This is a genomic window from Archangium violaceum (assembly GCF_016887565.1).
Lineage (GTDB): Bacteria > Myxococcota > Myxococcia > Myxococcales > Myxococcaceae > Archangium > Archangium violaceum_B.
Genome location: NZ_CP069396.1, coordinates 3,441,220 through 3,671,905 on the forward strand (window position 1 = coordinate 3,441,220; position 230,686 = coordinate 3,671,905).

Here is a 230,686-nt window from a genome sequence, read left to right on the forward strand (position 1 = left end):
TCGGGGTCGAGCGTGCCGATGTCGCCGGTGGCGAGCCAGCCGTCCGCGTCGACCGCGCTGACGATCTGACCGTCCGCGGCGAGATAGCCGAGGAACACCACGGGGCCGCGAACGAGGATTTCACCGTCCTCTGCCAGCCGGAGCTGCATTCCGGGAATGGGTCGGCCCACGGCACCCACGCGGAAGTCCGCGGGCGTGCTGACGGTGGCGCAGCCGGTGGTTTCGCTCATGCCCCAGACCTCGAGCACCTTGAGCCCGAAGCCTCCGAGGTACTCGAGAATCTCGACGGGGATGGGCGCCGAGCCGCTGCTCGCCCACTCGATCGTGTCCAGTCCGAGCGTCCTGCGCAGGGGCTTGAGAACCCTGGCCTCCACCTCCGCGACCTTCCGCAGGAGCTCCGGGGGCACGGCTTTTCCGGCGCCTTCGAGCCGGAAGGCCTCCAGGGCCACCGCATGAGCGGAGAGGATGGCCTCGCGCTGAGCAGGCTCGAGCGTGCCCAGCTTCGCCCGCAGGCCCCCGGCGAGCTTCTCCCAGACGCGCGGCACCCCGAAGAACGAAGGGGGAGACACCTTGGCCATCAGCGGCACCACGCCCGCCGGATCCGCGCAGATGTGCACGTGCAGCGCCTTGTAGAGTGCGCGGTAGAAGCCGAGCTCGCGCTCCGCGATATGCGCCAGCGGGAGATAGGCGATCGACGGGGACTGCATGGGAATGGGGATGGCGAGGTCCACCGAGATCGCCTCATAGAAGGCGTTCCGGTGGCTCAGCACCACGCCTTTGGGGTCGCCAGTGGTGCCCGAGGTGTACATCATCGCGATCGGGTCCTCGGGCCGGATGGTTCTCCAGCCGTCCTCGAAGACCGTGGGATCCGCCTGGTGCAACCTGCGTCCCTCGGTCTCGACCTCCGCGAAGGAGATGAAGCGCGCATCCCCGGCCGGGATGGCCGATGAATCCAGGACGATGATCCGTTTGAGCGCCGGGAGCGTTTCGAGCACCGGCTGCCACCGTGCGACCTCCTCCGCGCCCTCCAGCACCACCACCGTGGCCCGGCTGTGCCGCGCGACGTAGCCCACCTGCTCTGTGCTCAGGGTCTGGTACGCGGTACAGGGAATGGCGGCGAGGTGGACCGCGGCGAAGTCGATGCTCCAGTGCTCTGGCCGGCTGGACATCATGAGCATCATCCGCTCGCCTCGCGACAGCCCGAGCGCGCCGAGCCCGCGGGCGAGCGCGGCGGTCTGTTCGCGTAGCTGTGCCCAGGTGAGCGTCTTGTCTCCGGCGCTGATTGCGGGAGCGCCCGCATATTCTTCGGCATTGCGTTTGAGGAGCAGCGGCAGCGTGAGCTTGTTTGCCTGTGATTGGCACTGCGCTTCCAATGCTGCGAGCGACGAACCCATGGGCACCTCCCCGAGTCAATGGCCAGACGTACTGTTTCGTTCCTCTTCAGGGGTCGACGTAGAGGTCGAGCAGGACGTCAGGGCCACCCCCATAGCTGGTGAAGTCGGTGATGCCTTCGGCGCGGAGGACGTCTTCATCGATGAAGGTCTGCCCCGTGCAATCGCGCGGCGGGCGCTGGAGGATGGCCACGGCCGCGTCCGCCATGATCTCCGGCGAGCGGGCCCGCTGCATCGATGTGTCGCCCCCGAGCATGTTCTTCACGGCGGCGGTGGCGATGAGCGTTCGGGGCCAGAGGGCGTTCGCGGCGATGCCGGCCTCGGCCAGCTCCGCGGCCCAGCCGAGCGTGAGCAGGGTCATCCCGTACTTGGCGAGCGTGTACGCAGGGTGCAGGCCCATCCAGCGCGGCGCGAGGTTGACCGGCGGCGAGAGCGAGAGGATGTGCGGGTGGGGAGATCTCCGCAGGTGCGGAATCGCCGCGCGCGTCAGAAGGAACGTCCCCCGCAGCTGGATTTGCTGCATCAGGTCGAAGCGCTTGACCGGCAGCTCTTCGGTCTTGAGCGGGGCGAGGGCGCTCGCGTTGTTGACGCAGAAGTCGATGCCGCCAAAGCGTGCCACGGTCTCATCCACGGCCCGCTGCACGGCCGCTTCGTCGCGCACGTCGCCGACCACCGCGAGCGCCTGGCCGCCCGCGGCTTCGATCTCCGCGGCCGCCGTGTGCACCGTCCCGGGCAGCCGTGGATCCGGGGTGTCGGTCTTCGCCAGGAGCGTGACGTTGGCCCCCAGGCGCCCCGCCGCGACGCCGATCGCCAGCCCGATTCCGCGGCTTCCTCCGGACATCAACAGCGTGCGTCCCGCAAGTGGCCTCGAGGTCATCGCTCGTCCTTTCCTCGCTTGCGCCCTGACCCCGACCCCCGGGAGTCTCCGTGCTCGGGGTGGGCGTCGTGATGGAGCTGGGGGAATACGTCGCGCACGATCGTGATGAGCGCTTCGCTCAGGAGCAGGTGCGCGTCCTCGCGCGAGAGTGTCCCGCCGCGGATCCACTCGCGGATGGTGGCTTTCACCAGCCCGCCGTAGGAGCGCATCATCGCCCGGTGCCGCGCGTCACTTCCGACCTCGACCTTGAGACCCAGGAACTCGAGCGTCTTCGCGGCGGCCACGTCGTCCGCCTCCGAGATGATGCGCTCGACCTCCGGATCCGCGCCGATGCCCCCCGCGCCGGTAACCGCCACATAGGTCTTTCCGTGGGTCGCCACCGTATCGAGGTACCACTCGACACTGCGCTCCACCCGCTGCCGCAAGGTTCCCGTCATGGGCACACTCTCGTCCAGGCCGGGCATGAGCAGCATCCTCTTCACGACCTTCAAATAGAGATCCCGCTTCTGCCCGAAGTAGTGATTGAGCAATCCCCGGGCGACGCCCGCCTCCCGGGCGATGTCCGTGGTGGAGACTTCCGCGTACGGGCGCTCGCCGAACAGCCGCGTGGCGCACTCCAGAATCTGTTCCCTGCGCGTATCCGGCTCGAGCCGTTTCCAGCGAGGAGCAACGGCTGGGCTCATGACTTTTGCTCCCGCCAGGGCAGGAACGCCGGCAGGTCCCGCTCCAACGTTCGGGGGAACTTCGCGGGCCGCTTCTGCAGGAACGACATCACGCCCTCCTCGGCGTCCGCGTTCTGGGCACAGCTCGCGATGAGCTGGCTGTCGAGTGCGAAGGCGGGCTCGGGCGAAGGGAGCGCGCTCATCCGGTAGAGGGCCTGCCGGATGACGGCCACGGACACCGGCGCGGTGGTCTCGACCAGCTCGCGGGCGAGCGCATGGGCGGCATCGAGCAGCGCGCCCGGCTCGTGGAGGGACTGGACCAGGCCCGCGCCGAGCGCCTCTTCCGCCTGGATCAGACGGCCACTCACCATCCAATCCAGCGCGCGCCCCATTCCGACGAGGCGCGGCAGGAACCAGCACGAGCCCGCTTCCGGATAGATGCCACGCCGGCTGAAGACGAAGCCAAAGCGGCTGTCTTTCGCGGCGAGGCGGAAGTCCGCGGGGAGGATCATCGTCGAGCCCACGCCCACCGCGGCGCCGCGGACGGCGGCGATGACCGGCTTGCGCAGCGCAAACATCTTGCGAGTCACCCGGGTCGCCGGCTCGACCCAGCCGCGCTCCAGATGGTTGATATTCGACACCTCGAACGAGCGGCCGCTCAGGTCCGCGCCCACGCAGAAGTCCTTGCCAGCGCCGGTGAGGATGACCACGCGCACGTCTTCGTTTGCGTCGGCGTCACCGAGCGCGTCGGCGAGCTCGTCCGCCATGGTCACGGTGAATCCGTTCCTCGCTTCGGGACGGTTCAACTCCAGGGTAGCGACCCGATCCGCAACCGAAGACCGGATGTGTTGGTAGCTCATGAGTGGGGCCTCTATTCGCGTGATGATGGGGGCTTGTTGGCACCGTGTCAACAGCAACAGTCTTTGAAGTGCTGCCTGCGAGGCCATGCCTGGTGTCCGACGTGTTGCGTCATCGGGGGCTGGACGCGCGCGGCCAAGGGACTTCATCCGAGCCACTGCGTGATATGCAAGTCCCCCAGGCTCGCGGCAGCGGAACAACGGCGGCGATATGGGCGAAATCTATCTGGTGCGGCACGGTCAGGCCTCGTTCGGCACCGATGACTACGACCGGCTCTCGGCAGTCGGCGTCGAGCAGGCGCAGCGGTTGGGGGACTGGTTCCGCATGCGCGGTCTGACCTTCGACCGCGTCGTCATCGGAGCGCTGCTGCGCCACCGCCAGACGCTGGAGGCGACCGGCTACACCGGCCTCGAGCCCGAAATCCTGCCGGGCCTCAACGAGTATCACTTTCACGCTCTGGTCGACTGCCACCTGGAGCAGTGCCCGGTCGAACCGCCGCTAGACCTCAAGGACGCGCGTGTCTTCTACCGCCAGTTGCGCCTGACCCTCGGCGCCTGGGCCGACGGCACGCTGCGGCATCCGCGGTTGCCGGAAAGTTGGAACGACTTCGAAAGCCGCATCCGCGCCAGCCTGCGCGCGATGATCGACCGGCCCGACGCGCAGCGCGTGCTCGCGATCAGTTCCGGCGGCGCCATCAGCGCGCTGGTGCGCGAAGTGCTCGGCCTCACCGTCGACCAGATGATCACCATGAACCTGCAAATGGTGAATACTGGCATCACCCGCCTGATGTTCAAGGGCGACAAGGTGCGGCTGCAGTCATGGAATGCGCAGCCGCATCTGGAGCGCCCGGATGCTGAACATCTGCTCTCATACACCTGATTGTTTTCAAAGGGGAACCCATGGACTTCCAACATTCGTCCCGCGTCACGGAGCTGCAAAATCGGCTCAATGCCTTCATGAAAGAGCACGTCTATCCGAACGAACACACGTTCACCCAGCAGGTGCAGAAAAACCGCTGGGCGTCGCCGCCGATCGTCGAGGAGCTGAAGGCCAGGGCGAAAGCTCAGGGGCTGTGGAACCTGTTCATGCCGGGCATCGAGCACGGCGGCGCCGGCCTGACCAACCTCGAGTACGCGCCGCTGGCCGAAATCATGGGCCGCGTGTTCTGGGCTGCCGAGGTCTTCAACTGCTCCGCGCCCGACACCGGCAATATGGAAGTGTTCGCGCGGTACGCGACGCCCGAGCAACAGAAGAAATGGCTGGAACCGCTGCTGGAAGGAAAGATCCGCTCGGCCTATGTCATGACCGAGCCGAATGTGGCTTCCAGCGACGCGACCAACGTCGAGCTCTCGATCCGCGCTGAAGGCGACGAGTACGTCATCAACGGCACCAAGTGGTTCGCCACCGGCGCGATGCACGAGAACTGCCAGATCTTCATCGTCATGGGCAAGACCGATCCGGACAACCCGAACCGCCACCTGCAGCAATCCCAGGTACTGGTCGAACGCGGCACGCCGGGCATGATCATCAAGCGGCCTCTGTCGACGCTGGGTTACTGGGAGGAGCCGCACGGCCACGCCGAAATCGTGTTCGACAACGTGCGCGTGCCGAAATCGAATCTTCTGCTCGGCGAGGGCCGCGGTTTCGAGATCGCCCAGGGCCGCCTTGGTCCAGGCCGCATCCATCACTGCATGCGCGTGATCGGCGCCGCCCAGCGCGCACTGGAATACGCCTGCAAACGCGTGGAGAATCGCGTGGCTTTCGGCAAGAAGCTGAGCACGCAGGGCTCGGTGCGCGAGGCCATCGCGGTGATGGCGTCCAAGGTCGAAATGTGCCGCCTGATGACGCTGCGCGCGGCGGACAAGATGGACCGCGTCGGCAATAAGGATGCGAAAGACCTGATTGCGATGGCGAAAATCATGGTGCCGCAACTCGGCTTCGAGGTCATCGACATGGCGATCCAACTGCACGGAGCCGGCGGTCTGACCGGGGATTATTTCCTCGCCGAGGCGTTCAACTACGCACGCTGGTGCCGCATCGCCGATGGTCCCGATCAGGTCCATATGATGGCGCTCGGCAAGCAGGTCATCCAGGAGCTGTCAGCGCTTTGAGCAACTGTGCAGCCGGTGGGTGCACGAATCTTCGAGGAGGCGTATCCATGTCTGAGGCAGTCGACACGCTGAATGTCGAAAATCTGCAGAAGTATCTGGCTGCGCGGATTGCCGATTTCGGCACGATTCAGGAATGCACCAAATTCGCGGGTGGTCAGTCCAACCCGACCTTCATGGTGCGCACCGAGAAGAGCAGATACGTACTGCGCCGGAAGCCGCCCGGACTGCTGTTGAAATCGGCGCACGCGGTCGACCGTGAATACCGTGTGATGAAGGCGCTGGCGGCGACCCAGGTGCCGGTGCCAGGGATGTTTACACTGTGCGACGACGACAGCGTCATCGGCTCGATGTTCTATGTGATGGAATTCGTCGAGGGCCGCATTTTCTGGAACAGCGCGCTGCCGGAACAAACACCGGCCGAACGCCGCGCGATCTACGATGGGATGGTGCGCGTACTCGCCGCGATGCATACGGTCAACCTGGAGCAGACCGGTCTCACCGACTACGGCCGCCCCGGCAACTACTTCGAGCGTCAGATCAGACGCTGGACCGAACAATACCGAGCCAGCCAGACCGGCACCATGCGGGCAATGGAAAAGCTGATGGAGTGGCTACCCGCCAACGTGCCGGCCGACGACGGTCAGGTCGCGCTGAACCACGGCGACTACCGCATCGACAATGTCATGTTCCACCCGGCCGAATCGCGCATCGTCGCGGTGCTCGACTGGGAGCTGTCGACGCTCGGTCACCCGTGGGCGGATCTCGCGTATCAATGCATGCATTTGCGCCTGCCGCCGGATGCGGCGATCCCTGGCCTCGGCGGTCTCGACCGCGAGGCACTCGGCATTCCCTCGGAAGAAGAGTATGTCGCGCGCTATTGCGAGCTGACCGGCATCAAGGCAATCCCGAACTGGGATTTCTACATCATCTTCAGTTTCTTCCGCATCGCCGCGATTCTGCAGGGCGTCTACAAGCGCGCTCTCGACGGCAATGCGTCGAGCAGGAAGGCAATGGACTACGGCGCGCTGGCCGGACCGATCGCGGAGATGGCCGTGGCGATGATCCCATGACACCGGCAGGAACGCGGGAGAACACCATGAACAAGAATCGTTTTGATCTGACCGGCCGCGTGGCGCTGATAACCGGTGCGTCGAGCGGTCTCGGCGAGCATTTCGCGCAGGTACTGGCCGAAGCCGGCGCCAAGGTGGTGGTCGCCGCGCGCCGTGTCGATCGCCTGCGGCATCTGGCCGAGCGCATCAAGAGTGCCGGCGGTGATGCCGCGACCGTGGCGATGGATGTCACCGATCTCGACAGCGTGAAAGCCGCGTTCGAGGAGGCGGGCGGGTTCTTTGGCACCATCGACGTGCTGATCAACAATGCCGGCGTCGCCCGATCGATGCTCTTCGCGAAGACGCAGGAAGAAGACTGGGATTACGTCGTCGATACCAACCTGAAAGCGGCATGGCGCGTCGCCCGTGCGTTCGTCGATCAACCGGGCATGGCCGGCAGGCCCGGCAGCATCGTCAACATCTCCTCGATCCTCGGCATCGGTGTCGGCTATGGTGAATCGCTGTATGCCACGTCCAAGGCGGGCCTGATCCAGCTCACCCGTCACATGGCGCTGGAGTTGATGCGCAACAACATCCGCGTCAACGCGCTCTGTCCCGGCTACATCGAAACCGAAATCAATTCAGGCTACTTCAAGTCGGAGCGCGGTCAGGCCTACCTCAAGAACAATATCCCGTCGAAGAAGCTGGGTACGGTGGAAGACCTTTCGGGCGCGCTGCTGCTGTTGGCCAGCGACGCCGGCGCTTTCATCACCGGTGTCGCACTGCCCGTCGATGGCGGTCACCTGCTGCACTCGCTGTAATCACCGCGGCCTCTGGCCGGATTCAAGCCGGAGGCCGCGGCTCTTCCCGGAGATCTAGAGCGTCTTCATGTATTCGATGATGGCCCAACGCTCGTCGTCCGTGAGCGATTGCGTGAAGTCATGCCCGCCATTTCCAAGCCCATAGAGATGCGAATTGAAGATCATCCGCGAGCGAATCTGCTTCTGGGTGATGGGCGGCGGTGACTGGTAGGCGAGCGAGTTGTAGTTCGCGGCGAGGTTGGCGATGTTCGCGAAGAGGATGTCGGGCGTCGCCATTTCCTGGCTGCAGGGGATGAACGGGTCGTTGCTCGGAACATCTCCGCAGGCAAGTGCCGTCACCTTCCATCCGAGCTTCGCGAAGTCATACGAGGCATGGCTCGCGTCGTAACCCGCGTTGGTTCCCAGCGCGTTGGCGGAGGTCTGCTGGCGCTTCCATACCGCCCGGCGGTCCGACGGCTTCAGCACCTCCCAGATGGAGGGCACGCTTCCGTTGTGGAAATAAGGCGCGGAGGCCCACGCGCCGTAGAGTGGCGTCGCGATGTAGCCGAACGGCTCGATCCACGTGTTCGGCCCTTCGGGTGAGTAGACGGGCCCGAGGCCGTTGTCGTACGCGCTGCGCGGCACGCGGCGCAGTGCGCTGGTGATGGGGTCGTCGTAGAAGGGACCGTGGTTGGGGGCCTGGTCGTTGTAGGCGAGGAAGGACGTGTTCCAGGCTCTGCGCTTACGCACGTCGGCCATCAGTTGCTCGCGCGCCGGATCCGTCCGGATGGTTTCGATGGGCGTGATGACGCCGGCAATGCCCTTGAGGCGGGGATCGGGCAGGTACGCGGGGTTGGCGGCGTAGCGTGGCGAGTAGACGCCATGGCAGCTCGCGCAGGAGCCATTGCCTGGAGTCTTCGGGATGTTGGCATTGGCGCCGTTCGCCCAGAGGTCACGCTCGTGAAAGAGCACGGCTCCTTGCTCGGCGAGTGCGGTGTTGATCGCCTTGGGGTAGACGGGGGGCGAGAGCGAGATGAAGAAGTTGTCGTTGTCCTCGAACTCGGCGGTCAGCGCGCGGCGCTGCGCGGGCGTGCGACCCAGGTTCGCGATTCCAAACGCCATCTCCGAACGGACGTTGTCCGAGGTGAGCGCTCCATCCCAGAACTGGCGAGTCTTGAACGCGCGGTACCACCAGTTGGGCGCGCGGGACATGCCCCCCGCATGGGATGGGAAGAACTCGAGCAGGCTCGGTACCAGTGCGAGCGAGTCCATGTCGAAGAGGGCGGGCAGGAGGTCGACGATGCCAATGGCGTCACTCGTGCCACGGCCCACGCTCCAGGGCACGGGCGCGAGTTGGAGCACCGTCCCCACGCCCGTGGACCGGAAGAGGTCGGATTGGATCAAGCCGGCATCTATCGCGTCGTTCGAGCGGCCCCACACGAAGCCGGCCTCCTGTTCGCTCCCGAGCCGCGAATCGTGGCAGCCCGAGCAGCCGGAGCTGATTCTTCCCGTGTAGCGCCCGTTCTCGTCCTTCTCCTGCATGAGCCCTAGCGGAAGCTGCCCGCTGCCGCCATTGGTGAGGTTGGGGTTCTCCCACGGCAGCGGGTAGGGGTTGCGGAATGGCGCCTTCGCGAGTCCATAGCGTTTGATGACCTGCTCGTCGAAGTCGGCGGGGCGGATGAGGTAGCCCCAGAGCGTATAGAGGTTGTAGTAGGCGAGCGCGTTGGTGAAGGGCTGGAAGTAGGCGCGGGTCTCGATGTTCGCCCGGCCCCGAGCGACGCTCGCGCGAAATTCGCCGCAGTTCTTCGGATTCGGAGGCAGCGTCGAGACGAACGGCGCCGGCGGCGTGTGCAGGTCCACCCAGTAGGCATTGAACTGCACCGCGGCCCCAGGCTTGTTGACGCCGGGCACCACCAGGGTGCGCGGATCCACCGGCAACGGAGTGGAATCCGGTTGCCCAGCACATGCCGCCGAGAACGGCGACCGGGTGGCCGTCGAATCCAACAACGGCAACGGGTCCGCGTCTGCCCGAGAAGCGCTCAGGGCGAGAATCAGAAAGCTCGAAAACGCCAACTCACAGTTCCACCGCAGTCTCATGGCGCAGCCCTCCATTACGTATTGGCACAGTGCCAACAAGGCGTTCTTTAGGCCGCTGGGGTGGGCGTCCACAATGCGCAGCGCGTCAACGAGCGTCATCACTGGCCGCATCATCCGGTGGACAACAGAGAGAAGCAGACTCAAGCAGTGGGCCGAAGAGAAGGCACTGCAGAGGTGGGCCCTGCGTGTCGCCACGACAGACGTCTTGGATTCACGCGGCACGGCTCATTGAGAGGGTGCTGCGGTTGCGCGCCTGGAGCGAAGACGCCGTGGAACCTCGTGAGGTTTGTCCGAGGCGCAGGCACCAGAGCCGTTGCAGCCTGGGCGCAGGGTCTTCTCAGGATTTAGGAATAACCGGGAAGCTCAGAGCAACCTGGAGATGTTCTATAATCAATGTGTTCTCTGCGCCCAAAGCGAGCACACCCCGAGCGAAGGACGCAGGCCGGTTTCAAGCGCTCCAGAGTAGTGCTGTGGCTGAGAAGCAATCCAGTGCATCTGAGTACACCGGCTCCTCCTGAGAGGTTCAACACCATGATGCTGCCCAAGCGCTTCCTTCCCACACATCTTCACATCCCTCCCCGATGGCCCTCCCTCGCGCGCTGCGTCACGCTCATGGGCGCCCTCGCCGGCTACAGCCAGGAGGCCGTCGCATCCACCAGCGGCTCCGCGTGCACCTCACCCGATGTGGAACCGCCCGTCCTGACCTGTCCCTCCGCGATCACGGTCCAGTGCGTCTACAGCGGGTTGGACGTCCTGTTCGACCATGCCGATCCCCAGTTCAGTGATAACTGCGGTCTCCAGTCCGTGGACTACCCGATTGAGTACATCGGCATTCCGGATACCTTCACCTCATGGATCTCCGCCACCGACTTGTCCGGCAACTCGACGTCCTGCTCGACGGTCTGGACGGTGGTCGATACCCATGCCCCCAACCTGCGGGTGGATGGCCCTCTGCAGATGAGCCTTCCCGTTGGCGCGATCTTCGAGGAGCCGGGGTACATGCTCGTGGATGATTCGTGTGACGGGTCCTACCGGTGGGAGACTCGGGCTCAGAGCTCCGGCAGCGTCAACACCGGAGTGCCAGGCATCTATACCCTTACCTATCGGGGCTCCGATCGCGCCGGCAACGAGAGCACCGCCACCCGGCAGGTGAAGGTCTACCCCTTCCAGCCGACCCTGTCGTCCGTCAGCAATACGCCCCAGCCCCGGCTGCTGCACACCGCGACCCTGCTGCAGAATGGCCGGGTGCTGGTGACCGGTGGCTTCAACACCGCCGCGGAGGAGTACGACCCCCAGCAGGCGGCCTGGTCCACCGTGGGCAACAGCATCACCACCCATCGTGGCCACACGGCCACCGTGCTGCACAACGGCAAGGTGCTCATCGCGGGCGGTACCGCGTCGGCGAGCGAAGAGCTGTATGACCCCGCGCTGAAGCGCTGGTCGCTGGCGAGCCCCATGAGCACCCCGCGCTACAACCACGCCGCCGTCACGCTGCCGGAGGGGCGGGTGCTGGTGGCGGGGGGAGGCTCCAGCGAGAGCTCGGGCCCCGTGCTGGCCTCGGCCGAGCTGTATGACCCCACCACGAACCAGTGGTCCCCGGCCGGCCCGCTCCAGACGGCCCGCCGTGGCCACACCATGACCCTGATGAAGAATGGCCGGGTCCTGGTCACGGGCGGAACCGATGAGAACGGCAACACCCTGTCCTCCGTGGAGCTCTACGACCCCGCCACGCGCATGTGGAGCGCGATGCCGAGCATGAGCACGGGCCGCACCCTGCACTCGGCCACGCTGCTGGAGAATGGCAAGCTGCTGGTGGTGGGCGGCTCGACCCAGGCCTGGACGCAGGGGATCTCGACGGAGCTGTTCGACTTCGCCACCTACACCTGGACCGTCCAGGGCTCTCTGAACGCCCCGCGCCAGGCGCACACAGCCACGCGCGTGATTGGAGACCTGGTCGTGGTGACCGGGGGCTTCAACAGCCAGACGGGAATCCTCTCCTCGTCCGAGGTCTACTCCCCGCGCACGGGCACCTGGAAGTCCACGACGTCCCTGGGCGTGGGCCGCTACAATCACACGGCCACGTCGCTTGATGCCTACACGGTCCTCCTGGTGGGCGGAGCCAATAACACCAACCAGTCCGCGGTGGAGCTCTTCAAGGTGAACGCGCAGTAACATGAAGTCCCGCTACCGGAGCGCGCGCTCCAGGCCCTCCGCGGCCCCCAGCTCTGCCTGGAAGCGCTGGCTTTCCTCTGGGGACAGGGGGACCTTCTGGAGCTCTGCGCGCAGGGCGCGGGCGCGTGCCTCGTCCCCCAGGGCCACCGCCAGCTCGGCGCGGGCCGCCAGGGCGCGGGCACGGTCGACAGGAGGGGCGGGCTCGTTTCGGGCGAGCGCCACGTCGAGGACCTTCGCCGCCGCGGCGTCGTCCGTCTTGAAGTCCCGCAGGCGGGCGGCCGCGGCCACCGCCTTCGCCAGCCGGGAGTCGGACTCCTTCCAGGACGGATACTCCTCGCCGCGGCTGGCTCCGGCCTTCTCGCGCCGCACGAAGATGACCGAGTTGCCGTTCAGGTCGACCAGGGTGAACCGGCCCTGGCCCGGCTTCATCCGCGTGAGGCGGGGAATGCCGGACACGGGCAGCTTGCCAAGCGCGCGGCGCAGGGCCTCGGCGAAGGCCGTGTGCAGGGGCTTCACCTCCGGCATCACCACCAGGCACGTGCTGTGGCAGGACGCGGGCTCCAGCCCCTTGAGGCCGTAGAAGTGCAGCTCGAAGTCCTGGCGGCACACCACGGCGTATGGGTTGGGGGCAGTTTGCCGGTATGTCACCTCGAAGCCCAGGGCCCGGTAGAAGTCCAACGTCTCGTCGAGCGAGACACAGGGGAGGAGGGGAATCGTCGACGTGCCGCTCATCGGGTACCTCCACTTCGGTTATCGGTGGTGGGCGCCGCGGCCTCTTCGATGCACTGCCGCACCTGGCGCAGGCCTTCCGCCACGGCCCGCAGCGTCTTCGCGTCCAGCTTCGCCGCGAGCTGGTTGGCCCAGGCGGCCTGGCGAGCCTCCACCTTGCGGAGCGCCTCCCGGCCCCGGGGAGTCATCGTGATGAGCTTCGCGCGGCGGTGGTGCGGGTTCTCCGTGTATTCGATGAAGCCATCCCGTTCCAACGCGTCGGCGGTCTGCTGCACGCTCTGACGGGCGAGCCCCATGATGCGCGCCACGTTCGCCACCGGCGCCGGCTCGTGGTCCACCACTCCGAGCACCTGCCAGCGCGCACTGCTGAGCCCCAGGGGCTCCGTCAGCGCGTCTCCCGCCTCCAGCGCCAGACCGTTGATGCGGAAGACCTCCAGCACCACTTCCGTGAAGACCTCGCCTGCCACCGTGAGCTTCGACATGGACAGTGATCTGCCAAATGGACAGGGCACTGTCAATATAGGCGCGTGCGTGCCCTCGGATGCGCGTCACCCCGACTCAGGAGAGGAACGTGCGCGCCGCGGCCGCGGTGACCTCCTCCACGGCTTTGGGTGGCCAGCCGCGGGCCAGCATCTGCCGCCGAGAGTCCTACGCCGAGGCCTCCTCCCAGCGCGCAGGGTGGCCGATCACCTCGCCGATGATGCGCACGTTGCACGGTTGGCCCAGCGCGAGGGCCACTCCAGGCCGCGTGGTGTTGAGGCCCAAGAGAGCCAAGAGGCCCAGACCCCTGCCGCGCACCGAGACGGCAGACGACGTCACTCCCTCAGAAACTCGACAGCGGCCCGGGTGAACGCACGAACCTTCGCTTCGGGGCCCTGAGCGACGAGCACCAGGCGCACGGTGTGGGGGTCTTCAATGTTGCTACACAGGCTGTGCTTGACGCCGAGCTTGCTTGCAAACTGCTCGAAGGCGAGACGCGCTGGATCAGTCGTCGCGGCGACCACTCGAGGCTCTGAGCTGTTCGGGATCGTGAACGACAGCTCGGTGCGCAGCTCACCGCTTGACCCTTCGACGGGCGCCTCGGTGAGCGACGCGTTCGAGAGGGGCTCGAGCGACAACGGCTCCGTCGAACTCTTCGAGAGCGCCTTCTCCAGGGTGTGATTTGCAATGTTGCGGATGCGGCTGGGGTCGATTGCGCCCATGATTTCGATCGTACCTCCTGACGGGTTCTTGCATCAGCTTGCCTCGAAATTCGCCACGTGAACATCCTCCGGCGCCAGCTGAGTTGAGCGGCACGTGTTCCACCCCACCGGCCAGCACCGCCCGCGGCACCAACCGAGTCATCGGGTGTGCCCACGAAATCGGGGCAGACTCATACATCGGCGGGTTCGATTCCCGCCGCCTCCACTGGAAGTAGAGTGCCCCGGGCGCCATCAGGCGACCCGGGGTTTTTCTTCCGCCGAAGTCGGCAGTGGCAGCCGGGCGAACTGGCTCAAGTGGTCTTTTCCCACTCCAGGCGATACGAGTACATCTTCGATTGGCTGGAGGCGCCGAGCCGCAAGAAGAGAGGTAGCAGTCGATCTCGAAACCACTCCGAGAACGCGCCGCTCACGGCCTTGCCGCTCCCGTTCCGGCGCGCGGCGCGGAAGATGGCATCCACCCGGGGACGACGGGCCTTCTCGAAGGCGGCAAAGGCCTTCGCCGGGGTGTCGATGTCTCGCAGGCACTGGGCCAGCACCAGTGCATCCTCCATGGCGAGGGACGCGCCCTGACCCGCACTCGGAGACATGGCATGAGCGGCATCCCCCAGCAAACAGACTCGGCCCGCGTGCCACCGCGGCATCGCTTGCAGCTCGTAGATGGGCCAGGGTCCCAGAAGCGTCGGCGTGGCGCGAATCACATCGCCGACCCACGGCGGATCCTCCCGATGGAGTTCCAGGAGCCGTTCACGCTCCCGGGCAGGATCCGAGCGCTTTCGGAGTGCCTCCAGGTCCGAGCTTTCGGGCGCACCGTTGTGGAACCACCAGCTCTCCCCTGACGGGGTGACGAAGATGCCGAAGAACGCCCGCCGCCCGAAGAGCATGAGGTTGACGCCTGGCGGTACCGGCACCTGGACGCCCCGGGCGAAGCCTCCGTAATCGAGGAGCCCCGTGAAGCTCGGAGCCGGGGCGTCTGGGAGGAGCAGCGACCGTACCCGGGAGCGCAGCCCATCACAGCCGATGAGGATGTCCGCGGACGACTCCGAGCCATCCTCGAAGCGCGCAATGACATGGTTCGGGTGGGACTCGTCCACCGCCACGAGCCGCTGGCCCCACCGGATCTCCACACCCTGCCGAGCGGCCTCCTCCGCCAGGATCGCGTTCAACTGCCCACGCCGGATCATCGTCAGGGGCCTGCCGAACGCGCTCGCATCCCCGCTGCGATCAATGGACCCGATGGACTCCCCCCTTCGATTGATGAACTGGAATGCTTCACACGCGGTTCCCGCGGCGGCCACGGCGGCGGCCACTCCCAACGGCTCCAGGGCATTCATCCCGTTGGGAGCGACACCCAGGAAGGCGCCTTCCCCCACCGCGGCCGTCGGCCGGGCCTCGGTGATGGAGACCTCCAGCCCCAACCGCTTCAGCCACATTCCCAGAACCGGTCCCGCGATGCCTCCCCCCACGATCAGCACTCTGCGCATGTCTCTCGGCCTCCGTTCATGGCTTTCATACGCGGAGACCCGATTCACTTGCCGTGATGATTCGTGATCCTATCGTACACCACCATGAACCTGTCCTCCCTCGACCTGAACCTGCTCCTCGTGCTGCACACCGTCCTCGAGGAGAAGAGCGTGGCGAAGGCCGCGGCGTCGCTGCACGTGACGTCCTCGGCCGTCAGCAATGCGCTCGGACGACTGCGCGGCCTCCTGGGAGATCCCCTGCTGGTCCGCCATGGGCGCGGCCTGGTGCCCACACGCCGGGCCACCGAGCTGGCCCCGCGCCTTCGAGCCGCGCTCAGGGAGCTGCAAGGGGCGCTGGAAGGAGCCGCCGCCCCCTTCGTGCCCGCTCAGACAGACCGGATGTTCACGCTGGCGTGCTCGGACAATGACCAGATGGCACGGGTCCCCAGGATCGCCGCGGCCTTCACGGCGCGGATGCCTCGCGCGACGCTGAGGATCGTCAGCATCGACCAGCTCGAGGCCAGCGATGGACTCGCCAGCGGACAGGTGGATGCCGTCATTGGTCCGATCGAGGCCGCCGGGCCGGGACTGCACGCGAAGGCGCTGTATCGCGACGAAGCGGTGATGGTGGTCCGCCGGGATCACCCCAAGGTGGGCAAGCGACTGTCGCGGCAGATGTTCAATGACCTGCGGCACGTGGACATCTGGCTCTCCATCGAAGGGCCAGGGGTAGGGCACCGCCTCATCGAAGGCTTCTTCCAACGGCACGGCCTGCGGCGGTCCGTCTCCCTGGTGGCTCCCAGCTTCGCCGCGGCGGCGATGATCGCCGCGACCACCGACCTGATCGCCGGCATGCCGCGCCTCCTGGCGGAGTCACTCGCCCAACACCTGCCCCTGCGGATCCTCGAGCTGCCCGTGGCCCCACCGCCTTTTCAGATGCACCTCCTCTGGCACGAGCGCACGCATGCCGATGAGGGTGCGCGCTACTTCCGGGAGCTCGTCTTCGGAGCCATGCGCGCTCCCGGTAAGGCAACGTAGTCCCGACCCCCAGCGTCGCGCCGAACATCCCGATCGACATCCAGGCGGGCGCGGTGGGAGGCCCTGTCGCGCCTGTGCACGGCGAAGGCGACCTTCGAATCGAAGGTACGCATAGGACGCATGGGGGCCCTGTGGAGGGCGTCATTCAGCGGGGGGATCGTCCACGGTGGGCACCGGAATCTCCATGCCCCGCAGGCGCCCCCTGAACACCGCGGCGCGCATCAGGAGCAAGGTAGTGACAGGTCCGGTGAGGGCAATGAACACCGAGATGAGCAGCGCATGGACGTAGAGCTGCCCGTGCTCGAAGGAGACCTGCACCACCGTCGCGAGTGTGAGGCACCAGGTTCCCAACGTCGTGCCCAAGGTGGGCGCGTGGACTCGCTGGAAGAAGCTCCGCAGGCGCAGGACCCCGAACGAGCCGATAAGTGCCGCCAGCGCGCCCGTCGCCGCGAGCAGCCCGGTCAGTGCATCCACCCACGGAGGCGTCGACGCGCTCATTCGATGAGCTCCCCGCGCAGGAGGAACTTGGACATCGCCGTGGAGCCCACGAACCCGAAGAGGGCGATGAGGAGGGCCGCCTCGAAGTAGGAACTGCTGCGGTAGATGAGCCCGAGCGAAAGGATGACCAGCATCGTGTTCACGTACAGGCAGTCGAACGCCAACACGCGGTCCTCCGCCCTGGGCCCGATGATCATTCGTGCGAGGGCCAGCATCATCGCGAGGGTGAGACAGCCGAGGGCGAATGCCAGTAACCAGGAGAGCAGCGGGCTCATTCGAAGATCTCCATGAGCGGACGTTCATAGCGACGCTTGATGAGGGCCACCAGGTCCTCCTCGTTTTGAATGGCGAGTACGTGCAACAACAGGACGCGATTATCCGCCGAGAGCTGTGCCCAGGCGGTTCCCGGCGTGAACGTGATGATCATCGCCAGCACGGCCAATCCGCTCGGATCCCGCAGCTCGAGCGGAATGTGGACGAAGCCGGAGGGGATGTCGCGCGAGCGTCGCGTGAGGATGACCCACGCCACCTCGGCGTTCGACCGCAGCATCTCGAGCACGACCCGGCCGAACAGGCGTGCCATGACGAAGGGCCTGCGCAACCGCACCGGGGCGGGCCTGAGACGGACCGTCACCGCGGGCCAGAAGATCGCCAGGACGGCGCCGAGCACCAGCGTCCCCGCGCTCAACGACTGCATCAGCAGTATCCAGAGCAGGAACAGCGCAACCGAGAGCACGGGCGAAGGAAGGAGCCACCTCATCGCGCAGCCTCCGGCGCCGGGGTCGGCATCCGCACCCTGGCGCCAAGGACCGCATGGGTGTACCCGCGGCGGTCATAGAGGGACTGCGCCGTCGCACGCGCGAGCTCCATCGTGGGGGCGGCCGCGAGCGTCAACGCTACGCACGCGGCGAGGAGCGCCACCACGGGCAATCCCTCCGCCGCCCGAACCCGAGGCGGCTCGCGCTGCATCTCCGACCAGAAGGTGCGGATTCCCGTTCGCGTGAGCGCGATGAGGACGAGCAGACCGGACCCCAGCAGCCCGCCGACGAACAGCCATGCGCGGGTGGGAACGGACCCTGTCTCTTCACGCACCGCGAGCGCCGCCGACAACATGCCGAGCTTGCCGACGAAGGTCGACAGGGGAGGCAGGCCTGAGATGAGCAGCGCGCACGCGACGAACGCCAGCGCCATCAAGGCGGTGGACGCGGGGAACGGCAGCGCGACGAGCGGCTCCTCCTCATCGTCGAGGTTGACCTCCTGCGCTTCGAGCGTCGCGCTCAGGAAGGGCGCCTCATCCACGACGGTCGCGCCCACGCGCCAGCGCTCGACGAGATCAACGAGCAGGAAGAACCCGCTGGAGGCGAGCGTGGAGCTCACCAGGTAGAACACCGCGCCGCCGAGGACGGCCTCCTCGCCAAATCCAAGCGCCGCCAGGAGCGTCCCGGCGGAGACCACCACCCCCCAGGCCGCCTGACTCGCGAGCCGATGCGAGGCGATCATCCCCAGGGCCGCGAGCACCGCGGTGACCAGCCCGAACACGAACAGCCCGTCCGCACCGAATCCCGCCAGCGGACCCCCGGCGAACATCAGCGTCCACAGCCGCACCAGCGCGTAGATGCCGACCTTCGTCAACACGGCGAACAACGCCGCCACGGGTGGAGTCGCCGACGCGTAGGCGGGAACGAGCCAGAAGTTGAGCGGCCAGGCCGCCGCCTTGGCCAGGAAGGCCACCGCGAGGATGGCCGCTCCCGCGTCGATGAGGTGCCGGTTGGCCACGGCCCCCTCGGACAGGCGCGCGGAGAGCTCCGCCATGTTGAGTGTCCCCGTGATGCCATAGATCATCGATGCTCCGATGAGGAAGAGTGACGAGGCGGCGAGATTGATGGCCACGTAATGCACGCCCGCTCGGACTCGCGATCTTCCGGACCCATGCAACAACAGGCCGTAGGAGGCGGCGAGCAGGATCTCGAAGAAGACGAAGAGATTGAAGACGTCCGCCGTGAGGAACGCGCCGGACAGCCCCATGAGCTGTAACTGCGAGAGCGGGTGGAAATGAACGCCCGCGCGGTGCCAGCGCACGGAGGCGAAGGACAAGGCGCAGGCGCCGAGGACCCAGGTCAACACCAGCATCTCGGCCGAGAGGCGATCCACCGCGAGCGCAATCCCGAACGGCGCCGGCCAGTTGCCGGGGAGGTAGGCCACGACGCCGTATTCCTGTACCCACGCCAGCAGCGTCACCGCGACGGCAAGCCCCAAGAGCGCCGAGCTCATCCCCAGCACCAGCTTGGCGGGGCGCCTGCCCTCGCCCAGCAGGAGCATCATCGCCGCCGTCAGCATCGGCAGGAGGATGGGCGCCACGATCAGGTGTGGCATCAAGGATTGAGCGAGCGCCGTCATGCCTCGGTGCCGTCCACGTGATCGGTCCCCGTCATCCCGCGCGAGGCCAGGATGACGACCAGGAGGAGCGCCGTCATCGCGAAGCTGATGACGATGGCGGTCAGCACGAGCGCCTGGGGTACCGGGTCAGTGTAGTGCACGAGATCCCGCGGGACGCCATCGACGAGGATGGGCTCCTTGTCGATGGCCAGGCCTCCGATGCTGAAGATGAAGAGGTTGACGGCGTAGGAGATGAGCGACAGGCCGACGACGAGCTGGAACGTGCGGGGCCGCAGAAGGAGCCACACGCCAGAGCCGGTCAACACTCCGATGGCGATCGCGAGTACCACTTCCATCATTCACCTCCCGAGGCCCGGTGCGCGCGGATCGACTGGTGAGCGAGCGCCACGAGGATGAGCAACGTGGAGCCCAGCACCAGACAGAACACGCCCAGATCGAAAAACATCGCGCTCCCGATGTGGAGCTCTCCCAGTACCGGAGCGCTCAGGTGGAGGGTGTGCGAGGTGAGCAGCGGATAGCCGACCACGAATGCCCCCGCGGCCGTGCCGAGGACCAGCAGGAGCCCGATCCCGATCAGCGCACGCGGCGCGAGGCGCAGGCGCTCCTCGACCCAAGCGGTTCCGGAAACGATGTACTGGAGCAGGAAGCCCACCGACATCACCAGCCCCGCCACGAAGCCGCCGCCGGGCGCGTTGTGCCCACGCAGGAAGAAGAACGCCGCCACCACACCCGTCACGGGCAGGAGCAGGCGAACCAGCACCGCCGGCACCATCAGGTACCCCACCGCGGTGTCCCGCGCCATGCGCGGGTTCACCAGATCCGTCTGCAAGTCCGCCGGGAGTACCTGCTGCTGCGGAGGAAGCGCCATGACCTCGGTCGCCGGCCGGAAGCGCCGCAGGAGCGCGTAGACGGTGAGCGCGACGAGCGACAGCACCACGCCCTCCCCGAAGGTGTCGAACCCGCGGAAGTCCACCAGCATCACGTTCACCACGTTCCGCCCGCCTCCGCCACTCAGCGAGTTCTCGAGGAAGAACGAGGTGCGCTCGGGGAAGTCTCGCGTCATCACCGCGTATGCCAGGATCGCCATTCCACTGCCGGCACTCACCGCGATGATGAAGTCGCGGGCTCGCCGGCCCTTGGCAACCCTCGCGGTGTGCGCATCGTACACGCCGCGGGTCGGCTCTCGCGGCGGAAGCCATCGGAGCCCGAGCAGGATGAGCAGTGTCGTCACCACTTCGACGGTGAGCTGGGTGAGCGCGAGGTCCGGCGCGGAGAACCAGATGAACGTGACGCAGCTCACCGCGCCCGCGGTCCCCGACAGCATGAGCGCGGCGAGCCGGTGGAACTTCGCCTGCCATGCGGCCCCCAACGCCGCCACACCTCCGATACTCCACAACGCGATGAACGTCGGCGAGAGAGGCACCAGTGGACGCTCCCCCTTGCCAATGCCACCCCACAGCGCCAGGACGCCCACGCTCAGCGTGACCACCACCATCGCCAACAGCTGCCGCTGAAGTCCCGTGGTGAGCAGCCAGCGACGGGTCCATCTGCTCAAGAGGGTGAGCCGCGTCAGCAGTGACGCGAAGAGCCTCGCACCATCCAACCGCGCCAGGATGCGACCACCGAGGCGCTCTCGCACGGCCTCCAGCCGCTGGGCCACCCGGTACAACACTCCGCCACCGCCGAGCGCCAGCGCGCTCATCAGCAGCGGAGGAGTGAATCCATGCCATATCTTGAGGCTGTACGCTGGGGGGGGTCCACCCACGACCTGCCGGGCCGCGGCATCGAGCAGGGGCCCGATCGACACGGCTGGCGCGATGCCCACGACCAGGCACATGAGGACCAGCACCTCCACGGGGACGCGCATCCACTTGGGCGGCTCCTCCGGGACGCGCGGAGTGTCCCGCGCGCTGGCGGGTCCGAAGAACACCTTCGCCGCGAACCGGAGCGAGTAGGCGACGCTCCCCATGCCCGCCAGGGTCGCCGCGATCGGCAGGCCCCACTGGACGGCGGGAATGGCGTCGACGAAGACCGTCTCCGCGAAGAACATCTCCTTCGACAGGAAGCCATTGAGCAGCGGGACTCCCGCCATCGCCGCCGTGGCTACGACCGCGAGCGTCCCGGTGATGGGCATCTGGCGGAAGAGCCCCGACAGCCGCCGGATGTCCCGCGTCCCCGTCTCATGATCGATGATCCCCACCGCCATGAACAGCGAGGCCTTGAACGCCGCGTGGTTCATGAGGTGAAACACCGCCGCCACCGCCGCGAGCGGGCTGTTGAGCCCGAGCAGCAGCATCACCAACCCGAGATGCGAGATGGTGGAGTATGCGAGCAGCCCCTTCAGGTCGCGCTGGAACAGCGCCGCCCACGCGCCGAACAGCAGCGTGACGAGCCCAGCGGACCCGACGAGCCAGAACCAGCTCTCCGTCCCCGACAGCACCGGCCACAGGCGCGCCAGCAGGAACACGCCCAGCTTCACCATGGTCGCCGAGTGCAGATACGCCGACACCGGCGTCGGTGCCGCCATCGCGTTCGGGAGCCAGAAATGGAAGGGAAACTGGGCGCTCTTGGTGAACGCGCCGAGGAGGATGAGGCAGAGGGCCACCAGGTAGAGCGGGTGGGCCTCGAGTCGCTCGGAGCTCCCGAGGACGACCTCCAATTCGTAGCTGCCTGCCATCTCGCCGAGCACCAGCAGCCCGGCGAGGAGGCACAGCCCCCCCATCCCGGTGACCGTGAGCGCCATCCGGGCCCCGCGCTGGGCGTCCTTGCGTTGGTTCCAATAGCCGATGAGCAGGAACGAGAAGAGGGAGGTCAGCTCCCAGAAGAACGCCAGCAGCAGCAGGTTTCCCGCGAGGACCACCCCCAGCATCGCGCCCATGAAGGCCAGGAGGAATGCGAAGAACCTTGGCACGGGATCCGACGGCGAGAGGTAGTACCGCGCATACAGCATCACCAGCGCGCCGATGCCGAGGACGAGCATGCAGAACGTCCATGAGAGGCCATCGAGCCTCAGCACCAGCTCGAGCCCCAGCGAGGGCACCCACGGGAGACGCTCGACCAACAGGCCTCCCCCTTGGACTCTCGGGAAATGGAGCGCCACCCCCACCAGCCCCACCAGGGCGGTGAGGCCCGCGAGCCCGGCGGCGCGGTTGCGGGCACTCGTGGGCAGCAGCGCCGCGATGGCGCCGGAGACCACGGGGATGATCAAGAGAGCAAGAAGCGGCATCGTTCGAGGTGTGGGTGGGAGCGAGGGAGGCCAACCCCTTCCCTCTCAGTTCTTGGTGGGGCCCCGGATGTGGGGAGTGGGCCTCTCCGCTCCATGCAAGGCACGATGATCCCGCGTCATCCTGGGCATCACGCCACCATGAGCAGTTTTACCGCGCGTGACAAGCGGAAGAACGGCGACGGCCGCGCGATGGTTGAGTGCGTGGCAGACCGGATTCCACTCAGGGATTGCCGCGGTGCCGTTCGATGACGGCGGCGTCGGTAATCCACTTGCTCGGGTGGTTCTTCGGTCACTCCTCCGGCTTGGGGTGCACGATCGGGAGAGCCAGGCCGGTCGAATCTTCCGGCCGGTCGGCGCCACGCCCAGGAAGGTTCCGTGGTGCGTCCCGCGGTACGTCTTGTATGGGTTTCTCCTGGGACTTGGGGGATGCCTGCCGAGGGCAAGCCCAGGTGCTCCACAAGCGTTCGCTCACGGTGTGGCGGTGCGATGGACGTGCCAGGCGAGTGCCATCAAACCCAGGACCAGCAGCAGGCCGAGGTTCAGCAAACCGCTCCACCCCAGCGCCGACAGGAGGGCCCCGGACGTCAGTGACGCCGCGCCGCTGGCGGCGAAGACGCACAGGTCATTGAGTCCCTGTGCACGAAAGCGCTCGGGACCCGAGCGACTGCGCGCCACCAGGGTCGTCGCGGTCACGAACACGAAACACCAGCCCACACCGACCAGCGCCAGTCCGAGCATGTGCCCTCCCATGCCGGGAACCCAGCTGATCAGGAACCCCACGAGCAGGAAGAGCAGCCCCAATCCCTGCAACCATGCGATCGACACTCTTTTCAGAATGGCGCTGATCGACAGCGAGGGCAGGTACATGCTCAGCAGGTGCACCTGTATCACCCAGCTCGCCTCCTGAATCATGTATTGCTCGAAGCCACACATCTGCAAGGGCGTGGGTACCATGAGCAGGCTCATCACCAGGAAGGCACCGGCGCCCATGGCCACCATCGGCCAATACAACGCGCGAGCGCGTGCGTCGGGCGTGGCGGAAACCTCGGTGACGAACGCGCCTTGCGGTCGGTACAGCAGCAACGAGAGCGCGGCCAGGACCTGGAGCAAGGCCAGGATCAGCAGGACCCGGGGCACATAATCGGACGTCCTTCCCTCCAGCAGGCCGAAGAGCGAGATGCCGGGAAAGATGCCCACGGCGCTGGCGAGTTGGATCAGGGTCAGCAGGCGCGGGGCCCTGCTGCTCTGCTGCCCCTCGAGGATCGCGAAACGATACTGCTGCACGAAGGAGCCGTGCAGACCGACACCGAAGACGGCTGCGCAGAACAGCCAGAAATCGAACCGGTGCACCGCTCGTGCGGCGAGCGCCAGGCAGCCGGCGGCCAGCAGCGCCGAGGCGATGAAGCAGCGTTTGCGTCCGAAGTGGCGCATCAGCTGGCTGGCGGGCCAGGTGCCCAGCGCCGAGGACAGCACCATCACGGCCACCGGCAGGGTCGCGAGCCGTATATCCACCGCGAGCCACTTACCCACCAGGCTGCCGACGAACTGGATCGAAACCGCGCTGGCGAGCCCCACGACCTGACACAGCAGCAGGACCCGCGTGTTGATGGATGTGGCGGGGGCGGCCCGCGGAGCTCGGAGGATCACCGAACGTGCTCCGCAGCGGGTTGTGCGTCCAGGTCTTCCGCTTCGAGCTCCGCGATACCAGCCAGGGAAAGGCCCAGCTGCTGGTGGAGGAAGCGCACCATCGTCCAGTGGGGGAGTGCGCCCTCGTCGAAGGGACCGAACTCGTCGCGATACAGTGGCAGCCAGCGCAGGGCCTCCTCGAGCATCTGCTCCCGGCCAGGCTGGCTCCGCTGGTAGTCCTCGTACGGCAGGCTGCGGTGATGGATGAAGAAGCGTCCCGGAAGACGCTCCTCGCACAGCTGCCGATACTCCCGGGTCTGCAAGATCAGATAGTGCCAGACCTCATCGAGCGCCTGCTCCACGGGCAGGAACAGCCCGGCCAGCCGCTCCGGATGGCGCGAGATCAGGTACAGGTACTTCAGGCACTCGATGACCTGCCGCTCGACGTACGTGGGCTCCTCGCCGGTGGTCCGCACGAAGTGCCGCACGACGCCGGAGAAGAGCGCGTCATCGAGCAATGCCCTGAGCGCGTCGGTCGTCACCTTGGATGGATTGGAATTCATGCGCCACCTTGTCCTGTCATCTCGGATTCCCGCACCAGCCAGGCGTACTTCCCGGACTTGCCGATCGCGATGTGCTCGCGATGTTCGAGTTCGCATTCGAGACCGGCGACCTCCAGGCTTCTTTGTCGCAGCTCGCGCGCCACGGTCGGCTCGATGGGCCTGTTGTCGAAGGTGGTGTACAGCAATCGTGCCTGTCGCGGCGTCCTCAGGTGGAGCTGATAGAGGAAGATGGAGGGTGTGGCGTCGGCGATCCAGTCATCGAGATCCGCCTGGGAGATCACCCCCCCGTGCTCGAGCCGCAACAGCTCCCGCTCCCTCCCGCAGAACCGGCGAATCCGAAGCGGGTCGGGGGAGCCATCGACCGTCTCGGCGCAATCGCCGGAGCGATAGCGAATCAGTGGCATGTAGGGGTTGCGCAGGCTCGAGACGATGATGCTGTAGATCGTGCTGTCCTTTTCGACGGGGATCAGCTCCAGGTGCATCTTGTCGAGGTAGGGCCAGTACCGTCCGTGGCGATCGCTGTAATACAGATACCCCAGCTCGGTGCTGCCAAACAGGTCGATGATCGGGCAGTCGAAATGTTGCCGCAAGAACCGCTGCACGTTCTTCGGCGTGTACTCGTAGGCGTGAATGATGCTGGCCGGTTTTGGAAAGCGCTGCCATGAGCCCCAGTCCCGGGCCTTCCGCACCAGATGCGCGAGGTGGTAGCTGTCGCAGTCGAGGTGATACGCGCCCTGCGGATGCGCCTGCTGGACGACGGTCATCTCATCGAGCATGCGCTCCACCTCGTCACGCTCCCAGAGCGCCGGATCGAGCCGCAGATTGAGGTAGAGCGTGCGCGAGTCGAGTCGACGCTCCTCGAGGCTTGGAAGTGCCTGGGCCTCGGCGCCGCGCTTCCTCGCGTTGAGTCGAGCCACGTGCTCGGTCGCCAGCACGGTGGTGATCGAGACACGCTGACAGTTCTGCTGCCAGGTGATGGCGATGTCGGGATGCTCGCTCCACAGCTGGTAGTAGGACTTCAACAGGAAGAAAGGAGGGCGGATGATCTGCATCCGTGCGTGATTGGTTCCGGTCGAGAGCACGAACTCCGCCTCGCCCACCTTCAATGCCTCAGCAAGCCTCGGGGTCATCCAATTGTCCGGGAAGCCCCTGGCGATCTCAGGCTTCTCCAGAATCGGGAAGAAACCCTGCTCGATCGACTGATGATAGATGGGGATGTCCCTGACCTGCTCGATCATCTCAACGAGAGTCTGTCTTCGGGCGTCCATCGGTTGTGTGGGGGAGGGGAGTTGAACGGACCAATGAGAAGCGTTGCATCAGCCCTTCGGAGTGGGCGCGAGCGAGGCGGGAAACCACGGGAACGAGGCGCTTTCCACCTCGCTCGCGACCCGGACTACCCTATCAGCTGATGCAGCCGGTCTTGGAGATGCAGCCGGCCTTCACGGGGGTAGCCCCCCTCGAGATACAGCCGGCCTTCACGGAGACAGCCGGCCCGGAGATGCAACCGGCATCGACAACCGGCGTACCGGCCGAGTTGGCCGCGACCCACTGGTTCCAGAGCTGATCCTGGGCGAGCTGACGAATCAGGTTTTTCATTCGAACCTCCGAGACTGAACAGGTGGATGATGCATGGAAAAACATACACTTCCACAGCCGCACCCGGATGCGCTCGGGTGCTCCTCGGCCCGGCTGCGCGACCGTGTGTTTGTTTTAAGCTTCAACTAGTCTGGGGTCAAGGGTTCCTGGTTTTTCATGTCTGCTCAGGTTTTGGGAGTTCGTTCGGGATGTCAGAGGGGCATGCTAGGCGTTGCGAGCCAGGCCACGTCGCTTACATGGAGGCGAATGCATGTCTGACTTTCAGTCGAATCGTCCGGAGGGCGGCGCGAAGCCCGCCAGCAACGTCGACGCCGTCATCGTCGGGGCCGGGTTCGCGGGCTTGTACATGCTCTACCGCCTGCGCCAGCTCGGTCTATCGGTGCGGGTCTACGAGGCGGGCAGTGGGGTCGGTGGTACGTGGTTCTTCAACCGCTACCCGGGGGCGCGCTGCGATATCGAGAGCCTGGACTACTCCTACTCGTTCTCGCGCGAGCTCGAGCAGGAGTGGAAGTGGACCGAGCGGTACGCCACCCAGCCGGAGATCCTGCGCTACATCAACCACGTCGCGGACAGGTTCGAGCTCCGCCGGGACATCCAGTTCGACACGCGAGTGACCGCCGCTGTCTTCGACGAGGCGACGAACCGGTGGGCGATCCAGACGGATGACGGAGCCAGCGTGTCCGCCAGGTTCTGCATCATGGCGACGGGTTGCCTGTCCGCGGCGAAGGTGCCGGACTTCAAGGGGCTCGAGAGCTTCAAGGGCAGGTGGTACCACACGGGCAGATGGCCGCACGAAGCCGTCGACTTCACCGGCCAACGCGTCGGTGTCATCGGTACGAGCTCGTCCGGCGTCCAGGTCATCCCCATCGTCGCCGAGCAGGCGGCCCACCTCTTCGTCTTCCAGCGGACCCCGAGCTTCAGCGTCCCCGCGCGCAATGCGCCCATCGACCCGGCCTATGAGTCGTGGATGAAGGCGAACTACGCCGAATACCGGCGCAAGGCCCGCGAGTCGCGAGCCGGGGTCGTCATGGACGTCAACGAGAAGTCCGCGCTGGACGTGTCGCCCGAGGAGCGGGAGCGCGAGTACACGGCCCGATGGAAGAAGGGCGGCACCGGATTTCTCGGCGCGTTCTCGGACCTGAGGATCCGCCGGGAGTCCAATGAAACCGCCGCCGAGTTCGTTCGAGCCCGGATCCGAGCAACGGTCCGCGACCCGGCCGTCGCCGAGGCCCTGCTGCCCAGGACCTATCCCCTGGGCACCAGGCGCCTGTGCGTCGACACCCACTATTATGAGACCTTCAATCGGGACAACGTCACCCTGGTCGACGTAAAGACGTCGCCTATAGAGGAGCTCACTCCCAAGGGACTTCGGACCCGGAGCGCGGAGTACGCGCTGGACATCATCGTGTTCGCGACGGGCTTCGATGCCATGACGGGCGCCTTGCTCAACATCGACATCCGTGGGCGAGGCAACGCGACACTGAAGCAGAAGTGGGCCGACGGCCCACGCACGTACCTTGGCCTCGCCATCGCTGGCTTCCCGAACCTGTTCACCATCACCGGTCCCGGCAGTCCCTCCGTGTTCAGCAATACGCTCGTATCCATCGAGCAGCACGTGGACTGGCTCACGGACTGCATCACCTATTTGAGGGAGCACCGTCTCGAGCGAATCGAGGCGACCGTCGAAGCGGAGGACGGGTGGGTTGCACACGCCAGGGAGCTGGTGGAGCGCACGCTCTTTCCCCTGGCGGACTCCTGGTATATCGGGGCGAACATCCCAGGCAAGCCACGTGTCTTCATGCCCTATGTCGGTGGTGTCGGGGCATACAGGCAGAAGTGTGATGCCGTCGCGGCCCGGGGCTACGAGGGCTTCACCCTGACGAGGTGAAGTGGAGTCGGCGAAGGCCACGGACGAGGGGGCCCTCCTGGGCCTCGAGCGGTACGTGTCCAGGTCCTATACGCGACCCGTCTGACATGAGGGGGAGTGAACGCTCCCCATACAAGGTGGGCGTGCCCCGGTGACGTGGCTCTCCCGCCGTGTTGTTAAAGCGGGAATGGCTCCCCCCACCTGAACGGGTCCTGCCCATCAGGAGCGAGGGGAGCCACGGGATGTTCTCGAAAACGCGGGTGCTCTAGCGCAGCTGGAGGAAGGAGAAGGAGAGCCCTTCCGTGGTCACGGTGGGTCTGCCGCTCTCGCCCAGCACGTGCAGGGTCGTCGACGCGCTGCCCGCCCCGAATTCGGAGTAGAGGGTCTGATTCTGCGACTCGAAGAGGAAGACACTGCCCGTGGTGGACGGGAAATCGGTCCTCCGCGTCGCGCTCAGAGTGTCGAGCTTCAACTGCCACCACTGCCAACCGGTTCCGCTCGCCACGGTACGGGGGTGGGTGCCCGCTTTCACGGGGGCGATGCTCTCATCGAGCACGCGCACGTACGCCGTTCCCTGAGGGCCGGGGATGAGCGCACCCGCGGTGCCTCCACCCACAAGCGAGCCGAGCTCCTCGTAGAAGGAGGGATCGAAGGTGCGCGTCTGGGGATCGAACTTGAGCAGGCACGGCTCCGGCGTGTTCTCTCCCTCCACCCGGTACACCGCGGCGCCGTACGCCTCCGTCGCGATGTAGACCTTGCCATCGGGGCCGACGGCGGCATCGTGCGTGTAGCCGCACCGGTCATCCATCGCGATGGTGGGCTCATCCGTCCGTGTGTCGACGGAGACGACGCCCGCCTTCCTGGTGATCCCCAATCCCGAGACCGGACGCCAGCCCACGGGCATGATGAGCTGGTTGTCGAGGTGCACGATCGCCCCCGAGAAGGACAGGATCGTGCCCGGGATGTTCAGCGCGTCGAGGGGAAGGGTCTTCGTGACCGTCATCTCGGTGGGATTCCAGATGACGAGCTGGGCGGTGGTCCCGTCGAAGTAGTACGCCTTGGTCGCCGAGATGAACTGGAAGTTGTTCTGGTACTCCCCGAGCGACGAGATGCCCTGGCCCTCGAGGCTCAGGGTTCCCGCCTGCTCCAGGCCTCCGCTGCTCGTCAGGTTGTAGCGGGTGATCGTCGCGCTCTCGTCACTCACCACATAGAGCGAGCCAGACTTGCGAATGCCCACGCCGAGCGCGCGGCCGGGAACCTTGATGGCGTTGTCCAGCGAGAGCGTCGCGGTCTGCTCCGCGCGGTCCGTCACGATGACGTAGCTCTCCATCGGGTCCGAGGAGAACAGCTGCGTGGTGATGGCGTACAGCGGCCTGGTATCGCCGTTGCCCGGGTCGTCCGGGCCCTGCGTGTCACCACAACCGGAGAGCAGGGCGAAGGCAAGCATCGCGGAAGAGAGTCTCGAGGGGAGGAAGGAAACAGGATGCTTCATGGGAACTGCCTTTCTGCCGTGGGGGAAATGGGGGGCGGTGCTCCAGCGGGAGCCTCAGCGCCTCCGGTCAGGCGCTCGGATATGAAATTGATACGCATTATCATTTTCAGTACGTGTTAAATCCATTGCCGCGTCCTGTCAAGAAGTGTGAGGGGCCTCAGGCGCTGGCGCGCGGCTTGAGCGAGGTGCGTCCTGTGGCCCAGGTTGAGCTGCGCCGTCTGCACAGCGACCTTGGCCGCGGCGATGTCCGCGAGGGACACCTTGTGCGCCGCGGTGACGTTCTCGTACTCCTGTTGGCTGATGGCCCGCGCCGCCAGCAGCTCCGTGTAGCGCTCCGCCGGGAGGCGGTTGGACCGAGTTCCCGTTCAATTCGTGGCTTCTGGGAAACGCGCCGCTCCGGTTTCCGCGGGCCTCGGGCTGAGCAGCCGCATGATGAAGACGTAGAAGACCGGCACGAAGAGCACCGCGAGCACCGTGGCGGACAGCATTCCCCCGAGCACTCCCGTGCCAATCGCTCGCTGGCTGGCGGCTCCGGGCCCACTCGCGATGGCGAGTGGGACCACGCCCAGCGTGAAGGCGAGCGAGGTCATGAGGATGGGACGGAAGCGCAGCTGCGCGGCCTCGAGCGCCGCGTCCAGGAGCGGTTTGCCCTGCTCCCGGAGCTCCTTGGCGAACTCGATGATCAGAATGGCGTTCTTCGCCGACAAACCGATGATCGTGATGAGTCCGACCTTGAAATAGACATCGTTGCTCATTCCCCGGAGCATGACGGCCAGCACCGAGCCGAGCACTCCCAGGGGAACGACGAGCAACACGGCCAGGGGAATGGACCAGCTCTCATAGAGGGCGGCCAGGCACAGGAACACGAACAGCATGGACAGTGCGATCAGGAACGGAGCCTGCGAGCCCGACTGGATTTCCTGCAGGGATTGCCCGCTCCAGTCGAAACCAAACCCTCGCGGAAGCTGGCTCGCCAGGCGCTCCATCTCCTGGAGGGCTTCACCGCTCGAATGGCCGGGAGCCGCGTTTCCGCTGATGCGGACGGCGGGGTAGCCGTTGTAACCGACGACCTGGGAGGACCCCACCCGCCAGTCCACCGAGGCGAAGGCGGAGAGGGGCACCAGGGTGCCCTGGCGGTTGCGCACGGTGAGTGCGAGGAGATCCTCCGTCTGCATGCGCCGGCTTCCCTCCGCCTGGACGATCACCCGCTGCATCCGGCCCGCGTTGGGAAAGTCATTGGAGTAGGCCGACCCCAGGTTGGTGGAGAGGGTTTCGTTGATTTCGGCGAACGTGAGCCCGAGCGCGCTGGCCTTCTCTCGATCGATGCGGAGCTGGACCTGCGGCGCGTTCGCCAGACCCTCGAACATCACGCCGGAGAGGACGGAACTCCGGGCGGCGGCCGCCAGCAGTTGCTCCCTCGCGGCGGCGAGCGCCTCCTGTCCCATTCCCGCCCGGTCTTCCAGCCGGAAGGAGAAGCCGCCTGTGTTTCCCAGTCCTTCGATGGGTGGAGGAGAGAGCGCGAAGATGAAGGCATCCCGCACCGCCGATAGCGCTCCATTCGCCCGCGCGGCGATGGCCTCCGCGCTGTTCTCGGCCCCCCGCTCATCCCAGGGCTTCAGCGTCGCGAAGCTCAAGGCCGCATTCTGTCCCTGGCCGGAGAAGCTGAAGCCCAGGATGGCCACGACCCGGTCAACGCCCGGCTCGGCCATCAGCGTCTTCTCCATCTGGACCACCGCGTCCAGCGTCCGGTTGACCGTGGCCTCCGGCGGCGCCTGTACTCCGAGGATGATGTAGCCCTGATCCTCGCTCGGGATGAAGGACGAGGGGAGCTGGACGAACAGCCAGCCGAGGGCCGCGAACACCGCGGCGTAGATGAGCATGAACCGGCCGGCCCGGTGCAGGGTGCGGCCCACGAGTCCACGATAGGCGTGGGACGTGCGCTCGAAGCCGCGGTTGAACCAGCCGAAGAACCCGGTGCTCGCGTGCGTATGCCCTCGGGTGACGGGCTTCAGGAATGTCGCGCAGAGCGCTGGCGTCAGGGACAGGGCGAGCAGCGCCGAGAACAGGATGGACACCACCATCGTCAGGGAGAACTGCTTGTAGATGACGCCGACGGAGCCGGGAAAGAAGGCCATGGGGACGAACACGGCGCTGAGCACGAGCGTGATGCCGATGACGGCTCCGGTAATCTGTTTCATGGCCTTCTGCGTGGCTTCACGCGGAGACAGGCCCTCCTCGCTCATGATGCGCTCCACGTTCTCGATCACCACGATGGCGTCGTCCACGAGGATGCCGATCGCGAGCACCATGGCGAACATGGTCAGCACGTTGATGGAGAAGCCCATCGCGAACATCACCGCGCAGGTGCCGAGCAGGGCGATGGGGACGATGATGGTGGGGATGAGCGTGTAGCGGATGTTCTGGAGGAACAGGAACATCACCAGGAAGACCAGGAGCACCGCCTCGGCGAGCGTGTGGAGGACCTTCTCGATGGACACCCCCACGAACGGGGCCGTGTCATAGGGAATGTCGTACGCGACGCCCGCAGGGAAGAACCGGGCCAGCTCTTCCATCTTCGCTCGGACCGCCGTCGAGGTCGCGAGGGCATTGCCCGTGGGGGACAACTGGACACCGATCGCCGCGCTCGGCTGCCCATTGAGGCGTGAGGACATGGAATAGCTCTGCCCGCCCAGCTCCACGCGGGCCACGTCCCGCAGGCGCACGGAGGAACCATCCGCGTTCGCGCGAAGCACGATGGCGCCGAACTCCTCCGGCGAGGTCAACTGGCCCTTCACCAGCACGGTCGCCGCGACCTTCTGTGTCGCCGGTCCGGGTTGCGCGCCGAGTGAGCCCGCCGCGACCTGGGCGTTCTGCGCGCGAATGGCGTTCGTCACGTCCTGGGAGGTGAGGCCCAGTCCCATCAGCTTGTTCGGATCCACCCAGATGCGCATGGCGCGCTCGAAGGAGAAGAGCTGCGCCCGGCCCACGCCCGGGATGCGCCGCAACTCATTGAGCACGTTGCGCGAGAGGTAATCCCCCAGGCCGATCTCGTCGAAGGAGTCGTCGGTGGAGCTCAACGTCACCATCAAGAGGAAGCCACTGGCCGCTTCCTCGATCTGAAGGCCCTGCTGCGACACGGCGAGCGGCAACCGCGGCTCGACCCGTTTGACCCGGTTCTGGAGATCCACGGCGGCCAGGGCGGGGTCCGTCCCCGGCGCGAACGTCGCGGTGATGGAGACCGCTCCCGTCGCCTCGCTGGTCGACTCGAAGTAGAGCAACGACTTCGTGCCGTTGAGCTCCTCCTCGATGATGCGCGTGACGCTCTGGTAGAGGTCCTCGGGCGACGCGCCCGGATAGAAGGTCGAGATGGTGATCTGCGGCGGCGCCACGTTGGGGTACTGCGCCACCGGCAGGTTGGGGATGGCGAGCACGCCCCCCATGATGATGAACAGCGCGATGACCCAGGCGAAGATGGGCCTGTCGATGAAGAAACGAGGCATGGCGGTGGGCCCTATCGAGGCTGGGAGGGGTTGATGCCGGCTCCAGGCGCGGTCCAGGTCACCGGCTTGACCGGTGCGCCCGCGGCGATCTTCTGGAAGCCCTCGACGATGACCTGATCGCCTGCCTTCAGGCCTTCCTGGATCACCGCCTGCTCCTGGTAGACGCGGGAGATCCGCACCGGGCGCACCTCGGCGGTGCCGTTGCCCGCGACAACGAAGACCTGGGACTTGCCCGCGTTATCCCGCTGGATGGCCTGCTGGGGCACGGCGAGCGCCTCGCTCAGGGTGCCCTGTTCGATCCGTCCTCGCACATACATGCCAGGAAGAAGCTCGGCGTCTGGATTGGGGAACTCACCGCGCACCGTCACCTGGCCGCTGCCGGGATCCACCGTCACGTCCGAGAAGAGCAGCCGCCCCGGCTTCGAATAGCGGGAGCCATCGTCGAGCACCAGCTGGACGTTCGCCTGCTCGGGGGTGCTGTTCTGGATCCGCCCGTCCTTGAACGCCTGGCGCAGACGGTGCAGTTCCATCGCGGGCTGGGTGAAGTCCACGTAGACCGGATCGAGCTGCTGGATGAGCGCGAGCGCCGTGGGATCTCCCTCGCGCACGAGCGCGCCTTCCGTCACCAGGGCCCGGCCGATCCTTCCTCCGATGGGCGCCCGGATCGTCGTGTACTCCAGGTTGAGCTCCGCGCGGCGCACTGCCGCCCGGGCCGCCGTCACATCGGCCTCCGCACGTCGGAGCGCCGCCTGGAGCGTCTCGTACTGCTCCTGCGTGATGACGCCGCTGGCCAGGAGCTTTTCGCCTCGTTCCGCCTGCTGGCGGGCCTCCGTGGCCGTCACCTCGGCTTTCGCCAACACGGCCCTCGCGCTGGCACGTTCGACCTCGTACATCGACGCGTCGAGCTTGAAGAGCACGTCCCCCGCCTTCACGCTGCCACCCTGCCGGAAGACGCGCTCGACGATGATGCCGGACACGCGCGGACGCACCTCGGCGCTTCGTGTCGGAGTGATGCGCCCCGGCAATTCATCGAGCACCGGAATGCTCGAGAGTTGCACCGTGATCGTTCCCACCTCCACGGCTGGAGGAGCGGCCGGAGGAGGCGCTTCGGGTGGCTTGCAGGCCGCGCTCCCCAGAACGGAAACGAGGGCGAGGGTGGAGAAGAAGGGCGTCCGGTTTCGAGCGGAGTGCATGGAGCGTTTCTGGACGGTCCAGGACCTGGACTGTGACGGGTGAGGGTGAAACGGAGCCAGGGCGCACACCGGCCACGTGGGGGCTCGCGATCAGGTGGGGAGGCTCGGTATTTCGAAAAGGCCCCCTACCTAGCGGCGGGATATTTGAGGGTCAATCGAATCGTGGCTCGAAGAAGTGCTCCGCGGGTGTGCCACATGGCTCGCTCAAGTGCTTTCCCTCACGGCCTTTCTCATCCTCTCAGCGGGTTGGATGTTGACCCCTGACTGCACCCGCGACTCCCGCGGGGGCCAGCCCGAGCTCCGACGAAGGGACATGGCGTTGCCTGACGCGGGCACCCGCTGAACCCAAAGGAGTGGTCGAGCCGGTGAACTTCACCAATCCCGTCACCATCGAGGCCTCCAGCAGGGGCGCTTCGACCTCGTGGTCTCCGGGGCGGTAGCTGCCTCGCCACGAGCCAGCCGGGAGAGCGCTCCACGTCCACCGTGGCGCTCCCGGTGAGGGACGCCGGACAGGGGAGCACGCGCTACCCGCGGCGCTCCAGCAGGGTCACCCTATGTGCATGCCGAAGGTCCTCTCCTCCGTCCGCCATCCGGCCCTCGCGCTGTGGCAGGTGTCATCATCTTCGCGCGACTGCCCGCCTCCTCGCTGTGGGCGCTGGGCATCGTGGTGGGCGCGGAGATCCTCTCCAGGGGCATCTCCATCATGGCCGGTGCGCTCGCGGTGCGCGGGGTGCCGCGCCGGCGGGTCCACACCTGAGGGGATGGGCAAGCGTCAAGCGTGCCCGACAACCTGCTGGACATCGAGTGTGGAAATGGGGGGACCGGAGCGCGGGAGCAGGACGGTGAAGCAGGTGCCCACGCCTGGAGTGCTGTCGACATGGATGGCGCCACCCAGGGCCGAGACGATCTCGTGAGCGATGTAGAGACCGAGGCCAAGCCCGCCGTACTCGCGCACGGAGACCGCGCGCACGAAGCGCTCGAAGACATGGGGAAGTCTGTCCGGCGCGATGCCGATGCCCTGGTCCCGTACGGTGAGGTGCGCGATGCCATTGTCGGAGGTGACGGAGAGCTCGACGGGCTTGTGGTTGCCGAACTTGATAGCGTTGGCCAGAAGGTTGGCGATGACCTGCTCGAGGCGCCCCCTGTCCCAGCGGCCTACGACGGGCGGAGTGGCCTGGATGAGGAGGGGTGAGCGGGAGCGGGTGGACTCTTCACGGAAGTGCTCGGCGACATCGCGGGTGATGGCGGCGAGATCGACTTCCTCGAGTTGGAGATGGACCTGGCCCGCCTGGAGACGGGAGACGGAGAGGAGCTCGTCGATGAGGCGGGTGAGGCGGCGTATCTGGAGCCGGGCATTCTGGAAGGCGCGGGAGATGACCTCGGGGCGAGCCGAGGAGCTGGCGCGCTCCAGGCCCTGCATGGACAGCTTGAGCGAGGTGATGGGGGTGTACAGCTCGTGGGAGGCGATGGAGAGGAACTCGTCGCGCAGGCGGATGGCCTCCTGGGCTTCGCGATACAGCCGGGCGTTGTCGATGGAGAGGGCGGCGCGGCGGGCCAGCTCCTGGGCGAGGGCGAGATCGGCGGGCCCGTAGCGGCACTCGGGGGTCACGCGGAAGAGGCTGATGGAGCCGATGCTCTTGTCCTGGGCGATGAGCGGCACGGCCATGACGGACCGGATGTCGAAGGAACGCATCACCTCGAGGTGCTGCTCATCCTCGCTGAAGGCCCGAAGCAGCTCGTCGGAAACCTCGGGGAGGACCTGCGGCTCACCCGTGCGCACGGCCACCACCCCCGGCAGCCCCGAGTCCCATCGGGGAGGATGTCTCCGCTGAGACTCGTGCAGGAGCGCCTCCTTGGCTGGGCTGGCACAGGCGACGGCGACGCAATGGAGCGTCTGGGGTCTCTCCAGCACGAGCACCAGGCAGCAGTCGGCGAGGAAGGGAACGGCGAGGCGGGCGACGCGGCGCAGGGTCGTCTCGTAGTGGAGGGACTCGGCCAGGACCACGGAGGACTCGGCGAGGAAGCGCACGGCGCGCTCGGCCCGGCGGCGCTCCTCTATCTCCACGTGGAGCCTTCCGAACAGGAGGCTGTTCTCCAGGGAGATGGCCATCTGCGAGGAGAGGAGCTGGAGGACCCGGACCCGGTCGGGAGCGAAGGCGCGGGTGGCGAGGTTGTTCTCCAGATAGAGCACGCCCGCGGAGGAGGCCTGACGGCGGATGGGAACGGCGAGGGCGGACTTGAGGGCGTGGGAGGCGACGTAGGGGTCGGAGGAGAAGGGGCTCCTGCGGGCATCGGCGAGGATGACGGCGTCTCCGGACTCGTAGGCCTGGGCCACCATGGAGGAGGGAACGTGCGGGGAGGAACGGAGGGGAGTGCGCTCGAGGGTGACGGGCTCGGAGGTGGAGCCGTGGGCTCGAACGAAGAGGGAGTCATCCTCATGAAGGAGGAGGGCGCCGCACTGAGCGCCGGCGACCTCGAGACACACCGTCATGAGCTTCTCCAGGAGTCGGTCGAGGACCACTTCTCCGGAGAGGGTCTCCGCGGCCTTGAGGATGCTGAGCAGGTCGAGCCTGGCGCCGCGCGCTTCCTCATCGTCACGCGTGGTGGGGGTCTTCCAGGGCAGGGCCTCGCCCAGGGCGAGCTCCGGGAACTCCTCTTCGAGCGCGGACGCCTTGGCCTTGGCGCCCCAACGAGCGAACCCCTTCACGGCGGCGCGGAGGTAGAGGGCGGCGATGCGGCGATGGCCGAGGGAGTGGTAGTACCGGCCCGCCAGATCGTGAGCGAGGGCCTCGTCCTGGGGGAACTCGTTCTGGTGAGCGGAGTCGATGGCCGCGTCGTACAGACGCATGGCCTCGCTCTGGCGGCCCTCGATGCGCGCGAGCTCGGCGGCGACCAGCTGATGCTTGTGGCGGAAGTTCTCCGGGCAGCCCCGGGCCCAGGAGTCCAGAAGGCGCAGGTGCTCCCCGAGCTGGGCCCGGAGGGAGTCTTTCTCGGAGGAGGGCTCGGGGTAGCACGCCGCGAGCGTCAGCGCCGTGTAGAAGGTGTAGTCGATCGAGGGGAGCAGGGGCTTCACGAGGTGGAGGGCCGCGCCCGCGGCGCGAGACATCTCCAGGGCATCGGCGATGTCACCCAGCAGGTAGGACGTCTGGACGCGCAGAATCTGGTACTCGCAGAGAACCAGGGGGCTCTCGCGGATGGAGTCGAGGTATTCGTTCTCGGAGAACGTGTCATCCTCGTAGCGCGCTCTCTGCTGGGTTCGCTCCTGGAGGCACCGGATGGCCTGGCGGTAGGCGAGGAGGATGCCTCTCATGTCCCGGTGACCCAGCTTCTGGATGAACACCAGGCTGGCCTCGCATTCAGCGTGTGTGCGAGAGAGCTCGGCGCCCATGGCGAACAGGACCTCCACCACCTGTGTGGCGGCAAAGCCGGCGAACATGAACTCATTGCCCTCCAGCCCGGCGGCGGTGGCCCTTCGCAGCAGCGGGAGGTTGGTCCGGTACGGCACCCGCCAGTACGTCACGCTCCCGGCGAACGTGGTCAGGCACCGGGACTCCTGTCTCGGATCCGCGTAGCGCCGGCTCAGCTCCACCCCGAGCTCGCCGAGCATCATCCCGGTGTCGTAGTCGCCCGTGGACACCCCGAGGGTCATCGCGTAGGCCACGTAGGCGTGCGCGGAGTAGGGGCTGTGGCCGTGCTCCAATGAGAGGTGGAGCATCCGTGCCTGGAAGAAGGAGAACAACCGGAGCTGGTCGGAGAACCATGCGGCCATGACGACGCTCGACATGAACCGCATGAGGGTGAGGAGCCGCGGATCCTGTATGGAAGGGGCCGCCAGGAGCTCCTCCCGGGTGCGGTCCCGCAGCAATCCGTTCACCGCGGCGAACTCCTCCGCGATCGCCCGTTCGAGCTCCCGCTCCGGTAGCTCCTGCCCCATCAATCGCAGCCCCTCCTTCCCCCACCGCAGCGCCTCCTGGAAGTTCCGGGAGATGGTGTAGGCGATGACGTGGGTCTCGTAGAGGTCCACCTTCTCGCGGTCCGAGGAGACGTGGGGCAGTGCGTCCCGGATGAACGCCTCGGCGAGAGCATGAGCCCCGGTGAGGTGTGCACACTCCGCCGCTTGCCGATGGAGCAGGAGTGCCAGCTCATGGCGTGACCGCCATGCCTCCCCCGGGAGGAGCTCCAGGCCATGCCGCAGGTAGACGAGCGCGGAGTTGAACGCCGAGGTCGCCACGGCCTTGCCGCCGGCCCGGCAGTACAACTCGGCGAGCCGGAGGCGCTCGGCTGGCCCCAGTCCTTCGAGCGACTCCAGACCCATGTCGAAGTGATCGACCACCTCGAAGATCCGCTCGTCGAGCTCCTGCTCGGAGACGCCTTCCAACAGCCGGCTCCCCACCTCGCGGTGGATGTGGCGTTTCTCCTCCTCGGGGAGCAACGAGTACACCTCCTGCCGGATGCGGTCGTGCACGAAGCGGTAGGTGGCGGTTCGTGCCGCGGGGCTCTCCGAAGCCTGACGCTCCCCTCTCGCGAAGCGGGGACCCTGGCTGGCGGGCACGAGGAGCCCTTCCTGGATGGCGCTCCAGAGTGCTCCGGCCGCGTCCTCGACGGACCTCCCCGCCACGGCGGACAGCAACCAGAGGTCCACGCGGCCCCGGAAGCAGGAGGCCATCTCGAGCAGCCGCTGGGTGAGCTCGGGGAGCCGGCGGATGGCCGGCAGCATCAGTTCGATGACGTTCTCGGTGACTTCCACCCGCGCGATGCGTTCCAGGTCCCAGCTCCACCTCCCCTGATCGGCATCGAAGGTCAGGAGCCCGGACTGGTGGAGGAACCGCAGGAGCCTCTTGACGAAGAAGGGATTGCCCGCCGTCTTGCGTAACAGCAGCTCCGCCAGGGGTTCGACTTGATGGGAAGCCTCGTGCAGGGTGTCGCGACAGAGCCGGGTGAGCGCGTGGCAGTCCAGTGGGGGGACCTCCAGAGTGCGGAGGGCCGCGCCCGCGACGTGCATCGCTCCGACGGTCTGGAGCAGGCGATGGTCCGGCCCCACTTCCTTGGAACGATAGGCACCGAGGAGCAGCACATGGTGGAGGTCCGGTGCCGTGGCCAGGCTCTGGATCAGCTGGAGCGAGCCCATGTCCGCCCATTGCAGGTCATCCAAGAAGAGGACGAGGGGACTTTCTCGGGTGGCGAAGACCTGGAGGAAGGCCTGAAACGCGAGCTGGAAACGACTCTCCGTCACGGTGCCGCCCAGGGACGCCGGGCGAGGTGGTTCCCCGAGGAGGCGCGCCAGCTCCGGAATGAAGCGGGTCATGATGCCGGCATGGGAACCGAGCGTCTCCCGCAGGCGCCCGCGCCAGGAGAGGACGGCGTCGGGTGGCTCCTGGAGCAGGCCCCGGACGAGTCCGCCCAGCGCCTCCACCAGGGAGGCATGAGGCACGTGACCATGGAGTGGGTCGAACTTGCCGAAGAGGAACCGCACTCTGCCCTCGAGCCGCCTGCGCAGCTCGTGGACGAGCGAGGACTTGCCGGAGCCGGCATCGCCCGTGATGAGCACGACCTCACTGGGACCCGAGCGGACGCGTGTCACGGCACGGCGCAGCGCGGCCAACTCGTGCTGGCGCCCGTAGAGCTTGTCGGAGATGACGAGCTCGCGCGCCCGGTCGTGCCAGGCGAGCGCGAAGGGCGCGATGGCACCCGTGTCCTTCCAACTGCGCCAGGCTCCGCGCAGGTCCACCTCGAGGGACTCGGCGCTCTGGTAGCGCTCCTCTGGCATCTTCGCCAGCAGCTTGAGGACGATGTCGGAGAGGACCTTGGGGATGGAGGGGTGCAGTTGCTCCGGGGGAACAGGTGATCTGGCCAGGTGGGCGTGGATGAGCTCGACAGGGTCCGCCGAGACGAACGGGGGGACGCCGGTGAGCATCTCGTAGAGGGTGGCCCCCAGGGCGTACAGGTCGGCCCGGTGGTCCACCAGCCGGTTCATCCTCCCCGTCTGCTCGGGCGCGATGTACGCCAGGGTCCCCTCGGACGCACCAACGAGTCCCGTGGCCTTCGTCGCGGTGCCGAAGTCGATCATCGTGAGCTGCCGGGTGTCGGGCCGCACCACGAGGTTGGACGGGTTGATGTCCCGGTGGATGATGTTGCGCTGGTGAAGCTCCAGGATGATGTCCGTGACCTGGATGGCCAGCTCCAGGAAGAGCCCGGTCTCCAGCGGCTTCTGCCCCAGGTGCTGTTCCAGATCCACCGGGCCGGCGTCCTCCAGGACGAGCGCCAGGACTCCGGCCACCTCCTCCAGCGAGATGGGCCTCACCACCCCTGGAACGTCCAGCCCACTCAACATCTCGTGCTCGTGGCGGAGCGTGGCGGTGGCGTGAGCGGCGTGCGGCCCGGGCTGGACCGCCTTGATGATCCGCGACCTGCCCGTGCGTGCCTCTCGGACGCGCAATACGGTGTACTGGCGCCCCTGATGGATTCGCAGAAAGTCGTTGTAGCCAGGAATCTGGAGCGACACGACCTCCCCCTGGGCGAAGCAGCTCACGATGACATTCAGCTCACGGTGGGGATGGGAGGCGTTCCTTCAGGAGCCTCGGGAAAGGGAGCCATCGATTGCTTGAGAGCATGGCCTGCAGGCTACTCCCCTTGTGAACGGATACGGCGCGCACGAAGCGCTGCTACAGCAGTCCCGCGCTGGAGAGCTCTCAACACAGCTCGGCGTGGGGCAGGGGGCGGCATGACCGGCTGGAAGTCCTACGAAAACCGCTCTCAACCGCGTTGGAGCGCGCTCGCAGACGGCGCTCGGGCGCTGACCATCCAGCAGGCAGCGGTATAGCGAACCTCAGCGCCATGCACATAGGGCTCAAAGGCGGCGCGGACGGTTTCGATGACTTGCGTGCGCGTCCGCTCGTTCGCCTCTTGCAGGATCAGACCCACGGGACCGAGCCGGGTGAGGTAGCCGACCAACTCGTTCTCGGGCAGGAGGCAGTCAACATCGAGCGGCCGGACGTCGATGTCGGCCCAGCCGCTCTCTTCCAGGATGGAAGCGACCCGATGCCGGTCCGCGAAGGCGAACTGTCCCGGCGCGTCTGGCTTGCGGGCGGGCATGCCCGGCAGCAGCGGTGCCGCGGCGCGCTCGGCCGTCGTCATGAACGGATTTTCCGCGGCACTTCGCCAGGCGATGCACCGGAGTGCGGCGTCGTCCCTCGCGGCGCGCCGCAGGTTCGCGAAAGCCTGGACCGGGTTGTCGAAGAACATGACGCCGAAGCGCGAAATGATCGTGTCGAAGCTCGCGGGCGCGAAGGCGTGGCTCTGCGCGTCGGCCCGGAGGAAGCTTGCGGTCGTGTCTTCCCGTTCGGCGCGTGCCCGTGCGGCGGCGATCATCGGCTCCGAAATGTCGACACCGATGCAATGGCCCTTCGCGCCGAGCCGCCGCGCAACGGCGAGCGTGGTGCTGCCCGTACCGCAGCCCACGTCGAGCACGCGGTGCCCAGGTCCGGCACAGACTGCTTCGACAAGCAGGTCTTCGAACGGCTTGAACATCTGGTCGAGCACCTCCTGTGCATCGACCCAGGCGTGTCCAGAACGGCCGTTCCAAAGCGTCGCCTGCCCGTTATCGGTCTGGTGCGTGACTTCCATGGTCGTCTTCCTTTGCTTGCCCACAAGGAGTAGAAGCCAACTGTGCCAGTTCAAGTCGACTTGAGGTCAAGAGGGTGAGAGACCTGGACATCGCCGAAGTGGCGCGGCAATCCGGCGTTCCCGCATCGACGCTGCGGTTTTACGAGGAAAAAGGGCTGATTGCCTCCACCGGCAGGCGCGGGCTGCGCCGCCTGTTCGAGCCCGGCGTGCTGGAACGGCTGGCGCTGATCGCGCTGGGTCGCGCCGCCGGCTTCTCGCTCGATGAGATTGCGCTGATGTTCGCGCCGGATGGGCGGCCGAGCATCGACCGGCAGATGCTCACGGCCAAGGCGGAGCAGCTGGACAAGACGATCCGCGAACTGAGCGCCATGCGCGACGGCCTACGGCACGCCGCTGCCTGCCCCGCACCGAGCCACATGGAATGTCCCACCTTCCGTCGCCTCCTGCGGTCCGCCGCGTCGGGGGCGACTGGAGGGCGAGGGAAGAAGGTTCCGCGGTCGCCGGGGAAGTAGTTCCAAGAGCATCAATCCGTTCGGGCACGCCGAGCGGATGGCCGTTGGGGAGCGAGCACGCCGCGGCGTGAGCCACTACCGGGCGGTCCGGAGCGTCGGCCAACGCTCCGCCCTCGCTCGCCACCTGGGCTCGAGCTGGAGGCGCTGGAAGGGATTGGAAGACGGCTCCCGCACCGGCACGCCTGCCCACTCATAGGGCCCGACATGCGGAATTCAGCGGGAAGGTGTCGGCTCGGGCCGGCCCGCCGCGGACTCCTGGCGCTGCGCCGCGTGGGCATCCAAGAAGGCCCGGGTGTAACGCGCACCCGTCTCCACCAGGAAGTCGAAGTCGGCATCCATGAGTTTGAAGTCCGACGTGCCGATGTAGTCGGTGTTGATCGGCACCGTGCGGTCCCGGTCCTCCCTCAACATGTCCTTGCGCTGACTGGTGGCGAGGATGGTGTCGAGCAGGTTCGACATGAAGTCGCCCACGGAGAGGGTCTTGGTGCGGAAGCCTCCCGTCAAGCGGGTGGTGAGGTCGACGTTGCGCGCGTCCATGAACTTCTGGAGCTCCCCCATGTCCACGAAGCCATCTCCGCTCTCGTCGAGCTGCTTGAAGATGTCCTGCACGTTGGTCGAGCCAAAGAGGAGGACGGCGTCATCGGCCGAGAACTTGCCGCTCGTGAAGAGCTCCTGGCTCTCCTTCCGGCTGATCCGCCCGTCTCCGTCGCGCTCGACGTTCCCCAGGGCCTCCATGAGCCTGCCGAAGGCGCTCTCCAGGGCCGCGACCCTGGCGCCCCGCTTCTGGATGTCGACATCCTTCGCCTTGCGCGCCCGGGAGAGCCTGGTATCCGGGCGAGGCGGCGGGCTGGCGCGCTCGGAGATCCAGGAGGACGTGATATCCCGGTCATCGGCACTGAACGCGGTGAACCCCAGCGTCGCCGGGTTGGCCGGAGAGAACGCCTTCGCCGGATCGGCGAGCTGATCAATCTGCGAGAAGGGCTGCAGCCGGCGCAGGAAGGTGTCCTCGGGACGCATCGAGAGCCACCAACCATCGAAGGCGCGCAAGGGGTAGTTCAGGAGAACACCGCCGTCCGTGTAGAGGTCCTCCTCGTTCCATGAACCACTGCCCGTGCCGAGCGTCCGCAAGACCCGGTACGGCCGCATGAGCACCGGGAGTGACATGCTGACGGTGACGGCGACCCGCACCGGCATGTTCGGCGTCGTCTTGGGATGGCAGTACTCGACGCTCATCCGGGACACGTTGGTGATCGGTACGCACAGCTCCCGGCCGGTCCGCTCGAGGACCTGCGCGAAGGTCACGTCCTTGGAGCCTGTCCGCGAAGTGAGGTGTTCTCCGACGAACTCGAGCAGGCGCGCGCCAGGGTTCATCCCGAAAGAACGAAAGATATTGAAGATTCCGCCGAGCATCCCCAGGCGAGCGTCCTGCATGAGCCAGGTGAAGTCGGTCGACCTCAGGATGTCGCTCATCTCCTTCGATGAGAACCCCAGCGCGGTCCAGGTCGCGCACAGGCTTCCGACGCTCGCGCCCGCGACCCGCACGATGCGCTTCGGGTAGATGCCTTCCTCCTCGAGGACCCGGAGGGCTCCACAGTATGCGACGCCCTTGACGCCCCCTCCCTCGAAGACGAGGTTCTCCCAGGGCCACTTCGACGCTCCGCTCAGATCCGGGCGCGTAAAGGGCGCGGTATTCGCTACGGCTTTCAGATCTTGGGCCATGCCAGAGGTTAACTCCCGCGCCCTGAATCAAGCCAGGGAAACTTGTCCGCCCGATGAGCAGGTCTGTGGTGAGGTTTACGCTGGAGTCATTTCCACAGCCGGTGGAGATCAGGACTCGTGAGGGTTGTTACGCATAAGACAAATGGGAGGCCTGTTGAGGGAGGGGGTGGGCTGATCTTACACATGGGCGAGCACGGCACTGTCGTTGCCGTGCTCGCCGCGGGACGACGGTCAGGGCCTGGTGCGCAGTTCGAGGTTGTCGAACCAGATGTCACTCACGCCGCCGTCGCTGCCCTTGCCGAAGCGGATGATGACCTGCTTGCCCAGGGGCCCGCCGGAGGCCGGGGCGGTGTAGGTCACGCCATTGGTCAGCACCCAGTCCGCGCCCACCGCGATGGGGGCCGTCGCCAGCGGCACGAAGGAGTTGATGTCGTTGTCGATCGCGGCGTAGCCGATCTGGTAGGGCAGCACGCCGGTGTTGTCACCACCGCCCTGGGCATAGCTGCGGAAGGTGTAGCGCTTGTTGGCCTGGAATCGCACCGTGGCGAGCAGCTGACCCACCGTCTCCTGGGTTCCGGCCGAGTAGTAGCCGAAGCGGGTGCCCAGGCTCGCGTTGCCGTTACGCGGGAACTGGGAGTGCCACGCCCAGGCGCCGCTGGGGCCCCAGCCGGTGAGGAGGCCGAACTGCGCGGAGCTCTGCGTCTCCATGCTCCCGTTGTTGAGCAGGATGATCGTGTCAGTGGGCGGGGTGACGGTGACGGTGGCGGTCTCGGAGATGTCGCCACACGTGGAGATCACCGAGTAGGTGCCCACGGCCGGCGGGGTGATGACATCCAGGCTGGAGGGGTAGCTCACGTAGCCGTTGGGGCCGAGCACGGTGATGGAGGTGCAACAGGAGGTGAGCTGGCCGGTGCCATTCTGGAACGAGCCCACGACGAAGCTCAGCCCCTGGGTGATGGAGATGTTCTGCTCCCAGGGCACCGAGACGTTCTGGTGCACGCGTGACTGGATCGAGTTGTAGGGGCACGTGGCCAGGGCCTGACGGCTCGCGGTGGCCTGCGCCTGCTCCGAGAGCTCGGGGGAGGGGCCGCAGCCAGCCAGGAGCGATGCGGCGCCCAACACGGCCAGGCTCATGTCGCGCCACGTCTGGAAGTGATTCTGTCGATCGATGCTCATGGTTGCCTTTCTCAAGAATTACGAATGGGGAAGAGCGCGTCCTCACGGGTGTGAGTGCCTCGCGCAGGTGACAGTCGTCGCCGCCGGATGGCGCAAAAAAAATGCAGGGCTGCTCGCGCCCCTACCTTCGCGCTCGCGCCCCTACCTTTACTTACCGGAGGGATTCATCTAGAGAATCTGGATGGACGGTCCCTCGAATGGGGCAACGGGCCGGTGCCTTGGTGAGAACACCCTGGATGGGCTGAGCCGCGGGCTCCTGTCCCCCGAGGAGCGCGAGGCCGCCGCACGCCACCTCGACACGTGCGATGACTGCCGGCAGCTTCTGGCCGCGCTGGGGCATGACATGAGCACGCCCGAGGTGGGGACGCCTCGGGAAACCTCCGTCACGGAACCGAAGCAGGCGAAGCCTCGCCTCACGGCGGGTGATCGGGTCGACCGCTACACGGTGCTGCACCTGGTCGGTGCTGGCGGCATGGGCGTCATCTATGCGGCGTATGATCCCGAGCTCGACCGGCGCGTCGCGCTGAAGCTGGTGCACGATGAGGCCCTTCCCAGCGACTCGCGGGAAGAGGCGGCCTCACGACTGCTCCGGGAGGCGCAGGCGCTGGCCCGGCTCTCCCATCCTCACGTGATACCGGTGTTCGATGGCGGCCGCTTCGACGGGCAGGTCTTCCTGGCCATGGAGTTCCTGGAGGGGGGCACGCTCGGGCAGTGGCTGCGCGCGCAGCCGCGCACGGCGGACGCCATCCTGGCGATGTTCCTCGACGCGGGCCGTGGGCTCGCGGCCGCCCATCGTGCTGGACTGGTGCACCGCGACTTCAAGCCGGACAACGTGCTGGTGGGCAAGGACGGCCGGGTGCGGGTGACGGACTTCGGTCTGGCGCGGCTCGTCTACCAGGGGGAACAGCGGCAGGCCGAGGGAGAGGCGTTGCCGCGAGCGCTGCCCGCCGGGGCCGAGACGAGAACCCAGACGGGGGCGCGGCTTGGTACACCGCCGTACATGGCGCCGGAGCTGTGGCGGGGTGCCCCGGCGGACGCGCGCAGCGATCAGTTCGCCTTCTGTGTCGCCCTCTATGAAGCGCTTCAGGGCGAGCGCCCCTTCACCGTGGCCGAGCTCGCGGACGAGCCGGGCCCGCTCGAGGGACGGCAGCTGCCACGTGGCAATCGCATCCCTCCCTCGTGGCGGCCGATCCTCGCTCGCGGTCTGGCCGTCGCGCCCGAGGAGCGGTTCGCGTCCATGACCGAGCTGCTCGATTCGCTCGAGAAGGCGGCATCGCAACGCAAGCGGCTCCTCAGGTGGGGTGCGGCCCTCGGAGCGGTGACACTGCTCGTGGCCGGCATGGGGTTCTTCTCCTGGCGCGAGCGGGCTCGGGACGTGTGCGCGGGGGCCCGGGAGCGGCTCGCCGGCATCTGGGACGAGACCCGGAAGGATCAGGTGCGCACCGCCTTCCTCGCCACCGGATCGCGCCATGCCCAGGCCGCCTGGTCGGGAACGGAGCTCCTCATGGAGCGCTACGCGAACGCCTGGGTGCGGATACGCACCGACGCGTGCGAGGCCACCCACGTGCGTGGCGAGCAATCCGGGGAGCTGCTGGATCTGCGCATGGCGTGTCTGGCGCAGCGTGGCGAGGCGTTGCGCGCACTGACCCTGGTGCTGAGCGCCGCGGACGCGGACGTCGTGGAGAAGGCCGTGCAAGCGGCGGGGCAGCTCCCCTCGCTCGAGGAGTGCGCCTCGAAGGAGGCCCTCACGGCGCCGCTGCGCCTGCCCCAGGACGCGGCCACCCGCGAGCGGATCCAATCCGTCCGCGCGCAGCTCGTCGAGGTGGGGGCGCTGCTCGCGGCGGGCCGGTACGAGCCGGGCCGGGCGCTCGCGCGAGAGGTCATCGATGCGTCGAAGACCTTGTCCTACAAGCCGCTCGAGGCCGAGGCGTACTTGACCCTCGCCCAGACCTACATCCACTCGAAGGAGGGCGCTCTGGCGGAGAAGGCGCTTCACCGGGCGCTGACGTTCGCGGAGGCGAGCGGGCACAGGTTGATCGCCGCGCAGGCGTCCATCCAGCTCGCCCAGGTTCATGGACTGATGCTGCGCCGGCACGAGCAGGGGCACCTCTGGGCGGAGCTCGGCGAAGCGATGCTGGAGCCTCTCGGACAGGTGCCCGCGCTCTCGGCGGAGCGGTTGTTCGTCCTCGGGTCCATCCTCCGGGATGAGGGCCGCGCGAGCGAGGCCGCCGCGCTCCTCGAGGAGGCGCTCGCTCTCCAGGAGCGCGTCCTGGGCGCCGAGCACCCCCAGGTGGCGAGGACGCTCAGCCGGCTCGCCTTCGCGCTGGCGACACTGGACCGCTTCGAGGAGGCCCTCGCGGCCGCGCGGCGCTCGCTCTCCATCAATGAGCGGCTGCTGGGCCCCGAGCACCCGGAGTGCTCCTCCTCGCTTCATTCGATCACGTTCGTCCTGGCGCTCTCGGACAGGAACGCCGAGGGAATCCCCTACATGCAGCGCGCCCTGGCTATCGAGGAGCGCGCCTTCGGCCCCAATCACCCCGCCCTCGTGAAATCGCTGATCAACCTCTCGAATGTCCACAGCGAGCCAGGTGACGCCATTCCGATCCTCGAGCGAGCGCTCGCGATCCAGGAACAGGTCCCCGGCGAGGCTCACCCCGACATGGCCTACATCCTGAAGAACCTGGCCATCAGTCACGGAATGCTCGGCCACTCCAAGGAGCAGCTCGCGTATGCGCAGCGCGCGATGGCGCTCGAGGAGAAGCTCCTCGGATCCAACCATCCGGACCTGGCGCAGACGTATCACATGGTGGGGCAGGCCCATTACCAGCTCGGAGCACCGGCCCAGGCGCTCCCCTTCCTGGAGCGGGCGCTGGCCGTCGCCGAGTCGCGCCCCATCTCGGAATCGTACGCCACCGGGCGGAGCGTGCGGGGGATGATCCGGATGACGCTGGCGAACACCCTCTGGGCCCTGGGACACGAGCGGGCGCGGGCGCGCACCGTGATGGAGGGCGCGCTCGAGCTGGCACGCGGGGGCGGCAGCGCGTTGGCCAAGGACGTCGCCGAGGTGGAGAAGTGGCTGGCCGAACATCCCCTCGCGCATTGAGGGTGCTATCTTCCTGCTCGGAGAGAGAGGGCCCGATGCGCGATGCGCTGGAGAAGGGGCTGGAGCGGCTCTTCCATGAGGGCCGGGAGGCGTGGCCGTCGTTGCCGCTCGGGGCCTCTTCGTTCGAGCGGCACGTCACGCGGCACCTCCCCGCGGGGAGCGACCCGGAGCGCACTCTCCCGGCATTGCATGGAGCGGACCTGTACCTGGCCTGTGCCTGCAAGGAAGGTGTTCCGGGTGCGATCGCCGCGTTTCAGGCGACCTATGGGGCCACGGTGGAGGCGGCGCTGCGCGGGCGGAGCGTGCCGCCGGCCGAGCGCGAGGAACTGAAGCAGGCGTTCTGGGAGAAGCTCTTCGTCAGTCAGCCCGGAGTCGCGCCGAGGATCGCTGATTATTCGGGGCGGGGGCCGCTCGGGGGCTGGGTGCGCGTGGCGGCGATTCGCGCCGCGCTCAACTTCCTCGAGCAGAGAAAGAAAGATTTGTTGGCGGTGGGGACACAGGTGGACGAGTTCCGCGAGCCCACCACGTCGGATCCCGAGCTCGACTTTCTCAAGTCTCATTACCGGGGCGAGGTCCTTCAGGCGCTGAAGGACGCACTCTCGGGACTCGAGGCCGACGAGCGCAATGTGCTGCGGCTCTACTTCCTGGATGGACTGAGCACCGAGCGGATCGCCACCGTCTACGGCGTCCACCGTGCCACCGTGGCGCGCTGGGTCGCACACGGCCGGGGGGAGCTGCTGCGAGGAACGCACAAGCTGCTCACTCAGAGGCTCCATATCCAGAAGGGAGAGGTCGAGAGCCTCCTCGGCATCGTCCGGAGCCAGCTCAGCCTCGCTCTGAGCAGCATCTTCCGGGCCGGGGACCGGTAGCGGTTTCGTTTGTAGACGGCCCGCCGTGTCCTCCAGCTCGCCGGAGGGCAGGAAATGCTCTCAGCTGATCAGTCCCACCAGCATTCATCCTTCTCCTTGCTTCTCCTGGCACTGGAACCGACATCCAGATCAAGGTGAAGGTCCATATGTCGGACTACCGCCTCGCGCCCGAATAACCCTTTCCCATCCCTATCAATGACACGCTCGCCGCCTGCCGGTGGTTGCTCGAGCAATGCAATGATCCAAGATTGATTGTCTTTTCGGGCCCGGGATGGAAATCGTCCGACGAGGCCGAGCTCGACGATGGTGCATAAGAGAGATGGGGGCTTCCCGCCGCCGACCGATTATGATCGGCAAAAGACTGCTGGGAGCGGGGCGATGAGGATCGGGGCGAGACTTCTGACGATGCTGCTACTGGCGGGCTGCGGCCATGCCGGCCTCTCCCGCGAGCCGCTGCCGGTGCCGCCGCGCGAGCGGATCGTGCCGCTGGTGGACGCGCACGAGCACATGATGAGCCCCGCGGCCATGGGCGTCGTCACGCTGCAGCCGCCGCTGCCAGCCATCGCCCTGCCGGCCGAGCTCGAGCGGCTGCTGCGGGCGCGCGAGGCGGTGACACGGCCGGTGCCGCTCGAGGCCGTCTTCACCGACGATGCCATCCTGATGGAGGCGGAGGAGGCGCGCTGGTGGACAGGCACCGACACGCTCGCCCGAGCCATCGGCAACCAGCCCGCCGGCCTGGTCTATGTGCCCAAGTCCTACGCGGTGGACGGAGCTGTCGGCTACGTGCTGGGCAATGCCCGGCCGGCGGATGTCGACGAGGAGGGCTACAACTTCCTCATCACCCTCCGGAAGAACCGCCAGGGGGAATGGCGCATCGCCTCGGAGATGATGACCCCCATCGCCCCGCCGGTCTATGCGCCGCCCATCACGGCGGAGAAGATCGTCGAGGTACTGGACGACGCCGGCATCCGCTACGGCGTGGTGCTGTCGCTGGGCTACTGGTTCGGCCAGCCCAAGCGGGAGATCTCGGACCGCTACGCCAAGACGAAGGCGGAGAACGACTGGACCGTCGCCGAGACGGGCAGGTTCCCAGACCGGCTGATCCCCTTCTGCGGCGTCAACCCGCTGGCCGACTACGCCGTCGCCGAGCTGGAGCGCTGCGCCGCCATGCCCCGGGTCCGGGGCATGAAGATCCATTTCGGCAACTCCCGGATCGACCTGAAGAAGCCGGAGCATGTCGACGCGCTGAAGCGCTTCTTCCGCGCTGCCAATGCTCACGGGCTGGCGATCGTCGTCCATTTCCGCGGCGACGTGGAGCCCTTCGTGCGCGAGGTGCTGCCGGAGGCGCCCGACGTCACGGTCCAGATCGCGCACATGGCCAGTGGCTGGGAGAACCTGACGCTCTTCGCCGACGCCATCGCCGCCGGCCGGCCGGGCACGGGCAACCTCTGGTTCGACTGGACCCAGGCCCTGCCGATCGAGGCCGAGAAGCGGACGCCCGAGCTGGTGGCCGAGGCGGTCGGCGTCATGCGCCGCATCGGCATGGGCCGCATCCTCCACGGCACGGACATGCCGCTGCGCTCCAACCCCACGCCGCGCGCATGGTGGCGCGGGACCCTGCTTACCCTGCCTCTGACGGACGCCGAACTGCGCGACATCGCCGACAACGTTCCGCCCTACATGCTGCGCTGAGGCAGCCCCGGAAGAGGAAGCGGGGCCGCGCCCGTCTCCAGACGTGGCCCCGCTGGGCTCCCAGGTCCACTCCAGCGCCCGGACCCTGAACTACTTCGCTCCAACTCAGCAGGTGCCTGCCCGGAGGCCTGACTGCCGTCTCCCTGCTGTCAGGGGCGGCCTGGGTAGGCGTGGGCCGGGAGCGCTCCGTGTCTGGATATTCCCGAGCCGGTGAGGCTGGGCTCGTGAGCGTTGTCTCCGACCTGGAGTCCGAATGGGGCGTGGGCGAGCGCTCCTCAGGGTGACTACGATTGCCGGTGAAGGCTCCCATACAAGGAGAGATGCCATGAGCTACATCGATGGATTCGTCGTCCCGGTACCTGTCGCCAACAAGGAGGCCTACCGGGCGATGGCAGCCAAGGCCCTGCCCCTGTTCAAGGAATACGGTGCGACGCGTGTCGTCGAGTGCTGGGGCGACGATGTGCCCGACGGCAAGGTCACCGATTTCAAGGGCGCGGTGAAGGCCGAAGCCGGTGAGACGGTGGTCTTCTCGTGGATCGAGTGGCCGTCCAAGGCCGTCCGCGACGAAGGCAACAAGAAGATGATGGAAGACCCGCGCATGAAGGCGATGGAGGGCATGCCTTTCGACGGCAAGCGCATGATCTTCGGCGGGTTCGAAGCGCTGCTCGACGCCTGAGCCGCTCTCTTCCAGTGGGCTTGCCCCGGGCCTCACCGTCGCCTGCCGTCCATGAAGCCATGCGCCGGACCGGGGCAACCGGACATGGATTCGATTCCCGCTGAAGCTTCACGCCCTGCGGGCTATGCAGTCGACGCTCGCTTGCCTGGGTTGGATGCTGACGGTTCGCGGTCGGCTCAGGAGCGTCGCGCGACAGACCGCGCGCATTCACCTTCATCACAGGAGGCGCCGTCCCAGGAGGGCAACCCGTCGATGTCTACACCCTCACCAGCAGGGGGGGAGAGTCGACTCAGGCGGCCCACGGCCATCGGCGCGCGCATCCGCCAGGAGGACGAGCAGCTCCGCAACGGGCAGGACTATGACCACAGCTTCGTGTTCGACAAGGGCGGCAAGGCCGGCGAGCTGACGCTGGCCGCGCGCGTCCACGAGGTGAGGGCCTTCGAGGCCCGCACCGCCGCCAAGGTGGCGGGTTGACAGTGATTCCTCCTTCTCAATACGGTCGACACCTCAACCCGTAGTCAAAGCTTGGCGAGGCTTCCATGCGCGTGAAGAGTATGTTGGGCGGGCTGTTGGTGGCGGGGCTGTTGTCCGTGGGCTGTGGCGGCACGATGCCGGAGGAGCAGCCGGAGCAGAGCCTCGATCAAGCCCAGCAGGAGCTCGTCCCGAGCTGCCCCTCTGGCTACACGTTGGGCTCCTATTGGGACTGCGCCCAGGTTTGCGGCGCCGGGTGGGGCAACTTCCTGCGCTACTACTGCTCCAACGGATCGGATTACTACGAAGTGGGAACCGGCAGTGTGCGTTGTGGAGCGTGTTACTGACGTCCCACGCCCCCAGCCCCAGGAGAACCGGACCTGGGGCTGGGGCAGTCTCACCTCTCTCGGCATCGGCTCCAGTCTGCGGCCCGTCATCATCTCGATTTGATTCACCGTGTGTGAGTACCCATGACCTCCGCTGCAGACGTGGCGCCTCCTGATTCGAGCGCGCTCCGAGTCCCGGGTTACCGGACGTTTCTGATCACATTCATGTTGGCGATGATGGCCGACAACATCGAGCACGTGATCAGCTACTGGGTGGCGTTCCAGAAGTTCCACTCGGCGGCGCTGGGTGGGTTCGCGGTGGTGTCCCACTGGCTGCCCTTCTTGATGTTCTCGGTGCCGGTGGGCGCGCTCAATGACCGGTTCGATTCCAGGCGCCTCATCCAGGCCGGCATGGTGCTCTTCATCACCGCCTCCGTGGGCTGGGGCTACTTCTTCGTCACGGACTCCCTGCAACTGTGGCACGCCATGGTCCTCCTGACGATTCATGGCTGCGCGGGCGTGCTGTGGGGCACCTCCAGCCAGATGTTGCTCTACGACATCGTGGGGACTGGCTCCCTGGCCAGCGCGGTCCGCCTGAACGCGACGGCCCGGTATCTCGGGGTCCTGGTGGGTCCCGGTGTGGGCAGCCTCGTCATGCGGATGCTCGGGCCCACTTGGGGCATCTTCGTCAACACGGTGTTCTATCTGCCCCTGCTGCTGTGGCTGATGAGCGCGCCCTATGGCCGGCACTTCCGCGGAGTGACGACAAGCCCCAGGCGCGCCGTCCGAGGCCTGGCGGACATCGTCCAGACCGTCCGCGACGTGCGTGAGCTGCCGGTGGTCGCGGCCATGGTGCTGCTGGCGGGGGCGGCCTCCTTCTTCATCGGCAACAGCTACCAGGCCCAGATGCCGGGCTTCGCCCAGGACCTGGGCCATGGAGACCCCGGCCTGGCCTATACGCTCCTGCTGGGAGCGGATGCGGCCGGTGCGCTGCTCGCGGGCATCCTGCTCGAGACGCGGGGCACATGGCTGCGGACGGCGCCCTCTTCCGCGATGAAGCTCGCATTGCTGTGGGGCTGCGCGCTCTTCACGTTCTCCTTCATGCACGCCTATCCGGCGGCGATTCTCGTGCTCTTCCTGGCCGGGTTCCTGGAGCTCTCCTTCAGCAGCATGACCCAGGCCCTCGTGCAGCTGAATGCGCCGGACACCATGCGCGGCCGCGTGCTGGGGCTCTTCAGCATGTCGGCCTCCGGCTTGCGGGCGTTCAGCGGAGTGACCGTGGGGCTGCTGGGCAGCGTCACCAACATCCACCTGTCGCTCGCGCTGTCCGCCCTGGCCTTCATGACGGTGGCCGGCCTGCTGCTTCTCCGTCGACGCCAGCAGGGCGTATAGCGGGGACGCGGGCGCCGCTGCGTGGGGCGCGGCCGGGGAGGGGCGTCTCAGCGTTCGGCGATGTCGGCGCTCTGCAAGTACGGGGACGCTTCGACAATCACTTCCGCGGTCCAGCCCCTGTTGGTTCCGCGGCCGGTTTCGTCGCAATCGCCATCGGTGTGGACGCCCAGCAGGTGGCCTTGACGGTTGAGCACGCCCGCGCCGGAGCTTCCGACCAGGGTGTCCAGGTCCGCGTAGTAGACGAGCTGATTACATGAGTCCAGGAACCTGCCTTCGGCGATGACCTTGGGCAGGCCCCGGGGATGCTGGATGATCGCCAACCGCTCGCTGGACCGGGTTGTCAGCAAGACCGGCGTGACGGAGGGAAGCACGTCGAGCGAGATGAGCGCATAGTCGGGGTCGAACGATTGCTCGATGACAGTGCCCTCGGTCATCAGCGGGTCGCCGTCGGGCGCGTCCTCGAAGTTGAAGACCAGCAGCGACCGGTCCCCGAGCCCGACACAGTGCCCCGCGGTCAACACCACCGGTCCCGCGCTCGCTTCAATCAGCGTTCCGGTGCAGCGTCCGTCGATCATGACGACTGCGTCTTCCCGGTCCTGGATGTCAGCGAACTCGCCCTGGTAGCTGTTGATGGGGGTGAAATCGAGGGTCGGACCGCACTGCCAGAGACTACTCACCTCCGGTGTCCGCGGATTCTCGCAGACCGGAGGATCCGCGGGCACCGCATCTCCACAGGCCACAACGCCCAGGAGTACGGTGCCCGCGAGGAGCGGGCCCCACAGAGTCATGGATGGACCAGGGGGCTGTCGCGCCATCTCTCAGTAGAGGTAGTTCAGCGCGGTGATGTCAGAGCTGGTCCACTCGCCGGTCTCGGTCGACCGGAAGCAGGAGTTCATGATCGACGCGCCCACCGTGGTCGTGCTGGGCGTCCCGGGGATGAGGATGGCGCCAACCGTGGAGGCGCCCTCGTTGGTGGCGGCGCCGCCGCAGCTGATGGACCGGTTGTAGTAGTCCGAGTGGCGGAAGCCGACCGCGTGGCCGAGCTCGTGGGTGATGACGTGCTCGTTCACGTCAACGCTGTAGGTGTTCAGCCCGGTGCCGATGTTGATCGTCCCGTAGGGCTTGCCGCCCGAGGGGAAGCCAGCGGAGCCGCCGGCGCCGGACATGGTCGTCGCGGTGATGTTCGCGGTGCAGCCGGTGGTCGGTCCACGCGCGAAGGTGATGCGGAGCCCCAGGGAGTTGTAGTTGGCGATCGCCTGATCGAGGCCCTGGCTCAGCCGGGTGTAGCTGTTGAACGTGGAGGTGGGGTTGACGCAGATCTTCGTCACGGTGGTGCCGACGAGATTGGTCGTCCTGTACTGCTCCGCGCTCCCCTCACCAGACTGGAGCATCTCCTCGGACGCCTCGAGGGTCACGTGAGCGTCGAGCCCCACGTACACGGCGTTGTCGACGACCATGATGTCGTCGGCCGGAAACCCGGCCTTGACCAGGTTGGAGACGATCTGCTCGTTCTCGCTCTGCAGGTCGGTACCGCAGCCGACGAGAGCAACACCCGCCAGCAACGCCATCGAAAGCTTACGCATGGAGGCTTCCTTTTCGGGGGACTACAGGGGGTTGAACGTGGCCGCCTGGGGGTTCCAGCCGCGACCGCGCGCTCCTTCCTCAAGAGCAACCTTCGGGCCAACCCGTGGGCACACCGGAAAACAGGGGGTTGCTTGGCAAGTCGATTACTCCTGGAGCGGGGATGTGCCAGCCATCCTGGGATTTCTTGTAAAGAGTCCTGACGTTTCCTGGTGAATCGTTCGTGGGCTCAAAGGGTTGTGGCACGACACCCGGACCGTCCGAGTCTCGGACGGTGTGCTCACCAATCGGACAGTGGATGGGCGGGGACGAGGGCCCGCGCGCGGCCCCGCGAAAGATGGGCGTGAATACACTCCGGGTGTATCAAGTCACACATGCCGATGCGCCACTCCTCCCTCCCCATCGCCGCGCTGCTGGGCGCGGCCCTGTCCTTCCTCCCGGGCTGTGAGAGCACGAAGTCGAGCAGCCCCTCTCCTTCAGACACCCAGGCCCAGGAGCCCGCTTCCATGCAGGCCGCTGACGCCTGGAAGCGCGCCCGTGTGGGTGACCGGGTCACCTACTCCTTCTCCGCGACCCAGGGACCCGAGCCCCGCGGCGGCGGCACCGCGCGCACCCTTGGCGGTCAGCTGACGCTGGAGGTGGTGGCCGTGCAGCAGCCCTGGGTCTGGGTGCGCCTGGCCTTCACCGACGAGGCCGGCAAGCCCCTGGCACACCCGCGGCTGGCTCAGGAGCTGCTCTTCCCCGTGAGCGCGGACACGACGCGCCCGCTCGACGTGCCCCGCCAGGGCGAGACCACCGCCGAGAAGCCCACCACCGCCGGCCGCACCTGGGAGGCCCTGCGCTACGTCAGCGACCAGCGCCCCGTGGACGGCCCCCTGCGCACGCGCGTGTACGCCAACGAGCCGGGCCCGCTCTACCTCACCCATGGCCTGCTCGACGCGAGCACCGAGTCGGCCGGCTTCCGCACCCCGGGCGGCTTCAAGCTGACGCTGCGCGAGTTCCGCGAGGGCTCGGCCGGTGCCAACGCCCCCGTACCCGCGCTGGAGCGGCCCCTGGGCCCGGGCGCGTACTACGACCGGCGCGTGGACGTGGAGCCCTCGCACGGTGTGCAGCGCGTGTGCTTCGCCGCCGAGCGCGGCTACATCCTGCGCACCGAGGGCCCCATCGACACCAGCACCGCCCCCTGCTCCGACTTCTCCCAGGCCGAGCCGGAGCCCCTCGAGGAGATGCTGATGAGCCTGCCCTGGGAAGCGCTGTCCTCGGGGGACTGGCCTCCCGCCTCCGCGGCGTCCGGCACCCGTGGCACCTTCACCGCGGAGGGGCGCAACGTGCCCGCCCTCACCGAGCAGCGCACCGAGAACGTCGAGGGCACCCAGCGCGTCTTCTCGGAGGCCTACGCGGCCGAGCCGTGGGCCCCGGCGCTCGCGGGCCTGCCCTATGAGGCGCGCTTCCAGCCGCTCGCCAGCGGCACCGAGCGCGTGGTCGCCGGTGGCAAGCGCGAGCCCGAGGGCGGCACGCGGCTCGTGCGGTGGGGCTCGTGGCTCGGGGGCCAGAAGTAACCAGGGGGGCACGCGGCAGACGCAGACAGGCTACAGCACTTCACGCATCCGTCTGGAGAGGGCGCGAGTCTCGACATGCTCGAGGATGGACGGCCACCAGGGCCTGGCCCGCGCGGAGTGCTCCAGCTCCCCCCACGTGTCGAACCCGTGGGCATGGGCCACCTCCTCCCGTGCGAGGTGCCAGTCCCGGGGCCGCGCCGCGAGGCCCGACGCACGCGCCCGCGAGGCCGCCTCGTGAATCGCCCGCCAGCGGAAGACCTCCGCGTCGAGCTCATGGGAGAGGTGAAGTTGCTGCCACAGCCTGTCCGCGAACAGGGCCTCGTGCGCGATGAACAGGTTCCACAGCTCGGCCAGTGCGAGCCGCAGCGCGAGCAGGGACCGCACCCCCTCTTGTTCCTTTTTCGAGGCGGCGAGCCGCGCCGTCGCGCCCCGCGCCGTGGGCAGCAGGAGCGGGGCAGAGAGGACCGAGGCCGCCAGCTCGTTCGTTCGGAGCCGCTCCGGAAGCTCCATCTCCGGACTGGCCGTCGCGATGGCGAGCGCATGACGGGTGTAGCGCCCGCTCATCAGATGCCACCGGGCGAGGGCTCGTCGGACCTCCGGGAGCTTCAGCCCCTCCAGCGCGTCCGGGCCTCGCTCGCGTGTGCGCTCCGCGAGGAGGGTTGGCGTCGCGCGCTCGCGCCGGGGGCCGCGCGCGCGGGCGGGTGGAGCCTTCAGACAGCGTGCGATGTAGCGCAGGCCCCGCCTCGCATCGTCCGCCTTGAGGTCCCACCGCGAGAGCAGCCGCTCCAGCCGCTTCGCGTCCTGGAGACCGGCCCTGGTCAGCAGCGCCCGCCAGGTCCGCTCCGCGTAGAAGGTCTCCTCCGCCACCCTCACGAGCCGCTCCGCCTCCGGACGCGTGAGGTGTCCCTGGCGCAGCGCGCGGGCCACGGCATGGCGCGCGTTCACCAGTGCGAGTGAGGTGGGGCGCTCGCCCTCCGGGTCGAACACGACGGCCACCTCGTCGTCGGACGTCAACGAACCCCGGCGGAACAGCCGGTAGATGGCGCCCACCCCGTGCATGCCCGCCGGCCAGCACTCGGCCGCGCGCAGCGCTCCCATGCTGGAGGCTCCCACGACTCGCGCTCCGTCCCTCACCACGTCGACGACCTCTCGCGGTGAGATGGCGTGCTCCTGCATGAAGACTCCGTCGACGATCAGGAAGACCGAGCGACCCTCCGCGCGCGCACGGTAGAGGTCTCCCCGCCGGACCGGTGGGCGGAAGTCGCCGCCTGGCAGCAGCGCCTCCGCCTCGCGGCGTGACAGGCTGGGTCCGAGATAGACGATGGGGGTGGGCATGGCGCGGTTCGTCACAGGAGGTGGCGCAGGCACCGCCAGTCCACGCGGCGCTGGTTGACGGTGAAGCACGAGAGCCCCGGGACGCGCACGCGCACGACGGGAATCCCGAGGTCCTTACGGGTCAGGTCCGTCACGATGACCCGCTCGAGCCCCGCCGCCCGGAGCCGTCCCAGGAGGAACTCCAGGTCGTCGCGCAGGTCCAGGGACTCGAAGGAGGGCGTGCGTGGGAAGAGGGCCACTCGGGCCGGGTCCAGCTCCTGGCGCCGGTGGGCCCTGCTCGTGGCGTGTGCGCCTTCCCACCGGACGTTGAAGGAGTCCCGCGCGCCTTGGATGAACCCGAGCCGCGCCTGCACGGCCTCGGTGATGGAGCGCAGGAGCGCGGCCGTGGCATGCGGCGCCGTTCCCCAGCCGGTGAACAGCATGGGGACGGGGCCGGCTGGGGTCGGATAGTCGTAGTCGGCGAGCACCGTCCGGAAGGTGGCGACCCCGAGGTCGCCGGTCGCGTCCTGCACCCGCGCGTCGAGCCCGGTTTCCCGCAGGCGGTCCAGCCATGCTCGGGCCTCGGTGGGAAGGCTCTCGGGGGCGACCGCGGCCAGCGGCGGCAGCGGCACTCCGGCGTCGCCGAACGCGGTCGTGAAGTCGAGCTGGCTCTGGACGTCCCGCTCGATGACCTCGCACAGCCCGTGCACGATGGCCTCGAGGAGGGTGTTGCCGGAGGCGAGGCCATTCGTGTCGACGTCGCGCAGGATGCCTTCCGACGGGGGGGTGAGCGCGAGGTCGGCCGCCATCCACACACGATCCCCGGAGACGAGGTCGTGGCTCTCGACCCAGGTGAATGTCTCGTCCGGCGCGTAGCGGGTATCCGCGGGCAGGTGGAGCGTCACCGGGTCGATGGGCCGCGCGGACTTCGCGCGGGAGAGCCGGGTGAAGCTGCCGCGCCGTGTGGCGCCCTTCGCGGCCTGCTCCGCCGATACCCGCTCCACCGCCTCCATGAGGGCGCTCACCCGGGCGCTCACCGCGTCCACGCCCTTGCCCAGGTGCGTGGTCAGGTCGCGGGCGAGCGGGGTGATGGCCGCGAACACCGGAAGGCGTATGGGGTCGAGCGGCGTCAGGTCCGAGAGCCGGGTGATGGGCACCCGCGCGCGGATGGCGAGCACCCGCGCCTCCGTCTCCTCGGCGCGCACGACGCGGGACGAGAGAGGTCCGACTTTCGGGCTGGGCGGGAAGGGCCGCATGTGCCGGGCTTCATATCACCCCGCCTCGGGCCCCTCGTGCCCGGACGTCTCCACCGCGGGTCTGACCAGCCGGAGCGAGGTCCACGCTTCGGGCTGGTGGAGGCCGAGCAGGGCGCGGAGCAATGCGCAGAGTCCTCCGAGCACGGACAGGTCGTGCTCATCCGCTTCCAGGCGGTCGGGGAACCAGCGCCCATGCAGGCGATGGCCCGCCACCAGCAGCTGGCCGAGGCGGAGCGCTTCCTGGAACAGCGCTGGCTCGCGCAGCTCCCGCCCCGCCGTGAGTGCCAGCTCCAGGGACTCCAGACACGTGGAGCCCACCTCCGCCCGCCGCAGCACACGTCGGGCTCCGGTGAGCACGGCCGCGCGTGCCGTTCCGTCTCCGAGTGCGATGCGCGATAGCGGTGTGCCGGAGGTCTCGCTGCCCGTCGTGTGTCCTCGCGCCAGGGGAGCATCTGGAAGCCGTAGTCCGCAGAGCGCGAGTGCGCTGGCGGCGTCCGGCAGCCCCGGGACGTGGAGCGAGACGGGCGTGGCGCCGCGCTGGAGCCGCTGCTCGAGGGCCCTCGCCAGCCTCCGGGCGGGACCGGTGGCGCCACAGGCGCGCAGCACGAGCAGCAGTCCCGGAGCCCCCGTCACCAGGTCGAGCGAGGCCAACTCCGCCAGCCTCTCGACGGGGAGCGTTCGGGCCCTCGCGCGCGCCTCGCGGGCGAGCTCCGCCAGCCCCAGCGCGGCGGCGCAGCGGTGCAGGGCGTAGAGACGCGCACCGATGCCGCGAAAAGCGCCCACCTCGACGGTGCCATCCGGTGCGCGCGTCCATGGACCTTCGTGGTCTTGTCCGAGCGTGGCCCGCGCTGGCTCCAGCGCCGCGAGCGCCGCGTCCCGGAACCGGGGGAGACGGCTGGCCGCGGCCAGCTCCGCCAGCGCGATGGCCACGCCCGCCGTGCCCGAGAGCAGGTCCGGTCCGAGCACGTCCAGCTGGCGGAGCTTGTAGTGAGGCTCGTGCCTCAGACCGAGCCAGGCGAGCCCGTCTTCCCCCGCGAATGACTCGCGCAGCAGGACGTCGCCAACGGAGATGGCTTCGGTCAGCCAGTCCGGGATGCTCCTTCCGGGCCGGAGCGGCGGGCGCGTGGGTGGCACCGCGGTGTGGTGGCCGCTGGCCAGCGTGGACCGGAGGAGGGCGTCGTGGCGTGCGAGCGGGAACGTGTCCAGCGCCCGGAGCCGTTCCCGGAGGCGCTCCATCGCGGTGCCTTCGAAGAAGCGCGTACGGATTGGTTGGCCTCCAGGCCCCAGGAGCGCGTCATCGCCGGGGTGGCAGGTGAAGTACGGAATCTCCAGCGCGCGCAGGGCTTCCAGCTCCTCCCGGGCCGCCGCCTTCAGGGCCCGGGCCCGCGGTCGACCCTCACCGGCGAGCAGCAGACTCCCGAGCTCCTCCTCGTGGAGCTTCGCGCTCGCGAGCACACGCGGCTCCGACAGCACCTCCAGGATGCGGTGGTACGTCCAGGTGTCGCGGTGGACGTAGCGGACCGGCAGGCGGGCCAATCCGCGCAGGGGGCTCGTGCTCGCTTCCAGGCGGGCCCGGTTGGCGCGCAGCGTGGCGTGCATCGCCTGGTATCCCTCGCGCAGCGCCTCCAGGTGCTCCGCCGCCCGCCCGGGACGCCCGTCGAAGCTCGGCACGTGTCGGGCATGGGTCTCCACCGCGTAGCCGTCCCGGCAGGGCCGGCGGCGGCCCTCCAGCGCGTCGCGCACCGGCTCGAATGGAAGGGGGAGGAGGAAGGCGCGCACGGGCGTCAGCGCGCCGAGGTCCTCCGCTGGAACGCCCGGAGCCAGGCCGAACGGCGCGGCCAGCAGTCCCAGCGGGGCCACCGACTCGGACAGGAAGTCCTCCGCCGCCTGCCTCGCCGTGCCGGACGCGAGACTCGCCAGCCGGGGCTGTAGCACCATCTCCAGGTCGACGAGGACGGGGTGCTCGCCATGCGCGACGAGGTTGTCGAGCCAGAGATCCTGCGCTTCCAGCAACTGCATGAGGCGCGCGAGCATGCCCGCGCGCAGGTAGAAGCGCTCCACCCCCGCGGCCGTCCCACAGGGCACCGCGTCGACGTACTCCTCCCAGGCATGGCCCCGGCGGCACAGCACGGTGTGCACATGGAGTCCCAGGGGCAGCCCGGCGTCGTTCAGCAGTGCGTACAGGTCCAGCACCGCCCGGGTGACGCGCAAATCCTTGGGCTTGTACACGACGCGGCGGCCGTCCTCGAAGCGCAGCACCGCCACCGCGCGGCCTCCCGCGTGCAGGTCTCCCGCGTCCCCGTCCACATGGGCGAGGGCTCCTGGCGCGCGCCCTTCCCACATCGCTCGTCCCAGTGCTTCCCGGTCCGCCGAGAGCCGTGAGAGCAGCTCCCGGACGTGGGCGCGCCAACGCAGGAAGGTGCCGCCCATCCGCTCCGCCAGGACGGGGTAGGCGGAGAAGCGCTCCCGCCACGCGTTCACCTCGGGGTCCAGTCCACCGCCGGGCCCGAGCGCCTCCTGGCTCCGCCACTCCAGGGCCAGCACCTTCAAGCACGCGCGCAGGAGTCGCCTCGAGAGGAGCAACACCAGGTCGCGGCGCGCGGAGGGAAGCACCCGGACCCTGGCTCGCGCGAGGTCGCGCCCGAGCTCCACGTCCGCCGCCGCCAGCAGCCCCGCCATGGCGGACTGCCCGGGAGGGCCCTCCCAGGCCGCGAGGGCCGGGTCCGAAGCACGAGCCGCTCCGCGCAGCAGCGTCTCCAGCGCCCGCCGGGAGGCCTCGCCGTGTCGGCTCACTTCGCCGGGAAGCCGGGCGCTTCCATGGCGGCCCAGCGCGCCGGGTCGCGGATGCCGGCCGCCTTCAGGATAGCGTCCGCCTCCTCGATGAGCCGTGCTCCCGCCTCACCGCCGGTGAGCTGCCCCCTGCGCCTGCGGATGGATGCGGCGTGCAGCGGCATCTCCTGGCGCTGGAAGTCGGCCTCGGCGCCGTCCAGGTGCTGGATCGCGTCCGAGGTCTTCCCGTCCAGCGCCGCCTCTGTCGCCCGCAGGAGTCGTGCTTCCACCCGCGCGTCCGGCCGGTGCCGCATCCCCTCGAATTCCCGGAGGTCGCGGCGGGCCACGGCACGGAAGCGCTCGCGCTCGGCCGGGTGCGACGCGGCCATGGCCAGCGCCGTCCCCGCGCGGATGCGCAGGGCGTAGATGCGGAAGTAGAGCTGCCCCAGCACGAAGTTCGCCTCTCCCACCGGCCAGGCCTTCTCCAGCCGCGCCCAGGCCCTCTCCGGCGCGTCCTGGTACAGGTCGCACCGCGCGCTCTCCAGCACGGCATAGAGGTTCTGCGGCGTGAAGCGCTCGCGGCTCCACCCGTTGGCCAGGGTCTCCAGCTTCGCCAGCGCCTCGTCCGGGGTGTCCTCCGCCACCCGGGCGGGGGCCAGGTGGATGTGCATCCACGCGGCCGCGTACCGGTTGTGGTTCTGCTCCGCGAAGCGCAGCCAGCGGTTTCCGATGGCCGCCAGCTCCCGCAGCTCGCCCAACATCTTCAACACGTACACCCGGCACGAGTACGTCTGGTCCAGGTCCGCCATCACCCCGGTGCACTCGTTCTCCAAAATCCGGATGGCCTCCGCGAGCAGTGCGTCGGAGCGCCGCCAGTTGCCCAGCGTCATCTCGATGGAGCCGTGGACGTACCGGAGGAACCCGGTGAGGGCCGGGTTGCCCAGGGCCTCGGCCCGGCGTGCGCCCTCCTCCAGGAAGCGGGCGCCGCGCTTCACGTCGGCCGGTCCGCCGCGAGCGTGCATCACCGCCGCCAGCGCCAGGAGGCCGTTGATGGTGCGCACCTCGTCTCCCGCCTCGGCGGAGAACTGGGCGTTGCGCACGGCGAAGTAGCCCATGCGCATCATGTCCTGCACCGCCAGCCCCCGGGCCGCGCTCCAGGTCGCGCTCACCCGCCGGCGCAGCAGCGGGGACACCTCTTGCGGCGAGACGTGGCGGACGCGCTTGCCGAAGAGCACGAAGCGCAAGCTGTGGAAGAGGACGCCCGCCATCGTCCACGCAGTGTTGGACGGGTAGGTCAGCCGCGCTTCCGCCAGGAGCTGCTTCAGCACGGGCTCGCCCACTTCGAGCTGCCCGGTGAGGAGGTACTGCTCCGTGCCGCGTCGGCGGAGGTCGAAAGCCCGCTCGCCGTGCACCAGCGCCGCCGCTTGGAGGTACAAGGGCGCCGCTTCCGCGCCGCGCCCCGCGTTGACGAGTGCGTCCGCCCGCTTCTCCAGGAGGTCCGGGTCGTGAGGGGTGCACTCCAGCGCCTCGGCGTAGAGGGCCGCGGCGCGCTCGAAGGCCAGGGCACTCGCGGCGCGGTCCGCCGCCTTCGCCGCGTACGGGCCCGCCTTCTCCGGCCTGCCGGCGCCCCGGAAGTGCCGCGCCAGCCGCTCCGCCTCCATGCCGCCCGTCTCCTCCAGCAGCTCCGCCAGCCGCAGGTGGTGGGCCTTCAGGGCCTCGGGCGACAGGCTCGCGTACACGGTCTCGCGGATGCGATCGTGGTAGCACTCCGCCGTGTCCTCGTCCCGGGGCCCATGCGTGGTGACGAGGTTCGTGGCCCGGAGCTGGGTCCACGGGGTGTGGGGGTCCGTGGTCAGCTCCGCCGCGCGGAAGGCGAGCCCCCGCGGTACCGGCTGGCCAGCCACGGCCACCGTCGCCAGCAGGCGCGCCGGCTCCGGTGCGAGCTTGCCCACCCGGGCGAGCACCACCTGCTCCACGGTCGCCGTTCCGGCCTGGGCGAGCGGCGCCTCGCCCTGCTCCTGCACGTACTGCGTCAGCGCCTCGATGAAGAAGGGGTTGCCCCGCGCCTCGCGGGCGAGGGTGGCCGCGCGTGCATCCGCCGCGTCCGAGCCCAGCAGCGCCGCCGCGAGCTCACGGCCCTCCGCCTCGGACAGGGGGGCCAGCGCCACCTCCCGCACGTCGAGCTCGTTGCCCGGTGCCGCGGCGAGCTTGCGGTGCGCCTCCAGCAGCCCGGCGGCGATGCCCTCGCCAGTGCGGTAGCAGCAGAGCAGCAGCATGCGCGGCGTACCTGGCGCCTCCTGCAGCTCGCTCAGCGCCTGCGCGGTGTCCACGTCTCCCCAGTGGAGGTCGTCCAGGTGCAGCATCAGGGGCGCCGTGTTGCCCAACCGTGCCAGCAGCTCCTTCAACGCGCGGAAGGCGCGCAGGCGCAGCTCCTGCAACTCGCGGCCCGCCTCCAGCACCGCGGGCTCCACCTTCGGGAAGGACTCCACCTGCCGCAGCACCGGGAAGATGCGCAGCAGCTCCGGCAGGTGCTGGGGCACCAGCGTCGTCACCACCGGCGGGGGGAGGGTGCGCAGGTAGCGGGAGAGGGCGTCGATGAGGCTGTCGAAGCCCTTGTACGGCACCGACTCGCGCTCGTAGCACCGGCCGCTCAGCACCACGCTGCCCGGCCGCCGCGCGCCGAGCCCCTCGGCGAAGGTGCGCACCAGCGCCGTCTTGCCCATGCCGGAGGGGCTGTGAAGGTGGACCACCACGGTTCGTCCCGACGCCATGGTGTCATACGCGGCGAGGAGGGACTCCAGCGGGCCCTCCCGGCCAACCAGCTCCTGGGCACGTGGGGCGCGCGGGGCGCTGACCGCCAGGCCCAGCCGCCGCAGCACCTCCTGGCCCGAGGGGCGGAGCGTGGGCTCCACCTGCACCAGGTCCATGGCCAGCGTGCGGAGCTCCTCGGGTACCAGGGGCGAGGGGGCCAGGGGCGTTGCCTCCTGGTTCACCTGCTCGCGCAGCTTGCCGCGCCGGAAGGACTGTCCCCCCGCGAGCGCCTCGTACAGCATCACCCCGAAGGCGTACCAGTCGGTGGCCTCGGAGCTGGGCTGGCCCATGAGTTGCTCCGGGGAGATGTACGCGGGCGTCCCGGCCAGCTCTCCGGTGGACGGCTCCGACCGGTCGCTGGCGAGGCCGAAGTCGAGCAGCACCACGCGCCCGCTCTTCTCCACCATGACGTTGCGGGGCTTGATGTCGCAGTGGACCTTCCGCGAGGAGTGGAGCGCGAAGATGCCGAGCGCCAGCTCGCCGAAGATGCGCCGCAGCTCGTCGATGGGGAGCACCGGCTGGCTGGGCCGGAGCGCGGGCGCGGGCGGTGAGGTCACGACGGCGGCCGGCGAGAGCTTGACCTGCGTCACCGTCACGTCCGTGGTGCTCGTGGCCGGAGCCGGCGCGGGCGTCTGCTCCGAGACTCGCTCGGCCTTCACGGTGGCGGCCGAGAACACCTTCGCGTCGGGGGTGACCGTCACGGTGGCGTCGGAGCCGGATTTCGGCTCCTCGGAGACGCTCGCCGCCGCCGCCAGGGCCCCACGGTTCAGCAGCGACCAGAGGCTCTCACCCTCGATGAACTCCATGGTGAAGAACCACTTGTCGTCCGCCTCCATCAACTCGTGGAGGGAGACGAGGTTGCGGTGGGTGACGTTGGCGACGTAGCGGAACTCGTTCTTGAGCCGCAGCAGAGCCCCCGGCTCCATGCGGTGGAGCGTCTTGAGGGCCACGGTGTGGCCGCGCACGGTGTCTCGCGCCTTGTAGACGACGCCCATGCCACCGGCCCCCACCCGTTCCACCACCTCGTACCGGCCCAGCCGCTGCCCAGGCGTGAGCAGCTCCGTGTCAGGACTCGTGTTGTCCGAGCCCGTGCTGCTTGTTCTCACCGGTTCCATGGTTGGCGTCTCCTTCGAACGGCTGGAGGATACCGCCGCCGAGCCCCGGGACGTAAGCGAGGCGTCGGCGCGCTGCCGATGACCAGCTCCGCGACGGACGTCTCTTCCTCTCCCAGGGTGATGGCGGCGCGCTCGAAGGTGTCGGGATTGCCCCAGCCCACCATGCAGGAGGCCAGCCCCATGGCGGTGGCGGCCAGGGTGAGCGTCTGCAGGAGGACGCCCGCGTCCTTGAGGATGCAGGCGTAGGCGAAGCCCTCGTATTTGTACGAGACGCGCTGGAAGCGGGCGGCGAGCACGAGCAGCACCTGAACGGGTGAGCGGCCCTGGCGCGCGTCCGCGAGCAGCGCCCGCACCGGCGCCGTCAGCCCGGCGCGAGGCTCCAGGCCGTGGGAGAGCGGCTCGTAACGGTAGAGGCCGGGGGGGAGTCCTTCACAGGTTCCCACCGCCACGTAGATTTCCAGCGGGTGGAGGGCTCCGGCGGAAGGGCTCGGGCGCAGGGTGCGCTCCTCGGGCCCCTCGGGGTGCAGCTCGCGCACGCGGGCGGCGCGAAAGAGGAGCTCTCCGAGCTGGTCTCGGTCGAGGGGTGGGGTGCCGTAGCGGCGTTCGCTGCGGCGGAGCTCCAGCACGGAGGTGAAGGTCGGATCCTCCCGGGTGAGCGCGTCCAGGTCCGGTCGGGGCAGGGGGAGGACGGGGCTCCGGGGCGGGACGACGGCCGGGAGTTGCGGGACGCGGCCCGCCAGTCGGTACGTGGCGCCCAGGGGTTGGCCGCGCTGGGGGCGGCGCGTGCGGGTGTGGAAGAGCAGGTCGTGGAACTCCCAGAGCCGCAGGGCGGGGTGGCGCTCCTCCTCGGTGTCTCCCTCCGTGTCCGACGCCACCAGCAGTCGGGTCCGTGCGAGCAGGGCCACCAGCGCCCTCGCCGCGCGGCCGTTGCCTCGCGCATGGCCCGCCGCGTCGCGCGCCGTGGTCGGGGCGGCGAGCGCCGCGAGGACGGGGAGCGCCGCGGGGGCGAGGTGGACGCGCGCGCGGACGCGGGGGCTCTCCAGGGCGAGCGCCCCACCTTCCCGGCGGAGGTAAGCGAAGCGGGAGAGGCGCAGCGCCTGTTCCGGTGGAGGAGGCTCGGGCTGCAGCTCGAAGTGCTCCGAGAGTGGCTCCAGCGTGGCGAACGTGCCCGCGCGACCGTGGATGACGTAGCGCAGGAGTCTCCGCCCCGCGAGCCACCGGAGCACCAGGTGCAGGTGGGCCTCCGCCTCCAGTCCTCCCCGGCTCGCGCGCTCCAGCACCGCGTCCTCGGAGGCGCCGCGCCCCTGGAGCAGCCGGAGGGCGCTCTTGGTGGCCGCGGGAAGAAGTCCCAGGGAGACGTCGCCCTTGCCGTCGCGCGCCCGAAGGTGGCCTCCCCGCGTCCGGAGGAAGGCCGCCCCGGGGACGAGGGCGAGCCAGGGCGAGAGGTGGGCCCGGGCCCGGTTCATCAGAAGAAGACTCCCAGGGGGTTGAGCCTCTCCTCCGGCGTGGGGCGGGGGAGCCAGCCGAGCTTCACCGGCACGTCATACAGCCGTCCCGGCCCGAAGCGCGGCCACAGGTGGCGCAGCCCGGGGACGATGACGCGCACCACGCGCAGGCCCACGTCGGGCCGCGTCTGGTCCAGCACCAGCGTCTCCAGGCCCCGCCGCCGCGCCCGCTCCACGCACGCGCGCACGTCGTCGCGCAGGTCACTCGTGGCGACATCCGGGTATGCGCGGGCCTCGAGCGCGGGGACGTCCGCGGGCGCGAGGTGGGGCTGGTTCTCCAGCGTGGACTCCTCCAGCCAGCGGGTGAGCTGCTCGTCGACGGACGGCCCGGCGCGGAGGTCCCTCCCGGCCAGCGGGAGGAATTGGTTCATCTCGGTGATGGCGCGCTGGACGCCGAGGCGGGCCTCCAGGTGCGCGCCAAAGCCCACGCAGAGGCGCTCGGGGCCGCGAGTGCGGCGCGAGACGGCGGCGAAGGCGGGGATGCCGAGGTCCGTGGTGAGGTCCAGCACGTGGAGCTCCCGCCCGAGGTGGTGGTACGCGTCCGCGAGCTGCTCGAGCAACGGGTCACCGAAGCCCTCCAGCGCCACCCGGGGACGGCGCGCGCGGTTGTACCACCAGAGGGACACCGCATCGCGCTCCACCAGCTCCAGGAAGCCCTGGAGGATGGCTTCCTCCAGGCTGGTGCCCGCGGCGCACCCGTTGGAGTCGGCTCCGCAGAAGGGCGCGTCCGCCTCCGGGTAGCCGTAGTAGCAGTACGCCGTGGGCACGTAGCGGCGGGCCTCGTGCGTCAGCGACCAGACGGGAGTCCAGTCGATGCGGAGCGACGCGTCGAAGGGCTGGGGGACGTGCTCGTGGCGCGGGCGGGCGGCGTTCCACGCTTCTCGCTCGCGGTACTGGCGCTCGCTGAAGAGCAGCAGTTGGCGCGGCTCCACCGCGGCCCCGTCCAGCGCGCGCAGGGGGGCGCGCCTGCGGGCCTCGTCTCCCTGGAAGACGCCGCAGTAGCGCTCCAGCGCTTCTCCCAGCGCGCTGGCCTTCGCCTGGGGGAGGGTGGCGCCCTTGCCGGTGCTGAGGGCGCGCGCGGTGTCGAGCAGCGCGTCCGGTGCCACGCGGCGCGCGCGGTTGAGGCCCGCGTTGATGACGGGCAGCCGCTCGTCCTCCACCCCGGGAAGCGGCTCCAGCAGGTGCACCACGCCCGTCACCGGGCTGACGTGGTGCTGGTAGCGGGCCAGCATCGCCTCGGGGCCTAGCGCCCGGTGGCCGCCGTCGGAGGTGAAGGCCTTGGGGCGAGGCTGGAGCCGGAGCGGGCGCCGCTGCCCCGCGGCGACGAGCCCCGGTGCTCCACAGGTGGGGCACTGCGGGCGCCGCACGACGACGTGGTGCTCGGCGCGCAGCCGCGTCGAGTCCAACGCGACGAGCGTCCCCGCCAGTCCGTCGTCCCCGGTGACGAACAGCCGCCCGAGGGCGGAGGCCAGCAGGTGGGCCATGGCGCGGAGGGGGCCTTCGGGTTCTCCGCCCCGCGCCGTGCGTGTCCGCCCCGGCATGGGGGGCGGCAGGTTGGCGCGCAGCCGCTGGGCGAGACACTCCCAGCACGCGGTGGTGCCCGGGACGAAGCGGGGGCCCAGCCAGGCCACCGTCCCCGTGGGACGCGCCAGCACCCACGGAGTGCCCGTCCGCAGTGCCTCGCGGTTCAGCGCCTCCAGCGGGGCCTGGAGGTAGTCCTCCACCAGGACGAGCGTCAGGGCCGCGCCTCGCCGAGTGGTGCGCAACCCCTCCACACGGAGCGCTTCGCGCACGAGGCGCGCGGGCACGTCACCGAGCGCCCGCACCTCCAGGGCCGACGCCTTCAGCGCCGCGGCCGCCACTCGCGCGGACACGCCTTGCGCGTGCCAGTGCGCGGCGAGCCCCGCGGGCACCTCCGGTTCGGCCTCGATGAGGAAGCCCCGGGTGACGAGCTGCTCCAACGCGTAATGGACCTCGGCCGCGGTGTGCCGCCGGGTGAGCACCTGGATGAGCTGGTCCACCGTCCGCCGCCCGTCGATGAGGCGGGCCAGCTCGAAGTAAAGATGTCCCCGGAGCCGGACCCGAGCTCCTCCGCCATCGAGCAGGACGTCTTGTGGTGGGAGGGGCTCCACCCGCAGGTGCGCCTTGAAGGCGGGGACCTCGAGGAGCCCGGAGGCCGGGGAGGTGGGGGCGCGCTGCACGCGGGCAACGCGCTCAGAAGGCGCAGGTGTTGGTGCAGCTCTTCGGCCGCGCGCGACCGTCCTCGTGGGTGATGTCACCCACGGACTCGCTCCCGGCGCTGCCCGGCTTGTGAGGAAGGCTGAGCGTCACCAGGGGCCTGCCCGTGCCCTGCCGGATGGAGTACTCGAAGTCGGGGAACAGCGACAGGTTGTATTCCTTGAACACGTCCGCCGGCGCGCTCTTGAGCCTCTCCATGAAGGCGGGGTCGCTCCAGGCGCGGGCGACGATGCGCGGCCAGGTCTTCATCCACGAAGTATCGGCCTCGTTCCCGAGCTGGGTCTTCTGGCCGCGACCCCCTCCTCGGGCCTTTGCACCACGCGTCGTGCGCTTGCTGGCCGGGGCCTTTCGGGCGGGTGGCTTGCGCGCCGGAGACTTGCGCGCTGGAGACTTGCTCGCAGACGTCTTGCGCGCCGGAGACTTGCTGGCGGCGGTCTTGCGAGCCTTTACCGCGGGGGCTGCGCTACGGCTGCTCTTCTTGGTGGCCATCTCCGCTCCTTCGAGGGGCGGCGGATACTAACAACGGCTTGTCGAGATCCGCAATGCGTCACTCCTCGCGTCCCCGTGTGCTCGAATGGTCCGGTCCTCGTGGCGAAGCTATGCTCCGCGTCACGTCGTTCGGGGAGAGACCGAGGGAATGGCGAAGCGACAGAGAATCCTGGACGTCGATGCGCACGTGGTGGAGCCGGGCCACCTGTGGACCCGCTCCCTGCCGCGCGGGTTTCGCGAGCGCATGCGGCTGCGGACTCCCGAGCCTCGCGCGCGCACGTGGGAGGAGGAGGTGGAGTGGCGGGCGCGCCTCGTGCTCGCGTGCGAGCGGGAGGGGCTGGACGTGGAGGAGGTGGAGGAGGCGATGGCGCGGGCGGAGCCCGGCATCCAGTACCTGGAGGTGGATGGAGAGCCGCTGTTGCCGGATGTAGCGCGGAAGATCTGGGGGACCCTGGCGGCCAGGGGCTTCACCCAGTACCTGCCGCTCATCCGCGGCGGCTTCGACGGCGCCTCCTTCTCTGAGGTGATGCGGACCATGGGCGTCGAGCGGGCCTTCTTCTACCCCACCGTGTTTCTCCTGCTCCTGGGGGTGGACGGGATGGAGCCGCGGTTCGCGGTGGCCCTGATGCGCGCCTACAACGACTGGCTGCGGAGCTTCTGCGCGGCTGACCCGGACTTCCTCCAGGGCGTGGGCGCGCTGTGCCGGCATGATCCGGCGGCCATGGTGCACGAGGTGGAGCGTGTCGCGCGGTGGGGCTGGAAGGCGGTGACGGTGCACCCGCAGAAGGTCAAGGGGCGGCTGTTGAACGACCCCGCCTTCGAGCCCTTCTGGACGCGGTGCGAGGAATTGGGCATCGCGGTGGGCCTCCATGGGGGCGCGCACATCCGGCTACCCGACGCGGGGGACGGCCACGTCCACACGCAGTTCGGCATCCATACCGCGGCCAACCCGATGCAGTTGACGTTCGCGCTGCTGGCCCTGCTGGAAGGAGGGGTGCTGGAGCGGCACCCGGGCCTGCGGGTGGGCCTGCTGGAGGCGGGGTGTGGCTGGTTGCCCTATTGGCTCTGGCGGCTGGACGCCGCCTACGCGCGGGACGGGTGGACGGTGTCCGAGCACGTGCGCCGCAAGCCCTCGGAGTACTTCGCCAGGCAATGCTTCATCACCTGCGAGCCCTCGGAGCCGGGCATCGAGCAGGTCATCGACGCGGTGGGTGAGGACTGCGTGCTGTACGCCTCTGACTTTCCCCACCTGGACCACCCGCCGCACATCCAGGAAGACGCCTCCCTGCTGGTCGAGCGATTGGGCTCGCGGGTGGCGGGAAAGATTCTCTGGAACAATGGATGCCGGTTCTATGGCGTGCGCGATTAGGCACGTCTCCTCGAAACAACACCAGACAGCAAACCTCCCGTGACGACCAAGCCCCGCGCTCCCAGACGCCACTCCGTCATCCCTCCCCAGGCGAAGCTCCGCCTCCGGCCGCAACTTCAACGGGTTCTGGAGAAGTTGCGGCCCCCGAAGCCGCGGGTCGCCAGGCCACCGGGTAAGGCGGCGGAGGACTCCGCTCCCATCACCGTCACCCTGGCGCTGCGGCGGCAGCGGGACCTGCCCGCCCTGAAGTCCCTGGCGGATCTGTCGCCCGCCCGGCGCAAGTACCTGGGGGCGGAGGAGCTGAAGGACTTCGGCGCCTCCCAGGAGGATCTCGAGGCGGTGGAGGCATACGTCGCCCAGAAGGGGCTGGACATCGAGCGGGTGTTTCCGGCCGCGGCGATGGTGGTGGTGCGCGGAACGCCGAAGGCGGTGGCCGAGGCGTTCATGCCGCCGGGCGCCGCCGGTGACTTCGTCGAAGCCTCCATTCCCTCCGAGCTGGCCGGGAGGGTGCGCTGGATCTTCGGGCTGGACGCCCGGGAGCTGTCGCGGCCCTCGGCCTTCTTGCGCAGCCGCAGGGAGCCGCTGCCCAAGTCGATCGCCAGGAACGCCTACCTGAAGGAGCTGCTGGTGCCCCGGGGGCACGTCGCTCCCGACGTCGCGCGCTTCTACGGTTACCCGGAGCTGCGGGGGGAGGGGCAGTGCGTGGGGCTCCTCCAGCTCGGAGGGGGCGCCAGCGAAGAGGACCTGAAGATGTACTTCAAGGCCCTGAAGCTCGAGCTCCCGGAGATCGTCTACGTCGGTGAGAACATCCGGGGCCGTGGCCGCTTCAACGTGGAGGTGACGTTCGACATCGCCCTGGTGGGCGCGGTGTGCCCTCGCGCGAGAATCGCCGTCTACAACTCGCATGACGTCAGCGTGAACGGCATCCTCGTCGCGCTGTGCATGGCCCTCTTCGACGAGGTCAACAAGCCCTCCGTGCTGTCGATGAGCTGGTCCTTCCCGGAGATCGCCGGCCAGGGGCCGACGAAGCTCGAGACCGAGATCTTCGACGAGCTGTTCGCCCTGGCGGCGTGGAGGGGCATCTCGGTGTGCATGTCGAGCGGTGACAGCGGGGCGCTCACGCCCATCGGCTACCCCGACGGAAGGCCCACGGCGGTTCCCGCGGCCAACTTCCCCGCCAGCAGCCCGTACGTCCTGGCCTGTGGAGGAACGACGCTGCTGGTGAAGGACGGCGCCATCCACTCGGAGGTCGTCTGGAACTCGCTGACCCGGCCCATGCTGTTCCTGAACACGCCGGGCGGGGACTCCGCCTTCCCGTACCCGATGGCGACAGGCGGTGGCATCAGCTGCTTCTACGAGCGCCCGGTGTACCAGAAGCACGCGCACGTCCCTCCGCGGGTGGACTGCTACTGGTTCATCGGGCATCTCGAGCGGGTGGAGACGTTCCACGGGCGGGGCACGCCGGACGTGTCCGCCAGCGCGGACTGGATGACGGGTTATGAGTTCATCTTCCAGGGCAAGTGGAACACGATGGGCGGCACGAGCGCCGCGGCCCCGATGTGGGCCGCGTTGCTGACGCTGATGAACGAGGGGTTGGAGGCCAACCACGGGCCCGGGGCTCGCGTGGGATGGATCAACCCGTATCTCTACCGGCTCTGCCTCGAGGAGGGCACGGATGTGTGCCGGCCCATCCACCAGGGAAACAACGGCGGCTTCCAGGCCCACCCGGAGCGGCGCTGGAACCCGTGCACCGGGCTGGGGTCGCCGGACGGGAAGAAGCTCTCCGCGGCCCTGGGCGCCTGGCCGGTGAAGTCCGCGCCGGTGCGCGCGGTGGCCGGCGTGGCGGCGTGGCGGCGGGGGCGACGGAAGTAGGCGGAAACGTCGTCAGTGGCCCTCGCGCGCCCCGGCCATGGCCCTCAGCGTCTCCGCCGCCTTGCGCAGGTCCTCCTCGAAGTGGGCTCGGGCTCTTGCCCGGGCCGCGTCATCCGGCATGCGCAGGAGCGCCGAGGGGTGGAACGTCGCCATCCAGGCCGGCGCCCAGGGGGTCTCGAACACCTGTCCCCGGCTCAGGTTGATGCGAAAGCCCGGCCCCAGGAAGGCCTGTGCCGCCGTGGCTCCCAGACAGACGATCATCCGTGGCTTCACCTGCGCCACCTCCGCGTCCAGCCACGCCTTGCACGCGAGCACCTCGCGCCGGCCGGGCTTCGCGTGCAGGCGCTGCTTCTCGTCCCCCGTCCATCCGAAGTGCTTCACCGCGTTGGTGACGTAGAGCTCCTGGCGGTCGAGCCCCACACGCGCGAGCACCTCGTCCAGGAGCTGTCCCGCCGGGCCGAGGAAGGGCCGGCCCTGGCGATCCTCGGTGTCTCCGGGCTGCTCTCCCACCAGCATCAGCCGCGCCCCCACGGGGCCCTCGCCGAACACCGTGCGCGTGGCGCGCTCGTGCAGCGGGCACGCCTCGCACCCCCGCGCCGCTTCGGCCAGCGAGCCCAGGTCCCGGTGCGCGGGCAGGTACCGGCTCGCGTCGGACTCCTCCAGACGCGGGCGCACCATCTTCGCCGTGCGCTCGGGCGCGCCGCGCACCAGCTCCGGAATCAGCCGCGCCTCGGGCAGCGTCGGCCAGTGCTTCCGGGGCATCTCCGCGCGCATGGCCCGCACGTTGAGCCGCGCCGGGTTGAAGGTGGAGGCGTAATACGTGCTCCACATCTCCTCCAGCACGTCCCCCTCGGGTGCCTCCGAGCGCGGCACCCCGGGCCCATACGTGAGTGCCTTCAAATCCCATGACACGCTCGCGTCCGGGGTGAGGATGCTCCAGCGCATGGAGGGGAAGCGCCGCGCGAAGAAGGGCGCCACGTGGTGCACGATGAGGTGGTCCGGCCGGTGCCACGCGATGAAGTGCTCCTCACCCTCGCGCTCCACCTTCCGGAAGCGCACGAAGGCCTTCATCTTGTGCGCGTCGCGCCGCACGGCCTTGGCGAGCGTGAGCAGCCGGTACACGTCCGGGTCGCTCTCCACCTCCAGCAGCTTGCGCTCGCCATGGGTGAGCCGCCACAGCACCCGGTAGAGCATTCCCCATCGCTCGGGCGAGCGGTGACACGCCACGCGCCCCGCCAGCTCCAGGAAGGCCGGGGGCACGCTCAGCCCCGCCACGGGGGCACTCGGGGGCGGTGTCTCCACCGCCAGGAGCGAGGCCTGCCGCTGCCGCTCCTCGGAGAAGAGGACGCCGTCCGGCGGCACGCCGCGCACGAGCAGCCCCCGCGCCACCTCGCGGAAGGAGTCCAGGTCCGCCACCTCCACCCGCATGTCAGAGCTCTCCCGTGCGAGCCTCTTGGGCCGCGGTGAACAGGGACAGCTGGGTGGGCTCGGGCTTCACCCTCTCCACAAGCCGCTCCGAGTCCAACAGCAGCGTGGGCCGGTGGTCCGCCGTGATGACGAAGGGTTTGACCCGGGTGAGCGGCACCCGGAGCCGTGCCAGATCCGCGAGGGTGATCCGGTGCCAGCGGCGGATGCGGATGAGCCGGTCCACCGTGCGCACCCCCATGCCTGGCACGCGCAGGAGGTGCTCACGCGGCGCGCGGTTCACATCCACCGGGAACGACTCGCGGCGGCGCAGCGCCCAGGCGAGCTTGGGATCCATCTCCAGGGACAGGTCCGGGTGCTCGGGCGGCGCGAGCTCGTCCACGCGGAAACCATAGAAGCGCAGGAGCCAGTCCGCCTGGTACAGCCGGTGCTCGCGCACGAGCGGCGGGGACTTCGCCGGCAACCGCGCGTCCACACGCGGGATGGGGCTGTAGGCCGAGTAGTACACGCGCTTGAGCTTGAAGCGCGTGTACAGCCGGCTCGCGGTGTCGAGGATGGCGGCGTCCGGCGTGGGCGTCGCGCCGACGATCATCTGCGTGCTCTGCCCCGCGGGAGCGAACTTCGGCGCCAGGGGGCTCTCCTCGCGCTCGGCCCTGGACTGCTCCACGCGCGTGGAGATCTCCTTCATCGTCTCTCCCGTGACGGCGAAGCTCTTCTCCGGCGCGAGCTTCTTCAAGTCCCCCTCGGTGGGCAGCTCGATGTTGGCGCTCAGGCGGTCCGCGTGCCGCCCCGCCCGGTCGATCAGCTCCCGGGACGCGCCCGGCACCGCCTTGAGGTGGATGTAGCCCTGGAAGCCGTGCACCTCGCGCAGGGTGCGCGCCACCTCGATGAGCTGCTCCATGGTGTAGTCCGGACTCTTGATGACGCCGGAGCTCAAGAAGAGGCCCTCGATGTAGTTGCGCTTGTAGAAGTCGAGCGTGAGTTGCACCACCTCCGCGGGCGTGAAGCGCGCCCGGGCGGTGTCGCTGGAGATGCGATTGATGCAGTATTGGCAATCGTAGATGCAGAAGTTGGTGAGCAGGATCTTCAGCAAGGACACACACCGGCCATCCGGCGTGTAGCTGTGGCAGATGCCCATGCCCTCCACACTGCCCAGACCCTCCTGGGAGGCCTTGCGCTTGCCACCGCTGCTCGAGCACGAGGCGTCGTATTTGGCGGCATCGGCGAGGATCTCCAGCTTCTTGCGCACGTCCATGCGTGAAGTCTAGCCACCCACACTGACGTGAGATGTCTCGTGTCTTCGACGCACCGTCCTGACCGTGTTGGCAAGGGGTTGCCTGCCTGTCTGTCTTCAATCAGCCTGCGGGAGGGCGGGTCCTCGCCTGGTTGACTGGCCTGGACCTCCTGGCTCCGTGCCGGGTGGCTGGTACCAGCCCGCCAGGAGGCTTATCCAATGGTGTATGGCCACCCAGGAGACTCCAGACAGGATGACTCAGGGGGCTTCCCTCCAGGTACGGGGACGCGAGCAGGGCCGTGAGGAGGAGCCCGAGGGCCGCGCCTCGCGGCTCGAGGCGGAGCTCGAGCGAACCCAGGAACTGCTCGAGCGCCGCAACCGGCAACTGGAGATCCTGGCGCTCGCGGCGAAGGACCTCAACTCGAGCTTCCACGAGCTGGACATCATGCGACGGCTCGTCTGGATGGCCATGGAGTTGGTGGACGCTACCGAAGGCGTCTGGGGACGGCTGGTCGACGGCCGCATGGTCATCATGGAGTCCCTGTGGCGCGAGGGGAGGGTGATCGAACCCCGTCACGTCGCTTTCGATCCGAACGTGGGGGTTCCCGGCCACGTGATGGTCACCGGGGAGCCCTACATCTCGAACGATGCGGCCAATGATGAGTATACCCTGCCGCAGCTCCAGAAAGCCCGGGGCTTCTACAACCTCATCGACCTGCCCATCTTCGCCCGCTCCGGGGAGCTGCTGGGTTGCTTCGAGCTCCACAACAAGAGGGACCACCAGCCCTTCACCAAGGAGGACCAGACGCTCCTCGAGGCGCTGAGAGCCCTTGCCGGAGTGGCCCTGGAGAACACGCGCCTCTTCGACAAGGTCCAACTCGAGCGCAGGACCCTGGAGACGATCGTGCAACAGATGCCAGCGGGATTCATCCTCGCCTCGGCTCCGTCGGGAAGGGTCGTCTACTCCAATCAGGAGTCGGAGCGCCTCTTGATGCATTCGGGGGTGCTGCCCAAGAGCCAGGAGCAGTACTCCCAGTGGGGAGCCGTTCATCCGGATCTCACTCCCTACAAGTCCGAGGAGTATCCGCTGGCCCGGGCCCTTCGTGAAGGCAAGACCCTCAAGGACGAGGAGGTGCTGTACCGCAGGGGCGACGGATCACTCACCCACCTCTCCGTCATGGCGGCGCCGATCCGCGATGCGGAGGGCCAGATCACCGAGGCCGTCTGTGTCTTCATCGACATCGCGGGGCGCAAACAGGCCGAGAGGAAGCTCGAGGAGAGCGAGAACAAGTTCCGGCGGATCTTCGAGTCCAACCTGATCGGCATCGTCTTCGGTGACATCGCGGGAGGCCTCCAAGACGTGAACGAATACTACGCCAGTCTCATCGGCGTTCGCCGGGAGGATGTCCTCGCGGGCAAGGTCCGCTGGGATCTCATCACGCCGCCGGAGGACCTGGAGAAGGACAGGGCCGCGGCGCGGGAGATGCTCGAATCACCCGCGGGTGTCTGCACCCCTTACGAGAAGCGATACATCCTCTCGGACGGCCGCGTCGTGTGGATCCTCCTGGGGTGTGCCTTCATCGATGCGGAGCGCTTCAGGAACGTCGCGTTCGTCATCGACATCACGCAGAGCAAGGAGTCCGAGGACCTGCTCGCGAGGAGCCTCGTCAGTGAGCAGATGGCCCGGGAAGAGGCGGAGACCGTCCTGTCGCAGCTTCGGGTCGAGAGAACGCTGCGCGAGCAGTTCGTGTCGGCCCTCAGTCATGATCTCCGCACACCTCTGACCGCGGCGAAGATGAGCGCCCAGCTCATTCCCCGCCAGCCGAATCTGCCCGACAAGGTCTACTCACTGGCCGCCCGGGTGAGGCAGAACATCGACCGTGCGGACCAGATGATCACCGACCTCCTGGATGCGAACCGCATCCGGGGGGGCCTGGGGCTGCCCATCGAGCTGGCTCCCTGCGATCTCTGGCGGGTGGTGGCCGACGCGCTGGAGGAGCTCTCGACCGTTCACGGGGATCGGTTCCTCCTGGTGGGAGAGGATCGGCTCCAGGGCAACTGGGATGCGAAGGCCCTGCGCAGGCTCGTCGAGAACCTCTGCGGCAATGCCGTCAAGTACGGAGACCCGACGCGGCAGGTGACCGTGAGCCTGAGGCAGGACGGCGACCTGGCGGAACTGGCCGTCCACAACTGGGGAAATCCCATCCCCGTCGAGGAGCAGGAGCACCTCTTCCACTACTTCACCCGTGCGAAGAGCGCGGAGGCCAGTGGACAGACGGGCTGGGGAATCGGGCTGACGCTCGTGCGGGGAGTCGCCGAGGCGCATGGCGGAAGCGTCGGCGTGGAGAGCACCCGGGAGAGGGGGACCACCTTTCGCGTACGCCTCCCCAGGAAGGCGAAGCTTCACGAGTGAAGCGCTTGACGGATTTGTTGCTCAGCTCCCCGGGCACGCTCCTCCAACATGCGCTGCTCGTGCTGCATGGGCAGCGCATGCACCTCAGAGGAGTCCATGTCCGGAAAGCGTCATGTCCTGGAAGGCGCCGCGCTGGCGCTCGTGCTGTTTCCGCTCGCATCGGTCGCCGAGCCGCCCGTCATTCCTCCGCGTGCGGAGACCCCCGTGTTGCACCGGTACGACGAGGCGCCGCGCACTCCGGACGCGGACGACCCGGCCATCTGGGTCCACCCGAGTCGGCCGGAGCGGGGCCTCGTCATCGGTGTGCTCAAGGAGGCGGGCCTGCAGGTCCACGACCTGGACGGACGGGTGGTGCAGACCCTTCTCCCGCCGAACCGTCCAGCGCTCTTGGCCGAGGATCCCGCGGCGCCCGGGCCGCGGCCCGATGCGGCGACCTCCGCGTGCCCGGAGAGCGAGAGCGGCGAGACGTTCGGACGCTTCAACAACGTGGACATCCAGTATGGCTTTCCGCTGCGCGGCACGGATGGACGGGTCCGGAAGGTGGATCTGGCGGTGGTGACGGACCGCGGTTGTGACCGGCTTCGCATCTATGCCATCGACCCCGGGCGCGCGAGCGGACCGCTCCTCGATGTCACGGCGCGCACGGCGGGGCGTGTCTTTCCAGAGCGGTATGTGCAGCCCTCTCCCTTCCAGCCCACGGGAGAGCCGGTGGGCTCACGGCCGAATCCGCTGGATGACCAGAGCACGGCCTACGGGCTCGGGCTGTACCACGACCCGTCCGACCGTTTTCACGCCTTCGTGACGCAGCGCAGCCGCGGTGTGGTGGCCTGGCTCGAGTTGTACGAGGTGGGCCCGGAGCAGGTGGGCTACCGGAAGGTGCGCGAATTCCGTTTCGACCCGCGCTTCTCCATTCCCACGCCGGATGGTGGCGGGCGCATGTCGTGGTCGCCCTGCCGGGAGGAGCCGGCGGACGATCCGCAGTTCGAAGGGCTCGTGGTGGACCAGCAGGAGGGCATTCTCTATGCGGCGCAGGAGGTGGTGGGCCTGTGGAAGGTGCCGCTGAGCGCGTCGCTCCCTCGCGTGGTGGATGTCCCGCCGAGCCGCCTCATCGATCCGGTGAAGTCCTTCGGGGCCCCGTATTGGGCCGTCCCGGATGAGGGCGAATACACCTGTGAGTCGGAGGCCCCGGCCCCGGCGTCCGAGGGAACCATCGCCGTGCCGGGCAACCCCGCGGTGGGCGGCAGGCACCTGGAGGCGGATGTCGAGGGGCTCGCGCTGTACTACGCGGAAGAAGGGGAGGGCTATCTCGTCGTCTCCAGCCAGGGCGACGACACGCTCCACCTCTATGACCGCGAGGGAGGTTGGACGCGTGAGCGCGGCAACCGCCATCTCGGAAGCTTCCAGGTGGAAGGCGTGGGTGAGACGGATGGCCATGACGTGGTGAACGTGCCCATGGGAGCCCATTTCCCGAGGGGTCTCGTCGTCCTCCAGACGGGCAAGGCCGCGCCACCGCCGAGTACCGCTCCGGTGAATGGCTACCCGTACGACGGCTCGACGCAGTTCAAGCTCGTGCGCTGGGACGACATCGCGGAGGTGGTTCCTCCTGGTTTCAAAGTGGATACGGACGGTTACGACCCTCGTGACCCGCACGATGATTGAGCGGCGATGAGGGCCAGACCGATGGTGGTTGCGCGGGGAGGAATGGAGTGCGCCCGTCGCGCCGGTGGAATCGACGGCACACGTCGCGGAGTCGTGACGGACCGATTCCGCCGCGCGGCGAGGCGCCGGAGCCTGGACGGTCGCTACGTCACTGGGTACAAGTGGACGAGGTGCCAGCCTCGCGGCTGGCACTTCCGCTTGTACGCAAGGGAGCAAGACGATGAGCGCACGTGGCGAGTGGGTTGAGTTGGGCGGTGGGCTGCGGGGTTATTACGCGCGGCCCGACGGTGCGGGACCGTTTCCGGCCGTCGTGATCTACATCGAGGCATATGGTCTCAACGCTCATTTCAAACGGCTGACCGAGCGCTTCGCCGACGCGGGCTTCGCCGCGGTCACTCCCGACCTCTACGACGGAGCGGTCTACGAGTATGCCGATCTGCCCAATGCCATCGGTCACTTGAAGCGGATGGACGACGACACCGTCCTGGCGCGGACGGAGCGGACGCTCGACTTCCTCGCGGGCCGGGCGGAAGCCAGGGGCAACGCGGTCGGGGTGATCGGTTTCTGCATGGGGGGGCGGTACGCGTTCCTCGCGAACGCCGCGCTGCCGTCGCGTTTCAAGGCGGCCTCCGCGTTCTATGGCGGAGGCATCGGACCGGTTGAGGACTTCTTCGGCCGCAAGACCCTGCTCGATCGCGTGGGAGACATGCGGGCGCCGATGCAACTGTGGTACGGCACGAATGACCAGTTCATCCGGCCGGAAGAGCATGGCCGCATCGCCGAGGCGATGAGCAGGGCGGGCAGGCAATACACCCTGACGGTGTTCCCCGGCGTCACCCATGGCTTTTTCTGCGAGGACCGGGCGAGCTACGACCAGGACGCCGCGCAGCGGTCGTGGCGTGCCACCACGGCGTTCTTCCACGAATACCTGGGGGCCTGACGGCTCCCCGAGTCGGGCACCTGCTTCGAGGACAACGACTGGCGGCTCGCAGTGGCCCCTCGGAATCAGGCGGTGGCCGAGGGAGGGGGCTCCTCGAGCCCCCTCGTTTCAATCCGGGGGAGGGATGTCATCTCGCCCCGGAGCTCAGTGGAGTCACTCGCTCCAGTAGGTCTCGGTCAGCACGCTGAAGCCGTTCACGGTGTCGACGAAGAAGGCGATGTTGTTCCCGCTCCAGGGGTCGTCCGCGTAGCTGAAGTAGCAACCCTTGAACGAACGGCCCGTGATCCGCGCGTCGAGGTTGGCCAGGCCGGCGTCGACCACACTGCTGGGGATCTGATTGTTCCGGTTGGCGATGGACAGCGTGTCCACGATCTCCGCACGCACCTCGGCGGCATCGGCCAGGTAGGGCCGGACGGTCGCGCCATACGGGACGCTGCTGGGCTCGAGCCCGAAGCACTCCAGCCTGCCGACACGGTAGGTGCCGCGCGTCGTCACGATCTGCCACCAGTCGAAGTGGCGGGCCATGTTCGCGCCATAGAGGCCATTCTGCGGCACCGCGTTCGCCGCGTCGATGAGCGCCTCGAGGGGCCGGCTCAGCGTGGCCGCGTTCCGGATGTTGCGGAGGCTCACATCGGCGATTCCCGCCACATTGGAGATGGCCTGGACCGACGTGAACGGGCGCAGGTTGAGGAGGTTCACGGCGCCATTCCACGCGTCCGGCAGGACGTCATGCAGCTCGGAGTCGCTGATGGTGTTCACCAGCGACACGATCGCGGCGGCGTCATCCGTGGACACCGCGAGGCCGTCCAGGATGCCAATGCAGCTGGAGCCGATGAAACCCTCGTATCGGGCACCGGTCGTGAGCTGCTCCAGACGGGTCGGACCGACCAGACGGACCGAGGAGACGTCCGCCAGTGACACGAACGGCGACGACGCGCGCCGGGTGACGAGGTTGGTGGCGACGTCGCTCGGCAGGTACGCGTCCAGCGTCTGGAACGATGCCGTGTTCACGAAGGCGATGATGCCCTGGCACTCCGGGGCCACGTCCACGTCCGTGCTGGTGAGCGGCGCCTGCTGCTGCTCGATGGGCTCGGAGGACGACTCGAGTTCAGTACCACCGCAACCGGCGAACAGGCTCGCGGCAAGAAGGGCTGGGCCGAGACGACGCATTGGGACTCCTCCTGGGGGGATACAGCGAGGGGAGAATGTTCAATACACCAAAATTCTCCATCCCAAGTGTCATTCCTGTCTCTTCAGCAGCGGTCAGCTCTCGTTTTATCACCGGGTGAGCGCGCGCAACGGTGCATCACGGCCCAGGACGATGAAGGGAGCCCAGAAGGAGGGGTGGGGGTGCGACCGCCGTAGGGCGAGCATGGCCTCGCGCAGGGCGAAGGAACGCCCCTGCCCCGCGAGGAGGTTGCGGTAATACCCTTCCATGAGCACGCGTGTGGTGTCGTCATTGACCTTCCAAAGGCTCATCACCACCGTTTCGGCCCCCGCGATGACGAAGGCCCGGCGAAGTCCGTAGACGCCCTGTCCGGGCTTGACGTCCCCGCGACCGGTATCGCAGGCCGAGAGAACGACGAGCTCGGTGCCCCACAGGTCGAGACCTGCGAGCTCGAGGGCGGTCACCAGGGAATCTTCGAGCCGGAGCTGGGTGTCCTCGCCAGGTTTCGTCGCCGGGCTCCGCGCACCCGCCAGGACGAGACCCGAGCGCAGCAACGGATCGGGCGGGTACTGGCCAGGACCCTCCTTGCCAGGCGTCCCCAGCTGTACGAGCGCGCGGGAACCCGCGGGGACGGAGGCATCCTCGAGGAAGAAGCCGTGGGTGGCGATGTGGAGGATCCTGGGCGCCGGCAGTTGCAGGAGCCGCCCCTTCGTCGCGTCCCCTCCCAGGAAGAGCCGTGCCTGGGGAATGAGGTGCTGGAGGGCCTTGGCCTCCTGGCGCGTGCCGGGCAATGGAACCCAGGGCCGCTCGGCGAGGTCCGTCCCCCGCGTGGAGAAGAAACGCTCGAGGGCGGAGCCCCAGGTGGCCGACTCTTCCTGGGAGGGAGGGGGTGTCGCCGGTGGGGTGCCAAAATCCGGGTCGGCGAAGACGACGACCGAACGTGGCTCGACGCCCTGCGGGGGGCGGGTCAGGAGGTCCTTGCCGGAGGTGAGGTAGGTGAAATCGAAGGTGTCGATGAGGAAGTGGTTCCCGTCGTGGAGCGCGGCGAAGGGGACGAGGCCGAGCTGTCCGTCGGGAGAGAGGAAGAGGCGGCGGGCGCCACCTGGCAGCGGCAGGAGGGGCCGGAAGGCGAGGGAATGGAGTTCCCTGGAGAGGCCCAGGTAGGCGGCGTCCCGGTCGGCGAGGCCATCACGAAAGCGCGAGGCGGCGAGGTCGATGGGCGCGGCGGGCCCCAGGTCGACGACGTGGCAGCTTCCATCCGGAAGGAGCACCAGCGCCAGGTAGCGGAGCGTGCCCGGGCGCCGTGACTGTTCCGTGACTTCGGACGAGGGGATGAGCGGGCGCTCCGTGTAGAGGACGAGCTCGACGAGCGCACCATCGGGGGGAAGCGTGGCGGCGACGCGGTCGACGATCTCGTCGGGAGACGGCAACTCCGAGAGCGTGCGAAGGGGTGCGGAACGCGAGGCGAGGTCGGATTCGAGGGCATCCCCCTGCACGGTGAGCTCCTTCAGGCGCCGCAGGTAGTCGGCGGGGGCGAGGCGGCCGGGGCCCTCGAGCGACAGTCTGGCGAACTGGGTGCGCAGGTCGCGCAGCCGCTCGAAGGTGTCGAGGTCCTGGGCGCCGAGGCTGTGGTAGACGGCGCGGGAGGTGCCGGCGGTCTCCTCGACGGAGCGCCCCTTGCGCAGCAGCACGGCGGCGAGAGCCAGGCGCCGCACGCGGGCGTCGTCCGGGTACGCCCGGGCGAGGGAATAGAGGCGCTCCTCATCGGTGCGGATGAACTGGAGGAAGTCCGCCAGATGCGACTCCGAGAAGTCGAGCGCCTGCTGACGGAGGAGCCTCTCGGAGATGTCGAAGGCGCGCGTGAAGAGAGGCAGGGCTTCGTCGAGGCGGTTCTGGGCGAGGCGGAGTTGGGCGAACGTGTTGAGGGTCAGGGCGACATCGGGGTGTGTCCTTCCGAGCGCCGCCTCCTGGATGGCGAGCGCGCGCTGGAAGAGCCGCGCCGCCCGGTTGTAGTGCCCCTGGCGCTGATGGACGCTGGCGAGGTCGTAGAGCGTGAGGGCGACGTCGGGGTGTGTCCTTCCGAGCGCCGCTTCCTGCGTGGCCAGCGCGCGCTGAAGGAGCGGCTCCGCCCGTTTATAGCGCCCCTCGTTCCGATAGACGCTGGCGAGCTCCGTGAGTGGCCAGGCGATGTCGGGATGATTCTTGCCGAGCGCCGCCTCGTAGATGGCGAGCGCGCGCTGAAGGAGCGGCTCCGCCCGCGTGTACAATCCTCGCTTGCGATAACTGGAGGCAAGGTTCTTGAGCGTGGCGGCAACCCGAAGATGATTCTTGCCGCAGGTCGCCTCGTAGATGGTGAGTGCTCGCTGCAAGCGAGGCTCCGCCCGGTCGTACAATCCCATGTCCTGGTAGAGGGCGGCGAGTTTGACGAGCAGGTCGGCGACTTCGGGATGGTTCCTGCCGAAAGCCTCTTCATAGAGAGCGATTCCGCGCTCGTGGAGCGTTTCCCACCGATGGAAGATCGCCTGGTTGTAGAGAAAGGCGAGATTGTTGAAGGGTACGGCGATGTGGGGATGGGTCTTGCCGAGAGCTGATTCCTCGCTGATCGCGAGCGCGCGTTCATAGAGCGGCTCTATCTGGCCGCCGACGTTGATGAGCAAATAGGCGGCTTTGGAGGGCGGCTTGTCCAGGGTCGCCTCGAAGAGGAGGATCGCGCGTGCATAGAGTGGCTCGCTGCGACCGTACAATCCCTGCTCGTCGTAGAGCTGCGCGAGGTTCAAGAGCGCGTCGGCGACCTTGGGATGATTCTCTCCCAGGGCGGCTTCGTAGACGGCGAGCGCGCGCACGTAGAGCGCCTCGGCCTGGGCGTACAGCCCCTTGTCCTGGGAGAGGAAGGCAAGATTGCTGAGCGAATAGGCGACAAGGAGATGGTTCTTCCCAAGAGCCGCCTCGTGGATGGCGAGCGCGCGTGCATAGAGCGCCTCGGCCTGGCCGTACCGCCCCTGGAGCTGATGGAGGGTCGCGAGGCTGTTGAGAGAGGCGGCGACGTCTGGATGGTCTTTGCCGAGGGCCGATTCGCGAATGGCGAGCGCGCGTTCATGGAGCGGCCTGGCCCGGCCGTACCGCCCCTGGAACTGGTAGAGGCGAGCGAGGTGGCTGAGAGAGGAAGCGACGTCTGGATGGTCTTCGCCGAGGGCCGATTCGCGAATGGCGAGCGCGCGTTCATGGAGCGGTTCCGCGCGGGCGTAGAAGCCCAGGTGCGCGTAGAGGTTGGCGAGGATGTCGAGAGAGGTGGCGACGTCTGGATGCGTGCCTCCGAGCTCGGCTTCACGCAAGGCGAGCGCGCGTTCGAACAGCGGCACGGCCTCGGCGTGCCTGCCCGCGTCCTCGAGCCTTACTCCCTCTTCAAAGGCGGTGCGCGCCTCCTCCAGGAGCGTGTTCGTTCTCTGCTGCCCCAGTGCCGCTCCAGCCACGCAGCACAAGACAGCCATGACCATCCACTCGAGCACTCGCTGCATATGAGTGGCGCATCATGCAGTATCAGAGGGTGAGAGGGGCCTCCTCATCCGTTGCCGCGACGGGGGGCGGTGCTTCCGTCGGTAGCCGGATGGTGAAGCGGGCGCCCCCGCCTGCCTGGTTCTCGGCGGAGACGGTTCCGCCATGGGCTTCGACAATCTCCCGACACAGGTACAGCCCCAGGCCCAGCCCTCCATAGTGGCTCATCGACGCGGCGCGCTCGAACCTGCCGAACAGTCGCGGTATGTCCTTCTCCGACAGGCCAGGCCCCTTGTCGGTGACGACGAGGATGGCCGTGGAGCCCTCCTGTCCCATGGAGACCTCGACCGGGCTTCCGGCCGCGTATTTGAAAGCATTGGCCAGCAGGTTGGTGACCACCTGTTCGATGCGGAGGCGATCCCACGTCCCCTCGATGGGCCGTGCATCCCCGATCTGGAGCGGACATTCGGCCATGGACGCCGCCTCGCGGAGGCGTTCGGCGACATCCTTCACCGCGGCGACCAGGTCGAACCGCTCCGGGTGCAGGGTGAGCCGACCGGTGGAGATCCGGGAGACATCGAGCAACGTCTCGACGAGGTCGGACAGCCGCACGGTGCTGCGAAGCGCGCGTCCGAGCTTGGTGGCGATCTTCGGCTCGAGGGACGCCACCAGGTTCTTCAAGCTCTGGAGCTGGAGCTGGAGCGCCGTGAGCGGCGTCTTCAACTCGTGCGCGGCGATGGAGAGGAACTCGTCGCGCAGCCGGACCGCTTCCTGGACCTGGGCGAGCCGGAGGCGCTCCTCCTCCATCCGCTTGCGTTCGGTGAGGTCGCGCGTCACCTTCGAGAACCCCAGGAGCGTGCCGGTCGGGTCATACATCGGCGTGATGATCACGCTGGCCCAGAAGAGCGTACCGTCCTTGCGCAGGCGCCATCCTTCATCCTCGAAGCGGCCTTCCCGTATGGCGATCTCGAGCTCCAGGGCCGGCTTGTTCTTCGCCAGCTCCTCTGGCGGGTAGAAGCGCGAGAAGTGCTCGCCGACGATCTCCTTGGCCGAGTAGCCCTTGAGGCGGGCCGCTCCGTTGTTCCAGGTCACCACGCGCCCCTCGGGGTCCAACATGAAGATGGCGTAGTCCTTCACGTTGGAGACCAGCAGCCGGAACCGCTCCTCGCCGCGCCGTATCAGCTCCTCGCCCTTGCGGCGCTCGGTGAGATCCCTCGTGACCTTGGCGAAACCCCGCAGCTTTCCTTCCTCATCGCGCACCGCGGTGATGACCACGTTCGCCCAGAAGAGGGTCCCGTCCTTGCGGACACGCCAGCCCTCGTCCTCGACGCGGCCGTGCTCGGTGGCCTGGTGCAGCAGATCCCAGGGCTTGCCCTGGGCCACGTCCTCCTCCCGGTAGAAGCGACTGAGGGATTGACCGAGGATCTCCTCGGCCCGATAGCCCTTGAGGCGTTGGGCACCGGGGTTCCAGCTCTGCACCCGCCCGCCAGGGTCCAACATGAAGATGGCGTAGTCCTTGATGCTCGAGACGAGCAACCGGAAGCGTTCCTCGCTCTGCCGCAGCTGCTCCTCGTTCGTGCGGCGCTCGGTGAGATCCTTCGTGACCTTGGCGAACCCCAGCAGCTTGCCCGTGGGGTCGCGCATGGCGGTGAGGATCACACTGGCCCAGTACTGCTCGCCATTCTTGCGGATACGCCAGCCCTCCTCCTCGAAGCGGCCCTCGGCCGTGGCGATCCGCAGCTCGCGCTCGCACTTGCCGGCGACGATGTCCGCCGGAGGGTAGAAGAGGGAGAAGTGCCGCCCGACGATCTCCCCCACGCTGTAACCGTTGAGCCGCTCCGCGCCCGTGTTCCAGGTCTTCACGTGCCCGGAGGGATCGAGCATGAAGATGGCGTAGTCCTTGATGTTGTCGAGGAGCATCCGCGCTCGTTCTTCTTGAAGCGTCGCGATATCCATGACGGCCGACGAGTTCTGGTCACGCATTGATCCTCCCCCGACTCGAGGCGGAAGTGAGGAGCACGCCGCGGCCACTGGGCTCGGGACGCAGGTCGGAGGTGTTTCCGGGCAGTGGATGAGGTTCGTGCATGGTGCAGTTCTTGGCTCCAGAGTCGCCCGGGACAAGCTCCAATCCGAGGTGATGCCGTATGTTCAACGGCTGCTTGTCACCGCATACGCCAACACGGGCACCCACACGCGATAGGTACGGTGTCGCGGGAAGGGACGTAGAGCTATACGTGAAGCTTTTTGATATCCCAACAACTTCCCTCGGCGAGGCCCTTCCACCCCCTCGCAACTGGGGCAGGCGAGCTTCCACCCCGCTCAGGCCGGGAACAGGTGCCCGCGCAGCTGCTCGAGCCCGAGGGGCGAGCACAGCTCGTGCGAGAAGAGCACGTCGAGCGCACGCTGGGCGAGTGAGGCGGCGGGCGCGGCGGCGAGCACCCGGCCACACTCCTCGAGCTGCTCCCGCACCAGACCGATGTCGCCGTAGAGCTCGGCGAGCTTCATGCGATCCTCGACCGACAGCTCGCGCTTGAGCTCCGCGGTGAGCTGGCGCAGCTGCACCGACGTTCCATCCGAGCGCTGTACCATGGGCTCGAGCGAGTCCTCATCCTCGTCTTCCGACAGGAGCGGCCAGATGTCCGTCAGCGAAGCGGGCGCCTGCACCAGCAGGTGTCCCACACGCCGGGCACAGTCCTCACACGAGGAGCCGTCGAAACGCGGCAGGTCCAACGCGGGAGAGGCTTCCGCGCCACAGAGCAGACAGGTCGCCACGGACGAGGAGGGGGTGGATTCCATGGGGTTCACCCGTAACGCCCTCGCCCCGAGGAGGCCAGCATTCCCGTCGGGCTCCTGTCGTCTGGCCGACTGGCACGCGGGCATGCGACCCCAGCCCGAGCGCGCCTCGTCAGCCGCGGCTGAAGCGCAGGCGTGAGCGCTCACGCGCTTTGTTGGCTTCCACCTCGCGATCTCGCGGCTGGGCCGTCGTGGACAACGACTCCAGCAGCACACGGGCGGCGGCCGCGACGTCGTCAACGGCTTTCGCGAAGGCCGCTTCGTTGGCCTGCGACGGTTTGTTGAATCCGCTCAGCTTGCGCACGAACTGCAAGGACGCCGCCCGGATCTCCTCCTCCGTGGCTGGCGGCGCGAAGTTGAACAGCGTCTTGATGTTCCGGCACATGGTGGTCTCCCCTGCTCGACGTGTATGGAGGCTGTTCCTATTGCGATGGCCCACGAGAGGCGCGGGCACACGCCTCGGCGCGCTCGAGCAGCAGGTGGCGCTCGCGTGCGTTGCGCGTGAGTGATGCAGCGCGCTCGAGCTCCGCGCGGGCCTCGTCGAAGCGTCCGAGCTTCGTGAGCAGGTCGCCGCGTACGCTCGGCAGGAGGTGGTAGCCCGCGAGCGAACGCTCCGCGGTCAGCACATCGACGAGCTCGAGACCCGCCGCGGGGCCGAACGCCATCCCGACGGCGACCGCACGATTCAGCTCCACCACGGGGGAGGGCATGCGCTGGGCGAGCGTCTCGTAGAGCTTCGCGATGCGCGCCCAGTCCGTCTCCGCCGCCGTCGTCGCGCGGGCGTGACAGGCGGCGATCTCGGCCTGCAACACGTAGGGGCCCTGTTCGCCGCCGAGTGCCCCGGCACGCTCGAGCGCCGCGAGACCCCGGCGGATGAGGAGGCGATCCCAGAGCGCGCGGTTCTGATCCAGCAACAGGACGGGCTCCCCCGTCGGACCGACCCTTGCCCTCAGCCGCGACGCCTGGATCTCCATGAGCGCCACGAGGCCGTGGACCTCCGGCTCCTTCGGAACGAGCTCGGCCAGGATGCGGCCAAGACGCAGCGCGTCCTCGCAGAGCGCGGGGCGGATCCAATCGTCACCGGCGGTCGCCGAGTAACCCTCGTTGAAGACGAGGTAGATGACCTCGAGCACCGACGACAGCCGGGCGACGAGCTCGTCCCCTCGTGGGACCTCGAAGGGGACGTGCGCCTCGGCGAGGGTCCGCTTGGCCCGGACGATGCGCTGGGCGACGGTCGGCTCCGCGACGAGGAACGCACGGGCAATCTCCTCGGTCGTCAGACCTCCGAGCAGGCGGAGCGTGAGCGCGACGCGAGCCTCGGTCGAGAGCACCGGATGACAGGAGATGAGCATGAGGCGCAGCAGGTCATCGCCGACGTCATTGTCGATCACCTCGTCGAGATCCGGCACGGCCGTCTCCTGCTCGGCCTCGTGACCGAGCTCCTCGTGCTTGCGCTGGAGCCTCTTGCCCCGGCGCAAGAGGTCGATCGCACGGTGCTTCGCGGTGGCCGTGAGCCAGGCACCCGGGTTGTTCGGGACGCCTGACTTCGGCCACTGCTCGAGCGCGGCGACGAGCGCGTCCTGTGCCAGCTCCTCGGCGAGACCGACATCGCGCACCATCCGCGTGAGGCCGGCGATGAGCCTGGCTGACTCGATTCTCCAGACCGCGTGGATCGCTCGATGTGTCGTGGAATCCGTCACGGCGACAAATCAGAGCATCCCCGTCCACCGATGCAAGCGGAGTCGCGACCCCACCTACTGCTTCGCGACCGCCTGCGCGCGCAGGCGCTCCTCTGCCTCCCTGAGCTCGGGCGTGAGCGCGGGACCGAAGTCGTCCGGCTCGAACACCTGGCGAATCTCGATCTCCACATCCCCTTCACCGGGATTGGGGCAGCGCTTGACCCATTCGATCGCCTCTTCCCTCGACTTCACCTGCCACAGCCAGAACCCGGCGACCAGCTCCTTCGTCTCGGCGAAGGGTCCGTCGATCACGGTCCGCTTCCCTCCAGAGAACCTGACGCGTGCGCCCTTGGAGCTCGGGTGGAGCCCCTCACCCGCCAGCAGCACGCCCGCCTTCACCAGCTCCTCGTTGTACTTCCCCATCGCGGTCAGGAGCTCCTCGCTCGGAAGGACGCCCGCCTCGGTGTCCTTGTCGGCCTTCATCAGCACCATGAATCGCATCGCCGTCTCTCCTTCTGGGTCGAAGCCGGGCTCGAACCCGGGCTCTATTTCCTCGTCGAACGAGGGGCAGGAAGATCGACACGGCGAACCGATTTTCTCGCGGCGCCACCAAGTGCCTGGAATCCCTGGGGAATCAGGCCGCCTGCCGCGAGCTGGCGCGGTGCTCCTCCATGGTCTTGTGGCGCCCGAGGTAGTGCCCGAACGCACTGAGCATCCCGTCCGCGTCCCGCAGCTTGCTCAGGCAGATGGAGCGCTTGCCCTTGAACAGGCCGCCGTCCTTGAGCTGCAGGTCCAGGTACTTCTTGAACAGCCGCTCATCCGTGCTGGCGGACTTCACCTGCTCGAGACGAACGGGCTCCTCCCACTCCGTGCAGCTCACCTGCGCGAAATCCAGGTGGACCTCCAGCCCGGCCTCCTTGCCCTCGAAGGTGAGGGGAGGGAAGTGCTTCTCCACGTGCCGCCGCTCGGCCTCGGTGGAGGGCTCATAGCGGTAGGCGAGCGCCAGGTCGTGCGCCTCCGCGAAACGCGCCTCGTACGCGCCCCACAACCGCGCTTCGATGGCCTCCGCCTCCAGGATGGCGCTCGCCCAGGAGGAGGTGGTGGGCTCGAGCAGCACCCGCACCACGTCGGCGGGCTCGAGCGCCTCCCCCACATTCTCCAGACGCGCGGCGAGCGGAGGGTGGGAGTCGAACGGGTGCGGTGTCACCACGCCGTGCAGGTCACCGTGCACGGCCTCGGAGTTGGCGTACTCCGCGAAGCCGAGCGCGACCCGCTGCGCGATGGCCACGCTCTGTTGCTGCTCGCCGCGGGCGAAGAGGTCCGCCTCCACGCGGTCGCGGAAGCTCGCGTACGCGCCGACCTTCACCAGCGAGCGGGCGATGTCCCGGCCCGACGTGATGCTCGCGGCGAGCCGGTCCGCGGCGAGCTCGCTCGCGCGCCGGCTGCGCCCGAGTGACAGCTCGAACAGCCCGCGGTAGGCCAACATGAAGTGGAAGATGGGCAGCGTGAGCACGCCCTCGCGGAGCGCCTGGAGGTACTGCCCGAAGCGCGCCAGCATGGGCGCGAGCCGCTTGCCATGGCCCGTGTCCCCTCCGAGCAGGTGTCCCATCTCGTGCGCGAGCACCGCGTCCGCCTCGGAGCGCTCGAGCAGGCGCAGCAGGGACAGGCTCACGTAGAGCGTCCGGCCGGTGAGCGTCCGCTCCCCGACGCGCACGTCGCTCTCGGTGACGAAGAAGTTGGTGTCGATGCCGGCGAGGATGTGGTCCGGCGGCGGGGTCCCCAGCCGCTCGCACAGCCGGCGCACGTGGGCCCAGAGCTCCGGCGCGTGCGCCTGCTCGAGCACCTCCGCCTCCACCTCGAAGTCCATGGGAGGGCGGCGGAAGATGGCGGACACCACGAGGAAGAGGGCGGCGGCGGCCATCACGCCGACCAGCAGGATGAGCTTCGGGTAGTAGCGGTCGAACCACACCGCGGTCATCCAGTAGGACAGCCACACGGCCAGCGCGCCCTGCGCGAGCGCCTGCAGCGCCCCGGTGACCCGGAGCACGTTCCAGCCCACCACGAAGCCGCCGTACTGGAAGGGCCGCGAGACGAACGCCGCCAGGGCGCACAGCAGGGCGATGGCGGCGGAGACGAGCCCCAGCACGATCGAGGCGAATGCCAGGAGGCTCATCCCGTCGAACTGCCGCAGGTCCGAGCACACCTCGCCGAGGCTGTCGCGGAACCCCGCCAGCTCCTCCGCCGTGGAGAGGCAGGCCATCGAAGCCGGGACGGCCCGGAAGAATTCCAGCGTCTGCTGCCGCCGCTCTTCGTCGAGCTCGCTATCGCGTGAGATCTGGCTCTCGACGTTGGCGAGGATGTCCCGGTCGAACCGGTCGGTGGCGTGACCGGAGAACCACAGGCCGAAGAGCGGGAGCGCGAAGACCCAGAGCGCGGGCAGCGCGTAGATGCGGAGAAAGCCGGGGACTGTCAGGGTGGGATTCATGGAGAACGGAAGGCCGGAGAGAGGATGGACCCTATCGTGTGGGATGGGGCCAGGGGGAGTCCCCCCTCCCGGTGACTACCGCGTACGATGGACGGAACGATGAAACGACTCCTGTTGTGGCCACTCATGGTCGTCCTGGCCTCGGCGTGCCGGGGTCCCCAGCCGAAGCCGTCGGCCGAAACGCCCCAGGCTCGCACCGCGCTGTCCATCCAGTGGCGGCCCGTGGACAACCTCGTGGGGCGCGGCAGGTTCTTCCACTCCGCGCTGACGCTCGAGAACCAGGGGCCCGTCGCCTTGGGGTCCAGCGGATGGAAGCTCTATTTCAGCTTCTCCCGGCGTTTCCTGAAGGACGGCGAGGGCAATGTCGACCTGGTCCAGGCGCTCGAGAAGCAGGGGATCCGGATCTCGAAGGCGGACCTGGCCGGAAGTGGCGACTACCACGTGCTCGAGCCGCTCGCGGGCTTCCAGCCCCTTCTGCCGGGGGAACGACGCACCTTCGACCTGCTCGCCAACTACCAGGCCATCCTGAAGACGGACGCGCCCGCCGGGTTCCATGTCGTGTTCTCCGGTGAGCCGTCCCGGCGGGGTGTCGCCTTCGCCGTGCCGTTGACCGTCGAGTTCGATGTCTCCGACCGGAAGCAGACCACGCGCTTCGGAGGTGATGTGCTGCCGGTCCCGACGCCCGAGCTGCGCCATGCCGAGAACCCGGCCTTCCAGTCCCTGGCGCTCGCGGCCCGGCTCCTGCCGGTTCCCCGCCGGGTGAAGGAGGGGGCGGGACGGGTAACGCTTCGGGGCGACATCGACATCGGCCATGCCCCGGCCCTGGCGGGCGAGGCGGCCTATCTGGCCTCCGCGCTGCGGGACGTGCTGGCCGCGTCCATCACGACCCGCCCGGATGGGGGAGACGCGCGGATCTCGCTGCGTCTCGATGCCACCCTCGACATCGACGGAGATGGAGCACGCGACGCGGAGGGCTACCTCCTCGAGGTGAAGAACGGACGGGTGAGCATCATCGGCGCGGACGCGGCGGGCGCGTTCTACGGCATCCAGACACTCCGCCAGCTGGTGCCCACGGAGGCCTACGCCGCGGCGGTACGGCCAGGCGGCCGCCAGTCGGAGCTCTCCCTGCCGGAGGTGTCCATCGCCGATGCGCCCGGGTTCGTCTATCGCGGCATGCACCTGGACGTGGCACGTCACTTCCAGTCCAAGGAGACGATCAAGAAGCTGCTCGACGTGCTGGCGCACTTCAAGATCAACACCTTCCACTTCCACCTGACCGATGACGAGGGCTGGCGGATCGAAATCCCCGGCATCCCGGAGCTCACGAGCTACGGCGCGCGCCGTGGCTTCGACCCGGCCGAGGCAGGGATGCTCCACATGGCGATGGGGTCTGGAGACAACCGCGAAGGAGGGGACCCCCTCGACCTCGAGCCCGTCCGGCGCGAGGAGGTGGGCCGCGCGCTCCCACCGGCCTACCAGGGGTTCGAGCCGGAGATGCTCAACTTCGTCGGCAAGGGGAGCGGGTTCTACACGGCCAGGGACTTCGAGGAGATCCTCGCCTACGCCACCGAGCGGCACATCGACGTGATTCCGGAGATCGACGTCCCCGGACACTCCCGTGCCGCCGTCCGGGCCATGGAGTATCGCCATCGCGTCTTCCAGGGCTCGGACCCGCTCCGGGCCTCCGAGTACCGTCTGTCCGATCCGGAGGACACGTCCGAACACCTGAGCGTCCAGAGCTACACGGACAACTTCCTCAACCCCTGTCTGGAGAGCACGTACGCCTTCCTGGACAAGGTCGTCCGGGAGCTGAAGGCGCGCTACGACGCGGTGCCGGGCGCCAGGCTCGTGGCCATCCACGGTGGAGGCGACGAGCTGCCCTCACTGCGCTCCAACGTGTGGTGGCAGGGTTCACCGCAATGCAAGCGCAACTCCGCCACTCGGGACCTGTCCGATGTCCAGCTCTTCAACCACTTCCTCACCCGCTGGCATCGCATCATCACCTCGACCGGCGCGCGGATGACGGGCTGGGATGACGTCCTCCATCACGGTCTGGCGCTCGAAGGCTTCATCCCCATGCCCTGGAGCAATGTGTGGGGCTGGGGACGCGAGGGCGACGCCTATACCTATGCCAACCAGGGCTACCAGGTCGTCCTCGCCCACGCGACGAACCTCTACCTGGACATGGCGTACGACAAGGACCCCGACGAGCCGGGTGCCGCCTGGGCCAACTTCGTCGACGACCAGCGGACGTTCGAGTACCGGCCCTTCGACATCTTCTCCAACGCCACCGAGGATGCGATGGGCAGGCCCATCGCGCCGTCCACCTGGAAGGACAAGGAGCGCCTGTCGGCCGCCGGGAAGAAGAACGTCCTCGGCATGCAGGGCCTGCTCTGGGCAGAGAACGTCAAGACGCCCCAGGTGCTCGAATACCTTGCCTTCCCGAGGATGCTCGGTGTCGCGGAGCGCGCCTGGAACCCCGAGCTCCCGCCCGTGAGCGAGATGCCCGCGCTCTGGGCGCGCTACACCAACAGCCTGGGCCAGTACGTGCTGCCCCGCCTGGGCGTCTACCGGGCCGTGGACGTGCGCGGCGAGCTTCCGGAGCGCCTGGGCGTCAACTACCGCATCCCCCTGCCCGGAGCGCGGCGGGTCGAGGGCCGCCTGGAGGCGAACGTGCTCTTCCCTGGATTCGTCCTCGAGTACTCGACTGACGCGGGAGGAACGTGGAGCGTGTACTCGGGGCCCGTCCCCGTGTCCGGCAAGGTGCTCCTCAGGACCCGTGCGGGCGATGGCCGCTTCAGCCGCACCGCCGAGCTGGACTGAACCAACGGATGCGCGTCGCCAGCAGGCGGCGTACCGCCTGCTGGCGACGCGAAGCAAGCACGTACCGCCGTGCCTGGGTCATCACGCAAGAAGGTAGGGCGGTCTGATGATCGGGTATCCGCCACCGCCGCTGCAGCCGCGGCCACCATAACCACCGGGACCGACAGCCAACAGACCACCGCGAACCGTCGTCTTGATCTTCATGTGCTTCTCCTCCAGCTGGACGTATTTCAAACAGATGGAGTGCGGAGGGCGGCGTTTGTGATGCCATTGCAGCGGGTGGAGTCCTCCGTGTTCTCAATGGCGATGCTCAGCTCGTCTCGGAGCACATCCAGCAAGTAGGGCAACACGCCGATGGTACCTACGCGCAGGCGGTGGTGGAGCGCGAGATCCGCGCCGGAGAACTTCCGCGCCGGGTGGGGACGCTGGAGCAATGCATTGACCTGGCGCTGGACGTCTTCCAGGGCGCGAAGTGCCGAGCGTTCGATGGCCAGAAACTCCGCCGTGGCGTCCGCCACGACATCGAGGACGTCTCCCTGGTTCCCCGGGAGGGAACCCGCGCGTGAGCGGACCAGCTCCCGGAGTCGCAGGTGGGCCCTTCCATCCACCTCGTCCCTCGCGGGGGTGAACGCGTCCCGCAGGTGGAGCAGCGCGTCCTCTCGGAAACCCCGCAGTCCACGCTGGGCCTGGTCGAACATCTCGATGTAGCGGGCCTCGGCCCAGTCTCGCTGGGTGGCCTGGTCCAATCGAGTGGGAAGGATGATTTCCCAATCGCGCTCGACACGCGCTCGCAGCCGGCCCAGGACGCCACCGGGCTCATCCTCCACCGCGAGAAGCGCCCCGCGAATCACTTCGTAGGCGCGGCACATGTAGCTCCAGAGATTGAACTGGAGGCAATAGAGCTGGAGCCCGCGCAGCGCGTAATCCATCGCCGCGGGTATTTCGGAATCCCACGCCCCCTGGGTAGCGGGTACGCCCGCCACGGGCTTGCCATCCAGCAGCGTCGCGAGGAGCTCATCCACCATGGGCTGGGGTCCGGCGCAGACGCCGCGGTTGGAGATGAAGTGGTTGTCATGCTCGACGATACGGAACAGCTCGGCCGCCGTCATGGGCGTGTCGTATGTCATCGGCTGTTCCGGGAGGAAGAGCAGATAGGCCATCACCATCCTCACGCCGTCGGTGACCCGGAACATGGAGGACAGCACGGGATCCAACGCCCCGTTGGGGACGGGCGCGTTCGTGCGCATCAGCAACAGGGTCGGCAGGGCCAGCACGGAGCAGGCCATGGCGTGAAGATCCCCCATCCGCCAGCGCCCTTCTGGGAGCAGGGAATAGCGCCGCAGGAACTCCGAGCGAACCGCGCGCACCCCCTGCAACACGGGCTTCCAGTACCGCGTCATCGCCTTGAGCGCCGTCACGTTCATCATCGCATCGTTCCGGTAGCGGCTGCCCGGGTAGAGGCACATCCGCCACTCCGTCGGAAGCTTCATGCGCATGGCGTCGGGGAAGACATTGCTCTCCCCGACATGCCGTCCCTCCGTGTCGAATGCCGGGTGTGCGATGCGATGCACCGGGAGCACCGCCTCGAGGAAGCCCAGTTCCAGAGGCCGTCCCGCCAGCCGCTCCATGACACGGGGACAGTCCGGGTTCCACCACAGGGGCTCGGTGGGCGCCACCCGCTGCGCCTCGGCCTCCAGCATCTGCCGATGTTGGTCACTCTCGGCAGGTGGCTTCGTGGCCTCGCGCGAAAGGATGTCCTCGGCCAACAGCGCCTCGAGCAGCTTCCTCACACGCTCCCAGGGGTAGGGCTCACCCGTGCTCCACGTGGTGGCACTGCCCGCCATGAACTGGTCCTGTTTGATCAGTGTCTCGCCAAAGGAGAACAGCTCCGGCTCATCGAACGAGATTTCCTTGAAGCCGAAGTAGAGGCGCAACTCCCTGGTGCCTTCGGGAGTGGTCACATACTCGCTCGTGAAGCGACGCCGCATGGGCAGGTACAACAGCTCATGGGGACCAATCGATACGGCGTCCTGACTCATGAGAGCGCTCCTGGAAGCATGCCCGGGATGTTCAGGCGCTCGGGGGCCGCTCCATGCGAGGGTGTTTCTCAGGAAGACCGAGCACGGAGCGAGGCCCTTGTGATTCGAGTCATTTCCGGAGTGCCAGCAGGGAGAACGAGCAGGCTGCTCCCGTTGGCGCGTTGACGTCCCTCACGGAAAAGGTGGGTGCGCTCCATCACCAGGAGCATGAGGTTTCCTTCATGAGCGTCGAAGGCCTGTTCCCACGCACCTTGCGCGCGCTGGTGCGCGGGCGCGGGCGGCTCGTGTTCTGGCTGTTGCCGGTGGGGCTGATCGCTGTCTGGGGAGGCTGGTTCCTTCGGGCGCCCGTCACCGTCTACGAGCGCAGCGCGCGGGCACGTCTGGAGGTCCATCGTGAGGTGTATGCGATTGATGCGCCCGTGGAGGGGAGGGTGGTGATGGCGCAGGTGGAGCTCCACCGCTCCGTGCATGCTGGGGAGGTTCTCGTCGAGCTGGCACGTGAGCAGGAGTTGCGCCAGGTCGCGGAGGCCGAGGCCGTGCTTCGAGGACTGGGACCGCAGCTCGAGGCCGCGCGCGCGGAGCTCGAGTCCGAGCAGCGTGCGATGGTGGAGCAGAAGGGGCAGGGGGCCGCTGGCGTGCGCGAGGCGCGGGCCCGGCTCACCGATGCCGAGGCGGTCACGCGACGGGCCCGGGAGGAGGAGGCGAGCACCGAGCGGCTCTGGAAGCGGGGGGTGCTGAGCGAGATGGAGTGGCGGAGGGTCCACACGGAGCTGGAACGGTCCATGGCCTCGGAGCAGGCCGCGCGTGCCGCGCTGTCGCGTGTGCAATGGGAGGGAACGACACAGTCCACCGAGCGGCACACTCGCCTCGCCGCGCTGCGGGGGGAGATTGCCCGGCTCGAGGCGGACGAGAGTGTCGCGCGCGCCAGCGTGGCGCGCCTGCGCGAGGAGTTGGAGCGCCGCGTCGTGCGAGCGCCGGCCGAGGGGATCCTCGGTGAGACGAGCTCCGTGCGAGTGGGCACGCTGGTCAAGGCGGGTGATCCCATCGCGACGGTCGTCGCGGGGGGACCCGTGCGCATCGTCGCGCAGTTCTCCCCCGAATCCCTGGGGCGCATCCGTGAGGGACAGCGGGCGCGCATGAGGTTGGAGGGCTTCTCCTGGACCGAGTTTGGCGTGCTGAAGGCCACGGTGGTGGCGGTGGCGAGTGAGGCTCGCGAGGGTCTGGTGCGAGTCGAGCTGTCGGTGGATGACCTGCCGCCGGGTATTCCACGCGAGCATGGGTTGCCCGGCATCGTTGACGTCGCGGTGGAGCAGTCCACGCCCTTGTGGCTCGTGCTTCGCACCACGGGCCGGCGGCTCGACGGGCCGGATGGCGGGGCGGAGTCGTCGAGGGGCGGGGGCTGAAGCCATGGCGGGTGCACCACGACTCTTCGTCCCGGAGGTCATCCAGACGTCGGCCATGGATTGCGGTCCGGCGGCCCTCAAGGCCTTGCTCGGCGGCTTCGGAGTGTCGGTCAGTTATGGAAGGCTCCGAGAGGCCTGTCAGACCGATGTCGACGGCACCTCCATTGATACGCTCGAGGAGCTGGCCACCAGGCTCGGGTTGGTGGCGGAGCAGGCCATGCTCCCTCGCGATCATCTGCTCCTCGCCGAGATCGCCGCGCTGCCGGCCATCGCCGTGGTGAGGCTCGCGAACGGCAACCTGCACTTCGTGGTGCTCTGGAGGAAGTGGGGCAACCTCGTTCAGATCATGGACCCGGCGTTGGGGCGGCGGTGGGTGCCCGTGGCCGAGCTGCTCGACCGGCTCTATGTGCACGCGATGTCCGTGTCGGCCAAGGCGTTCCGCGAGTGGGCCGGTACGGAAGAATTTCTCGTGGGTCTGCGCCGCGGGCTGTTGGCGCTCGTCGATGTGCCACTGGCGGAGCGGCTTGTCGCCGAGGCCCTCGGGGATTCCTCCTGGAAGCGCCTGGCCTGCCTGGATGCGACGGTGAGGTTGGTGCGGACGCTCGTGGAGGGGGGTGGCGTCCAGCGAGGCGAGCCGGCCGCGAGCTTCGTCGAACGACTCCTGCGCGAGGTGCTCACCGCCCTGGAGGAGGGACGCGCCGAGGAGCTCATTCCCCCCACCTATTGGACGGCGGTTGGGAGACCGGACGCCGAGGAGCTCACCTTGCGCGGAGTCGTGTGCGTCAAGGCCATGGGGCCGCGGAGCGAACGCGGAGACGATGAACCGCCGCTGCCGCCGGAGCTCGAGGCCGCCTTGCGCGAGGCCCCCACACGCCCCCTGCGTGAGCTCGTGGCCCTGTTGCGCCGTGATGGGGTGCTCACGCCCACGGTGCTCGCCGCGATTGGAGTGACCGCGGCGGTGGGTGGCTTTCTGGAGGTGCTGCTCCTGCGCGGTGTCCTGGAGGCGGGGCGCTATCTCACGACCCCGGAGCAGCGCATCGCCGGCGTCGTGACGCTGCTTGCCCTGCTGGGGGTGCTGTTCACGCTCGAACTGCCGCTCACCCTCGGGACGCTCCAGCTGGGGCGGCGGTTGGAGCTCCGCCTCCGGCTCGCGTTTCTCGACAAGATCCCCCGCCTGGGGGATCGCTATTTCCGCAGCCGACTCGTCTCGGATATGGCGCAGCGCTGCCATGGCATCCACCTGGTGCGCACCGTGCCGAACCTGGCGATCCTCGTGTTGCGCGCTTCCGCCGAGCTGCTCGTGACGCTCGCGGGGCTGATCTGGTTGGCACCGCGAAGCGCGCCCCTGATCGTCCTGGCGGGTGGTCTGGCGCTCGCCATTCCCTTGCTCTCGCAGCGCTCATTGCTCGAAGCAGATCGTCGGCTGCGGGACTTCGACGGGGTTCTCTCGGGCTTCTACCTCGATGCCTTGCGTGGGGCCGTGGCGCTGCGGGCGCACCGCGCCGAGCTGACGCTGCGCCGGGCCCAGGAAGAGCCACTGCACGAGTTCGTCTCCGCGGCCCGCACGTTGCTGCGCCGTGGCATCACCGCCGACACACTCTCCGCTCTCGGCACCACCGGAGGCGCGGTTGCGATTGTCTTGCATGCGCTCTCGCGGGAGCCACGGCCCGGGGTCGTCTTGCTGCTCGTCTACTGGGCGTTTGCCCTGACGACGCTGGGCCGGCAGATCGCGGACGGGTTGCGCCAGTACCCCGCCGCGTCGTCGCTCACCGGCCGCTTGATGGAGCCGCTGCTCGCTCCGGACGAGGTGGCCACTCCCGTCGGGTTGGTCACTCGGAGGCGGACGGAGCGGCCGGCGGAAGCGGCTCGGGGGGTCGCGTTCTCGATGCGCCAGGTGGAGGTGAGAGCCGCGGGCCACACCCTCCTGAGAGGGATTGATGTGTCGGTTCGGCCTGGTGAGCATGTCGCCATCGTTGGCCCCTCGGGAGCCGGGAAATCGTCGCTGGTGGGACTCCTCCTGGGATGGCACCGGGTGGCCGGAGGCCGCATCGAGGTGGATGGGGAGCCCCTGGAGGGGGATGTCCTGTGTCGGCTGAGGCGGGAGACGGCATGGGTGGAGCCCGAGGTGGCGCTCTGGAACAGGTCCATGGTGGACAACCTCGCCTATGGCGTCGACGCGGGCGAGGCGCTGCCACGGGTGGGCCAGGTGCTGCACGCGGCCGACCTCATCGAACTGCTCGACACGCTGCCCCAGGGGCTTCAGACCCGTCTGGGAGAGGGTGGGGGCCTGTTGTCGGGCGGCGAGGGGCAGCGGGTGCGTCTGGGCCGTGCATTGCTCCGGCCGGGAGTTCGGCTGGTCATCTTCGACGAGCCGTTCCGGGGACTCGAGCGTGACCGCCGCACGGCGCTGCTGGCGCGGGCAAGACAGGGCTTCGCCGAGGCCACGCTGCTCTGCATCATGCATGACATCGCCGAGACGCTCTCGTTCGACCGCGTCCTGGTCATCCACGGAGGGCAACTGGTCGAGGATGGGGCGCCCCGGACGCTCGCCGCGCGTGAGGAGTCGCACTACCGCTCCTTGCTGGAGGAAGAGGCGGCGATGCGGTGCGCGCTGTCCGGGCGAGACGGGTGGAGGCGGCTCGTCCTGGAGCAAGGCGTGCTCTCCGAGCGGCCCGGACCGGGAGGGGAGGGGTGACGCTCATGGCGAGCGCGAAGACGCTGGATGCGGTGGCCTGGCCGCTCGAGCGCGCAGGGGAGGCCATGGAGGCCCTGGCGCGTGCGGCGCGATTGCCGCTCCCCAATCCACTCCCGGTCCTCTCGCACGCGATACCCGCGGACCCGAGCCGTGTGGGAGAGTGGCTGGACTCGGTGGCGCATGCGCTGGGGCTCGAGCTGGCGCCGCTCTACACGCGCCACGGTGAAGTCGAGATTGCCCTCGGCCGCGCGGTCCCAGCTCTCGTGGAGATGACGACTGCCCGGGGGCCCGCGGTGATTGCTCTGGCTCGTCTGTCTTCCTCGGGGCGGACCGCGCGGATCATCGCGCCTGATGAGACGCAACACGAAGTTCCCTTGTCCTCGCTGACCGTCGCCGCCCAGGCGCGTGTCGAGTGGCACCAGGGGCCCGTGACGGATCGTTTCCTGGATCGGGCTGGACTCCGGGAGCCCCAGCGGACCCTGGCCCGGCGGGCGTTGCTGGGGGCCCAGCTGGCCAATACACATCTCTTCGCCGCGCGTGGGCTGCGGCTGCCACCTGGAGCCCGTCCGGTCAATCACCTGCGAGCGCTGCGAGTCCGACGGCGGTTGCTCATGCTCCTCCTGCTGCAGGTCGCCCTCCAGGGGTGTCTGCTCTCCAGTTGGTGGTTGATCGGACGGGGAGCGTTCGAGGGGCAGCTCGATCGGGGCTGGCTCTGGGCCTGGGCCCTCATGGCGTTGACGATGGTGCCGCTCCAGGCGGCACTGGCGTGGTCCCAGGGGTCCCTGGCGATGGAGCTCTCAGCGCTGCTGCGCAAGCAACTGCTGGCGGGGGCGCTCGCGCTGCCCGTGGACGAGGCGCGCCGCGGTGGAATTGGCGAGTACGTCGGGAGGACTTTCGAGAGCGCGGGGATGGAGCAGATGGCGCTGACGGGCAGCTTCACCAGCCTGCTGGCGGTGATCGATCTGGTGCTGGCCGCGAGCGTGATGGTGACGGGCCCCGCACGTTGGTACGGGCTGGCGGCACTGGGGGGGTTCTGTTTCGTGTTGGCGGTGCTCGTCGCGCGCCAGTCGCTCCTCTTTCGCGCGTGGACGGAGGCGCGTGTCGTCATGACACATGCGCTCATCGAGCGCATGATCGGCCACCGGACGCGGCTCGCGCAGGAACAGCCGGAGAGATGGCACCAGGAGGAGGACCACGAGCTGGCTCACTACGCCGAGGCCTCCGCGCGGTGGGACGCGGCGTCGGCGCGGGTGTTGACCCTCGCCCGGCGGGGGTTCCTCCCGGTGGCGATCCTCGCGACGCTCCCAGGGGTGTTCGCGGGCGCCTCGACCGCGAGGATCGCGGTGGGGGTAGGGGCCGCGCTCCTGGCGACGCGGGCCCTGGGGTCGCTGACCGTCGGGGCTCTGGCCCTCATCGGTGCGCGCGTGTTGTTTCGCGGCGTTCGTCCCATCCTGGAGGCCACGATGCGAGGGACAGGTGGAGCCCCCAGGACGTCCCCCCTGCCTCCAGACGTGCCGCCCCCGAAGTCCCAGGCCTTGCTCGAGGTGCGTGAGCTCGTCTTCCGCCATGAGGGGGCTCCACGAGCGGTGCTCGAAGGGGCTTCGCTGGTCGTGCGCGCTGGCGAGCGCGTGCTTCTGGAGGGGCCCTCTGGCTCGGGCAAGTCGACATTCGCTTCCATCCTCACGGGGCTGCGGGTCCAGGGCTCGGGGCTGTTGTTGCTGGGGGGCCTGGACCTGGCGACCTGGACGATGGCGGGGTGGGGCGCGCAGATCGCGAGTGCCCCTCAGTTCCACGAGAACCACGTGGTGTCCGGCACGCTGGCGATGAACCTGCTGTTGGGACGTGCCTGGCCGCCCAGCAACGAGGATCTGAACAGCGCGAGGGCGCTCTGTGAGGAGCTTGGGTTGGGGGAGTTGCTGACACGGATGCCAGCCGGGTTGATGCAGGTGGTCGGAGAGAGTGGTTGGCAGCTCTCGCATGGAGAGCAGAGCCGTGTCTTCGTGGCGCGGGCCCTGTTGCAGAGGGCCAGTGTCGTGGTGCTCGACGAGGCTTTCGGGGCGCTGGATCCCATCACGATGCGCAAGGTGATGGCGTGCGTCGAGGCTCGTGCACCGACGCTCATCGTCATCGCGCATCCCTGAGGGATGGGGATGCCGGGGCCTTCCCGGCCGGCTGCCGGGCAGTGGACCGAGCACCCGAGGGCGCAATCTCGCTGTAGGCGTCGGACCGGCCTGTTACAAGCTCAGTTCCGTGGACGAGGCCGAACGAGCACAGGAACGGAAGCCGAAGGGGGCGCAGAAGCGACCCCGGAAGGTGTCTCCGCGCTATCTGGAGAATGCCGCGCTTCATTACCTGAAGCGGTATGCGGCGTCAGTGAGCCAGCTCAAGCGCGTGCTCATCCGCAGGGTGGATCGCTCCGTCCGCGTCCACGGCGGGGAGCGCGCCGAGGCACTCGGTTGGGTGGATGCGCTCGTGGACAAGCTCATCCGCAACGGGCTCATCAACGACAGTGCCTACGCCGGGATGAAGGCGCATGCGCTGCGCGCCTCGGGCCGCAGCTCCAGGGTGATTGCCCAGAAGCTGCGGATGAAGGGCGTCTCCGCGGAGCTCGCCCAGCAGAAGCTCGCCGAGGTCACGGCGGAGCTCTCCGAGGAGGATGCCGCCCGCATCTGGGCGCGCAAGAAACGCCTCGGGCCCTTCCGGCGCGATGCGCGGACCCGGGAGGAGAACCGACAGCGGGACCTCGCGGCGCTGGCGAGGGCCGGCTTCTCCTTCGGGATCGCGAAGAAGATCATCGACGCCGCGCCCGAGTAGCTGGGCTTCGTTCACCACGAAAAAAGCCGGGCCCCGCTTCCCAGGGAGGGAAGGGGAGCCCGGCTCGAATCACGGCCTGTGCGCCCTTAGTTGCGGCGCCGACGGCGGGCCAGCGCGGCGAACGCGCCCAGGCCCATCAGGACCAGCGAGGCGTCCGCCCCCGTGGCCGAGCACCCGTAACCACTGCCCAGGAGGGAGAGATCCGCTTCGGTGACACGGAAGGTCCGGGTGGCCGGGGTGTCGTCCACGTTGCCCGCTGCATCCCGGGCTCGCACCTCCAGGGTGTGTGCTCCCACGGCCAGGGCGGCGAAGGTGACAGGCGAGGGGCACGCGCTGAAGGAGGCGGCTCCATCCAGGCGGCACTCGTAGGTCACGTTCGTCTCGTTCGAGCTGAACCCGAAGGTCGCGTTCACCTCCCGGGTGAAGCCCGAGGGGCCCGAGACGATCTCGGTGTCCGGCAGTGTGGTGTCCACGGTGAAGGTGTTGACCGTGCTCCTGAGGCTCCGAAGCGCCTCGAGCTCCGCGACGGCCTGCACCGTGTGGTTGCCATCGGCCAGGTCCGCGGTCGGGGTGAGGGAGTAGTTGCCGGAGGCGTCGGACATCGTCCGGCCGAGCTCGTTCCCATCGAGGTAGATGATCACCTCGGCGTTGGGCGTGGCCGTGCCCGTGATGGGGGGGCGACGGTTGTTGGTGATGCTGCCGTTGGCCGGCGTGATCACCGTGGGGGGCGTCGGCACGATCAACCCGCCCGGCAGCACGGTGGAGGTGCCGTCGCCGCCCTGCTTGGCTCCGTAGGGGCCCCCATCGGGTGCCGAGGAGTCCAACTGACTGCCAGGCGTGGCGCCGGTGAGGATGATGAGGCAGGCGCCTCCCGGCGCGGCCTGGAACAACACCCGTCCACCACCACCGCCGCCACCCGGGCCCACTCGCGCGGCGTTCACACTTCCACCGATACCTCCGGTGGCGAGAACCGAACCGCACGTGGCCGTCCTGACGAAGCGCAGGTAGATGGAACCACCCGCGCCGCCACCACTGCCTCCATCCGAGACCGAGGTACCGCCCAGGCCTCCGGCGGCGCTGATGCCCCCGCTCCCCGTGAGCTGGTCCGCCCGGATGAAGATGGCGCCACCTCCACGTCCTCCCGCGTTCCCCGTGCCCGAGGCGCCATGACCGGCGCCGCCGCCACCGCCGAACGTGAGGTGGGTCAGCGCCGAGTAGGTGAGCGCCGCGCCTCCCAACCCGCCCACTTCCCGGCCATTGTCGGTGGCGAACTCCGAGCGCCCTCCCTGACCGCCCACCCCGCCATTGCCACCGCCTCCGCCGCCCGACTTGCGGCAGACGCCGCCGCCCGCGCCATTGGCCACGTTGCCGCGCCCGGTCTGCGTGAGGCCGTAACGCGAAGACGCGATTCCCTCACCCTTCTGTCCTCCCTCGGGGGCCGGCGTCTCCAGGTCCGAGCAGGCGGTCTCGAAGACGTCGTTGTTGACGTACTGACCCCCGCGAAACCCGATGAAGCTGGCGTCGATCTGCCCGTTGTTGATCACCGAGCCGGTGGCCAGGAACGCGACGATACCGCCCTCCGTCCCGCTCCAGGGCGTGGCCGTGATGGTCCGGCCGGAGGGAATGGTGACGTTGGTGTACTCGGGCACCCGGATGACCTGGGTCACGTTCGCCGCGTACGCGTAGACGAGCGGCGCCGTCAGCTCCAGCGTCGAGGGCGTCACCGTGGAAACCCGGGCCAATTCCCAACGGCCCACCGGGTCATTGGTGAGGTCGATGGGGGTCTGCGCTCCCGAGGCGGGAACGGGCTGGATGCCGGTCGTCTGGTACACCATCACCAGATCGCCGGCCGCGAAGCATGAGCTATCTCCGGCACACGGTCCGACCGTGATGGAGCTGTTCCCCACCGCCAGCGCCGCCGTCACCTGGGCGTAGCTGTTGATGATGGTGGTGCCGCTCCCCGACAACGCGAGCGGTCCATTGCGCCCCGTGCCCACCCCGAACGTGTCGTGTTCGGCCCGGGCCGTCATCGACCCGAGGGCCAGCACGCACAGCGCGGCCGCGAGCCACTTCTTCATGAATGGAGTTTTCATGGCCTTTGCTTCCTTCGGCTACTGCTCGCTGTCGGGGTTGACGATGGTGAACGCCACGCGGCGGTTCGCCGCGCGGCCCCTGGAGGTCTTGTTGGGCAGCAGGGGCCGATCGGGCCCGAAACCTCTCGCCTCCAGACGCGAGGGCTCCACGCCCTTCTTCACCAGGTAGTCCCTCACGGACTCCGCCCGCGCCAGCGACAGCTTGCGGTTGACTTCCGGGTTGCCGACGTTGTCGGTGTGGCCCTCGATGACGATCTTGTCGATCTCCGGGTGCTGCTGGATGACCCGGGCGATCTGGTCCAGCATCTTGTAGGAACGGCGCTGGATGATGGCCTTGTTGGTGGCGAAGAACACCGCCTGCTTGATCTCCAGCTTGCCCTTCTGGATGGCCACGAGCTGCTCCTGCTGCGGAGGGCAGCCCTGGTTGGTGACCACGCCCTTCTCCTGGGGGCAGTTGTCCAGGTGGTCCGACACCGTGTCGCCGTCCGTGTCCTTCGGCGCGCAGCCGCGCAGCTCCACCAGTCCGGCCTCCGTCGGGCAGGCGTCACGCTCGTCGACGACACCGTCGCCATCCGTGTCCTTCACCGGGCAGCCCTGACGCGCGGCCGGGCCCGCCTCGCGGGGGCACTTGTCCGCGGTGTCCTCGATGCCATCCCCGTCCCTGTCCTTCACCGGGCAGCCCTGGTCCGCGGCCAGACCCGGCTCCTTGGGGCACTTGTCCGCGGAGTCCGCGACGCCATCCCCGTCCGTGTCCTTCTCCCCGGCGCAGCCCTGGTTCTCGGCCGGACCCGGCTCGCGGGGGCACCGGTCCACCGAGTCGTCCAGGCCGTCGCCATCCGTGTCCTTCACCGGGCAGCCCTTGCGCGAGGCCGGACCCGGCTCGTTGGGGCACGCGTCCTCGCTGTTGGGTACGCCGTCGCCGTCGTCATCGCGCGGCCCGACGTCCGGGGGCTCGGAGCCACCCAGGGCCACGCCGAGCAGCACGCGGAAGGAGGGCGTGCCCGGCGTATCTCCGAAGCCCGGTCCGCCCAGCGCGTAGGCCTCCGCCAGGCTGCCCAACGGCAGCCGGACGCCGGCCAGCAGCTCCAGGGACTTCGGCTGGCGGGTGAGTGGCAGCGTGCCTCGCACGTTGAGCTCTCCGCGCAGCCCGCGGCCCGTGGTGGCGAGCACCGCGCCCAGGTGCACCTCGTTGCCCACCTCGTCCCGGACGGTCTCGTCGTTGATGAGCGTGACGGTGGGCCGGATCATCGCGCCCGCCTCCACACCGGCGCGGATCAGCCCGAAGCGCCGGCCCAGCATCAGCCTGGGCGAGAACCGGAAGGTGCTGTCCCGGGAGATCGTCTCCTCACTGCCCACGGGAAGCCCCACGCCCAGGTCGACGGCCAGGTCCAACGGCGCATCGCGCCGCTGCGAGAGCAGCCCCACCCGCACGTTCACCGAGGGCGTGGACAGGCCCGTCCGGGCGGGCGACGAGATGCCCTGGGCGGTCAGGTCGTCTCCCCGCTGCCAGACCACCAGGGGCACCTGGAGTCCCAGCTCCAGCCACCGCAGCGGAGCCCAGGCCAGCAGCAGGTGCGCCATGGCCCGGTCCCCCACCACGGAGCCCACCGGGGTCTCGTCCGCGTACAGCACCAGGGGGTCCTTCTCGTAGTGCCCCAGCAGCGAGAGGCGGAACCCTCCCGGTTCCATCAGCTCGCCGGTGCCCATCACCAGCGAGCCCCTCCCGTTGGGGTTCAACTCCAGTCGTTCCAGCTCGAACCGCGGCAGGCTCGTGGTGGATTGGGCGAGCGCGGTCGAGGCGAGCAACAGGGTGGCGAGGGCGGACAGACGCACGTACTCCGCTGAACGCAGCGGCGGGCGCGGCTTCGTGTAGCTCATGGGGTCTCCGGCAGGGAAGCTGGGTCACCCGTGCATTCGGGGCGCCGCGATTCCGGCATCCCAGCGCTGGTCTCTCTCGTCTTCCCTGTCATTCGATCAATCCGCACACTCCTACCCCCACTGTCTCGCCGGAGCAATGAAACGTTGCTGGAAGACGATGGGTGAACGTCCCGAGCATCCACCCGCGGACCGTCAGTCGCGGAGGGGCGATCCGTTCATATCGGATTTGTGAAGGACCCTGAGCGAAGCCTCGGGCTCGCCTGGAGCCCTGACTTCTCTCTTTCCCGTTTATCGAGGAATCTTCAGCGGCCGAGGTACGCCACACGCGGTGGAGCGGGTCCACCGCGTGCGAGCGTCTTCACTCAAGGCGCCGCGCTGTGCGCGTCCTGCTGCATGTCGGCCTCGGGGGCGCTCTCGGCGGGCTCCTCGGACTTGGGGGCGCTCGGGGCGCGCTTCGCGCTCAACGCGGCCTGGCGTGCCAGCTCGCGGGCCCGCTGGGCGACCTTGGGCGTGGGAGCGAGGATCATGAACATCAGACGCCCTTCCATGCGGGGCGCCTGTTCGATCACCGCCACTTCCTTCAGGTCCTTCGCCACGTCATCCAGGATGGCGGTGCCCTGCTCCCGGTGCGTGATCTCCCTGCCGCGGAACTGGATGACGACCTTCGCCTTGTTCCCTTCCTCCAGGAACCGGCGCATGTTGCGGACCTTGAACTCGTAGTCGTGCTCCTCCGTCTTCGGCCGGAGCTTCACTTCCTTGAGCTCGACCTTGAGCTGCGCACGCTTCGATTCCGAGGCCTTCTTCTTTTCCTCGTACTTGAACTTGCCGTAGTCCATCAGCTTGCAGACCGGCGGACTGGCCATGGGGCTGATCTCGACGAGGTCGAGTCCCTCGCTTCGGGCCCGCTCCAGGGCGGCCTCGAGGGGCATGACTCCGAGCTGCGAGCCATCGGCTCCCACGACGCGGACCTCGCGAGCGCGGATACGGCGGTTGGTTCTCTGGTCGCGGCTACCGCCGCGGCTGCTTCTCTGGTCGCGTATGATGTGACTTTCCTCCGAAATGGGTTTCAGGTCTGTCCCCTCAAATGTGGGACAGGCCCCGCCGGGATGACAGGGGACCCGGTACGGCTGTGAGGCAGTCCGCTCTTCTCTCGTCCCACGCCTGGCAAGGAGGCCTCCAGCCGTAGGAGTGTCTCCCAGCGCCTGCTCGCCCGGTAGGAAGGGGAGCCGATGATGTGCTCTCCCCGACCCTGAACAGGCAGGGAGGAGATGATAGCACCCGGCCCGTGCTCACGCCGAGGAACCTCGTGGCCAGAGTGCTGAATGATACAGCTGGTCCTGCCTGCCCGCCTGCCCTCAGAGGAGATCCACGGACAGGAGCAACCGGCGTTCGGAGCCGGGCGGTGAGCGGTGGATCGTGCCATACCCCTCGTTGTCGGGCCAGGTCTCGCCCTTGAGCAGCCCCACGGCGAAAGGGGCGAGGTGCCGCGTTACCGCGCCCGGCCATGCGATGTCGTCCGTTCCCCCGCTGCCCTCCACGGGAGCGCCCAGCCGCGCCCGCCGTGCGTCGCGCTCCTCGAGGTACTCGGTTCCCGGGCCCGCGTAGGTGCACAACAGCCGCACGCCCACCCGGTCCACATGGAAGCGGGGACACATGGGCGCATCGAACGTGCCCAGCCGCAGCCCCACGCGTTCCGCCCCGAAGAGGTCCGCGTACAGCTCCACCAGTCCGGCCAGCTCCTGCTGGAAGCGTGAGCGGCCCGGCGACTCGGGCAGTGGCGTCAGCAGACCTCCCAGCGCCGGGTCTCCCACGTGCGCCTGTCTCACCTCGAGGAAGTCGTGGGTGGCGCAGACCTCTCGCAGCCAGTGCGCGAGCGCCTCGTCCACGGGGCGCTCCCAGACGCAGAGATTGACGTGCTTCTCGAAGATGGCGACCAGGTCGGCCGCTTCACTCACGGTGACGCAGGACTCCAGGGTGGGGCGGGGGGCGGACAGAGGCATGGGGGTAGCTCCGGCAAAAGGGGTCATTCCGCGGGTACGGAGGGCAGGGGAATTAATGCAACTGTGTTGCGTAAGGATGGCCGCCCGGGGTATTAGATGCAATATGGTTGCAAGTGGAGGGGGAGGACACCATCGCAACCGGGTTGCATTGGATGGGCGGGGCATGAAGCCCGGGAGAAGGAGGCACACGGTGGCGCGAATCGTCTGGATGGGAGTCGGAGGGGTGGCGCTGGCGCTCCTCGTGTCGCCGTGGTTGAGCCAGCCCTCGTCGCAGCCCGCGGCCGAGCCGCCCCTGGAGCGGCCGGCTCCGAGCGCCGAGCTCGTGCCGCTCGCGTCCGTCCTCCCCGGGCCCGCCCGTCCGCCGGTGGAGGCCCCCGCCGTGCCGCCCGGTCCGTCCGCCGCACCCGTCTCCGAGCCCGGGGTTGGCGCGGCTCCCAGGCCCTGGCGCCGGTCCACCCAGGCGCGCCGGAAGCTGCCGGAACAGCGCCAGCGGATCGTGGATGCGCTCCGCGCCGACTACGCCAACCCGCGGGAGCGTCGCGACGCCGTCCTCGCCGCGTTCCAATCCTCCGGAGACAGCCAGTCCCCTTGGACGGAGCAGGCCCGTGAGGCGCTCGTCTCCTGGCGCACCACCATCGAGGCGGAGGTGCTGCCCGTGCGTGCCGAGCCTCCCCGCTGTTTCACCGCCGGCTGTGTGAGCCGCGTCACCTTCCCGGACGCGGCCTCCTACGAGGAGGCGCGGCAACGCGTGCCCGGCCTGATGCTCACCGGCGTGGGCCCTCGTCTTCAGTTGCCGCCCGAGTACCTGCCCTCGGGCGAGGTCGTCGTGTCCTGGGCCGTGCTGCCGCCCGAGAACCCGTGAGTGCCGCGCCACCGCATCCCCGTCTCTTCAAGCCTCGCCGAGCCGTGGCGTAGGATGCGGGACGGAGGTGTGCACCTTGAGTGGACGCGTCAATCTGCTGGCTCCCGAGTTCCTGGCCAACCCCTATCCCGTCTTCGCCCAGATGCGGCGCGACACCCCGGTGTGTCAGGTGGAGCCGGGCGGGCTGTGGGCCGTCACCCGCTACGCGGATGTCGTGAGCGTGCTCAAGGACCCCCAACTCTTCTCCTCCGCGGGGCTCGCGCACTCCATGGAACCGCCCTGGCTGGGATACAACCCGCTGGCTCGCTCCCTGCTGGTGATGGACCCGCCCCGGCACGGACGGTCCAGGTCGCTCGTCAGCCGCGCCTTCACCCCCACTGCCATCGCCAGGCTCGAGCCCTTCCTCCGTGCCACCGCCGAGAGGCTCGTCGACGAGATGTTGGAGCGCCAGGAGGTGGACTTCATGCGGGCACTGGCTCTTCCCCTGCCCGCGGCCGCCATCGGTCACCTGCTGGGGCTGGATACTTCGATCCATTCGCACTTGAAGGTCTGGTCCGACCATCTCGCCATCATCAGCGCCATCTCCACGGCGGATCACGAGCGGCAGCAGCAGGTCCAGCGCTCCATCCAGGAGATGGAGGGCTACCTGAAGGAGGTCGTGGAGCAACGCCGCCGTCAGCCCGGCAACGACCTGGTGAGCGCACTGCTCGAGGCCCGGGTGGAGGGCGAGGCGCTCTCGGACGCGGAGCTGATGAACTTCCTCTTCGCGCTCCTGGCGGCGGGCCTGGAGACGACCACCAACCTGCTGGGCAACGTGGCCCTCCTCCTGGCGGATCGCCCCGAGCTGCTGGAGCGTCTGCGAGCCGAGCCGGGCCTGTTCGCCTCCTTCGTCGAGGAGGTGCTGCGCTACGAGTCTCCGGCCCAATCCACCTTCCGACTGACGACGGCGGAAGCGGAGCTGGGCGGCGTGAAGCTGCCCGCGCATTCCGTGCTCGTCCTGCTGCTGAACTCGGCCTGCCGGGACGAGCAGTACGTCCCCGACGCGGAGAGCTTCGTGCTCGGACGCCAGGACCTGGTCAACATCCCCTTCGGGCACGGCATCCATTTCTGCCTGGGGGCGCCCCTGGCCCGGTTGGAGGCACGTGTGGCGCTGGAGGCGCTGCTGCCGCGCATCCGGAGTATGTCACGCGGGCCAGAGGCGCCGCAGTGGCAGAGGTCCATCCAGGTTCGTGCACTCGTGCAACTGCCCGTGCGGGTGATTCCGGCCTGACACCGGAACCACGTTTCCCTGGTGCTCGCCCCACGGGGCCATTACGACGGGGCCCTTCACCTCCAAGGAGACGTTTCCATGGCCAAGATCACCCTGAAGGGCAACCCGATCCAGACCGAGGGCAACCTGCCCGCCGTGGGCAGCACGGCGCCGGATGTCACGCTCACGGGCCTGGACCTCACCGACAAGAAGCTCTCGTCCATCCCCGGCAAGCGCGTGCTCAACATCTTCCCCAGCGTCGACACCGGCGTCTGCGCGACGTCGGTGCGCACGTTCAACAAGCGCGCGACCGAGAAGCCCAACGTCACCGTGCTCAACATCTCGATGGACCTGCCGTTCGCGCTCAAGCGCTTCTGCGGCGCCGAGGGCATCGAGAAGGCGCTGAGCTTCTCTGGTTTCCGTGGCGACTTCGGCAAGCAGTTCGGCGTGACCATCAAGGAGGGCGGCCTGGCGGGCCTCTATTCGCGCGCGGTCGTCGTGCTCGATGAGAGCGGCAAGATCCTCTACACCGAGCAGGTGCCGGAGATCGGCCAGGAGCCCAACTACGACGCGGCCCTCGCGAAGCTGTAGGCGCGGGGCAGCGCTCAGGCCCCTTCGCCACGAGCCAGTGCCAGGACGAGCAGGAGGGCGCATTCGCCTACCTGCTGCGTGGCCCCGAGGAAGTCTCCGGTGATGCCTCCTGCCCGCACGTGGAAGCGCCAACCGCAGACGAGCGCGGTGAGGCCAGCGGCGGCCAGGAGTGCCCACGCGGTGGTCGCCTCCAGCCAGCCGTTCCAGAGGAACGCCCCCGTCAGCAGGACGGGACAGACCGTGGCCAGCATCGCCTGGGCTCCGGTGATGCGTGCCACGGTCCGGCTGCGCGAGGTCGCCTCGCTCGTCACGTAGGGGAGGGCCATCATCAGCCAGATGGGCGGTGTCCTCGCCAAGCACCCGGTGAGCACGAGGGCCAGGGGTGCGAGCGTCTGGAGTCGCGCCAGCAGGGCGATGCGCAGCACCAGCACGACGATCAGCGCCGACGCGCCGAAGGAGCCGATGCGGCTGTCCTTGAGAATCTCGAAGAGGCGCGTGCGCTCGTAGGCTCCCCCGAGCGCATCGGCGGTATCCGCCAGGCCGTCCTCGTGGAAGGCCCCCGTGAGGAGCATCCCCACCCCCACCACCAGCGCCGCGGCGGCCAGGGGTCCCGCGCGCTCGACGGCCATCCACATCAGCGCCAGCAGCCCACCGAGGCAGGTGCCCACGAGGGGAAACCACCCCGAGGCCCACTGCCAGTCGGCCGGGTCGTAGGGAAAACCCCCGACGGGAATGCGGGTGTAGAAGGCGAAGGCCGCGCGGGCTCCCCGAAGCACGGGAGGAAATCGCATCAGCCCCGCCCCTTGTCCGGTACGCCTGCTTCCTCGAAGGTGGCCATGTTCGCGTGAAGCGCGCACGCGGCGTCCACCAGGGGCAGCGCCGTCAGCGCGCCACTGCCCTCTCCAAGCCGCAATCCCAGGTCGAGCAGGGGCCGCGCGCCCAGTGCTTCCAGCACGTGCCGGTGGCCCGCTTCGGCCGAGCGGTGGGCGAACACCATCCACTCCCGCGCGCCCGGCGCCATCCGCTCCAGGGCCAGCATGGCCACCGAGACGATGAAGCCGTCCACCAGGATGGCCTTGCGCCGCTCGATGGCTCGCCCCGCCGCCCCCACCAGGGCCGCGAGCTCCCTTCCTCCGGCGGACTGGAGGGCTCGCTCGGGGCCCGCGCCCTCGAGCCGCCGTACCGCATCGCCCACCACCTCCACCTTGCGCGCCAGGCCCGCGTCGTCCACGCCCGTGCCCCGGCCCACCATCTCCTCCGCCTTCCGCCCGAGCAGGAGCGCCGCCACCGCCGCCGCCGCCGTGGTGTTGCCGATGCCCATCTCTCCCAGCACCACCAGCCGCACCTCGTCCGGGAGCGCGTCCACCTCCGTGGCCCCCGCCGCCAGCGCGCGCCGGAAGGTGGCCTCGCTCATCGCATCCTCCACCCGCAGGTCTCCCCCGGGCTCGTCCGCCACCGGATCGCGCCGGAAGCAGATGCCTTCACCGGAAGGTAGCGCGGGCGGCCGCATCACCCCAACGTCCACCACGCGCAGCGGCACTCCCAGTTGCCGGCACAGGACGCTGGACGCCGCGCCTCCCCGCAGGAAGTTCTCCACCATGGCCGCCGTGACGGCCGAGGGGTAGGGCGAGACGCCGTGACGGGTGACGGCATGGTCGGCGGCGAAGAGGAGCGCCGCCGCCGGCCGGCTCCGGGGCAGCGGTGTGCCTTGCAGGGCGGCCAGCTTCACCGCCACCTCCTCCAACATCCCCAGGCTTCCCGCGGGCTTGGTGAGGCGGGACTGCCTGTCCCTCGCGCTCCGTGCCGCCGCCTGGTCCAGTTCCGGAATCCGAGCACTCATCCCGTTCTCCTGTCCGCTCATAGCCCCGCCATCCGATCCAGGTAGCCGAGGTCCAGTGCGCTCGCGAAGTGGTCGGCGAGCACCTCGTACGGGTCGGCCCGTGGCGCCCCCGCCGTCACGCCGAGTTCCGACAGCAACGCCCGCCGCACCGCCTCGTTCTCGAAGAGGCCGTGCACGAGGGTGCCGGCCACCCTCCCGTCAGCCGCCACGCAGCCCTCGGCCAGCTGGCAGGATTCGTTCCCTCGCCGCATCCACGTGCCGAAGGGCCGCGCGCCCGGCGCCACCGTCACCCGGCCACAATGGATTTCGTAGCCCCGCACCTCGGCCCCTCCGGCGGTGCGCATCCCCGGCAGTCCCTCCCCGAGCCGCAGCGACACCGGCGAGGTGACCTTCTCCTTCTCGAAGCGCGTCACCACCGGCAGCAGGCCCAGCCCCGCCACGTCCGGCTCCGGCGACTCCACCCCCAGCGGGTCGAGGATGCGCTCGCCCATCATCTGATAGCCGCCGCAGATGCCCAGCACCGGCTGGCCCGCGTGCACTCGCTGCACCAGCGCCCCCGCCAGCCCGGTGCGCCGCAGCCAGGCCAGGTCGTTCGCCGTGCACTTCGTTCCCGGGACGATGACGAGCCGCGCTCCCTCCAACTCCTCGGGCCGCTCGCACCAGCGCACCTCGACTCCCGGCTCGCGCATCAGGGGCTCGAATTCATCGAAGTTGGACAGGCGCGGCAGCTTCACGATGCACACCAGTGCCCCGCCATTCGCCTCTCCGGGCCGCAGGTCCAGCGAGTCCTCACTGGCGATGCCCGTGTCTCCCAGGTGCGGGATGACCCCCGCCACGCGGATGCCACACCGCTGCTCGAGGAAGCTCACCCCTCCCTGGAAGAGGGTGGGGTCTCCCCGGAACTTGTTCACCACCAGGGCCCGTACCCTCTCCCGCTCGGAGGGCTCCAGCAGCTCCAGCGTGCCCACCAGCGCCGCCATCGCTCCGCCCCGCTCGATGTCCGTCACCAGCACCACCGGGGCGTCGGCGCGCTCGGCCACCCACATGTTCACGATGTCGCGGTCCTTGAGGTTCACCTCCGCCGGGCTGCCCGCTCCCTCGATGATGACCAGCTCATGGCGCTCGCGCAGGGTGTCCAATGCCTGGCCCACCACCTCGCGCAGCTCGGGCTTGCGCCGGTGGTAGTCACGGAAGTGCATGCTCCCCAGCACCCGGCCCATCACCACCACCTGCGAGCCGGACGTCGTCTCCGGTTTGAGGAGGATGGGGTTCATCTCCGCGCACGGCACCGCTCGTGCCGCCTCGGCCTGGGCATACTGCGCCCGGCCAATCTCCGCTCCATCCGGCGTCACCGCGGAGTTGAGGGCCATGTTCTGCGACTTGAAGGGCGCCACCTTGAACCCCCGCCGCGCGTAGATGCGGCAGAGGGCCGTCACCAGCAGGCTCTTGCCCACGCTGGAAGCGGTGCCTTGGACCATCAGGGTACGGGCCTTCATTCGAGCGTCTCCCGGACGCGCCTCCAGGCGGCGCGCAGAAGGGGATGGTCCGCCTCGGGTCTCACCCCAACGCGGATGTGCTGGGGAAGTCCGAGGCTGGTGCAGTCGCGCACCCGGATGCCAGCGTGGACGGCGGCGGTGGCGAAGGTGCGCGCCTCGGGCACCCGGCACAGCAGGAACGTGCCCCCGGTGGCGTCCACCCGGGCACCGGCCTCGGTGAGGGTCTCCTCCTGCGCCTCGCGCAGCCGGGTCACCTCCGTCCTCACCGCGTCCACCTGCCCGAGGCACTCGAGCGCCACCCGTCCCGCCGCCAGCGCCGGAGCCGACACGTTCCAGGGCGGGAGCGCCGCTCGTACCGCGCGCACCAATCGCGGATCTCCGAGGAGATAGCCGAGCCGCAACCCCGGTAGGGCGAACACCTTGGTGAGCGAGCGCAGCACGACGACATTGCCTTCCGGGTGCACGGAGGGCACTGCCTCGAAGAGGGGCTGGTAGGCCTCGTCCACCACCACCAGTGTCTCGGGCGCGGCGGCCGCGGCGGCCCAGATCGCCTCCATCGGGAAGACGGAGAGGCAGGGATTGCTCGGCCGGCAGATGAAGAGGAGGGACGGCCTCTGACGGTGGAGCGTGGCGAGCAGCTCCTCGGGGCTCCACTCGAAGGGAGGCTCCTTCGCGGCCAATGCTTCCACCGTGGCGCCGCTGGCGCGTACCGCCTGTGCGTACTCCGCGAAGGCCGGGGTGAGCACCAGCGCGCTACGCCCCGGGCCCGCGAAGGCGCGGGCCAGGGCCCAGATGATCTCCACCGAGCCATTGCCCACCACCACCCCGTCGAGTGGCACCCCATGCAGCGCGGAGAGGCGCTCCCGCAGGGGCAGGGCCGTGGGGTGGGGGTAGCGCCGCACGTCGGCGGCACGGAAGGCTTCGAGCACCGCCTCCGGCGGAGGCAGCGGGGAGACTCCCGTGCTGAAGTCCACGCACCCGGGCGCCGCGTCCCCTCCGTGCGGAGTGGGCTCCAGGTGCTCCAGCTCAGGGCGAGGCGAGGGCAACACGGAACCCCTCCCCGCCGACATAGGCGGCCGTCAACGCCGCGGCCAGGAGCGAGGCCGCCACCATGAGGAAGACCGCCCGGCGGATGTCCTCCGCTCCCGGCTGGCGTCCTCCGGTGCCCAGCCGGTAGTGCCCCACCTTCTCCAGCTCCACCCCCAGTCCGCCGGCCACCGCGGCCATGGGACGGCCAGCGTTGGGGCTCTCGGTGGCGGCCCCATCGCGCCACCAGGAGAGCACCGCCCGGGCCGGAGAGGCACCACACAGCGCGCAGGCCAGCACGAGGAGCGCGGCGGACAGGCGCGCCGGCACCAGGTTGAGGACATCGTCCAGCCGGGCGGCGGCCTTGCCCAGCCACTCCAGCTCTCCGCGGTATCCAATCATCGCGTCCAGGGTGTTGGCCGCACGGTAGGCGAGGGCACCCGGTACTCCCGCCACCGCGTAGAAGAGGAGGGGTGCCACCACCGAGTCCGAGGTGTTCTCCGCGACGGACTCCACCGCCGCAGCCGCCAGCAATGGAGGCTCGAGGTCCGAGGTGTCGCGCGACACGAGGCTGCGCAAGGCCAGCCGCGCCGCGGGTGCATCCTCCTGGTGCAGGGCGCGGAAGACGGCCAGACCCGCCTCGGCCAGGGCCCGCACCGCGAAGGCGCTCTTGAGGAGGTACACCTCAAGTGCCAACTGCACGAGGGGCCAAGGGGAGACGAAGCGGAGCAGCGCCCAGCTTCCGAGTCCGAAGACGAGGGGCCCGGCCAACGCCATTCCCAGCCCGTGGAGGAAGGCGGGAAGGGGCGCACGGGGCGCCAGCTTGCGCAAGCGCCGCTGCAGGCGTCCCATCCACACCACGGGGTGCACCGCCGTGGGGGGCTCGCCCCAGGCGAGGTCCACCACGAGCGCGGCCCCCAGCACCACGGCCGCGTGCGTTCCACCGTCCATCATCTGGCTGTCCCCACCACCAGGTTCCCCGGCTTCAGCCGCAGCAGCAGCCCGAGCGCGCCGAAGTACACCTCGTCCGCCGCGGCCGCCAGCCGCTGGTGGGCTCCACCACTCACGTCGCGGAAGGTGCGTCCCAGCGGCGTCTCGGGGACGAGGCCCATGCCCACCTCGTTCGTCACCAGGATGGTGGTGGCCCCTCTCCGCCGCAGCACTCCCACCAGCCGATCCACCTCGCGCAGGATGGCCTCCGGCTCATCCCCTCGAAGCAGCAGGTTGGACAGCCACAGCGTCACGCAGTCCACCACCGCCACGTCCGCCGTGTCCTCTTCCAGGACCTCGCACAGGCGGCGCGGCTCCTCCACCGTGTCGAAACGGTCCGACCTCTCCTCGCGGTGGCGCCGCGCGCGCTCGCGCATCTCGTCGTCGAAGGGCTCGGAGGTGGCGATGAAGGTGCGCCGCTTTCCCACCGTCTGCGCCAGCTCGATGGCGAAGCGGCTCTTTCCACAGCGCACGCCTCCGCCCACCAGGATGATTCTTCCGCTCACCGGAGACCTCGCTCTTCCAACCAACGGCGTACGCCGCGCGCCGTGGCCTCTCGCACCGCGCCACCCAGCAGGCCGCCGAACCGGGTGTGCTTGCCTACGTACGTCTCGCCTCCGGGCCCTTCCGGAGCCGCCACCACGATGCAGTCGGTGCCCGTCCCGGTCGCCACCCGCAGCGAACGGCGGCTGGGCACGCGTGCCTCCATGAGGGCCGCCGTCCGAGCCTCGGCCGCCAGCGCCACCGCCTCCACCAGCGCTCCCTCCGAGAGGGGACGGGACAGCTGACACAGCAGGTTGATGGTGCCCACGCGCCGCAGCGGCCCGGGCTCGTCTCCGGCCGCCAGCGCGTTGCCCAGCCCCACGGTGGCCACGCAGCGCGCCGAGAGCCCGCCGGACGTGAGACGCACGTCATCGAAGGTGGACACGTCTCGCGAGGTGAGCAGGCCCACCGTCTCCTCCGGCGACTCCTCCCCGAGGCTGGCCGCGAGGAGTGCCACCGGGTCCACTCCCGGGACGAGCTCGTCATCGCGCACCTGCCGCCACACCACCGCCCGCGCGCGCCGGCGGCCCCCGTTGATGACGGCCCAGGAGAGCACCGCGTGGGGACGGGCGAAGCGCACCACCAGCAGCCGCCCACCTCCCTCCATCGAGGGCGCCTCCACCTCCGGCGCGGTGAGGGCGGCCGTCATGACCGCTGCTCCTTGAAGGCGCGCGCGGAAGCCACGAGTCCCTCGGCGACCAGGGGATTGGAGGCCCAGTGGGCGTGGACGTAGGAGGCCAGCACGTTGGGTGGGCCGAAGCCCTCGCCATGGGTGGTGCCACCGCGCCGCTTGCGGATGCGCAGGGCGCCACCCTGGGCGGGGACTCCCTCCAGCGTGGAGTAGCGGAACTGGTGCCCGCGGAAGCGCAGCCCCGCTCCGCCCAGCACCGTACGCACCGTCGTCTCTACCTCCACGTAGCCGAGCGCCTGGAGCTTGGGGGCCATCACCGCCACGCCGGGCACCAGCCCGACCATGGGGAAGTCCTGGCCGTCGAGGGTGCGCACGGCCTGGGCGAGGTACATCATCCCGCCGCACTCGGCGTAGATGGGGCCGCCGCGAGCGGAGAAGTCGGTGATGGCGCGCCGTAGGGACTGGTTGTCCGCCAGCTGCCGCGCGTGGAGCTCCGGGTAGCCTCCCCCAAGGTAGAGGGCATGCACGTCCGGCGGCAGGGCCGTGTCCGAGAGCGGAGAGAAAGGCACGCACTGCGCGCCGAGCCGCTCGAGCCGCCGCAGGTTGTCCGCGTAATAGAAGTGGAAGGCGGCATCCTGGGCCACCGCGATGCGGCAGGTGACGGGGGCCTCGGAGAGCTGCTCGTCCGGTGCCTCCGGCAGGGCAGGGGCCTCGCGTGCGAGCCGCAGGAAGGTGGCCGCGTCGTTCCACTCGGAGAGGAGCGCGCCCCAGGCGTCGAGGCGCTGCGTGGGGATGCTGTCCTCGGAGGCGGTGAGGAGGCCCAGGTGGCGCCCGGGGAAGGCGAGTGCCTCCTGCTCGGGGAGCCCGCCCACCACGGGCACCGCCGTGCCGAGCGCCGCGCGCTGGAGCAGCTCCAGGTGGTTGCGGCTGCCCACGCGGTTGGCGAAGAGGCCCGCCACCTTCAGCGCCGGGTCGAAGGCCGCCAGCCCGGTGCCGATGGCGGCGATGGTGCGCGCCATGCCCGAGGCGTCCACCACCGCGAGCACGGGCGCCGCGAGCCACTTCGCCACCTGTGCCGCCGAGCCCTCCTCCGAGTCCGGCGAGGCCCCGTCATAGAGCCCCATCACGCCCTCGATGAGGGCCACGTCACAGCCCTGGCTGGCGTGGCGGAAGGTGGAGACGACGGCATCGCGGCCCATCAGCCAGCCGTCGAGGTTGTGGCACGGCGCCCGGGTGGTGCGCGCGTGGTAGCTCGGGTCGAGGTAGTCCGGGCCGCACTTGAAGGTGGCCACCTTCAGACCGCGCGCCTGGAGTGCCCGGGTGAGGGCCACCATGACGGTCGTCTTGCCCACGCCGCTGGCGGTGCCCGCCACCACCAGCCGGGGGATGAGGGGAGTGGCGTCCATCAGAAGTCGAGCCCCACCTGGGCGGGAATGCCCTTCTCGAAGGGATGGCGCACGCACCGCATCTCGGTGACGAGCTCCGCGGCGGCCAGCAGGGGCTCCGGGGCGGAGCGGCCGGTGACGATGACGTGCACGTGGGGAGGACGCGCCGCCAGGGCCTCCAGTACCTCCTCCATGGGGACGAAGCCGTAGTTGATGACGTACGTCAGCTCATCGAGCACCACCACCTCGTGCTCGCCGCTCGTCATCAGGCGCCGGGCCTCGGCCCAGGCCTCCTGGGCCGCCCTCTTGTCCCGGGACAGGTCCTCGCTCTCCCAGGTGAAGCCCCGGCCCATGGTGAGGAAGACGAGCCCGGGCAGGGTCTCCGCGTAGGTGCGCTCACCCGTCTTCCACTTGCCCTTGATGAACTGCACCACCGCGGGCTTCATGCCCCGGCCGAGCGCGCGGAACACCACCCCGAGCGCCGCGGTGGTCTTCCCCTTGCCATCTCCCGTGTAGACGACCAGCAGGCCCTTCGGCTGCTTCGCGCTCATGTTCCACTCCCGCGTGCGTGTCGTTCAAACCAGGCGAGGCGCTCGCGCAGCCGCACCACCTCGCCCACCACCACCAGTGCCGGCGGTCCCAGCGCGTTGCGCTCCCGCACCTGGGCGGCGAGCGTCTCCAGGGTCCCCACCACCACCAGCTGCTCGGGCGTGGTGGCCGAGGCGATATAGGCGGCCGGCGTCTGGGGAGCGCGCCCGCACTCCACCAGCCGGGCCAGGTTGGCCTCCAGCTTCCGGGTGGCCATGAAGAGCACCAGCGTGCCTCCGGCCGCGCCGAGCTTCTCCCAGCAGGTGTGGCTCCGGGGCCCCTCGATGTCATGCCCGGTGACGAAGGAGACGTCGGAGGCGTGCTCCCGGTGCGTGAGCGGGATGCCAGCGTAGGCGGCGGCCCCGAGCGCGGCGGAGACGCCTGGAACCACCTCGTAGGGAATCCCCGCCTCGAGCAGCTCCTCCGCCTCCTCGCCGCCCCGGCCGAAGATGAACGGGTCTCCCTGCTTCAACCGCACCACGTGCCGCCCGGCACGGGCCCGCTCGAGCACCGCCGGGTGCAGCCGGTAGCCGGCCTGGGTGGCGCCCTGGTTGCGGTGGCCCACGAGGATGCGCTCCGCCCGGGGGCCGATCTCCGCGAGCACCGCCGGGGGGATGAGGGCGTCGTAGGCCACGACCTCCGCCTCTTGCAGCAGCGCCTTCGCGCGCACGGTGAGCAGCCCCGGGTCTCCGGGCCCCGCTCCGACCAGGGACACGAAGCCGCCCCGGCGCTCGTCTTTGGGGTACCCGAGGCGCTCCTGGCAGAAGCGCACCCGGTCCTCCAGCGTGGTGAGGGCGTCCGGGACGAAGTGCAACCGCTCGGCGGGGACGGAGCGGCGCAGGAGCGATTCGAGCACGAGCTGGTAGCGCAGCTCGTCCACCGCGCTGTCTCCCCGGACACCGTCCCGCTCGTAGGGGAGGACACCCCAGGGGAGGACGAAGACGGCATCATAGTTCCGCACCGCGGCGGCCGAGTCCTCGAGCAGCTCCGGGACGAGCTCCGCGCACCTGTGCTGGAGCGCATAGGCGGCGAAGTCCGAGGCGCAGTTGTCCGCGATGAAGCCCTCGCGCCGCTCCTCCTCGCGCAGCCGGCGCACGGCCCACAGCTCCCGGAGTGCCTTCGCACGCTCGGGGATGGGCAGCTGCTCCAGGCGCTTCCCGGTGCGCATGACGTGCTCCCGGGTCTCCTCGGGGACGAGGGGCAGCCCGAGGCGGCTTCCCAGTGCGTGCACCAGCGTCGTCTTTCCCACGCCGGCCGAGCCGGTGATGGCGATGCGCGGCGGCCGGTCAGCGTGCATCGTCCGTCCCCCTTCGGAAGCGGTGGGTGAAGGAGGGGTCGTACAGGCGCGAGTTGGCGAAGTCCTTCGCCTCCAGCACCTCGCCCACGAGGATCATCGCGGTCGCGTTGATGCGCTCGGCGCGCACCTTGTCACCGATGTCCGCGAGGGTTCCGCGCACGATCTTCTGGTCCGGCCAGGTGGCCTTCTGCACCACCGCGACCGGGCAGTCCGGTCCATAGGAGGGCAGCAGCCGCTCCACGACGTCGCGGATGAGGCCCGCGCTGAGGAAGAGCGCCAGGGTGGCACGGTGGCGCGCCAGGTCCTCCAGCTTCTCCCCTTCCGGCATGAGGGTGCGGCCCTCGGCGCGGCTGATGATGACCGTCTGCGACAGCTCCGGCAGCGTCAGCTCCTTGCCCAGCACCGCGGCCGCGGCGGTGAACGAGGAGACGCCCGGGATGATCTCATAGGGGATGCCGAGCTCCTCCAACCTGCGGAGCTGCTCCGCGGTGGAGCCGAAGATGGACGGGTCTCCCGTGTGGACGCGCGCCACGTCCTGGTCCGCCGCCTGAGCCTCCTTGAAGACGTCGATGATCTGATCGAGCGTCATCGACGAGGAATCGAGCACCCGGGCCTCTGGACGGGCCCGCGCGATGACGGCCTTCGGCACGAGCGAGCCGGTATAGAGGACCACGGGGCACTGCTCGACGAGCTCGGCCCCGCGCAGGGTGATGAGCTTCGGATCTCCGGGTCCGGCACCGATGATGTAGACCTTCATTGTCTTCTCCTCAGGAGCAGCGCAGCACCGCTTCGCGGACCAGGTCCCAGACGTGTCCGGGCATCTGCGCCAGCCAGCGCGCGTCCGTCTCCGGCTTCGCCTCGTGCTCGGTGACGAGCCGCCACAGCCGCTCCGACACCGAGCCGTTGCGGCGGATGACCAGGCGCTCGGAGAGCAGCCGCGCCAGGGCCTCGCCCTCGAGTTCCATCACCAACAACGGTCGAGCCACCTCCACCGTGCGCACCGGGGAGAGGCGCACATAGGGCAGCTCCACCCCTGGCAGCTGGGGAGGCGGCTCGAAGCCCGCCGCCGCCCAGTTACACGGCTCCTTGAGGTCTCCCACCAGGAAGAACTCCCCTTCGGTGGAGGCAAGCAGCGCTCCGGCCAGACGTCCCACGAAGGCCATGGCTCAGACCTCCTCCCCGCGCAGCACGAGGGAGCGGCCCGGCTGCTGTCCCGGCAGCACGTCTCCCTCCAGGGTGTACTTCCGTGTGTAGCCTCGTGGCGTGACCATGTAGCCCTCGAAGAGGAAGGTGTGCGAGTTGCCCACGATGACGGTGGTGAGCATGCCGATCTCGTAGTCCAGGAAGTGGTCCAGGTCGGTCATGACGATCTTCTCCGCCTCGCGGTAGGCGCCCTTCACGAGCGCCACCGGGGTGGTGCCCTCGCGGTAGCGGCGGATGATGGAGTGGGCCTCGACGATCTGCCGGGTGCGCCGCCCGCTCGCGGGGTTGTAGAGCGAGATGACGAAGTCGGCCGATGCGGCCGCCTCGATGCGCTTCGCGATGACGGGCCAGGGCGTGAGCAGGTCCGACAGGGAGATGGTGCAGCTGTCGTGGACCAGCGGGGCTCCCACGCGCGAGGCGCAGGAGTTGGCCGCGGTGATGCCGGGGATGAGCTGAAGGGTCGGGGGCTGCCCGCGCGTCCAGCCCAGGTCGCGCAGCACCTCGAAGACGAGCCCCGCCATGCCATAGACGCCGGCATCCCCGGAGGAGATGAGCGCCACGTTGGCACCGGCCCGAGCGCGCTCCACCGCCGAGCGGGCCCGGCCGATCTCCTCCGTCATGCCCGTCTGCACGACTTCCTTGCCCTCGAGCAGGTGGCGCACGAGCTTCACGTAGGTGCGGTAGCCCACCACCACCTGCGCGGCGCGAATGGCCTCCAGGGCGGCGGGCGTGGCATGGGCTCCATCACCGGGCCCGATACCGACGACGGACAGGACTCCTCCGCTAGACATGGACGAGCTCCTTTCGAGGCGAATGAGGAATGCGCGCGGCGGCGAACGTCATGGAACGTCCGGCGCCGGGCTCGGTGTAGATCTGCTTGCGGACGAGCAGCTCGGTGGCCCCGGAGGCGAGCAGCGCCGCTGGCTCCGCGACCCCCCGGGTGCCCACGTGCCGCTTCACCGTTTCGGAGGGAGTGGGGACGGGCACCGCGTCCAGCTCCGCGGCTGGATACGTCTGGAGCGCCCAGCCATGCTTCTGGCACAGCGCCAGCAGTGCCGGCTCGTCCGCCTTCAGGTCCACGGTGGCCACCGCCTTCACGGAGGCGGGTGACAGCAGGGCCTGTGCGAGCAGTTGGGCCACGCCCCGCTCGACCAGCTCCTCCGGGGTGCCCCGGTCGCAGCCGATCCCCAGCACCAGGCTGCGGGGCCGGTAGATGACGGCCTTCTCCCAGTGGGCGCGGTGGGTCTCGCGGAGGTCCCGGTCGGTGGCGATGAGGAGCATCTCCCACGCCCCCGGGTCCACTCCGTCGAGGCTCCGCGTGTACCGCACGCCGGGAGGCAGCGGCTTGTCCTCGGGCCACCAGGAGGGCTCGCCCGCTTCCTGGACGAAGAGCACCGGGGTCTCGTTCACCACGGCGGCACAGCCGCGCGTGACGTTGCGCTCCAGGTCATCCAGCCTCCAGCCCAGCTCGCGCCCGAGGATGTCCACCGTGAGGGTGCCCCGCACATCCGAGGCGGTGGTGACCACCGGGGTGGAGCCGAGCACTCCGGCGACCCGCTCGGTGAAGGCATTGCCCCGGCCCACGTGCCCCGACAGCACGCAGATGGAGAAGCGGGCGGCGTCGTCGACGCACACCACGGCCGGGTCCACCTTCTTGTCCTCGAGGAGCGGGGCGATCATCCGCACCACCGCCCCCACGCTGATGATGAAGACGTGGCAGTCGTAGGCGGTGAAGGTGCGCGACAGGGTGGGCCCCATGGGCAGCGGCATGGGCAGGGCGCCCGCGGGGGCGCGGGCCATGAGCTTCTCGGAGACGTAGAGCTCCGCGCCGGGCAGCCCCGCGAGGAGCCGCTCGGCGATGGCCAGCCCGTGCAGGGTGATGGCGTAGACGGCGAAGGGCTTGCGAGCCGCGGGGAGACTCACCGGGCCACCTCCGCCGTCTGGGCGAAACGGCCAGCGAGCACGCCACTGCGATCCTTCTTCGCCACCACCACCATGGAGAAGTAGTCGCACTTGTCGTTGCGGATGCTGCGCAGGTCGCGCACCACCTTCTCCTGGCCCGTGGACGCGCGCGACACGTAGACGGCGCGCTCCAGCAGGCCCTCGCGCTCGAGCGCCTCCACCACCTGCGGCATGACGGAGCTCACCTTCATCAGCAGCACGGTGTCGAAGTCGCGCAGCACGCGGGCGAGGTCCTCCACGCCGTAGGTGGCGGGCAGGACGGCGATGCGCTCCTGTCCGTCGGCCACCGGCACCTGCACCGACGCGGGCACGGCGGTGATGGAGGAGACCGCGGGCACCACCTCGGTGCGCGCCCCGGGGAAGCGGTGGGGAGCCTCCGACAGGAGGTAGATGAAGGTGCTGTAGATGAGCGGATCTCCCTCCGTGATGAAGGCCACCCGCTTGCCCGCCGCCAGGCGCGGGGCCAGCTGCGCGTACGCCTCTTCCCAGGCGGGCCGCAGCCGCTCCGGATCCTTGGTCATCGGGAAGGTGAGGAAGAGGCGCTCCTGCCCGGGCACCTCGCCCACGTTGTCCTTGGCGATGCGCCAGGCGAACGACTCGTCATAGGCCGAGCGCCGGGGAATCGCGATGACGTCCGCCGTCCGGAGCGTGTTCACCGCCCGGAGCGTCATCAGGTCGGGAGCGCCGGGTCCCACGCCTACGCCAATCAACACGCCACTCATGACTCGTCTCCCTTTGCCGCAGCCGGCCGGGTGGCCGCGAAGATGTGGATGGGGTTCTGCGCCTCGTACCGGAGGTAGTGCGCGAGCGGCTCGCCGCGAGACACGTTGAGCAGCGTCACCTCCGGCGTCGCTCCGTGCGCCCGGAAGGCCGCGTAGGCCTCGGCCACGTTGTCCAGGGTGATGGCGTTGACCACCAGCCGGCCGCCCTCGCGCAGGCGCGCGAACGCCACGTCGATGATGTCGCGCATGCTGCCCTTGCTGCCGCCGACGAAGACGGCGTCCGGCGTCTCCAGTCCCTCGAGGGCCTCCGGGGCGCGCCCCGCGATGACGCGCAGGTTGTCCACGCCGTGGGCGAGCGCGTTCTCCCGGCACAGGGCCACGCCCTCCGGGTCCACCTCGATGGCATGGACGCGTCCCCTCGGGGCGAGCAGCGCCGCCTCGATGCCCACCGAGCCCGAGCCCGCGCCGATGTCCCAGACCACGCTGTCGGGACGGATCTCCAATTGGGCCAGCGACAGCAGGCGCACCTCGCGCTTGGTGATGAGGCCCTTCTTGGGCATGCGCTTGGCGAAGGCGTCCTCGTGGAGGAAGGACAGGCGCGGCGGTGGACGCCAGCTCGGATCCGTCCTCAGGAGCACGATGACGTTGAGGGGCCCGATGTCCGTGCACTCCGCGAGCGCCTCCAGGGAGAAGCAGCGGACCCGCTCCCCCGGGTTGCCGAGGCTCTCGCACACCCAGGCCGTGAAGCCGCGCTCGCCGTACTCCAGGAGGTGGCGCGCCAGCACCGGGGGCGTGTTCTCACCATCGGTGAGCAGGGCCACCTTGGCGAGGGGACGCAGCCGCGTGCACAGCCCCTCGCGCGAGCGGCCGTGCACGGAGATGACCTCCGCGTCGTCCCAGGACACGCCGATGCGGCCGAAGGCCCACTGCACGGAGGAGGGGTGGGGGATGAACTCGACGTGCTCGGCGCCCACCTTGTTGGCCACCTGCGCGCCGATGCCGAAGAAGAGCGGATCTCCCGAGGCGAGAACGCACACCTGATTCTCCTGGGCGAGCTCGGCCACGCGCTCCAGCGTGGGACCGATGCCCCCGCTGAACGAGAGGCGCTCCCCGGAGAACTGGGGGAAGAACTCCAGGTGGCGCTTGCCGCCGACCAGCACCCGGGCCTGCGCCACCGCGTTGGCCGCGCGCGCCGACAGGCCCAGACAGCCGTCATCCCCGATGCCCACCACCACCACCGGCTTCATGTCCGCTCCCCGTCGGCGCTGAGCATCAGCAGCGCGTGGATGATGGACACGGCGATGGTGCTTCCCCCCTTGCGCCCCCGCACCACGATGTACGGCACCGGCAGCTCGAGCACGGCCTCCTTCGACTCCACCGCCGACACGAAGCCCACCGGCACGCCCACCACCAGCGCCGGGCGAGCCCCTTCCTCCTTCACCAGCCGGGCCACCTCCAGGAGCGCGGTGGGCGCGTTGCCCACCGCCACGATGGCCCCGTTCAGCAGCCCCAGCCGGTGCGCCTTGCGGATGGACTCGATGGCGCGGGTGGAGCCCGCCTCGCGGGCCGCGGCGATGACGTCCGCGTCCGAGATGAAGCAGTGCGTCCGGCAGCCATAGGCGGCGAGCCGCTCCTCGTTGAGCCCGGCGAGGATCATCTTCACGTCGGCCAGGACGGGGCTGCCGGCGCGCAGGGCGGCGATGCCCGCGGAGATGGCATCGGGAGAGAAGCGGGCCAGCTCCTTGAACTCGAAGTCCGCGGTGGCGTGGATGACGCGCCGGACCACCTGCCACTCGCCCGGGCCGTAGGAATGCGGACCGGCCTCGCTGTCGATGATGGAAAAGCTCTCGTCTTCGATGCGACGCCCGAGCGTCGTCATCTGCCGCATGTCGTTCATGCCGCGTTTCTCCTCTCGTCCGGGTACTGCCCGAGCAGGGTTCCGTTGAAGTCGACCAGGGTGGCGCGGACCTCGAGCGGCCCCCCCGCGTGGCGGGTGCACTGCTCGACGACGCGCTGACACACCAGGCCGGTGATGTGGGTGAGACCGTTGGCGGCGCACAGCTCGAGCACGTGGCGCGCGGTGTTGGCGGTCCGGATGTCGGCCACCAGCGTCTCCGGCGCACCCGCCTCGGCGGCCAGGCTGGCCAGCAGCTCCATGTTCACCTCGGAGCCGGCCGCATGCGTCTGCATGCGCCCATCGGCCATCTTGGACAGCTTGCCCATCATCCCCACCACGTGGACGCGGGCCGCCTGCTTCCTGGCCGCGTGGCGGATGGCCACGCCGATGAAGTCGCCCACCTGGATGAAGCACTCCTCCGCGAGGTGGGGCAGGAGGCCCATCGCGTACTTCTCCGACTTGCCTCCGGTGGTGAAGGCGAGCTCGGTGTGACCGCGCGCCCGGGCCACGTCGATGGCCTGCACCACGCTCGCCTTGTAGGCGGCGGTGGAGTAGGGCCGGACGATGCCGCTGGTCCCCAGGATGGAGATGCCGCCGAGGATGCCCAGGCGCGCGTTGAGCGTCTGAAGGGCCATCTCCTCTCCTCGGGGGACATGAATGGTGACGATGGCGCCCCGGCCCTCGGGCAGCTCCTCCAGCACCATCTCGGTGATGTTGCGGCGCGGCACCGGGTTGATGGCCGGGCTGCCCACTTCCAGTCCCAGTCCGTCCTTGGTGACGATCCCCACTCCCTCGCCCCGCTCGAGCACCACCCGGCCGTCGTCCGTCAGCCGCACCTCGGCGATCAGCTCGGCGCCGTGCGTGCAGTCCGGATCATCCCCGGCGTCCTTGATGATGCCGCAGCGGGCCTTCTCCCCGTCCCATTCGCAGCGGTGCAGTTCGAACGTCACCTGCTGCCGGTTGGGCAGCGTCGTCTCCACGTGCGTGAGACGCTCGCCGCGCACCAGCACGCGCGTGGCGGCCTTGGCGGCCGCGGCGGCACAGGCCCCGGTGGTGAAGCCGGTGCGCGTGCCACGCTTGTCACGGGCGGGAGGCGCTTCGCTCATGCCGCCGCCTTCCGGGCCGGGTTGTTGAAGAAGGACTCCAGCCGGATGGCACCCGCATCCAGTCCGGCCTCCACCAGGGACTGCCGCAGCGGGTGCAACACCGCCCCATCCCCGGCGAGGTAGACGCGCTCGGGCGCATGGGCCCGCGCGGCCTCCAGGGCCAGGGCCACGGCTGGCGCGGTGCGCTCCGGATGTCCCGGCGGCGGACAGTCGTGGTGCTGGAAGCGGCACCCCAGCGCCTCCACCTCCTCGCGGACCCGGTCGGCGGACAGGAACACCGTGGGCGACTCGGAGAACCACAGCAGCCGCGTGCGCGTCCGCTGCGGGGCGAAGGCGCGGCCGTGCACCAGTCCCAGCGCGGCGGTGATGCCACTGTCGGTGGCCACCACCAACGTGCTCCGGGGCGTGGCGTCGTCCGGGAGGAAGCTGCCCCAGGGCCCGCTGAACGGCAGCTCCGCGCCCACCGGTGCCTCGTGCAGCATGGCCGAGCCGGGCCCCTGGGCCAGCCGGTAGACACAGATGCTGAAGGTGCGCTGGTCCTCGTCGCTCGACACCACCGAGTAGGCGCGCTTGTGCGCCTTGCCATCGGCGCGCGGCACGCCGGTGTTGAAGATGAGGTACTGGCCGCCGGTGAAGCCGAGCTCCTCCTCGCCCTGCACCTGCAACTGGAGGAGCCGCCCGCGCTCGCCGACGGGCACGGTGGAGAGGATGCGCGCGGTGCGGGAGACGGCCATGGCGCTAGTCCCTCGGGTAGATTTCGTGGGTGAAGTCGTGCACCTCCTCGAGGTCGCGCCACAGCTTCTGGAGCGACTCGTTCTGGCGCCGCAGCTCCAGCTCCACCGACTTGGTCAGCACGAGGAGCGAGCGCAGGTAGGGCATCTTCGGGTCATCCGCGCGGGTGGCGGAGACGCGCTCCTGCAGCTCCACCAGCGAGGCCTCGAAGAAGCGCTGCACGCCCGCCAGGTCGCGCGCCTGCATCAGCGAGCGCACCGGCCCCGGCTTCTCCGCCGCGCTCCCCAGCTCGGCCAGCTCGTGCTGCCGCTCAGCCGCATCGTCCACTCCCAGAACGTTCATCAGCGCCAGCCGCAGCGCCGCCAGCTCATGACAGGCCATAGGTCCTCCTCACTGCATGATGTTGTCGACAAGGCGGGACACGAGGCGGTCGCCCACCAGGTGCTCTTCCACGAGCTCCCGGGCGTCCGCCTCCGTCACCCCGCGGTACCAGATGCCATCCGGATAGACGGCCACGGTGGGTCCCTCGCCGCAGCGCCCCATGCAGGCGGTCCGGGTGATGCGCACCGTGCGCCCCGTGCCCGTCTCCTTGAGCTTGCGGCGCAGGGCCTCGATCAGCGCCACGCTGCCGCGATCGGCGCAGTCGGCGTTGCCGCAGACCAGCACGTGCTTCTCCAGCGCGCGGTGGGCGTGCGGGTGGGGCGCGGCCTGGGTGTGTGTCTCGCGGTGGCGGATGCTCCAGAGCAGCGCCTTGAGGCCTCCCACGTTCTTCTGCAGGCCCGCGAGCGGAACGCGGTACTGGCACCCGTCGCACGGCAGCGGCACGCCGCCCGCGAGTGCCTCCTCGATGCGCCGGTCCACGTGCTGGACGAGCGGTGCCATGCCGCCGTCGGCCAGGTGCGGTGCCACCTCGGCGCGCAGCCACGGGTAGCGCTCGGCGAAGAGCGCCACCTGGGCGTGGATCTTCTGCAGCAGCACCCCCGTGAACAGCAGGTAGGGCATCACCAGGATGCGCTCCGGCCGTGCCCGGGCCACCCACTCCAGCGCCTCCTCCAGCGAGGGCTTCGCGATGCCGACGAAGGCCGGCTGTACCTGGGCGAAGCCCCGTCCCTCCGCGTAGAGGCGGGTCAGCTTGTAGAAATCGCCATTCGCGTCCGGGTCCGACGAGCCGCGCCCCAGCATCACCACCACCGTGCGCGCGGCCTCCTGGGGCGAGAGGGGGCCGGTGCGGGCCCCGGTGCGCTCGAAGGCCAGCTGGGCGAGATCCGGATGCACGCCGAAGGCCTTCACCGCGAGGAAACGCACGCCCGGGTGCTTCTCTCGCGCCGTGGCGAGTGCCAGCGGAATGTCGTTCTTCACGTGCTTCGCGGTGAAGAGGAAGAGCGGAACGACGAGCACCTCCTTCACCTCGGAGGCGAGGGCGTCCAGTGCCTCGGGGAGCGCTGGCGCGGTGAGCTCCACGAAGCCCAGGCCCACGCGCCGCTCCGGGTGGGCCTCGCGGTAGGCGTCCACGAAGCGGTGCACCTCGGCGATGGCCTGCGGATCGCGGCTACCGTGTCCGATGAAGAGGATGCCGTGCTCGTTACGAAGGGAGCTCACGGGTGCACTTCCTGGTGGGAGGGGACGAGGAGGGGGAGCAGACGGCTGGCGGCCTCGGCGACCGTGAGGGGCGGGGCTGCTCCCAGTCCGGGAAGGAAGGGGGCGAGATGGGCCCAGAGCTCGGCGACGGCCGGTGCGCGCAGACGTGCCCGCGCCAGCAGCGCCGCGTCCCGGAAGACGTCGGCGGGGGACCCGAAGGCGAGCAGCCGCCCCTCGCCGAGGATGGCCACCCGGTCGGCGAAGAAGGGCACCTCGTCGGTGGCATGGGTGGACACGAGCAGGGCCACTTCGCGCTCGCGGGCCAGGCGCCGCAGCAGGCCCGCCGTCTCGCGCTCACCCACCGGATCCAACCCGGCGGTGGGCTCGTCGAGGAGCAGCACCGCCGGATGCATCGCCAGCACGCCCGCGAGGCAGGCCCGCTTCTTCTCCCCGAAGCTGAGCGCCTCGATGGAGCGGCCCGCCAGGTGTGTCAGTCCAGTGGCCGCGAGCGCCTCGTCCACCCGCGCCCGCACCTCGCCCGGGGCGAGGCCCTGGTGCAGCGGACCGGTGGCCACGTCCTCCCCGACCGTCGCGCCGAACAGCTGGTCATCCGGATTCTGGAAGGCGAGCGCCAGCCCCGCTTCGGCCCGCGCCACCGCCCCGCGCGGTGCCGCCTGGCCGAGCAACCGCACCCCTCCGGAGAGCGCCGGCACCAGTCCCGCGATGCTTCGCAGCAGCGTCGTCTTGCCACACCCATTGGCGCCGAGCAGCGCCACCACCTCTCCCGGCCGCACCTCGAACGAGAGGGCGGAGAGGATGGCGGGGCCGCCGGGGTTTCCCACCGAGAGCGCCTCGAGCGTGAGCGCCGCCTTCATGGATGCTCTCCAGGAGGGGGGACGATGGCGCCCCGGCAGCCACGGGCGGCCATGGCCTCGGCGGTGGCATGGGCCTGGTCGAAGGCGCGCACCAGGGTGAGTCCGCCGAGCGCCCCGAGTGAGTGCAGACTCCGGCGCACGTCCCGGTAGCCGAGGCGGAGCACCTGGGCCTCTCGCGCGCTCTGGGCCGAACGCTCGAGGACGGTGGCGTAGCGCACGGCGAGCGCGAGCACATCGGCGAGCGGGGCCGGCACCCGCCACGCGCGCAGTGCGCCCACCAGGGCCCAGGGCGGGGTGAGCGCGGTGAGGAGCCCGAACACGGTGGCACCCGCGGCCACCCGTGTTCCCAGGACCAGGGCGGGTGCCCAGGCCCCGGTTGCCTCGGGTCGCAGCAGCCAGTGCAGGACCCAGACCGCCAGACCACTGAAGACGGCCACCCCGAGGCGGCGCACCAACACCCTGACCGGCTCGCCCACCGCGAGGGACGCGATGAGGGCCAACGCAGCGACCCCCGAGGCGGTGTGAGGCGCGGGCCCGGCGAGCGTCACCAGCAGGGCGAGCAGAGCGCTCGCCAGCTTGAGGCGCGCATCGAGCCCGACCACCCACTCGCGCAAGGGGGAGGTGCGGCTCACGTCTGTCCTCCCGTCTCGACGAACAGCGCGCGGTAGAGATAGCCGAGGAAGAAGCCCCCCACGAGTCCGGCGCAGAGGAAGGCGAAGAGGAGCACATCCCCTTCCAGTGGGATGAGGGGCGGCTGGGGAGTGCGTCCCGCGGCCTCGGCGAACGGGAGCACGACGTGCTCGTCGACGCCCGGCCAGCTCTCGGTGGAGGCGAGAAGTGGCGTCATGGCGTGGCGGGGGCGGGGAGGGCGTGGAAGTGCAGGAGCGCGGGCCGGCGGCGGGAGATGAAGACGATGGCGCCGGCGGTGAGGGCCCCCTCGAGGATGCCCAGGGGAAGCTGGGTGGGGAGGAAGGCCAGCAGCAGTGTTCCCAGCGTGCTGCCCAGTGGCTGGGACCCGTGCAGCGCCGAGGCCAGCTCGAAGGACGTCATGGCGTAGGTGGCCCAGTCGGACAGCATGCCGGCGGCGAAGGCCGCCACGCCGAGGGGGGCTCGCACCGCGCGCAGCCCGTGGAAGACGCCGTAGCCGACGAAGCCGCCCACCACGCCCATGGACCAGATGTCGGCGCCCAGGGTGGTGAGCCCGCCATGGGCGAGGAAGAGCGCCTGCAGCAGCAGCGCGACGAACGTCACCAGCACCGTCATCACCGGGCCGATGAGCACGGCCGCGAGCCCCGTGCCGCACGGGTGCGAGCAGGTGCCAGTGATGGGGACGGGCACCGGCATGCAGGAGATGACGAAGACGGCGGCGGCGAGCATCGCCACGAAGGGCGAGTAGAGCGGGCTCTGGGCCACGCGCTGCCGCAGCCGCATGACACCGAGCGCGAGCAGGGGCAGGACGGAGACGGTCCACCCCGCGGCCCAGCCGAACGGAAGGAGACCTTCCGCCAGGTGCATGGCGTGCGCCGGATGGGGGAGCAGCAGGAGGAGCGCCGCGAGCGGCCACGTCTCCTGACGGAGGGAGACGGACGCTGTCTGTACGAGGGCCTGGACGCGATGCCGCAGGGCGGCACCACACCCACGCCCGGAGATACCCGGCATGGAAACCTCGCTCTCAGTCCACGGAGAGGTGGGGTTGCAAGGCCTGGGTAGGTCTCCTGGCTCGTGGATTCAGAACGCCTGACGGCGTTCAGCGCCGCCTCCACCTTCCCCGACGCGAAGGCGTCGAGTGGTTACGTCGGAGGCAGCTCCCCACTTACAGTGGCGGGACCGCGCCGGATTCACACCGGCTTCCCTGTTATGCCCGTGCTGGCGGGCACCCATGGCTGGAATTCAGTTGTCGCGCGCCAAGTACCGGAGGTGATGGGACGCTGTCAACGGAATGCGCACATTCCTCACGGTGCGTTCGGGCCAACGTCCGCCAAAGACAGCGGCGCGTTGGCGATGGCGGCGGTGGAGTACTCATCCGCGCCGACATCGTTGGTGGAGCGGATCTGCCCATCCACGTCTTCCGCGACATAGGCGTACGTGCCCACGGCCGTGTTGATGGCGGGGCTCGTGGAGGACAGCTTCTGCAGGCCGTTGCTCGTGGTCAGTGACGGATTCACGTTGCGGAGCTCACTGCTCGTCCGCGACCTGTTGTTCAGGGTGGCGCCGTACCCGATGTTGCCCTGGAAGAGCGTGTTGCTCGTCTTGGTCTCGTTGTAGAGCGTGCCCGTCGTGTTCCGGATGAGATTGTTGGCGACCTTCGAGTCCACCGGCGCGTACGTGTATTTCTTCCCGATGACGAGCCCCGTGGTGCTGTTGACGACCGTGTTGTTCACGACCTCGGCCCGGTAGACCTTCCAGTGCTTGCTCAGATCCGTGCTGGTGTAGCTGCTGGAGTTCGGCCCACCGTCGAAGTCGCCCCCGTCGATGAGGAGCGCATCGTCGGTCAGCTTCTCCAGGTAGTTGTTGTAGACCTTGTGGTCGGTTCCGTAGATGCGGATGCCTCCCACGCCGGTCTTGGTACCGTCACCCAGGATGAAGTTGCCGTAGATGCTGTTGTAGTTGCCGTGGCGCGCGGTGAGCTGTCCCTGCGAGTTGAGGACCGTGTTGTAACGGATCGTGTTGTGGCCGCTCTTGATCGAGATGAACTCCGGGTCCCCGTCGCAGCGCTCGAACAGGTTGTACTGCACGGTGGCGTAGGCATCGAGCATCGACACGGCGGACAGGCCCATGCGGAGGGTCTCCAGCCCGTTGGCGAGGCGCGGTCCGATGTCGTGGAAATAGTTGTACTCAATCACATCATACTGGGTCATCTGGGTGGAATAGTTGCCATCCATGGCGATGACCGGACCCGGGTCGCTCTTTCCTCCGAAGTCGTTGTGGTCGATCCGGTTGTGATGGCTTCCGCTCCCCTTGAGCATCAACCACTTCACCTCGGTACCGTTCTCGGTCAGGTCGAAGGTGTTCCGGGTGACCCGGACGTTGTTGGAGCCGTCGAGCACGATGGCGCTCGCGCCGGTGTTGGTGAACTTCAGGCCCTCGATGACGACGTAGGAGGAGCCGGACACGCTGATGGAGGCGTCGCCGGAGATGATGGCCTGGCCCCGGTTCGCGGCCTTGAGTGTGATGGGATTGGAGGCGGTCCCATTCTTGTTCTGGATGCTGAAGGCACCGCTCTTCGTGTAGGTGCCGTTCGCCAGGACGATGGTCGTGCCCGCGGTCGCGTTGGCGAGGGCCGTGATGAGCTGGGCGGCGGTGGCAACGTTCACGACGTTGCCCGGCGCCTCCGCGGCGCTGCCGTGGATCTCCACTTCGAGGTAGCTGTTCCAGGCATTGGAGGTATTGCCATACCCCACGAGCCTCACGTAGCGCGCGGACGCCACATCCGTGAAGTCGAAGGTCTGAAGGCTACCCGTCAGGCTGCTCGTCACGTTCGAGCGCACCGTGGAGAACGTGGTGCCATCCGTGGAGGTCTGGATGTCGAAGGTGAACGTCCGGGATGCGCCGTTCAGGAAGGCGATCTTCACATAGGCCACCTTCTTGTTGGCGCCCAGGTCGAACCGGATCCACTGCCCATCACCCTCCGCCGACCAGCGGGTGGTCAAATCCCCGTCGACGGTATAGGCCGGGAGGTTGCCGTCATCCGAGCTCGCGGTGACGGAGGTTCCCGGGATGGAGAACTTCTCATCCGCCGCGAATCCCAGGGAAGGAGCCAGTGTCAGGAGCAGGCTCGAGCCAATCACAAGCTTCCGATGTGCCATTCGCATTCCTCTCACCCTCTTCGGGGTTCCGTGCTTGCTGGTGATGAACCACTGTGCTTCACCGTGTCGGGCGGCTATCCCTTATTCTCATGATTTCCATGGTTGCGGCAGGAATTTAATCTTCCTGGGAGTATGAGCGGTTTGCACTCCGGCTCTGGGTTGATGCATCATTCAGGTTCCCCCCCCCTTGTAAGGAGTTCCGCATGAACCTGGAGAGGCTGAAGCTCGTTTCGGGACTGGTGCTGGCGCTGACCGTCGCGGTGGCGGTGCCGCTGGCCACGAATGCTCAGGTGGAGCAGTCCCCCGTGGCGCCGGCCGTATCGCAGCCGAGCTCCGACCACAGTGCCTGCAAGGCCGACAAGGAGAAGCTCCTCATGTCGCGGGCGAAGAACGGCATCGCCGCCGATGCTCCCGTGCCGCTCTTCTCCGAGGAGCCGGTGGGCCTGTTGGGTTACTGCTCCTACGACTGTTCCTCGTGCTCCAGCTCCAGGGAGTGTGCCGCTCGCGGTGCGGGGTCCTGCTACTCCATCTGTCCGTAGCCGGTCCGGTGCACGGGGGCTGCCGAGCCGAAGCAAGGGCTCGGCGGCCCGTGTGGCACTGGCCCTCGTCCCCTCCACGTCTCCATCTTCCTGGGGAGATGCTCGCGAGGAGGACGCTCATGACGCACGACGAACTCTTGTCCCATGTTGCCGAACACGCCGGGCTCCCTGGCCTGGAAGCGGCGGAGCGGACCGTTCGCGCGGTACTCGAGGTCATCGGTGAGCGCCTGGCCTGGCCCGTCGTCCAGTCCCTGGCGGAGGATCTCCCGGAGCCGCTAGCCGCGGGCTTGCGCGGCGTAACCCCCCATCAGGTCTTCAACCTCGCGGAACTCCATGCGCGCGTCGCGAGCCGGCTCGAGGTGCGACTCGGACTCGCCATGGAGTACACCGGCGTCGTCTGTCAGTTCCTCGCGGAGACCCTGTCTCCCGGGACGCTGCACCAGCTCCGTGAGGCACTGCCCGAGCCGATGAGCGCCCTCTTCACTCCTCGTGAGCCTGGCGAGCCCTTCGAGTACGTCCACCTCGACCCTGGCCGCCGCACACTCGCCGAGGGCCGGCCGGGGAGCCAGCACCCCGTGTCCGAGTTCCATGCCGACACGGCGCACACGCACTCCGTGGCTCGGGAGGACAACCCGCACGAGGACACGAAGCTCTCCAGTTCCAGCGGGCTCACCCAGGAGCGGGAGCAGGAGACGCTCGCGGCCGGACACCCGGGCCCGAATCATTCCTGACAACCCCCGCGAGCCCCGGGTGCCTCTCCCAAAGCACCCAGGGCCCGCGGGCCCGTCGACGACCGTTACACTCCGCTCTCGCGGAGGGGCCATCGAGCCACGAGCACCGATGCCCGCCAGAGACCGGGCCCGTGGTGCGCCTGCCAACCGACGGTCCCCTTCCATGTAACTGATGGGTCTGACATGCCCGCGTGGCCCTCTCCCGTCGGGGGCACGCCAACGGGCTGTCACCGTCCCATGTATCGTTCGAGCCAGGCCGCGGCCGCGGCGGCTCCTACACACACCATACGAGGGCAGAGACATGGGCATGCTGAAGGACAAGGTGGTTCTGGTGACGGGGGCGAGCTCGGGCATTGGCTGGGCCACGGCCATCGCGCTCGCGGCGGAGGGCGCCCGGGTCGTCGCGAGCGCGCGGCGCGAGGCCAGGGGCCGTGAGCTCGTCGCGCTCATCCAGGAGCGCGGCGGAGAGGCCACCTGGGTCTGCGCCGACATGCAGGTCGAGCGGGACATCGAGGCGCTCGTCCAGGCGGCCGTCTCGAAGTACGGCCGCATCGACGCCGCCTTCAACAACGCCGGGAGCGGCATGATGAAGCCGCTCGCCGAGATGACCAACGAGGACTACGAGCTCCTCATGAACATCAACCTGCGCGGCACGTTCTGGTGCGTGAAGCATCAGATCAACGCGATGCTCGCGACGGGGGGCGGGTCCATCGTCAACTGCGCCTCCGTGGGGGCGGCGCGGGCCCTGCCGGGGCTCTCCGTCTACAGCGCCACCAAGGCGGGCATCGCCGCGCTCTCGCGTGGCGCGGCGATCGACTACGCGCAGAAGGGCATCCGGGTGAACTCGGTGAGCCCCGGGGTCATCGAGTCGGAGATGGCCACCGACGGCTGGCGCCTGAATGAGCCTCAGGGCCGCGCCTTCGCCGCCTCGCTCCACCCGATGAACCGCGTGGGGACTCCCGACGAGGTGGCCTCGCTCGTCGTCTTCCTGTGCGGCGACAAGTCCTCGTTCATCACCGGCGAGGACTTCGCGGTCGACGGCGGCCTGTGCGCGTCGGGAATGTCAGCCGGCATGCTGTCGCGTGCGAGCTGACACCCCGGCACGTCTCTGGCTGGCGTTCAGTACACGTTGTACTTGCGGCGAAGCGCCTCGTGCTCCTCGGCGTTGCGCGAGGGGTGCAGGCGCCGCTCGGCGTCGTGGAGGTAGTACCAGAACTCGCTCGGCTTGGGCGCGAGCGCGGCCTGGAGCGACTCCACCGAGGGGGCGCCGATGGGACCCGGCGGCAGCCCCTTGCGGTGGCGCGAGTTCCACGGGTCCGAGGTGTCGCGCAGGCGCTGGAGGAACGCCAGGCGGTCGTTCCACTCGGCCAGCTCGTAGCGGGAGGTCGCGTCCACCCCCAGGGGGAAGCCCTTGTCCACGCGCTTCCAGAGGATGCCCGCCACCAGCGGACGCTGGGCCGGCACGGGCTCCTCGCGCTCCAGCATCGAGGCCATCACCACCACCTCGTGGAGGCTGCGCCCGCTGCGCTCGATGGCCGCCTTCTGGGGGGCGTAGAAGCGCTCGGTGAAGGTGTCCAGCTGGCGCTGGATGAGCTCCTCCACCTTGAAGGCGCCGGGCACCACCCGGTAGGTCTCCGGGTAGAGGTAGCCCTCGAGCGTGGCCCGGGGCAGGGTGAAGGGCGCGGTGAAACGCGCGGGCTGGCTGGCGGCGGCGATGTAGGCGCCGGGCTTGATGAGGCCCGCCGTGACCAGGGCCGCGTCGGTGTCGCGCAGACGCCAGCCCTCGACGATGACGAAGGGGACGTCATCGGGGATGGGGTTGCCCTCGAGCGCGGTGGCGATCTCCGCCATCGTCATCGACGGGCTCACCGCGTGACGACCCGCCTTGGGGGCGAACGAGCCGCGGCGGAAGAGGTGCCAGCGCCAGAGCCGGGCATCGCGAATCAGGCCCTGTGACGCGAGCTGGGGGCCCAGGCCGCGTCCGGTGACTCCCTTGGACACGGTGAACTCCACGGTGGGGGCGCCCGGCGGAGCCGCGGCCTGCTTCACCTGGCTCTCCGCCCAGAAGAAGGTGCCGGCGACCCCGCCCGCGGCGAGGACGACGAGGACCAGGAGGACGAGAAGAATGCGCTTCATCACCTACGCAGGTTAGCACCCGCGCGCGTCCGCGAGGCCCAAAGTGCAAGGCTCTCTTCTCTTCCTGGACAGCAGGCGGGCTGAAGAGGGCACGGGTCAACGCCTCGCCTGGCCGCCGGGGACAAAGTGTCGCCGGGCCCGCGTACAACCGGACATTCCGGCGGGCCCCCGCGCTCTCCGCCCTGGACAGGTTCTCGGGACAGGCGCGGCATGGCGGTTGCTCGGATGCACGGCAGGAGGGACATCGTGGGATTGGAATCCTTCATCCGGCTCGCCCGGGAACAGGGGGCGAGCGACATCCACCTCGAGGGGGAGATGCCCCTGGCGCTCCGGGTGCGAGGTGCGCTGCGGCTCGTCGGCGAGCCGGTGTCGTCCTCCGTGCTCACCGCCATGGCCCGCGACATCATCGGTGACGCCGGCTGGCCCGACTTCATCGAGCGCTGCTCGTATGACGTCTCGCGCACGGTGATGGGGCAGCGCTGCCGCATCAACATCCTGCGCAGCGCGCGCGGCGTGGGCTTCGCCATCCGCTTGCTGGCTTCCGCCCAGGCCACGCTGAGGAAGCTCAACCTCCACCCCGACCTGCGCCGCTTCGTCGAGCCGGCCCATGGCCTGCTCCTGGTGAGTGGACCCACCGGCTCGGGCAAGACGTCCACGCTCGCGGCGCTGCTGCAGGAGATCAACCTGAGCGAGGCCCGCCACATCATCACGGTGGAGAGCCCCATCGAGTACGCGCTGGTGCCGCGCCTGTCCTTCATCCGCCAGCGCGAGGTGGGCAGGGACACGCCCTCCTTCGAGCAGGCGCTCATCGACGCGCTCCGGGAGGATCCGGATGTCCTCATGGTGGGGGAGATGCGCGAGCCGGAGGTGATGCGCCTGACGCTGAGCGCGGCGGAGACGGGGCACCTCGTGCTCGCGACCGTGCACTCGGCGAGCGCCGCCGAGGCCCTCCAGCGCGTGGTGTTGGCCTTCCCTCCGGAGGTGCAGGGCGCGGTGTGCGCCCAGCTCGCGGATTGCCTCGTCGGAGTGGTGTGTCAGCGGCTGCGCTACCGGCCGGACCTCGGCATCCGCGTGCCCGAGTGCGAGGTGCTCCCGGGCAGCACCCCGGTGAAGAGCCTCGTGCGCCAGGGGCACTTCTTCAAGCTCCCCTCCGCCATCGAGACGGGCGCAGCGGACGGCTCCTGGACGTTCACCCGCTACGCGGAGTGGCTGGAGCGGAAGACGGACTGGCACCAGCCCTCCACCGCCGAGGAAGCCCCGGCCGAGCCGCATTCCGAGCCGGCTCCGCGGCTTCGCGCTCCGCCGCCGGCCCGGCCCACCGAGCCCCTCTCCCGCCCGCCGCCTCCGCCCAGGCCGAAGCGCGTCGCGCGGGAGGACGCGCGGCCCGCGCCTTCCTCCTCCGAGGAGGGTGTCTTCGTCCTCGACGAGGAGGCGCAGGACGATCTGTCGGCGCTCGTCCGCGAGCTGGAGCGGGGTGGCTCCGGCTCCCGAGGTGGTTCCGGCTCCAAGGAGTAGTCGCTCCTCCTTCTCCCCGAGCATTCAAGGGGAGGGGACGAAGCGCACGTCCATCCAGTAGTTGGCGTCCTTGTAGGAGGACGAGGGGAAGCCGCCGCCCGTCCGATAGACATAGACACCATTGCCTCCCACGCTCGCGCTGCCCGGCGCCGTCAGGTTGCCGCTGACGACGGCGCTCGCGAGCCCGGACACATCGCGCGCGAACTGCCCGTTCGACGAGTAGTAGGACGCCACGTAGGTGGTGCCGGCGGTGAGGGGGACGGGCGTGGGGAGCGCCACCTCCTGCCAGCCGGGAATGCGGCCATCCTTCACGGGCACCTCGGCCAGGAGCGCTCCACCGCTGCTCCACAGGCGGGCCACGTAGCCGCTGGCGTTGGCCTTTCCCCGGTAGAAGCGGAGCGCGGTGACGGTGCCGGCGACATTGGCGCGGAACCTCACGCCGATCTCCACGGCCCGGGTGTCCGGCTCCACGGCGGCGCCCGGGACGCGGTCGCCGAAGAGGGTCTGGCTCCAGGGGAGGATGAGGGTGGCCACCACCGGGCGGTGATCCGACTGCGAGCTGGCGCCGACGACGCTCGCCGAGACGGGCGACGTCCACGCGGAGCCGAGCATCACGTAGTCGATGCGCCGCGTCGGAAAGCTCGCGTCGTGGGTGTAGCCGTTGCCCGAGCCGCCACGGGTCCAGGCATCGGTGAGCTGCTGCTGCAGGCTGGTGATGCCAGACTCGGAGGGCGAGGCATTGAGATCTCCCCCGAGCAGCGCCCAGGGCTTGCCGGCGAGGGCGGCCTTGACGTCCTCGGCCTGGTTCAACCGCTCGGTGGCGCCGGTGGTGCCGAAGTGGGTGATGGCCACGGGGATGACGTGCGCGGCGTCCAGCTCCACCTCCATCACCGCCAGGATGCGCTGCTCCGCGGCGGAGCGGAGCGGGATGCGCTGCGAGGTGCGGATGGGGTAGCGGGACAGCAGCGTCAGCCCGTACTGGCCCCCGTCATAGCTGAGCAGCGAGGGCTGGAACGAGGCGTACATCCCCGTCAGCGCGGCGAGCCTCGCGGGCTGGTCCACCTTGCCCGAGCGGTTGGTGAGGACGTCGACCTCCTGGAGCACCACGAGGTCCGGCGCCTGGGCGTTGATGACGCTGGCGATGCTCTCCAGGCTGCTCTGCTCGCCGTGTTTGATGTTGTAGGTCATGAACCGCAGACCCCCACCGGGAGTGAGGGCCTGGGTGCTCTCACCGGAGAGGGTGCGTGCATCAGGAGAGGACTCGGGTGGTGCGCAGCGGACGAGCGCGGCGGCCAACGCGAGGGCGAGGACGAAGAGGGTGGGGCGGCGCATGAGGGGCTCCTGGGGAAGGGCCGGAGGTTACCCCCGCCGGAGTGGTATACCCACCCTCCATGACGGGCCATGAGCCCGGGGAGGTTTCTTCCACATGTTTCGCATCGGAATCACCCTGGCCATCCTCCTGATGGGAACACGCGGTGCCGCGCAGCAGCATGAGCATGAGCAGCACCCGCAGGCGCCTTCCAAGTCGGAGGCATTCTTCGGCAAGGAGGAGCTGTCGCGCCAGGTGGGCATCCACGAGAAGGGTTGCAAGAAGGGCGATGCCCAGGAGTGCTTCAACCTGGCCCTGGCCTACGCGCAGGGGCTCGCGGTGCCCAAGGATGATGCGCGCGCGGCCACCCTCTACAAGAAGGCGTGTGACAAGGGGTTCCTGGCCGCGTGCAACAACCTCGGCATCGCCTACGCGGAAGGTGTGGGGGTGAAGAAGGATCCGAAGCAGGCGCTGACCTTCTTCGAGAAGACGTGCAAGGCGGAGGATGGGAAGGGGTGCTTCAACGTCGGCCTGGCCCACGCGTCGGGCCTGGGTGTCCCGAAGGAGCCGGAGCGCGCCGCCACCTTCTTCGACAAGGCCTGCGGTCAGGGTCATGCGGAGGGCTGCTTCAGCCTCGGTGTCGCCCACGCGCAGGGCAATGGCGTGAAGAAGGACCCGGAGCGCGCCGCGGCGCTCTTCACGAAGGCGTGCGACGCGGGGCACATGACCGCCTGCAACACCCTCGGCGTGTCCTATCTGGCTGGCAACGGCGTGAAGCAGGACAAGAAGCAGGCCTTCGCCCTCTTCACGAAGGCGTGCGACGCGGAGCTGCCGGGAGGCTGTTTCAACCTCGGCCTCTCCTACCGGTATGGCAATGGGGTGGCGAAGGATCCGGCGCGCACCAAGGCGCTCCTCGAGAAGGCCTGCCAGCTCCAATTCCCTCCCGCCTGCGAGGCGCTCGGGGCCTCCTCCCGAGTACCGTAGTGGAGTGTCCACGAAGTCATTGGACCGTGTCCGAGGGCCCGTGGATGTCCCCTCTCCCTCTGGGAGAGGGCTAGGGTGAGGGTCTTCCGGCAACAGTGTGCCGCGATATGAGGTCGGGACGCGGATCACGCGGGTGAAGACCCTCACCCCCCGCCCTCTCCCAGAGGGAGAGGGAGCATGCGCAACACAAGAGCCGGGGCTCACGGCCCGCGGGGCAGGCCCCTGCCGGTGACGAGGTACACGGCGAAGCTGCCCAGCCAGTGTCCGCCCTCGTAGTGCGCGCCCGTCACGGCCTGGAGCCCCGCCTCGCGGTGGAGCTTCGCCGTGGCCCGGAGCGCGCGCAGCCGCTTGTCCTGGGGCGGCAGGCCCGCGGCGATCCCCTCCAGCATCCACGCCCGGCTCAGGTTCAATCCGTCCAGGTGCGCCAGCTTCGGATCCGTCGGATCCGTCACCACCGCCGGCGCGAGCCAGGCCGTCGAGCCGTTGGAGGGAATCTCCGGCAGGAAGTCCCGCAGCCACGTGGCGAAGCGCTCCGGGGGGAGGATGCGCCTCATCAGGTCCGCCTCGGCGATGCACGGCGAGAGGAAGTCCTGGCCGCCGGGCTCGTACGCGAGCGGGCACCGGCGGTCCTTCCCGTAGAACGCCTCCACCCGCGTCTTCAGCAACTGCTCCATGTCGCTGTCCCGGGCCTGCCGCGCCCAGTCCAGGATGAGCCCGAAGGCGAAGGCCGTCTGGTCGTGCTCCCCCACGCGGATGGGCCGCGACAGCTTGGGGAGCCACTCGCGGATCCGCCCGGCCGCGCGCTCCTCCAGGGGCCTGAGCGTGGTGGCCCACTCGCGCGCCTGGGGATCGTCCCACTCCCTCAGCTCCGCCGAGAGCTGGAGCAGCCACGCCAGACCATAGGGGCGCTCGAAGGAGACCCGGCCCGGTCCGCTCAGGTAGCGCGTCTCCGCCTCGATGTTCGCGGGCGTCAGGCTCCTGGCCACCGCCTCGCGGGCACGCGGAGCGAAGGGCGCCTCCGGAAACGTCCGCGCCAGCCGCACCAGCAGCCAGTGCCCGTGGACGGAGGAGTGCCAGTCGTAGCAGCCGTAGAAGGCGGGGGTGAGCTCCCGGGGCGGGCGCGCATCCGCGTCACCACTCAGCACGTGGGCGATCTTGTTCGGGTACTCCCGATGGACGCACGAGAGCGCGAGCTCCGCGAAGCGCGCGGCGGCGTCGGCACCGAACTCCGGGGGCGGGGGCGTGCTGGCGGTGACCATGCCGTAGCTCAGCAGGAGAGAAAGGAGCATGCGGCGAATGTAGCACCGCGCCCGGGGCCGGCCGGCTCCCGCCGCTACCGCACCAGCTTGAGCCCGAGCGTGAGCGGCCACAGCGGCCCGGACTCGCGGGCCCTCAAGGCATACGCCAGGAGATCCTCCGCCATGCCGACGAAGCTGGTGTTGACCTCGTCCACGAGCGACAGGGCCCGCTGCTCCTCCTCCGGCGTCCACGCGTGCGAGGCGATCAGCGCCCGGATTCCCTTCTCCATCAGCTGCTCGTGCGCGTCCTCCAGATCCTGGTGGGGCTGGCCGAAGTAGAAGAGCGGCTTGCCCGTCCGGGCCGTGAACTCCTGGCCCGCCTGCCGGAACCGGCTGAAGCCCACGTCCGAGGCGGCCTCGACGGCCTCCAGGATGACCAGACGCTGGATGGGGTTCGCCTCGCGCACCATGCTCATGAGCTTGTTGATGAGCTGGCGCGTCTTCGCGCAGTGGTCTCCCCAGAGCAGGCTCAGCGAGTCCACCAGGTCCACGCGCCCGTTGATCCCCAGGGTCTCCACGTCCCGCATGAAGAACTCCCAGTGCTGCTCGTCCACGGTGGTGTGCGCGTTGAGGATCCGTTGGATCTCATCCCGCGAGGAGAGATCCCTCAGGCCGAACCTCATCAGGTCCGAGAAGCCCATGGTCATGGGCGCCAGGCAGGGCGCGAAGCCCAGCCGGTGCCGGGGATCGATGCTGCGATCCTCGACGAAGGCGAACAGGGGCAGCCGGGCCAGTTCTTGCTTCTTCGTCTCGATGTACTCCAGGACCCGATTCATGTGCGGCCTCGTCGTCGCGGCTCCGTATGCCTCCGGGGCCAGATAGAAGGTGGTACGCGCCTGGCCCCGCTGGTGTCGCAGGGATGCCCACTGGACGAGGCCCCGCCCCGCTTCGAGCGGGCGGTCCGTGATGGACGCCAACACCTGTTCGAAGAGGCCCCGATCCCGTGGAGCGAGGACGTGGCGGATGGCTCGTACCGACTGCAGATCATCCTCCACATAGGCACGCAGGGGGAAGTGGAGGGTGGAGCTGAAGGGGCGCCCGGCGTCGTCCGAGGTGAAGGCGAAGCAGGTCAACGGGGGCCGGGCCGTGAAGGGCCCCTCTCCCCCGCTCAGCGACCGGCAGAACGTGCGCGGCTCACCCGGCACGTACTCTCCTCCCCGGGACAGCACCCCCTCGAGCTCCTCCACGGTGGCGTCCTGGTGCGCCACGTACAGCTTCACGCGCGCCGCCGGGCCCGCCGACAGGTCCAGCGAGAAGTAGACGAGCCGGTCCTTCGCGCCGCGGCGCATCACCTCCTGGGTGATGAATCGCCAGGAGCCCGTGAAGCCGAGCCGGCCCAGTGCCTCCTGGATCAGCGCGGACTCCTGCCCGTCTCCCCGTGCCCTCGGATTCAGGTACACCTTGAAATCCGGTTTGCCGCCTGCCTTCAGGCCGAACGCGTGCCACAGGGAGAAGCTCGCCTCGGGGTTGCGCGGCTCGAACAGCTCCCTCACTCGCTCGAGCCGCTCCAGGGTGATGTGGGCCGCGCGTTGCAGTCGCTCGCACAGCGCCAGCCCATCCACCCAGCTCGACTGGAGCGTGGTGGGTTGTCCTTGCGCCTCCACCAGGAAGCGCACCTCGGGGGTGCGGCCATCCAGCGCGAGTGACAACTCATAGGGCGAGTGGTCATCGGTGATGTCGGAGGCCCAGGAGGGCTCCGTTCCAATGCGCCGCTGTCCCCAGGGGCTCGTCAGCAGGTCGAAGAACTTCAGGACCGTTCGCGTATCCGCTTCCGCGAAGCCGACGGCGCGACACATCGCCGTGAGCTTCGCCGAACCAAACGCATGGAACGTTTGTGACGCAATGCGCGCTCGCGCCTGCATGGGTCACTCCCTGCGAACGATTTCGGAGACGTAAGGCCCGCAACCGGACGCGGAACTATCCTTACATCAGAAATGGTTTTCGGGGAGTGGGTTCGTGCTCATGCGCCCGGTCTACTTCTCCGAGCCCTCCGCGCGCATGCGGTTGAGCCGATCGTAGTGACGGTAGCCCAGCTGGGAGAGTGCGCTCTGGGGCGCCAGTCCAATGTCCACCAACGTCTTGATGTCGTAGGTGCCCGCGAGCACCGGCGGCGCGTAGTCGCGGACCGCATCAGGCGTACGGAACTTTTCCAATGGGAAGAGTATGTGACTGGTGTGCACGTGCATGAAGTGGGCGGCGGACTGACGAGACCAGGCCGGCACGCCGGGGGCGGTGATGACGTGCGGCGTCGCGAGAAACGTACCGCCTGTGAGGATTTCCAACTGCTGGCCCACCTGCGCGACGATGCAGCCGGCTGGAGCCGTGCCGCGAACCATGTGTCCTTTGGGATCTTCCGGCGTCGCGCGCGTGCGGAGGTAGAGCCCGCTCTTGTCATCGGGCCTCGGGGCCGGGCGCCCGCTCGGATCGAGGAAGCGCCCACCGGGCAGGAGCGTGAGCAGGTTGAAGTCGGTGTGCTCCTCACCCCAGACGATGTCTGTGTTCACCTGGGAGGCATTGAGGGGCAGGTAGTGCAGCGCGCGCGTGACGTGGGGGCCGCGCTGGCACAGGTTGGCGAAGGTCGGCTCCGGCAGCCCGAGCGCCACCGCCGCGCCGCGCAGCAGCTGGAGCCCCGCCTCGTGGAGTGAGCGGCCGAGCGTGAGGAAGCCCTCCTGGAAGTACGGGGGCGCATCGGAGGGCCACACGTTCTCCGGGTAGATCTGGGGGAACTCGAGCGCGGACGTCTCGTCGGCCGGGTAGGGGGCGACGAAGTAGCACTCCTTGAAGTCCGGCTGGCCCTTGCCGGCGACGGCCACCTCGGTGTTCGGAGGCGTCCAGCCGCGCTGGTACCAGATGTCCGCACGGCCATAGGGCCGCTTGGCGGCCTCCGGGCGAGCGACGAAGGCGCTGAACGCGTCATAGAAGCGCTCGAGTGCCTGGGGGTCGATGCCGTGGTTCTTCACGTACACGAGGCCGAAGACGCCGAAGGCCTCGCGGAGCGCCGCCGCGCCGCGCTCGACGCGGGCGGGATCGCCTGAAGAGAGATCGGTGAGGTCGACAGTGGGGATGTTCATCGGGGTCTCAGCCATGGAGTCCCTGGTGTACCTCGCCTGCCCCTCGGGAGGAACATGCTCTCAGTGGAGAGGCCCGCGAGGGGGGCCGGCCCGGGTGCTCACTTCGGCCAGAACGTCACCGCCCGCGCGCCCTCCGAGCTCCAGACGAGCTTCCTGCCCCGGTAGAGGCGCGGATGCCCGCCGGAGTCGGCGAGGGACACCAGCAGGAAGGGCCCTCGGACCTGGATGCTGACCAGGTCGTTCTCGCGGAAGGTGTGGCCGGGGAGGGCGAGCGCCTTGCCCTTCTCCACCTTCCGGAGCAGGCCGGTCGCCAGCAGCTCGTCGCCAAAGGGCGTGCCCCAGAGCGCCAGCGTGTAGCCACCGCGCTCGAGCGAGGTCCACTCGCCATCGGGTTGCTCCGGGGTGAGCTGGTACAGCTGGTCGAGCAGCAGGTCGTCGTCGATCTCCTCGGGGGTGAAGCGCGGATCGAGCGCGCGGTTGGAGCGCTCGCCGAGCTGCTTGCGGAGCGCCAGCACGCCGGTTCCGGAGGACTCGGTGGTCGCCTTGGAGTCGAGCCGTGACCACGCTCCGTCCTGGTAGGCGAAGGCGTGGGCCATCAGTGGAGGGCCCGAGCCGTCCGTGACCTTCTGCATGGAGAGCCCGAGCAGCCGGCCCCCGGCATCGAATCCGAACTCGATGAGCTCGCCCAACGGAGGAAGGGGAATCTCCTCGACGGCGCCCGTCGCCAGCTCCACGAGGAACAAGCGATCCCGGAACGCGGGGGAGGGGAACTTCTCGGGGAAGGTGGGCCTGCCCACCACGGGCGCGCTGACGCCGCCGCGCCAGAACCGCGCCGCGCCGCGCTTGCCGTCCCGGCTCAGCGCGGTTGCTCCGCCCTGACAGTCCACCGCGAGCTTCGCGAGGACCTGGCGAGCCGCCGAGAGGGGCTCGAACCGGGCCCACTCGCAGCCGTCGCCGGAGGGCTCGAGCAACGAGACGGTGGACTCCGTCACGCGGAGGACGGGCGCCTCTGGTTTCGTCTGCTTGGGGGCTCCTTCCTCCGCGTGAGCCGGAGCCAGGGGCACGAGCAGGAGCAAGGCGAGCAGGGGGAGTCCTGGTGACATGGGGTCTCGGGCGTTTCGGATTCGAGCATTACCCTACTCGGGATGGAGCCACGAGGTGCGGAGACGGTCCGTTGAACACGCCGGATGCTCCCTCGCATGTCCAGGGAATTCAGCCAGCGTCAGGTGCTCCCTCGAGCCGGGTGTACTAGAGTCGTGGTCACGTGAGGTCATCCGTCCTCAGAGGTGTGAGTACCATTCCGGGAAGGAGGGCCCTGCTGTTCGCGGCGGTGCTTCCTCCGTTGACCTTGCTGGACGTATTCGCCTTGCCCTCCTTCAGCCTGGGCGCGTTCCTGACGCGAGTGGCCTGGGGCCTGGGGCTGGTGGTCTTCGCCCTGCTGTTCGAGCGGGGATCCGAGACGCGGCGGCGCCTGCTCCTGCTGTTCAATGGCGCGGCGGGCAGCCTGTTCTATCTGGCCCTCGTCTATTTCACGGGGAGCCTCGCGAGCCCGTACGTTCTGCTCGTGCCCACCCTGCCGCTGCTGGCCGCCTTCGTCTACCCGGAGGAGTCGGGCTCCGCGGTGGCCAGCGGTGTCGCATGCACGCTGGGCATCGGGGTGTACGTGCTGATGGGCAAGGGCTCCGTCGAGCAGGCCGCCGGGTGGGCGGGGATGGTGGGCTCGTCCACGTTTTTCGGGTTGGTGGGCTCGGGCCAGTACCGCAAGACCGCGGCGGCACTGAACGAGGCACGCGTGGAGCGGGCCCGCCGGGAGGCGTTGGAGAAGCTGGCCGTGGCCGAGCTCCAGCGCGTCCAGTCCGAGCGGCTGGCCACGGTGGGCCGCCTGGCCGCCAGTGTGATGCATGAGATCAACAACCCGCTGGCCTTCGTTCGCGCCAACCTGAACTTCATCCAGACCGAGGTGTTCACCCAGCCGCTGGCGCCCGCGCTCCGCGAGGAGTTGAAGGAGGTGTTCGGCGAGACGCGCCTGGGCATGGAGCGCATCCAGCAGATCGTCCAGGACCTGAAGGGCTTCTCCCACAGCATGGACGCGGAGGCGGCGTGCGAGTGCGCGCTGGTGGACGTGGTGGAAGACGCGGCGCGGCTGGCGTCGATCCGGCTCAAGAGCGTGGGGGAGTTGAAGATCGAGGTGTCCCCGGAGCTGCCCAAGGTGTTCATCATGCCCCGGCGGCTGGCGCAGGTGCTGCTCAACCTGCTCGTCAATGCCGGTGACGCGCTGGAGGAGGCGAAGGTACCCCGGGGAGAGGTCCGCGTGCACGGTGCGGTGCGAGGGCAGCGCGTGATGCTGGTGGTGGAGGACAACGGCCCGGGCTTCTCTCCGGAGGTGTTGCCACGCCTCTTCGAGGCCTTCTTCACCACCAAGGGTACCGACAAGGGGACGGGCCTGGGTCTGTCCATCTCTCGCGAGCTGGTGGAGCGCTTCGGCGGCACCCTCGTGGCGGAGAACCGCCAGGAGGGGGGCGCTCGCCTGCGCATCGAGCTGCCCATCTACGCTCCACCCGCCGGCTGAGGGCCACTCAGTCCAGGTGGACGACCACGTCGGTGAAGTACTGGCTGGAGGACGACGCGTCCTTGCAGACCGTCCCGCTGATCAGGTGTGAGCCCATGTCGAACAGGATCCGCACGTCCTTCGTGCCGGGATATGGGAGCAGCACCTCCGGAGCGGAGTCCGAGGGCGCGGTCAGGTCCAGCGCCTTCACCGGCGCGCTGCTCACGTCGCCGCTCCACTTCCAGAGCGCGAACGGTCCGTTGCTCTCGTCATGCGGCCCGCTGAGGATGAGCACCGCCTGGTGGGCCTCCGACCACACCATGCCCCGGATGCCATAACCACCCAGGTTGACCAGGATGGCCTGGCCGAACCTGGCCCTGGCTCCGCCGATCACCTCGTCCGGATTGGTCAGCGTGACCATCAGCGCACTCGAACCGGACTTCGGGTTGCGGAAGCCGAGCACCAGTCCACCCGTGGGCAGCGCCGCCAGCCCCTCGAGGTTGGTTCCATTCACCTTCGGGGCCAGCTCCGCGACCGTGGCCTCCGTCAGCCGCGAGCGCTCATTCAGCAGCGAGATGACCGAGGTGTTCGGGTTGACCCAGTTGGACGCATCCAGCATGTCCTTCAGCAGGTTCGAGGACGTCCCCGCGACCTGAAGCGAGGCATTGGGCACCGTGCCCGAGAGGTCGATGGCGAAGAACTTGTATCGCGATGTCTCGAGCTCCCCGTCCTTGTTGCGAGCGTGCGAGCTGGTCACGTAGATGCGGTTCCCCACGCGTGCGGCGTCCTCGAAGTCCGCCTCGTCCGAGGAGGAGATGCCAATCGCGCTGCTCAGCTCCTTGCTCTGGACCGGGGAGGCGCTCTTGCCCTGGGCGAAGATGCGCGCGGTCTGGGACTCATCGTTGAAGTTCAGGAAATGGGAGGTGTCGATCCACACTCCGCCCGAGCCATCGCAGGTGCTTCGGTACGTCCCCGCGGTCTGTACGCCACCGTCCGTCCCAGCGTCGACGCCCCCATCGCCACCACCCGTTCCCGCATCCGTGCCGGGCAGCTCCCAGGTCACCGTCAGCTTCGGACGGGAGGAGCGGGTCGAATACTCGCTGGAGCGGATCTCCAACCGGTTGTCGTTGTCCTTGTTGGCGAGGATGACACCGTGGTTGCTGGAAGGCGTGGTCAGCCACTTCCGCACCACCTCGAGCCCCCTGGCATTGAGTGTCACGGTGTACGTCCCCGTCGCGGCGGCCCGGATGGAGCCCAGCGAGGTCGTGTCCCGGTCGCCCGTGCCGTCCGCGCCATTCGAGGCCCAGTCATGGCTGCTGTCCGCCTGTTCCCAGGTGACCTGGCTCTCGGTCCAGGCGCGCGTCAGCTCGTAGAAGTCGTAGGTCTGATCCGCCTTGTCGGACACCGTGACGACGATCGAGGCCGCGCGGACGATCGCATTCGCCGGGATGCTCGACACGTCCCACTGCAGCAGGATGTAGTTCTCGTTGCCGCTACCTGCGGGCGTGTCGCCGCTCGCCGAGATGCTGGTGTCGCCGCCGTGGTTGTCGTCTGGATTCTCCTCTTCGATCATCGAGTCGCGGGTGCCCGCGTAGCTCGAGGACGGAGACACGCCGTCCTGGAACGAGGTGCTCTGCGTGCCCAGCCCCTGGGCGCTGGCGAAGAACCCGGGCTCCGCGCCGCTCTCGTCGGATTCCCACGGCTCGCACCCCGCGGCGAGCAGGAAGCCCGCCGCCATCGCTCCAATGACTGAAACCTTCAATCCGCGCATGTCCTCTCCCTCGCGCCAGCGAACGCGGGGGCGGACCGTTGCCCATCCAGGTTCACGCGAGTCGTCACGATTCGGTCGAGATTCCGTGGCGTGATGTTGGCACTTCCCGCTCTTTCTGTTTCCAATCCACCCATGCGAGAGACGAACTGGACACGTCGCGAGCTCATGCGGCTCACGGGCCTGGGCGCGGTGGGAATGGGTCTGGCCTGCACCCGGAGCGCATGGACCGGGGCTCCCCAGCCCCCCAAGGAACTCTGGGTCTACGTTGGCACGTACACCTCGGGTCAAGGCGAGGGCATCTATCTCTGCCGGTTGGACCTGGCGACGGGGGCCCTCCAGCAGGTGGGCCTCACCCGGGGCGTGGTCGAGCCGTCCTTCCTGGCCATGGACCCGATGGGACGCTACCTCTATGCCGTCAATGAATTGACGGAGTTCGAGGGCAAGCCCGGTGGCTTCGTGAGTGCCTTCCGCATCCATCCCCAGACACGGGAGCTGACCTTCATCAATCAGCAACCCACACAGGGCGGTGCGCCCTGCCACCTGGACGTGGCCGCGAACGGCAGGTTCGTGCTGGTCGCCAATTACGTCGGTGGAACCGTCTCCGTCCTTCCGGTCCTGCCGGAGGGAGGGCTGGGCGCCGCGGTCGACGTGAGACGACACGAGGGCTCGGGGCCCAACACCCGGCGTCAGGAAGGCCCGCACGCCCACCAGGTCGTATTGGATGCCGACAATCGCCACGCGCTCGTGTCGGACCTGGGGCTGGACAAGATCATGCTCTACCGGTTCGACGGCGAACAGGGACGCTTGACCCCCGCGGAGCCGGCCTGGGTGTCCACCCAGCCCGGGTCGGGACCGCGTCACCTCACCTTCCATCCCAACGGAAGGTTCGCCTTCGGCATCCACGAGCTGAGCTCGACGATCACCGCTTTCGCCTACGACCCGCGGCTCGGTGCCCTGGAGGCGCTACAGACCGTCTCGGCTCTGCCAGGAGGCTTCACCGGGACGAGCTACGGGGCGGACATCCACGTCAGCCCCGATGGCCGCTTCCTCTATGGCTCCAACCGCGGTCACGACAGCATCGTCGTGCATGCCATTGATTCCTCGGGCCGGCTGACCTACGTGGAGCACGTTCCCACACGAGGACGGTGGCCGCGCCACTTCACCCTCGAGCCCACCGGCAGGTACCTGCTCGTGGCCAATCAGCGCACCCACGACATCTTCTGCTTCCAAAGAGACCTCGAGACCGGAAGGCTGACACCCGTGGGCGAGGCGCTGAAGATCCCCGCCCCCGTGTGTCTGCTGGTGGCTCCACCCCCGGTCTGACGAGGATCAGGGCAGGTTCGCCGCGTTCTGCATCTGGCTCAGGTAGGCGGCGCGCATCTTCGGGTTGCTGTTCTCCAATGGCGAGAACAGCGAGTTGTTGACGTTGCCGTCCGCGTCGTCCTGGAAGTACTGCTCGTAGACGATGTCGTTCTTGTGCGCCCGGATCCAATCGAACATGAAGTTGATGAACGCGGCGTTGTCATCACCATTCACACTCGCCTGGCTGCCCGTCAGGGCGTGATGACCTCCCCACTCCTCGATCGCGAACGGCTTGTTGTGGGTGTCCGCGAAAGCGAAGGTCTGATTGAGGATGTACCCGACGTGGTACTGCGAGTTGAACGAGGCGAGCGTCGTGGAGCCGGGGGAGTCGTAGACATCGACTCCCACGATGTCCACATAGGCATCCCCGGGGTAGAGATCCTGGAAGTTGTAACCCGCCGAGGTATCCGTGCCCGACAGGCTCCAGCTGATCAGCACCCGGTTGGCGGCGGAGCCCGCACCGGCCTTGATGTTGTTGTAGGCCCGCTGCCAAGCGGTCTTGAACTGCGTGTTGTTGGCCTTCCAGGTGCCGTTGCAGTCCTTGCCCGCCGTCCAGTGATACCAGCAGCCGTTGAACTCCCAGGCGAAGCGGAGGATCACTTCCTGCCCCGCGCGGTTGGCGTAGTTCGCGGCGTTGGTGCCCATCGCGCGGTAGTAGGCATCATAGGCTCCGGACGCGGCCTCGGCCCAGCTTCCCTGCACGGACGCCCCGCTTCCACCCGGGAAGGGCGGCGCGTCGACGACGGAGGTCAGGTTCGGGTTCATGAACGACAGGACATAGAGGTCCTTCACGTCGTTCCAATTGGTATGCCACTGCGCCGCCTGCTCGATGTCACAGAAGCGACCACGGCCGCTCTCGACGGTCGACAGCGCCGACGCGTAGGAGCTCGCCGAGCCGGTCCGGTTGAGCGGGAACATGCAGGAGTTCCAGGCCAGACCCGAACGGGCCCCCACCGAGCCCAGCAGGCCTCCCGCCGGAGGGTTCGTGGTCGTGCCGCCGGTGTAGACCTCGGCCTTGTCGATGGAGATCGTGGTGCCCGTGGCCGCGCTGTTCTTCCGGCCCGTCACCGTCACGGTGAGCGTATGGGCCGTGTCCGTCAGGACGGGGCTGGTGTAGATGAGCGCGAACCCCTTGGTGATGGAGTAGGTGTCCGCGTCCACGGGTGCACCACCGTCAATGGAGATGCTGGCGATTCCGCCCACCAACTCCTTGTAACCAAACAGCTTGACCTGGCTCCCGGTGAACCGGAACGTCGCCTTGTCACCCGTGGTGTACGCGTACCGGAAGGACCCACCGTTGCAGCCGCAATTGACCCACGTGCCGGTGTACTGGAACTGATTGTTTCCGGTCCCGATGACACCGTCGTCAACGGTCGCGCTCAGGGTCGGGCTGGCCGCCCGGGCCGGTGTGGTGGCGAGACCCAAACCCACTGCAGCCAGGACGACCGCGATGATGCCGGAGATCTTTCGCTTGCTCATGATTGGCTTTCTTGTTGGTAGGGATTTCTCGGAAAGGGAGAATCCACGCCCCCCGAGAAAAGCCTCACGGATCCGGGCTTGTACAGAAAGAGCCGCGCTCTCGGCAAGTCCAGAAAGCGATGTGAGCAGACCCTGAAGGGAGGAGACGCTCAGCAGACCGCGTCGCGCGTCCAATCGTCACGGCCATAGCGCTCCGCGACGAGCGCCTCGGCGCGGGCGCGCACGTGAGGCGCGAGCGGGACCCTGGCCCAGCTCGCACCGAGCCGCTCGATGAAGCCTTGCTCTAGGGCCTGCGCCGCCTCGGCGTGGCTCACCTCGCGGCCCGCCGCCCCGGTCAGGTCCACCATCGCCTCGCGCAGCCGCTCCGGCGTCAGGCCGAACAGCCGTGCGTGCAGGGCGTAGTCCGTCGTGAGCGGCAGCGCGCCGTGTTGCAGGAAGGCGCCCTTCTGCCGCCGCTGCGCGCTGCCCACGAGCTTGCGGCCTTCCACCTTCAGTTCCTTGAGCGCGGGCGTGAGGAAGCATGCGCCACTGGCCAGGTTGCGCTCGGGCCGCGAGGGCTCCAGCTCGGCCCGCACGCCGAACCTTCGCGCCAGTCCCGCGGAAATGGACTCTGATAGCAGCGTGTAGTTCTGCTCGATGTTGTCGGTGAATGGCGGCGCGACGCGGGCCACGAAGCTGTACGTGAGCTCCCCGTGATGCAGCACTCCGGAGCCACCGGTCACCCGGCGGACCACGTCGAGGCCCTCGGCTCGTGCCGCCTCGGCATCGACGCTGCCGTAGGCCTGGGTGCGTCCGAGGCTCAGGCAGCCTGGTCGGAAGACGTAGAGCCGCAGGGTGGGGACGAAGTCCTCCCTCGTGCTCGCCTCATCGAGCAGCGCCTCGTCCAGTGCCATCTGCCAGACCCCGGGCGCCGCTTCCAACGGTTCGATGAGATTCCACATGCGGCCATCCTCTCCCTCTCCTTCCGGAACGCAATGACCCGCTTCCGATACCTCCTGGCCTCCCGCTCACCCCTTGGATGATGGGGTGTGTTCGTTCTCCATTCGTTCTCCAAAGGTTGGAGGCGGAACGAGGCATTCTGCCACGGGAGTGCGGGGCGGAATGCCCCATCTCCGCACGACGCGAGGCGTCATGCCCCATGTCGTCGAAGTCGAGTTCCATTCCGCCCCAACCTTTCCCTCTGAGTGTGTCTTCACAAATCCTGGCACATGCCTTGCTCCAAGGAAGGCGCAAGGAATCTCCATCATGTGCCAGCGGTCACTCGCCCCCTTGCTCCGTCCTCCCTGGGTGCCTCGGGGTCGGCTCCGATAGCTCAATCCCTATCAATGGAGCCGATGAAGCGCCCCCTTGCCTCCCCGCTGGGTGCACGGAGCTTTCGTGCTTTGTCACAAAAGGAAAAAACACATGGGGTCGAAGTCATCGCTGTCGAAGGACGTGCCCGCTTCATTGATGAAGATCAAGGAGCCGCCGAACGTGTCTCGGGGCGGGCTCCGGCCGCTGACGAATTCCTTCGTGGACTCCCCCGCTGCCTCCGCCGCTGTCTGAGGCAGACGAAATGAGTCAATGTCATATGGATACCAACGCCCTCGTGGACGGGTGGCTCGACGAGTGCCGCCCAAAGCTGCCCATCCAGAATCCCCTCTGGGCCTATATCCACAACAACATCCTGCTCAACCTCGAGGACCGTCCGTTCCAGGAGGCAGTGCGGGAAGCGGCCGCGCTGTATCGGGCACGGCCGTATGAGACCGAGTCCTTCTACCGCTCGGAGCTGGAGCGCGGCCGTATCCGTCGCGACTGCCTCGATGCGGTGCTCGCGTCGGCCCTGCCGGGAAGTGGGAAGGACCGGGTGGAGTGCTTCCTGTCGGACACGTCCGTCGGCAACGTCGTCCCACCGGCCTCCCTGTTGCGGCTCGCCCCGCGCCTGGATGCCGAGTACCACGCGTCCTATGACCGGCAGCTCCAGGACTTCATCGTGCCGGTCATCGCCTCGTTCCTGGATCAGGGCATGGCGCACTGGACCAACCCCTACCGCAACGGGGCGCTCTGGGGCTTCTTCCTGGCGAGCGTGCATGCCACGCCGGGGTGGGGCTTCGACTGGGCGGGAACGCTGAAGGCACGGCTGGAGGCGCACGAGCGGGCCGGCCGGTCGGTGGAGCAGATCATCGAGGCCGAGGTGCGTGAGTCGGCTCCGACGGGGCGCGAGGCCGCGTACTGCCTGGAGACGCTCTTCGCGCTGAAGGGCTGGTCGGGGATGATCCTCCGGCTCGAATCCGAGCCGGCGGTCGCGCCCGTGGAGGCGCCGCCCGCGTCGCTGAAGGACTGGCTCGCGGTGATGCTCGTCGCCACGCACGCGCTCGATGCGTGGCTCCTGGAGCGGAATGGCCGCACCCGGAACGAGCTGTGCGCCCGTCCGTTCCTCGCGCCCGAGACCTTCAACCTGGGGCGCCTGCACCTGTGGCAGGAGGCCTATGAGCGCTCCTTCGCCGGTGACTTCCTCGCGCACATCGAGCGCGGGCTCCTCCCCGAGGTGAAGGAGCCCCAGCGCCGCGCCCCGCGCTTCCAGGCGTTGATGTGCATGGACGACCGGGAGGAGTCCTTCCGGCGGGCGCTCGAGTCCGAGGCGTGCGGGGTGGAGACCTGGGGGGGCCTGGGCTTCTTCAGCGTCGACATGCGCTTCGAGGCGGTGGGCGCCGCCCGGCCGACGCGCCAGTGCCCGCCCGTCATCGAGCCGTCGCGGACCATCTCGGAGGTGCCGGTCGACGGCGAGGCCCGGCGGTTGGATCGGGCGCGCCGCGCGGGCCGCGCCGAGGGCAGGGCCCTGCTCTCCGGCTTCTATCACTCGCGCACGCTCATCCGCGGCTTCTTCATCTCGCTCGCGCTCGGGTTGCTGAGCTTCCTCCCGCTCGTGATGAAGGTGTTGATGCCGAGCCGGATGACCCGGCTGCGCCGCGCCATCCACAAGCGCGCCTTCCCCCACCCGAAGACGCACATCGCGCTGGACGCGGCGGGGGGATACTCGCTGGACGAGCAGGCCAGCATCGTCGAGGGCGTGCTCCGCACGGCGGGCCTCACGCGGGAGTTCGCCCCCCTGGTGGCGATCATCGCCCACGGCTCGACGAACACGAACAACCCTTTCCGGCAGGCGTACGGGTGTGGCGCGTGCTCGGGCAATCCGGGCGCGCCCAACTCGCGCTCCTTCACGCAGATGGCCAACCGCCCCGAGGTGCGTGAGCGGCTCGCGGCGCGCGGGCTCGAGCTGCCGGCCACCACGCTCTTCGTGCCCTGCTACCACGACACCACCACCGACGTGGTCGAGGTGCTCGACCGCGACCGCCTCCCGGCCGAGCGCCTGGAGGAGGTGCGGGAGCTGGCGGCGCGGCTGGGGCGCGCCGCGCGGATGAACGCGGTGGAGCGGTGCCTGCGCTTCGGCCAGGCGCCGCGTGGTGGCGAGGAGGCGGCGGCCCAGCACGTGCTGGACCGCGGCCATGACCTGGCGCAGCCGAGGCCCGAGTACGGCCACAACCGCGTGGCGGCCTGCATCGTCGGGCGGCGGAGCCTGACGGAGCGCACGTCGCTCGACCGCCGGGCCTTCCTCGTGTCCTACGACCCGAGGCTGGACGAGGGGGGCGCGCTGCTGCGCTCGGCCGTGCTCGGCTCGGTGCCCGTCGCGGTGAACATCGCCATGGACTACTACTTCTCGCGCGTGGACTGCGAGGGGTTCGGCGCCGGGTCCAAGCTCCCGCTGAACGTCGTGTCCCTGCTGGGCGTCGTCACCGGCTCCAAGAGCGACCTGCGCATCGGCATGGCCCGGCAGATGGTCGAGCTGCACGAGCCCATGCGCATCCTCGTGCTCATCGAGGCGGAGACGAAGGACCTGCTCGAGCTGATCGAAACGCACCCGCGCATGCGCCGCATGGTGCGGGGCGGATGGATGCGGCTGGGGCGGGTCGACCCCTCGTCCCGTGCCATCGAGCTCTGGAACGGGGACGGCTTCACGCCCTGGCGCGCGTTGTGGCCCGAGTTCCACACGACGGCGGGTGATGCCGCCACGCTTCCGGCGGTGTTGGACCCCCGGCGAGACCGTCTGGTCGAGGTGTACGCATGACTCTCCAGTTCCTCTCCCTGTTCATCCTCGCCTGGGCCGCGCTGATTCCGCTGCTGCTCGGGGCGGCCCAGCTCTTCGGGCGCGGGTTGTCCGAGCGGCTCGTGCAGGGGCTCGCGGTGGCGCACGCCACGGGCGTGCTCCTCGCCACCTTCGTGCTCTGTATCGCATTCGCCGCGGGGCCCTCGTCGATGGTGGAGGTATCCACGCCTCCGCTGCTCGTCACGCATGGCTACGAGTGGCGGGCGGTGCTGCTCATCGACCGGCTCTCCGTGACGTACCTGGCGCTCGTCGCCCTCATCTACCCCGTCATCGTCCACTTCTCCCGGCCCTTCTTCCACCGGGAGGAGGGCTCCCAGCGCTACTGGTTCCTGGTGACGCTGCTGGCGTTCGCGCTCGCGGCGGTGTCGCTCGCGGGGAACGTCGACGTGCTCTACCTGGGCTGGGAGCTGGTGGGCGTGTCGTCGGTGATGCTCATCTCGTTCTTCCGGCGCAACCTGCGCAGCACCCAGAACAGCCTCCGCGCGCTCATCTACTACCGCCTGTGCGACCTGGGGGTGCTCGGCGCGGCGATGTGGATCCACCACGCATTCCCCAGCTCGGAGTTCACGCACTTCGCGGAGGACGCGGTGGTGCCCACGGCATTGGTGGTGGCGTTCGCGTTGCTGTTCGGCACGCTGGCCAAGTCCGCCCAGCTCCCCATGTCGCCCTGGCTGCACCGCGCGATGGAGGGCCCCGCGGCCTCGAGCGCCATCTTCTACGGCGCGCTCTCCGTCCACCTGGGGCCGTTGCTGCTGCTGCGCACGAGCGCGCTGTGGATGCCGCACACCTCGGTCCGGATCGTCATGGCCTGCATCGGGCTGCTGACGGCGATCTTCGCGGCGTTCGTGGGGCGCACGCGGCCCGATGCGAAGACCTCGCTCGCGTACGCGACCATGGCGCAGCTCGGCATCCTGTACGTGGAGATCGCCGCCGGGCTGCACACGCTCGCGCTCGTCCACCTGTGCGCGAACGCGGGGCTGAGGACGTGGCAGTTCCTGCGCTCCTCGTCCCTCATCCAGGACTTCCAGGACAACCCCATCGTGGGCACGGGCGTGCGGTTGCAGCGGCAGTCGAATCTGGAGCGCCTGCTCCCGGCCTCGGTGCGAGGCCGGCTCTACCTGGCCGCTTCGAGGCTCTTCTGGCTGGACAGCATCCAGTGGAGCTTCGTCGCGCGGCCCTTCCTGGGTCTCTTCTCGCGGCTCGCCGCGATGGAGGACCGTCTGCTCGAGGACTCCCCGAGCGAGCAACGGAGTCATTAGATGGTCGACACCTACCTGAATCTCGAGGGCCCGCGGGCGGAAGCGCCCGTGGCCGTGCCGGTGCGTTCCACCAACTGGTGGTCCCTGGCGGTGGGGCTCATCGCCGCGGTGGGCATCTGGGTGGCACCGACGCGCCCGCTCTTCGTCGCGTCATGGGTCCTGCTGTTCGCGTGGGCGTGCGTGCGGGCCGGTAGGGGCGGGCGCGGGAAGGCGGCGAAGTTCCCCGTCCTCCCGGTGCTGGCGGGGCTGCTGACCACGGGGCTCGCCCTCTGGGGCACCCCCTCGCAGCCGTTCGCCGCGCTCGGGGCCGCCGTCGCCGGTGGCGTCATGCCGTTCCACCTGTGGCTCGAGGGCCTGCGCCGGCGGCTCAAGCACACGGAGTTCCTGCTGCTCCTGCTGTGCCAGCCGGGGGTGGTGTGGCTGCACCGCTTCGTGGAGGGCAACCCCACGCTCCTGCACGGCGGCCTGGGGAACGTGCTGCTCGTGCTCTTCGTGGTGAGCGCGCTGCTGCAATCCGGCCTGGGCCTGGTGCGGCGTGAGCCGGCACGGGCGATCATCGCCATCACCCTGTCACAGTCGTGCCTGCTGATGGCGGGCGCCTTCTCCGGGCACGTCGGCTGGCAGGCGGCCCGGATGCTCCTCATCGCGACGGTGGCGGGCTCCCTCGTCCTTCTCTCCGTCGTGGGTCTGGCGCGGGATGCGTACGGCATCGAGCGGCTCGCCCCGGACAACGGGCTCGCGGACGTGGCGCCGGACCTCCACCGGTTGTTCCTCGCGATGGGCTGGTTCTTCGTCGGGCTCCCCGGAGGCATTGCCTTCTTCGCCGAGGACCTGCTCTTCCACGCGCTCCTGGAGGAGTCCACGGCGGCGACGCTGGGGTTCCTGTTCGCCTCGGGGTTGAACGCGATCGTGTTCTACCGGGTGTACGCGGGCCTCTTCTGTGGCACCGCCCGGTTGGAGCTCCGGGAGGCGCGCACGCCGCGCACGGCGTCACGCCGCCGGCGCGTGGTGCTGCTGACGGTGGTGACGGCGCTGGTCATCCTCGGCGGCATCGCGCCGACGCTCTTCGTGTAGCGAGGGCGGTGGAGCGATGGCGGCTTCGAAACAACGAGCCCCACGGCACCGGATGGGACCGTGGGGCCTGGTGACGCGTCAGGCAATGGCTTCAGGAAGAGTGGCTCAGGGAACCCCCGAGCACCTTCTTGCGCGCGGAGAGCGGATGCGAGGAGAAACTGCGGTGCTGGTCGAGTCCACTGATGTGCAGCTGGCGGCCCTGGCGGGAGAACTCACCCTCCAGCTCGTGCAGCCGCTCCATCACCGTGTGGTCCACCAGCCGGGCGTCCGTCAGGTCCACCTCGACCCGCTGGACCTGGGCGTGCCGCTCGATGTGCTTCTTGATCCTGAGGAAGTTGGTGAAGACGGCGGCGTGCCGCACGCGCAGCACCACCCGGCCGTCCTCCATGCGCTCCTCGATCTCCGGCCGGAAGAGGCCGGCCAGCCGCGCGCCGTTGATGAGGTGCACCACCATCTTCAGGACGATGCCCGAGGCCACGCCCACCAGCAGGTCCGTCGCCAGCGTCACGCCCAGCGTGAAGCTGAAGATGAGGAACTGCTCGGCGCCGATGCGGAACGTCTTCACGAACTCGCCCGGAGAGGCCAGGCGGACGCCGGTGAAGATGAGCATGGCGGCCAGCGCGGCCAGCGGAATGCGGTGGATGAGCATGGGCACGAACGCCACGAACAGCAGCAGGAACAGGCCATGGAAGAAGTTGGACAGCCGGCTCTTCGCTCCGTAGCCGATGTTGGCGGAGCTGCGGACGACCTCGGAGATCATCGGCAGGCCACCCAGCAATCCGGCGATGAGGTTGCCCGTGCCCGTGGCGAGCAGATCCTTGTCCAGGTTCGAGCGGCGCTTCTCGGGGTCCAGCATGTCCACCGCCTTGGCGGTCAGCAGCGACTCGATGCTGCCCACCAGGGCGAACATGGCGATGTACTTGATGGAGACCGCCGAGAAGACGGCGGAGAAGTCCGGGAAGGTGATGGCGGACAGCAGGTTGCCCGGCAGGTTGACGAGGAACTTGGGGCCCACCGAGAAGGCCTGCTGCGAGAAGGTGAAGGTGTGCTCGTGGTCCAGGTCGAAGTAGATGCCCAGGGGCACCGCGACGAGCAGCACCAGCAGGGGGGCCGGCACGCGCTTGAGGAGCGGCACGCGCCTGGCGAGCGCCGCGTGCCCGAAGAGGATGACGAGGCCGAGGAAGCCGATGAGGGCGATCTCCGGGTTCAGCTGGCCCAGGCTGTGGGGAATCTCGGCCAGCAGCGGCAGCGGGGCCGTCGCCTTGGGCGTCACGCCCATCAGCGTGTGGATCTGCTTCGAGCAGATGATGACGCCGATGGCCGCGAGCATTCCGTGCACCACCGCGGACGGGAAGAAGTCCCCCAGCTTCCCGGTGCGCAGGACCGCGAAGAGGATCTGCAGCACGGCGGCCACCACGATGGTCGCCAGGGCGCGGCGGTAGCCGAGCTTCATGTCGCCCCCTCCCAGCTCCGTCACCGCGCCGAGCGCGATGACGATGAGGCCCGCGGCGGGTCCCTTGATGGTCAGCCGGGCGCTCCCCAGCCAGGTGGAGACGACGCCGCCCACCACCGCGGTGAGGATGCCGGCCACGGGTGGGAATCCGCTTGCCATGGCGATGCCCAGGCACAGGGGCAGGGCGATGAGGAAGACGAGGAAGCCCGAGACGATGTCGCTCTTCCACGTGGAGCCGCCAGTCGGCTCGGAGGGGGAGACGGGCTGCTTTTGAGGATGCATGAGAACTCTCTCCTGATTGCGGAGGCGGGCCGACGGCTTTGGAGGCCGGGGCATGCCTTACGAAGGCAGAGGGATGCAACGACTCTCGATTCGGTTCCGGAAATGGGTTTCCTCCTTTTTTTCCAGGCTTTTCCAGTTGCAGTCCATACGAGCGGACAAGCCGTGGGGCTGATGCTTGCATCCCCAAGGGGATGCGTTCGTTTGAAAGTGAAGGAAGAGCATTCCCCGCGGGGGAGGGGCGGACGATGACGGGCGGGATGCGTCGTACGGACGACGAGCGGGCTCGTTTCGAGGCCGAGGTGGATTCTCTCGTGCCCCGGTTGCATCGGTTCTGTCTGACATTGTGTCGTGACAGACAAGAGGCGGAGGATTTGCTGCAGGAGGCCCTGATTCGTGCCTACCTCCACCGGGAGAGCTACCGGCAACGGGGCTCATTCTTCGGTTGGTTGTGCGGCATCGCGCGCCATCAATTCATCGAGACGCGGCGCGCGAGCGCGCGCCGCCGCTCGTTGTTGGACTCGGTGCTCGAGGGGGCCACGTCGGTGCTCGGCTCGCTCTTCGCCGGAGGGGTGGATCAGCCGGATCCCGAGACACGGGTGTGTCAATCCCAGGAGGCGGAGCTGTTGCTGCGCTGCCTGCACGCGCTCCCCGAGAAATTCCGGCTGGTGGTCCTCCTGTGTGACGTGGAGGAGCTTGGGTACGAGGAGGTCGCGCAAGTGCTCGGCCTCCCGGTGGGAACGGTCAAGAGCCGGCATTTCCGGGGCCGCGCCCTGCTGGGCGCCGCCTACAAGTCCTCGCTGACCCACCCGCCTTCCCTGGTTGGCGCGGGAGGTTGTCCGTGAGGTCTCAGGCGGTGGCCCTGGGCCGGGCGTCCGCCGGTACGTGCGAGAGGACGAACTCCTCCACCAGCTGGAGCACCTGCTCGTAGCCGGCATCGCTGTGGGGCTCGTGGTAGCCGCCCGGGACCAGGTGCATCTTCTTGTCCGGGTAGGTGATCTTGTCGAAGACCTTGCGGGCGCCACGGGACGGGTTGACGGAGTCCTTCTCGCCGTGGAGCAGCAGCAGCGGGACGCGCCAGTCCGAGAGGTGGGAGTTGATCCACCCGCCCACCTTGAGGGCCGCGAAGGCCCAGCCCGCCGTGCATTGACGGTGGACCAGCGGATCCGCGAGGTAGGCGGCGACCACCGCCGGATCATTGCACATCGCCTCGGGCACCAGGTTCACCTTGAGCGGGTGCAGCGGACGGAGCTTGCCGAGCAGCAGCGAGGAGAGCACCAGGGTCGGTGTCACCACGGCGGACTCGAAGGGCGGGCCGCTGATGATCACCCCGCTCAACCCTTCCGGGTAGCGCAGGACGTACTCCATCCCGATGAGCCCGCCCATGCTGTGGGCATAGAGGAAGAGGGGCCGGCCGGACTCCCTCGAGGAGATCAGCGCCAGGAAGGCCTTCACGTCCTCGATGTACTCCGACCACGACATCAGGTGCCCACGCGGCCCCGGGGAGCGGCCGTGGCCCCGGAGGTCGAGCGCGTACACCGCATGCCCCCGGGCGACGAAGTGGTTGACGATGTTCTGGAAACGGCCACTGTGCTCGCCAATCCCGTGGACGATGGCGAGCGCCGTCCGGGGCTCCCCATGGGTGGGGAGCCACCGCTGGTAGTACAGCTTCAACCCACCCGCGCTCTCGAAGGTACCCTCTGCGTGATTCATGCGGGGCATCCTAGGCGGAGGGGTTCCTCCCCGGGAATGGGCGGCCAGGCGCCTCCCGGGCCCCTCACGTCGCGGGTTTCACTCCGCGAATCACCAGACCCGTCATCACCCCGAAGAAGCACCCGGTACGCTCGGCCTCCTCCATGAACCGGAGCCACTCCTCGACCTCCGAGCGCGTCGCCACGCCCGCCTGGATGGCCTTGTCAAGCACCGCGCGCAGCCCGAACGTCTCCAGGTGGGGGAGGAACCAGGAGGCGGACACCGGGGTGACCGTCACGTCGGTGAGGCCCTGGGCGTGGAACAGGCTCGGCAGCTGCCGGCCGATCCAGGGGTTGCGGAGCTGATCGGTCCAGAAGTGGATCAGCTTGCGGACCACGGCGCGGTCGGGCCCGTTGAGGATCCAGCTGTCGAACTCCGGCTCGAAGAGCAGCACCGTCCCGCCCGGCCGCGTCAGCCGCACCAGCTCGCTGAGCGCCTGGCAGGGATCATCCAGGTACATGAAGACCCGGGAGCTGCGGCACGCGTCGAAGCTCCAGTCCGGGAAGTCCAGATGGTGGATGTCTCCCACCCGGAATTCCACTGGGAGTGCGGGGTCCTCCGTGCGCCGACGGGACTCGGCCACCATGCTCTCGCTCAGGTCGACCCCCACCACCCGACCCGTCTTGCCCACCAGCTTCGCCACCTCCCGGGTGACCTCTCCCAGACCACAACCGGCATCAAGGACTTGAGACCCTTCGCTCACACCCAGAAGTCGATGGGTGAGCCGTTGGATCTCCTGCACCTGCTGGGTGTTGTTCAATCCATCCAGGAAGCGGACCGCGCTCTTGGGGGCCTCGGTGCGATCGATGTTGTGGAAACTCAGGGCCAGGTTCGAGTTCTCTCCCACGGGCACTCACTCCTTGTGCTCTTGTGTCTTCCGCGCCCGTCAGGGTCGAGCCCCCCTGCCAGGGACCTCCTCGTTGGGAGTGTCCTGGCGTCTCGTACGCCGCCGCGGTTGAGTTGGATTGTCATCACAGACCGCCGCTGGATCATTTCAGCCTCAACGAGATTCCAGCGAGCCGTGAAACATGGCGAAGAAATAAGGAATTTTTTCAGGACCGCTCGCCTGCTTCGCACGAGCGCCAGGGAAACGATCTGAAGCGTTGATTGGAGGACTGAGGACTGCTTCTGCTCTGTGAAGTGGGCAATATGGTAGTGCGGGGTACACCCATGGCCCACCCTCCTCGCTTCGGCCGCTCGCTGGCCCACAAGGCCCGCCAGCGCACGCCGGGCCACCACTACAACGCGAGCTTCCTGTCGGCGGCGGATCGCGCGGAGATCCTCGCCTGGCTCAGTACCCTGCACCCCCTGTGGGAGGAGCGCTACTCCAAGCATTTCCCGCCTCCACCCGGGCAGTCGCAGCGACGGCTGCTGCGCCCGGTGTACTGGCTGGGCAACTGGCAGTTCGCCTGCCTCGACTACTACCGACCCCCGAAGGGAGTGAAGGATCGCTGCGTGAAGGCCGAGCCCTTCCCGGCGGTGCTCCAGCGCCAGGTGGTGAAGGTGGAGGAGCTGGCGCGCCGCATGTTCCGCGGACCGGACATGCCCTCCGGCTGGCACCTCAACACGTGCCTGGTGAACTTCTACGGCAGCCGCCTCGAGGGCGATCGCTGGGTGGACACCGCGAGGGTGGGGGAGCACAAGGACTTCGAGCCGGGGCCGGTGGCCTCGCTGTCCTTCGGCGAGCGCGCGCTCATCCAGTTCGTCACCTCCACCCGCCCCGGTGAGCGCGACGAGGTGGTGCTGGAGCAGTGGCTCGATGATGGCGCGCTGCAGCTCTTCGGCGGCGCGCGCTGGAAGGAGCAGACGTTCCACCGCGTGCAGCGGGTGGACACCCGCGCCGGCCACCTGCTGCCGCCCGAGATGCCGGACTTCCGCACCCGGCGCATCAACCTCACCTTCCGCTACGTGCCGGATGAGCACGTGACGCCCTTCGCGCTGCTCTCCCCGGAGGCCCGCGAGGACGTGCGTCCTTATATGGAGAAGCTCGCCGAGGGCCGTGCCTTCTTCCGGGCGGAGCTCGAGCGGGAGCGCGCGGCGGCGGGGAGCTGACGCTCACCACAGCCCGTGGGCGCGCAGCAGCGCCCCGAGCGGGGCGTCTCCCCGCTGGTAGGCACCGAAGAGCTTCGCGGCCGCCTCCAGCGTGGGGTTGGACCAGGCCTTCCACTCGCGGCCCTCGCGCAGCACGGTTCCACAGTGGACGAGCGAGGCGCGGACCTCCTCGGCGGACCCGAGCGGGACATGGTCGAAGGGGAGCGGGTTCTGGCTGGAGAGGAAGACCTGCCGGGCGCCGAGTCCGCGCAGGCACGCCTCGACGAGGCGCGGGTGCAGGCCGTTGGCCAGCTCGTCGGCGATGACGAAGTCCTCGTTGACGTCCAGGTAGTACAGGAAGGACAGCAGCCGCTTGTGGCCGAAGCCCAGCCGCTCCTGCGGCAGCTCCGTGCCGTCCTTCCCGGTGAAGGAGAAGCCGAAGCGGCCGAACTCCAGCCGCCCTCCGTCCTGGTAGCTCCGTTTCTCCAGCAGCTCCACGCGGAACCTCCCCGTGGCGAACCCCGTCAGGGTGACGAAGCGCGCCAGGAAGCCGCGCTCCACGTCCTCGGGGCGGATGTCGACGGCGCCGGCCACGGCCTCGCGCTCCACCCGCTCCCGGAGCAGTCCCGGCAGCCACGTGGGAAGCGCCATCAGCCCCAGGGGGAACACCTCGTCGCCCCGCACCGCCATGCCGTACTGCAGCTTGCCGATCCGCTCGAACATCCCGAGCGTCTCGTCGAAGCGCGCGGGCGCCAGCAGGAAGGTGCGGCGCAGCAGCTCCTTGAGCCGATCCTTCACCTCGGGCTCGAGCCGCTGGGCCGTCATGAAGAGGACGATCCACACGGTGCGGTCCAACAGCGACCACCCCATGGACTGCGCGTAGGCGGGTTGCCCGTCCACCTCCCAGGCCACGCCCGAGGCATCGGCGCGCATCACCAGCACGGAGGCGGGCGCGTCGAGCTGGACGACCAGCTCCATGAAGGGCTCCAGCCGCGTCTCCTCCTTCGGGATGTGCAGCGGCAGGAGCGCCGAGGCGTCACTCGGCTCCTCCTCCATCAGGCGCCGGGGATAGGCGGAGAGCGGCTCGTTGCGCACGCGGATGCGCAGCTCCATGCCGGGGAAGGCGAGCGCGTATTCGACGGAGAACTCCTCGTGGATGAGCTCGGAGAAGTCCGTGGAGAGGGCACGGGAGATCAGGTCCAGCAGCAGCGTCCTGCCGGTGCCGTTCTCGCCCAGCACCAGGTTGAACGACGGGCTGAACACCAGCTCGGTGCCGGGCGCGACGTTCCGATACCTGTGGACCTTGAGCTTCGTGAGCTTCATGGCGGGCTCCCTGGAGGGGCTCAAGAGAAAATCGCGCACCGTGCCACCCCGCCTCCAACGAGCCAAGTGACACTTCGCCGGGATTTACAGTCCGCAATCAGAAAAAATCCTGAAAAACATAAAACCGCCTTGAATGTGAACCAATCGGTATGCCAAGAAAGCTCCCTCTTCTTCTAGAGAGAGGTGTCGCAGTGGGTAACCGTTTCTCGAAGACGTTCTGTGTGGTGTGGCTGGGCGCGAGTCTGGCCGCCTGCGGGTCGATGCAGGAGGGCGAGGCGCCCATGGGTACGGGCGATGATTCGGACATCCAGTCCGCGCTGGCGCGCATCAAGGGCGCGCAGGTGCTGGGCACCGAGGACGGGGTTCCCTACGCCCTCCGGGGTGAGTTCGGCCAGGCGACCCAGGTATCGGGCGCGCTGCGCGCGGGGACGGAGCTGGACGTGCGCTCGTCGCTGAGCCTCGTGGCCCCGGTGTTCCGGCTCAACGAGAACGATCTGGTGCTCGCGCGGACGTCGGTGGACGCGAGCGGCCACCGGCACCTGCGCTTCCAGCAGACGAAGAACGGCCTGAAGGTGGTGGGTGGCGAGCTGGTGCTGCACGTGGACGCGGCGGGCAAGGTCTACGCGGCCAACGGCTCGGCCCGGGATGGCGCGACGGTGTCCGCCGAGGCGAAGGTGGCGCCCGAGGCCGCGCTGAAGGCGGCCGCGGAGGGCTCGTCGGCGCGCTTCGCCGCCGCCCAGGGTGGGGCGAAGCTGGTCTACCTGCGCTCCGAGGGCAGCCAGGAGCCGCGGCTGGCCTACGAGGTGCGCGTGAAGGGCGAGCGCGAGGGCATGCCCGCCGATGACCTCGTCTACGTGGACGCGCAGCGCGGTGGCATCCTGCTGGTCAACCCGCTCATCCACTCCGCGCTCAACCGCAAGGTGTACTCGGCCAACAACGGCTCGAGCACGCCGGGCACCCTCAAGCGCAGCGAGGGCCAGGCCGCCATCGGCGACAACCACGTCGACACCAACTACGACAAGCTGGGCGACACCTACAACTGCTACAGCACGCTGTTCGGCCGCAACTCGTACGACAACGCGGGCGCCACGCTCATCAGCACCGTCCACTACGGCTCCAACTACGTCAACGCCTACTGGGACGGCACCCAGATGGTGTACGGCGATGGCAACGGCACGGACTCCATCGAGCTGGGCCTGGACCTGGACGTGACCGTCCACGAGCTGACCCACGCGGTGACCGACAGCGAGTCGGACCTCGTGTACTCGGGTGAGTCCGGCGGCCTCAACGAGTCCATGTCCGACATCTTCGCCGGTGTGTGCGAGAGCTGGTCGCGCAACTGGGCCGTGGACGCGGACGTCTTCAAGATTGGCGAGGACATCTGGACGCCGGCCACCGCGGGTGACGCGCTCCGCTACATGGACGACCCGGCCAAGGACGGCGTGTCGCTCGACTCGTACGCGGACTACGCCGGCCAGGACGTGCACTACAGCTCGGGCATCAGCAACCTGGTGTTCTCGCTGCTGTCCAAGGGTGGCACGCACCCGCGCGGCAAGACGACCAACACGGTGCCGGCCATCGGCCCGGAGAAGGCCGGCCGCATCTTCTACAAGGCCAACACGGACCTGTTCACCTCCAGCACCACCTTCGAGCAGGCCAAGACGTACACGGTGCAGGCCGCCGAGGCGCTCTACGGCGCGGGCTCGGCCGAGGCCGCCGCGGTGACCGAGGCCTGGAAGGCCGTGGGCGTGCCGCCGCCTCCGCCGGTGGTGGACCCGCTGACCAACAACGTGCCGGTGAGCAGCCTGTCGGGCAGCTCCGGCAACAAGAAGTACTACGCGCTCGAGGTGCCCGCGGGCCAGCCCAGCCTGTCGTTCGAGATCAGCGGCGGCACGGGTGACGCGGACCTGTACGTGCGCTACGGCTCGGTGCCGAGCTCCAGCACCTACGACTGCCGTCCGTACGCGAGCGGCAACGCGGAGGTCTGCACCTTCACCAACCCGGCCGCGGGCACCTGGTACGTGATGCTCAACGCCTACTCGGCGTACTCCGGCGTGACGCTCAAGGGCGCCTACAGCACGGGCGGCGGTGGTGGCACCGGCACGCCGGTGACCGAGACGGCCAGCGGCTCCGTGGCCAGGCGTGAGGCGGACAACTTCGGTCCGTACAGCGTGCTGGCGGGCTCCACCTTCAAGGTGACCATGACGGGCACGGGCAACCCCGACCTGTACGTCCGCTTCGGCTCGGCGCCCACCACCAGCAAGTACGACTGCCGTCCGGCCGCCTCCGGCGCCTCCGAGACGTGCACGGTGACGGTGCCGGCGGGCCAGAGCAGCGCGTACGTCATGGTGCGCGGTACCGCCGCGGGTACCTACAACCTGACCATCAACTACACCAAGCCGTAGTCCCGGCTGGCGGTAGTCGAGATTGAGCGGCGGGCGGCTCTCCGGAAGGGGGCCGCCCGTCGTGCTTTCTACCCGGCGCGCTGGAGCCGCACGTTGCCAGGGAGCTGGCGCAGCAGGTTCATCAGCCGGAGCGACGAGTGGAGGCTGCCCTGGGTCTCCCAGGGGTCGATCTTGTCTCCGCCGTTGGTGAACTGGGGCGAGAGCACGAAGACGCGCACCCGGGCGCCTCCCATCATCGTATGGAAGCGCGGGTCGCGCAGCAGGCCGCCGCTCAGCCGCAGCTGGGGCGCGGGCTGGAAGTAGTCCAGGTCCAGGGAGAGCCAATCCGCGCCGGTGACGCCGGGCCTGTCGAGCACCCGCCGCCAATCCAGCTCCGTGGTGTCCACGAACCAGGGCACCAGGGTGGAGAACCCCACGTCCCGGCCGGTCATCGTGGACGTCTGCTCGGCCTTCGCGGTGGTGAAGAAGACGTCCTCTTCCGTCAGGACGGGGGCCGAGCCGTCCGGCCGTTTCAGTCCCTCGATGAGCTTCCACCAGGTGGCCGCCTGCTGCGGCGTGCGCGCCTCCAGGAAGCTGTCCTTGCACCAGTCCGAGTGCCGATCCGCGTGGAAGAGGGCTCGCGGCAGCTCACCCGTTGCCCGGTAGTGGTAGAGGGCCACGTCGAGCATGTGGTGGTCGCGCAGCACGTAGTCGGCCTGTCCGGAGCGGTCCCGCATCACCAGGACGGTGCCCCGCATCACCAGGTCCACGTCGCTCATCGTGAGCGTCCCGCGCCACGCGCGCTCCTCGAAGGAGAGCTGCTGTCCCTCGTAGGGCTTCTGGCCCGCGTCTCCGACCACCTCTTCCGGACCGGACCAGCGGTTCACCTTGCGCTCGAAGCGCTCCGCCTCTCCGTCCTCGAGGACCTGGCGGGCCACCTCCCGGATGTCACTCCGGAGGCCGGGGCCGGGAATCTCCGGCGAGAAGCCGCCCGTCCGGCCAGGGCCCGCCAGCGCGCGGAGCTGGAACGCGTAGGCCGCGTCGGTGGGCTTCTTCCACTCGGAATACCGGATGAGCACGCGAGGTCCCTCGAGGAGGCCGCCTGCCTGGTGGCCAGAGGGGCTCGGCGGCTCGGGCGGTAGATGACCGGGAACACCGGCGCCGTCACGGAAATTGCGCGGCTCCGCCGCCTCTAACCCGCCAGACCCTGGAGGTCCTCGATGATGCCCTGGTGCAGCCGGCGCCGCTCCGTCGAGACGAAGAAGTGATCGTTGCTCGGGAGCATGCGCAGACGGAAGCCGACGTTGGTCTCCCGGCACCACGCCTGGGCCTCCGCGGGGCTGACCTCCGGGTCTCCCTCGGCGCCGAAGGCCGAGATGGGCACTTCCAGCGGGGCCTCCCGGGTGTAGTGGTAGCTCTCGGCGACACTCATGTCCGCTCGCAGCGCGGGCAGCACCTCCTGCTGGAAGTCCTCACTGGCGAGCACCTCCTGGGGCAGGCGATACCGGGAGCCGATCCGCTCCAGGAACTCCGAGTCCGGCAGGTGGCTGACGGGAGGCGGGAGCTGCGGCCGGACGAACAGCGCCGGGCTGGCCGCGAGGAAGAGGCGCAGCGGCATCGGCTCCCCGGTGCGGCGCAGCAGGCGCGTCAGCTCGAAAGCGATGTTGCCGCCGAAGCTGTGCCCGAAGAAGGCGGCGGGCAGCTGGTTGAGGAAGGGGCGCATCATGCCCGACAGCTTCTCGATCAGCTCGGTGAAGTGGGTGATGGGGGCCTCACCCCGGCGGGTGGCCCGTCCCGGCAGCTCAATGGGGCAGACCTCGATGAACGAGGGCAGCTGGGTGGTCCACAGGCGGAAGATGGAGGCGTCTCCACCCGCGAAGTGGAAACAGAAAAGACGCAGGCTCGCCTGGGGGCGCGGCTCGGGACAGGTGACCCAGCGGCGGTAGACGGGGGGAACGCGCATGCGGGTAGTGCCATGCTCCGCAGTGCGAGCCGACACGTCAATCCCCTGGTGGGGATCATCGGAGCACGACTTCCCGGGTTATCAGAGGTCTCCTGGGCTCGGGTGTCGTCTGGTCCACGGAGCGAGGGTCAAAGGCCCGCGGAAGGTCCCTGGGAGGACTCACGGGGTGTGTGGCAACCCATGTTCTTCTCAAGATCTGAGGATCTTCGCTCCCCGACACGGCTCCGTCGCGTGCGTCAGTCCTCCACCACCACCGTGACGGGCTGGCTCACCTGGGCACGGTGCACCATGGCCGCGGTGATGACGTGCTGGCCGGGCCTCGGGCTCCAGCGGAACTCGTGCGGGTACGTCACCGTGGCCACCGGCACTCCGTCCACCAGCCACACGATGGGCTCCGTGCTCGGCGTCACGTCCGCCGCCAGCCGCAGCGTCGACGCCGACGCGGGCGTGTCCGGGTCGTAGAGCAGCCGCACCGTGCCCTTCGGCTCGCGGATGGCCACCTTCGGCTCTAATTCCTCGGGCCGGCTCGGGCACAGCGGGCTCTCCCGCAGTGGCGCGATGTCCAGGTGCTGCCGCCGCGCCCATTGCTCGTACTCCTCCGGCAGCGCCAGCATCACCCGCGTCACCACCTCGCGCTCCGGGCAGGTGGGGCCCGCCCGCATCCCGTTGCGCCGGTCCAACCGGACGCGCGCATGGAAGGGGCAGCTCTCGGCCGGCACCGTGCCCGGGACGAACCACTCGCTCTTGCGGTGGGGGCAGTCCGGCCCCGCCAGCCGGCCCGATAGCGGGCACACGTCGATGGCCAGCGCGCCCGCGGGCGGTGGGAAGGTGTCCAGCACGGGCCGGTACGGACGCCACCCGGGCATCACCGCGTCGAGAATCTCGTGCACCGCACCGGCCGCGCCGAGCAGTCCGCCCAGGCCGTTCATCCGGCGCCAGTCATGGTTGCCCACCCAGACGGCCACGAGCAGCCGATCGCTGAAGGCCACCGCCCAGGCGTCGCGATAGCCCTGGCTGGTGCCCGTCTTCACCGCCACGGCATACGGGTAGTCCAGCGCGCTGCCCACGGGGAACGTCGGCCTCCGGGCCAGCGGGTCCGCGAGGATGTGGCGCACCAGCCGCGCCGCCTCGCGCGTCATCAGCCGGCGCGAGGGCACCACCGGCTCGTCGACGAAGCGCCGCGGCGAGCGCGTCTCTCCCTCGTGGGCGAGCACCAGGTACAGCTTCGTCAACTCCTCCAGGGTGACGTGCAGGTTGCCTACCGCGAGCCCCAGGCCGTAGTGGTCCGGCTCGTAGGAGATGCCTCCCACGTCCGCCTTCTCGAAGAAGCGCAGCGCGGGCTCCACTCCCACCTGCTCCAGCACCCGCAGGGCGGGGATGTTGCGCGAGTTGCCCAGGGCCTCGCGCAGCAGCATGGGCCCCAGGTAGGTGTGATTGACGTTCTCCGGTAGATAGGACCGGCCGCTCTCCGTCCGCATGTCCATGGGCGTATCCGCCAGCTCGGTGGCGGCGGTGACGATGCCCTTCTCCAACGCCAGCCCGTAGAGGAAGGGCTTGAGCGTGGAGCCCGGCGAGCGCCGCTGCTTCACGAAGTCGATGGCCCCCCGGTGCTCCTCGCTGAAGAAGTCCCGCGAGCCTACGTAGGCGAGGATGTCCCCCGTCTCCGTGTCCAGCACCAACGCGGCGGTGTTGCCCGCCCCCGCGCCATCGAGCCGATCCAGGTTCCGCTGGAGGATGCGCGCCACCTTCGATTGGATCTCCAGATCCAACGTGGCCGTGGAGATGGGCTGGGAACGGGCCCGGGCCAGCTCGCTCCACTCCAGCACCGCGTGCAGCGCCTCCGGCATGCGCTGGGGGCGGGGTACCAGACCCAGGTCCGCTTGCAGCGCCTGCTCCAACTCCTCGCGTGAGAAGGCTCGCTGCGCGTGCAGGGCGCGGAGGATGCGGTGGCTGCGCCTGCGGGCCCGTCGCAGACCGTCCTCGGTGTACGGGTTCATCCGCCCGGGCAGCTGTGGCAGGCCCGCGAGGAAGGCGGCCTGGGCCCAGGACAGGTCCTCCACCGGCTTGTCGAAGTAGAGGCGCGCGGCGCGCACCACGCCATGCACCCGGTTTCCGTAGGGCGCGATGGCCAGGTACTGGCGCAGCACCTTCTCATGGCCGTGCTCGCGCACGAGCAGCAGCGCTTCCACGGCCTCGCGCGCCTTGCGCCAGAGGTGGCGCCCCCCGGGCGTCTGCATCCGCGCCACCTGCATGGCCAGCGTGGACGCTCCGGAGATGACGCGCACGTTGCGCGCGTTCTGCAGCAGGGCGCGTCCCACCGACGGGAGGTACACGCCCGGGTGCTCGTAGAAGTGCCGGTCCTCCGTGACGAGCGTGGCCTGGACGATGCGCTCGGGCAGCACGTAGGGCACCGGCCAGTAGCCGAGCTCCCCGCCCGCTCCGGGCACCTCGCCCAGGTACGCGCCCCGCCGGTCCAGCACGAGGCGCGAGGGCTCGTAGGTGAGCAGCCCATCCTGGAGGCTGGAGGCGAACCAGATGCCCGCCCCCAGCACCACCAGGACGAGCGCCGCCACCACCCGCCCGCGTGTCCACCTACTTCTCATGCTCTCCCTTCACCAGGATGCGCAGGCCCTCGCCGCGGCCACGCACCGACTCGCGGTACATCAGCTCGGCCCAGGGGGCGGGGTGCACGAAGGAGCCCTCGGTGGCGGCGCGCACCCGGAAGTGGAAGGTGTGCGTGCCGCGCGGCATCCGCAGGAAGTAGTAGCGCACCTCGTGGTCCAGCCGCTGCACGTAGGCCGGCGTGAGTGAGTCCGCTTGCGACGGCTTCGCGTCCGACGAGGCGTTCGCCAGCTCCGGGTTGAGCGGCTCGAGGCCCGCGGCGAAGGGCACCACCAGCGCCACGTGGTTGCGCTCCTCCTCGGTGACGACGCGCGCGTGCAGCTCCAGGATGTCTCCCACCTTCAGGTCCTTCGCGTCGCCGGCCTTGTCGTCGAAGTGCGTCTGCTCGGAGCCGTCCGCGTGCAGCCAGGTGGCGCCGCGCGAGACGATGAAGCCCTGCTTGAGCGGCGTCACCTTGTCCCCCGGCGTGGCCGGTACGTACTGGGCCTCGACGCGCATGCCCACCGGGCCGCCCTTCACCGTGGCGGACAGCTGCGCGTCACTGGCCACCTCCGCCCGGGCCGTCTTCGTGTCCTTGCTCACCTGGAGCGAGGCCCCCGAGGACAGCGTCACGGTGGTGTCCGGCACCGAGGGCTTCGCCTTCTCCATGTACAGCGCCAGCGCGGCGATGGCCCGGCGGTTCTCGAAGGTGCTGCCGAAGCCCACCTCCGCGTTCGCGTAGGAGAGGAGCGCGTCGCGCAGCTGGTCGAGCCGTTGCTCGGCCGGGTCGAGCCGCACCAGCGCCTCGAAGACGGACGCCACGCTGGAGGGCCGCGAGCTGAGGAAGCCGTAGTCGCCCCACGAGGCGCGGCGCCAGTTGAGCCCCTCGAAGACGGGCTTGCCCTTGCTCAGCTTGATGATGACGCTGTCCCACAGCTCCTTGCGCAGCACCTCCAGGTTGTTGCGGTACACCATGGGCTGCGTGGCCATGGTGGAGGCCAGGTCCGCGAGGCTCTGGATGTCCAGGCGCTCGCGCAGCTGGAAGAGGTCGATGAGGTAGTGCTCGTCCAGCGCGCCCACGCGGGTGAGGGCGCGCAGCGAGGCGATCTGCTGGCTGTAGCGCCACTCCTGCACGAGCCCCGGGTAGTCGCTGCGCAGCACGCGCTTGAGGCCCTCCACCGCGCGCGTCTGCAGCTTCTCGTCCACCTTCAGGCCCGCGCGCCGCGCCGCGTCCAGGAACTCCACCGCCTGCGCCGTCACCTGCACGTCGCCCGGTCCACCCGGCCAGAAGGCGAAGAGGCCCTGCTCGTCCTGGTACTGGCCCATCTCCTCCTGGATGCGCTGGACGTGCCCGGAGATCTGCTTGCCGAAGGGCGTCTTCACCGCCAACTCGCGCAGCACCGCGGCCTGCGCCACGTCCGGGTAGAGCTGCGACAGCTTCTGCTCGAGGCAGCCGTGCGGGTACTCGGCCAGATACTCCAGGCCGGAGACCAGCTCCAGGACTCCGGGGATGGAGGTGATGAAGACCTCCTGGGAGGCGGTTCCCGGACGCGCCGGCTCGGGCAGCGCCTTGAGCTGCGTGGTGCCGGCCTTCAGCGTGTCGAAGTACGCGAAGTGCTCCACCGTGCGGTCCGGCAGCACGGGCAGCTGCACCTCGAAGGCGTCTCCGGCCTTGTCCGACTTGCGCTCGATGTCCACCCGCACCTTGAGACTCTGCTGCTCGGACACGTCCGCGCTCTTCACGGTGATGGGCGTGACGAAGCTCATGGCCCTGTTGGCCTGCAGCTCCACGTTCTGGGCGAGGGGCTGGAGGTCCGCCGGGCCCGACACCTTCACCGCCACCGAGCCGGGGCCACCGCTGCCCTCGACCACGCGGCCCACCGCGCCACCCCAGAAGCGGTCGCCCTGGCGCACGAAGCGGGGCAGCTGCGGCTGCACCAGCACCGGCAACCGCACGCGCAGCACCGTCTGCTTGTAGCCGAAGCGCTGCAGCCCGGAGATGGCCACCGCGCGCACGCGGAAGTTGGTGAGGTCGTCCGACAGCGGCACCTGCACCGTCAGCTTGCCGGACGCCGGCACCTGCAGCGTGGCCTGGTAGTACGGCACCGTCTGGAAGTTCTTGCGCACCACGCGCTTGCTTCCCCCCTCCATCTCTTCTTCCTCGCTGCCGTCACCGCCGGGCTCCTCCTCCTGCTCGAAGAGCTTGCCCACCAGGCTGTTGCGCGTGTCTCGCAGCGTGGTGCCGCGCGTGTTCTCCTTGATGAGCTCGTCGAGCGGGTTGAGCGTCCCCTCCGGCGCGAGCGACAGCACGGCCTCGTCCACCAGCCACAGCGTCACCTCGCCGGCCAGCGGCTTGCCCTGGTCGTCCTTGAGGGTCAGCTCCACGGGAACGGTGGCCCCCGGGCGCGCCGTCTCGGGGTGCTTGAGCTCCACCGCCACCTGGTTGCGCACCGGCTCCACCTTCACGTCTACCGAGGCACCGAGCGTCTGCGGCCGGTAACGCGCGTCATCCTTGTCGCCCTCGCCGAGGCGGCCTCGCATCAGCGCCACGTGCACCGGCACGTTGGGCACGTGCTGCGCGCGGATGGGCAGCTCGTGCACCGCCTTTCCGCCGGACACCTCGTGCCACGTGTACGTGTTGCCGCCCGGCTCCTCCACCACCACCAGCGCACGGCCTTCCTGGAAGGGGCTCTGGATGATGATGCGGGCCGTCTCGCCCGGCTTGTACGCGTCCTTGTCCGGGGTGAGCCCGAAGACGCCCTGGCGCGACTTCTGCCAGGCGATCGGCGTCTGGCCTCCCACGTACAGGTCCGCCGACAGCGTCTGCACCCGGCCCAGCTTGTCGCGCGCCACCAGCTCCACCACGTACACGCCGGACTCCTTCAGCTCGAAGGGCGGCGAGACGGGCTTCTCCTCGGTGGTGATGAGCTTCTCCGCGAGCTTCACGTCCTCCTGCTCGGTGACGTACTTCGCCTCGCCGGTGGCGAAGTGTGTCTCGCGCAGCTGGCTGTGCCAGATGCGCTTGTAGAGGCGCACCGTCACCTCCTGGCCCTTCACCGCCTTGTCGTCCACGCCCACCGCGAGGATGTCCGGCGTCAGCGTGAACGGCTTGTCCGAGTAGCGCGGCAGCTTCATGCCCAGCACGAAGGGCGGCAGCGCACGCACCTCCTGCGCCGACGACACGGGCTGGTTGTCCGCGCCGGTGACGGTGGCCTCGAAGCGGTAGACGCGCGCCGAGCCGTCCAGATCCAACGCCGGGTTGACGCTCATCTCGTCCGCGCCGTTGTCGTCCAGCGTCGCGTTGCGCGTCATCGTCTCGGGGGCGCGGCTCTGTCCCTCGCGAGCGAACTGGGTGCTGGAGGCGAAGAGGAAGCCCTCACGCCCCTTGGGCACGTAGTAGTAGGGGCGCCGCGTGACGGTCCACGCGATGGGCTGCCCGGCCACGTTGCCGCCCGCGTAGTAGCGTGCCACCGCCTTCACCTTGAAGGGCCCGTCCAGGCGCACCGTGGCGGGACTGGAGAGCTGCACCTCGAAGGTGGGAATGCGGTAGGCCTCCACCTTGAAGCCCCGGCGCGCGAGCACCCGCTCCGTGCGCAATTCCGTGAGCACCACCTGGAAGTCGCCGGTGGGCACGTCCTTCTCCTGGAATTCGGCGGAGAAGCCATACAGCGCGGTGAAGGCCAGCGGCAGTGGCCATTGCCGTTCACCCGGGCCCTCGACGCGCAGGGCGTACTGCTTCGCGTCACCGGGGGCCACGAAGTCCCCGCCCACCTCGTTGCGCAGGAAGCCCTTGATGTAGACCTTCTCGCCCGGCCGGTAGATGGGGCGCTCGGTGAAGAGGAAGCCGCGCAGCCCATCGTTCGGCGGCGGCGGCGTCTGCTGCGTCAGCCATCCCAGCCAGCCCGAGGACGCCGACCAGTGGTTGTTGGCGAAGGACGCCGGAGCCTCGCGCGGGTCCAACACGAGCACGTCCTCGCCGTTACGCACGGAGATACGGTCGATGCTCTCCCAGCTCGGCTGGGGGCCGAGGTTCGCCCGGCCCGCCGCATCCGTGGTGAGCTCCAGCGTGAAGGGCTCCACTCGCGTTGCGCCCTGCTGCTTCGGATCCGGGACGCGATGCTGACCCTCCAGCACGATGCGCGCGCCGCGCACCTCCTTCGCCTCATCCAGCGTGCGCACGAAGAAGGCGGCCTCGTCCCGCTCCTCCACCGTGGTGAGCGAGAGGTTGGTGACTTGTACCCGGACATAGGCACGCTCGGGGGCGCCGGTGAGCCGCCGCAGGCCCACCAGGTACGTGCCGGGCCGGGCCTTGCCCACCACCGGGTTGATCAGCGGCGCCAGGTCCAGGCCGAACGTGGTGGTGCCTCCGCGCTTGGGCAGGGGCAGATCCACCAGCGTGGAGACGAGCGGCGAGCCCAGCAGCCGGATGTTCGCCTTCAGCTCGTCCTCGCCGATGTAGGCGGGGTTCGACCGCGTCGCGGGCTCCTCGCCGGGGAAGGGGGGCGCGCTCTCCTCGTTGATGACGAGGGCGCGGTTGGGGAAGGGCCACAAGCCGGGGTGGAGCGGATCCACCCGGTAGATGCGCACGTCCGCGCGCGCGTCGCCGTAGCCCTGCAGCGGCAACATGCGCGGGCCCTTGGCCTCCAGCAGGGCGGTGGACTGCATCCAGCGCAGGAAGGGCTTCTTGAAGTCCAGGTGGAAGAAGACCTGGAGATCGCCCGGGTCCCTCAAGGGCCGATCGCTGTCGTCACGGATGGGCGCGGCGCCGATGCGCATCCGGTACAGCGTGTCCGGCACGAACTTCCCGCGCAGCGCCACGCGCGTGCCGTACGTCTGGAAGTGCAGATCCGGCACCGCGGGCTCCAGCCGCACCAGCTTCTTCAGCGCCGTGAGCGAGAGGCCCGCCACCGGCGCGGAGAAGACGAGCTGTGGCAGGTCTCCCTGGTTGCCGCACGAGAGCGCCATGTCCCGGGGCGTGGAGGCTCCACCCGTCAGCGAGAACTGGCTCCCGCCGCACTGCACCTGCTGCAGGTGGAAGGCGGGCCGCGTGGACAGCCGGCCCACCCAGAGCACCTTGTCCTCGTCGCCCAGCGCGAGGCTCACGTTGACGCGCAGTTGCTTGCCCTCGGGCACGTCCTCCTCGAGGGTGATGGCGTAGACGGCCCGCTCGCGCTGGCTGCCGCGCGGCAGCTGCGACAGCGTCCAGTCCTTCAACACCCGCGTGGGCGAGTCCGCCAGGCCGGGCAGGTCGCGCACCTCCAACCGCAGCATCTTCTTGAGCGCATCGAGCGGCAGCGACTGGGGGAAGGTGAGGGTGAAGGTCCGGAAGGGCCGCAGGTCCGAGCTGTCGGGCGACGGTGACATCTCCGAGGGCGCCGACATCATCGTGGTGAGAATCTTGCGCGCGCCACCCGCCTCGAAGGAGAAGCGCGCCAGCGCGGGCCAGGGCTCGGCGGGGCGGAACTGGAGCGTCTTGCGATCCGCCCAGAACCACTGGCCGGGCCACGAGGGCAGCACCTTGAGCAGCTTCGCGCCATCGTCGGCGCTCTGCTTGCCGGGCCCCACGTTGTCGGGGAAGTAGACGGTGACCGGATCGAACCCGCGCAGGAACTGGTCGGGGAGGATTCTCACCCCCCCGCCTTCGGGGCGCTGGCTCTCGTCGGCCGGACGGAACTCCTGCGCCCGCGCGGGGGCGGCCGCGAGCAGCAGGAGCAGGCAGAGGACGGAGTTCAGGAGCGGCTTCACGGGTTGGCTCCGATGCGATTGAAGAAGTCGCGCAGGTACTCCTCGGGGACGTCCGTCTTGGCGCCGGCGAGTCCCACGAGGACGGGCTTGAAGGGGAGGGGACGCTCCAGCGTGCTGGGCGCGCGGATGGCGAGCAGGTACGTGCCCTTATCCAGGGCGAGGAACTGCTGGCAGCCCTCGCCCAGCACCCTCTGGGTGGTGTCGAGCACGGTGCACTCGAGCCGCTCGGCGGGCACCTGCAACCCGAGGCCGACGTGGCCGGCGGAGGCGGTGCTGAAGCGGAAGTAGCGCGTCTGTCCCGGCGCCACCCAGCCGTCCTCCTTGGAGACGCCCTCGGTCAGCTCCTTCACCGGCTCGTGCGTCCAGGTGAGGTTGCCGGAGAGGGGCTGGCCGGCGAAGCCGCGCACCACCAGGCGGTAGGTGCCGGCTGGCAGCAGCCGGTCGATGGCGAAGCCGCGCTCCAGGCCCGCCACCGCGATGACGGTGTTGTCCCGGGTGAGGCCGAAGACGCCCGAGTCACCCCGGAGGTGCACGACGGCGTCGGCGGGCACGGTGAAGGTGCGCTCCACCGTTTCTCCCGAGAGGCGCAGGGCGCGTGCGGCGGGCAGCTCGGAGGCCTTCCCCTTGGAGGTAGGAGGCAGCAGGGCCGTGTTCAGCTCGGCCGGCGGAGCGAGCACCACGCGCAGGCCACCCGGGTTCGTCTCCAGCAACAGACTGCCTCGGCGGCCCGGCGGCACCTGGGCGTTGCAGCCCTCCAGCCGCGTCCCATCCTCCAGCGTGGCCACGCACCGCGCCGCGCCCGTCACCAGGTAATCGCGAGCGCCGTTCGCCGCGTCGAAGGACAGCAGCTGCTGGCCGGGCACCCGGTTGATGGTCTCGAAGAGGCGCGCGAGGGGCACGGCCGGCTTCGCCGCCTCCACCCCGAGGACCTCCGTCTGCACACGGGACTCGGTGGGAGACCAGACGAACACCGCGCCGCCCGAGCCGCTCAGGACGCAGCGGGAGAGCGTGTCGCCGGGCGAGCACAGGTCCACCGCCGTGCCCTTGCCGTCCACCAGCACGGCCCAGGCCTCCTGGGGGAGCGAGAGCTGCACACGCGTCGGCTCGCCGGGCATCACCAGGCGGACAGACGGGCCGCCGCTCCAGGTCAGATCCTGCAGGCCGGGCGTCAGCGTCATGGAGGAACCCGGAACCGGAATGGCGAGCCGCGCGACGGTGGCCTCGCCCCTGTCTCCCGCGGGCGTCCACCAGCGCGCGAGCGACTCTTCCGTCGGACCGGTGGCCGCGAAGCACGTGGAGCTCCGCTGGTGCGACACGCCGCCGTCCAGCCGGCAGGCCGGATAGGCAGGGTCTCCAAACGGCACGCTCACGCGCAGGAAGTGCAGGGACTCCTTCCTCGTGCGCTGGCGCAGCAGCGTCACGTCCCGGCTCAGCGAGGCGCGTTCCTCCTCGGACTTCTCCAACGCGTCCACGCGCTCCTTCAGGGAGGGTTTCGTCTCGCCAGTGGCACCCGGTACGCCGAACACCCAGGCTCCGGCCTCCAACGAGGACTCGGGGCCGCATGGCCGCAGCGGACCCTGCTGCGACGCGGGCAGGCAGAAGACACCCTTGCCCGTCTCGTAGCGGCCCGGTTTGGACACCTGCGCGCTCGTGGCCGGCCGCGCCGCCACGCTGGTGGTCACCTTGGTGGGCTGGCCCAGCGTCCAGATGCGCACGCGCCAGGGCGAGGTGCCCGGCTTCAGCAGCATGAGGCACTCGCGGACGTCCATGCGCCGCGACACCACCGCGCCGCGTTCGTCCTCCAGTGCGCACGAGAAGGGCGCCTTGGCGCGCAGGGCCACGTGTTGCAGCGCGTCCGCGGGTACGGGCGGCAGCGAGGCACGTACCACGCCGGTGCTCACGTCCAGCGTGCCGCCCTCGGCGAGCACCCCGGCGTCCGTCACCTGGGCCAGCGCCACGGAGACACGGCTGGAGCCCGGCCTCTGCGTTTGACTCTCCAGCACCAGCGTGTAGTCCCCCGCGGGGAGCGGCTCGGCGATGGCGCAGTTCCAGTCCGCGCCGTGGTCCGCGCTCTCCACCACCAGTCGCCCCACGGCGTCGAAGACGCGGCAGCGCACGTCCGTGCTGCCACGCGTGGACAGGCGCAGCGTGCCATCCACCGGCAGCACCAGCGAGTAGCGGCCGGGAGCGCTCACGTCCTTGTCCATGGGCGGCGCGAGCATCTCGGTGCGCAGGTACAGCGCGTAGGAGATGGCCACGTCGCCACGGCTGTGCTCCGCCACCAGCTTGTAGCGTCCGGGCTCGAGCGTGAGGGCCTGGCCCTCGGGCGGCGGAGACGCCTTCGTCGGCAACGGCTCCGCGACCGCGGCCGGCGCGCTCTCCTCCTCGGTCGCGGGGGGCGGCGCCTCCTCGGGAGGCGGGGCCTCCTCGTAGGACTCGGAGGGCTGCTCCTCTTCCTCTCCCTCGGAGGACTCCGAGGACTCGGAGGACTCAGAGGGTTCCGTGTACTCGGGCTCTGGCGTCGGCTCCGGCTCCGGTGGAGGAGGTGGCGGCGGGGGCTCGTACGCCGTCTGCGCGGCGATGACGTCCACGGGCTTGAGGGATCCGTCCGTCCCCACGGCGTAGAGCCGGCCCTGCATGCCGTGGGTGAGCGTGAAGAACACGTTCATCCGTGCCGGGGCCTCGAAGGTGAACTCGTCCTTGCCGTCCTTGCCGAGGTCCGCCCGGTACCACTCGTTGAAGCGCACCGGGTGCACCTTGTTGCTCTTGAACACCACCGGAGGCACCACGCGCTCCAGGGCGGTGCGGCGCATGGACTCCACCGTCAGCGGCAGCTGCGTCCAGAGGTACGTGCCCTTGGCCAGCCGCATCGGCTGCTCGCAGGGCGTGGGCACCGGCACCACCGGCCAGCCCTTCGCGTCGTCCAGGCGGCACTGGAGCGTGGCTCCCAGGGCCGCGGAGGAGAGGGTGTAGTCCGCCGCGCGGGGCACCGTGAGCCGCTGCTGGATGAGGTCACCCGCGTCGACACGGAAGAACGCCTCGCCATCGGCGGTGACGTTCGTGGCGGTCCTCACGTCGCGCCGCTCCAGCAGCACGGCCCCCCGGCCCTTGCTCTGCCCCGTGGTGCGCGCGGTGAGCAGATAGCGGCCGGGCCGAAGATAGGTGGACACGAGGCAGTTGCGCCCGCGCCCTCCACCCGAGGCGCTGCCCACCTGCGGCACCACCGGCGTGCGGATGCTGCACTCGGTGGACAGCAGGCCCTGCGTCGTCACGTGGTAGAGGCCCTCCTTCTTGACGTCGAAGGTGAGCGAGTGCGACTCGCCGCGATCGAAGTCGAACCAGGCGGGTTCAGACGGTTGGAGTGCGGGCAGCGGCGGGAAGGTGGGCGAGTACGCGCTCAGCGGCGGCTGGGCCTGGGGAGGTGGCGGGGTCCTGCGCAGCAGCAGGGAGATGGAGCCGCTCCCCGGCTGGGACAGCGTGAGTTTCCCGCCCGAGGCCGGGAGCTGGCAGCGCCCGTCACGCACCTCCACCCGGTTGCCTCCCACGGAGCAGGTGAAGGGCTCGCCGCTGGACGAGCGCACTTCGGTGGTGACGCCCTGGGCCAGCGGCAGCTCGACGGGGCTCGTGCCATCGAGCACCACCGGCAGCGGAGAGGCGGGGTCGATGGGCAGCGGTCGCACGTAGAGGCCGCGCAGGGAGTTGCTCGGACTCCGGTTGGCGACGACGCGATAGGTGTAGTCCTTCCGCAGCTCCGCGCCCTGGATGAGGCACGACGTCTTGGTGGGCGTGTCCGCCTTGGGCTCGCGGCCCTCGGCCGCCAGGGTGAGGCGCTCGATGCCCTGGGTGCCGCCGTACAGCTTCAGCTCGTACAGGCCGGGCGAGGCTGTGTAGGGGATGCGGCACGTCTCCGCCTTCGGGTCCGTCTCGATGAGCCGGGTGCGTTTGGCGCCTTCCACCATGTACAGCTCGCAGCGGTCCCTGCGCTCGCCGCTGGTGGAGAAGACGTAGCGTCCGGAGCGCGTCACGCGGAACCAGAGGGTGGCGGTGGAGCCGTTGTAGTTGAACGCGCGGCGGAACGGGCGGTCCGGGTTCACCTCCAGCACGTCGGACGCGATGGGGACCCAGTCCTTGTTGACCGCCGTCTCCAGCATGCAGCCCAGGGGCGCGCTGTCCGGATCCTGGGGCACCTCGTGCAGCTCCACCAGGAACGTCCCGGAGGAGGGGGCCACGAAGCGCGGCGTCACTCCGCCCTGGCCATAGCTGCTGTCCGCGAAGGTGTCATCCGTTTCGAGGCTGGCCCACTGCAGTGTCAGCCGCGTGCCGGGCTCGCCTCGGAGGAGGGCTACGTGCCGGCCCGAGCTGCCCGCCATCGCGCTGCACTCCGGAACGAGTGCCTTGGATTGGATCTGGCAGCCCGCCTCCGCGCCCGAGGTGACGTCGCTGGCCCCCTCGTTGGAGAGGCCGTGGAGGCTCACGCGGCTGGAGGACTGGCCTCCCTCGCGCGAGAGGAAGACGGCGATGGGCCCCGAGGGCAGCTCCACCGCGCTCATCCCCCAGGGCGGCAGGGTGACGCTCAGCGAGCGCTCCGGAGGCGCCTTCGGGAAGCCGTAGGCCACCGAGAGGGTGTTGTCCTCCTTGCCCTCGGTCCAATCCTTCGGAGCGGTGCCATAGGTGGTGAGCAGGTAGCTGCCCGCCTCGAGCGTGGTCTCCAGCCACCACTCATATTGAGGTTGCCCGGTGCGAGGCTGGGTGGAGGCGTCCTTGACCGCGACGGGCTCCAACCACGCGCCGTTGCGCCACAGCCGCACGTCTCCGGCGGTGCGGCCGGACACCCGCAGGGTGACGGGCTGGCGCTGGTCGAGCTTCAGCCAGAAGGAGGCCTGGTGGCGCGGGGCGAGCACCTGGCGCACCTCGCGGCCCGGCTCCAGCAGCACCGGCTGGGCGTTGTCCTCGGCATAGGGCACGGCTTGGAGGTCCACCTTGCCCTTGGTGCCCTTGCCCTTGGTGTTCGACGCCAGGCGCAGCTTGTAGGTGCCCGCGTCCAGCAGCAGGTCCAACGTGCAGTTGGAGCGGCCGGCGGCGCCGTCGTGGGCGAAGGGGCCGCGCACCTGATCGACCAGCTCGCACGAGGTGCCGGAGGGCGTGCGCGCGGTGATGACCACGCGCGAGGCCGTGTCGAGGGTGACGAGCGTCTCCTGGTTGCCTCGCGCCGGGACGGAGGCGGGAGAGAGGCTGACGGCGTGCAGCACCAGGAGGGAGACCGACAGCGGAGAGAGGAACATGAGGGACTCTGACGGAGGCGCCGCTCGGGGCGAGGCGCTTCGCTGCGTTCCTCTTATCAGCAATAGGCAGGCCACCGCTGGGGGCGGCCTGTACACGGGGAGTGCGGCCACGCGGAGGCGGATTCGCGGCTCGGCTGCCACGATCCCGCCGCGACATCGTCCGCTCGCGCTACCGCGAAAACGCCAGACCCGTGTCTTGCTTGTAGATGTCTACAAGATGAGAGTATTTAATATGTAGGATATCTCTTTCTTCTCTTGTAGACGTCTACAAGCGCGGAGCACGGTGAGCTCGCGGGAGGGAAAGGCCCTCAGCGCCACCCCTCGAGCACGAGCTTGCCCATCATCTTTCCGGACTCGAGCCGGGCGTGCGCCGCGCGGAGGTTGGCGGCGGAGATGGGCGAGAGCTTCTCCGTCAGCGTCGTCTTCAGTCGGCCGGAGTCCATCCACTGGCCCACCTGGTTGAGGATGCGGTGTTGCTCCTCCATGTCCTGCGTCTGGAAGCGGGAGCGGGTGAACATGAGCTCCCAGGAGAAGCTCACGCTCTTGCCCATCAGCCGGCCGAGGTCCACGGGCTGGCCCGCCTCGACGATGGAGACCATGCGCCCGCGGGGCTTGATGACGTCGCACATGACGTTCCAGTAGGCCACCGTGTCGACGGTGTTGAAGAGGTAGTCGACCTCGGGATGGCCTACGTCCTTCAGTTGCTTGGGGATGTCCTCGCGGTGGCTGATGACGTGGTCGGCGCCCATCTCGCGGCACCACTCCTGGGACTCGGGCCGGGAGGCGGTGGCGATGACGCGCAGCCCCGCCAGCTTCGCGAACTGGATGGCGATGGAGCCCACTCCGCCCGCGCCGTTGATGATGAGCAGTGAGCGGCTGGCATTCTGGCCCCCCGGATCAATGGCGCAGCGGTCGAACAGGGCCTCATGGGCGGTGAGGGCCGTGAGGGGCAGGGCGGCCGCCTGCGCGTCATCGAGCGACTTCGGCTTGTGCCCCACGATGCGCTCGTCCACGAGGTGCAGCTCGCTGTCACAGCCCGGACGCAGGATGCTGCCCGCGTAGTAGACGGCATCCCCGCGCTTGAAGAGCTTCACATCCGGTCCCACGGCCTCGACCACGCCCGAGGCGTCCCAGCCGAGCACGCGCGGTGGGGACTCGGTCTTGTCCTTGGGCGAGCGGACCTTCACGTCCACCGGGTTGACGGAGACGGCGTGGACGCGGACGAGGAGGTCTCGTCCTTGTGGCTTGGGGTCGGGCAGCTCCACGTCGAGCAGCGATTCGGGATTCGAGATGGGCAGGTAGTGCGTCAGGGCGACGGCCTTCATGGTTTCTCCATGGGGGGTTCCCGCGGATGGTGGGGAGGGCGGGGAAATGTGACGAGGGGACGTGTGGCTCCGCTGCTTGCCCGCTGGGCAGGGGGAAGAGCGGGCGAGAGGCCTATCGGAGGGTGGGCCCGGGAGACGCGTCCCCCTGTCCCAGGTGGGCCGGCGTCTCCACGTCTTGGCGACGCGCTGCCAGAGTGCGCAGCTTGCTCGGGTGAGGATGCGCGGGCCCAAGGCAATCATCTTCGAGGTGGATGGGACGTTGGTGGACACCAACGTGCTGCGTGCGAGGGCCTGGCAGGATGCCCTGGCGCGGTACGGGCGTCAGGTGCGTCTGCCCCGGGTGCTCGCGCAGATGGCGCGGGAGGGAGACCGGTTCCTCTCCGCCTTCCTCCCGGAGGCGGAGTACGAGCGCTACGCCGAGGAGCTGGCGAGCTACCACCGCGCCATCTTCCACGAGCAGTACCTGGGGCGGGTGAAGCCCTTCCTCGGGGTGCCCGAGCTGCTGCGGCACCTGCGCAACGAGGGGTGGCGCATCGCCCTGGCCTCCACCGCGGACCCCGACGAGCTGGAGCACTACATCGAGCTGCTTGGGGTGGAGGAGCTCATCGACGCGCGCACCACGGACGCCGAGGTGGATCTCTCCCGGCTGAACGAGGAGATTCCCGCGGAGGCCATCCGCCTGCTGGGGCTGGATGGCACGGACGACACGCTGGCGATCGCGGGACTCCCCTATGACGTCGAGGGCTCCGTGCGCCTGGGGGTGAGGTGCATCGGGCTGGTGTGCGGCGGCTTCTCGGAGGAAGACCTGCGCTCGGCCGGAGCACTCGCCGTCTTCGGCACGCCGCAGGATCTGCTCACGCGCTACGCCGAGTCACCCCTCGCCGCGGACGGTTGAGCCGGGCCCCGGGGCGAGGCCCCGAGCAATGCCCGGCTCCCGTCCAGGTCACGCCGCCTTGGAGACCTCTTCGGCCTGCACCGCGCCATCGCCCGAGCCGCCGCTGCGCGTCATGCGGCTGTAGAGCGACAGGGACGGATCGAAGAGGAACTTCAGCCACAGCGCCGTCCACGAGTTGTGGGAGTGCAGCGAGTCATAGAACTCGGGGGCGAGCTGGCGCACCTTGGGCAGGCGCGTCCAGGGCACGCGCATCACGTCGTGGTGCTCGTTGTGGTAGCCGACGTTGAAGGCCACCCAGTTGAGGGGCCCGTAGTACGAGTACGTCTCCTGGGGCGCCTTGACCAGGTAGTGCTCCTGGATCCACCGCGCGCCCAGCGGGTGCAGGCCGATGGCGAAGATGGACGAGAGGAACATGTAGACGAGCGCGCGGGGGCCGAGCAGGGCCCAGCTCGCGCCGATGAAGGCGAGCTGGATCGTCATGTTCGCCACGTACCAGCGGTCGAAGAACGGCACGCGCTTGAGGCGCGGCACGCGCAGCGCCTGGAAGGCCCAGAAGTTGAGCATCCAGAAGGCCTTGCCGAAGAACGTGTTGCCCACCAGCCGCGCCTCGAACGGGGTGGCCAGGTCCGCGTCCAGCTCCGTGTCCCCCTGGAAGCGGTGGTGGATGAGGTGGTACTTGCGGAACGAGGCGGCCGCGGGGAACAGGATGGGCAGGTTGGTGAAGAGCTGCAGCGCGGCGTTGAGGCGCGGGCTGCGGAAGACGAGGTTATGGGTGCACTCGTGGATGAGCACCCAGAGGCCGTGGTCGATGAAGGCGCCGACCAGCCACGCGGTGGCCAGCAGGGCCCACCAGGGCGAATCACGCAGGGCCCAGGCGATCGCCACCTGGCCCCCGACCAGGAGGAGGACGAACAAGGCGGTGATGGGAGTAGGGCCGCACAGCTCCTTGATCTCGGGGTGCGCACGCAGGATGGCGCGGGCTCGCTCGAGGTGGGGCTCTTTCTCCGTGCTACGGGCAAACTCCAGAGGGCGCGACTGACTCAAGACAGCTCCTTACGGTCGTACGAAGCGGGGGGGCGCGCAGCTTGGCACACCCGTCCCGTCCGACGCCATGCGTCATTGCGCCCGCCGTTCTACCATCATTCCAGTGTGAAACTCTGGGCCCCGGCCTGGGTGCGGACGGAGTGGAGGATGGCCTTGTCGAGGGTGTCGCCACCCTCGGCCCCCGGCGCCTTCCGCTGGGCCTCCAGGTACTTCTGCCGCTCCAGGTTCAGCTGCTGGATTCGGTCGCGGATCTCCGTGCGCTCCTTCTCCTTGGCCTCGACGATGGCCCTGCGCTGCTCGGGGCTCTTGCCGCGCAGCTCCGCGGGCAGGTCCTCGTCCTTGAGCTTCTCCAGCTTCACCGCGCCCGTCTTCGTGCCGTCCACCAGGTCCCAGTTCGCGTTGTCGTAGAGCCGCGAGGCCTTGGACACCGCGCGCGTGGTGGCGCTGACCGCGTTGCTGCTGGCGTTGGCGTCCTGGGCGACCTGCCGCTTCTTGGCCTCCTCGCCCCCGCGTCCGTAGCCCAGGTAGGTCTTGTTCATCTCCACGCCCAGCCGGGCGATCTCCGCGTCCTGGGGCGCGGCGACCATGGCCACCGCCCGGTTCTGGTTGATGTTGAAGGACTGGCCGCCCGCGAGGGTGGCTCCGTCCGTCCAGCCGGTGCGGGCGCCTTCCTCGGCCTGGCCGCAGAAGATGGTGTTCACCACGATGCCGCGCTCCTTCGCCGCCGCGACGGAGGTCTGGAACGGCACCGGCCCCTGGGTGAAGGCCTCGTTGCCCGCGATGTAGATGATCTTCAGATCCTTCTTGGACTGACTCCACTCGAGCTGCTGCGTCGCCTTCTGGATGACTTGGCCGCAGAACTCGTCGCCCCCGTTGGTCCTCAGGGAGAAGAGCTGCTCGGACACCCGGTCCAGGTCCGTGGTCAGGGGAAGCACCTGGCGGATGTAGCCTCCCTCGGACGACAGACCGCTGTTGCCGTACTCGTAGAGGGCGATCTCCAATCGCGCCGACTGCCCATCGCGCCGGGCGTTCTGGAAGGCGTTCACCACCGTCCAGAGCTGGCGCTTGGCCTGCTCGATGAGGCCATTCATGCTGCTGCTGGTGTCGAGCAGCAGGGCGATCTGCACCCGAGGCGCGGAGATGGCCGCTTCGAGCGTTCCGGGCGACACGGGGGGTTGGGCCTGGGCCGCGGGTGGGGTAGGGGGATTGGGCTCCGCGGACGCGAGTCCAGGCAGGGCCAGCAGGCCCATGCAGAGAAGAGAGGATTTGAGCATGGACGCTTCAACGAACGTCCCTGGAAAAAGGTTTATGACTTCGAGCCTCACCCTCCTGGCGGGCCCAGACGCGCTGCGACTGATTCGTGAGCGCGGCCTGCGCGCGGACGACATCAATGTGCTCCCCGGAGCCTCCGGCGGACCGAAGTGGTTGGTGCTGGCCGGGCTCGACCGGGTGCTGTTCGGTGAGTTCCTCCAGGGCCGGACCCGCCCGCTCCACCTCATCGGCTCCTCCATTGGAAGCTGGCGGCTGGCGTGTCTCGCCCAGAAGGATCCGGTGGCGGCGCTGGAGCGGTTCGCCGAGTCATATATAGAGCAGCGCTATCCGCCCAAACCGCCTCCCTCGCTGGTGAGCACCACCAGTCGGAGCATCCTGGACGCGCTCCTGGGACCGGACGGCGAGGAGCAGATCCTCTCCCATCCCTGGGCGCGGCTGCATGTCCTCACCACCCGCTGCCGGGGCCTCACCGCCAGCGATCAGCCCCAGGTACAGATGCTCGGGCTCGCGCTCGGCGCCCTGGGCAATCTGGTGAGCCGCCGCACCCTGGGGCTCCAGATGGAGCGGGTCATCTTCCACGGCGCGGGGGATACCAGTCCGTTCACCGGGCTCTCGGACCTGCCCTCCGTCCACCTGCCCCTGACTCGGGAGAACCTGCGCCCGGCCCTGTTGGCCTCCGGGTCCATCCCCCTCGTGTTGAGCGGGGTGAGCATCCCCGGCGCCGGGTCCGGCGTGTACCGGGATGGAGGGGTGCTCGACTACCACCCCGACCTGGAGTTCGGTCCCGGGGAGGGGTTGGTGCTCTATCCGCACTTCTACCCGTATGTGGTGCCCGGGTGGTTCGACAAGTCCCTGCGCTGGCGGCGGGCGGGTCCCGCCAACTTCCGGCGGGCCCTGCTGATCTCCCCGTCTCCCGAGCTCGTCGCGCGCCTGCCGTACGGGAAGATTCCGGACCGGGAGGACTTCGTCCGGCTGCCGGATGCCGAGCGGCTTCGCGCCTGGCGTCAGGTGCTGGCGGAAGGGCAGCGGATGGGGGACGAGCTCCGCGAGTTGCTGGCGAGCGGGAGATTGGCCGAACACATCCGGCCCCTGTGAGCAGTGGGCTTTCTGACGCACTCGCGTGCGCGTCCCCGGGTCCCTAAAGCCACGCGGTGCGTCCGCGCGACCACGCATCGCGGCCCTCGCCTCCGCGCATACCCGCTCGCTCGCCGGGCATCCGTCCTGCATTGGCCTCTCTCCAGAGAGGGCACTCATGAACGAGCAGAAGCAGAACGAAGAGAAGCAGGGCGAGCCGAAGCAGGACGAGCGGAAGCGGGGCGAGGTCCTCGCGAGGATGGTGTCGCTGGCCGGCGAGGCCGCGCGCGGGATGGTCAGCCGGGTCCGGTGGCTCATCTACGCCGAGCGGGGCCGCCGGGTGATGACCGGGCTGGCGGTGACGGGCGTCGTGGCCGGGGTGGTGGTCGCCCAGCCCGTCTGCATGATCGAGCCGGGCGAGGTGGGCATCCGGGTCAACCGGCTCACCGGTACCGTCTCCGAGCTCCACGAGGGCTGGTCCTTGTTGGTGCCCCAGGTGCACCGGCTCAGCCGCTACAGCCTGAAGGACCAGACCTATGCGCCCACCAGGAGCGCCCGTGCCACGGATCCGGCCCCCTTCCAGTCCGTGGAGGGCCTGTCCATCGGCGTCGAGGTCAACATCCGCTACGTGCTCGACCCGGAGCGCATCCAGACCCTGGCCGCCCGGCTCCCGGAGAACGTGGGCCGCGACATCATCGAGCCCGTCATCGACGGCGTGCTGCGCCGCCACTTCGCCCAGCACACCGTCCGGGAGATCTTCTCCACCCAGCGGGTGCAGATCCAGAAGGACATCTCCGCGGAGCTCGCGCCCCTGCTGGCCGCCGATGGCGTCCTCGTCCGCTCCGTCACCCTGGGCAACGTGGACCTGCCCCAACAGTACCGCACCGGCATGGAGGCGCTGCTCGCCGAGGAGCTGAACGCGGAGAAGATGCGCTACACGCTCGACCTCAAGGACAAGCAGGTCAAGCAGTCCGCGCTGGAGGCCGAGGCCGACAAGGTCCGGCGCGAGAAGGCCGCCGAGGCCGCGGGCAACGAGGAGGTCATCGCCGCCAAGGCCAAGGCCGAGGCCATGCGTCACGTCCTTCCCTTCAAGGAGAAGGAGATCGAACAGCGGCGCCTGGAGGCCGAGGCCGCCAAGGTCTCCCGCCTCACCCTGGCCACCGCCGAGGCCGAGGCGCACCGCATCGAGGCCGCTGGCGAGGCCGATGCCCGGCGCAAGCTCGCCGAGTCCGACGCCTACCGCGTGGAGGTCACCGGCAAGGCGGCCTCCGAGCAGCTCGCCCGCGACGCCGAGCTCATCACCCGCAACCCGCTGCTCATCCAGAAGACGCTGGCCGACAAGCTGTCCGACAAGATCCAGGTCATCATCGCGCCGCCGCAGGCGGGCGGGTTCATCGCCGGCAACCTGCTGGGACAGCCTCAGGGCGCGACCCCGGCCAAGGCCCTGGCCAGCTCCGAGCCGTCCATCCAGGAGGAGTAGCGTCATGCTCGCTACGCTCGTCGCCATTGCCCTCGTGGTGCAGGACCAGGCGCCCCTGCGCGCCGCGCCGCAGGACTCCGCTCCCCGCCAGGCCACCCTCTGGCAGGGCGAGTGGCTCGAGGTCCGGGGGGAGAAGCAGGGCTTCATCCAGGTGTATGACCATCGCCGCGAGCGGCCCGGCTACGTGCGCGAGCACCAGGTGCGCATCTACCGCCTGGACGAGGCGAGCGTTCCGAAGCTCCAGGCGGTGGTGGAGTTCCTGAAGGACACGCCGGGCGCGGAGGCGCTGGGCATTGGCTACGCGGCGGCGCTGCTGCGCGCGGCCCCCGCCTCGCAGGTGGGCCCGGAGCTCTTCGATGCGCTGGGCACCCTGGCGGACCGGCTCGCCCGGCGTGCCACCTCCAACAGGACGAACGACGTGGCCCTGGCGGCGCACCTGGACGTGGCGGCCAGTTACGGGGTGAAGCTCGTCAGCTTCGAGCGCGAGGGCCGCACCCGCGTCTGTTACGACGGCGAGGCCTTCCGCCGCGTGCTGGCGCTCGGCGGAAGCCCCGAGGCGCGGCTCCGGGCGGCGCTCTCGCTGACGCGGCCGGAGTGCATCGACCCGGCGCTCAACCCGGTGGCCCGGCTGGCCCTCGACGAGTGGCGCGGCTCGGTGCTGGAGCAGGTGGATGGAGGCCGGCTGCCGGCTTACCTGACCAACCGCCTCCACCTGCGGCGGGCCGAGGTGTACGCGGCACTGTCCTTCCAGCTCGCCCGCCGCGGCGAGGCCCAGCGAGGCGTGAAGGCCAGTGAGCGCGCGGTGGAGGAACTGGCGCGCGTGCTGAAGGCGGAGCTGGCCGAGGAGGACAAGTCGGCCTACGCGATGGCCGCGGTGCGGGTGGGGGCCTCACGCCATGCCTCGGAGCCCGTCCCGGAGAAGCCGGGCTCCGGGCCGGTGCTCGAGCTGGCCCAGGGGCAGCCGGGAGAGACCTGCCTGCGCCTGGTGGACGCGAAGGACCCCAAGGCGCCGCTGTCCGAGCGCTGCACCTACGGGCTGGTGTGGCCCGGCTCCGTGCGGCGCTCCGCCCAGGGCTCGGCGGTGGCTGTGGCGGTGCAGATGCTGGAGGGCTGGACCGAGCTCTGGGTCTTCCACCAGGAGGGCGGCGCGTGGGTGCTGGATGCGCTGGCTCCCGCCGCGACCGAGCCCGTCCTGGGCTACGTGGAGCTCGCGGGCTTCTCCCCGGACGGCTCGCGCGTGCTGGTGGCTCGCGAGGCCCTGGTGGAAGGCAAGGTGAAGTCCTCCTTCCAGGTGCTCAAGCGCGAGACCCTGCTGCCGGAGAAGAGCGCCGAGAGCCCGGACGCCCTGGGCTCCTTCCAGCGGTGGAGCTCCTCCGACTGGCGGGGCCGGACCGTGGCCGTGCGCTGAGGCATGACGCGGCGCGTCGCCTGGGTCTGGTTGCTCCGCCTTTTCTTGGGAAATGATAGGGTGGCGCCCGAACTTTGCAGGAACACTTCATGCGCCCCCCCGCTCCCTGGAAGAACCGAGGTTTCACGCTCATCGAGCTGATGATCGTCGTGGCGATCATCGGCATCCTCGCCGCCGTCGCCATCCCGAACTTCCTCAAGTTCCAGGCGCGCTCCAAGCAGGGCGAGGCCAAGGCCAACCTGAGGTCCTGGTTCGTCAGCCAGCGCGCCTACCTCCAGGAGAAGGGCGTCTACGCGGAGTCCCTCAAGACGATCGGCTTCTCGCCGGAGCGGGGCAACCGCTACGCCTACTACTTCGCCGACACCCAGTCGTGCGAGGAGCGCAAGGGGGACGGTTCCATCGCCTCGCCCGACTTCCCCAACTGCGTCACGGTGGACCAGGGAAGGTTCGGCGGCGTTCCCCCGACGCCGACTCCCGCGGCGGTCAGCTTCACCTGGACGGGCATGGGGGATGATCCGAAGGCCCCGGGCCTGTCGGGGACCTGCCCGGGTTGCAACATCGATGGCTTCGCGGTGGGCAATATCGACAACGAGTCGAGCGGACTGGACACCTGGTACATCTCCACCAAGGACGCGAAGGTGAGCGCGCCTCCTTGCGGCAACGATGAGCTCGTGGCCGTCTCGGGCGTGCCCTACAACGCCTTCAACGACACCGACTGCGATTAGGGGATGAGCGGGCCCAGGCCCGCCCCCCGCCTAGCGCTCCGCCGCCTCCTGGTGGTGCTGGACCACGACGCGCTCGGCCTGCTTGCCCACCAGCTCGGCGTAGTGGTCGTGCCGCGATACGAAGCCGCCCAGGCCGGAGGTGGCCGAGCGCAGCTCGACGATGAAGCCCTGCATCTCCGCCTGGGGCACGTAGGCGGTGAGCACCTCCCAGCCTGGGATGTCCGGGTGGGTGTCGAAGCCCAATATCTGTCCCCGGTGGCCGGTGACGAGCCGTTGCGCACGCGGGATGGCCTCGTGCGGCACGTGGATGTCCACCTGGAGGATGGGCTCGAGCAGCACCGGCTCCAGCTTGGGCAGTATCTCCACCATGGCCAGGCGCCCGGTGGTGCGGAAGGCCTGGTCCGAGCTGTCCACCGAGTGGTACGTGCCGCCGGTGAGGGTGACGGCCACGTCCACCACGGGGAAGCCGAGCGGCCCGCGTCTCAAGCCGTCCTTCACGCCTTCCTCCACCGCGGGGATGTACTGCTTGGGCACCGCTCCGCCCACGACGGCCGAGGTGAAGCGGAAGCCCTGGCCTCGAGGCAGGGGCTCCACGTCGACCACCACGTCACCGAACTGACCGTGCCCGCCGGACTGGCGCTTGAACCGCGCATGGTGCGAGCCCTTGCGGCGGAGCGTCTCCCGGTAGGGGATGGGCAGCGGGCGCGTCACCACGGGGACGCGCATGCGCGCGCGCAGGTGCTCGAGGGCCTCGCGCAGGTGCAGCTCGCCCTGTCCGCCGAGCAGCAGCATCTGCGAGTCCGCCTCCTGGTCCACCGACAGGGAGGGGTCCTCCTCCACCAGCCGGGCCAGGGCGCTCGTCAGCTTCACGTCATCGGTGCGCTTCTCGGCGACGATGGCGACCTGGTGCACCGGAGGCGGAGGCAGGGGCCAGTCCTTGGGGGGATGCGCGCGCGCGGGGTCGGCCAGGTCGCCCGTGCGCATCGCATCCACGCGCCCGACGGACACCACCTCGCCCGCGCGAGCCGTGCCCGCGGCGCTCTGCTTCGTCCCGTGCACCCGCTGCACGCCGCCCACGCGTCCGTTGGCCAGCGTGCCTCCGTCCTGCACCTCACCGCGCCAGACACGCACCATCGACAGCTTGCCCACGTGCGGCAAGTGCTGCGTCTTGAAGGACTGCACCAGCACGGGCGCGTCTCCAGGGAGGCCCAGGCGCTCGCGCGTCTCCTCCACCGTGGGGACCTCGTGCCGCACGCCCTTGAGGAGCCGCTCCAATCCCAGGCCCCGCTCCGCCGAGCCGAGGAACACGGGCACCAGCCTGTCCTCGCGCAGGGCTCGTTCCAGCTGGCCGTAGAGTGCCTCCGGCGGAGGCACCACGTCCTCCAGGAGCTGTTCGAGCAGCTTGTCGTCCAGATCCGCGAGCCGCTCGATGAGCTCGCGCCGCGCTGTCTCCTCGCGTGGGCGGTCCCCGTCGGGCAGGGAGATGAGCGCGGGCTTTCCTTCCTTGCCCTCGCCCCAGGCGCGCTCGCTCACCAGGTCCACCACGCCCATCAGGTGCCCGCCCTGGCGCAGCGGTATCTCGCGCAGCACCAGGGGCCGCGAGGAGACGCCCTGCAATGTCTCCAGCACCTCGCGCACGGACGCGCTTCCTTCCTCGAGCACGTTGAGGAAGAGCAGGTGGGGGATGCGGTGCGCGTCCAGGAAGGAGAAGAGGGGCGCCATTGCCGCCGCGCGCTCGGGCGAGGCGTCACACACCACCAGGGCCGCGTCGCTCACCATGAGGGCGTGACGTGCCTCCTGGGTGAACTCCGAGGCTCCCGGAGTGTCGATGAATGTCCATTGCTCACCGAGGAACCCGGTGTGAGCCACGGACAACTCGATGGTCATGCTCCGTCCGGTGGCCGCACCGGCTCCTCCCGAAGCACGTACTTCCTCCGCCCCCGTGGATCGCAACAGCGATTCGAACAGGGTGGTTTTGCCCACACCCTGGGGTCCCACGAGGGTGACGACTCTCGGCGACGCGGGATGTTTCATCACCTCGCCCTCCTGCAGGCAGGCCTACGCTCCCAGGAAGGTGGGTCTCCCCGCGATGCACGGGAAGCGTGATGACCAGGAGGATCGAGGGCCTTCCTCCATGCTCGCCCTCGACGTTCAGCGTGAGACGGGAGCCTCGTCCTCGAGGGTCGCGCCAGTGACGTGGCACCGGATGCGGGCTCGCGGCCACCAGGGTCATCGGCGGCGCGTCAGGGGGTGCTTGCCTGCCTTGGGGGGAATCAGAACGCTGGCGAGCACGAGGTCGATCAGGGATTCCAGGCGCGCCTCGTCCGAGCTGCCCCGGTGGAGCAACTCGAAGTTGAGGACGGCGCCGAAGAGCACACCATGGATGAGGCGGGGATCGGCGTCTGGCCACAACTCCCCGCGCTCGATGGCACGCTCGTAGATGTGCATCACCTCGGCATCCTTCTCGTCTCGGAGCTCGAGCACGAGCTCTCCGACGGGATCCCCCGGCCTCGCATCGAACAGCAGCCGGAAGAACGCGCGGCGTGAGGGCTCGCGGGCATTTGCGCGCAGCGAGTGGAGCTGCACGAGGAGATCGCCCCGGAGCGTTCCGGTATCTGGCCGGGACGGTGTTTCGTCCGCGACACGCCGCACCGCGGCCCGGATGAGCTCCAGCTTCGTGGGCCAGTGCCTGTAGAGCGTGACCTTGTTCACGCCCGCTCGCGCGGCGACCTGCTCGAAGGCGAGCTTCTCGTGGCCCACACGGTCCAGCTCGCTCAACACGACTTCGAGCACCTTCTCCGTGAGGTTCTCGCCGCGAAGCTGCTTGGGCCGGGGCGGACGCGTGGATTCCCCTGTGCTTCTGCGCCTCATGGACGTGACGGTACCCGGCCCCCGGAGAATAGCAACGGTCCCGTTGCGATTCTTCCGGCCGCCAATTACATGACCAATGCAACGCTGGCGTTGCTTTCACAGGAGACAGGCGCGATGACGTCCCCCACGAAGCTTTCCCATGTCGTTCTGCGGACCGGTCGTTTCCAGCAGATGCGTGACTGGTACCTCGAGGTCCTCGGAGCGACCATGGCCTATGACAATGGCGAGGTGTGCTTCCTCGCCTACGACGACGAGCACCACCGCATCGGCATCGTGAACACGGGGGCAACGGAGCAGCCCGGGCCGAAGACGCGCGGTCTGGAGCACTTCGCCTTCACCTACGCGGACATCACGGCGCTGCTCGACACGTACGAACGCCTCGATCAGGCCGGCATCACTCCGTTCTGGGGTGTCAACCATGGCCCGACCACGTCGTTGTACTACCGCGATCCGGATGGCAATCACATCGAGCTGCAGGTCGACAACTTCGCCCGCAAGGAAGACGCGATGGGCTTCATGCGGTCGGAGGTCTACGGTACCAATCCCATCGGTGTCGACATCGAGCCGCGCGAGCTGCTCCGCCGCCTGCGCGCGGGTGAGCCGTCTTCGGAGCTCGCGAAGGCACACTCGAACGCGGAGCCGCGCGGATTCGAGACCGTGCCCGCGGAGTTCTTCCACTGAATGCCTGCCCGAGCTGCCTTCCCACCGAGCGCCCGCTGGCGTAACGCTTGCTCACCGTGCGGCTTGCCGGGCGATGACGGGGGCATCGGGCAGTGCCCATCCTCTGCGGGAACCAGTTTCCCCCAGAAGGAGCCCCACCATGGCCCCCGCCATTCCCGACAAGATGAAGGCCGCGGCGTTCGACCGTTTCGGCGGCCCGGAAGTCCTCGGCATCAAGACGGTGCCCGTGCCCACCTGCGGGGACGATGAAATCCTCATCCGCGTCGAGGCGGCCGGGGTGGCCGTCTGGGATCCCGTCGAACGAGAAGGGGAGATGGCCGGGATGATGGAGGGGGGCCCGCGATTCCCCTACGTGCCCGGCACCGACGGCGCGGGCGAGGTGATCTCCGTGGGCAGGAACGTGCGGCGCTTCAAGGAGGGGGACCGCGTCTACGCCATGGCCTTCCTGAGCCCCAAGGGGGGCTTCTACGCGGAGTTCGCCGTGGTGAAGGAGAAGCACGCGGCGCGGATTCCCCGGGGAATGAAGGTGGAGCAGGCGGCGACACTCGCGGCGGACGGCATCACCGCGCTGCAAGGACTGGAGGACCACCTGCGGCTTCAGGCGGGGCAACGCCTGCTCATCTTCGGCGCCAGCGGAGGAGTGGGGCACATCGCGCTGCAACTCGCCCGGCGCCTGGGCGCCCGGGTGCTGGCGGTCGCCTCGGGCGAGGACGGGGTGGAGCTGGCCCGCCGGCTCGGCGCGGAGGCGGTCGTCGAGGGCCATCACGGGGACGTGGAGAAGGCCTGCCGCGACTTCGCGCCGGACGGGCTCGACGCGGCGCTGGTGCTGGCGTGCAATGACCGCTGCCAGAGCGTGCTGAAGAAGCACGTGCGCCAGGGCGGACGCATCGCCCACCCGAACGGCGTGGAGCCGCCTCCTCAGGGCCCCGAGGTCATCGCCTATGACGGTGTCCCCAGGCAGAGCACGCTCGAGCGGCTCAACGAGCTCATTGAAGCGGGGCCGTTCCACCTGGAGATCGGCCGTGTCTACGCGATGGAGGAGGCCGCCCGGGCCCAGAAGGAGGTGCTCCAGCACCACCTGGGCAAGCTCGCCCTGCGGATCCACTGAGAGGCGGTGCGGCCTTCTGAATCGTAGGCACGACGGCGCCTGGGCACTCGACCCGGAGTAGCACCGGGCCAGCCCCCTTCGCCTATTTACCCGCCGGAGTTGGAGTCACCTCTTCGACCCGCGCCTTGCCGTCCTTGTCGACCTCGAGCCGCAGGCGCGGGTTGCCCTGGGCGTCGTTGAGCACGACGCTCGCCACACCCTCCACCACGCCGATGGAGATGCGCTCCTGCCAGTTGTCGCGGAAGGTGATGTTGGGCTGTCCCTGGAGGAGGGACATGCACAACGCCTCGTAGCCCTGGGTGCTGTCGAAGCACAGCCCGCGGAAGTCGATGGAATCGAGCATGGCGAGCCCCCCGATTTCCTGCCCGTCCGGGTCCATGAACTGGATGCCGACGGCCTTCACCTTGCGCTTGAGGCCCTTGGGGTCTGGCAGCGGCGCGCCAATGCGGAGGCGCGCCTGGCCACGCTCGTCGACGATGTTCAACTCGCGCACCGTGAGCGACTCGGTGGGCCGGGTGGAGGCGGTGACGCTCGAACAGGCTCCGAGGGCGGACACCGCGCAGGAGCCGAGAACCATCAACATGAGACGGCGAAGGGGATTGGACATGGGCCAGTCTAACGCGTGAGGCGCGTGTCGACGCCGGTGCCCTCATCCGTGCGCAGGGGAATCCACCAGCGCTCGCCCGCGGAGAGCCCCTCGCGAGGGCTGTAGAGGACCGCCACCGCGCGGCCGAGCAGGTTCTCCCGGGGAACGAGGCCCCAGACGCGGCTGTCGGCCGAGTTACCCCGGTGGTCCCCGAGCACCAGGTAGTACCGCGGCGGAATCACCACCTCGTCCATCTCCGGCCCCTGATAGGGCTCCGGATCGAGGGGGTGGAGCGCTCCCGGTAGCAGCTCGAGCCGCACACCCTCCTCGGTGAAGCGCTGCTCCACGGGCTGCCCGTTGAGGACGAGCGACTCGCCATCGAAGAGGATGCGGTCTCCCGGCAGGCCCACCAGCCGCTTCACCATCACCTTGCCGTCGATGGGCGAGTCGAACACGACGACGTCCCCCCGTTGCGGCTCCTTCTCGGTGAGCCACACATGGGTGAGGGGAATGCGCAGCCCGTACGCCCGCTTGTCCACCGCCAGGTGGTCCTTGATGCGCAGCGTCGGCTCCATGGAGCCGGAGGGCACATGGTAGTGGTCGGCGAGGCTGGCTCGGCCGACGAAAAGAACGGCCAGCGCGAGCACCTCGACGAGGTACGTCCTCCACCTGGGTCGACTCGGTGGCATGTCGTGTGTGCGGCCCATCATTCCTCCTCGGTGCCTCCATTGTACGACTGGAGCGCGCGGCCATTGCATTCTCCGTGGCTGCGCGAGCGCGGGGGCTGTGGCATAGAGGAGGGGCCATGTCCGACGCACTGCATCAGGAACTCGAGCGGCTCCAGTCGCTCGGCCGTACGCCCGAGGCCCTCGCCACCGGAGAGGCCCTGGCCGCCGATTGGGCCCGGAAGGGCCAACCGCTGCGTGCCATCGCGGTGTGCAGGGTGCTCCTCCAGCTCGACCCGGGCCATGTGCGCACGCCGCAACTGCTGGCGGATCTGTACGCGCGCCCCAAGGCCCCGGGGGCGACCGCTCCCGCCGCTGACGCCGAGGCGCTGCCGCGCGTGCCCCTCTTCTCACAGCTCGCCCGCGAGCCCTTCGTGGAGCTGGTGGGCTCAGTGGAGCCCCGCTCCTTCCGGCCTGGGCAGAGCCTCATCACCGAGGGTGAGCCGGGCAGGTCCACGTTCGCCCTCGTCGAGGGGCAGGTGGACGTGATGCGCCAGATGGAGGGCGGCGAGCGGCGCACGCTCGCCTCGCTGGGGGAGGGCGAGTTCTTCGGGGAGATCGCCCTCGTCTCCGAGAGCCCGCGCCTGGCCACCGTGGTGGCGACCCGGCCCACCGTGGCGCTCGAGCTGTCGCGCACGCGGGTGGAGCGGCTCGCCCTGAAGCACCCCATGGTCGGCGAGACGGCCCAAGCCTTCTACCGGGAGCGGCTGCTGGCCAACGTGCTGCGCAGCAACCCCGTCTTCTCCGCGCTGGCCCCCCCGCAGCGGCAGGCGCTGTCGCGCATCTTCGAGCTGCGAACGGTGGAGGCCGGGCAGATCATCATCGAGCAGGGGCAGCGGGGCGAGGCCCTGTACCTGCTGTTGACGGGCCAGTGCTCGCCGGTGCTGCGCCAGCCGGACGGGCGGCAGAAGGCGTTCTCCTCGCTGCGGGAAGGGGACGTCTTCGGGGAGATCTCCCTGCTGCTCGGCCGGCCCGCGAGCGCCTCGGTGCGCGCGGACACGCAGTGCCACCTGCTGCGGCTGGGGCGCGAGGCCTTCGAGCAGCACGTCCTCAGCCAGCCGAGCGTTCGCGCGGCGCTCATGCGCCTGGGCACGGAGCGGCTGCTGCACATCTCCAAGCTGCTCTCCGGCCGCGTGGCGCACGAGGGAGATCAGCGCGTCTGACGGCGGTCGCTCCCGCCCTCACTTCAGTGGGCGACGGTGCAGACGCCTCCCCCATTGAGGTGCGCCTGATCCACGATGCTCTGGGTGACGAACTCCTGCAGCGTCTTCACCGTGTAGGCGCCCGGCTCGTAGACGACCGGCTTGCCCTGGCCGTCCCGCAGCTCGGTTCCGTCCGGGCCCCGTAGGTCCAGCAGCTTCTGGGAGGAGAGCCCCTCGGGGGTGATGACCTTCCTCGCGTCCGCGGTGGCCGCGAAGGCGTCGAAGCGCAACTGCACCCCACGGTGCGTCCCCAGCCGGTCGTAGAACATGTGCTCGGCGTGGATGGTCACCTCCGCCTTCCCCACCGAGCCCTCCGGCACCACGATGCCCAGCGTCCCATCCACCCCGTTGACGCAGTCCACCATGCGCGCATCCACCGGGAACCCCATCCGGAAGGTGTAGACGCCCACCCCCTCCTTCACCGCCACTCCCTCCACCCAGTAGCTGTAGCCCCGCTCTCGCATCATCGCGAGATCCTCCGCGGACACGCTCCCGTCCGGCAGCTTCGTGTCTTCCCTCGGCGGGCTCACCCGGAAGCCCACCCCCCAGCGCCCCGCCGTCAGGCCCTTCAGCTCGGTGAGCGGGATGTCTCCCTTCTGCACGTCCACCAGCACGTGCTCACTCGACGCCCGCTGCTCTCCCGCGGCGGAGGTGAGCGTGAAGTCCCCCAGCGATACCAGGTACTTCGTGAACTGCACCGACCAGCCATCCTGGAAAAGGTGGCTCGGGTAGCCGCGCTGCGTGCCGTCCCCTCCACTCATCGTCACCCGCACGTCCCCCTCCGCCACGGGCTCGCATGCCGCCAACCCCAGAGCCAGTGTCACCAGCGCCGCGCGCCACGTCCGCGTTCTCCCACTTCCGATATCCATGCAATCGAGAAGTAGATGCAACATGGTTGCGAGTCAAGGGGAGGGTGGTGTATCTCGCGGTCTCTCATGTGGATCTCCTGTCTGGTGCTCTGCCTGCTGGGCGCCGCGGCCGATGTGCCAGTGACCCCCCCCGTGCCCCTGGAGGCGCCTCCCCCGGTGATGCCCGCGGACTCGCCTCCGCTCGCTGCCCCCGCCACGGTGCTCTTGCGTCTCACCATCGACGAGCAGGGGGAGGTGTCGCGCGTGGAGGTGCGCGAGTCGGCGGGGGTTTCGTTCGACCGGGCCGCCATGGCCGCCGCCGTTCGCTGGCGGTTTCAGCCCGCTCGGCGCGGGGAGGTGAGCCTGGAGGTCCAGGCCGATGTGCCCGTGACTTTTGCGCCTCCTGCTCCGGGGGACACGGTGCCGCCCGGGGAAGACCCTCACCCCAGCCCTCTCCCAGAGGGAGAGGGGGCATCCACGGCGGGGAACACGGGGGCGGATACCCTCACCCCAGCCCTCTCCCAGAGGGAGAGGGAGGTTCCTTCTTTCGCCACCACCGTGCGCGGCCGGACCTCCGCTCCTCCTCCCGCCGCCGTCGGGGACTTCCATATTCCCGTGGGGCAACTCGCGGATGTTCCTCGCAACTCCGCCTCAGACCTCATGTTGTTGGCTCCCGGTGTGATGCTCGCCAACCACGGTGGAGAGGGGCATGCCGACACCATCTTCATCCGCGGCTTTGATGCCGGTGAGGGCAAGGACGTGGAGTTCCGTCTCAATGGTGTGCCCCTCAATGAGGTGTCTCATGCCCATGGTCATGGGTATGCGGACACCTATTTCATCATTCCGGAGTTGGTGGACTCGCTGCGCGTCACCGAGGGGCCCTATGACCCATCCCAGGGTGACTTCGGCGTGGCGGGCACCGTGGAGTACCAGCTCGGCCTGAGGCGCCGCGGCCTCACCGCGTCCGCCAGCTATGGCAGCTTCGCCTCGCGCCGGTTGTCCCTCGTCTGGGGGCCTCCCGAGTCCAATGAGGCCACCTTCGTGGGACTGCTGCTGCGCCAGGGTCATGGTTTCGGACCCAACCGCGCCTACGCCAACGCGGGCGCCATGGCTCAAGTGGAGTTCCGCGTCGGCGAGGAGACGCGGCTGCGTCTGTTCGGCGCCAGTTACGCGGCGCGCTTCTCCTCGGCGGGCGTCGTCCGTGAGACGGACGTGGTGGACGGACGCATGCCCTGCGCGGCCGACCCGGACTCCCAGTTCTTCTGTCTCTATGACCCGAACCAGGGCGGGGCCGGACAGCGCCACCTCCTCTCCGCCGAACTGCAGTCTCGGCTGCGCCGGGGTGGTCGTTTCGTACAGCAGGGTTTCGTCGTGCTGCGGCAGATGCGCATCCGCGACGACTTCACCGGCTTCCTCAATGACCAGCCCCCCGTTGGAGAGTCGCAGCGCGGCGACAACACCGAGCAGTACTACCGGGGCACCACCATGGGCCTGCGCGGGCGCTACACGCCGGGACTCTCCTGGCTGGGGCAGCCGCAACCGCTGGAGCTGGGCTACGTGGCCCGCTTCGACGACGTCCTCACCCGTGCCCGGCGCCTGCGCGACCACGGCGGCGCGCCCTACCGCACCCTCTTCGACAACCAGGTGCGTACCACCAACCTGGGCGCCTACGCCTCTCTCCGGCTCGCTCCGCTGTCCTGGCTCACCCTGCGGGGCGGCCTGCGCCTGGACACCTTCCTCTTCGGCGTGGAGGACCAGAACCGGCCCTCCTCGGACAGGCAGGGCGAGCGCATTCCCGAGGAGTCCGTGGAGGCCTATGGCTTCTTCGCCAGCCCCCGCGCCACCGCCGAGGTGCGGCTCTCCCCCCACCTCACCTGGCTCACCAGCGCGGGCCTGGGCGCGCGCTCCAGCGACGCGGCGGCGCTCTCCGACGCGGAGCTCGCTCCCTATGCCCGCGTGACCGCCGCGGAGACGGGTCTGGGTTGGAAGCTGGGTGGGGAAGGGCGGCCGTACTCGCTGGAAGCTCGCGGGGCCGTGTTCGCCACCCGCGTCTCCCAGGACCTCGTCTTCGACGAGACGGCCGGCCGCAACCAGCCCGTGGGCCCCTCGCAGCGGCTGGGCGCCTTCGCCACCACGCGCTTCACCCTCGAGGAGCGCTTGGACGTCCAGGCCAGCGTCGCCTGGGCCCGCGCCACGTTGCCCCTTCCTGGTGCCTCGCCGTGGAAGCCGTGGGAGGGCACCGTCATGCCCTACATCCCCCAGCTCCTCGGCCGGCTGGATGCCTCCGTGCGCGGCGACGTCTCCATCGCCGGGCTGCCGGTGGGGTGGAACCTGGCCCTGGGACACAGCGCCATCGGACCCAAGCCGCTGCCGCTCGACCGCTACAGCGAGCCCATCTTCCTCTTCGACGTGGCCGCCCGGGCCCGGTGGAACTGGATGGAGCTCGGCGTGTCCGTGTCGAACCTGCTCGACGCGCGCTGGCACGAGGCCGAGTTCAACTACGTCTCCAACTTCCGCGGCCCGGACGCGCCGGCCTCGCTGATGGCCACCCGCCACTTCGCCGCGGGTGCCCCGCGCACCTTCCAGGGCACCCTCACCGTCTACCTGGACTTCCAACAGGAGGAGCCGCAGCCATGACTTCCCCCCTCCGCACCACGCGCCGGGCCTTCACCTCGCTGCTCGGGGCCGCGCTGCTCGGCGGCGTCCAGGCCTGCGGGATGTCCGGCACGGGCGGCCGGAGCATCACCTTCCGCATGGGCCTGCGCACCGCTCGCGCTCCTGGCGAGACGGTCCCCGGCCGCTTCACCACCGATACCGGTTGGCGCGTGGAGCTGACGTCCGCGCGCATGGTGCTCGGCCCCATCTACCTCTTCGAGAACCCCTCGCCCCTTCAGTCGGCCGCCTCGCGCCACTGGCTTCGCCGCATGGGCGAGGTGCTCGTCCCCAGCGCGCACGCGCACGACTCCTTCTTCTCCGGTGGGCGGGTGCTGGGGGAGTGGGATCGCGAGGTGGTGTACGACCTGCTGGCGGAGGGCGGTGGGACGCGGGTGCTCGGCCGCTCACCGGGGATCGCTGGGATGGCGCGCTCCTTCTCTCTGCTGCTCCAGCCTCCCTCGCGAGCCCTGGGCGCGGAGGCGGCATCGCTCGAGGGACGCTCGGTGCTGTTGGAAGGCACTGCCTCGCGCGAGGGGAACACCGTGGCCTTCCGGGCCGCCCTGGACTTTCCTCCGCCGGTGGAGCTGCAGCGGGTGGAGTTCGTCCCCATGGAGGTGGAGCTGGACGACGAGGGGCTCTTCATCGTGGAGCTCCAACCGCACCGCTGGTTCGAGGGCACGCTCTTCGAGCGGCTGGAGGTGCCGGCCAGCGGGGCGGCGGTGACGGTGCCCCCCGAGAGCCAGGTGCACCGCGCACTGCTCGTCAACGTGCGGCGGCACACCGCGTTCTCCGCCACCTGGGAGTGAGCGGGCCCCGGGGGAGGCGGCCCGCCCGTCCTCCTACTTCGCGTACCGCTCCAGGACGAACTCGAGCGTCGTGGCGTCGGTGGGACCGAAGTGCAGCATGTAGCTCCGGTTTCCCATCGCCGCACTGAAGCGCGCCCGGTGGGTGATGCCAGCACAGGCCGGAGGCGCGGCACGGAGCTCCACGAGAACCTCGAAGCCGTCCAGATCGTCATAGGCACCCACCTGGAGCTCCTGGCCGAGGTACAGCACGATGTCCTCGTCCTCGGCGGGCTTGGAGATGAGCTCCGTATAGCCCTCGTGAGGGCCCTCTCCCGGGAGGGTCAGCCGGTAGCGCGTGTGGCCCACGCCCGTCGGGGGCGGGAACCCGAAGGGAGGGCGCGCGGGAGCGGCCGTGAGGGCTTCCGCCGTGCTGGCGAGGGTATGGGTGCAGGCGTGCTCGAGGTGGCCGTCGCGCTTGCCGGTCGTGAAGTCCAGCTTGCCGTCACCCAGGACGGGGGTGGCGTCCAGTCGGTTGCCCACGGCGGCGCTCCTCAGCGCGGAGAGATCCAGCGTGTACGCGGACTCCTCCTCCAGCGGCGGTCCTCCCTCGTCGGGGGCGGAGACGCGGACGGTCAACGTGAGGCCATCGGGTGACCACTGTCCCGTCAAGGCGCGCGGCGGGAGGCTGGAGTCGGTGCGGTTCACCAGCTCCACCTGCGCGAAGGCCGGGTTCATGGCCTCGGTGAACGTCACGGTGAGCACCTTGTGGAAGTACGTGCCCGGACGGCTCGCCGAGGCGTCGTAATACATCTCCACGGGGTACAGCTCCTGGGTCCCCTCCGCCGGGCTCGCGGAGGCGACGGCCGGGCGGGGGCGATCCGAGGTGGTGCGGAAATCCAGCCGGCCATCGCCCAGGAAGGCCGTGCCGTCCAGTGCGTTGCCCGCCACGTCCCGGAAGCCCTTCAGCTCGAGGGCGTGGGCGTCGTCATGGCGGATGCTCGTGACGGGCACCTTCAGCGTCCTGTCCGACCAGGTGGCGGTGCCGAGCGTCAGCCCTCCCGACGGCACCAGGGTGCCCGCCTCCGGGTTCATGGGCTCGCTGAAGGTGATGGACACCTCGGTGGTGGCACCCGGGAGCAGTCCCTCCGCGCTCTCGGCGGGGGAGGTGGCCGTCACGGTGGGGGCCTCGGTGTCCGCCGGGAAGGGGCGGGGAGGCGGTGGATCGTCGTTGCAGGCCGTCAGGGCCAGGGCACAGGCGGTGAGCAGGGCATTGCCAGGGAAGGAGCGCATCGTTTGGAATTCCTCGCGGGAAATGGCACCGGGGCGGCCTCGGAAGGAGGCCGCCCCGGCTCGCGGGCACTCGCCCGCTGCTTCAGGAGTGACTAGTTCGTCAGCGAGCCATTGCAGTTCTCGTCCACGCTGTTGCCGGTGATCTCCGCGGCCGAGGGGTTGATGCTGGCGTTCGCGTCGTTGCAGTCGTAGCGCTGGGTGATGTAGCCGGCCGGCGGCACGCACGCGGTGAGGACGGAGACGCTGCTGTTGCCCCAGGCGTCAGCATCCGAGTCCTGGTAGTAGCGGACGGTGTAGTCCTCCACGCGCTCGGCGACCACGCCCACCAGGTTGCCCGACGCGGGCCCCAGCACCACCTGATACGCGGTGGTGGTGCTGCTCAGGTTGAACACGGCCACCTTCGTCAGCGCGCAGCCGCTCACGGAGTGGGTGAGCGCGGAGCTGAGCGTATTGCCCGCGCTGTCCTTCACCGTGATGGCGGTGTTCTGCGTCAGGAAGAAGGCCCACGAGCCCGCGGTGGCCGGCTGGAACTTCACCGTTCCCGCGGCGCTGGCCGGCAGGGTCACGTCGAACTGCTTGTGCGCGGTGTTGATGCTCGGCGTCGAGGAGGTCAGGCCGCTCGTCGCCGTCACGCTCACGTGGTCCGCGCTGTTGGTCGAGTGCACGCAGGAGTGCGAGCTGATGGTGGAGCCGAGCGCCGTGCAGCCGGCCTCGAGCCCCTGCTCCTGCCACGAGGTGTCCTGCTCCTCCTCCAGGCCCGGGCCGCAGGCCGCCAGCGACAGGCCGATGAGCGCACCGCCGATGTTTCGCATCGTCATCTTCATGGTTTGTCCCTTTCAGGTGAACCGGGAGCGGCGCTGTGCCTCGCACGATGGCCGCGCGCTCCTCGGCATCTCCAGTGATGACGCATGTGCAACTGAGTTGCAATAGCTGCCTGGCTTTTCGCCGCGCTCGATTACTGCAGGTGCTCGATGACCAGCCCCAGCTCGGGCAGGGGGGTGGGGCCGAACGTGACGGTGTATTGGACCTTGTCCGTCAGCTCGTAGCCCACCATTCCCACCAGGCCGCCCTGGCAGACTCCGTCGCGGATGTCCTGGGGGATGGGCGCGGTGGCCACGGGTTGCAGGACGCTCGTCCCCTCGCGCACGGCGACGGGGACGCTGGCGTCGCTCAGGTAGAGGACGAAGTCGCCCGTGGCGTAGCCCTTGAAGTTGAAGGTGCCCACGTACTGTCCGTTCTCCGGGCGGAGCTTGACGGTGTAGTACGTGTGGAAGGCGTCCACGCGGGGCTGCCGGTCCAACGCCGCGGTCACCAGGGCGAAGGGCCCGTTGGTGACGTGCCAGCACGCGTGCTGGCCGTTGTCACCGAAGTCGAATCCATCCCGGGGGACGTAGTTCGGATCCTGCTGACATGACAGGCCCTGTGCCGCCGCCAGGTAGCCGCGATCACAGTGGCACCAGTCGCCCGTGGGCTCGCGGTGGATGTGTCCGTGGGGCGCGCACGGGTCCGTCTGCCCCTGCGGTTGCGGCGGTTCGGTCTCGGGCCCGGGGGGCTGGCCACAGGCGGCGAGTGCCACCGCACAGACGGCCCGAGCGAGGAAACGTTGGGTCGATCGCATGACGGATTTCCTACATGCATGGGCGTATCAAATGCAACTCGGATGCATGTGTGTCGCGAAAGGAAATGGGGCGGAGGGGTCCGCGGGCGCGCCGGCCCACGGACCCCGGCCGGGCCTTGGTGGCCCGGGGAGGGACTACTCCTGGTGATCGTGGTGGGCGGCTTCCTCGACGACGAGGGTGAACTGGGCGTTGCTCTGCTTGAGCGTCTGGAACTCGAGGCGGTACTCCACGCCGGCCTCGAGGTCCGCGATGATGGCGTTGCGCAGGGCGCCGCAGACCTCCGTGGGCACCTGGAAGCGGCACTCGAGGCCCACCTCGGTGGTGCCGTTGAAGATGCGCAGGCCGGGGTAGCGCGACAGCAGGAAGGCGAACTCGCCGGACTCCTCCGGGATGAAGTTGACCGAGCCGCCCCAGCCGCAGCTGGAGCTGTTCGCCGGCAGGGTGATGACGTAGCCGGTGTGCGGCAGGTTGACGTCCACGAAGGGAACCGTTCCCAGCGCGGCGGCCGTCAGGTTCTGGAAGGGTCCGAGCTCCGCGTGGATGCACGCGTGCTCGACCACCTCCGTGAGCTCCTCCGTCTCGGTGCAGGCGGCCAGCAGGCCGCTCTGCTGCGTCTCCAGCTCGCCGCGCGTGGGCTCCGCCTCCGTGCCACCGCAGGCGGCGAGCAGCAGGGACACGCCTGCCAGGAGCAGGCTCTTCTTGAACGGGTTCTTCATGGTGCGACTCCTCGGTTGAGGGGGGAACTGCCTGGTGCGAACGGAAATGTGCCACGTGGATTCAAATGCAATCAAGTTGCATTTAATGGGTGTGGTGCTTTTCCGGGCGGAGGCTCCGGCCTGGCTTTCCGGAGCCGCGGGGAGCGGTGGGCCCGGAGGGGAGGGCGGCCGGCCAGGCGGGCGGTCGCCGCCCCGGCGGAGTGCACTGCCGTTCGGGTCGACAGAGACCCAGCTTTCGCGGAGCCCATGTGTGAGGAAGGGAGGGGGCGTGGATTCAGACAGGCCCGTTCGACCGCCGGTCGAGCCGGTGAATGATCGCGAGCCGGTGCCGGTGCCGCGTTCTCAGGTGACGGTGAAGACCGTGCTCACCATCTGCGCCACGGTGGTGGGGGTTCTGGCGGCCATCTACCTGCTGATCCACGGCATCGTCACCCTCACCCTGTGCGTGACGGCCATCCTCCTGGCGGTGGCGGTCAACCACGGCGTGGAGCGCCTGGAGAAGTGGGGGCTGAAGCGGTCCCTGGCCGTCGGGGTGGTGATGTTCGTGATACTGGGAGCGCTCGTTGGAGCGAGCTTCCTCGTCATCCCTTCCGCGGTGGCGCAGGTCCGGGAGCTGGCCGCGCGCCTGCCGGAGCTCAACGCGCGCATCCACGAGGCCAGTCTCTTCAAGTGGCTCGACGCACGCATCCAGATCGATCAGCGGCTGGGGGCGCTCGGCCAGGGGGGCTCGGGGCTCTTCCAGCGGGCGGTGGATCCGGCGTTGCGCGTGGTGGGAAGCGTGCTGGCCGGGGTAGGCGCCTTCGTCACCGTGCTCTTCCTCGTCATCTTCATGCTCATCTACGGTGGCAGGGTGGTGCGGGGGCTGCTCGCCGAGTCCCTCCCCGCCCACCGGGAGCGCTACGAGCGGGTGCTGGGCAAGGTGTACAACTCCGTGGGGGGCTACATCGGCGGACTGGGCCTCATCGCCGTGGTGAACGCCACCTGCACCACCCTCTTCCTGGCCATCCTCGGCGTGCCCTTCTTCCTGCCGCTCGGCATCCTCTCCGGACTGGGCAGCCTCGTTCCCCTGCTGGGCGCCACCATGGCCGGCGCGGTCATCTGCCTGGTGGCGCTCGCCTCGGGGAGCGGCTGGGACGCGGCGGCGGTCTTCGTCTTCGCCGTGCTCTACCAGCAGTTCGAGAACCACGCGCTGGCGCCCATCGTCTACAAGCGCACCGTGGCCCTCAACCCGCTGGTGACACTGCTCGGCATCATCCTCTTCGCCGAGCTGGCCGGGGTGCTCGGGGCCTTCCTCGCGGTGCCCATCGTGGGCACCTGTCAGATCGTCATCCGCGAGCTACTCCTCCTGCGGCGCGAGCGTCTCGGCCTGCCCTTGAAGGGGGATGTGGCCGCGCAGCTCGAGAAGCGCGGGCACTGGCGTCCACCTTTCTGGCGCCGGCCCCGGCACGTGTGAGGCGCTCAGGGCTCGGGGCGGTAGAGGGCCGCCGTGCGCTGGGCCAGGAAGCCCCGCGGGAGCATCCTCGCGGCCAGGGCCAGCGTCTGGTTGAGCAGCCCGGGCACGTACAGCTCCCTGCGGTGGATGAAGGCCCGCACCGCGTGCGCCGAGGCCTGCTCGGCCGTCATCATCCCCAGCTCCCCCGCCTTGAAGCGGTTGGACAGCCCCGTCCTGTCCAGCATCTCCGTGGAGATGCCGCCCGGTACGAAGACCGTGACGGACACGCCCGTGTGCCGCACCTCCTGCGCCAGCGCCTGTCCATAGCTGGTGACGAAGGCCTTGGTGCCGCTGTAGGCCGCCTGGTACGGCACCGGGATGATGCTCGCCATGCTCGACACGAGCATCAGCCCGCCCTTCGTCCCCCGCTCGACCAGGTAGCTCATGAAGAGCGTGGACAGGCGCACCATGCTCGTGACGTTGGTGTTCAGCATGGCCTGGAACTCGCTCCAGCCCAGCTTCAGCGCCTCGCCCCAGTACGTCACCCCGGCGTTGAACACGACAGCGTGGATGTCCCGCTCGTGCGTGGCCTCGGTGAAGACACGCTCCACGTCCTCCGGGCGTGACAGGTCGGCCGTGATGCAGGCGGCCTGTACCCCATGGCGCGAGCGCAGCTCCTCGCACAGCGCCTCCAACCGGTCGCGCCTCCGCGCCACCACCAGCACGTTGCCGCCATGGTCCCTGGCAATCGACCGGGCGATCTCCACGCCCAGCCCCGACGAGGCTCCGGTGACGAGGGTCCACTTCCCTCGAAGCTCCAGCTTCTGACTCATGTCTCGCACCCTACAGGAACACCCGGGATGTTGAAGGACTCGTTCCGGGCACCGGCCGCACCCGCCCGCTCCGAGCCTCCGGGCAGGCCCGCTTCGCTTCCCGCCGCCGGGTGGCTCCCCAGCGAGGCGATGACCGCCGCGAGCACCGTGGCGCCCACCTGGTAGTAGTAGTTGCAGAACGCCTGCCGGCCCAGGAAGAAGAAGACCCCGAAGGCGAGGGCGCTCCCCAGCAGCAGCACCTCCGGCCCCCGGCGGCGGTGCCGGAGCGCCAGGGCCCAGACGCCCAGCGCCCCCGCGAACCCCAGCCAGCCCGGCAGCGACTGGCCCCGGTGGAGGAACCACGCCGTCAGCGACAGCGAGTCCGGCCGGAAGGGGTTGGTGAGGTGGTGCACCACCAGGTCCCTCCACAGCCCTCCCGGCGTCCACGCCAGGAAGGGGACGAAGGTGGCCGCCGCCGTCCCCACGGCGAGGGCCGCGCCACGCCAGGTCGGGCCGGGCAGCAGCAGCACCAGGGGCAGGTACAGCACGAAGTGCTGCTTCGTCGCGCACAGCAGGCCCAGCGCCACCGCGGCGGCCGTCTTCCGGCCCTCTCCCAGGTAGTAGACGAAGGCCCCGAGGAAGGGCAGCGCGAGCGGCTCGCCCCAGGCCTGCTCCAGGGTGAAGAGCCCTCGCGGGTGGAAGACGAGACAGGCCACCAGCAGCTCGGGCAGCGGATTCCCCGCCTCCACCCGGCGCCGCGCGGCCCGCCAGAAGAAGAAGGCTCCCAGCAGGAGACAGGCGAGCTGCGCGTGCCGCGTCTCCCCCGTGACGGCATACGCGGCCGTGGTGAGGAGCAGGTTGAGCGGCGGGTAGGCGTAGGCGTCGATCTCCCTCGCGAAGCTGTAGGAGTCCACGGTCCGCAGGGCCCCGCCGTACACCGGCTGGCCGCTCAGCAGGGCTCGCGCGCCCTGCTGGTGGACCTCCCAGACGTCGATGTGCGGCGCCGGGGACGCGGCGATGAGCTGCCACCCGAGCAGGAGCGGAAGGACGAAGACGCCCACCGTGCGCACCCTGTGCAGCCGCCGGGCCGTCCGTGAGTCGGAGGTCGCCGGCACCGCGCAGCTCCCCACGAGCAGCACCGCGAGTCCTCCCAGCAGCGTGAAGGGCCGGAGGTCCACCCCCGCGCTCAGGTTGGTTCCCGGCTCGAGGACCAGGTTGTACAGGGTGAAGAAGGCGGCGACTCCCCACGCCCAGGCCCGGGTCCGCGCTCGGGCTACCTCCGCCCTCGCCGGACGCGAGACGCTCAGTCCCACCAGCCAGAGCAGCAGGATTCCTCCGACCAGGAAGATGAAGTCGCCGTTGTAGTGCCCTCGCGTCCGCGCCAGTGCCAGGCCCAGCAGCGCATGGCCCGCCAGGGCCATGGGCGCGAGCCATCCTTCTGACTCGGAGGCGGGTGTCGGGGAGGGGGCCAGCGTGAGGGGCGCGGTCATCCGGTGGGCTCGCACCCTATCACCCGGCTCCCGCTCCTCGATGCCCGGTGTCCTCCTCTTCCACTCGGAAGGGGAGGACGGTGACTCATACCCTCACCCCGACCCTCTCCCAGAGGGAGAGGGAGAGGGAGGGGGTTGGGGCGGGGGTGTTTGCCCGCGTGCTTCTCTTGTTACGGCGCCGCCGGATCCAGCAGCGACATGATGTAGCCCGCGCGCTCGTGGCCCCACTTGTTCCACTGCGGGTTCTGCCCGTTCACGATCTGCGCGTCCGTGAAGTCCGCTCCGCCCGAGCCCGAGCCCGTTCCACCGAAGAAGCCCACCGACACCGTCGACGACAGGTAGTACGTCGGGTGCGTGTTGTCCGACTGGATGTAGTCGTAGCTCGTGCTCGAGTTGGCGAAGTGCGTGTTCGCGTCGCGCAGCGTCGAGGCCAGCGTGGACGTGATGCGCGTCACGTAGGCCGCCTCCGTCTCGCCCGTGCGGTAGCGCAGCGCGTCCTGGTCGATCTGCCCGTCACCGTTCGAGTCGTAGTCGGCTCCCATGTACTCGGCGAACGCATCCGCGCACTTGAAGCCGTACTTCTCCGCCAGGTTGCACGTCCGCCAGTTGCTCTTGGCCAGGTACGGCAGGAACTTGCCGCGCTTGTTGATCTTGGTCCCGGTCGTGGGATCCGTGCAGTTGGTCTGCACGTTGTCCGCGTCGAAGCCCGGATAGTAGATGTTCATCACGATCTTCGACTTGGCCGCCGTCGCATACGTGTTGATGGCCTGCATGGCCTTCTCCGTATACGAGGTGCAGTTGGCCAGCGCCGTGTCCAGGCCCGAATAGCTGCAGGTGCCCGTCTGGTCCGTGAAGGCAGAGCGCGCCTGCAGGTAGTCGTTGCCGCACATCTCGAACATCACCACGCGGGTGTTGCTCGTCTGCATGTACGAGCGCTCGGAGACGATCTTGTTGTTGTAGATGTCGCTGGCCACCGCGCCCGACTTCGTGCGGCGGTAGATCTCGATGTTGGAGTTGAAGTCCTTGGCCAGGTACTCCGCCTCCACGTTCGGCGCCGAGCGCCGCGCCACGCTGCTCAGCGAGCCGTTGTAGCCCGCGAAGATGGAATCACCATACGCCACGACGCGGTACGTCGAGGTCGCTCCGCTGCGGTTGAGGGTCCACGAAACGTTCTGGTTGATGGTGCTCGCGAGTGCGTCGCTGCCCACCGTGAGGCTGGCCGCGAGCGCAACGGCAAGGGAGACCCCTTGCCCGTTGATACGAGAGAACATGACGGCTCCTGGAATGTCGGGATTACTTCGTGAAGCGGGGGCTCGGCTGATTCGCCGGCAGCGTGGATATAACAGAAAACTTGCAGAATAAGAAATGATTGGGAGGCCTGTAATCCCAATAAGCCCACGCCCAAGTGTTTCCTGGTGAAGACTTACGGAACACAACGCGGTGCGGCAGAAGTGCGGGCCCGGGTCGGTGGCGTCTCCCATGCATCAGTCGTGTCGTCCCCCTGTCGCATGGAGGTGGTGCGCCGTTTCGCGGTACGAGCGTGTGGGCACCGTTCGTGTATCCGTTGTCGAAGGGGGGGCCGGGGGCACGACGCCTGGCCGGAACATGTACCGATTGGTTTCCACCACCGCCGCGATGGTGCTCATCCCCGTGTTGATCGCGGTGGCGGGGCTCGTGGTGGTGCTCCAGGTGGTGCAGCGGGAGCGAGACGCACTGCGTCGTTACACTATTGCCGCCGAGCGGGCCCTGGATGCCGAGCATCTGAAGGCGGAGCATGCGTTCGCGCGCCAGGAGATGGACGAGGAGCTCCAGCTGTTGGTGCGCTCCCGGCGGGAAGAGATGGAGTCCGCGCGGCACGAGGCCCGCCAGTGGATCGACCGTGCGGTGCGGGTGTACCTGCTGGGGGTGCCTTTCGCCATGTCGGTCCTGGTGGCGCAGGCGGTGTTCGTGGTGCGCGAGGTCCGCCGCACCCGCGAGGCCCGGGAGGTGGCGGAGCGGAACGCCGCGGAACGCGCGGCCTCGGAGGCCCGGTTCGCGGGCATCGTCTCCATCGCCGTGGATGCCATCATCTCCATCGATGAGGCGCAGCGCATCACCATCTTCAACTCCGGGGCCGAGGCCATCTTCGGCTACAGCGCGTCGGAGGTGCTCGGACAGCCGTTCGACAGGCTCATCCCGGAGCGCTTCAGGGCCAACCACCATCGGCTCGTCGAAGCCTTCGCCGCGGGGCACGAGCAGGCCCGGGGGATGGGGGAGCGCCGGCTCGTCCTGGGCCTGCGCAAGAATGGGGAGGAGTTTCCCGCCGAGGCGGCCATCTCCAAGCTCGAGGTGGACGGCAGACGCATCCTGACGGCCATCCTGCGGGACGTCTCCGTCCGCAAGCGGGTGGAGGAGGAGCAACGCTTCCTGGCGAGGGCTGGAGAAATCCTCTCCTCCTCCCTGGACATCGAGCGGACGCTCTCCAGTGTCGCCCATGTCGCGGTGCGGTCACTCGCGGACTGGTGTATCGTCTACCTGCTGGAAGGCGAACAGGTGCGCCGGGCCGAGGTGGCCCATCGCATGCCCGAGCAGCAGGAGCTGGCGGCGGCGGTCCAGCGCATTCCCCTCGGGATGCACCAGCCCCGTCTCGTGCACGAAGTGATGATGCGCCGGGAGCCGCTGCTCGTTCCCCACGTGTCGGCGGAGCAGCTCACGGCCATGTCGCAGGGCCCCGAGCACCTCGCACTGCTCCAACGATTGGAGCCTCGCTCGCTCATGTGCATTCCGCTCGTGGCGGGCGAGCGTCCTCTCGGGGCCCTCTTGTTCATCTCCTCCGCGCCCGGGCGCGCCTATGACGCGGTGGACCTGGAGTTCGCGCGGGGGTTGGGGCGGCTCGCCAGTCTGGCGGTCGAGAACGCGCGCCTGTACCAGTCCGCGCGCCGCGCCACCCAGGCGCGTGACGAGGTGCTGGGCATCGTGGCCCATGATCTGCGCAGCCCCTTGAACGCCATCGTCCTCAGCACCCAGTTGATGCAGCGCCAGGTGGAAGCGCGCGGTGGCGGGAACGGCGATCGGAGCCCGGAGCTGCTGGGGACGATCCTCTCCTCCGCCCGGCGCATGAGCCGGTTGATCGACGACCTGCTGGACGTGACCCGGATGGAGGCGGGGCAGTTGTCCATCCACCCGAGTCCACAATCCACCGGGGCCCTCCTCCGGGATGCCGTCGAGGCGGCCCGCCCCCAGGCCGGAGCGGTCCAGCTGGTGCTCGGGGAGACTCCAGGGTTGCCGCCCGTGCTCGCGGATCGGGACCGGCTCCTGCAAGTCTTCTCCAACCTGCTGGGCAACGCGCTGAAGTTCACCCCGCCTGGAGGTGAGGTGCGGGTCGGGGCCCGGGTGGAGGACGGGGCGGTCTGCTTCTTCGTGCGTGACACCGGTCCGGGCATCTCCCCGGAGGCGGTCGAGCGCATCTTCGATCGCTTCTGGCAGCTCGACCGGGCGGACCGCCGCGGGGCGGGGCTCGGGTTGTCCATCGCCAAGGGCCTCATCGAGGCACATGGCGGGAGGATCCGCGTGAGCAGCGAGCCGGGTCAGGGCAGCACCTTCTTCTTCACCGTGCCCCTCGCCCATTCCGGAGCTCCGGCCTGAAGCTCACACGGGGCGCTCAGCGCACCAGGCGCAGTGCGCGATAGCCCGGTACCTCCGCCGCGCGTGCCTGGACCTCGAACCAGTTGTCCCGGTACGGATGGCGTCCGCGCGCGAACTGCCACAGCGAGGCGAGGCCGTAGAGGGGAAGGAACAGCGGGCCGAGGAAGAGGGTCTGCACCACGTGCGCGCGCTCGTGACGCATCAGCCGGACCTGCCTGGGGCCGTCCGCTCCCGCGTAGGCCACCACCGCGCCCACCGCGAAGGCGGTGATGCGGAAGTGGCGCATGTACCAACCGATGGGACTGCCCGGCACGACGACGAAGTGGAGGATTCCCTCCTCGTCCACCGAGTCGAGCTGCGCGAAGGGCAGGGTCAACAGCAGCCCCACCATCGTCACCGGGAGCGCCCAGAGATAGCCCGCGAGCCAGAGCACCTTCCTCATGCCGTTCATGATGCCAGCTCGCGGGGTGGGAGTTGCGCGCCATGTCCACTCCTCGGGACGGAGCTGGCGTCTTCCTGACAGCTGGCCGCGAAGGCGGGTCCACCGGACAACCCCCCCGTGTATGACGTCCGGTCATGGCCGATGGTGAAGACACACCTTCCTCGCAGCCGACCCTGGTCCGGCGCATGGGACTCGCGGCGTTGATGGTCTACGGCGTGGGGGACATGCTCGGGGCTGGCATCTACGGTCTGATTGGCAAGGCCGCCGGCATCATGGGCAACGCCGTCTGGTTGGCGTTCACCCTGGCGATGGTCGTCGCCCTGCTGACGGGGTTGAGCTACGCCAACATCGGCTCGCGCTATCCCCGCGCCGCGGGCGCGCCCTATGTCGTTCATCGTGCCTTCCGGGCCCCGTTCATCTCGTATGTCATCGGCCTGGGCGTGGCGGCCTCTGGCCTGACGTCCATGGCCACCGGCTCGCGCGTCATCGCCGGCTACGTGCAGTCCCTCGGCGCGCGGCTGCCCACCGGAGTCCTGGTCGTCGCGTTCCTGGTGCTGCTGTCGCTCGTCGTCTTCCGCGGCATCCGCGAGAGCATGTGGATGAACGTCGTGTGTACGACGGTCGAGCTCACCGGGCTGCTGATCGTCATCGGGGTGGGGGTGCGCTACTGGGGCTCGGTGAACTACCTCGAGACGCCAGCCGCGGCGGGGGAGGGGAGCGTGGCGGCCGGAATCTCCGCGGGCCTGTTGCTCCAGGGCGCGGTGCTGACGTTCTTCTCGTTCATCGGCTTCGAGGACATCCTCAACGTCGCCGAGGAGGTGAAGCGTCCCCGGACCACCCTGCCACTGGGGCTGCTCCTGGCGCTGCTGATCGCCACGACCCTCTACATCCTGGTGGCGATCTCCGCCGTGTCGGTGCTGCCCTACCAGGAGCTGAGCCAGTCGAAGGCCGCGCTGGTGGACGTGGTGCGCAAGGCGGCGCCCGTCTTTCCTCCCATCCTCTTCACGGCCATCAGCATCTTCGCGGTCGCCAACACGGCCCTGCTGAACTACGTCATGGGCTCGCGGTTGTTGTATGGCATGGCCCGTCAGGGATTGCTGCCGGCCTGGCTGGGCCGTGTCCACCCCGGCCGCCGCACGCCCCATGTCGCCATCCTCGTGCTGCTGGGAATCGTGCTCACCCTGGCCCTGTCGGGGGACATCCGCCAGCTCGCCGACGCCACGTCGCTGCTGCTGCTGGGCGCCTTCGTGCTGGTGAACAGCGCGTTGCTGGTGCTGAAGCTCCGCCCGGGCGAGCCTCGGGGCGCCTTCGAGGTTCCGGTGTTCGTCCCCGCGGCCGGCGTGTTGGTGTGTCTGGTGATGATCGGCGGCCGGGTCCTCGGCCCCGAGGCGGATGTCCGCGCGCCGCTCATCGCGGGCGGCATCGTCGTGGGAATCGCCCTGCTGTATGCCCTCCGGCGGCCACGGCACGTGGTGCTGGACGAGGAGCCGTGACGTCCGGCCGCCTGCTCCCCGGGCCTGGGGCCAGCATGAACGCGAGGGGCACGTTATAGATTTCCCCCGAATGACCGCCTCCCTGGAACGACCGTCCGCCCTCGCCGAGACCGAGGGAGCCGATGCCCTGGCCTCGCTGCTGCGGGGCCGCCGTCTCGTGGTGCTCACCGGCGCCGGGTGCAGCACCGAGTCGGGCATCCCGGACTACCGTGGGCCCGGCACGCGTGCCCGCGCCCGCAACCCCATCCAACACCGCGAGTTCCTCACCCGGCCCGAGGTGCGTGCGCGCTACTGGGCCCGGAGCCTGCTCGGCTGGCCGCGCTTCTCGTCGGCCCGTCCGAACGCGGCGCACGCGTCGCTCGCGGCCATGGAGCGCCAGGGCCACGTGTCCGGCCTCATCACCCAGAACGTGGACCGGCTGCACCACGCCGCCGGCAGTCAGCACGTCATCGAGCTCCACGGCGCGCTCGCCCGGGTGCGCTGTCTGGATTGCGACGCCATCGAGCCCCGGGTGGAGCTGCAGGAGCGGTTGCTCGCGCTCAACCCCGGCTTCTCGGAGCGCGCCGCCGAGCTGCTGCCGGATGGGGATGCCGAGCTGCCGCTCGAGGCGGTGCGGGCCTTCCAGGTCGCCGGGTGTACCCGCTGTGGCGGGACGCTGAAGCCGGATGTGGTGTTCTTCGGCGACAACGTGCCTCCGCCCACCGTGGAAGCCGCGTTCGCGATGCTCGAGCGGAGCGATGCGCTGCTGGTGGTGGGCTCGTCCCTGGCCATCTACTCGGGCTTCCGCTTCCTCCAGCGCGCCGTGGATCGCCACATGCCCATCGGCCTCGTCAACATCGGCGAGTGCCGTGGGGCGGAGCTGGTGGACGTGCGCGTGGAGGCTCGCGCCGGCGAGGTGCTTCCCCGGCTCGCGGCCGCGCTCGCCGGGGGCTGAGTCCCGAGTCCTGTTGTCTGGCACGGCGCTCCGGGCCAATCTCCCGGCGCCCCCGAAGCCCCGAGAGGACCGAATGCCCGCAGTCATCCGTCCCGCCACCCCGGAGGATCTCCCGGCGCTGGCCGCCGCGCTGGCGCCACTCCCGCTCTTCAAGGCCTATGGTCTGGACGCCACCGCCCTGGCGGGCCGCTTCCGCGGCGCGCTCGAGCGGGGCGAGGGTCTGCTCATGGCCTCCGACGAGAGCGGCCCGGTGGGCGTGTGCTGGTTCCTCACCCGGGGCACCTTCGGCATCGGCGCCTACCTGCGGACGCTCGCCATCCGGGAGGATCGCCATGGCTCGGGCCTCGGCGCCCAGCTGCTCGCGGCCTACGAGGCCGGGTGTGGAGAGCCGCCCGGCGGCTACTTCCTGCTCACCTCCGACTTCAACGAGGGCGCGCAGCGCTTCTACCAGCGGCACGGGTACCAGCAGGTGGGCCAGCTCCCGGGCTTCGCCGCCCCGGGCGTCAGCGAGCTCATCTTCTGGAAGCCCCGCGTCAGGGGATGACTTCCGCCACCACGGGACGAGGCTCCGGCTCGTCCGAGGGCTTGCACGTGGGCCAGGCCGTGTCCTCGAGCAGCGTCTCCACCGTGACGAGCTCGAAGCCGCGCTTGCGCAGTCCCTTGATGACGTCCGGCAGCGCCTCGGCGGTGGGGAAGCGCTTGTGGTTCATGTGCATCACCACGATGCCTCCGGGGCTCGCCTTCTTCACCACCCAGTCCACCAGCCGCTTCGGGCTGATGGTCACGTCCGGATCTCCCGAGGGCAGGTCGAAGTTGAGCGTGACGAGCGACGCCTGGGACGCGAGCCAGGCGACGCGCCTGTCCACCTCGCCGAAGGGCGGGCGGAAGTACCTGGGGATGCGGCCCGTCAGGTCATACACGACGCGCTGCGTGCGCTGCAGCTCCTCCACCACCTCCTGGTCATCCTTCACCTGGGGCATGTGAGGGTGCGAGAAGGTGTGGTTGCCGAATTCGAAGCCCGGGTACTGCGCGAGCTCCTGGAGGCGCTTCGGGTTGGCCAGGGCCCAGCCGCCGCCGATGAAGAGGGTGGCCGGGGTGCTGGTCTCCAGCAGGGTGCGGATGACGCGCTCGTCGTACTCGTTGCGGCGTGTGGTGCAGGCGTCGAAGGTGAGGGCGATCCGCATCCGGTGGCGGTCACCGTTCGTCACGATGGGCGCCGTCAGGCACGCCGGAGGTCCTTCGGGCGCGGGCGCCTGCGCCACCTCCTGGGCCGTGTCGGGCTCCTCGGGTGGAATCCATCCGCAGGCGCTCGGCGCGAGCGCCACCAGCGCCAGGAAGAACTGCACGGGAGACCGACGAGCCATGGATGCGGGGCCGCTCCTGTCGTCCGCCCGAAGGCGGAGCCAACGGCGCAGGTATAGCGCGGATGGCTCGGGTCTTGTTGAGTGTGCAACGAGCAGTGCACCCGTGTGACGGGCCGTGTGGTAACGGCGGCGGAGATTTACGGACTCCTCGAATTCGGATGCCTCCACGGCACCCGCGGGGAGTCTTGACGCGCGAGGCGAAGCGCGTCCTTCCGGTGGCCCCGGCCCCGTCCGTGCTCAGGGACGCGCGTCGGCGAACAGCGTGAGGCTGAGGGAGAGATCCTGGTGCACGTTGCCCAGGCCCGGGATGTGGCCCTGTTCGCCGAAGGTGCACAGACCCAGCAGGGGAACGCCGGGCAGCAGCCGCGAGAACGTCCGCAGGCCCTCGTCGATGCGAGGCCCCAGCGCGCCCGCGCACCCGGCGCAGAAGATGAGCGCCGCGCCCTTCACGTCCCGCGCCGTCAGGTCGCCCTGCGCCAGCGCCATGTCGATGAGGTGGGCCACGTCACCCACCAGCCCCTCGGCGGTGCCGCTCATCAGACACACCTCGTCGTTGGGCTCGATGCGGGCGAAGATGTCCACCGTTCCCTGGTCCGCGTGGACATGGGCCGGGTGCACCGTCACGTAGTGGTCCCGGGAGTCCAGGCCCCGGCGCACGGCGATGGGCCGCAGCGCCGTCTGCGCCAGGATGTTGCCCCCCGAGCGCACCTGGTCGTCGATGGAGCCCTCCATCCAGCGCCCCAGCACCTGCGCGGCCGGCTCGCCATCCAGCGTCAGCAGGGTCCGGCCTTCCGTCCCCGTGGCCCGGGCGTGCACCCCGGTGGGGCTGTAGGGCGTGGACAGCGCCGTTCCGATCCGCACCTCGCCGAAGAGGCCCAGCAGGGACACCCCCGAGGGAACCGCCCCCTTCTGGGTGAAGACGCTCCACTGTCCGGCGATGGCATGGTCCGCGGCGCTGCCGCCCTGGCACGGCACGTCCGGGCAGACGCTCGCGATGCCCTCCAGCATCGCCTCTTCCACTCCGGGCGAGGCGTTGAAGAGGATCATCCGCGGCATCTTCCCGCCCGACTGGCGCACAAGCTCCCGCGCCGCGGCTTCTCCGGCCCGGCGCCCGTCCGCCTCCGTGGAGTAGGCCACGAAGGCCGTCCCCGGTGCACCTCCCACCAGCATCACCGCCACCGCGCCGAGACCCTCGTTGCGCACGCCCGCCGGGGTGAGCACGCCCAGCGACGTGGTCACCCCGTGCAGGGGAACACCCTCCAATGCCTCCCGGAAGGCGGCGTGCACCCGCGCGGCGTCGTAGTCCACCGTCGAGGTGATGTAGGCCGCCTGGGCGGGTGCTCCTCCGAGCTGTGCTCGTGCCTGTTTCACCGCGGACTGGACGGCTTGCTTCACATCCGCCGCGTCTCCGACTCCGACTCCAATCGAGACCGTCATGTTCATGCCTCCGAGAGAATCTTCTGGAGCTCCTTCAGCTCCTGGATCGTCAACAGTTGAGGCAGCGCCTGCTCCAGACGCCGCAGGGCATCGGGCGGATCCGGATCATTCGGACCGAAGCTGCGAACATTCACGCCGCTCATCATGATGAGGCGCGCGACACCGAAGCCGAGCTTGTGCTTTTCGACGAAGGTGGTGATGCGGCTGATCCTGTTGGCCATCGGATTCTCTTTCCTCGTTCGCCGGAAGCGCACCGCGAGGGCACTCACCGTGAGCGGACGACAATCTCCGTGAGCTCCTCATCCGTGAGGGGCAGGGGGTTGGCCTTCATGCTGCTGGCCGCCTTCGCCCGGGTCACGAGCATGGGGACGTCCGCCTCCGTCAGACCGTAGCGCCCCAGTCCTGGAACGCGCAGCGCCTGGCACAGCTCCCTCACCCAGGAGATGCCGTCCTCGGCCCGAGCCTCCGCTCGCCCGGTGAGCAGGACGGCCACTTCCTGGAAGCGCGGCAGCGCGGGGTGCGCGGGAGCACGGGCCCTCAGCGCGCGCAGGTTGACCTCCAGCACGGCCGGGAGCAGCGCCGCGCACACCGCGCCATGGGGTGCCTCGAACATGCCTCCCACCGGGGCCGCGAAGCCGTGCACCGCGCCCAGGCCCGAGTTGGCCAGGCACAGGCCCCCGAAGAGGCTCGCCAGCGCGAGGTCCTCCCGCGTCGCCGGGTCCGTGTCCTCCAACACCGCGCGTCGCAGCGAGCGGGCCGAGCGGACCATGCCCTCGCGGGCGAGCGCGTCGGAGAGCGGGTTGGCCCGCGCCGAGAGGAAGGGCTCGATGAGCTGGGAGAGCGCGTCCAGCCCGCTGGCGGCGAGCACCCCGGAGGGCGCACCCGCGAGCAGGTCCGGATCCACGATGGCCAGCCGGGGCAGCATGAGCGGGCTGCGCAGGCTCGCCTTCACCTGGGCGTCCTTCACCCCCAGCACCGCGTTGCGTGTCACCTCGGAGCCGGTGCCCGCGGTGGTGGGAATGGCGACGAGGGGCAGCGAGGGCTTCGTCAGCGGCAGGCCCCGGCCCACGACCTCCAGGTAGTCGAGCGGGTCTCCTCCGTTGGCGGCCAGCGCGGCGATGGCCTTGCCCGCGTCCAGCGCGCTGCCTCCGCCGAACGCCACCACCGCGTCACACCTCTCGGAGACCGCGGTGGCCGTTCCGTCCCGCGCCAGCTCCACGGTGGGCTCACCCTCCACCGCGAAGGTGACGCTGGAGAGTCCGAGCTGGTCGAGCCCCTGGCGCAGGGGTCCAGCGCGCGTGGGGTCCCTGCCCGTGACCAGCAGCACCCGGGTTCCGCCCAGGGCCTTCACCTCCCGGGGCACCTCCGCCAGCCGGCCCGCCCCGAAGAGGATGCGCGTGGCGGTGGCGAACTCGAAGCCGCTCAGGCCCATGTCACCACTCCCCGTCCTCGGGGAAGCGGTTGACGTACTTCCGGGACGTGCGCGGCTCGGCCATCATGGGCGCCACGGTGTCGCGCCAGGTCAGATAGTGGGCCGTCTCCTTGTGCGCGGCCGGCGCCTGGGGCGTCTTGTAGACCTCGACGAGCACGAACCGTGTCGGGTCCTCGGTGTCCTGGATGACATCGAAGCGGGCGATGCCCGGCTCCTTCACGCTCGCACGCGCATTGGCCAGGGTGGCTTCACGGAAGGCGTCCACGGATTCCGGCTTGACGTGGACGTGGACGTGGACGACCAGCAGGCTGTTGGACATGCGCCGAGGATACTAGAGAGGCTCCCCTCCGAGGGGGTTCTCCGTCAGCAGCGTGTCGAGCCGGATACGCTCGCCCCGTGGGGTACCCCGTGCGTCCGCATGGGCCGCGTCCAATACTCCCAGCATCGTGGACAGGGTTGTCTGATCGAGCACACAGTCCGGGGACACCTCGGGCAGCCCGGCTCCCCCGTCGAAGTTCTTCTCGCACGCGGAGACGGCCGCCGCGCCCCCCGGTTCCCGGTGGCGGATGGGCACCCCGTGCGAGCGGCACACCAGGGGCCGCCAGGCGTAGATGGCGCAGCGTCCATCCGCCTCGAGCGCCGGACAGGCCCCCGGCGGCGCCTGCTCCGCCCGAGACGCCAGCCGGGCGCGCTCCTCCTGGGGCAGGGAGGCGAGGCCCTCGCGGATGACGCTGGCCTCGAGCGCGGTGACGGACAGCCGCACCTGACAGCAGGCGGTGCAGCCCGCTCCGCACCGCATGGCGCCGCCGTAGCGTGACTGCACGCGGTGGAAGAAGGTGTCCACCTTGGTGACCAGCTCCTGGTACCGCTCGCGGATGGCCCGGGCCGCCGCGCTGTCCTGCTCGCTCATGGTGTCCCACCGTCGCACACGTGTTGCACCCGGGCCAAGGAAGCGCGGGGCCAGAGGGCTCGCCCTCGCGTGACGGCCCGCTCGGTGGGCGGGCCTGCGTTCGACCGGCATCCGGACTGCGGCTCTGTTATGCACGGACACGCATGGGGAGACTCTTCTTCACCGCTCTCATCAATCTGGGTGCCTACTTCGTCCTGCGCCGGCTGTGGCCGAGTCTCCGTGAGGGGTGGCGCCGTCAGGTGTTCCTCGGGCTGGCCGGGCTGTCGCTCCTGGCCTTCGCCCTTCCGCTGGTGCTCGGGTTCGGCGAGCACGGCGTGCTGCCGGTGGTGGGCATGCCGCTGAAGCTCTTCAGCTCGGGCTGGGTCATCGCGGTGGGGTTGGTGATGCTCCTGGGGTGGCCGCTCGCGCTCCTGCTCCGGCGGCGTGAGTCGGCCCCCGCGAGCGCGGCTCCCGTGGTCCAGATGACCGAGGGAGGGGCGGTCCTCGTGGCGGCGCCCGACGTCGACATGGAGCGGCGGAGCCTGCTCGTGGGCGCGGGGCGTGCGTTGCCGCTGTTGGCCGCGGCGACGAGCTCGGCGGGCCTGGTGGCCGGCTCCTCCGGCTTCGTGCTCCGCGAGCTGGATGTGCGGCTGCGCGGCCTGCCCCCGGCGCTGGACGGCTTCCGGATCGGGCAGATCACCGACGTTCACATCGGCACGTTCATCGACACCCAGTACCTGCGCGCCACGGTGGAGGCGATGAACCAGGCGTGGGTGGATCTCCAGGTGATGACGGGAGATCTGATCGATGATCTCTCGCAGCTGGACGAGACGATGGCCGCGCTCGAGACGTGCCAGGCGCGGCACGGGATGCTCGCCATCCTCGGCAACCACGAGCACTGGCGGGGCCTGCCCGCCGTCCTCGAGGCGTACGCGGCGAGCGCGCGCCGGGGAAGCCCGGTCCGCCTCCTGGTGGATGAGGCCCACGTGCTCGAGCATGCCGGGCACCGGGTGCGGGTGGTGGGCGTGGACTACCCCATCGGGCCGCGCCGCAGCGTGGGCGCGAAGGCGGAGCGCATGAAGCGCTCGGCGGAGGTCGCCTTCCGGGGCATGTCTCCGGACGAGCTGGTGCTCTGCCTGTCGCACCACCCGGACTTCTTCCCGCTCGCGGTGGAGCGGGGCGCGCGGCTCACGCTCTCCGGCCACACGCATGGCGGGCAGGTGGCGCTGCTGGGCATGCCGCTGTTCCGGTTCGCCTTCGACTACATGCTGGGGCGCTACCGGCGCGGGGACGGGCAGCTCTACGTGTCGGGAGGCACGGGGCACTGGCTGCCGTTCCGGATCGGCGTGCCGGCCGAGGTGACCATCGTCACGCTGCGCGCGGAGGCCTGAGCGCCTCGTCAGTCGCTCGTGGGCACGGTGCGGATGGGCGTCTCGTCGTCGGGGGGCGGCTGCGCTCCGCGCTGGCAGGCGAAGGCGAGCGGCGCGGCGAGTGCCTCCTGATACTCCGCTTCGGAGATGTCGCCTCCCTCGTACATGTCCGTGAGGAGATCGCTCACGACCTTCATCCAGGTGTCGGAGAGCGCTCCCCGGGAGCAGTAGCCGTGGTAGCGCACCGGGTTGGGGATGATGGTGGCGAGGAAGGCCGCCTCGCGGATGCTCAGCTCGCGTGCGTTCTTGTCGAAGTAGTGCCGCGCCGCCTCGCCAATGCCGTAGACGTCGGGGCCCCACTCGATGAGGTTGAGGTACACCTCGAGCAGCCGCTCCTTCGGCACCGAGGCCTCCAGCCCCAGCGTGAGGAGCGCTTCCTTCACCTTGCGCGCGTACGTCCTCTCCCGTGACAGGAAGAGGTTCTTCGCCAGCTGCTGGGTGAGCGTGGAGCCCCCGCGCAGCTTGTCGTCCTCGGGCGCCAGCACGATGTTCCGCAGCGACTCGAAGTCGAAGCCGTGGTGGATCCAGAAGGCCGCGTCCTCGCTGCGCAGCACCGCGCGCACCAGCGGGCGCGGGAGCTCCGCCAGGGGCACGTAGGCGGGATTGGCCGGGCCGATGCGCAGCTCCCGTCCGCGCCCCTCGGCCGTCAACGGATGGTAGGCGAAGGACTCGCGCACCCAGGCCAGGGGCCCCGTCCTGGCCGCGCGCTTCAGCTCCGGCGGCAGCTCCAGCTTCGCCTGCACCGCCCAGTCGCGGCGCCGGTACACCGGACCGGAGAGCGCCAGCGAGGCCTGGAACTGGCCCTCCAGCCGCGCCAGCTCGACGTCGGGAACCAGGGAGGGGGGCAGCGCCGCCAGCGCCTGGGCGAAGGAGAGCGGTTGCAGCTCCGCCCGCAGCCAGAAGCGGGGCTCTCCCACCCAGGTGGCCTCGCCATGCACCTCGACGCTCGCCTCGCGGCGCTCCCCCATCGTCAGCCGCAGGGACTCGAGCACCACGTCGCGGCCCTTCACGTTCCAGCGCACGCGGCCCTGGGCGGAGAAGGCGAGGGGACCCACCGGCTCGGCGGCGAGCTGGGGGCTGGACACGGTGAGGCCCGTCATCGCCCCGGAGAAGGTGAGGCTGGAGGCATCCCCCTGGAGCTCACCCTCCAGCGTGCCCCCTTGCGCGCTCAGGGGAAGCTCGGCGAGCGACAGCAGCGGGCCCGCGGGCACTCCCCGTACCCGGAGCGTCCCCGAGGGGCCCGACTCCGCGCGCAGGACGCTCAACGCCGCGCTCCCTCCGCCGGGCAGCTCGGCCGTGGCCTCCAGCCGAGGCTCCTCCTTCGTGCCTTCCACCCGCACCCGGGCCTCGAGCGGACCCCACTCCTTGCGTCCCTGGTGCTCGATGGCCAGGTGCACGTCCTTCAGCACCACCTGGGGCAGCTCACGGGACGTGCCCGTGTCCGTGTCCGAGGACGCGGCGGGACGCCGAGCCTTCCGGGCCTCGCGCACCCGTTCCACGAAGGCCCTCAGCTCCTGCCCCTCGGGACCGGCCTCGACCGCCACACCCGCGAGCTCCACCCGGCTCGCCTCGACGTGGCCCCGGAGCAGGGCCATCCGCCGGAGGCGGACGGTGACGCGCGAGACGCGCACCACGGGAGGACCCTCGGGCCGCGTCCCCGGAATCTCCACCGGTCCCAGCGACACCGTGCCCGTCCACCCGACGTGGAACTCGTCACCGATGTGCACCGGGCCCAGCCGGGATTCCAGGGCGGGTTTCACCCGGGCGAGCACCCGGGCACGTGCGTCCTCGCCCTGCAACCATGCATACCCAGCGACCCCGCCACCGGCGAGCAGGAGCGCGAGCAGCGGGAGGACGAGGAGCCCTTTCTTGGAGGAACGGCGCGAGGAGGACATGGGGCTCGCGCCTCCCTATCGGCAGGAGGCGCGAGGTTCAAGCGTGGTGAGCGGTCAGCGGGTCGCGCAGTATCCGAAACTGGTGCTGGCGCCCGCGCCCAGCTGCCCGTTCCAGTCCTGGCCCACGAAGGTGGTCTGGTTTCCGGAGGGCGTGGCCGTGGCGTTCCACACGTGCGTGAGGTTGCCTCCCACGCTCATCGTGGCCCGCCAGGTGATCGTGTCCGAACCGGGGTTGGTCACCTTGACGTTGGTGCAGTAGCCGCTCCCCCAGTCATCCATGGGGACCATGGTCACCTTCACGTTGCCAGAGGCCGCCGGGTCGGTCGTGCCACCACCGCCGCCGCCATTGCCCGGGGTGCCGCCACCTCCCGGCTTCGTCCCCGGCTCCGCCAGGCGCTCGGTGAAGCGCGGCAGCTG

180 protein-coding genes and 1 riboswitch (2 of these 181 running past the window's edge) are annotated in these 230,686 nt (G+C 69.1%); of the genes, 60 read left to right on the top strand and 120 right to left on the bottom strand.

What is annotated here, in order from left to right; all coding sequences use genetic code 11:
• The 4 genes in view from JRI60_RS14365 to JRI60_RS14380 are tightly spaced (at most 46 nt apart) and all read right to left on the bottom strand, a layout consistent with a single transcriptional unit that may run on beyond the window.
• Positions 1-1,394, bottom strand: the 5' portion of a protein-coding gene (locus tag JRI60_RS14365) for an AMP-dependent synthetase/ligase (RefSeq protein ID WP_204226394.1). 445 nt of this gene lie to the left of the window's left edge; 1,394 of the gene's 1,839 nt are visible here — the first part of the coding sequence; its start codon is at positions 1,392-1,394; its stop codon lies beyond the left edge, outside the window.
• Positions 1,395-1,440: 46 nt separating this feature from the next.
• Positions 1,441-2,268, bottom strand: coding sequence for an SDR family oxidoreductase (locus tag JRI60_RS14370; protein WP_204226395.1), 828 nt, complete (start codon positions 2,266-2,268; stop codon positions 1,441-1,443).
• Positions 2,265-2,951: a TetR/AcrR family transcriptional regulator gene (locus JRI60_RS14375; RefSeq protein ID WP_239470523.1), complete on the bottom strand. Its 687-nt coding sequence runs from the start codon at positions 2,949-2,951 to the stop codon at positions 2,265-2,267. The genes JRI60_RS14370 and JRI60_RS14375 overlap by 4 nt, the downstream gene beginning before the upstream one ends.
• Positions 2,948-3,790 (bottom strand): enoyl-CoA hydratase-related protein, encoded by an 843-nt coding sequence (locus tag JRI60_RS14380; RefSeq protein WP_204226396.1) that lies wholly within the window; start codon positions 3,788-3,790, stop codon positions 2,948-2,950. The genes JRI60_RS14375 and JRI60_RS14380 overlap by 4 nt, the downstream gene beginning before the upstream one ends.
• A 208-nt stretch (positions 3,791-3,998) precedes the next feature.
• Between JRI60_RS14380 and JRI60_RS14385 the strand changes: the two genes are divergently transcribed.
• The 4 genes from JRI60_RS14385 to JRI60_RS14400 are packed head-to-tail and all read left to right on the top strand — an operon-like array spanning position 3,999 to position 7,769.
• The gene (locus tag JRI60_RS14385; RefSeq protein ID WP_204226397.1) at positions 3,999-4,667 is read left to right on the top strand and encodes a histidine phosphatase family protein; all 669 of its coding nucleotides are present in this window, start codon (positions 3,999-4,001) and stop codon (positions 4,665-4,667) included.
• Between the two features lie 20 nt (positions 4,668-4,687).
• Positions 4,688-5,899 (top strand): acyl-CoA dehydrogenase family protein, encoded by a 1,212-nt coding sequence (locus JRI60_RS14390; protein WP_204226398.1) that lies wholly within the window; start codon positions 4,688-4,690, stop codon positions 5,897-5,899.
• A gap of 47 nt (positions 5,900-5,946) precedes the next feature.
• On the top strand, positions 5,947-6,969 hold the full coding sequence (locus JRI60_RS14395) for a phosphotransferase (RefSeq protein ID WP_204226399.1): 1,023 nt from the start codon (positions 5,947-5,949) through the stop codon (positions 6,967-6,969).
• A 26-nt stretch (positions 6,970-6,995) separates the two neighbouring features.
• On the top strand, positions 6,996-7,769 hold the full coding sequence (locus tag JRI60_RS14400; RefSeq protein ID WP_204226400.1) for an SDR family NAD(P)-dependent oxidoreductase: 774 nt from the start codon (positions 6,996-6,998) through the stop codon (positions 7,767-7,769).
• A 54-nt stretch (positions 7,770-7,823) separates the two neighbouring features.
• Here the strand turns inward: JRI60_RS14400 and roxA are convergent, their stop codons facing one another.
• Positions 7,824-9,860 carry a rubber dioxygenase RoxA gene (roxA, locus tag JRI60_RS14405; protein ID WP_430384407.1) on the bottom strand — a complete coding sequence of 679 codons (2,037 nt, stop codon included), beginning with the start codon at positions 9,858-9,860 and terminating at the stop codon, positions 7,824-7,826.
• A gap of 516 nt (positions 9,861-10,376) precedes the next feature.
• Between roxA and JRI60_RS14410 the strand changes: the two genes are divergently transcribed.
• On the top strand, positions 10,377-12,017 hold the full coding sequence (locus JRI60_RS14410) for a kelch repeat-containing protein (protein ID WP_204226402.1): 1,641 nt from the start codon (positions 10,377-10,379) through the stop codon (positions 12,015-12,017).
• Between the two features lie 12 nt (positions 12,018-12,029).
• On the opposite strand, the gene JRI60_RS14415 is transcribed toward JRI60_RS14410, so the two are convergent.
• The 5 genes from JRI60_RS14415 to JRI60_RS14430 all read right to left on the bottom strand — a co-directional run bounded on the left by JRI60_RS14415 (position 12,030) and on the right by JRI60_RS14430 (position 15,429).
• Positions 12,030-12,749, bottom strand: a complete 720-nt coding sequence (locus JRI60_RS14415; protein ID WP_204226403.1) for a hypothetical protein — start codon at positions 12,747-12,749, stop codon at positions 12,030-12,032.
• On the bottom strand, positions 12,746-13,228 hold the full coding sequence (locus tag JRI60_RS14420; RefSeq protein WP_204226404.1) for a MarR family winged helix-turn-helix transcriptional regulator: 483 nt from the start codon (positions 13,226-13,228) through the stop codon (positions 12,746-12,748). The genes JRI60_RS14415 and JRI60_RS14420 overlap by 4 nt, the downstream gene beginning before the upstream one ends.
• A 166-nt stretch (positions 13,229-13,394) precedes the next feature.
• Positions 13,395-13,520, bottom strand: a complete 126-nt coding sequence (locus JRI60_RS54490; RefSeq protein ID WP_275439253.1) for a hypothetical protein — start codon at positions 13,518-13,520, stop codon at positions 13,395-13,397.
• Positions 13,521-13,561: 41 nt separating this feature from the next.
• On the bottom strand, positions 13,562-13,948 hold the full coding sequence (locus JRI60_RS14425) for a hypothetical protein (RefSeq protein WP_204226405.1): 387 nt from the start codon (positions 13,946-13,948) through the stop codon (positions 13,562-13,564).
• Positions 13,949-14,238: 290 nt separating this feature from the next.
• On the bottom strand, positions 14,239-15,429 hold the full coding sequence (locus JRI60_RS14430) for an FAD-dependent oxidoreductase (RefSeq protein WP_204226406.1): 1,191 nt from the start codon (positions 15,427-15,429) through the stop codon (positions 14,239-14,241).
• Between the two features lie 84 nt (positions 15,430-15,513).
• On the opposite strand from JRI60_RS14430, the gene JRI60_RS14435 reads away from it, so the two are divergent.
• On the top strand, positions 15,514-16,446 hold the full coding sequence (locus JRI60_RS14435; RefSeq protein ID WP_204226407.1) for a LysR family transcriptional regulator: 933 nt from the start codon (positions 15,514-15,516) through the stop codon (positions 16,444-16,446).
• 141 nt (positions 16,447-16,587) lie between these two features.
• On the opposite strand, the gene mnhG is transcribed toward JRI60_RS14435, so the two are convergent.
• The 10 genes from mnhG to JRI60_RS14485 all read right to left on the bottom strand — a co-directional run bounded on the left by mnhG (position 16,588) and on the right by JRI60_RS14485 (position 26,352).
• Positions 16,588-16,944, bottom strand: coding sequence for a monovalent cation/H(+) antiporter subunit G (gene mnhG, locus JRI60_RS14440; RefSeq protein ID WP_204226408.1), 357 nt, complete (start codon positions 16,942-16,944; stop codon positions 16,588-16,590).
• Positions 16,941-17,219, bottom strand: coding sequence for a K+/H+ antiporter subunit F (locus tag JRI60_RS14445; protein ID WP_204226409.1), 279 nt, complete (start codon positions 17,217-17,219; stop codon positions 16,941-16,943). The genes mnhG and JRI60_RS14445 overlap by 4 nt, the downstream gene beginning before the upstream one ends.
• Complete coding sequence (locus JRI60_RS14450; protein ID WP_204226410.1) at positions 17,216-17,704, bottom strand: Na+/H+ antiporter subunit E; 489 nt, start codon at positions 17,702-17,704, stop codon at positions 17,216-17,218. The genes JRI60_RS14445 and JRI60_RS14450 overlap by 4 nt, the downstream gene beginning before the upstream one ends.
• The gene (locus JRI60_RS14455; RefSeq protein WP_239470524.1) at positions 17,701-19,317 is read right to left on the bottom strand and encodes a monovalent cation/H+ antiporter subunit D; all 1,617 of its coding nucleotides are present in this window, start codon (positions 19,315-19,317) and stop codon (positions 17,701-17,703) included. The genes JRI60_RS14450 and JRI60_RS14455 overlap by 4 nt, the downstream gene beginning before the upstream one ends.
• Before the next feature lie 20 nt (positions 19,318-19,337).
• Positions 19,338-19,676 carry a Na+/H+ antiporter subunit C gene (locus tag JRI60_RS14460; RefSeq protein ID WP_204226412.1) on the bottom strand — a complete coding sequence of 113 codons (339 nt, stop codon included), beginning with the start codon at positions 19,674-19,676 and terminating at the stop codon, positions 19,338-19,340.
• Entirely contained in the window at positions 19,676-22,549 is a 2,874-nt protein-coding gene (locus JRI60_RS14465; RefSeq protein WP_239470525.1) for a monovalent cation/H+ antiporter subunit A, read from the bottom strand. The genes JRI60_RS14460 and JRI60_RS14465 overlap by 1 nt, the downstream gene beginning before the upstream one ends.
• 486 nt (positions 22,550-23,035) lie before the next feature.
• Positions 23,036-24,214 (bottom strand): MFS transporter, encoded by a 1,179-nt coding sequence (locus JRI60_RS14470; RefSeq protein WP_204226414.1) that lies wholly within the window; start codon positions 24,212-24,214, stop codon positions 23,036-23,038.
• On the bottom strand, positions 24,211-24,756 hold the full coding sequence (locus JRI60_RS14475; protein ID WP_204226415.1) for a glycine-rich domain-containing protein: 546 nt from the start codon (positions 24,754-24,756) through the stop codon (positions 24,211-24,213). The genes JRI60_RS14470 and JRI60_RS14475 overlap by 4 nt, the downstream gene beginning before the upstream one ends.
• A complete protein-coding gene (locus tag JRI60_RS14480) occupies positions 24,753-25,994 on the bottom strand; it encodes a hypothetical protein (RefSeq protein WP_239470526.1) in 1,242 nt (413 codons plus the stop codon). The genes JRI60_RS14475 and JRI60_RS14480 overlap by 4 nt, the downstream gene beginning before the upstream one ends.
• A gap of 163 nt (positions 25,995-26,157) precedes the next feature.
• Entirely contained in the window at positions 26,158-26,352 is a 195-nt protein-coding gene (locus JRI60_RS14485; protein WP_204226417.1) for a hypothetical protein, read from the bottom strand.
• A gap of 250 nt (positions 26,353-26,602) precedes the next feature.
• On the opposite strand from JRI60_RS14485, the gene JRI60_RS14490 reads away from it, so the two are divergent.
• A complete protein-coding gene (locus JRI60_RS14490) occupies positions 26,603-28,240 on the top strand; it encodes a flavin-containing monooxygenase (protein ID WP_204226418.1) in 1,638 nt (545 codons plus the stop codon).
• A gap of 244 nt (positions 28,241-28,484) precedes the next feature.
• On the opposite strand, the gene JRI60_RS14495 is transcribed toward JRI60_RS14490, so the two are convergent.
• The 3 genes from JRI60_RS14495 to JRI60_RS14505 all read right to left on the bottom strand — a co-directional run bounded on the left by JRI60_RS14495 (position 28,485) and on the right by JRI60_RS14505 (position 34,404).
• Positions 28,485-29,666 (bottom strand): MxcI protein, encoded by a 1,182-nt coding sequence (locus tag JRI60_RS14495; protein ID WP_239470527.1) that lies wholly within the window; start codon positions 29,664-29,666, stop codon positions 28,485-28,487.
• 410 nt (positions 29,667-30,076) lie between these two features.
• Positions 30,077-33,211, bottom strand: a complete 3,135-nt coding sequence (locus JRI60_RS14500) for an efflux RND transporter permease subunit (protein ID WP_204226420.1) — start codon at positions 33,209-33,211, stop codon at positions 30,077-30,079.
• 11 nt (positions 33,212-33,222) lie between these two features.
• Complete coding sequence (locus tag JRI60_RS14505; RefSeq protein WP_204226421.1) at positions 33,223-34,404, bottom strand: efflux RND transporter periplasmic adaptor subunit; 1,182 nt, start codon at positions 34,402-34,404, stop codon at positions 33,223-33,225.
• Between the two features lie 604 nt (positions 34,405-35,008).
• Here JRI60_RS14505 and JRI60_RS14510 point away from each other — a divergent pair.
• Entirely contained in the window at positions 35,009-35,161 is a 153-nt protein-coding gene (locus tag JRI60_RS14510) for a hypothetical protein (RefSeq protein WP_204226422.1), read from the top strand.
• Between the two features lie 15 nt (positions 35,162-35,176).
• On the opposite strand, the gene JRI60_RS14515 is transcribed toward JRI60_RS14510, so the two are convergent.
• Together JRI60_RS14515 and JRI60_RS14520 are read right to left on the bottom strand one after the other, a co-directional pair.
• Positions 35,177-40,933: an AAA family ATPase gene (locus JRI60_RS14515; protein WP_204226423.1), complete on the bottom strand. Its 5,757-nt coding sequence runs from the start codon at positions 40,931-40,933 to the stop codon at positions 35,177-35,179.
• Between the two features lie 224 nt (positions 40,934-41,157).
• Entirely contained in the window at positions 41,158-42,027 is an 870-nt protein-coding gene (locus JRI60_RS14520; RefSeq protein ID WP_204226424.1) for a class I SAM-dependent methyltransferase, read from the bottom strand.
• A 74-nt stretch (positions 42,028-42,101) separates the two neighbouring features.
• Here JRI60_RS14520 and JRI60_RS14525 point away from each other — a divergent pair, with 74 nt between their 5' ends.
• A complete protein-coding gene (locus JRI60_RS14525) occupies positions 42,102-42,539 on the top strand; it encodes a helix-turn-helix domain-containing protein (protein WP_204226425.1) in 438 nt (145 codons plus the stop codon).
• Positions 42,540-42,752: 213 nt separating this feature from the next.
• On the opposite strand, the gene JRI60_RS14530 is transcribed toward JRI60_RS14525, so the two are convergent.
• The gene (locus JRI60_RS14530; protein WP_204226426.1) at positions 42,753-44,258 is read right to left on the bottom strand and encodes a patatin-like phospholipase family protein; all 1,506 of its coding nucleotides are present in this window, start codon (positions 44,256-44,258) and stop codon (positions 42,753-42,755) included.
• Between the two features lie 231 nt (positions 44,259-44,489).
• Positions 44,490-45,434 carry a hypothetical protein gene (locus tag JRI60_RS14535; protein WP_204226427.1) on the bottom strand — a complete coding sequence of 315 codons (945 nt, stop codon included), beginning with the start codon at positions 45,432-45,434 and terminating at the stop codon, positions 44,490-44,492.
• A 181-nt stretch (positions 45,435-45,615) separates the two neighbouring features.
• On the opposite strand from JRI60_RS14535, the gene JRI60_RS14540 reads away from it, so the two are divergent.
• From JRI60_RS14540 to JRI60_RS14570, 7 genes are all read left to right on the top strand, one after another.
• Positions 45,616-48,537 carry a serine/threonine-protein kinase gene (locus JRI60_RS14540; protein WP_204226428.1) on the top strand — a complete coding sequence of 974 codons (2,922 nt, stop codon included), beginning with the start codon at positions 45,616-45,618 and terminating at the stop codon, positions 48,535-48,537.
• A 35-nt stretch (positions 48,538-48,572) separates the two neighbouring features.
• A complete protein-coding gene (locus JRI60_RS14545) occupies positions 48,573-49,406 on the top strand; it encodes a sigma-70 family RNA polymerase sigma factor (protein WP_204226429.1) in 834 nt (277 codons plus the stop codon).
• A gap of 405 nt (positions 49,407-49,811) precedes the next feature.
• On the top strand, positions 49,812-51,098 hold the full coding sequence (locus JRI60_RS14550; RefSeq protein WP_204226430.1) for an amidohydrolase family protein: 1,287 nt from the start codon (positions 49,812-49,814) through the stop codon (positions 51,096-51,098).
• 325 nt (positions 51,099-51,423) lie between these two features.
• Positions 51,424-51,774, top strand: coding sequence for a DUF1428 domain-containing protein (locus JRI60_RS14555; RefSeq protein WP_204226431.1), 351 nt, complete (start codon positions 51,424-51,426; stop codon positions 51,772-51,774).
• Positions 51,775-52,026: 252 nt separating this feature from the next.
• Entirely contained in the window at positions 52,027-52,248 is a 222-nt protein-coding gene (locus JRI60_RS14560; protein ID WP_204226432.1) for a hypothetical protein, read from the top strand.
• 65 nt (positions 52,249-52,313) lie between these two features.
• Complete coding sequence (locus JRI60_RS14565; RefSeq protein WP_204226433.1) at positions 52,314-52,592, top strand: hypothetical protein; 279 nt, start codon at positions 52,314-52,316, stop codon at positions 52,590-52,592.
• A 204-nt stretch (positions 52,593-52,796) separates the two neighbouring features.
• Positions 52,797-53,963 (top strand): MFS transporter, encoded by a 1,167-nt coding sequence (locus JRI60_RS14570; RefSeq protein ID WP_239470528.1) that lies wholly within the window; start codon positions 52,797-52,799, stop codon positions 53,961-53,963.
• Between the two features lie 47 nt (positions 53,964-54,010).
• Here the strand turns inward: JRI60_RS14570 and JRI60_RS14575 are convergent, their stop codons facing one another.
• Both JRI60_RS14575 and JRI60_RS14580 read right to left on the bottom strand, forming a co-directional pair.
• A complete protein-coding gene (locus JRI60_RS14575) occupies positions 54,011-54,778 on the bottom strand; it encodes a trypsin-like serine peptidase (protein WP_204226435.1) in 768 nt (255 codons plus the stop codon).
• Positions 54,779-54,781: 3 nt separating this feature from the next.
• A complete protein-coding gene (locus JRI60_RS14580; protein ID WP_204226436.1) occupies positions 54,782-55,546 on the bottom strand; it encodes a zinc-dependent metalloprotease in 765 nt (254 codons plus the stop codon).
• A 372-nt stretch (positions 55,547-55,918) separates the two neighbouring features.
• On the opposite strand from JRI60_RS14580, the gene JRI60_RS14585 reads away from it, so the two are divergent.
• On the top strand, positions 55,919-57,103 hold the full coding sequence (locus tag JRI60_RS14585; RefSeq protein WP_204226437.1) for a DUF6068 family protein: 1,185 nt from the start codon (positions 55,919-55,921) through the stop codon (positions 57,101-57,103).
• Between the two features lie 30 nt (positions 57,104-57,133).
• Here the strand turns inward: JRI60_RS14585 and JRI60_RS14590 are convergent, their stop codons facing one another.
• From JRI60_RS14590 to JRI60_RS14620, 7 genes are all read right to left on the bottom strand, one after another.
• Positions 57,134-58,438, bottom strand: coding sequence for a TfuA-like protein (locus tag JRI60_RS14590; protein WP_204226438.1), 1,305 nt, complete (start codon positions 58,436-58,438; stop codon positions 57,134-57,136).
• Between the two features lie 11 nt (positions 58,439-58,449).
• Positions 58,450-59,622: a YcaO-like family protein gene (locus JRI60_RS14595; RefSeq protein WP_204226439.1), complete on the bottom strand. Its 1,173-nt coding sequence runs from the start codon at positions 59,620-59,622 to the stop codon at positions 58,450-58,452.
• 66 nt (positions 59,623-59,688) lie between these two features.
• Entirely contained in the window at positions 59,689-62,466 is a 2,778-nt protein-coding gene (lanM, locus tag JRI60_RS14600) for a type 2 lanthipeptide synthetase LanM (protein ID WP_204226440.1), read from the bottom strand.
• Positions 62,463-66,368, bottom strand: a complete 3,906-nt coding sequence (locus JRI60_RS14605; protein ID WP_204226441.1) for a serine/threonine-protein kinase PknK — start codon at positions 66,366-66,368, stop codon at positions 62,463-62,465. The genes lanM and JRI60_RS14605 overlap by 4 nt, the downstream gene beginning before the upstream one ends.
• Positions 66,356-67,834, bottom strand: coding sequence for a SagB family peptide dehydrogenase (locus tag JRI60_RS14610; RefSeq protein ID WP_204226442.1), 1,479 nt, complete (start codon positions 67,832-67,834; stop codon positions 66,356-66,358). The genes JRI60_RS14605 and JRI60_RS14610 overlap by 13 nt, the downstream gene beginning before the upstream one ends.
• Complete coding sequence (locus JRI60_RS14615; RefSeq protein WP_204226444.1) at positions 67,834-70,074, bottom strand: TOMM precursor leader peptide-binding protein; 2,241 nt, start codon at positions 70,072-70,074, stop codon at positions 67,834-67,836. Before JRI60_RS14615 ends, JRI60_RS14610 begins: the two co-directional genes overlap by 1 nt.
• Positions 70,075-70,087: 13 nt before the next feature.
• On the bottom strand, positions 70,088-70,600 hold the full coding sequence (locus tag JRI60_RS14620) for a hypothetical protein (RefSeq protein WP_204226446.1): 513 nt from the start codon (positions 70,598-70,600) through the stop codon (positions 70,088-70,090).
• Positions 70,601-70,748: 148 nt separating this feature from the next.
• Here JRI60_RS14620 and JRI60_RS14625 point away from each other — a divergent pair, with 148 nt between their 5' ends.
• Entirely contained in the window at positions 70,749-71,969 is a 1,221-nt protein-coding gene (locus JRI60_RS14625; RefSeq protein ID WP_204226447.1) for an amidohydrolase family protein, read from the top strand.
• A 39-nt stretch (positions 71,970-72,008) separates the two neighbouring features.
• On the top strand, positions 72,009-73,841 hold the full coding sequence (locus JRI60_RS14630) for a S53 family peptidase (RefSeq protein ID WP_204226449.1): 1,833 nt from the start codon (positions 72,009-72,011) through the stop codon (positions 73,839-73,841).
• A gap of 12 nt (positions 73,842-73,853) precedes the next feature.
• Here the strand turns inward: JRI60_RS14630 and JRI60_RS14635 are convergent, their stop codons facing one another.
• The gene (locus tag JRI60_RS14635; RefSeq protein ID WP_204226451.1) at positions 73,854-75,269 is read right to left on the bottom strand and encodes a UdgX family uracil-DNA binding protein; all 1,416 of its coding nucleotides are present in this window, start codon (positions 75,267-75,269) and stop codon (positions 73,854-73,856) included.
• Between the two features lies 1 nt (position 75,270).
• Positions 75,271-76,521 (bottom strand): putative DNA modification/repair radical SAM protein, encoded by a 1,251-nt coding sequence (locus JRI60_RS14640; RefSeq protein ID WP_204226453.1) that lies wholly within the window; start codon positions 76,519-76,521, stop codon positions 75,271-75,273.
• 232 nt (positions 76,522-76,753) lie between these two features.
• On the opposite strand from JRI60_RS14640, the gene JRI60_RS14645 reads away from it, so the two are divergent.
• The 3 genes from JRI60_RS14645 to JRI60_RS14655 all read left to right on the top strand — a co-directional run bounded on the left by JRI60_RS14645 (position 76,754) and on the right by JRI60_RS14655 (position 81,512).
• Positions 76,754-78,913 carry a PAS domain S-box protein gene (locus tag JRI60_RS14645; protein WP_204226455.1) on the top strand — a complete coding sequence of 720 codons (2,160 nt, stop codon included), beginning with the start codon at positions 76,754-76,756 and terminating at the stop codon, positions 78,911-78,913.
• A gap of 96 nt (positions 78,914-79,009) precedes the next feature.
• Positions 79,010-80,572, top strand: coding sequence for a phytase (locus JRI60_RS14650; RefSeq protein ID WP_204226457.1), 1,563 nt, complete (start codon positions 79,010-79,012; stop codon positions 80,570-80,572).
• 220 nt (positions 80,573-80,792) lie between these two features.
• A complete protein-coding gene (locus JRI60_RS14655; protein WP_204226458.1) occupies positions 80,793-81,512 on the top strand; it encodes a dienelactone hydrolase family protein in 720 nt (239 codons plus the stop codon).
• A 153-nt stretch (positions 81,513-81,665) separates the two neighbouring features.
• On the opposite strand, the gene JRI60_RS14660 is transcribed toward JRI60_RS14655, so the two are convergent.
• From JRI60_RS14660 to JRI60_RS14695, 8 genes are all read right to left on the bottom strand, one after another.
• Positions 81,666-82,682 (bottom strand): hypothetical protein, encoded by a 1,017-nt coding sequence (locus JRI60_RS14660; protein WP_204226460.1) that lies wholly within the window; start codon positions 82,680-82,682, stop codon positions 81,666-81,668.
• A gap of 108 nt (positions 82,683-82,790) precedes the next feature.
• Positions 82,791-86,168, bottom strand: coding sequence for a CHAT domain-containing tetratricopeptide repeat protein (locus JRI60_RS14665; RefSeq protein ID WP_204226461.1), 3,378 nt, complete (start codon positions 86,166-86,168; stop codon positions 82,791-82,793).
• Between the two features lie 49 nt (positions 86,169-86,217).
• The gene (locus JRI60_RS14670; RefSeq protein WP_204226463.1) at positions 86,218-88,155 is read right to left on the bottom strand and encodes a PAS domain-containing sensor histidine kinase; all 1,938 of its coding nucleotides are present in this window, start codon (positions 88,153-88,155) and stop codon (positions 86,218-86,220) included.
• A gap of 336 nt (positions 88,156-88,491) precedes the next feature.
• A complete protein-coding gene (locus JRI60_RS14675) occupies positions 88,492-88,968 on the bottom strand; it encodes a hypothetical protein (RefSeq protein ID WP_204226465.1) in 477 nt (158 codons plus the stop codon).
• Between the two features lie 109 nt (positions 88,969-89,077).
• Positions 89,078-89,350, bottom strand: coding sequence for a DUF2277 domain-containing protein (locus tag JRI60_RS14680; protein ID WP_204226467.1), 273 nt, complete (start codon positions 89,348-89,350; stop codon positions 89,078-89,080).
• Between the two features lie 37 nt (positions 89,351-89,387).
• The gene (locus JRI60_RS14685; protein WP_204226468.1) at positions 89,388-90,665 is read right to left on the bottom strand and encodes an RNA polymerase sigma factor; all 1,278 of its coding nucleotides are present in this window, start codon (positions 90,663-90,665) and stop codon (positions 89,388-89,390) included.
• A 54-nt stretch (positions 90,666-90,719) separates the two neighbouring features.
• Positions 90,720-91,145 carry a YciI family protein gene (locus JRI60_RS14690; RefSeq protein WP_204226470.1) on the bottom strand — a complete coding sequence of 142 codons (426 nt, stop codon included), beginning with the start codon at positions 91,143-91,145 and terminating at the stop codon, positions 90,720-90,722.
• A gap of 133 nt (positions 91,146-91,278) precedes the next feature.
• A complete protein-coding gene (locus JRI60_RS14695) occupies positions 91,279-93,129 on the bottom strand; it encodes a M48 family metallopeptidase (protein WP_204226472.1) in 1,851 nt (616 codons plus the stop codon).
• A gap of 99 nt (positions 93,130-93,228) precedes the next feature.
• On the opposite strand from JRI60_RS14695, the gene JRI60_RS14700 reads away from it, so the two are divergent.
• The gene (locus tag JRI60_RS14700) at positions 93,229-95,952 is read left to right on the top strand and encodes a family 20 glycosylhydrolase (RefSeq protein WP_204226474.1); all 2,724 of its coding nucleotides are present in this window, start codon (positions 93,229-93,231) and stop codon (positions 95,950-95,952) included.
• Between the two features lie 81 nt (positions 95,953-96,033).
• Here the strand turns inward: JRI60_RS14700 and JRI60_RS54495 are convergent, their stop codons facing one another.
• The gene (locus JRI60_RS54495) at positions 96,034-96,156 is read right to left on the bottom strand and encodes a hypothetical protein (RefSeq protein WP_275439264.1); all 123 of its coding nucleotides are present in this window, start codon (positions 96,154-96,156) and stop codon (positions 96,034-96,036) included.
• A gap of 26 nt (positions 96,157-96,182) precedes the next feature.
• Positions 96,183-97,991, bottom strand: a complete 1,809-nt coding sequence (locus JRI60_RS14705) for a hypothetical protein (protein ID WP_204226475.1) — start codon at positions 97,989-97,991, stop codon at positions 96,183-96,185.
• A gap of 221 nt (positions 97,992-98,212) precedes the next feature.
• Here JRI60_RS14705 and JRI60_RS14710 point away from each other — a divergent pair, with 221 nt between their 5' ends.
• The 4 genes from JRI60_RS14710 to JRI60_RS14725 all read left to right on the top strand — a co-directional run bounded on the left by JRI60_RS14710 (position 98,213) and on the right by JRI60_RS14725 (position 104,903).
• Positions 98,213-99,394 carry an HlyD family secretion protein gene (locus JRI60_RS14710; RefSeq protein WP_204226476.1) on the top strand — a complete coding sequence of 394 codons (1,182 nt, stop codon included), beginning with the start codon at positions 98,213-98,215 and terminating at the stop codon, positions 99,392-99,394.
• A 4-nt stretch (positions 99,395-99,398) separates the two neighbouring features.
• Positions 99,399-102,089 (top strand): ATP-binding cassette domain-containing protein, encoded by a 2,691-nt coding sequence (locus tag JRI60_RS14715; protein WP_204226478.1) that lies wholly within the window; start codon positions 99,399-99,401, stop codon positions 102,087-102,089.
• A gap of 5 nt (positions 102,090-102,094) precedes the next feature.
• Positions 102,095-104,230: an ATP-binding cassette domain-containing protein gene (locus JRI60_RS14720; RefSeq protein ID WP_204226479.1), complete on the top strand. Its 2,136-nt coding sequence runs from the start codon at positions 102,095-102,097 to the stop codon at positions 104,228-104,230.
• A 109-nt stretch (positions 104,231-104,339) separates the two neighbouring features.
• Positions 104,340-104,903 carry a regulatory protein RecX gene (locus JRI60_RS14725; protein WP_204226480.1) on the top strand — a complete coding sequence of 188 codons (564 nt, stop codon included), beginning with the start codon at positions 104,340-104,342 and terminating at the stop codon, positions 104,901-104,903.
• An 86-nt stretch (positions 104,904-104,989) separates the two neighbouring features.
• Here JRI60_RS14725 and agmC read toward each other — a convergent pair whose 3' ends face one another.
• The 4 genes from agmC to JRI60_RS14745 all read right to left on the bottom strand — a co-directional run bounded on the left by agmC (position 104,990) and on the right by JRI60_RS14745 (position 110,874).
• Complete coding sequence (gene agmC, locus JRI60_RS54500; protein WP_204226481.1) at positions 104,990-106,996, bottom strand: adventurous gliding motility protein AgmC; 2,007 nt, start codon at positions 106,994-106,996, stop codon at positions 104,990-104,992.
• A gap of 18 nt (positions 106,997-107,014) precedes the next feature.
• Positions 107,015-108,874, bottom strand: a complete 1,860-nt coding sequence (locus JRI60_RS14735) for an OmpA family protein (RefSeq protein WP_204226482.1) — start codon at positions 108,872-108,874, stop codon at positions 107,015-107,017.
• A gap of 362 nt (positions 108,875-109,236) precedes the next feature.
• Positions 109,237-109,944 carry a translation initiation factor IF-3 gene (infC, locus tag JRI60_RS14740; RefSeq protein ID WP_430384408.1) on the bottom strand — a complete coding sequence of 236 codons (708 nt, stop codon included), beginning with the start codon at positions 109,942-109,944 and terminating at the stop codon, positions 109,237-109,239.
• A 285-nt stretch (positions 109,945-110,229) separates the two neighbouring features.
• Positions 110,230-110,874 (bottom strand): DUF1826 domain-containing protein, encoded by a 645-nt coding sequence (locus JRI60_RS14745; RefSeq protein ID WP_204226483.1) that lies wholly within the window; start codon positions 110,872-110,874, stop codon positions 110,230-110,232.
• A gap of 190 nt (positions 110,875-111,064) precedes the next feature.
• Here JRI60_RS14745 and JRI60_RS14750 point away from each other — a divergent pair, with 190 nt between their 5' ends.
• The 3 genes from JRI60_RS14750 to tpx all read left to right on the top strand — a co-directional run bounded on the left by JRI60_RS14750 (position 111,065) and on the right by tpx (position 113,576).
• Positions 111,065-111,736, top strand: coding sequence for a hypothetical protein (locus tag JRI60_RS14750; protein WP_204226484.1), 672 nt, complete (start codon positions 111,065-111,067; stop codon positions 111,734-111,736).
• A gap of 76 nt (positions 111,737-111,812) precedes the next feature.
• A complete protein-coding gene (locus JRI60_RS14755) occupies positions 111,813-113,006 on the top strand; it encodes a cytochrome P450 (protein WP_204226486.1) in 1,194 nt (397 codons plus the stop codon).
• Between the two features lie 78 nt (positions 113,007-113,084).
• Positions 113,085-113,576 carry a thiol peroxidase gene (gene tpx, locus JRI60_RS14760; protein ID WP_204226488.1) on the top strand — a complete coding sequence of 164 codons (492 nt, stop codon included), beginning with the start codon at positions 113,085-113,087 and terminating at the stop codon, positions 113,574-113,576.
• A 14-nt stretch (positions 113,577-113,590) separates the two neighbouring features.
• Here tpx and JRI60_RS14765 read toward each other — a convergent pair whose 3' ends face one another.
• The 26 genes from JRI60_RS14765 to JRI60_RS14890 form a co-directional block, all read right to left on the bottom strand.
• Positions 113,591-114,367 (bottom strand): adenosylcobinamide-GDP ribazoletransferase, encoded by a 777-nt coding sequence (locus JRI60_RS14765; RefSeq protein WP_204226489.1) that lies wholly within the window; start codon positions 114,365-114,367, stop codon positions 113,591-113,593.
• Positions 114,367-115,416 carry a nicotinate-nucleotide--dimethylbenzimidazole phosphoribosyltransferase gene (gene cobT / locus JRI60_RS14770; protein WP_204226491.1) on the bottom strand — a complete coding sequence of 350 codons (1,050 nt, stop codon included), beginning with the start codon at positions 115,414-115,416 and terminating at the stop codon, positions 114,367-114,369. Before cobT ends, JRI60_RS14765 begins: the two co-directional genes overlap by 1 nt.
• 17 nt (positions 115,417-115,433) lie before the next feature.
• The gene (locus JRI60_RS14775; protein ID WP_204226493.1) at positions 115,434-116,912 is read right to left on the bottom strand and encodes a cobyric acid synthase; all 1,479 of its coding nucleotides are present in this window, start codon (positions 116,910-116,912) and stop codon (positions 115,434-115,436) included.
• Positions 116,909-117,961, bottom strand: coding sequence for a pyridoxal phosphate-dependent aminotransferase (locus JRI60_RS14780; RefSeq protein WP_204226494.1), 1,053 nt, complete (start codon positions 117,959-117,961; stop codon positions 116,909-116,911). The genes JRI60_RS14775 and JRI60_RS14780 overlap by 4 nt, the downstream gene beginning before the upstream one ends.
• Positions 117,939-118,892 (bottom strand): adenosylcobinamide-phosphate synthase CbiB, encoded by a 954-nt coding sequence (gene cbiB, locus JRI60_RS14785; protein WP_239470530.1) that lies wholly within the window; start codon positions 118,890-118,892, stop codon positions 117,939-117,941. The genes JRI60_RS14780 and cbiB overlap by 23 nt, the downstream gene beginning before the upstream one ends.
• Positions 118,889-119,434, bottom strand: a complete 546-nt coding sequence (cobU, locus tag JRI60_RS14790; RefSeq protein ID WP_204226495.1) for a bifunctional adenosylcobinamide kinase/adenosylcobinamide-phosphate guanylyltransferase — start codon at positions 119,432-119,434, stop codon at positions 118,889-118,891. Before cobU ends, cbiB begins: the two co-directional genes overlap by 4 nt.
• Complete coding sequence (locus JRI60_RS14795) at positions 119,431-120,120, bottom strand: adenosylcobinamide amidohydrolase (RefSeq protein ID WP_204226496.1); 690 nt, start codon at positions 120,118-120,120, stop codon at positions 119,431-119,433. Before JRI60_RS14795 ends, cobU begins: the two co-directional genes overlap by 4 nt.
• Entirely contained in the window at positions 120,117-121,508 is a 1,392-nt protein-coding gene (locus tag JRI60_RS14800; RefSeq protein WP_204226497.1) for a cobyrinate a,c-diamide synthase, read from the bottom strand. The genes JRI60_RS14795 and JRI60_RS14800 overlap by 4 nt, the downstream gene beginning before the upstream one ends.
• Positions 121,508-122,038 (bottom strand): cob(I)yrinic acid a,c-diamide adenosyltransferase, encoded by a 531-nt coding sequence (gene cobO, locus JRI60_RS14805; protein WP_204226498.1) that lies wholly within the window; start codon positions 122,036-122,038, stop codon positions 121,508-121,510. The genes JRI60_RS14800 and cobO overlap by 1 nt, the downstream gene beginning before the upstream one ends.
• Positions 122,035-123,372 carry a uroporphyrinogen-III C-methyltransferase gene (cobA, locus tag JRI60_RS14810; protein WP_204226499.1) on the bottom strand — a complete coding sequence of 446 codons (1,338 nt, stop codon included), beginning with the start codon at positions 123,370-123,372 and terminating at the stop codon, positions 122,035-122,037. The genes cobO and cobA overlap by 4 nt, the downstream gene beginning before the upstream one ends.
• A complete protein-coding gene (gene cobM / locus JRI60_RS14815) occupies positions 123,362-124,129 on the bottom strand; it encodes a precorrin-4 C(11)-methyltransferase (RefSeq protein WP_204226500.1) in 768 nt (255 codons plus the stop codon). The genes cobA and cobM overlap by 11 nt, the downstream gene beginning before the upstream one ends.
• A gap of 10 nt (positions 124,130-124,139) precedes the next feature.
• Positions 124,140-124,535 carry a precorrin-3B C(17)-methyltransferase gene (locus JRI60_RS14820; RefSeq protein WP_204226502.1) on the bottom strand — a complete coding sequence of 132 codons (396 nt, stop codon included), beginning with the start codon at positions 124,533-124,535 and terminating at the stop codon, positions 124,140-124,142.
• A 3-nt stretch (positions 124,536-124,538) separates the two neighbouring features.
• Entirely contained in the window at positions 124,539-125,366 is an 828-nt protein-coding gene (cobJ, locus tag JRI60_RS14825; protein WP_204226504.1) for a precorrin-3B C(17)-methyltransferase, read from the bottom strand.
• Positions 125,359-126,498, bottom strand: a complete 1,140-nt coding sequence (locus JRI60_RS14830) for a cobalt-precorrin 5A hydrolase (RefSeq protein ID WP_204226505.1) — start codon at positions 126,496-126,498, stop codon at positions 125,359-125,361. Before JRI60_RS14830 ends, cobJ begins: the two co-directional genes overlap by 8 nt.
• Positions 126,495-127,259, bottom strand: coding sequence for a precorrin-2 C(20)-methyltransferase (gene cobI, locus JRI60_RS14835; protein ID WP_204226507.1), 765 nt, complete (start codon positions 127,257-127,259; stop codon positions 126,495-126,497). The genes JRI60_RS14830 and cobI overlap by 4 nt, the downstream gene beginning before the upstream one ends.
• Complete coding sequence (gene cbiE / locus JRI60_RS14840; RefSeq protein ID WP_204226509.1) at positions 127,256-128,506, bottom strand: precorrin-6y C5,15-methyltransferase (decarboxylating) subunit CbiE; 1,251 nt, start codon at positions 128,504-128,506, stop codon at positions 127,256-127,258. Before cbiE ends, cobI begins: the two co-directional genes overlap by 4 nt.
• Positions 128,503-129,156 (bottom strand): precorrin-8X methylmutase, encoded by a 654-nt coding sequence (locus tag JRI60_RS14845; protein ID WP_275439266.1) that lies wholly within the window; start codon positions 129,154-129,156, stop codon positions 128,503-128,505. The genes cbiE and JRI60_RS14845 overlap by 4 nt, the downstream gene beginning before the upstream one ends.
• The gene (locus JRI60_RS14850) at positions 129,153-130,262 is read right to left on the bottom strand and encodes a cobalt-precorrin-5B (C(1))-methyltransferase (RefSeq protein ID WP_204226511.1); all 1,110 of its coding nucleotides are present in this window, start codon (positions 130,260-130,262) and stop codon (positions 129,153-129,155) included. The genes JRI60_RS14845 and JRI60_RS14850 overlap by 4 nt, the downstream gene beginning before the upstream one ends.
• On the bottom strand, positions 130,259-130,996 hold the full coding sequence (locus JRI60_RS14855; RefSeq protein ID WP_204226512.1) for an FAD-dependent oxidoreductase: 738 nt from the start codon (positions 130,994-130,996) through the stop codon (positions 130,259-130,261). Before JRI60_RS14855 ends, JRI60_RS14850 begins: the two co-directional genes overlap by 4 nt.
• 4 nt (positions 130,997-131,000) lie before the next feature.
• The gene (locus tag JRI60_RS14860; RefSeq protein WP_204226513.1) at positions 131,001-131,375 is read right to left on the bottom strand and encodes a DUF3209 family protein; all 375 of its coding nucleotides are present in this window, start codon (positions 131,373-131,375) and stop codon (positions 131,001-131,003) included.
• 9 nt (positions 131,376-131,384) lie between these two features.
• Positions 131,385-132,593: a CbiX/SirB N-terminal domain-containing protein gene (locus tag JRI60_RS14865; protein WP_204226514.1), complete on the bottom strand. Its 1,209-nt coding sequence runs from the start codon at positions 132,591-132,593 to the stop codon at positions 131,385-131,387.
• Complete coding sequence (locus JRI60_RS14870; protein ID WP_204226515.1) at positions 132,590-133,447, bottom strand: energy-coupling factor ABC transporter ATP-binding protein; 858 nt, start codon at positions 133,445-133,447, stop codon at positions 132,590-132,592. Before JRI60_RS14870 ends, JRI60_RS14865 begins: the two co-directional genes overlap by 4 nt.
• Positions 133,444-134,079 carry a CbiQ family ECF transporter T component gene (locus JRI60_RS14875; RefSeq protein ID WP_204226516.1) on the bottom strand — a complete coding sequence of 212 codons (636 nt, stop codon included), beginning with the start codon at positions 134,077-134,079 and terminating at the stop codon, positions 133,444-133,446. The genes JRI60_RS14870 and JRI60_RS14875 overlap by 4 nt, the downstream gene beginning before the upstream one ends.
• Positions 134,076-134,294, bottom strand: a complete 219-nt coding sequence (locus JRI60_RS14880; protein ID WP_204226517.1) for a hypothetical protein — start codon at positions 134,292-134,294, stop codon at positions 134,076-134,078. Before JRI60_RS14880 ends, JRI60_RS14875 begins: the two co-directional genes overlap by 4 nt.
• The gene (locus tag JRI60_RS14885) at positions 134,291-135,106 is read right to left on the bottom strand and encodes an energy-coupling factor ABC transporter permease (protein ID WP_239470531.1); all 816 of its coding nucleotides are present in this window, start codon (positions 135,104-135,106) and stop codon (positions 134,291-134,293) included. Before JRI60_RS14885 ends, JRI60_RS14880 begins: the two co-directional genes overlap by 4 nt.
• Before the next feature lie 29 nt (positions 135,107-135,135).
• A riboswitch (cobalamin riboswitch) is annotated at positions 135,136-135,343 on the bottom strand.
• A gap of 56 nt (positions 135,344-135,399) precedes the next feature.
• Positions 135,400-137,253: a chondroitinase-B domain-containing protein gene (locus tag JRI60_RS14890; RefSeq protein WP_204226518.1), complete on the bottom strand. Its 1,854-nt coding sequence runs from the start codon at positions 137,251-137,253 to the stop codon at positions 135,400-135,402.
• 203 nt (positions 137,254-137,456) lie between these two features.
• Here JRI60_RS14890 and JRI60_RS14895 point away from each other — a divergent pair, with 203 nt between their 5' ends.
• The 3 genes from JRI60_RS14895 to JRI60_RS14905 all read left to right on the top strand — a co-directional run bounded on the left by JRI60_RS14895 (position 137,457) and on the right by JRI60_RS14905 (position 139,616).
• Complete coding sequence (locus tag JRI60_RS14895; protein WP_204226519.1) at positions 137,457-137,792, top strand: hypothetical protein; 336 nt, start codon at positions 137,457-137,459, stop codon at positions 137,790-137,792.
• Positions 137,793-137,911: 119 nt separating this feature from the next.
• Positions 137,912-138,523, top strand: a complete 612-nt coding sequence (locus JRI60_RS14900) for a DUF2267 domain-containing protein (protein WP_204226520.1) — start codon at positions 137,912-137,914, stop codon at positions 138,521-138,523.
• A 301-nt stretch (positions 138,524-138,824) separates the two neighbouring features.
• On the top strand, positions 138,825-139,616 hold the full coding sequence (locus JRI60_RS14905) for an SDR family NAD(P)-dependent oxidoreductase (RefSeq protein WP_204226521.1): 792 nt from the start codon (positions 138,825-138,827) through the stop codon (positions 139,614-139,616).
• 26 nt (positions 139,617-139,642) lie between these two features.
• Here JRI60_RS14905 and mltG read toward each other — a convergent pair whose 3' ends face one another.
• Positions 139,643-140,659: an endolytic transglycosylase MltG gene (gene mltG, locus JRI60_RS14910; RefSeq protein WP_204226522.1), complete on the bottom strand. Its 1,017-nt coding sequence runs from the start codon at positions 140,657-140,659 to the stop codon at positions 139,643-139,645.
• 246 nt (positions 140,660-140,905) lie between these two features.
• On the opposite strand from mltG, the gene JRI60_RS14915 reads away from it, so the two are divergent.
• Positions 140,906-142,174 (top strand): type IV pilus twitching motility protein PilT, encoded by a 1,269-nt coding sequence (locus JRI60_RS14915; RefSeq protein ID WP_204226523.1) that lies wholly within the window; start codon positions 140,906-140,908, stop codon positions 142,172-142,174.
• Positions 142,175-142,198: 24 nt separating this feature from the next.
• Here JRI60_RS14915 and JRI60_RS14920 read toward each other — a convergent pair whose 3' ends face one another.
• The gene (locus JRI60_RS14920) at positions 142,199-143,506 is read right to left on the bottom strand and encodes a DUF4082 domain-containing protein (protein WP_204226524.1); all 1,308 of its coding nucleotides are present in this window, start codon (positions 143,504-143,506) and stop codon (positions 142,199-142,201) included.
• Between the two features lie 94 nt (positions 143,507-143,600).
• On the opposite strand from JRI60_RS14920, the gene JRI60_RS14925 reads away from it, so the two are divergent.
• Positions 143,601-144,467, top strand: coding sequence for a tetratricopeptide repeat protein (locus JRI60_RS14925; RefSeq protein WP_204226525.1), 867 nt, complete (start codon positions 143,601-143,603; stop codon positions 144,465-144,467).
• A gap of 200 nt (positions 144,468-144,667) precedes the next feature.
• Here the strand turns inward: JRI60_RS14925 and JRI60_RS14930 are convergent, their stop codons facing one another.
• From JRI60_RS14930 to JRI60_RS14945, 4 genes are all read right to left on the bottom strand, one after another.
• Complete coding sequence (locus JRI60_RS14930; RefSeq protein ID WP_204226526.1) at positions 144,668-145,756, bottom strand: DUF2891 domain-containing protein; 1,089 nt, start codon at positions 145,754-145,756, stop codon at positions 144,668-144,670.
• 44 nt (positions 145,757-145,800) lie between these two features.
• Positions 145,801-147,561: a tryptophan dimethylallyltransferase family protein gene (locus tag JRI60_RS14935; protein WP_204226527.1), complete on the bottom strand. Its 1,761-nt coding sequence runs from the start codon at positions 147,559-147,561 to the stop codon at positions 145,801-145,803.
• Between the two features lie 177 nt (positions 147,562-147,738).
• Positions 147,739-148,836 (bottom strand): isopenicillin N synthase family dioxygenase, encoded by a 1,098-nt coding sequence (locus JRI60_RS14940; RefSeq protein WP_239470532.1) that lies wholly within the window; start codon positions 148,834-148,836, stop codon positions 147,739-147,741.
• Between the two features lie 98 nt (positions 148,837-148,934).
• The gene (locus tag JRI60_RS14945) at positions 148,935-149,939 is read right to left on the bottom strand and encodes a hypothetical protein (RefSeq protein ID WP_204226529.1); all 1,005 of its coding nucleotides are present in this window, start codon (positions 149,937-149,939) and stop codon (positions 148,935-148,937) included.
• 185 nt (positions 149,940-150,124) lie between these two features.
• Between JRI60_RS14945 and JRI60_RS14950 the strand changes: the two genes are divergently transcribed.
• Positions 150,125-151,405 (top strand): sensor histidine kinase, encoded by a 1,281-nt coding sequence (locus JRI60_RS14950; RefSeq protein WP_239470533.1) that lies wholly within the window; start codon positions 150,125-150,127, stop codon positions 151,403-151,405.
• Between the two features lie 7 nt (positions 151,406-151,412).
• Here JRI60_RS14950 and JRI60_RS14955 read toward each other — a convergent pair whose 3' ends face one another.
• The gene (locus tag JRI60_RS14955) at positions 151,413-153,155 is read right to left on the bottom strand and encodes a DUF3616 domain-containing protein (RefSeq protein WP_204226531.1); all 1,743 of its coding nucleotides are present in this window, start codon (positions 153,153-153,155) and stop codon (positions 151,413-151,415) included.
• 132 nt (positions 153,156-153,287) lie between these two features.
• Here JRI60_RS14955 and JRI60_RS14960 point away from each other — a divergent pair, with 132 nt between their 5' ends.
• Positions 153,288-154,478, top strand: a complete 1,191-nt coding sequence (locus JRI60_RS14960; protein WP_204226532.1) for a lactonase family protein — start codon at positions 153,288-153,290, stop codon at positions 154,476-154,478.
• 6 nt (positions 154,479-154,484) lie between these two features.
• Here JRI60_RS14960 and JRI60_RS14965 read toward each other — a convergent pair whose 3' ends face one another.
• Together JRI60_RS14965 and JRI60_RS14970 are read right to left on the bottom strand one after the other, a co-directional pair.
• On the bottom strand, positions 154,485-155,996 hold the full coding sequence (locus JRI60_RS14965; RefSeq protein WP_204226533.1) for a glycoside hydrolase family 26 protein: 1,512 nt from the start codon (positions 155,994-155,996) through the stop codon (positions 154,485-154,487).
• A gap of 149 nt (positions 155,997-156,145) precedes the next feature.
• Positions 156,146-156,937 (bottom strand): lipoate--protein ligase family protein, encoded by a 792-nt coding sequence (locus JRI60_RS14970; RefSeq protein WP_204226534.1) that lies wholly within the window; start codon positions 156,935-156,937, stop codon positions 156,146-156,148.
• Positions 156,938-157,400: 463 nt separating this feature from the next.
• Here JRI60_RS14970 and JRI60_RS14975 point away from each other — a divergent pair, with 463 nt between their 5' ends.
• From JRI60_RS14975 to JRI60_RS14990, 4 genes are read left to right on the top strand one after another with little or no spacing between them, the layout of a single operon-like run.
• Entirely contained in the window at positions 157,401-157,541 is a 141-nt protein-coding gene (locus tag JRI60_RS14975; protein WP_204226535.1) for a hypothetical protein, read from the top strand.
• 25 nt (positions 157,542-157,566) lie between these two features.
• Positions 157,567-160,101 carry a DUF2309 domain-containing protein gene (locus tag JRI60_RS14980; protein ID WP_204226536.1) on the top strand — a complete coding sequence of 845 codons (2,535 nt, stop codon included), beginning with the start codon at positions 157,567-157,569 and terminating at the stop codon, positions 160,099-160,101.
• Entirely contained in the window at positions 160,098-161,399 is a 1,302-nt protein-coding gene (locus JRI60_RS14985; RefSeq protein ID WP_204226537.1) for a proton-conducting transporter membrane subunit, read from the top strand. Before JRI60_RS14980 ends, JRI60_RS14985 begins: the two co-directional genes overlap by 4 nt.
• Positions 161,400-162,473, top strand: coding sequence for a proton-conducting transporter membrane subunit (locus JRI60_RS14990; RefSeq protein ID WP_204226538.1), 1,074 nt, complete (start codon positions 161,400-161,402; stop codon positions 162,471-162,473).
• 91 nt (positions 162,474-162,564) lie between these two features.
• On the opposite strand, the gene JRI60_RS14995 is transcribed toward JRI60_RS14990, so the two are convergent.
• Entirely contained in the window at positions 162,565-164,208 is a 1,644-nt protein-coding gene (locus tag JRI60_RS14995; RefSeq protein ID WP_204226539.1) for a SulP family inorganic anion transporter, read from the bottom strand.
• 257 nt (positions 164,209-164,465) lie between these two features.
• Between JRI60_RS14995 and JRI60_RS15000 the strand changes: the two genes are divergently transcribed.
• Positions 164,466-165,050 carry an RNA polymerase sigma factor gene (locus tag JRI60_RS15000; RefSeq protein WP_204226540.1) on the top strand — a complete coding sequence of 195 codons (585 nt, stop codon included), beginning with the start codon at positions 164,466-164,468 and terminating at the stop codon, positions 165,048-165,050.
• A gap of 4 nt (positions 165,051-165,054) precedes the next feature.
• Here the strand turns inward: JRI60_RS15000 and JRI60_RS15005 are convergent, their stop codons facing one another.
• The gene (locus JRI60_RS15005) at positions 165,055-165,918 is read right to left on the bottom strand and encodes an alpha/beta hydrolase (RefSeq protein ID WP_204226541.1); all 864 of its coding nucleotides are present in this window, start codon (positions 165,916-165,918) and stop codon (positions 165,055-165,057) included.
• A 64-nt stretch (positions 165,919-165,982) separates the two neighbouring features.
• A complete protein-coding gene (locus JRI60_RS15010) occupies positions 165,983-166,804 on the bottom strand; it encodes a methyltransferase domain-containing protein (protein ID WP_204226542.1) in 822 nt (273 codons plus the stop codon).
• A gap of 323 nt (positions 166,805-167,127) precedes the next feature.
• Between JRI60_RS15010 and JRI60_RS15015 the strand changes: the two genes are divergently transcribed.
• A complete protein-coding gene (locus JRI60_RS15015) occupies positions 167,128-168,009 on the top strand; it encodes an alpha-ketoglutarate-dependent dioxygenase AlkB (protein ID WP_204226543.1) in 882 nt (293 codons plus the stop codon).
• Positions 168,010-168,012: 3 nt separating this feature from the next.
• Here JRI60_RS15015 and JRI60_RS15020 read toward each other — a convergent pair whose 3' ends face one another.
• On the bottom strand, positions 168,013-169,311 hold the full coding sequence (locus JRI60_RS15020; protein ID WP_204226544.1) for an ATP-binding protein: 1,299 nt from the start codon (positions 169,309-169,311) through the stop codon (positions 168,013-168,015).
• Positions 169,312-169,502: 191 nt separating this feature from the next.
• On the opposite strand from JRI60_RS15020, the gene JRI60_RS15025 reads away from it, so the two are divergent.
• Positions 169,503-171,716, top strand: a complete 2,214-nt coding sequence (locus JRI60_RS15025) for a M4 family metallopeptidase (RefSeq protein ID WP_343213405.1) — start codon at positions 169,503-169,505, stop codon at positions 171,714-171,716.
• Positions 171,717-171,784: 68 nt separating this feature from the next.
• On the opposite strand, the gene JRI60_RS15030 is transcribed toward JRI60_RS15025, so the two are convergent.
• The 6 genes from JRI60_RS15030 to JRI60_RS15055 all read right to left on the bottom strand — a co-directional run bounded on the left by JRI60_RS15030 (position 171,785) and on the right by JRI60_RS15055 (position 188,611).
• Positions 171,785-172,774 carry a hypothetical protein gene (locus JRI60_RS15030; RefSeq protein WP_239470534.1) on the bottom strand — a complete coding sequence of 330 codons (990 nt, stop codon included), beginning with the start codon at positions 172,772-172,774 and terminating at the stop codon, positions 171,785-171,787.
• Positions 172,775-172,887: 113 nt separating this feature from the next.
• Entirely contained in the window at positions 172,888-173,658 is a 771-nt protein-coding gene (locus tag JRI60_RS15035; protein ID WP_204226546.1) for a thioesterase II family protein, read from the bottom strand.
• Between the two features lie 236 nt (positions 173,659-173,894).
• The gene (gene pbpC, locus JRI60_RS15040) at positions 173,895-176,261 is read right to left on the bottom strand and encodes a penicillin-binding protein 1C (RefSeq protein ID WP_204226547.1); all 2,367 of its coding nucleotides are present in this window, start codon (positions 176,259-176,261) and stop codon (positions 173,895-173,897) included.
• Positions 176,251-182,004 (bottom strand): alpha-2-macroglobulin family protein, encoded by a 5,754-nt coding sequence (locus JRI60_RS15045; protein WP_204226548.1) that lies wholly within the window; start codon positions 182,002-182,004, stop codon positions 176,251-176,253. Before JRI60_RS15045 ends, pbpC begins: the two co-directional genes overlap by 11 nt.
• Entirely contained in the window at positions 182,001-187,286 is a 5,286-nt protein-coding gene (locus JRI60_RS15050) for a hypothetical protein (protein WP_204226549.1), read from the bottom strand. Before JRI60_RS15050 ends, JRI60_RS15045 begins: the two co-directional genes overlap by 4 nt.
• 308 nt (positions 187,287-187,594) lie before the next feature.
• Positions 187,595-188,611 (bottom strand): zinc-binding alcohol dehydrogenase family protein, encoded by a 1,017-nt coding sequence (locus JRI60_RS15055; protein ID WP_204226550.1) that lies wholly within the window; start codon positions 188,609-188,611, stop codon positions 187,595-187,597.
• Positions 188,612-188,828: 217 nt separating this feature from the next.
• On the opposite strand from JRI60_RS15055, the gene JRI60_RS15060 reads away from it, so the two are divergent.
• On the top strand, positions 188,829-189,506 hold the full coding sequence (locus tag JRI60_RS15060; RefSeq protein WP_204226551.1) for an HAD family hydrolase: 678 nt from the start codon (positions 188,829-188,831) through the stop codon (positions 189,504-189,506).
• 48 nt (positions 189,507-189,554) lie between these two features.
• Here JRI60_RS15060 and JRI60_RS15065 read toward each other — a convergent pair whose 3' ends face one another.
• On the bottom strand, positions 189,555-190,550 hold the full coding sequence (locus JRI60_RS15065; protein WP_204226552.1) for a fatty acid desaturase: 996 nt from the start codon (positions 190,548-190,550) through the stop codon (positions 189,555-189,557).
• A 95-nt stretch (positions 190,551-190,645) separates the two neighbouring features.
• Positions 190,646-191,800 carry a vWA domain-containing protein gene (locus JRI60_RS15070; RefSeq protein ID WP_204226553.1) on the bottom strand — a complete coding sequence of 385 codons (1,155 nt, stop codon included), beginning with the start codon at positions 191,798-191,800 and terminating at the stop codon, positions 190,646-190,648.
• Between the two features lie 373 nt (positions 191,801-192,173).
• Between JRI60_RS15070 and JRI60_RS15075 the strand changes: the two genes are divergently transcribed.
• The 4 genes from JRI60_RS15075 (at position 192,174) to JRI60_RS15090 (ending at position 196,509) form a co-directional block, all read left to right on the top strand.
• Positions 192,174-192,917: a patatin-like phospholipase family protein gene (locus JRI60_RS15075; RefSeq protein ID WP_239470535.1), complete on the top strand. Its 744-nt coding sequence runs from the start codon at positions 192,174-192,176 to the stop codon at positions 192,915-192,917.
• A gap of 157 nt (positions 192,918-193,074) precedes the next feature.
• The gene (locus JRI60_RS15080) at positions 193,075-194,376 is read left to right on the top strand and encodes an SPFH domain-containing protein (protein ID WP_204226555.1); all 1,302 of its coding nucleotides are present in this window, start codon (positions 193,075-193,077) and stop codon (positions 194,374-194,376) included.
• 4 nt (positions 194,377-194,380) lie between these two features.
• The gene (locus JRI60_RS15085; protein ID WP_204226556.1) at positions 194,381-195,784 is read left to right on the top strand and encodes a hypothetical protein; all 1,404 of its coding nucleotides are present in this window, start codon (positions 194,381-194,383) and stop codon (positions 195,782-195,784) included.
• An 89-nt stretch (positions 195,785-195,873) separates the two neighbouring features.
• Entirely contained in the window at positions 195,874-196,509 is a 636-nt protein-coding gene (locus JRI60_RS15090; protein WP_204226557.1) for a prepilin-type N-terminal cleavage/methylation domain-containing protein, read from the top strand.
• A 30-nt stretch (positions 196,510-196,539) separates the two neighbouring features.
• On the opposite strand, the gene JRI60_RS15095 is transcribed toward JRI60_RS15090, so the two are convergent.
• Complete coding sequence (locus tag JRI60_RS15095) at positions 196,540-198,543, bottom strand: elongation factor G (RefSeq protein ID WP_204226558.1); 2,004 nt, start codon at positions 198,541-198,543, stop codon at positions 196,540-196,542.
• A 195-nt stretch (positions 198,544-198,738) separates the two neighbouring features.
• Entirely contained in the window at positions 198,739-199,380 is a 642-nt protein-coding gene (locus JRI60_RS15100; protein WP_204226559.1) for a TetR/AcrR family transcriptional regulator, read from the bottom strand.
• Between the two features lie 114 nt (positions 199,381-199,494).
• Here JRI60_RS15100 and JRI60_RS15105 point away from each other — a divergent pair, with 114 nt between their 5' ends.
• Together JRI60_RS15105 and JRI60_RS15110 are read left to right on the top strand one after the other, a co-directional pair.
• The gene (locus JRI60_RS15105) at positions 199,495-200,061 is read left to right on the top strand and encodes a VOC family protein (protein ID WP_204226560.1); all 567 of its coding nucleotides are present in this window, start codon (positions 199,495-199,497) and stop codon (positions 200,059-200,061) included.
• A gap of 139 nt (positions 200,062-200,200) precedes the next feature.
• Complete coding sequence (locus JRI60_RS15110; RefSeq protein ID WP_204226561.1) at positions 200,201-201,169, top strand: NADP-dependent oxidoreductase; 969 nt, start codon at positions 200,201-200,203, stop codon at positions 201,167-201,169.
• An 82-nt stretch (positions 201,170-201,251) separates the two neighbouring features.
• On the opposite strand, the gene JRI60_RS15115 is transcribed toward JRI60_RS15110, so the two are convergent.
• Together JRI60_RS15115 and lepB are read right to left on the bottom strand one after the other, a co-directional pair.
• A complete protein-coding gene (locus JRI60_RS15115; RefSeq protein WP_204226562.1) occupies positions 201,252-201,776 on the bottom strand; it encodes a hypothetical protein in 525 nt (174 codons plus the stop codon).
• Positions 201,777-201,784: 8 nt separating this feature from the next.
• Positions 201,785-202,462, bottom strand: coding sequence for a signal peptidase I (gene lepB, locus JRI60_RS15120; protein WP_204226563.1), 678 nt, complete (start codon positions 202,460-202,462; stop codon positions 201,785-201,787).
• 98 nt (positions 202,463-202,560) lie between these two features.
• Here lepB and JRI60_RS15125 point away from each other — a divergent pair, with 98 nt between their 5' ends.
• Positions 202,561-203,643 carry a cyclic nucleotide-binding domain-containing protein gene (locus JRI60_RS15125; protein WP_204226564.1) on the top strand — a complete coding sequence of 361 codons (1,083 nt, stop codon included), beginning with the start codon at positions 202,561-202,563 and terminating at the stop codon, positions 203,641-203,643.
• Between the two features lie 23 nt (positions 203,644-203,666).
• On the opposite strand, the gene JRI60_RS15130 is transcribed toward JRI60_RS15125, so the two are convergent.
• The gene (locus tag JRI60_RS15130) at positions 203,667-204,551 is read right to left on the bottom strand and encodes a hypothetical protein (protein ID WP_204226565.1); all 885 of its coding nucleotides are present in this window, start codon (positions 204,549-204,551) and stop codon (positions 203,667-203,669) included.
• A 66-nt stretch (positions 204,552-204,617) separates the two neighbouring features.
• Between JRI60_RS15130 and JRI60_RS15135 the strand changes: the two genes are divergently transcribed.
• Positions 204,618-207,167 (top strand): TonB family protein, encoded by a 2,550-nt coding sequence (locus tag JRI60_RS15135; RefSeq protein ID WP_204226566.1) that lies wholly within the window; start codon positions 204,618-204,620, stop codon positions 207,165-207,167.
• Positions 207,164-207,991 carry a hypothetical protein gene (locus JRI60_RS15140; protein WP_204226567.1) on the top strand — a complete coding sequence of 276 codons (828 nt, stop codon included), beginning with the start codon at positions 207,164-207,166 and terminating at the stop codon, positions 207,989-207,991. The genes JRI60_RS15135 and JRI60_RS15140 overlap by 4 nt, the downstream gene beginning before the upstream one ends.
• 33 nt (positions 207,992-208,024) lie before the next feature.
• On the opposite strand, the gene JRI60_RS15145 is transcribed toward JRI60_RS15140, so the two are convergent.
• The 4 genes from JRI60_RS15145 to JRI60_RS15160 form a co-directional block, all read right to left on the bottom strand.
• Positions 208,025-209,260 (bottom strand): Ig-like domain-containing protein, encoded by a 1,236-nt coding sequence (locus JRI60_RS15145; RefSeq protein WP_204226568.1) that lies wholly within the window; start codon positions 209,258-209,260, stop codon positions 208,025-208,027.
• 92 nt (positions 209,261-209,352) lie between these two features.
• Positions 209,353-210,084 (bottom strand): putative metal-binding motif-containing protein, encoded by a 732-nt coding sequence (locus tag JRI60_RS15150; RefSeq protein WP_204226569.1) that lies wholly within the window; start codon positions 210,082-210,084, stop codon positions 209,353-209,355.
• 131 nt (positions 210,085-210,215) lie between these two features.
• Positions 210,216-210,878 carry a hypothetical protein gene (locus JRI60_RS15155; RefSeq protein WP_204226570.1) on the bottom strand — a complete coding sequence of 221 codons (663 nt, stop codon included), beginning with the start codon at positions 210,876-210,878 and terminating at the stop codon, positions 210,216-210,218.
• A gap of 135 nt (positions 210,879-211,013) precedes the next feature.
• Entirely contained in the window at positions 211,014-211,595 is a 582-nt protein-coding gene (locus JRI60_RS15160) for a hypothetical protein (protein ID WP_204226571.1), read from the bottom strand.
• 268 nt (positions 211,596-211,863) lie between these two features.
• Between JRI60_RS15160 and JRI60_RS15165 the strand changes: the two genes are divergently transcribed.
• Entirely contained in the window at positions 211,864-213,048 is a 1,185-nt protein-coding gene (locus tag JRI60_RS15165) for an AI-2E family transporter (protein ID WP_204226572.1), read from the top strand.
• Between the two features lie 5 nt (positions 213,049-213,053).
• Here JRI60_RS15165 and JRI60_RS15170 read toward each other — a convergent pair whose 3' ends face one another.
• From JRI60_RS15170 to JRI60_RS15180, 3 genes are all read right to left on the bottom strand, one after another.
• Positions 213,054-213,860 carry an SDR family NAD(P)-dependent oxidoreductase gene (locus JRI60_RS15170; RefSeq protein ID WP_204226573.1) on the bottom strand — a complete coding sequence of 269 codons (807 nt, stop codon included), beginning with the start codon at positions 213,858-213,860 and terminating at the stop codon, positions 213,054-213,056.
• Positions 213,857-215,329, bottom strand: a complete 1,473-nt coding sequence (locus tag JRI60_RS15175; RefSeq protein ID WP_204226574.1) for a hypothetical protein — start codon at positions 215,327-215,329, stop codon at positions 213,857-213,859. Before JRI60_RS15175 ends, JRI60_RS15170 begins: the two co-directional genes overlap by 4 nt.
• A 170-nt stretch (positions 215,330-215,499) precedes the next feature.
• Complete coding sequence (locus JRI60_RS15180) at positions 215,500-216,600, bottom strand: SGNH/GDSL hydrolase family protein (protein WP_204226575.1); 1,101 nt, start codon at positions 216,598-216,600, stop codon at positions 215,500-215,502.
• A 334-nt stretch (positions 216,601-216,934) separates the two neighbouring features.
• Here JRI60_RS15180 and JRI60_RS15185 point away from each other — a divergent pair, with 334 nt between their 5' ends.
• A complete protein-coding gene (locus JRI60_RS15185) occupies positions 216,935-218,953 on the top strand; it encodes a sensor histidine kinase (protein WP_204226576.1) in 2,019 nt (672 codons plus the stop codon).
• A gap of 16 nt (positions 218,954-218,969) precedes the next feature.
• Here the strand turns inward: JRI60_RS15185 and JRI60_RS15190 are convergent, their stop codons facing one another.
• Positions 218,970-219,404 carry a hypothetical protein gene (locus JRI60_RS15190; protein WP_204226577.1) on the bottom strand — a complete coding sequence of 145 codons (435 nt, stop codon included), beginning with the start codon at positions 219,402-219,404 and terminating at the stop codon, positions 218,970-218,972.
• Positions 219,405-219,529: 125 nt separating this feature from the next.
• Between JRI60_RS15190 and JRI60_RS15195 the strand changes: the two genes are divergently transcribed.
• From JRI60_RS15195 to JRI60_RS15205, 3 genes are all read left to right on the top strand, one after another.
• The gene (locus JRI60_RS15195; RefSeq protein ID WP_204226578.1) at positions 219,530-220,888 is read left to right on the top strand and encodes an APC family permease; all 1,359 of its coding nucleotides are present in this window, start codon (positions 219,530-219,532) and stop codon (positions 220,886-220,888) included.
• A 70-nt stretch (positions 220,889-220,958) separates the two neighbouring features.
• Positions 220,959-221,822 carry an NAD-dependent protein deacetylase gene (locus JRI60_RS15200; protein WP_204226579.1) on the top strand — a complete coding sequence of 288 codons (864 nt, stop codon included), beginning with the start codon at positions 220,959-220,961 and terminating at the stop codon, positions 221,820-221,822.
• A gap of 73 nt (positions 221,823-221,895) precedes the next feature.
• Complete coding sequence (locus tag JRI60_RS15205) at positions 221,896-222,366, top strand: GNAT family N-acetyltransferase (protein ID WP_204226580.1); 471 nt, start codon at positions 221,896-221,898, stop codon at positions 222,364-222,366.
• On the opposite strand, the gene JRI60_RS15210 is transcribed toward JRI60_RS15205, so the two are convergent.
• From JRI60_RS15210 to JRI60_RS15235, 6 genes are all read right to left on the bottom strand, one after another.
• On the bottom strand, positions 222,356-223,186 hold the full coding sequence (locus JRI60_RS15210; protein ID WP_204226581.1) for a polysaccharide deacetylase family protein: 831 nt from the start codon (positions 223,184-223,186) through the stop codon (positions 222,356-222,358). The two genes, JRI60_RS15205 and JRI60_RS15210, sit on opposite strands and share 11 nt — an antisense overlap.
• Before the next feature lie 237 nt (positions 223,187-223,423).
• Entirely contained in the window at positions 223,424-224,623 is a 1,200-nt protein-coding gene (locus JRI60_RS15215) for an FIST signal transduction protein (RefSeq protein WP_204226582.1), read from the bottom strand.
• A 2-nt stretch (positions 224,624-224,625) separates the two neighbouring features.
• Entirely contained in the window at positions 224,626-224,844 is a 219-nt protein-coding gene (locus JRI60_RS15220; RefSeq protein ID WP_204226583.1) for a hypothetical protein, read from the bottom strand.
• A gap of 44 nt (positions 224,845-224,888) precedes the next feature.
• The gene (locus JRI60_RS15225) at positions 224,889-226,055 is read right to left on the bottom strand and encodes an iron-containing alcohol dehydrogenase (protein ID WP_204226584.1); all 1,167 of its coding nucleotides are present in this window, start codon (positions 226,053-226,055) and stop codon (positions 224,889-224,891) included.
• 1 nt (position 226,056) lies between these two features.
• On the bottom strand, positions 226,057-226,374 hold the full coding sequence (locus tag JRI60_RS15230; protein ID WP_204226585.1) for an antibiotic biosynthesis monooxygenase: 318 nt from the start codon (positions 226,372-226,374) through the stop codon (positions 226,057-226,059).
• Positions 226,375-226,386: 12 nt separating this feature from the next.
• Positions 226,387-226,965 carry a YkgJ family cysteine cluster protein gene (locus JRI60_RS15235; protein WP_204226586.1) on the bottom strand — a complete coding sequence of 193 codons (579 nt, stop codon included), beginning with the start codon at positions 226,963-226,965 and terminating at the stop codon, positions 226,387-226,389.
• A 143-nt stretch (positions 226,966-227,108) separates the two neighbouring features.
• Between JRI60_RS15235 and JRI60_RS15240 the strand changes: the two genes are divergently transcribed.
• On the top strand, positions 227,109-228,335 hold the full coding sequence (locus JRI60_RS15240; RefSeq protein ID WP_204226587.1) for a metallophosphoesterase: 1,227 nt from the start codon (positions 227,109-227,111) through the stop codon (positions 228,333-228,335).
• A gap of 8 nt (positions 228,336-228,343) precedes the next feature.
• Here the strand turns inward: JRI60_RS15240 and JRI60_RS15245 are convergent, their stop codons facing one another.
• Both JRI60_RS15245 and JRI60_RS15250 read right to left on the bottom strand, forming a co-directional pair.
• Positions 228,344-230,269 (bottom strand): biosynthetic peptidoglycan transglycosylase, encoded by a 1,926-nt coding sequence (locus tag JRI60_RS15245; protein ID WP_204226588.1) that lies wholly within the window; start codon positions 230,267-230,269, stop codon positions 228,344-228,346.
• A 54-nt stretch (positions 230,270-230,323) separates the two neighbouring features.
• Positions 230,324-230,686: the end of a DUF1592 domain-containing protein gene (locus tag JRI60_RS15250; protein ID WP_204226589.1), read on the bottom strand. Its footprint extends 1,935 nt past the window's final position; the window shows 363 of its 2,298 coding nt (coding positions 1,936-2,298); the start codon falls outside the window, past its right edge; the stop codon is at positions 230,324-230,326.

Bases quoted from the DNA above. Each gene is read 5' to 3' on its own strand.
- JRI60_RS14370 (WP_204226395.1), bottom strand. From the start codon at position 2,268: ATGACCTCGAGGCCACTTGCGGGACGCACGCTGTTGATGTCCGGAGGA.
- JRI60_RS14375 (WP_239470523.1), bottom strand. From the start codon at position 2,951: ATGAGCCCAGCCGTTGCTCCTCGCTGGAAACGGCTCGAGCCGGATACG.
- JRI60_RS14380 (WP_204226396.1), bottom strand. From the start codon at position 3,790: ATGAGCTACCAACACATCCGGTCTTCGGTTGCGGATCGGGTCGCTACC.
- JRI60_RS14385 (WP_204226397.1), top strand. From the start codon at position 3,999: ATGGGCGAAATCTATCTGGTGCGGCACGGTCAGGCCTCGTTCGGCACC.
- JRI60_RS14390 (WP_204226398.1), top strand. From the start codon at position 4,688: ATGGACTTCCAACATTCGTCCCGCGTCACGGAGCTGCAAAATCGGCTC.
- JRI60_RS14395 (WP_204226399.1), top strand. From the start codon at position 5,947: ATGTCTGAGGCAGTCGACACGCTGAATGTCGAAAATCTGCAGAAGTAT.
- JRI60_RS14400 (WP_204226400.1), top strand. From the start codon at position 6,996: ATGAACAAGAATCGTTTTGATCTGACCGGCCGCGTGGCGCTGATAACC.
- roxA (WP_430384407.1), bottom strand. From the start codon at position 9,860: ATGGAGGGCTGCGCCATGAGACTGCGGTGGAACTGTGAGTTGGCGTTT.
- JRI60_RS14410 (WP_204226402.1), top strand. From the start codon at position 10,377: ATGATGCTGCCCAAGCGCTTCCTTCCCACACATCTTCACATCCCTCCC.
- JRI60_RS14415 (WP_204226403.1), bottom strand. From the start codon at position 12,749: ATGAGCGGCACGTCGACGATTCCCCTCCTCCCCTGTGTCTCGCTCGAC.
- JRI60_RS14420 (WP_204226404.1), bottom strand. From the start codon at position 13,228: ATGTCGAAGCTCACGGTGGCAGGCGAGGTCTTCACGGAAGTGGTGCTG.
- JRI60_RS14425 (WP_204226405.1), bottom strand. From the start codon at position 13,948: ATGGGCGCAATCGACCCCAGCCGCATCCGCAACATTGCAAATCACACC.
- JRI60_RS14430 (WP_204226406.1), bottom strand. From the start codon at position 15,429: ATGCGCAGAGTGCTGATCGTGGGGGGAGGCATCGCGGGACCGGTTCTG.
- JRI60_RS14435 (WP_204226407.1), top strand. From the start codon at position 15,514: ATGAACCTGTCCTCCCTCGACCTGAACCTGCTCCTCGTGCTGCACACC.
- mnhG (WP_204226408.1), bottom strand. From the start codon at position 16,944: ATGAGCGCGTCGACGCCTCCGTGGGTGGATGCACTGACCGGGCTGCTC.
- JRI60_RS14445 (WP_204226409.1), bottom strand. From the start codon at position 17,219: ATGAGCCCGCTGCTCTCCTGGTTACTGGCATTCGCCCTCGGCTGTCTC.
- JRI60_RS14450 (WP_204226410.1), bottom strand. From the start codon at position 17,704: ATGAGGTGGCTCCTTCCTTCGCCCGTGCTCTCGGTTGCGCTGTTCCTG.
- JRI60_RS14455 (WP_239470524.1), bottom strand. From the start codon at position 19,317: ATGCCACACCTGATCGTGGCGCCCATCCTCCTGCCGATGCTGACGGCG.
- JRI60_RS14460 (WP_204226412.1), bottom strand. From the start codon at position 19,676: ATGGAAGTGGTACTCGCGATCGCCATCGGAGTGTTGACCGGCTCTGGC.
- JRI60_RS14475 (WP_204226415.1), bottom strand. From the start codon at position 24,756: ATGAATTCCAATCCATCCAAGGTGACGACCGACGCGCTCAGGGCATTG.
- JRI60_RS14480 (WP_239470526.1), bottom strand. From the start codon at position 25,994: ATGATCGAGCAGGTCAGGGACATCCCCATCTATCATCAGTCGATCGAG.
- JRI60_RS14485 (WP_204226417.1), bottom strand. From the start codon at position 26,352: ATGAAAAACCTGATTCGTCAGCTCGCCCAGGATCAGCTCTGGAACCAG.
- JRI60_RS14490 (WP_204226418.1), top strand. From the start codon at position 26,603: ATGTCTGACTTTCAGTCGAATCGTCCGGAGGGCGGCGCGAAGCCCGCC.
- JRI60_RS14495 (WP_239470527.1), bottom strand. From the start codon at position 29,666: ATGCTTGCCTTCGCCCTGCTCTCCGGTTGTGGTGACACGCAGGGCCCG.
- JRI60_RS14500 (WP_204226420.1), bottom strand. From the start codon at position 33,211: ATGCCTCGTTTCTTCATCGACAGGCCCATCTTCGCCTGGGTCATCGCG.
- JRI60_RS14505 (WP_204226421.1), bottom strand. From the start codon at position 34,404: ATGCACTCCGCTCGAAACCGGACGCCCTTCTTCTCCACCCTCGCCCTC.
- JRI60_RS14520 (WP_204226424.1), bottom strand. From the start codon at position 42,027: ATGGAAGTCACGCACCAGACCGATAACGGGCAGGCGACGCTTTGGAAC.
- JRI60_RS14530 (WP_204226426.1), bottom strand. From the start codon at position 44,258: ATGGCCCAAGATCTGAAAGCCGTAGCGAATACCGCGCCCTTTACGCGC.
- JRI60_RS14535 (WP_204226427.1), bottom strand. From the start codon at position 45,434: ATGAGCATCGATCGACAGAATCACTTCCAGACGTGGCGCGACATGAGC.
- JRI60_RS14540 (WP_204226428.1), top strand. From the start codon at position 45,616: ATGGACGGTCCCTCGAATGGGGCAACGGGCCGGTGCCTTGGTGAGAAC.
- JRI60_RS14545 (WP_204226429.1), top strand. From the start codon at position 48,573: ATGCGCGATGCGCTGGAGAAGGGGCTGGAGCGGCTCTTCCATGAGGGC.
- JRI60_RS14550 (WP_204226430.1), top strand. From the start codon at position 49,812: ATGCTGCTACTGGCGGGCTGCGGCCATGCCGGCCTCTCCCGCGAGCCG.
- JRI60_RS14555 (WP_204226431.1), top strand. From the start codon at position 51,424: ATGAGCTACATCGATGGATTCGTCGTCCCGGTACCTGTCGCCAACAAG.
- JRI60_RS14560 (WP_204226432.1), top strand. From the start codon at position 52,027: ATGTCTACACCCTCACCAGCAGGGGGGGAGAGTCGACTCAGGCGGCCC.
- JRI60_RS14565 (WP_204226433.1), top strand. From the start codon at position 52,314: ATGCGCGTGAAGAGTATGTTGGGCGGGCTGTTGGTGGCGGGGCTGTTG.
- JRI60_RS14570 (WP_239470528.1), top strand. From the start codon at position 52,797: ATGTTGGCGATGATGGCCGACAACATCGAGCACGTGATCAGCTACTGG.
- JRI60_RS14575 (WP_204226435.1), bottom strand. From the start codon at position 54,778: ATGGCGCGACAGCCCCCTGGTCCATCCATGACTCTGTGGGGCCCGCTC.
- JRI60_RS14580 (WP_204226436.1), bottom strand. From the start codon at position 55,546: ATGCGTAAGCTTTCGATGGCGTTGCTGGCGGGTGTTGCTCTCGTCGGC.
- JRI60_RS14585 (WP_204226437.1), top strand. From the start codon at position 55,919: ATGCCGATGCGCCACTCCTCCCTCCCCATCGCCGCGCTGCTGGGCGCG.
- JRI60_RS14590 (WP_204226438.1), bottom strand. From the start codon at position 58,438: ATGCCCACCCCCATCGTCTATCTCGGACCCAGCCTGTCACGCCGCGAG.
- JRI60_RS14605 (WP_204226441.1), bottom strand. From the start codon at position 66,368: ATGGAACCGGTGAGAACAAGCAGCACGGGCTCGGACAACACGAGTCCT.
- JRI60_RS14610 (WP_204226442.1), bottom strand. From the start codon at position 67,834: ATGAACCGGGCCCGGGCCCACCTCTCGCCCTGGCTCGCCCTCGTCCCC.
- JRI60_RS14620 (WP_204226446.1), bottom strand. From the start codon at position 70,600: ATGGCCACCAAGAAGAGCAGCCGTAGCGCAGCCCCCGCGGTAAAGGCT.
- JRI60_RS14625 (WP_204226447.1), top strand. From the start codon at position 70,749: ATGGCGAAGCGACAGAGAATCCTGGACGTCGATGCGCACGTGGTGGAG.
- JRI60_RS14635 (WP_204226451.1), bottom strand. From the start codon at position 75,269: ATGCGGGTGGAGGTGGCGGACCTGGACTCCTTCCGCGAGGTGGCGCGG.
- JRI60_RS14640 (WP_204226453.1), bottom strand. From the start codon at position 76,521: ATGGACGTGCGCAAGAAGCTGGAGATCCTCGCCGATGCCGCCAAATAC.
- JRI60_RS14645 (WP_204226455.1), top strand. From the start codon at position 76,754: ATGACTCAGGGGGCTTCCCTCCAGGTACGGGGACGCGAGCAGGGCCGT.
- JRI60_RS14650 (WP_204226457.1), top strand. From the start codon at position 79,010: ATGTCCGGAAAGCGTCATGTCCTGGAAGGCGCCGCGCTGGCGCTCGTG.
- JRI60_RS14655 (WP_204226458.1), top strand. From the start codon at position 80,793: ATGAGCGCACGTGGCGAGTGGGTTGAGTTGGGCGGTGGGCTGCGGGGT.
- JRI60_RS14660 (WP_204226460.1), bottom strand. From the start codon at position 82,682: ATGCGTCGTCTCGGCCCAGCCCTTCTTGCCGCGAGCCTGTTCGCCGGT.
- JRI60_RS14665 (WP_204226461.1), bottom strand. From the start codon at position 86,168: ATGGCTGTCTTGTGCTGCGTGGCTGGAGCGGCACTGGGGCAGCAGAGA.
- JRI60_RS14670 (WP_204226463.1), bottom strand. From the start codon at position 88,155: ATGCGTGACCAGAACTCGTCGGCCGTCATGGATATCGCGACGCTTCAA.
- JRI60_RS14675 (WP_204226465.1), bottom strand. From the start codon at position 88,968: ATGGAATCCACCCCCTCCTCGTCCGTGGCGACCTGTCTGCTCTGTGGC.
- JRI60_RS14680 (WP_204226467.1), bottom strand. From the start codon at position 89,350: ATGTGCCGGAACATCAAGACGCTGTTCAACTTCGCGCCGCCAGCCACG.
- JRI60_RS14690 (WP_204226470.1), bottom strand. From the start codon at position 91,145: ATGCGATTCATGGTGCTGATGAAGGCCGACAAGGACACCGAGGCGGGC.
- JRI60_RS14695 (WP_204226472.1), bottom strand. From the start codon at position 93,129: ATGAATCCCACCCTGACAGTCCCCGGCTTTCTCCGCATCTACGCGCTG.
- JRI60_RS14700 (WP_204226474.1), top strand. From the start codon at position 93,229: ATGAAACGACTCCTGTTGTGGCCACTCATGGTCGTCCTGGCCTCGGCG.
- JRI60_RS54495 (WP_275439264.1), bottom strand. From the start codon at position 96,156: ATGAAGATCAAGACGACGGTTCGCGGTGGTCTGTTGGCTGTCGGTCCC.
- JRI60_RS14705 (WP_204226475.1), bottom strand. From the start codon at position 97,991: ATGAGTCAGGACGCCGTATCGATTGGTCCCCATGAGCTGTTGTACCTG.
- JRI60_RS14710 (WP_204226476.1), top strand. From the start codon at position 98,213: ATGAGCGTCGAAGGCCTGTTCCCACGCACCTTGCGCGCGCTGGTGCGC.
- JRI60_RS14715 (WP_204226478.1), top strand. From the start codon at position 99,399: ATGGCGGGTGCACCACGACTCTTCGTCCCGGAGGTCATCCAGACGTCG.
- JRI60_RS14720 (WP_204226479.1), top strand. From the start codon at position 102,095: ATGGCGAGCGCGAAGACGCTGGATGCGGTGGCCTGGCCGCTCGAGCGC.
- agmC (WP_204226481.1), bottom strand. From the start codon at position 106,996: ATGAAAACTCCATTCATGAAGAAGTGGCTCGCGGCCGCGCTGTGCGTG.
- JRI60_RS14735 (WP_204226482.1), bottom strand. From the start codon at position 108,874: ATGAGCTACACGAAGCCGCGCCCGCCGCTGCGTTCAGCGGAGTACGTG.
- JRI60_RS14745 (WP_204226483.1), bottom strand. From the start codon at position 110,874: ATGCCTCTGTCCGCCCCCCGCCCCACCCTGGAGTCCTGCGTCACCGTG.
- tpx (WP_204226488.1), top strand. From the start codon at position 113,085: ATGGCCAAGATCACCCTGAAGGGCAACCCGATCCAGACCGAGGGCAAC.
- JRI60_RS14765 (WP_204226489.1), bottom strand. From the start codon at position 114,367: ATGCGATTTCCTCCCGTGCTTCGGGGAGCCCGCGCGGCCTTCGCCTTC.
- cobT (WP_204226491.1), bottom strand. From the start codon at position 115,416: ATGAGTGCTCGGATTCCGGAACTGGACCAGGCGGCGGCACGGAGCGCG.
- JRI60_RS14775 (WP_204226493.1), bottom strand. From the start codon at position 116,912: ATGAAGGCCCGTACCCTGATGGTCCAAGGCACCGCTTCCAGCGTGGGC.
- cbiB (WP_239470530.1), bottom strand. From the start codon at position 118,892: ATGATGGACGGTGGAACGCACGCGGCCGTGGTGCTGGGGGCCGCGCTC.
- JRI60_RS14795 (WP_204226496.1), bottom strand. From the start codon at position 120,120: ATGACGGCCGCCCTCACCGCGCCGGAGGTGGAGGCGCCCTCGATGGAG.
- JRI60_RS14800 (WP_204226497.1), bottom strand. From the start codon at position 121,508: ATGGACGCCACTCCCCTCATCCCCCGGCTGGTGGTGGCGGGCACCGCC.
- cobO (WP_204226498.1), bottom strand. From the start codon at position 122,038: ATGAGCGCGAAGCAGCCGAAGGGCCTGCTGGTCGTCTACACGGGAGAT.
- cobA (WP_204226499.1), bottom strand. From the start codon at position 123,372: ATGCACGCTGACCGGCCGCCGCGCATCGCCATCACCGGCTCGGCCGGC.
- cobM (WP_204226500.1), bottom strand. From the start codon at position 124,129: ATGAAGGTCTACATCATCGGTGCCGGACCCGGAGATCCGAAGCTCATC.
- JRI60_RS14820 (WP_204226502.1), bottom strand. From the start codon at position 124,535: ATGGCCTTCGTGGGACGTCTGGCCGGAGCGCTGCTTGCCTCCACCGAA.
- cobJ (WP_204226504.1), bottom strand. From the start codon at position 125,366: ATGTCTAGCGGAGGAGTCCTGTCCGTCGTCGGTATCGGGCCCGGTGAT.
- cobI (WP_204226507.1), bottom strand. From the start codon at position 127,259: ATGAGTGGCGTGTTGATTGGCGTAGGCGTGGGACCCGGCGCTCCCGAC.
- cbiE (WP_204226509.1), bottom strand. From the start codon at position 128,506: ATGAAGCCGGTGGTGGTGGTGGGCATCGGGGATGACGGCTGTCTGGGC.
- JRI60_RS14845 (WP_275439266.1), bottom strand. From the start codon at position 129,156: ATGAACGACATGCGGCAGATGACGACGCTCGGGCGTCGCATCGAAGAC.
- JRI60_RS14850 (WP_204226511.1), bottom strand. From the start codon at position 130,262: ATGAGCGAAGCGCCTCCCGCCCGTGACAAGCGTGGCACGCGCACCGGC.
- JRI60_RS14855 (WP_204226512.1), bottom strand. From the start codon at position 130,996: ATGGCCGTCTCCCGCACCGCGCGCATCCTCTCCACCGTGCCCGTCGGC.
- JRI60_RS14860 (WP_204226513.1), bottom strand. From the start codon at position 131,375: ATGGCCTGTCATGAGCTGGCGGCGCTGCGGCTGGCGCTGATGAACGTT.
- JRI60_RS14870 (WP_204226515.1), bottom strand. From the start codon at position 133,447: ATGAAGGCGGCGCTCACGCTCGAGGCGCTCTCGGTGGGAAACCCCGGC.
- JRI60_RS14880 (WP_204226517.1), bottom strand. From the start codon at position 134,294: ATGACGCCACTTCTCGCCTCCACCGAGAGCTGGCCGGGCGTCGACGAG.
- JRI60_RS14885 (WP_239470531.1), bottom strand. From the start codon at position 135,106: ATGCCGGGTATCTCCGGGCGTGGGTGTGGTGCCGCCCTGCGGCATCGC.
- JRI60_RS14890 (WP_204226518.1), bottom strand. From the start codon at position 137,253: ATGGCACATCGGAAGCTTGTGATTGGCTCGAGCCTGCTCCTGACACTG.
- JRI60_RS14895 (WP_204226519.1), top strand. From the start codon at position 137,457: ATGAACCTGGAGAGGCTGAAGCTCGTTTCGGGACTGGTGCTGGCGCTG.
- JRI60_RS14900 (WP_204226520.1), top strand. From the start codon at position 137,912: ATGACGCACGACGAACTCTTGTCCCATGTTGCCGAACACGCCGGGCTC.
- JRI60_RS14905 (WP_204226521.1), top strand. From the start codon at position 138,825: ATGGGCATGCTGAAGGACAAGGTGGTTCTGGTGACGGGGGCGAGCTCG.
- mltG (WP_204226522.1), bottom strand. From the start codon at position 140,659: ATGAAGCGCATTCTTCTCGTCCTCCTGGTCCTCGTCGTCCTCGCCGCG.
- JRI60_RS14920 (WP_204226524.1), bottom strand. From the start codon at position 143,506: ATGCGCCGCCCCACCCTCTTCGTCCTCGCCCTCGCGTTGGCCGCCGCG.
- JRI60_RS14925 (WP_204226525.1), top strand. From the start codon at position 143,601: ATGTTTCGCATCGGAATCACCCTGGCCATCCTCCTGATGGGAACACGC.
- JRI60_RS14930 (WP_204226526.1), bottom strand. From the start codon at position 145,756: ATGCTCCTTTCTCTCCTGCTGAGCTACGGCATGGTCACCGCCAGCACG.
- JRI60_RS14935 (WP_204226527.1), bottom strand. From the start codon at position 147,561: ATGTGTCGCGCCGTCGGCTTCGCGGAAGCGGATACGCGAACGGTCCTG.
- JRI60_RS14940 (WP_239470532.1), bottom strand. From the start codon at position 148,836: ATGAACATCCCCACTGTCGACCTCACCGATCTCTCTTCAGGCGATCCC.
- JRI60_RS14945 (WP_204226529.1), bottom strand. From the start codon at position 149,939: ATGTCACCAGGACTCCCCCTGCTCGCCTTGCTCCTGCTCGTGCCCCTG.
- JRI60_RS14955 (WP_204226531.1), bottom strand. From the start codon at position 153,155: ATGCGCGGATTGAAGGTTTCAGTCATTGGAGCGATGGCGGCGGGCTTC.
- JRI60_RS14960 (WP_204226532.1), top strand. From the start codon at position 153,288: ATGCGAGAGACGAACTGGACACGTCGCGAGCTCATGCGGCTCACGGGC.
- JRI60_RS14965 (WP_204226533.1), bottom strand. From the start codon at position 155,996: ATGAGCAAGCGAAAGATCTCCGGCATCATCGCGGTCGTCCTGGCTGCA.
- JRI60_RS14970 (WP_204226534.1), bottom strand. From the start codon at position 156,937: ATGTGGAATCTCATCGAACCGTTGGAAGCGGCGCCCGGGGTCTGGCAG.
- JRI60_RS14975 (WP_204226535.1), top strand. From the start codon at position 157,401: ATGGGGTCGAAGTCATCGCTGTCGAAGGACGTGCCCGCTTCATTGATG.
- JRI60_RS14980 (WP_204226536.1), top strand. From the start codon at position 157,567: ATGGATACCAACGCCCTCGTGGACGGGTGGCTCGACGAGTGCCGCCCA.
- JRI60_RS14985 (WP_204226537.1), top strand. From the start codon at position 160,098: ATGACTCTCCAGTTCCTCTCCCTGTTCATCCTCGCCTGGGCCGCGCTG.
- JRI60_RS14990 (WP_204226538.1), top strand. From the start codon at position 161,400: ATGGTCGACACCTACCTGAATCTCGAGGGCCCGCGGGCGGAAGCGCCC.
- JRI60_RS14995 (WP_204226539.1), bottom strand. From the start codon at position 164,208: ATGCATCCTCAAAAGCAGCCCGTCTCCCCCTCCGAGCCGACTGGCGGC.
- JRI60_RS15000 (WP_204226540.1), top strand. From the start codon at position 164,466: ATGCGTCGTACGGACGACGAGCGGGCTCGTTTCGAGGCCGAGGTGGAT.
- JRI60_RS15005 (WP_204226541.1), bottom strand. From the start codon at position 165,918: ATGAATCACGCAGAGGGTACCTTCGAGAGCGCGGGTGGGTTGAAGCTG.
- JRI60_RS15015 (WP_204226543.1), top strand. From the start codon at position 167,128: ATGGCCCACCCTCCTCGCTTCGGCCGCTCGCTGGCCCACAAGGCCCGC.
- JRI60_RS15020 (WP_204226544.1), bottom strand. From the start codon at position 169,311: ATGAAGCTCACGAAGCTCAAGGTCCACAGGTATCGGAACGTCGCGCCC.
- JRI60_RS15035 (WP_204226546.1), bottom strand. From the start codon at position 173,658: ATGCGCGTTCCCCCCGTCTACCGCCGCTGGGTCACCTGTCCCGAGCCG.
- pbpC (WP_204226547.1), bottom strand. From the start codon at position 176,261: ATGAGAAGTAGGTGGACACGCGGGCGGGTGGTGGCGGCGCTCGTCCTG.
- JRI60_RS15050 (WP_204226549.1), bottom strand. From the start codon at position 187,286: ATGTTCCTCTCTCCGCTGTCGGTCTCCCTCCTGGTGCTGCACGCCGTC.
- JRI60_RS15055 (WP_204226550.1), bottom strand. From the start codon at position 188,611: ATGAAGGCCGTCGCCCTGACGCACTACCTGCCCATCTCGAATCCCGAA.
- JRI60_RS15060 (WP_204226551.1), top strand. From the start codon at position 188,829: ATGCGCGGGCCCAAGGCAATCATCTTCGAGGTGGATGGGACGTTGGTG.
- JRI60_RS15070 (WP_204226553.1), bottom strand. From the start codon at position 191,800: ATGGGCCTGCTGGCCCTGCCTGGACTCGCGTCCGCGGAGCCCAATCCC.
- JRI60_RS15080 (WP_204226555.1), top strand. From the start codon at position 193,075: ATGAACGAGCAGAAGCAGAACGAAGAGAAGCAGGGCGAGCCGAAGCAG.
- JRI60_RS15085 (WP_204226556.1), top strand. From the start codon at position 194,381: ATGCTCGCTACGCTCGTCGCCATTGCCCTCGTGGTGCAGGACCAGGCG.
- JRI60_RS15090 (WP_204226557.1), top strand. From the start codon at position 195,874: ATGCGCCCCCCCGCTCCCTGGAAGAACCGAGGTTTCACGCTCATCGAG.
- JRI60_RS15095 (WP_204226558.1), bottom strand. From the start codon at position 198,543: ATGAAACATCCCGCGTCGCCGAGAGTCGTCACCCTCGTGGGACCCCAG.
- JRI60_RS15100 (WP_204226559.1), bottom strand. From the start codon at position 199,380: ATGAGGCGCAGAAGCACAGGGGAATCCACGCGTCCGCCCCGGCCCAAG.
- JRI60_RS15105 (WP_204226560.1), top strand. From the start codon at position 199,495: ATGACGTCCCCCACGAAGCTTTCCCATGTCGTTCTGCGGACCGGTCGT.
- JRI60_RS15110 (WP_204226561.1), top strand. From the start codon at position 200,201: ATGGCCCCCGCCATTCCCGACAAGATGAAGGCCGCGGCGTTCGACCGT.
- JRI60_RS15115 (WP_204226562.1), bottom strand. From the start codon at position 201,776: ATGTCCAATCCCCTTCGCCGTCTCATGTTGATGGTTCTCGGCTCCTGC.
- lepB (WP_204226563.1), bottom strand. From the start codon at position 202,462: ATGGGCCGCACACACGACATGCCACCGAGTCGACCCAGGTGGAGGACG.
- JRI60_RS15125 (WP_204226564.1), top strand. From the start codon at position 202,561: ATGTCCGACGCACTGCATCAGGAACTCGAGCGGCTCCAGTCGCTCGGC.
- JRI60_RS15130 (WP_204226565.1), bottom strand. From the start codon at position 204,551: ATGGATATCGGAAGTGGGAGAACGCGGACGTGGCGCGCGGCGCTGGTG.
- JRI60_RS15135 (WP_204226566.1), top strand. From the start codon at position 204,618: ATGTGGATCTCCTGTCTGGTGCTCTGCCTGCTGGGCGCCGCGGCCGAT.
- JRI60_RS15140 (WP_204226567.1), top strand. From the start codon at position 207,164: ATGACTTCCCCCCTCCGCACCACGCGCCGGGCCTTCACCTCGCTGCTC.
- JRI60_RS15145 (WP_204226568.1), bottom strand. From the start codon at position 209,260: ATGCGCTCCTTCCCTGGCAATGCCCTGCTCACCGCCTGTGCCCTGGCC.
- JRI60_RS15150 (WP_204226569.1), bottom strand. From the start codon at position 210,084: ATGAAGATGACGATGCGAAACATCGGCGGTGCGCTCATCGGCCTGTCG.
- JRI60_RS15155 (WP_204226570.1), bottom strand. From the start codon at position 210,878: ATGCGATCGACCCAACGTTTCCTCGCTCGGGCCGTCTGTGCGGTGGCA.
- JRI60_RS15160 (WP_204226571.1), bottom strand. From the start codon at position 211,595: ATGAAGAACCCGTTCAAGAAGAGCCTGCTCCTGGCAGGCGTGTCCCTG.
- JRI60_RS15170 (WP_204226573.1), bottom strand. From the start codon at position 213,860: ATGAGTCAGAAGCTGGAGCTTCGAGGGAAGTGGACCCTCGTCACCGGA.
- JRI60_RS15175 (WP_204226574.1), bottom strand. From the start codon at position 215,329: ATGACCGCGCCCCTCACGCTGGCCCCCTCCCCGACACCCGCCTCCGAG.
- JRI60_RS15180 (WP_204226575.1), bottom strand. From the start codon at position 216,600: ATGTTCTCTCGTATCAACGGGCAAGGGGTCTCCCTTGCCGTTGCGCTC.
- JRI60_RS15185 (WP_204226576.1), top strand. From the start codon at position 216,935: ATGTACCGATTGGTTTCCACCACCGCCGCGATGGTGCTCATCCCCGTG.
- JRI60_RS15190 (WP_204226577.1), bottom strand. From the start codon at position 219,404: ATGAACGGCATGAGGAAGGTGCTCTGGCTCGCGGGCTATCTCTGGGCG.
- JRI60_RS15195 (WP_204226578.1), top strand. From the start codon at position 219,530: ATGGCCGATGGTGAAGACACACCTTCCTCGCAGCCGACCCTGGTCCGG.
- JRI60_RS15200 (WP_204226579.1), top strand. From the start codon at position 220,959: ATGACCGCCTCCCTGGAACGACCGTCCGCCCTCGCCGAGACCGAGGGA.
- JRI60_RS15205 (WP_204226580.1), top strand. From the start codon at position 221,896: ATGCCCGCAGTCATCCGTCCCGCCACCCCGGAGGATCTCCCGGCGCTG.
- JRI60_RS15210 (WP_204226581.1), bottom strand. From the start codon at position 223,186: ATGGCTCGTCGGTCTCCCGTGCAGTTCTTCCTGGCGCTGGTGGCGCTC.
- JRI60_RS15215 (WP_204226582.1), bottom strand. From the start codon at position 224,623: ATGACGGTCTCGATTGGAGTCGGAGTCGGAGACGCGGCGGATGTGAAG.
- JRI60_RS15220 (WP_204226583.1), bottom strand. From the start codon at position 224,844: ATGGCCAACAGGATCAGCCGCATCACCACCTTCGTCGAAAAGCACAAG.
- JRI60_RS15225 (WP_204226584.1), bottom strand. From the start codon at position 226,055: ATGGGCCTGAGCGGCTTCGAGTTCGCCACCGCCACGCGCATCCTCTTC.
- JRI60_RS15230 (WP_204226585.1), bottom strand. From the start codon at position 226,374: ATGTCCAACAGCCTGCTGGTCGTCCACGTCCACGTCCACGTCAAGCCG.
- JRI60_RS15235 (WP_204226586.1), bottom strand. From the start codon at position 226,965: ATGAGCGAGCAGGACAGCGCGGCGGCCCGGGCCATCCGCGAGCGGTAC.
- JRI60_RS15240 (WP_204226587.1), top strand. From the start codon at position 227,109: ATGGGGAGACTCTTCTTCACCGCTCTCATCAATCTGGGTGCCTACTTC.
- JRI60_RS15245 (WP_204226588.1), bottom strand. From the start codon at position 230,269: ATGTCCTCCTCGCGCCGTTCCTCCAAGAAAGGGCTCCTCGTCCTCCCG.